Raw genomic sequence first — 230,686 nt, 5'->3', positions numbered from 1 at the left:
TGCGCTCCACGACGCCGAGAATCTCCGTGGCGCCTGTTCGCTCGTAGGTGCGCAGCAGACCTTCCAGCAGAGCCGACGGCGGAAATTTGGGGGCTGTGCCGAACCCGCCTCGATCGGTGTCCTCTTCTCGCAGCACTGATTCGGTCGCTGCGTCCAACAAAGCGGGGTCAACTCGGACATCGCCCTGCGGGATACCGCCTGCACCGCGCTGCAACTCCGCGACCACCGAGTCCGCCGCTGCGTCGACGTCGCCTCGACGGTCCCGCCACGTATCGGCGATGGCCGCGAGAACTTGGGTGAACGACGGCATCCCACCGCGCGGCTGCGCCGGGTAGTACGTGCCGCAATAGAACGGTGCGCCGTCGGGTGTGAGAAAGCACGTCATCGGCCAACCGCCTTGGCCGGTCATCGCGACCGTGGCGTTCATGTAGACCGCGTCGAGGTCGGGGCGCTCCTCACGATCGACCTTGACGCACACGAAGTACTCGTTCATCAACGACGCGACTGCCTCGTCCTCGAAGGACTCGTGCGCCATTACGTGACACCAATGACATGCCGAGTACCCGATCGACAGCAGAATCGGAACGTCACGCTCACGTGCCCATTCGGTCGCCTCCGGCCCCCACCTCTGCCAGTGGACGGGGTTGTCGGCGTGCTGGCGCAGGTAAGGGCTCGTGGACCCGCCGAGAGTGTTGCGTGCACGGGGGTCCATGTCCAAAGTCCTGTTCGGCTACTGCTGCGAATTGGGCGGGGCGTCTGTGGTCTTGCGCGGCTCGGTCCTGCCCGCACCTCTACCGTGAATCGCCCCACGATCAGTGCCCGCATCGGCGTCTTGGTCGGGTTCGGGATGGTCGGGTTCGAACGTCGGGGGCAGCTTCTTCAGCTGCTTGTTCATCGAACGCACCAGTAGCACCACACCCGCGAGCAGCGCCAGAATGATCACGAGACCGACCGGTGACGACTTACCGAACTCGGGGCCTGCCGGGCTGCTGGGCGTCTGCGCCAACAGATCTGTGGTTCCGGTGACGAACAACACCGTCAAAGGGCTCATTTCGGACCGTCCTCGCGGATTCCTGCGAACAGGTCACTCTCCGGGATGGAGGTGGTGACCCTCGTCTTGGCGAGCTCGAACTCTTCGGTCGGCCAAATCTTCTGTTGGATATCGAGCGGAACCGCGAAGAACGAGCCGTTGGGATCGATCTGCGTGGCGTGTGCCCGAAGAGCATCGTCCCTTTGCGGGAAGTAGTCGCCACACGTGATCTGTGTGGTGACGCGAGCCATCATGTCGCCCTGCTCGGTCTTCCACTTCGTGATCCACTCCGCCAGGGGGAACTCTTCGCCGCGACGCTCGTACTCCTCTTGGAATTGCAGGAGACGCTTGCGAATGAATCCGTGCGAGTAGTAGAGCTTGAGCACCTCCCAGGGTTCGCCGGCGTCGGGGAACTGGTCGAGGTCTGCGGCAGCCTCGTAAGCGGCTACCGACACTTCGTGGCAGCGGATGTGATCCGGATGAGGGTAACCACCGTTCTCGTCGTACGTGGTCATCACGTGCGGACGGAACTCTCGGATCGCCCGGACCAAGGCCTCGGTCGACACCTCGAGCGGAACAAGCGCAAAGCAGCCCTCCGGCAGCGGCGGCTTGGGATCGCCCTCGGGTAGCCCGGAGTCGACGAAGCCCAGCCACTGCTGCTTGACGCCGAGGATCCGGGCCGCCTCCGCCATCTCGTCGATGCGCACCTCGTGGATGCGGTCACGCACCCCGGGCACGTCCATAGCGGGGTTGAGGATGTCGCCGCGTTCACCACCGGTCAACGTCACAACCAGCACGTCATTGCCTTCTGCGGCGTAACGCGCCATCGTTGCGGCGCCCTTGCTCGACTCGTCGTCAGGATGGGCATGGACGGCCATGAGACGCAATCCGCTCACGTATTCGTTCACCTCAGCTTTGCCTTTAGCCGTTGCCGGCTGGTCCGTGTCGCGCGCTCGCGTCCCTCATCATCGCTGACGTCGCGCGGTCGCACATCCTCTATAGTTCCATCCGATAGTTCCGCTTGCAGCCGTGCCCCCACCCCGATGCTCCAAAGCCGTGGGGAACCGAAGCGGGACAAAACGCGCAGCGGTACAAAGGTTGAGTGATGACGAGAACGCTTCCCCCGGGACGCTACGGGGCGGCCAAGAAGCCCACGCGTCCGAAGCGGTGGCAGATCTGGGCGCTCTCGGCGATTGTCGCGGCCGTCGGACTGACCGTGGCGGTGTTCGCGTTCAACAGGTTCAATGCTTCCGAGATCGACAGTCAGGCAACTTCCTTCGACCTGGTGAGCGATTCACAGATCGACATCACCTTCACCGTCACCCGGGAGGAGCCGTACCGCGACGCGGTGTGCATCATCCGTTCACGCTCCCGCGACGGTTCGGAGACCGGGAGGCGCGAGGTGTACATCGCGGGTGGCAACGACAAGACCGTGAAAATCACCGCGCCGGTCTACACGTCGCGACCGCCCGCAATGGGCGACATTTACGGTTGCAGCCTGGACGTCCCCGCCTACCTCACCAAGGGCTGACACCGGAACAGTTCCGACCGAACGTTCTGCTTATCCGGGGTTCGCACTCCCTGATCGTGCTAAAATTGCCTGGTACACGGTTCCCGTTCGGAGCCGTGTATTGCTGCATTTGACGGCAAGGTGGGTACACGCACGGCCACGACCGTGAAATCTGTCGAACCGTTGATCGCTGCTGTTGCAGTGATCTATCGAGGGAGCCCGGTGGCTCCAACTACAAGGGAGTGATCGAGATGACCGAGACCCAGGTGACCTGGTTGACCCAGGAGTCCCACGACAGGCTCAAGAGCGAACTCGACCAACTCATCGCGAATCGGCCCGTCATTGCCGCTGAGATCAACGAACGTCGCGAGGAAGGCGACCTGAAGGAGAACGGCGGCTACCACGCGGCGCGCGAAGAACAGGGCCAGCAGGAGGCGCGCATCCGCCAGCTTCAGGAGCTCTTGAACAGCGCGAAGGTCGGCGAGGCGCCCACACAGTCCGGTATTGCTCTACCTGGTTCCGTGGTGAAGGTGTACTACGACGGCGACGAGAAGGACACCGAGACGTTCCTGATCGCCACCCGCGAAGAGGGCGTTCGCGACAGCAAACTCGAGGTCTACTCGCCCAATTCTCCGTTGGGTGGAGCGCTACTCGAAGCGAAGGTCGGAGAGACCCGCGAGTACACGCTGCCCAACGGCAGCAGCATGAAGGTCTCGCTCGTCAGCGCGGAGCCCTACCACAGCTGACTCAGGAAACTCCCTTACGAGAACTCCGGTTCGGGCATTTCTACCCGAACCGGAGTTCTTTGTATCAACCAACTTTGCGCCAGCCAACGAGGCGTTCTCTAGAAGAGTCTGCGAACCTTCATGTCGGAGTACACAGAGCTGATGCGCACCACGTCCCCCCTGTCCGGAGCGTGCAACATCTGGCCGTTGCCGACGTAGATCGCCACATGTCCCGGGCCGGCCTCCTGCCAGTTGCCGAAGAGTAGATCCCCGGGTCGGGCCTGCGACAGCGGTACCTCGACGCCGATGCCCCATTGCGTTTCCGACGTACGAGGGAGTGTTAAGCCGGTTGCGGCGTAGACCGCGAACGATGTCAGGCCCGAGCAGTCGAAACCTCCATCGGACGGTCCGTTGATGTTGCCACCGCCCCATACGTATGGCAGCCCAACGAACTGCATGGCGGCCTCCACGACCCGGCTGGTGTCACCGACTGCTCCTCCGTAGAAGAACGGCGACAGCATCCGCGCGAATGCGTCCTCGAGTGAGCGGATTCGCGCGACGTACGGCCCTGTCTCGTGCTCACCATCAAACATCCCGTCGGGCATACCCCTGGATGTCCGGACCGCAGCCGCACCCGCCTTGTAGGCGGCGATGGTCAGATCGAGGGTGTCGCCCTCGACCACACCTTCCCTCTTCCAGCCGTCGACCTGGTCGTAAAGATCACACAACATCTGGCCCGACGTCATCATCGGGTCGGCGACACCGTTGATGTCGGCCTTCCCGTCGTCGTCCGCGTCTTTGCCGTACTTGGCCCAGGTATCAGGCATGAACTGTCCGGGACCACGCGCACCTGCCGGGGACACCGGGGAGGTGGGACCGTAGCGGAAATCGTTCTCCACCGAGTAGAGGGCCGCCAGCGTCTGTGGACCGATGCCCTCACACAGCGACCCAGCCTTGCGGATCCATGGGGCGAAGACGGCGACCGCACCGATCGGTGCCAATGAGACTCCGGGAAATCCTGCCGGGACGGGCGGGATCAGTCCCCCGAGCCCGCTCACGCCCCCCGCCAGACCAGGCAGAACCGCGAGTCCGCCGATTGCCGGTTCCGCACCCGTCGTTCTCGGGACGGGGGGAGGATCGAGTGCTATATCGGGCGGTTCCGGCGTCTCTACCGGGGGCGCGGCTTCGATGGATGGCGGGTCCGGAATATACGGGTCGGTGATCTGCTTGACGATCTCCGATGCCTGGGACACCATCTGCTCGGCCTGTTCTCGGGCCGGTTCCGGGAGGGCCGCCAGTGCGTCGTCGACCTGCGTTTGAATGTCTGGTGATGCCTGCTCGACCCCCTGAATTGCTTCGGCTACTTGGTCCTTCAGTAGTTGTGGTAGATCAGCTCCCTGAACGAGAGCCCCTGCCGCGGTGGTGATCGCGACGACGATCGCCGCTGCATCAACCGACATATGTGTACCCCTCCTCCTCGGTGCGCCGAACCGAGTGAGTTCACGTTACGACGGGGCGCAGTTGGTGCGGGGCGATTCTGCCGGATTGCTCCGATCCCCACGGTGACCTGCGCGATGACCCGCTAAGGGGTGCACACCATGCGCGCGGACCGCTCGATTCGGATGCACCACAGAGACTTAGCGGAGACTTAGCTGTGACCACTCTCCAAGGCGACTCCCAGGCTGCTCTCAGATTGATCGGGGAAACTGGTACGCATGAACAAGGAACCGCACCGATCCCACCTACTTCCCGTTCGACGTGCTTTCGCAGCAGCCGGACTGGTCGCCTGTGCGGGTATCGCGGTGGCCGCCGTCGTCGATACCGCCGAATCAGCGCCGGTAGCGTCCCTCGTCTCCGCAGGATCCGGCACGCCGGACGCGTTATCGAGCGGGTTCTAGATTCTCGAAGACCCCAAGACGCCGCATGACAAGCACCCGCAGCGCGACCGAGTGGTCCACCTGGGGTGTGCATGCCCGAGTCGTCGTCACCGACCCGGCCTCTCTCGATTCGGCATCCAACCTCATCCACGGCTACCTCGCCGCAGCCGACGCAGCGGTCAATCCGGACCGAGCAGATGCCGAGATCCGTTCACTACATGAGGGTCGGAACCCGGTCACCCCCATGTTTGCCCGGTTCATCGCCGACGCCCTCACCGCGGCCGAGGCCACGGACGGCGCGCTCGACCCCACCGCGTCGGCACCCGGCCCACACTCGTGGCGGGCGATCGCCGTCGACGGCACCGCGGTAACACTGCCGCCCGGAGTGGAGCTCGATCTGACTGCCACTGCGCGGGCAAGTTCAGCCGATCACTGCGCGTCGGCGACCGCCGAACTACTCGGGTGTGGTGTCCTGGTGGCCCTCGGCGGAGATATCGCCACCGCCGGAACTGCGCCACATGGAGGGTGGCAAGTGCAGGTGCAGGATCTTCCCGGCGACCCCACCTGTCAGGTGTCGATCCCGTCCGGAGTCGCGGTGGCCACAGCAAGCACCGTCAAACCGCTTCACCCCGACTCAGTTTCGTTGTGGCGCACTGTGTCCGTGGTGGCGCGGTCATGCACCCTGGCGAGCGCCTACAGCACTGCCGCGGTCGCGATGGGCGGGGAAGCGGTCGGCTGGCTCGCCGACCTCGAATTGCCGGCGAGACTGGTCGATCAGGAGTTGCAGGTGATCACCGTCGGGGGGTGGCCGAGCTGAACACAACCACCTGGGCGAGATCGTGCTCGACCTGCCATGATCAGTGCTTGCCGTGATGCCCCAGCAGGCCCAGGTTCAAGGAATCGTTGACTCCGGGGTTGTACCAGGGGTCACCCCATCCCAGGCCGAACTTCTCCCACGGGCTCGTACTGCGGTGCGTAGTCTGCTCCGCTGGACTGGAGGGAGGTGGCGGTGACGACACCGGTTCCGCACTGGCCAGACCTGCACCGACTCCCAGGGAACCAAGGCCGATCCCACCGCCCAAGGCAACTATCGTGACTATCTTTCTCAAGCTCATTGCAACAGAGTGCCATCTGGACCTGAAAACTTACTGAGAACAGCTAACTACTTTTGTCGCGCGAAAACCCTGCAACAGATGGTCGACGATGGAGGGGATGTCGCGCGATCAAGTTATTCGCTTGTGCCGACCCCGTAGATTCCCGTACTCATACAGGTGATCTGTACATCTGCTCAATGATCGCGAAGGGGGAACCGTTGGAGATCGGCCAGTACGACAGATCCATGCGTGACTCGATTCTCGACTTGTCGATTCGGGCCTGGCGGCCCGTCTTCGCCGAACTCTCGCGGTCCGTTCCACCCTTCGTCTTTGCTGCCTTCTATCCGCAAGGCTGGGAAGTGCGGCAGATCGAAGACTTGACGAGAGTCCTCGACCGCGACGCCGACACGGTGCACGTCGCAATGGAGAACGGCGTGCCCCTCGGTTGGGTCAGTGTGCGCCTGCATCCCGAGGACTGCATGGGTGAGATATATGTCCTCGCGGTCGACCCGGAGCAACAACGTCGTGGTATCGGAACCGCGCTGATGGAGCACGCTTTCGATCTCGTAAGAAGGGCTGGGATGGCGATGATCATGGTCGAGACGGGAGACGATCCCGGTCACGCGCCTTCACGAGCCACGTACGAGTCGGCTGGATTCGAGCGTTGGCCGGTCGCCCGATACTTCAAAGATCTGACTCCGAACTGAAACCCAACTGCACCAACGTAATTGGCGTGTCGCGGACCTGACAACGTCCGAGACTGCCGCGAGTGAAAGGGTCCTAATCGCTCGAGCCCTGCTGCGGCGTCGAGGCTGGGCTCGTTCCCCTATTCGATATCGTCGCCGCTACCAATTGTTGCAGTCACTGGATGATGGTCAGAGAATCCGGCGTGATCGCCGACTGACGCGTCCAGTACATTCATGGAGTCTGGCGTAAGGATGTAGTCAATGCTCACATCTCTGTCGGAAGTCGGCGGTTTTGCTACACGAGGGTAGACCGCCTCCCATGTATCGTCCAGATCCAATGGACTTACCTCTCCGAATAACGGAGAACCGTCCAACAAGTATCGAGCATTAGGACTTCTCCTGTGCGAATTCAAATCGCCAACGGCGATAGCTTTTGCCGGTGCGCTAGTTCTTCTTTGATGACTATCCATCAGTTCGACCAAAGCAACAGAATGAAGTTCTCTTTCACCCACATCGGTACACATATGGTTGTTGTAGAAGTAGATGTCTTCCCTGTTCCTGTTGTCGTACAGTCGAACCCAGTTGACCGTTCTCATGAAACCGCAAAATGCGCCATCAACATACCCACTATCGGTGACATCGAACCGATCAGTCCTGAATATGATCGGATTGTCGTGCATTCCAGCATCAAAGGAGACCATCGTGTAGTCGTCCTGAAGATCGTACTCAATATCAGACCTGATGGACTCGAAAGCCTCTTGTAGACCCGCGATATCGGGATCGGTTTCTTTGATTTTATCGACGATCCCCGCCCGCCTGTCGTCCCATGTCGCTCTGGTCGCCAATACGTTAAAAGTCAAAATCTCGAGGGGGGTATGACTCGTCTTTACCATTCCCTCCGGATGCCGCTTTATCGTATGGACATCGGCATGCGCCGTCGACAGGGGCACAAGAACGGTTAATGACGACACTACAGCGATGATTCGTATACGCATGTTGCCCCCATTTTCAGAACTCTGTTCTTCGAAGTAGGACGAGCGGTCGAGAAGTACTCCGGACGTCTCCATACAGACTTCTGGTGAGCCCACGGATAGCATCGGCAGTTGCGCACGGTGTGCAGTGCGAACACGCACCGCGCGTTTCCGCACCGAGTCTATCTATCTCCAATACTGATTTTCTGTATCCAGGCCAGTCCGGTGTGTCAACGGACGCCTAGTGGGAGCGTCGGGGCCCGCCGGCGGTGTATCTGAGCGGGTCACGGCATCGCGATACACCTCGTGACTGTGTTAGTTCTGCAGTCGAACCGAGTATCCGGAGGCATCGAAAGCGTCGAGGAGATCCTGTCGGTGCGCCGGACCGCGGGTCTCGACGGTCAGAAACACCTCCACCTCGTCGAGTGCGAGTGTGCCTCGCGTACGTGAGTGGACAACATCCACCACACTCGCGCCGTTGTCGCTGACCACCCCGAGGAGCCCGACCAGCCCTCCCGGCCGATCCGGAATGGTCACGTGCACACCGAGATAGCGTCCCGCCGCCCTGAGCCCGTGATTGACCACATGGGTGAGAAGGAGAGGATCGATGTTGCCGCCGGAGAGCACGGCGCACACCTTGCCGGTCAGTCCGAGATCCTCGGCTGAACAACTGGTCAGCGCGGCCACCGCCGCCGCACCTGCCGGTTCGACGATGAGCTTCGCACGCTCGAGGCACAGCAGCAGCGCGCTGGACAGGGCGTCCTCGCTCACGGTGACGATTGCATCGACTTGTGTTTCGACGTGGGCGAACGGCACGTCGCCCGGTCTGCCCACCGCGATGCCGTCGGCCATGGTCGACATGCTCTCCAGCGGAACCGGTCGGCCCGCGGCCAGCGAACGCGGCCACGCGGCGGCCTGCTCCGCTTGGACACCGACGATGCGGACGTCGGGTCGGGTGGCTTTCACCGCTGCCGCGATACCCGCGACCAGCCCACCTCCTCCGGTCGGAACCACGATGGTGCCCACATCCGGTTGCTGATCGAGGATCTCGAGTCCGACGGTGCCCTGGCCCGCGACGATGTCGGCATGGTCGAAGGGATGGATCAGGACGGCGCCCGTCTTCTCCGCGAACGCGCGCGCGGCAACGAGTGCATCGTCGATCGTATTCCCGGCGAGTTCGACCCTCGCGCCGTATGCCCTGGTGGCGGCCAACTTGGGCAGTGGCGCGCCGTTGGGCATGAACACTGTGGACTCGATGCCCAGCTCCGTGGCCGCCCACGCCACACCCTGAGCGTGGTTTCCCGCACTTGCCGCGACGACCCCGCCGGATCGCTCGGCCGTCGACAGGTTCGCTATCCGGTTGTACGCGCCTCGCGGCTTGAAAGATCCTGTGCGCTGGAGATTTTCACACTTCAGCGTCACCTCGGTGCCACATTGCTCCGAAAGCGCCCCTGACGCGATCACCGGTGTTCGGCGGATGACGGGGCCCAGCAGCTGCCGAGCCGCCTTGATCTGATCCAGTGTGACGGGTTCCACGCTGGCCAGCATAGGGAACCCGCCGCCTGGTTGGGATTCCGCCTACTTCAGCGCCTGCTCGATGTCGTCGACGAGGTCGGACGCGTCCTCGATCCCGACGGACAAGCGCACCAAGTCGTCCGGAACCTCGAGTAGGGAACCCGCAGTCGAGGCGTGGGTCATGGCACCCGGATGCTCGATCAGCGACTCCACACCGCCGAGCGATTCTGCCAGCGTGAAAATCTCGGTGCGCGAGCAGAAGTCGAGGGCCGCCTGCTTGCCGCCGACGAGGCGAACAGAGATCATGCCGCCGAATCGGCGCATCTGCTTGTCCGCCACCTTGTGGCCGGGGTGCGATTCGAGTCCGGGGTAGATCACTTGGGACACCGCAGGATGTCCACTGAGAAGCTCCACGACCTTCTCGGCGTTGTCACTGTGCCGCTCCATTCGCAACGAGAGTGTCTTGATCCCGCGGAGCGTGAGAAACGCGTCGAAGGGTCCGGGGACGGCGCCCGCACCGTTCTGCAGGAACGCGAAGGCCGTATCCAGTTCTTCGTCATCCGTGACGAGCGCGCCGCCGACGACGTCGGAGTGTCCGCCGATGTACTTGGTGGTCGAGTGCAGCGCGACGTCCGCACCGAGCTGCAGGGGCTGCTGCAGATAGGGGGAGGCGAACGTGTTGTCGACGACGAGCTTCGCGTCGGCAGCGTGCGCGACATCGGCGAGCGCCTCGATGTCACCGATGTTGAGGAGCGGGTTGGTGGGTGTCTCGATCCACACGAGCTTGGTGTTGGGGCGCATGGCCCCGCGGACGGCATCCACGTCGGAGACTGCGGCGGGCGTGTACTCGATCCCCCACTGCGTGAAGACCTTGTCGATCAGCCGGAACGTTCCGCCGTACGCATCGTTCGGGATGACGAGGTGATCGCCCGGTCGGAGCACGGCACGCAGCAAGCAGTCGGTGGCAGCCATACCCGAGCCGAAGGCGCGACCGTACGAGCCGGACTCGAGAGCTGCCAGGTTCGCTTCGAGGGGGCGGCGTGTGGGGTTACCGGTGCGGGCATATTCGTACCCGTTCCTCATGCCTCCAACACCATCTTGCGCGAACGTCGAACTCGCGTAGATCGGGACGTTGACGGCACCGGTCTGCGGGTCGGGCTCGAATCCCGCGTGCACCGCTTTGGTGGAGAACCCCTGCCAGGTGATGTTGTCCGCTTTGCTGCGCTGCTCACTCATGGCCTCCACCCTAGTGGTGAACATCGTGCCCAGATATTCGGCGATCGCGAGCAGCAGATCGCGGGCAGCAGGGGATTCCGGCAAACGACGGACGGGACTGATGCCGCGGCCAGGCGTCACCTCGCTCACACACCGTCCGTCCGGGGGTCTGAAGCGGTACGAGCAACTGTATTCTCACGGCGTGGATTCACGGGGCGAGGTGCTTGCGCGGGTGCGTGGCGCCGCCGTGGGGTCATTTTCCGGGGCGGTCAGTATCGCCGCCCACGGCATCGCCGGAGGCGGGATGCCGCCGAGCGAATCCGCTGTAGTCCTTCTGCTCGCCGTGTGCGCCGCCATGGGTGCGGCCGTGTCCTCCGTCGCGGTGCGCGACCGGGATTGGCTGTTCCTGGTCGCCTCGCTCGCCGCGGGTCAGCTGATGGGACACGCCACACTCGGGTTGACGGGCGACCACGCGCATGGCTTCGGACTGTCGTTCCCGATGATGGCCGCCCACGCAACTGCGATCGCCATCTCTGCGGCTCTAGTCCGCGGTGCCGAGCGCGCCTGTCTACGGGCTCTAGCGGCGATGAGCCGGATCCTTCTCACAGTGCCTACCCCGCTACGGGTCGATACAGGCACGTGGTCCGCGACCCCGGTCTACCGGGCGAAGCTGTCGCTGTGGCTGCTGGTCAGCGCAGCCGCCGGCACCCGCGGCCCGCCGGCATTCGTGTAGTTCGAAACCTCGACGCCACCCCTTCCCGGGTTTCACGGCGTGATCGCGTGCCATCTGCATCGAAGGCAGGTCAGCACCGATGAACTCACGTGCCTCGCGCACACTTAGACAACTTTGGAGAACACATGTCCATGTTCACTATTCGACGCCTCGCCGCTGCCGGCGGCGTGTGCATCGGCCTCCTGCTGGCCGGATGCTCATCGGGCGCTGACGATTCGTCCTCCGGCACAGCCGCTGATGCGGTGACCGTATCCGAACAGTGGGTCAAGGCCGCTGAATCCGGGACGAGCTCCGCGTTCGCGCAACTGACCAACGCCGCGGACCGGGACGTGCGGATCGTATCCGTGTCCAGTCCCTCCTCCGCTCGAGCCGAACTGCACGAAGTCACGACCGGTGCCGACGGTGCCACGACGATGCGGCACAAACACGACGGCATCGTCATCGCGGCGAACAGCACTCACGCCCTCGTCCCGGGCGGCGACCACCTGATGCTGTTCGACCTGAAAGCTCCGCTGACCCCGGGCACGACCACCACCTTCACCCTTACCTTCGAGGACGGATCGGCCACCAGCTTCGACGCACAGGTCCGGGATTTCTCCGGAAACCAGGAGAGCTACGACCCCAGCGGCGGCCACGGGGCCGCCCCCGCTTCGATGCCAGGTCACGGTGCCTGAGCGCACCACCCCGCCCTCCGGCGTGCTGAGCCGGCGGAACCTGTTTGCAGGTGCCGCCGTGCTCGGGGCCGCGGGAGCCGGCTGGGGGGCACACGAAGCCGTCGATCGCCTCAGCGCACAGCCTGCTGAGCACGGTGGGCTGACGGAGCCGTTCCACGGACCCCACCAGGGTGGGATCGCGACCGCAGCGCAGGCGAACGCCCAGTTCGTTGGAATGGATCTGCGTGACGGCGCGGATCGATCCGCCGTGTCCGGGCTGCTGAAGGTATGGACCCAGGATGCAGCCCGCCTGACCCGCGGTGAACCTGCGTTGGCGGACACCGAACCGGAGCTCGCCGCCATCCCGGCCCGACTGACCGTTACGGTCGGCCTCGGCCCCGGGGTGTTCGCCGCCACGAACACGATCGACCAACAGCCGGCGTGGCTGCGGCCGCTACCGGCCTTCTCGATCGATCGCCTCGACGAGGGCGCATGGGGCCAAACCGATCTGCTCCTCCAGGTCTGCGCCGACGACCCGGTCGCGGTCGCGCACGCGGTCCGGGTACTGGTCAAGAACGTCCGCTCTCTTGTCACGGTGCGCTGGTCGCAACGGGGCTTCCAGCACGCCCGTCGCAGCCGCCCGGACGGCACGACGATGCGCAACCTCATGGGGCAGGTGGACGGCACCACCAACCCGGGCACCGACGAGTTCGACCGTCTCGTCTGGGACGACGGCAGCAGGTACCCGTGGCTTGCCGGCGGCACTTCCCTGGTGCTGCGCCGAATCCGCATGGAACTCGATACCTGGGAGGAAATCGACCGCCACGGAAGGGAATTGACCGTGGGCCGCACCCTCGACACCGGGGCCCCACTGACCGGCGCCGAGGAACACGACGAGCCCGATTTCGCCGCCACCGACCGGTACGGCATCCCGGTGATCCCGCCGAACTCGCATATCGCTCGCGCTCGCCACACTCACGAAGGGGAAAGGTTCCACCGCCGCGCATACAACTACGACGACCCACCGGAGCCCGGACAGGTATCGAACTCCGGGTTGATCTTCGCGTCCTATCAGCGAGACATCGACACCCAATTCCTGCCGGTCCAAGAACGGCTCGCCGAGGTCGACGCCCTCAACGAGTGGACCACGCCGATCGGCTCCGCCGTCTACGCCATCCCGCCCGGTACCGGGCCGGGCCAATATCTCGGACAGACGTTGCTCGGCGGCCGCGCCTGACCGATCACCCGGAACGGCCTGTCGTCGTCTTCACTCCCGACACGGGCCGTGTCAGGAAATCCCCGCAAGGGTCGTGTCAGGAACCCGCGCTGAGGAAGCCGAGCAGGTCGTGCCGGGTGATGACACCGACGGGCTTACCGTCGTCGACGACCATCAGCGCGTCGGTGTCTCCGAGCGCCTTGGTGGCTGACGAAACCGGCTCCCCCGCACCAATGAGCGGGAACGGCTTACTCATGTGCTTCTCCACCGAATCGGCGAGTTGCGCACGCCCTTCGAATACCGCGCTGAGCAGGTCACGCTCGGTGACACTGCCCGCGACCTCGCCAGCCATGACCGGTGGCTCGGCCCCGACGACCGGCATCTGTGACACTCCGTACTCGCGGAGGATCTCGATCGCGTCGCGCAAGGTCTCTGACGGATGCGTGTGGACGAGATCAGGCAGCTCCCCCGACTTGCCGCGCAGCACGTCGCCGACGGTCTTCTCGTCGGCCCTGCCGTCGAGTGGGGTGCGGAGAAAGCCGTAGGACGCCATCCACTCGTCGTTGAAGATCTTCGACAGGTAGCCACGTCCGCCGTCGGGAAGAAGGACCACGATCACCGCGTCGGGACCCTCACGCCGGGCCACCTCGAGTGCGGCAACTACGGCCATACCGCAGGAACCCCCGACCAGTAGGCCTTCCTCACGCGCGAGCCGGCGGGTCATCTCGAACGAGTCGGCGTCGGAGACGGCGATGATCTCGTCGGGGACGGACGGGTCGTAGGCGCTGGGCCAGAAGTCCTCGCCGACACCTTCCACGAGGTATGGGCGGCCGGTTCCGCCGGAGTAGACCGATCCCTCGGGATCGGCTCCGATGACCTTCACCTTGCCGCCAGACACCTCTTTGAGGTAGCGCCCGGTACCGGTGATGGTTCCGCCCGTGCCCACACCGGCCACGAAGTGGGTGATCTTCCCGTCGGTATCGGCCCAGATCTCGGGGCCGGTGGTCTCGTAATGGCTCTCGGGACCGCCGGGGTTGGAATATTGGTTCGGCTTCCAGCCGCCCGGTAGCTCACGGGCGAGCCTGTCCGAAACGCTGTAGTAGCTGTCGGGGTGATCGGGAGCAACGGCGGTCGGGCACACCACGACCTCTGCGCCATAGGCCCTGAGAACGTTCCGCTTGTCTTCGCTGACCTTGTCGGGGCAGACGAACACGCACTTGTACCCGCGCTTCTGCGCGACCAGCGCCAGGCCGATTCCCGTGTTGCCTGACGTGGGCTCGACGATGGTCCCACCCGGCTTCAGCTCACCCGACGCCTCCGCGGCGTCGATCATCTTGACCGCGATGCGGTCCTTCGAGCTGCCACCCGGGTTGAGGTACTCGATCTTGGCCGCAACGGTCCCGTAGTTCTCACCGGTGACGGAAGTGAGCTTGACGAGAGGGGTGTTACCGATCAGATCGACGACGTGTTCCGCGATGCGCATGGCTCCATGTTTCCAGACGCGATGATCGCATGCTCACAGACGTCCGGCGCGGGCGCTGCGATCCGACTAAATTGGTACAGACATAGGTCCGCTGCAACCCGTGAGGTGAGCACAATAGCGGAGGGGTGAGACCATTGCCGAAGAGCATCTGGCAGACCGGCGCCCAGGCCGGTGCCACGGCAGTCGTCGCAGGTGTGGGTGCAGGCACATTCACGTGGGCGGCCCACTCGTACCTGATGTCGCAGGCCACCACGGCCAGAAACGTCATAGGGCGCAACGTTGCGAAACCCCCGGAAGCCGACGGCGTCTACGTTCCGGGCGGAGGGCTGCCTCAGCGGTGGCGGCGGAACCAGCCATACGACGTTCACCTGATGATTTTCGGAGACTCTTCGGCGGCGGGCGTCGGTTGCCTGTCGGCGCAGGAGGTGCCGGGCGTGCAGATCGCTCGACGGCTGGCCGACGAGACAGGAAGGCGGGTCCGTCTCAGCACCAAGGCGATCGGAGGAGCCACCTCCCGCGGCCTGAGCGGGCAGGTAGATGCGATGTTTGTGGCCGGGCCACCTCCAGACGCTGCGGTGATCCTCATCGGCGTCAACGACGTGACGTCGAAGAACTCGATCAGGGCATCGGCGCGCAGGCTCGGTGCGGCGGTCGAGCGGCTTCGCGACCGCGGCTGCGCCGTCGTCGTGGGCACGTGCCCCGACCTGGGAGTGGTCACCGCAATTCCGCAACCCCTGCGCACCGTCGCGTCGACCTGGTCGTTGCGACTGGCCCGCGCGCAGGCGTCCGCGACCCATGCCGCAGGCGGACATCCGGTAGCGCTGGCCGATCTGCTCGGTCCCGAGTTCCGCGCCGAACCCGACCGCATGTTCTCCCCTGACCGCTTTCATCCCTCGGCGGCGGGGTACGAGCTCGTGGCGATCCAGATTGTGCCGGTTCTCGAGGAGGCCCTCGATCTCCGCGACTTCGAACCTCGTTCCGATCCAACCGAGATGCCGGAGGCCGACGAAGCCTCATGAGCTGTCGCTGGGTGACTGTCGCGGAATAAATACAGCCGCTCAACGCTTTTCATGCATATCGGATCGAGCTGGGTCGTTAAGTGAGACGGCGATGTCACCGACGCCACCCGGCAACGTATGTTGTCGGGGAGGCCATGAGAACTGGAGGTCGCAGCACAGTGCAGACCCCAGACGACAAAGGAGTTTTCCATGCCCGAGGCAGTAATCGTCTCAGCAGTACGTTCACCGATCGGCCGCGCCATGAAGGGGTCGCTCAAGACCATCCGGCCCGACGATCTGACCGCACAGATGGTGTCCGCCGCGCTGGCCAAGGTCCCCGAACTGGACCCGACCGAGATCGACGACCTCCTCCTGGGCTGCGGCCAGCCCGCTGGACAGTCGGGCTTCAACATCGCTCGTGTCGTCGCGGTCCAGTTGGGCTACGACTTCCTGCCCGGGGTCACCGTCAACCGCTACTGTTCCTCCTCGCTGCAGACCACCCGTATGGCACTGCACGCCATCAAGGCCGGCGAGGGCGACGTCTTCATCTCGGGTGGCGTCGAGTCGGTATCGAGTTTCGTCACCGGTAACGCCGACGGCCTGCCGAACACCCAGAATCCCCTCTTCGCGGATGCGGTGGCTCGGACCGAGAAACTCGCCGAGGGTGGTGTCCCCTGGAAGGACCCGCGGGAAGACGGCCAACTCCCCGACGTATACATCGCCATGGGCCAGACCGCCGAGAACGTGGCGTCGGCCACCGGTATCACCCGGGAGGATCAGGATCGCTGGGGCGTTCGCTCACAGAATCGCGCGGAGGATGCCATCAAGAACGGCTTCTTCGAGCGCGAGATCACACCGGTCACCCTCCCCGACGGCACCGTCGTTTCCACCGACGACGGCCCGCGCCCGGGCACCACGTATGAGGCCGTCAGCCAGCTGAAGCCGGTGTTCCGGCCCGACGGCACCGTCACCGCCGGTAACGCCTGCCCCCTCAACGACGGTGCAGCCGCCCTGGTCATCATGTCCGACACGAAGGCGAAGGAACTCGGTCTCACGCCCCTCGCTCGCATCGTGTCCACCGGCGTGTCCGGCCTTTCCCCGGAGATCATGGGTCTCGGCCCGATCGAGGCGGTCAAGAAGGCTCTCGCCATTGCCGGCAAGAGCATCTCGGACATCGACCTTTTCGAGATCAACGAGGCATTCGCGGTCCAGGTTCTCGGTTCTGCACGAGAGCTGAAGATCGACGAGGAGAAGCTGAACGTCTCGGGCGGCGCAATCGCCCTCGGGCACCCGTTCGGCATGACCGGTGCCCGCATCACCAACACCCTGATCAACAACCTGCAAGAGCACGACAAGACATTCGGCGTCGAGACCATGTGTGTCGGCGGTGGACAGGGTATGGCGATGGTCCTCGAGCGCCTGAGCTAGGCCTTCGACCCTCAAATGAGAAGACCCCCGAGAGCTGCTCTCGGGGGTCTTCTCATTGACGTTGCTAGTCGCTGTTGAAGTAGCTCAGCAGGCGGAGGATTTCGATGTACAGCCACACCAGAGTGATGGTGAGGCCGAAGGACACTCCCCAGGCTGCCTTCTCCGGCGCCTGAGCGCGGATCAACTGATCGGCGGCGTCGAAGTCCAGAAGGAAGCTGAACGCGGCGATACCGATGCAGACGAGGCTGAAGATGATGGCGATCGGTCCGCCGTCGCGGAGGCCGAACCCACCGTCGGTGAAGAAGCTGGCGACCAGGTTGCCCAAAGCCAGGACGACGACACCGATGAGGGCACCGATGATCATTCGGGTAAGCCGCGGAGTAACGCGGATTGCCCCGGTCTTGTAGACGACGAGCATTCCGAAGAAGACGCCGAAGGTGCCGAGCACGGCCTGTCCGATGAGGGCATTTCCGCCGGCACCACCGAACTCGACATTGGTGAACATGAACGACAGCGCGCCGAGGAACACGCCCTCAGCTGCCGCATAGGCGAGAACGATCGCCGGGTTGTCCATCTTGCGCCCGAACGTCGCCACGAGAACCAGCACCAGCCCGATCAGACCGCCACCGATGACGAAGGGGGCCGCGAGGCTGATGTCGTTGCTCACCAGGAAGAACGAGATGATCGCCGCGACCGAGAGCACACCGAGTGTGATTCCCGTCTTGGTGACGACGTCGTCGATGGTCATCGACCGATAGTCGGGACCTGTGCGATAGGGCTCGGCCTGGGTGTACTGTGGCTGGCCGAACTGCTGAGTGACCTGCGCGGAACCGGCCGTCGCAGATCCGAACGAGGCGTATCCGCCACTGCCCTGTTGTTTGGGCAGATTACGGAACACCGGGTTACTGGTGGTGCGCACCGTGTACATCCCTTCTCATGGCTCGCCGGGTGGATCCGATCTCTAATAGGTCTTAACGTCCGGCACCCCGCCGCGAGTTCCCAACCGTCGCTACGGGTGAGACAAACCGGACTCTACCGGGGCCTGGGTCCCCCACGCCAAGCGACACCGCGGCAATCCGGGCGGTCAGACCACAGATTTGGTCACGGTGAACTTCGGGATCCTGCCGACGACGTCGGTAGGACCGACGAGTCGGCGCAACATTCCTCTATACCCGAGATGCGAGTTGTAGACGGTCCACATCTCACCTCCGGGGCGGAGAACCCGCCCCGCCTCGGCGAACATCTTCGATGCGGCTCCGGTGTGGACGGCCGCACCGACGTGGAACGGCGGATTACACAGGATGAGGTCCTGACTGTCGGTCTCGAGTGAGGACATGGCGTCGTCACGCAGGGTGCTCACCCGATCGCCGAACCCATTGGCACGCGCGGTGGCGTCCGCCGACGCAACCGCTGCTGCCGATTGATCGGTAGCGATCACCGAAATCTCGGGAAGGCATCGAGCAAGGGTCACGGCGAGGATGCCGGTGCCGCAGCCGAGGTCGACGGCCGTGCGCGCCCTCGGATTCACGCGCGGCAAGAATTCGAGGAGGTATCGGGTACCGATGTCCAGCTTCGACCCGGCGAATGCGGCACCATACGAGATCACATCGAGCCCGATTTCGGCGATGTGCTCGGTGACCGGGTAGGTCGGAGCCGTGACTTCCAGGGGGCCAGTTGCGATCAGCACCCTGGACTTCTGCCTGCCGAGGGTTGCCCGAACCTCGGCAAAGGAGCGCCCGAGCGCGTCGTTCATGGTGCGCGAAATGTGCTTGTCTCGTCCGCCCGCGTACACCACGACGGACGGATCTGCATAGCGGGCGATGGCCTCGGCGATTTCGGTGAGCTCGCTCAGGCTTCGTGGCAACTGCATCAGCACCACGGTCGCGCCGGTCAGTAGCTCCTCACCGAGCGTGCAGGACCGGTAGCGGTCGGCCAATCCGACCGTCTGGGCGTTGCCGGCAAGCGCCAACTCCCCGGTCAGCGGATCCTGGTGCACCCGAATGCCGGTGGAACCGTGTGTCGCCGCAGCCCCGATGGTGAGGGCGCCGTAGCGGTCGCCGATAACCACAATCGTGCCGGGCCGCGCCTGCGACAGCTCTCGGGCCGATTCGTCCAGGATCAGTCGGTCGGTGGCGTCGACCGCCACCAGGTTGGGAGCCTCGATATCGGGGCTGCGGCGCAGTCGGGAGAACAGGGCATCGCGGTCGAGCATGCCGGCATCGGTCACCGTCCAACTCTCCTCGGGCTTGTGGCTGTGGGCCACCGGTCTCGGTAGGGCACGACCGCAGCCCGTCGACGTCATCGATTCCGAGAAGGTGACTTCGTCGAGTGTGCCACTAGAGCGCGTGAGCGCGGCTCTTGGTTCCCCGTCGAGATCACCGCTGTCGAGCGCGGAGACAACACGGCGCCCTGCCGCAACCACGATCAGTCACGACAGGGCGCTCGAGCAGAACGTCAACTCTCACTGTGTTGCGGGAACCGTATCCGCCTAGTCACTCACGACGCTGATCGTCGCGAGCGGCCCCGCACCAGCGTTGAGCGGCGCATCCTGGTCATCCCTGGGTGTGCAACGCGAGGGTGCCCACTGCACGCCGAAGAACTGGGCCTTCGGCAGGAAGGTGTAGTAGTTCTCGTCCGCGTTGTAATTCGCTGCGTTACCCGAGGTCCGAACCTGCGGCGTGATGACGCCGTCATCGCCTGCCGTCACGGTGACGTCAACGGCGGGAAGCTGATACCAGCTGTCGCCGTTGTCGTTCACGGTGCCGTCAAGGTTCTGCTGCAACTTGGGAGCTCGGATGCCTCCCTCGCTGTCTATGCTCGAGGACGGGCCGTTGGCGATCGTCTCGTTACCACCCGACAGGCGCAGAATGTTGCCTGCAGCATCAGGGTTGCCATCCTCGCCTACGCGCAGCACGCTCGGCTCGACACCGTCGAGGTTGATACCTGATCCCGGCACCACTTCCGCACTCACGAAGGTGGTGTTGGCAGGAATCTCATAGTCCACCTTCAACCGCGAGATATTTGTGGTGGACGCGCCCGAGTCTCGATCCGGGAAGAATGTACCGCCCGGCTGAATGCGGTAGGTGAAGGTCTCACCCGCCACCACCGATTCCGGTGCATCGACATTCATCGAGGTATCCGCAACCTTGTGCACCGTTAACAACGAATCTGCCTGGCACGCATTCTTGAACGAGGTGGTGTTCGGCGCCGCATTGGCGGGACTGCCGATCAACATCAGGCCCGTGGCCATAGCGACAGATGTGACGGGCACGGCGCAACGCCGCAGGTACTGCACTGACATAGCACTCCTTAGACCCGACTTACAGACAGACGTCGAGTGTTGGTTGGACAAAACGATTCACACTCTGCCACCGCAATCAAGAACGTGTTGCAGTATTGGCAATATTCGACGAAATTTGCTGATCTTCAATCACTTTCTCCTACGGCATTCGCCGGGGCCGAAGATGTTCTCACGATGGGTGGCAGTACATCCACGAATTGTCTTTGCGCCCAGCCGATCACCGCTCACTCGAGATTGGACATTCGACCGTCACTACGCCGGGGCCTACGGCATTACCGCTCGGCCTCGCCGAGTCGTTGCCGCAGATACTCACGCTCGGGCTCGGTTCCGACCAGCTCGAGCGCGCGCCGGTAGGCATCGGCGGCTTCCCCATTGCGCCCGAGGCGGCGTAGTAGTTCCGCCCGTGCCGCTGGATAGGGATGGTGCGAGTGCAGCAGCGGGTTGTCGCCGAGGTCGTCGAGGAGTTCGAGACCGGCCTCGGGGCCGTCACGCATCGCGATCGCGACCGCTCGATTGAGCATCACGATCGGCGACGGCGCTATTTTCAGCAGGACGTCGTACAGGGCCACAATCTGCGGCCAGTCGGTGCTCGCGACGTCGGTCGCCTCATCGTGCAGCGCCGCGATCGCAGCCTGCACTCCGTAGGCCCCGGGTGGGCCGCCGGTGAGGGCGACCAGCACCAGCGCGCTCCCCTCCTCGATCATCGGATGGTCCCACTCGGTGCGATCTTGATCATTCAGCAGCACCAATCCGCCGCCAGGGGCGGTGCGGGCGCCGCGGCGGGCATGGACGAGCAGCATGAGCGCCAGGAGGCCGGCGACCTCGCGTTCGTCGGGCAGGAGCCGATACAGGACCCGCGTCAGACGGATCGCTTCCTCGGCGACGTCGAGGCGTTGAAGCCGTGGCCCACCGCTGGCGGCGTACCCCTCGGTGAAGATCGAGTACAGGACTTGCAGGACACCGGACAGGCGCTGTGGGAGTTCGTCCGCGCCCGGCACCCGGAACGGAATGCGGTTCGTCCGAATCCTCTTCTTGGCCCGCACTATTCGTTTCGCCATGGTGGCCGGTGACACGAGGAACGCACGCGCCACCTCGGGTGTCGTGAGGTCGGCGAGGCAGCGCAGGGTGAGGGCGGTACGGTCCTCCGCCGACAGCGCCGGGTGCGCGCACGTGAAGAACAGCTGTAGACGTTCGTCGGGGAGGTCGCCACCAATATCCGCAGGCGGTGCGGGGTCGGCGCGATCCGCCTCCACCTGCAAGGCCGCTATCCGCGCCGCGAGCACCTGGTCCCGGCGCAGTCGATCGACGGCCCGGCGACGCGCGGTGGTCAGAAGCCAGGCGCCGGGCTTGGACGGCACTCCGTCCACCGGCCAGTGCCGTAGAGCCGCCTCGATCGCCTCCGACGTCACCTCCTCAGCCAGGTCGAGGTCGCCGAACCGGCTGACCAGGGCGGCGAGCAGTCGGCCGCGTTCCTCTCGGAAGACCGCCTCGACGGATGCCTCCGCGTCGGGTCCGCGGCCGCTGCCCACCGCAGCCATCCGATGTCAGTTCTCGAACTCTTCGACTGGGCGGATCACGATCCGGCCGCCGTCGCGCGCTCCGGGGCACCGCGCCGCCCAGTCGAGTGCGACGTCGAGGTTGGGCACGTCGATGACGTAGAAGCCGCCCAGCACCTCGCGGGTCTCGGCGAACGGCCCGTCGGTGGTGACGGTGCGTTCGCCGTCCGGCCCCACCTGAATGCTGGTGGCCGTGGTCAGATCGGCCAGCCCCTCCCCCGAGACGAAGATCCCGGCGTCCATGACCTCCTTGTCATAGACCCTCCACTCCTCCATCGTGGGGCCATCACACGTGTTGGCGGTGGACTCGGCGTTGATCAGCAGCATGTACTTCATGGTCGTCTCCTCCTCAGGAGTTTCTCGTGCCAGTTGCGGTACACCATGACGACGAACTAGAAGGCCGCGAATGGACAGGGTCGGCGAAAATTCTCGCCCGGGAAAACTCTCGGCCGCGATGACGAGACCGCGAGCGGTACGGGCCTTGGCCTTTCCGTGGTACACGAGGGGATCGCACTCGGAATTCCGCCTCTGGCTGCTCCACGGATGCGAGTCTAGGAGGATCTTTCCGGTCGCGTGGGCGCTTGTGGAGCAAGATGCGGGCGACACGACCACTGCTCCCGGAGGAGCGCTATCCACGATTTATCCCGGCCGTTTCCCGTCGCCCATGGCATCGCTCAAGATCGGGCAGGCGACGGCCAATGCGCCGGGGGCAGTCATCCGCCAGTGCGTCGTCGGCACCGGGTGGTTGTGTACCTGTCCGGTCACGGCCCCGTCCCATTCCCGTACGGCCCGGGACCCGGTGTCATCGTCAGCCATTGCGGTGAAGAACACGATGTCGCCCTCGAAGCGTTCCGGGCAATATTCCAACATCAACCGGGAGTTGCGTTCCGCCGTCGAGAGGAGCCGCCCCACAACCTGTTCGGCTCGTTCGACGGATTGCCCAGTCAACCCAGCCATTTCGGTGGTGACGGCTTCGACACTCAGGTCCGAGAGGGTAGAGCCGGCTGCGCCCTGGTCTCCACCGAATCCGCCAAGCAATTCGCTCACGGTGATGCTCTCCAGAGATCCGTCCTTCTCCTCGGTCGAGCCGACGAAGCTGTCCATCATGGCCAGCAGCTCCACTCGCTCGCCCATTGCCTGAAGTTGGATCGCCATCGCATGCGCAATGACGCCGCCCAACGACCAGCCGAGCAACCGATACGGACCGGCCGGCTGAACCGCACGGATCTCGTTGGTGTACCGCTCCGCGAGTTCCTCGAGCGAATCGGGCGCGAAGCTATCGTCGACGATCGCAGGACTCTGGACTCCGTAGATCGGCATGTCTCCGTCGAGGTGCTGGGCTAGACCCGAGTAGCACCAAGACAATCCGACAATCGGGTGTATACAGAACAGCGGTGTCGCCGCACCTGCCTCCCGGATGGGAAGCACCGGACCGAAGCCCTCCTGTGCCGTGCCCTCGACACCGGCCAGGATGCGAGTGGCCAGTGCTTCCACAGTCGGATCCGAGAACAACCATTGCACCGGTACGGTCGTGTTCAGTTCACTTCCCAACCGAGCCGTCACCCGCGTCGCGATCAATGAATTGCCACCGAGGGCGAAGAAGTCATCATCGAGCCCGACCCGCTCCACACCGAGCACCTCGGCATAAGTCTCCGCAACGATCTCTTGAACCGGAGTCGTCGGCGCACGGAACTCCCGAGGCGCCCACACCGGCACCGGCAACGCATTTCGATCCACCTTTCCGCTCGGGCGCAATGGGAACTCGTCGACAAGCATCAGGAGCGCGGGAACCATGTACGCGGGCAGGGACCGCCCGATCGCCTCGCGCAGCGCCTCGGTGTCCACCGAGCGGCCGCTCTCCGGCATCACATACCCGACCAGGTGCTCGCCGAGGTTGCTCTCGTGCACGATCACCACCGCTTGCGTGACCGTTTCCTGTGTCACCAGTGCCGACTCGATCTCCCCCAACTCGATCCGCAGACCCCGCACCTTCATCTGAAAATCTGTGCGCCCCAAGAACTCGAGATTCCCCTCCCGATTCCACCGCACCAGATCCCCGGTGCGATACAACCGTGCGCCCGGCGCACCGAACGGATCTGCCACGAACCGCTCCGCCGTCAGATCCGCCCTGCCCTGATACCCGCGGGCCAACTGGACCCCACCCAGATACAACTCCCCCGCCACCCCGACAGCCACCGGGTGCAAACGAGCATCGAGCACATACGTATGGGTGTTCCACACCGGGCCACCGATCGGCACGGTGACCACGTCCCGGTCGTCACACAGGTAGGACGTCACGGTGACTGCGGCCTCGGTCGGCCCGTACATGTTGTCCAGACGTGCATCCGACTTCGCCGCCAGCCGCCCGAACAACTCCGCCGGCAATTCCTCCCCGCCGACATACACCAACCGCAACGAATCGGGAAACTGCACCTCGGGATCAGTCAGCAGCATCGCCAGCATCGACGGCACGAACACCGCCGCGGTTACACCCCTGTCCGCGATCAGCGACAGCAGGTATTCCGAATCACGATGCCCATCCGGCCGGGCGATCACCAGCCGGGCGCCGACAGCCAAAGGCAAGCACAACTCCAAGAGAGAAGCATCGAAGGTCGCCGGAATCTTCGATACCACCACATCGGAGTCGCCCACACCGTATTCGGAGACGATCCACGACAACTGATTGGCGATCGCGCGGTGACTGACCGCCACCCCCTTCGGACGCCCGGTCGACCCCGACGTAAAAATCACATATGCCGTGTTCTCCGGCCGCACCGGCCCGAGCAGCTCGGACCCCGCCACCACCGCAGGGGAATACCCCGATACATCCACCTCGTCGATGTTGACCACACCGTCCGCGGACTCGGCGAATCCGTCCTGGGACGTCGACAACACGCACACCGGTGCCGCGGTATCGAGCACATAGTCGTTGCGTTCGCGGGGCTGGTCGGGGTCGATCGGCACATACGCCCCGCCCGCCCGCAGCACCGCATAAATTCCAACCATCAATTCCAGCGAAGGGCGCATCCCGACCGCCACCAATGACTCCGGACCCACCCCGACACCGATCAAGTACCGCGCCAACCGATTCACCCGAGCATCGAACTGCGCATACGTCAGCGACTGCCCTTCGAACACCACCGCCGCCGCATCCGGAGACCGCACCACCTGCTCGGCGAACCTGTCCAGTAGTAACCTCTCCGGCACTGGGTGGTCGGTGTCGTTCCAGGTATCGAGAACCAACGCCCGCTCGGAGGCGTCGAGGACTGACACATCCCCCACCAGAACCGATGGATCGTCGAGAACCGCCTCGAGCACCCGCACAAACCGCTCCCCGATCCCCGCCACCGTGCCGGCATCGAAGATGTCCGTCGCATACACCAACGACCCCTCGTACCCGCCGTCGGCCGCCTCACCGAAAGTCATCGACAAATCGAACGGCGCCGCCGTCCACTCCACCTGAACCGGCGACACCGTCAACCCCGTCAACTCCACCTGCGACGGGGTGTAATTCCGGAACGCCAACATCACCTGAAACAACGGCGAGAACGACTGCGACCGCGTCGGATTCAACTTCTCCACCAGAGCCTCGAACGGCACATCCGCATGCGCGAACGCCTCGAGGTCCCGCTCCCGCACGGAATCAACCAACTCGGTGAACGACAGATCCGGATCACACTCGACCCGTAACACCAACGTGTTCACGAACATCCCGACCAGGTCATCGAGCGCCGCCTCACCCCGACCCGCGACGGCCGACCCCACCGCGATATCGGTGCTGCCACTGAGCTTCGCCAACACCACCGACAGCACGGCATGGAGCATTATGAACGGGGTTACCCCTCGCTCCTGCGCCCACGCCTGCACCCGCGCCACCGTGGCCGCCGACACCTCGAACTCGACACAACCACCACCGCCCGACCGCACTGCAGGGCGCGGCCGATCCGTCGGCAAAGCCAACACATCCGGCAACCCCGCCAACGCACCCGTCCAGTAGTCGATCTGCTGGCCGGCCAGCGATTCCGGATCATCCTCCGACCCGAGAAGCTCCCGCTGCCAGAGTGTGTAGTCGGCGTACTGCACCGGCAACGGAGCCCACCCCGGCTCGTGTCCGGCATGACGGGCCGCATACGCCACCATCACATCCCGGGCCATCGGCGCGGTCGACACCCCGTCGGTGCAAATATGGTGCGCCACCATGGCCAGCACGTGCTCGGACTCCGAGACCCGCAACAAAGCCCCCCGCACCGGTACCTCAGCGGTCACATCGAACCCGAAACCCACCAACTCTGCGATCCGCTCATCGGCCTCCTCCGTAGTCACCAGGACCGGCGTCAGATCCACCGGCACCTGCGAGACCGGTACCACCACCTGCAGCGGCCCCTGTTCCGAATCCGGGAACACCGTCCGCAACGCCTCGTGCCGAACGAGTACATCGGCCACCGCGGCATCCAAGGCCGCCACATCCAACTCACCCGACAATCGGATCACTACCGGAATGTTGTACACCGCCGACTCCGGGTCGAACTGGTTCAAAAACCACATCCGCTGCTGCGCCAACGACAACGGCACTCGATCTGGCCGTGGACTCGCCTCGAGTACCGGACGCCCACCCTCACCGGCATGCCGCTCGACCCGTAGCGCCAACGCCTCCACCGTCGACGCCTCGAAAATCACCCGCATCGGCACCCGGGCATCGAGCGCCGCACCCAACCGGGCGATCACCCGGGTCGCGATCAACGAATTGCCACCGAGGGCGAAGAAGTCGTCATCGAGCCCGACCCGCTCGACACCGAGGACCTCGGCAAAAATCTCCGCAACGGTCTCTTGAACCAGGCTCGTCGGCGCCCGGAACTCGCGGGACTTCCACTGCGGCTCAGGTAACGCTTTCCGATCCACCTTCTCGCTGGCGGTCAACGGAAACTCGTCGACGACCATCAGGACCGCGGGAACCATGTACGCGGGCAGCGATCGCCCGACGGCTTCCCGCACCGCCTCCTTGTCCACCGAGCGGCCGCTTTCAGGCACCACATACCCCACGAGCTGCTGGCCGAGGTCATTTTCGTGTACCGCCGCTGCGGCCTGCGAGACCGCATCCTCGGCCACCAGTGCCGACTCGATCTCCCCCAACTCGATCCGCAGACCCCGCACCTTCACCTGAAAATCTGTGCGCCCCAAGAACTCGAGATTCCCCTCCCGATTCCACCGCACCAGGTCCCCGGTGCGATACAACCGTGTGCCCCGATCACCGAACGGATTCGCCACGAATCGCTCCGCCGTCAAATCCGCCCTGCCCTGATACCCGCGGGCCAACTGGACCCCACCCAGATACAACTCCCCCACCACCCCGACAGCCACCGGGTGCAAACGGGCATCGAGCACATACGTATGGGTGTTCCACACCGGGGCACCGACCGGCACGGTGACCACGTCCTGGTCGTCACACCGGTAGGACGTCACGGTGACCGCGGCCTCGGTCGGCCCGTACATGTTGTCCAGCCGTGCCTCCGACTTCGCCGCCAGCCGCCCGAACAGATCCACCGGCAATTCCTCGCCGCCGACATACACCAGTCGCAACGAGGCAGGTATCCGTACGGTGGGATCCGCCAGCAACGTCGCCAGCATCGACGGCACGAACGCCGCCACCGTGGCACCGGCATCCGCGATCAGCGCCAGCAGGTATTCCGGATCACGATGCCCGTCCGGCCGGGCGATGACCAACCGGGCGCCGACAGTCAACGGCAGGAACAACTCCAACAAAGAAGCATCGAAGGTCACCGGAATCTTCGACACCACCACATCCGAGTCGGTGAAGGCGTATTCGGAAACCATCCACGACAACTGATTGACGATCGCGCGGTGACTGACCGCCACCCCCTTCGGACGCCCGGTCGACCCCGACGTGAAGATCATGTACGCCATATTCTCCGGACGCAACGGAGCACGCCGATCCGTATCCGTCACCGGCGCAGACGAATACCCCGACACATCCAGGTTGTCAACCTCGACAATCTCCAACCCCACCGGAAGAACACCACGATCGGCCGCAGTGGTCAGCACCAATACCGGATCCGCCGTCTCGAGTACGTCGTCATTGCGTTCGCGAGGTTGGTCGGGGTCGATCGGCACATACCCGCCACCGGCCTCGACTACCGCGTACAGAGCGATCACCATCTCCAGTGACCGGCGCATCCCGACCGCCACCAACGACTCCGGACCCACCCCGACACCGATCAAATACCGCGCCCACCGATTCACCCGAGCATCGAACTGCGCATACGTCAGCGACTCACCTTCGAACACCACCGCCGCCCCATCCGGAGACCGCACCACCTGCTCGGCGAACCTGTCCAGTAGTAACCCCTCCGGCACTGGGTGGTCGGTGTCGTTCCAGGTATCGAGAACCAACGCCCGCTCGGAGGCGTCGAGGACCGAAACATCCCCCACCAGAATCGATGGATCGTCGAGAACCGCCTCGAGCACCCGTACGAACCGCTCCGCGATCTGCTCCGCCGTCGCCGCATCGAAAATGTCGGTCGCGTACTCGAGCGTCCCCTCATACCCGCCGTCGGCCGTCTCACCAACCGACATCGACAGATCGAACGGCGCCGCCACCCGATCCACTCCGACCGGCGCGATCGTCGAACCTGGCAACTCCACCTGCGACGGGGTGTAATTCCGGAACGCCAACATCACTTGAAACAACGGCGAGAACGACTGCGACCGTGTCGGGTTCAACTTCTCCACCAGAGCCTCGAACGGCACATCCGCATGCGCGAACGCCTCGAGGTCCCGCTCCCGCACGGAATCAACCAACTCGGTGAACGACAGATCCGGATCACACTCGACCCGCAGCACCAACGTGTTCACGAACATCCCCACCAGATGATCGAGCGCCGCCTCACCCCGACCCGCGACCGCCGATCCCACCGCGATATCGGTGCTGCCACTGAGCTTCGCCAACACCACCGACAACGCCGCATGCACCACCATGAACGGGGTTGCCCCCCGCTCCCGCGTCCACGACCGCACCCGCCCCGCCGTGGCCGCCGACACCACGAACTCCACACTGCCCCCAGCACCCGACCGCACCGCAGGCCGCGGCCGATCCGCCGGCAACCCCAACACATCCGGCAACCCCGCCAACACATCCGCCCAATAGTCGGATCGGCCGATGAGCTCGAGAGAATATCCCTCGGGGCCGGGCGAACGGACCCAACGCACCTCGTCACCAGTACGATAAAAACGCTGCCCCGGTTCCCCGAATGGGTTGGCCACGAACCGCTCCGCCGTCAACCCCCGATGGTCGTGATACCCGCGCGCCAGGCCCAGCCCGGCCAGGTAGAGTTCTCCGACGACCCCCGCCGGGACCGGCTGCAGCCTGCGGTCCAAGACAACGGCTCTCATGCCCTGGAGGGGCCCGCCGACGGCAATCGGGCTACCCCGCGACAGCTCGCCGACGGTCGCGACGATCGTCGTTTCGGTGGGCCCGTAGCTGTTGATGAACCTGCACGCCGTGCCGAACCGGTCAACGAGGTCTGATGTGCACACACCCCCGCACACCACCACCGTCTCGAGATGTTCGAGTGTCCGCGGGTCGATGGTGTCGAGCGCCGCAGGAGCCGAAATGATGTGTGTCACCATCTCCTTTCGCAAGACGTCATTCAGTTCGTTCCCGCCGCGCACTTCCGGTGGGGCAACGACCATGGTGGCACCGGCACTGAACGCCGGGATCATCTCGAACACGGAGGCATCGAAGCTCGCCGACGAGAAGCACAACACCCGCGATTGAGCGGTGACACCGAGTTCCGAGCGGGCGGCGGCCCCGAAATCCGCCAGCCCGGCATGTGTGACCGGGACGCCTTTCGGGACACCGGTCGGACCCGACGAGTAGATCATGTACGCCGTGTTGTCCGGTCGCAGAACCGAAGTGCGCTCCGCATCCGTGATCTGCGCGTCCGTCAGACCCGCACACTGCCGGATAGTCGCTTCGGCGTCGAGCGTGATCCAGTGTGTGGTGTCGGGAAGATCCACGACCAGCTCATCCAGGGTGATACCCACGAGCGCACCCGAATCGGTGAGCATGTGCGCGACCAGATCGGTCGGCAGACTCGGGTCGATCGGCACGAAGGCGGCGCCCGCCTTGGCGACAGCCCAGAACGCGACCAACGACTCCGCCGATCGTGGCAGGCACAACGCTACATAGGTCTCCGGGCCGACACCATGCGCGATGAACAACCGTGCCAAGCGGTTGGAACGGGCCACGAGATCCTGGTAGGTGATCTCCGTACCCGATGCACGGATCGCGATACCGTCCGGGGCAGCAGCCACACCTTCGGCCAGCAGATCGGGCAGCAGACGCACCGGTTCACGCTCCGGGCCGCACGCAGGGACCAGGTGCGCGACCTCATCCTCATTCAGGATCGCGAGGTCGCCGATCCGGCGATGGGCCGGCGCGTCAGCGAAGACGGCCAGGAATTGGAGGAATCGCGTGTGGTGTCCACCCAACTGCTCCTCGGTGTACAGATTCGGATTGGCCTCGAAGTCGATCTGCGCCACCTGACCCGTGATGCTGGGGTACAGATTCACGGTCAGATCCTCGACGGGACCGGTACCTAGCACGTTGAAGCGGCCGACCGAGTCACCGACTCGAAACTCGTTCTCGAACAGCATGATGTTGATCGACGGACCGAAGAGGCCCCGATGGCCACCGACGATCCCGGCGTCTCGCCGAATGTCCTCGTGCCGGTACCGCTGGTGGCGCAGCGCGCCCGTCAACTCGAGTTGCGCAGACCGCATCAGGTCGGCAACCGTTGTTTCGCCCCGTACCGGTAGACGGATCGGCACCACGTTGGCGACCATGCCGCCGGAGTTGCGCAGTCTCGCGGTCGTGCGGGCCGAGACCGGCAGACTCAGCACGACATCGTCCTCGCCGGTAAGTCGGGACAAGAACGCCGCCACCGCGGCCACCGCCACGGTAGCGAACATCGAACCCGGTCGCCGGGACAGTAGCCGCTGCACAGAAACTTCCGTAGCGCGCGGAAATGGTGCGCTGACAACCCGGGCAGGCAGTCTGGGGGATGCCGACCATCCTGCAAGACTGATCGGATCCGGGAAGTTGTGGCTACGCTCGGACCAATACTGGCGATCCTTCTCGAATCTGTTGGATGTGCGGTATCGATGCTCGTCCTCGACGATTTCACGGAGTGAATTAGCCCGGAACCTCGCCGGATCGCGTCCTTCTACCCTTGCCGCATACAACTCCGCCGTCCGGTTCATGAACGTCATTGCGCCGAAGCCGTCGAGCGCGATGTGGTGGATTCGCGAGTACAAGTAGTAGTGGTTGTCGGCAAGGCGGAGCGTTGCGGAGCAGATCAGCCGATCGCTCAGCAGGTCGATCGGTGTGCTGTATTCGGCCCGCATCCACGCGTGGGCGGCCGCGCATGGATCTCCTTCGGACCGAAAGTCGCGATGAACCCACTCGGGGCTGAGCGACTCGTCGATCAACTGGAACGGTTCACCATCTCTCTCGACGATCCTCAGCATGCCGGTTCCGAGTTCGCGTGTCGCGATGAGCGCGCTCTCTACCAATAGGTCGACGTCGAGATCTAGATCGGTGAACTCCACGTACTGTGAAATCGCGATCGGAACATCATCGAGGAGATGCTGGGCGAACCAGATACCGCGTTGAGCAGCAGAAAGAGGGAACAGACCCGACTGCGTCGGAATGTCAACGTTCGACAGTCCACACTGGGCGTAGCTGAAATCGAGATCGTCCGACGATGACACTGATTTGTTCCCCACCGCTATGTGTCCGCAAGCCTGGGAACCTGGGCAGTACCCCGGCGGACCCAGTACCGCCTGATTTACTCGTGCGAGGATCTACACCTGCATACCCCGTAGCCAAGCTGGATAGTTTCCAGGCCGGGTGTAATAGAGCCTACCAACTAGCCTCATTGACATGCGACGCCATTGTGAATGCGCGTGATCTTGGTTCCTGCTCAGTCGATCACGCCCGCTCGGGGCGCTCGTGCGTGATCGCAACGGGATCGGATTCTAGTGGCTGACGATGCTGCGCGATAGTGCGAGCTGCTCCAGAGACAGTGGCCTGCTGCTGCGATGCACAGCGTTCCCGAAAGCACAGAATCGGGCCCGTACGTGCGAAAGTCGATTCCTGGATCCTCAAAGAAATTGGTGCACAGGCACATCGAGAGCTGGACTCAGTGCGTACCCACCCCCTCGGGTGCAGCGAAGGCAATGGCCGTTCTAGACCCACTCGAGCAAATTCGTCCGGGATCGAGATGGTCAGCTCAACCTGACTAGGAGAGCTTCTCTCCCCCGATGAGCTGCCGCGGCCTATCGTGGATCGAAGGAACTCATCTGATTCGAGACCCACTTCATGGGAGAAGCCGATGACTACTTCATCGCCGGAAAACGCACACCACTTCAGCGGTCTGCGCGCCCTGTTCATCAACTGCACCTTGAAGCGATCTCCGGAGGTGAGCAACACCCAGGGGCTGATCGACCGCAGCGTCGGTGTGATGGAGAAGGAAGGCGTCACCGTCGATCAGATCCGGGCCGTCGATCACGACATCGCGACCGGCGTATACCCGGACATGACCGAACACGGCTGGCCGAGTGATGAATGGCCCCAGTTGTATCGACGCGTCCTGGACGCCGACATCCTGGTGCTGGCCGGACCGATCTGGCTGGGCGACAATGCCTCCGTCACCAAACTGGTGATCGAACGGCTCTACGCTTGTTCTTCACTTCTCAACGACCGGGGCCAGTACGCCTACTACGGCCGAGCAGGTGGATGCCTCATCACCGGCAACGAGGACGGCGTCAAGCACTGTGCGATGAACATTCTCTACAGCCTCCAACATCTCGGATATGTGATCCCCCCGCAGGCAGATGCCGGGTGGATCGGCGAGGCGGGCCCGGGACCGTCCTATCTCGATGAAGGATCCGGCGGCCCGGAGAACGACTTCACCAATCGCAACACCACGTTCATGACGTACAACCTGATGCATACCGCGGCGATGCTCAAGAGTGCGGGCGGCTTTCCCGCGTATGGAAATCAGCGTTCGGAATGGGAAGCCGGGTGCCGCCCAGACTTCGCCAATCCTGACTACCGCTGAGCCGTCCCGGAACCACTGGCCAGTCGACGGGAGAACCTGTGTGCCGCTTGTTCGGGCTGTCCGCCTCCCCACACCGCGTCCGCGCGTCCTTCTGGTTGCTCGACGCACCGGACAGCCTCCTGCAGCAAAGTCGGCGCGACCCGGACGGAACGGGGCTCGGGACATACGCTGCGGACGGAACCCCGGTAGTCGAGAAGCAACCGCTCGCCGCATACGGGGACAGGGAGTTTGCGGAGGAGGCGAAGCACCGGTACTCGGCGACGTTCATCGCTCACATCCGGTTTGCGACGACGGGTGACCTGCTTCCGCAGAACACGCATCCCTTCACTCAGCGTGGTCGTCTCTTCGCTCACAACGGCGTGGTCGAGGACCTACCCCGACTCGAGTCCGAACTGGGGCCGGACCTCGGCCTCGTCCACGGCGACACCGACTCCGAGCGCGTTTTCGCACTCATCACCCGCCACATCGACATATGCCGGGGCGACGTGACGGCAGGTATCACCGCGGGGGTCCGGTGGCTGGCCGACAACCAGCCGATCTACGCCCTCAACTTCGTCCTGACCACCCCTGACAGCCTGTGGGCGCTGCGCTACCCGGACACTCACGACCTTCTGGTCCTCGAACGTCGGGCCGGCGGTCCAAGCGGCGGCCGGCACCTTCAACACGCGAGCGCAACCGGCAGAATTCGTGCGCGGGCCGAACATCTCGCCGAATACCCATCGGTGGTGGTCGCAAGTGAGCAGATGGACGAAGACCCTGGGTGGACGCCCCTGCGGTCGGGTGAACTCCTACACGTCGATCGTGAACTCGGTACGAGCCGGGAGGTGATTGTCGACCGCCCGCCGCGCCATCAGATCTGCCTCGACGATCTGGGTGCACGGGCGGCAGCGGCTCAGGCGCAGCAGTAGAGTTCCCTTGGCTTTCACCGCCCAATGTCACACCGGTGCAACCTGACTGACCAACTGGGACCTTCGGCGAAGGGAATCTCGGGCCCTTCGCGATGAGCGTCAATATGCCACGGGAACGCGTCGCGGCGTGCCATCGTGTACCGATCACAAGTGCGCGAGGACGAAAGGTCGGCCGATGACTGTCCCAACAGATCCGCAGCAATACCTCAATCAAGTGATTTCCCGCCTCACCGGTCCCGGCGGACGGTTCGAGATCGTCGAAGAGTCTGTACTCGGTGCCCAGATGCCGGTGATGAAGAACCGAGGACGGTCGGTAGGTGAACTCCTCACTGCTTCGCTCCAGTGGGGCGAGCGGGACTACCTCGTGACGACGGACCGTCGACTCTCCTACACCGAACACGCGGCGGCCGTCGCTGCATTGGCGACGTCGTTACGCGACGACTACGGAGTCCGAAAGGGCGATCGAGTCGCAATTCTCGCCGCGAACGCGCCCGAGTGGGTGATCACATTCTGGGCCACTCAAATGCTAGGTGCCATCAGCGTCGGGCTGAACGCCTGGTGGGTGCCGCGGGAAGTCGAGTACGCGCTGGGGCACAGCAGCCCCACGGTGGTGATCGCAGACGCAGACGGTGCCAAGTCTCTCGCCTCCGTCGGCACCGATATCCCGGTCCTCAATATGGAAGGAGATCTTCCTCAGATCTTCTCCCGTTACGCGGGAGCCACAATGCCGCAGACGGAAGTCGACGAGGACGATCCCGCCGTAATCCTCTACACGAGCGGCACGAGCGGTAGGCCCAAGGGTGCCCTGCACTCGCAACGAAACATCCTGGCCGTCGTCGACTACCACCGCTTCAGCGATGCCCTGGCCGGCGAATTCACTGGAAGACCCGTCGACCCGTCCGTACCGAGTGAACTGCGCTATCTACTGACATCCCCGCTCTTCCACATTGCGAGCCTGCACAATCTGGTGATTCCGCGACTGGCGACCGGTGGCGCAGTCGTCATGCACCAGGGCGGATTCGACGTGGACGCGGTGCTCGGACTCGTCGAGAGGGAGCGTGTCACCAACTGGGGTGCGGTCCCCACTATGGCCTCACGTCTCATCGAGCACTCGGACCTCGACAAGTACGACCTGTCTTCGCTCACGTCGTTCGCGCTGGCCTCGGCGCCCTCGTCGCCGGCGTTCAAGGAACGGCTACGTGAGAAGGCACCCTTCGCCCGAACCTCGCTGGCGGACAGTTACGGGCTGACTGAGAGTTGTACCGCGATCGCCGTCGCGACCCCGCAAGAACTCGAACAAATCCCCGACACACTCGGGCGCCCGATCATCACCGTCAGTATGGAGATCCGGGATCCGCACGGTGAGCGAGTACCCGATGGCACCGAAGGTGAGATCTGTGTGCGCAGCCCATACGTCATGCTCGGCTATTGGGGAGACGAGGCGGCGACCGACGCGGCGATCGCTCCCGGACGGTGGTTGCGAACCGGCGACTGCGGCGTCGTCGAGCACGGCCGGCTGCGCCTGGTCGGACGTAGGTCGGATCTCATCCTGCGCGGCGGTGAGAATGTGTATCCCGTCGAGGTGGAGCAGTGCCTCGACGAGCACCCCAGTGTGCTCGAGTGCGCCGTGATCGGGACGCCTCACAAGGATTTGGGGCAGGAAGTGTCCGCGCTAGTGGTGCTGCGAGCGGATGCCACGACGACGGAAGACGAACTGCGCGACTACGTCGCCGAGCGTCTGTCGTACTTCAAGGTGCCGTCGCGGTGGCGGATCACCACCGACCCGCTGCCCCGCAACGCCACCGGAAAGATGATCCGCCGCGACATCATGGTCTGACCTCGCATTGAACCTGCACACGATTGGGTCGATCTAGAGCGCGGGCGCCCTCACACATCCTGTGTGAAGGCGCCCGCGACAGATTTCGACGTGGTGCTCGAAATCAGCTCTGGCTGTCGATAATCTTGACAACGACTTCGCTGACGAACTCAGCCGGGTCGTCGAGAACGACCGATCCGGTGTCGCCGTCAAAGCCGAGAGTCGCCGAACCGGTCTGCATCACGTCTGCGGCACTCCGTCGACCGACCTCCACCCAGACGCCTGAGACGGTCTCGTTGACCTCGTCGACATTCTCCTCGTCCGGGTCGATGTCGAGTGTGACGGTGGCCTTGCTCTCGAACAGATCCCCCCCGGAAGCGTCATCCGGGACCAGGTACGTGGCCTCGTAGGTCACGCCCTCACCGTTGCTCGTCAGCGGCCACCCATCAGTCGGCACTTCCAGGGCGTTGGCGTCGGCATCCGTGAACGGCATGATGTCGTCGTCCCATTCCTGGCTGCCGCCTTCGAGGGGCGCCGACCGCACCCGTGCGGTGCCGTCCACGTACTGGAAGCCCTCGGGGAACATTTCGGTGATCTGCAGGACGGTGGCCGGCTCGCCCGTCGTCCTGATCTGGGTACGGAAGGTGACTTCTTCACCTGCCTTTATCGCATCGGAGCCCACAACACTCCTGGTGATCTTGATGTCACCAGCCGTGACGGTGTTCGCGGAGGGGTAGTCGGGATCCTCTTCGGCCGCACCTCCTGCGGACCCGGTTCCTCCTGCCGCAGCAGTGTCTGCCGCAGTATCTGCCGTGCTCTCATCAGCCGCTGCGACTCCGGCCCCCCAGAGTCCGCCGGCGAGCACCATCGCACTCATCGCGACGCCCGCCACGGAACTCTGCCATAACTTTCGAGACATGCATGCTCCCATTCGATGATGAAATCGACCGGCTTTGCCGACGATCAAGGCAAGAGCGTAGCCTGTCTCATCCTCATTTGGAACATCGTCGACTCCCGTTGTCCAATCCACTCCTACCCGACAGTAGGGCGCGACCAGTGACGGGAACGAAGATTCACTTCGTCGCAGACCCTGTATCGACGTCGATGACGCACCGGAACACTCGGTTCACCAGCCCCGCGTCTTGCCTCCCGATGAATCCAGGCGCTAGGTGGAATACTCGCCACGAACGGTCTTGCCTCATGACAACCGGGAACCCAGACGTCCGGAGGAATGCGCCAATGAAGACCTCGCTCGCTCGATCTGCAGGAGTTGCCGCAGCCGCCACAGGCCTGACACTCCTTTCTGCACCCGCTGTATCCGCGGCTCCCGACGACCTCACTGTCGACATCTCAGGGACAGCGGGAGAGGTGGTCATGGCGGCTCTGTATGACGCCCTCGGTGCGGTGATCTGCACCATGTGGGTCACACCCGTCGACAAGCTCGTTCCCGTCGCCTTCGTCGGCCCGGACGTCGTGCTGGAGGGACAAGAGGTCGAGCTGCGCGCCACAGTTGACCCCGGTCGGTACACAGTGGAGTGGGGCTGCAAGGGTGGTCCGTTGGGGGTCCTTTCGGACGAACAGTGGGGAACCACCCCACCCCTGGAACTTGGTAGAGAAACCACTCAGCAAACCACCGTCACCGTTACTGAGGGGTCGGGAACCGGATCGTGGGGCTCCTCCGGGAGCTTCTACGGAATCTGACGCAGACACCCCCAGCCGCTTCCAGGCTGGCTCCAGCTCGAATTCCCCGGCCCGATCCTCGACGAATAGTCGGTCGGTCCGGCTGAGAACTCACTGATAATTCGCTGGGCAGGCGCGCTGTGCGCAGCCCGTGTAGATCTGCGCCACCCCAGCACAGATGTGCCAGGTCACGGCCCGTACCTGACCTCTGAGGCGTCGCCACCACCCTGCGATGCGGCCCTATCGCTGCGCCCGGAATCGGACGAACTCCGATCCACGGGCAGATTGCTACAAATGCTATGACACCAATCACACTTAGACTCGGCAGTGATTCGCGTCCCTCGCATGTTCGGAGACCCGCCAATGAAAAAGCGACCAGGACTTACGCCCGCAAATCCGATGGTGGGACGGCGGACATTCTTGAAGGGAACAGTCGCGACCGGGGCCCTCGCCATTGCGGGATGCAGTACATCGACCAACCAGACAGAAGAGGGTCATACCGCAACGCACATAACGCTATTGGATCCGGCGACACAGGAAAAGTTCAGTAATCTGCTTCCGATGCCGGCAAGAATTTATGCTGAAGCGGGGGCGGCCCTCACGGTACCGATCAGGGAGACCCGACAGTGGCTTGGGCTTCGCGCATCCGACGGCAGTGAAATGACAACGACCGTTTACGGATTCGAACACCAAGGCCAGGTGACATCACCCGGACCCACAATCATTGTCCGGTCGAACGAAGATGTTCAGGTCGAATGGCAGAATCAGTTGCCCAATGACAAGCCCTATATTCTGCCGATAGATTTGACACTGCATACGCCCCATCTCCCCAATGCAACGGCAGAATTCATCGAGCAAAAGCCGGTTGTCATCCACTTACACGGGGGCCACACGGAGGCAGAAAGTGACGGCAATCCGGACGCGTGGTACACGCAAGATTATCAATCGACCGGTCCAGACTGGGATAAGCCCGCGTATCTATACGACAATACGCAGGAAGCTGCCGGATTGTGGTATCACGATCATACGGTAGGAATGACTCGCCTCAATGTTTACGCCGGACTAGCTGGAATGTATCTCATCAAGGATGAGAATGAAGACCGTCTCATCGAAGGCTCGATCATCCCTGATGATGATCACATGATCGAAATAGTTATTCATGATGCACTATTCGATGACGAGGGAAACCTTTACTACCCTGGACGCCACGGGGAGCCGATAAACCCGATCACCGAGAAAGAGATCGCCGACGACTGGCCGGACCCGACAGTGCTCGATGAATTCTTTGGAACCCACATCCTGGTCAACGGGATGGCGTGGCCGAAAGTCGAACTGGAACCGAACAAGTACCGTCTGCGGCTGCTCAACGGCTCCAGCTCCCGTAGCTACGTCCTCGAGTTCGACAACGGAATGGACATGTTCCAAATCGGCTCCGACGGCGGATTTTTGAATTCCCCCGTTCGACTCACCCAACTGGTAGTAGCTCCGGCAGAGCGGATGGATATAGTCGTCGACTTCACCGATTGCGCCGGGCAGCAGATCATCCTCAAGAATCTTGGCCCTGAATTGCCGTTCCGCGGGTACGTTGATCCTGCTGACCCCGAAAATTCCATGAAACTTGTCTACAACGAAGGCGGCAACCGGGTAATAACAGATGGCATGGGCGGTCTTGCCACTATCGCAGATCCCGAATCAACCGGTCTGGTCATGCGATTTGACATCGATGAGGTGGGTCCGCAATCAGGCATCCAGGCCGTCAATTTCGCACCGGCGGTATCGCTACGCGAGCCGCTCCAACTGCTCCCCCGAGACAATCCGGAGACGGTCAGGCAACTCGTGCTGTTCAATCTGCACGACGACGTGGACAGGACTCTGGTTCTGATGGGCACTATGGAAGCGGGATCACTGTTCTATATGGACGAAATTACCGAAGTCGTCCCTGAGAATTCCACCGAGATTTGGGAAATCTACAACACCACCGGGTCGGCACACCCGATGCATATTCATCAGGTGCAGTTCGAAGTGGTCGATCGCCAGGAGTTCGATGGTGATCTCGTCAATAGGACCCAGCAATTGATGGACGACCCCAACCGCACATTCCAGGGCGCTACCCTCGATTTTCACGGTCTGAAGGGCGATCCCGTCCCGCCTCAGCCCAACGAGCAAGGCCGAAAAGACACTGCTCTAGCGCTGGCCGGACAGGTCACCCGTCTCGTCGCCCATTTCGATCGTCCTGGGATCTTTGTATGGCACTGTCACATCATCACCCATGAGGACTACGACATGATGCGCAAATTCCAGGTAACCCCGAATTCGTGATGAACATGGAAAAGGGACTATCGCTGACATTCTCCGATCGCCGAGCCGAACCTGAAACGCTCTCGGACATCAACTCGGAACTACGGAAGATCGGCGTCGGTGTGTGGCCACTCGATCTGCGGAATCGAGACGCGGCTACACGCGCTCTCCTCGCCAAACCCCTGCTCGACGAGGCAGGAGTCGAGCGCGTCAAAGAGCACTTCTTGCTTCCGATGGACCGGTTACTAGAGATCGTCGCCCAAGCCGGGCGTACGCCTGAGGTCCCTGGGGGAGGTTCGATCACCACATTCGTCACCAATGAGGGCTACGGCTACCCCCAGTTACATCAGGTGCAGGAAGGCGTCGACTACAGCAGGTTCGACAGATTCCACGTGAACGTCGCACCCACCGGCAAGGGTGTCGACGAGGTGTTTCAAATGCTCTCCGGCGGCGAATTCGTCAGTCGCCACAGGCTCGACGACGGAGAGGTCTTGACGCTGCGGATGCGTTGCCCCGATGAGGGGCAAGGATGGCTGGGAACCTATAGCGGAGTCCGTCCGCATATCGGAAACATCGGTTCGGCAACAGTGGGTTCGAAACTGCTCGTCCAGGCGTTTGGAACGCCACGATGGGAGCTGATCTACCTCGGGGGCGATTGAGGCGGCTATCCGGCACCTCCTCGAGATCGACACCAGATACGGATCCAAGGAGAAAGCTCATCGAACGATCCAGCACCACGGACCATTCCGGCCCCGACGAGACCGTATCGTGACGGCCATGGCGACCGCTGACCGCGTCATCGCCGCCCTGGACGACCTCGCCGACGCGGACGACGCGCGAGTGCTGCAGCGTTTCTTCAAGACAGGTGTCGGCGAGTACGGCGAGGGAGACGTGTTCGTCGGGGTGCGGGTGCCGGCACTCCGGAAGGTGGCGAAGCGCTTCGCCTCGCTCTCACTCGACGAGGTCGACGCTCTTCTCGACAGCCCGGTACACGAGCATCGACTGGTCGGACTCCTGATCCTCGTCGACGCCTTCAAGAGGGCGAGCCGAGTCCGCAGCCGAGATGAGGACCTTCGCGAGCGTATCGCCGAACGCTACCTAGCCGCCGTCATGCGGGGGCGGGTGAACAATTGGGATTTGGTGGACTTGTCGGCTCTCTACATTCTCGGGGACTGGCTCTACGATCGGTCCCGCTCGCCGGTTTTCGCGCTCGGCACCGACGAAGACCTGTGGCGTCGGCGCGTGGCACTCCTTACGACGTTCGGCTTCATCCGGCGCGGGGATGCGTCCACGACACTCGAGTTGGCGGCCCAAGTACTCCCCGACCGGCGCGACCTGACGCAGAAGGCGACCGGCTGGATGCTCCGGGAGGTCGGCAAGCGAGTGGACCGCGGTCTGCTGCTCGGATTCCTGGACCAGCACGCATCGGAGATGGGCGCTACGGCGCTGAGCTACGCCACCGAGCACCTTGACCCGGACACTCGTACGCACTATCGGCTACTCCGCAAGAGCTGATCCTCGCCGGTCCTCGCCCGATTTCGGAGTACGGGTACGTTACGATCGCCAACATGAGCGGTTACCTGCTCGTCCGCATCGCTCATCTCATCATCTGACACACCAAATGCGTTGACAAACTGGCTAATTCACATTCATGAGGGCGCCGAAAGGGAGACGCCCGAGTGGCCCCCGCAACCTGAGTCGGTGAAGAAGCAGCGGAAGAAGTGGCCGGGGTTGCGCTATGAATGCGCCTTGCACAAGTCGATCGTCTCTTCGGGTACTCGCCGACGCCACAACATATGTGGCAATCTGTCAGAAGGTGGATTGACAGCAGCGAATGAGGGGACCGCAATGAAGTGGACTGCAGCCGATGTGCCCGATCAATCCGGCAGGGTCGCCATCATCACAGGCTCCAACACCGGCCTTGGTTATGAGACCGCCGCCGTTCTCGCCGCCAAGGGCGCCCATGTCGTTTTGGCGGTGCGTAACCTCGAGAAGGGTAAGCAAGCCGCCGATCGCATCAAGACGGCCAGTCCTGACGCAAGCGTCGCGCTGCAGCAACTCGACCTCACCTCACTGGAGAACATCCACGAGGCGGCCGAGGAGCTGCGCACCAACCATCCACGAATCGATCTCCTGATCAACAACGCCGGCGTCATGTGGACTCCGAAGGGCACCACGAGAGACGGCTTCGAGTTGCAGTTCGGCACCAACCACCTCGGCCACTTCGCATTCACCGGCCAGCTACTCGAGAACATGCTGACGATCGAGGGGTCGCGGGTGGTGACGATCAGCAGCCTGGGTCATCGGATTCGCGCCAAGATTCACTTCGACGACCTACAGCTGGAGCGGAACTACAACCGCGTTGACGCCTACGGGCAGGCCAAACTGGCCAATCTGATGTTCACCTACGAACTGGCGCGTCGGCTCGGGGAGAAGAACGCCCAGACGATCGCGGTGGCCGCGCACCCCGGCGGCTCCAACACCGAGCTCACCCGCAACATTCCGGGCATAGTCAGGCCACCTCTTGAATTCCTGTCAGGACTGGTGGCGCAAAGCGCAGCCATGGGTGCACTGCCGACGTTGCGCGCGGCAACCGATCCCAGTGTGCGCAGCGGCCAGTACTACGGCCCGGATGGCTTTCGCGAGATGCGCGGCCACCCGAAACTCGTTGAATCCAGCGCACAATCACACGACGCCGACATCCAACGTCGGCTATGGAGCGTCTCCGAAGAGCTGACCGGCATCACGTACCCGGTGTAGTAGTGCGCGATTCCGAAGAGCCCACCCACGTCGTCGCCGCATTCGCCAGGTCCCGATGTCGTGTCGTCGGGATCCGTCGTGGAGAAAGTCGACTGGAGACGCCGAAGCGAGAGCGCGCGCGCAATCCGGAACGGGTCACGTGCAAGCAGCAGGGCGTCGTCGTATTTGGTTCCTCTCGAAGTTCGCTCTTCTCTCCTCACCCAAGTCCCGACTCCCCGAGCGCCTTCTTCAGCTCGGGCGGTGTTTCGCCACGTGGGTCACTGCGGTTACTACATCGGCTGAGCGCTAGAAGTCTCTGCGGCGCAGGTTGCCGACCAGGGCTTCGCCCATGAGCCGGGTGAGGTTGATCCAGCTGGGGTTTAGTGCGTAGCGGGCGTAATCTTCGCTGAATGCGTCGAAGCCTGCCTTGTTGGTGTTCATCATGTGCCCGGCCGAGGTGAAGTGGTCGGTCATGATCGACTTCTCGACGTCTTGGAAGCACAGCAGATTGCCGAAGTTGCCTTGGCCCGAGACGAACTCGCGGCCTCCCTCATTACCACCCCAAGTCAGGTAGGGGCTCAGAAAAATGAACGGGGGCATGGTGTTAACCGCGATTCCGCCGTAGCGCAGATCACTCACTGCGCGGTCCAAGACCGCCTGGTGGGCTTTCTTGGTGTCTTCGTCGATGAGAACGGAGCACCCTAGCGTGCCGAGCAGCTTGGTGTTGGCAAAGTCGACCGCGTGCGGGAGGAACTCTGCAGCGTTGGCGGCAACATCAAGGGGGACCTCATCGATGATCTGGGTGAACGCCTCGTGGCGGGTGGCGTAACCATCTTCCTCAGCACCAGTGATCAGTAAGAATACGCCCGACCGGTAGGAACCATCCTCGGGCTCGAGGACCTCGGCATCTGGATAGGCGTTCTTGAAGTCCTCGGCGACTTGGTCGGAACTCGGATAGTAGGTGCCCGCGGCAGGAGTATCCGCGACGATCGCCTTCCGTAGCGCGGCCAGGAACTGATCGCGCTGCGGCCAGTGTTTGCTGGTGACGATGGTCTGGACGCGGCCACACACAGCTCCCCCGTTCATCTTGGCGGTGGTGGCGATCTGGATTGCCTGGTGCTGCATCTCCTTGTCGGTCCAGGCACGATCGCCGGGCACGACGATGCACGGGTTGTTTCCGCCGCACTCTGACACCAGCGGCGTATCGGTCGACTCCATAATCCGCAATGCGGTGCTGGTGCCGCCGGTGAAGTAGATCCTCGACAGCCTGGCATCGGTGTTCAGGCTGCGGTCCGGATCCGATTCCAAGAAGCTCAGTGCCTGGTGTTCGACCAGTGGTGCGAAGATCTTGGCCCACACCTTGTCGGTGTGCCGATTGAGCTTGTGGGGCTTGTGCACCACGGCGCAATTCGCCAGAAACAGGGCTTTGACCATCTCCAGCGACGAGCTGTAGTTACCCGCCCCGAGAACCGCGATGATGCCCGCCGGTTTGTCCATCGGGCTGATCTGGGTTGGCTCACCTCGGACGCGCAGGACCTGCCGTTGATGGGGGTTCATCAGCCGTTCCCGGTGGCCGCGGGGCGCCACCTGCACGTCGAAGAGACCATCGGCCACTTGGGTAATCGACGCCGGCTCCATCATCTCGTCCTGCGCCAGATGCTCATAGAGCTCGATGCACGCACTGAGCGTGTTGGCAATCGGCACCACCGTGGCAACCTTCGATGTCGAAATGCTGTAGAGCTCTTCACCCATCAGCTCGTTCTTCATCGTTGCGTCGGCGCGCGCCAGTTCCTCAGCGTAGGCCCTGCAGTTCTCCCGTACCGTCTCGAGCAGACGCAAACGTTGCAGCGGCGAGGTCTTTGCCCAACGGAGCGGGTCGAGACGATCGATCGCTGTGGCGGCGGAGCTAGGTGTGTTGGTTGTCATGTCTGTCCCTCCTCATCTGCGTTTGGACCGCTAACGGCAGGGTTCGCAGTTGATCCCGTTGCGGCAATGCCCAGACGGCTGCTTCTCGTTGGGTTCCGATGGTTTGGCCTGTCCATGTGCGGAAGGCGCGATGCAATGAGGTGAGTTCATCATATCCGAGCAGCAACGCGATCTCGGTGTCATTGAGGGCGGTGTGAGAGAGATAGTGCCGCGCTAGGCGCTCACGGGTGTGGCCAAGGACGCCGCGAAACGACGTCCCCTCGGCGGTGAGGTATCGCTGAAGGGTGCGGGCACTGATGTTCAGGTCGCTCGCGACGTCAGCAAGTGCCCGGCGTCCGGCCGGAAGCGCTTCCAGGAGAACGCTTTGGACCCGGTCGGTCCATGTCGCGTTTGTCTCGAGATCCTGAAGCCGACGTCGCAGTTGGGGCTCGAAGACGTTCCACATCGGCTCGTTCGACGTCACGAAAGGACGTCGAGCGTCCAACTCTGAGAACTGGATCTGCGCCCGACGCCCTCGTGTCAATCGGCACCCGTCGAGGAATGCCGTGCACTCGATTTGATCATCGGGGACAACAGGGACCATCACGCGCACGGGTTTGATGCGCTCGCGGGTCGCGAGTCGGGCGAATGCAACCCAGAAGAGCAACTCGAACCGGGCAAGAACCGGCGGTGGTTCGAACGCCCCGCGGGACTGCAATTGCAGTGTCAGCCCCGAGGAGTCATCGATCTCGAACGTCACCGGATAGAGCAGCCGCTTGTAGTCGGCGATGCGGTGCGCGGCCGCGGTGAGATTTGGGCTGCACAACCCGGCGAACAGCACGGGGTCAAAAGCTTCGGCGCTCAGCGCGCGGGCGGCACCGACGGCGACATCGCCGTGTTCGTATTCGGTTTCCATCGCCAGCCACAGCGCGAAGTAATCCTCGGCGCCGACACGGAAACCTGGGCGGCTCATCGCGTCCAGGGGCAGGCCCGCCCGTCGAGTGATGGCTGCCGCATCAATTCCGAGGTCATGCAGCAAGACACCAACACCGGAGGGCAAAGCGTAGGTTTGCATTGATGACCTCCAGTGAGCCAGCCGAGTTGACGTGTAGGTCCGTCAGCGGATGGATTGGCGTGGCACGATCCGGTCGATCAGCACGTCGCCAATCGTGCGCTCGAGCAATATGGCGCTGCGGGCGTCGAGGTTGGGGTGATAGCGACGGCGCGGACGGCGGGCGCCGAACGCGCGAGTAACGACCTGGGCGATGGTCTCCGGGGAGGCACCGTTGTTGACGCTCCGGGCAAACTTCGTGCGCAGCGTGGCCATCTGCTTCCGATATTCGTCGGCCCCCGGACGGGCCTCGGCGAGGTCGAGTGTGGGCAGGCTGGCGGTCGCGATTTCGGTTGCGATGTAGCCGGGTTCGATGAGCACGACCTGGATGCCGAACTCTTTGACCTCCATGCGTAGCGCGTCGCCATAGGCTTGCTGGGCATGCTTGGTCGCGCAGTACCACCCCATATTCGGTACGGAGGCATGCCCGGCCGCCGATGAGGTGATCACCACTCGTCCGGATCGCTGTCGGCGCAGATGTGGTAGTACCGCGGAGATTACTCGCGCCATGCCCACGACGTTGGTATCGAACTGGCGCGTGACCTCCTCGGGGGAACACAGCTCGGCAGGCCCGAGCAGACAATAGCCCGCATTGGCCAACACCCCATCGATGCGCCCCTGCTCGGCAACAACGCGATCAACCGCGGCTTGGACCGAATCATCCTCGGTGACATCGAGACTGATGGCGTGACCGCCCGCGGCCACGATCGGGTTCATCAAGGCGACCCGGCGCGCCCCGCCGTAGACCACGTGGCCGGCCCGCATCAACGCCAACGCCGACGCCAGGCCAATTCCGCTACTGGCGCCCGTGACCAAGATCACCTTCTGGTCTGCCATGGTTCTCACACCCTCCGTTGTGGGAGCTCCCGGACGCAATCCACGTTAGACACTGATGCCGCCGACACGTTGTCCTTTCACGTCAGTGATTTGTCAGAACACGCCAGCGCGAGTTGAAGCCATTACCGCGATACTTCCGCAACGGCCGCTCACTGCGGACGCGACCACCCCGGCCTAGACTGCGTGTCGCGTGTCGGATTTGCTCCCGGGCGTCGGCGGTACGGCGGGAAGCCCCTCCCGGCCTTCAGCGCGGTCCGTTCGGCCTGGCCAGGCCGACGATGCCGTAGCTCATGTCCACTAGCTTGCGGGCGGTCTCGATGTTCTTCGCGTTCGGGTTCGGGGTGTCCATCGGCCAACCGCCGCCTCGGCACTTCCTATCTCGGTAGAGCACGCTGCTCTGGCTGAAATAGGCTCCGGGGTGGTTCGGTGCGTCGTCGGAGAGCAGACAGTGCAGCGTGGTCTGGGCCGACTGCTCGTTGCTGTCCGAGACGAATCTGCTGAACGGCCTCATTACGGCCATGGCAATGCGCATCGGAAGGCTGCCTCCTGAACCGAAATTGGAACGGGCCCAGCCCGGGTGCACCGAAAAGGCCGAGACGTCGGTGCCCTCGAGTCGCTCAGCCAGCTCTCGGGCGTAGAGGACATTGGCCACTTTGGCCTCGGAATAGGCGGCGAAGTTGTTGAAGTCGCGGTGTTCGTAGTTGAGGTCGTCCAGATTGACATCCGGCCGGTTGTTGGGACTGCCGGCATGGGTCACGGACGAGACGATGGCCATGCGGGAGGGTGCGCTTGCCCTCAAAGCGTCGAGCAACAGCTCGGTCAGCAGAAAGTGACCGAAGTAGCTCACGGCGATCGTCATCTCCAGGCCGTCCCTGGTGAACTCGGGCCGGCTGGCCATCGTGACTAGGCCGGCATTGCAGGCCAGGCCGTCGAGTCGGTCATGATTGGCTTTGAATCTGGATACGAAGTCCCGCACCGAGTCGAGGTCGGCGAGATCTAGCCGCTCGACCTCATAGGTTCCCTCTAGTCCACGGAAGCTACGTGCGGCTTCCTCCCCGGCGTCGGTCCGTCGACATGCCATGACAACGTGGCCACCCTGCTTGACCAGCTGGCGGGTGGTCTCGAGTCCGACGCCGGAGTTGGCACCGGTCACGATGTACGTCTTGCCCGTCAGGTCCTTCGAACGGGTTGCGTTATCGAGCGAGAGTCGTCTTCGTAGCATCAGATGCACACCTCCTGTTCGATGCTCCCTGGGTCACCGGTCAGGCCTGTGTGAGCGCGGCCGGGTCGAGGAACTGCGCGTCGCCTTGCTGGCCTCACATGTGTTGGATTGGATCAGGTCAATCTGACGCTACACAGTGACAACGCCGACTCGTTGTCCTTTCGCGTCAGTGTTTTGTCAAAACACGCCAGCGGGAGTCGTTCTCACTGGCCAGTCTGAGCAGCGGTACCAGTCGAAGACCGCACTCGGGGAATGGTCGGCCGTCGCGAGTTTCGTCGTAAGACTGTTGCGATGGCGGGTAGCCCCCTACGCCAAAATGTCACCAAAGTGGTCACCTGATCTACTTGACAACCTCAGCAAAGACTGCCTCTTCAGTCACTATTGAACGAACGGCGGATTCGCGTAGATTCCGCGACTCAGCAGTCCTTCTACACAGCCGCACGGAGTATTACATCCTGATGACCTCGCAAGTGGACAATCAGGTTATGCCGCAATAGTTTTCAGCCACACCCGAATTAGCGGATCGACCAGCTCGGGATGCGTCCAGCTCACCGCGTGGGAAGCCAGCGGGGCGTCGATCGTCTCCAGCTGCGGTTCACCGCCGAGCTGGCTGCACAGGGCCCGCATGGCACCATCGGAGAATGCTTGGTCGAAGCTGCCTCGAATGATCAAGGCAGGGCAGGTGATCGCACCAAGTCGTGCCTCGATCGAGTCCCTATCGATCAGGCACTCCACCGCCTCCGCCAGTCGGGAACGGTCGCTCTCACGCCACCGGTCGATCCACACCTGCTGCTGGTCGCGAGTACCGCCGATCATCGACGAGGCGAGGGTGAGCATCAAATCGTCGACTGACGAGTCTTGGGCCCACCGGTCGAACACGAACCGGTAGCCGGCCTTCTGCCTGGGCGTGTATTCGGCCCCATCCGTGGCTATCAGGATCAGCCCAGACACCCTGTCGGGAGCAGTGATTGCCGCCCGCAACACCGTGAAACCGCCCTGCGACATGCCGCCAAGGATCGCCGTCTCTATCCCGAGTGTGTCCATCACCGCGAGCACATCATCGGCCTGATCCCAAAATGTAAATGGGGCACCCGAATCCTCGGTGAGCCCGTGGCCACGAGCGTCGAGGCAGATCACTCGGTACTCCGAAGACAATGCCTCCACCTGATGCTCGAAGAATCGGGTGTCGAGGAGGAATCCGTGCATGAAAATGATCACCGGAAGATGCCCGCCGGTATCGGTGTAGTGAATTCGGGCGCCAGCGGTCTCGATATGTGGCATCCGCGCACGCTACCGGTCGCTACCCTGACCTGACAAGACGCCCGCATATGTTGCGGGACGTCAAGGAGTCTGGCGGATTCAGGAGGAAGTCGCCCGTGGCGCGCACGTGCAAACCGCTACAACGACTGTCGCCCAGGTGATCGACGCACCTTCGTGGCGTCCCAATTGCAGTCATTGTTGCCTGGCTCGGACATGCCTCGGCAGCGTTCACCCTGTTAACGTACGCCCACTCTCGGGATTCCTCAGTGCTCGCTGCGGCGAGTTCCGCGCCAGTTGTGACAAATTGTGACAACTTTGGGCCGTAGACGGCGGCCATCCTCCTAAGAATCGCCTCTGACCTGTGCCCCCAGTCGGACTCGAACCGACACTGTGCGGATTTTAAGTCCGCTGCCTCTGCCAATTGGGCTATGGGGGCGGGCGGTCGCGGCCTTTCGGACCGGCAACTGTGCGCAGATCACAATAGCTCAGCCGATCGACAATGCTATTCCGTCGAGTATGTCGTGCTCGCTCACGACGAGGTGATCAATGCCGGCCTTCTTTTCGAACGCCTCGGCTAGAGCGAGAGTCACGATGGCACCGCCGCCGATCACGTCGGCCCTCCCCGGGTGCATCGGTCCGAGCGCCGACCTTTCGGCAACGGACATCGCAACCAGAGATTCACAAACCTCGCGCAGCCGTGGGAACGCGACGCTGGAGAGATGCACCTGATCCGCGTCGTACTCGGGCATGCCCAAGCCGAGAGCTGCAATCGTGGTCATCGTCCCCGCAACACCAACCCATGTGTGGGCCTGCTCGACCGGAACCCGGGCGAAGGCCTCGTCCAGACGCTCCTGAGTGAACGCGCGGGCCTGTTCGATCTGAGCATGTGTGGGCGGGTCGTCGTGGAGGCAACGTTCGGTGATCCGTACGCATCCGATATCGGCGGAGAACGCGGCATGGACGCCCGATGCGTCGCCCAGAACAACTTCGGTCGAACCCCCACCGAGATCGACGACGACGAACGGCCCCTGCGCCGAATCCAGTTCCCCGACAGCGCCGGTGAACGACAACCGGGCTTCCTCGTCGCCGGTGATCACCTCGGCTCCCGCTCCTGGGATCACCGCGCCGAGCACATCCCGGGTCATCGAGAAGAAGTCCTCCCGGTTGGATGCGTCGCGGGTAGCCGAGGTGGCGACCATGCGGGCGGCGGTGGCGCCGGCGTCGGCGATCATCCCGGCATACTCGACCAACGCGACCCGTGTGCGCTCGATCGCCTCCGGAGCCAAACGTCCTGTCGCGTCCACACCCTGCCCGAGCCGAACCACACGCATCTCACGACGAACGTCACGCAATGAGCCGTGATCGTCCACGTCGGCGATGAGAAGCCGAAGAGAGTTGGTGCCACAATCGACGGCAGCTACCCGTGTCATTGTTCTGCGCCCTCGGTGTTGTCGATACCGGGCCAATCGGCGCGAATCGCCGTGCCCCTCAACTTCCCCCCGGACGCCGACGCGGCCATAGCGACCGACTCGTCGCCCAGAGGATTGACACCCGGTCCCTTCGCGAGTGAATGCGCCATCAACACATGCAGGCACTTGACACGCTCGGGCATGCCCCCGCCGGTGAAATCCGTACCGAGAGGCTCGATCGCATCCCGCTCAGCGAGATACGACTCGTGGGCTCGCCGATACGCGGCCGCGAGTTCCGGATCCTGCGTGAGACGTTCGGTCATCTCCTTCATCACGCCGGCGGACTCCTGCCTGCTGGCTTCTGCGGTCAGTCGCGGGTCTGTCAGGTAGTACAACGTCGGAAACGGCGTGCCGTCGGGAAGCTTGGGCGCGGTCTTCACCACGCCCGGCCTGCCGTCTGGGCTGCGATACGCGATCTCGAGGACTCCACGTGGTTCGCGACCCAACTGGGCGGCAACAGCGTCGAGGTCTTCCTGCGACACGGGACTGGGCTGGTCGGACGAAGTGGTCACCCGGTGGGTTCTCCTGGTTCTGGCGGTACGGGCGGAGGCGCCTCTGGGGGCGCCGGAGCAGGCTGCACCTCAGGTGCCTCCGGTGGTTCCGAGATGGTGTTCCACAGATCGGAGTACCAGGGTCCCGACATTTCGGGATCCTCTTCCTCCGGCTTCTGTGGCTCCTGGTAGTCGCCGGGGAGCTGCACCTGGAACGGTGTGGCTCCAGGGTAGACCCACCGGAGCCGGCCCCGAGCCTCCGCAGCGATGTAGGCCGGATCGGAGTAGCGCTCCTCGAGAATCCGCAGGTTCTTCAGATCCTCTTCGAGTTGAACTCGTTCCGCCGCAAGACGATCCGCTTCACCGCGCTGGGTGAGGTAGGTCCGCAACGGAACAGCAAGGGTGAGCGCGAGAAGCAATATCACTACCACGAGGATCAGGGCCTGGCTGGTCGACAACCCGAGGATCGTGTGCGGCGGGCGAGAACTTCGAGTCGCCCCGGTCGCGCCCACCCGACTCTGGCGGGCGCGACCGGACAGTACCTTGCCGGTGTCAGCGCCTCCGACAACGTCCTGCTTGTCTTCGGCCTGCCCGGACGTAGTCGACTTCGTGGTGCGGGATCGGCGGCTACCGGGAGCCTTGTCGGCACGACGTCCACGAGCCCGCTCGCCACGCCCGGACCCACGGCCACCCGGGCTGGCCCCTGACGGCCGCGGCCTACCGCGCTGTGCCACCTACCCCCACACCCCTTACGTCGACCGTCAGCCTTCGAACGCGAACCGCGGGAAGGCGACTTCACCTGCATAGCGGGCGGCGTCGCCCAGGTTCTCCTCGATACGCAGAAGCTGGTTGTACTTCGCGACACGCTCGCTGCGCGCCGGCGCACCCGTCTTGATCTGCCCACTACCCACCGCCACCGCGAGGTCGGCGATGGTGGTGTCTTCGGTCTCGCCCGAGCGGTGGCTCATCATGGTCTTGTAGCCATTGCGGTGTGCGAGATCGACGGCGTCGAGAGTCTCGGTGAGAGTGCCGATCTGGTTGACCTTCACCAACAGCGCGTTGGCGGCACCCTTGACGATGCCCTCCTCCAGACGCTCGGGGTTGGTGACGAAAAGGTCGTCACCGACGAGTTGGATCTTGCTACCGATCTGATCGGTCAGGGTGACCCAGCCCTCCCAGTCATCCTCGTCGAGCGGGTCCTCGATGGACACGAGCGGGTACGCATCGATCAGTTCAGAATAGAAATCCGCCATCTGCGCGGCGGTTCGATTCGTACCTTCGAACTTGTAGCCGGCGCCCTTGGTATGGAACTCGGTAGCTGCGACGTCCAGTGCCAGCGCCACATCTGTTCCCAGGGTCAGGCCGGTCTTGCCGATGGCGACACTGATCAGGTCGAGTGCTTCCCTCGTACCTGCGACATCCGGAGCGAAGCCGCCTTCGTCGCCGAGCCCGGTGGCCAGGCCCTTCTCTTTCAGCACCGACTTGAGGGCGTGGTAGACCTCCGCACCCCAGCGCAGCGACTCCTTGAACGTGATGGCACCGATCGGGGCGACCATGAACTCTTGGACGTCGACGCCTGTGTCGGCATGCGCGCCACCATTGAGGATGTTCATCATCGGGACGGGCAGCACGTGCGCGTTGGGACCGCCGATGTAGCGGAAGAGGTCGAGTTCGGACGACGCCGCGGCTGCGCGTGCGACGGCCAGCGACACCCCGAGCAGCGCGTTGGCGCCGAGACGCGATTTGTCCGGAGTACCGTCGGCGTCGAGCAGCGCTTGGTCTACGGTGCGCTGTTCCGTGGCGTCGATACCGATGATCGCCGGAGCTATCTCATCCAAGACGGCGTTGACTGCCTTCTCGACACCCTTGCCGTTGTAGCGGTCACCACCGTCACGCAGTTCGACGGCCTCGTGCTCACCTGTCGATGCACCCGACGGAACCGCAGCACGAGAGAAACTGTTGTCGTCCAGCGCAACCTCGACCTCGACGGTTGGGTTACCACGGGAGTCCAGGATCTCGCGCGCTCCGACCTGCTCAATGATGGACACTGGCTGATTCTCCTTTTATGGGCTTCGCACTGACCGGTCCGATAGTGCCAGGACACCAGATCGTGCCTTCAAACAGCGTAGCCGCACGAGTAAAACCGCCGCGGTATGGCACGCCCCGCCCAGGGCGTGTGGCGTGGTGAACTACGGACGAACACCCACGGAATACGCCGAGGCCCGATCGCGGACCAGCGAGAGATACTCGACCGACTGGTTGTAGGCCAGCAGGGCCGTCTGCCACCCTTCCGGCGTCGTCAAGTCGCCACCGCGGGCACACAGATACAGGGCTGCGGTCAGCGAAGCGTCGTCGATGTTGTCCGGGTCGGCCACACCGTCACCATTTGCATCGACACCCCACCGCTGCCAAGTCTCCGGAATGAACTGGAGCGGACCCATCGCGCGGTCGTACTCCGCGTCGCCGTCCATCGCCGCACCGTCGGTGTCGGGAATCTCCGCTACACCCGGTCTTCCGTCGAGAGGTATGCCCCGAATCTCCGGTGTCACCTGCCCGTCAGCCGCGACTCGCGATCCGCCGTAGGTGCCGTGGTTGCTTTCGACACTGCCGATTCCGGCGATCGTAGTCCACCCGATCCCGCATTCCGGCCTCACTTCCGCCATCACCGCCGCGGCGTAGCCGTATGCCTCGAGAGCAGTAGTTCCGATGCCGATCGAATCCGCAAAGCCAGCCGCCCAATCCCGCAATTGCTCAGCTGATCGCCCCGGCGCGTTGATGTCGATCGGCGGGATTGCGACACCCCTCCCGGGTGGGATCCCGTCGGGCACCACGATCCGCGGCTGCCGCTCCAGCGAGCACGCACCGAAGGCGAGAACCATGACTACGGCTCCAGAGAGGTAAGCCGACAGCGACCCCAGTCGTCGGGAACGTCGGATCGGACGGGAGGGGCATCGAGGCACCGCTCCATCATCCACACGAAAGGTCCGGACGCTAATCCGCACCGCGTATGTGCTCGTCGCACCCATTGGACCCGGTGCGACGAGCACACAGGGTCCGCAGATCGCGCGGATTATCCACAGACTGCACTATCGAGCCCCCGAAGAAGGCGCCGCCCGTGCACGCTGACTTCATGGATTCGGAACCTGCAGGGCTCATATGGCGCCGCACTATGCTGGCACACGGCTATACGGACGGCGAACTGCACCGCTCTCGGACGTGCGGTGCCCTGGTACCCGTCCGACGGGGCGCGTACCTGCGCAAAGACGACTTCACCCAACTCGACACATTAGGGCAACACCGTGTTCTGGCGCAGGCCACGGCCTTGGCCTCACTTTCTGACACAGCGGTCAGTCACGCCTCCGCGCTGGCCCTGCACGGAATCGAACTCTGGAACGTTCCCCTCGCGCTGGTCCATCTCACGGTCAACCGCAACCGTGGTGGCAAGAAGAGTCGGCGTCGCCACCTACACGCGGCCCCGTTCGATCCGGATGAGGTGACCGTAATCGACGGAATCACCGTCACGACAGTGGCTCGGTCCATTGTCGACTTCGCACGTACCGTTCCGTTCGAGCAGGCCGTGGTTTCCGGAGATCATGCGCTCCGTCTCGGGTTCACCGACCGCCGAGAGTTGGCGGAAGCAGTCGCCAGGGCGCACCACCGTACCGGTGCGCGCCGAGCCGAGCGGGCCGTCTCGTTCATGGACGGGCTCAGCGAAAGCGTCGGCGAATCGCGCAGTCGGGTTCTCCTCCATCGCTCGGGCATGCCAAGACCCGAACTCCAGCGGATCGTGCACAGCCTCGACGGGCGGCCGATCGGCAGGGTGGACTTTCTGTGGCGCGAGCGTGGAGTCGTCGGGGAGTTCGATGGCATGGGCAAATACGCGATGAACTCCACTCTCACCGAGTCGGAGGCCGTACGGAACGAGAAGCGACGTGAGGACGAGTTGCGCGCGACCGGCGCTGCCGTCGCCCGATGGACGTGGAAGCACCTGGACGACCCGACCAGTGTTGTCGCACGGATTCGGCGCGCGTTCGAGATCGCCGGCCGATCCGCACCCACTCTGTCCGTTTCGCACCCGCCCGAACCATTGCGACGCGCACAGTAGGTCCGCGGATCCTTTTGGATCCTGCCCTCTGCTCAATCTCGCAAGCCTCACGAAGGCCAATGGTCGGTCCAGTCTTCCTCTCGGAGAACGGATTTACCTTGCGCGCGAGCCGAGTTCTCGGCTCTCCTTATGCGCTCGATGAACATCTGGGTGGTGGCGCGCAGGGCGGTCTCGGCCTCCGCCTCGGCGACCATTCCTGCCTCGAGTTCGGCCGGCACCAGTTCCGGCGGGAGCCCGGCCTTGCTCGCGCGAGCGACCACCTTGGCCGCGAGAGACGCGGCAGGCTGACTCGATGCGATACCGTCCAGACACGAACTCCGCGCCTTCTCTGAGACCTTCCGGATCTCCCACGCCCGCTCCTGCTCGGCGATGTCGATCGGCCCGACGACATCTCTACCGAGGTGGGGACTGCGGTGCGCAAGCTTCGCTACAAGGGCCCCAGCCACATCGTCGACGTCGAAGGCGTCTGCCGCCGCCGCGATACGCGAATGGAACAGTACCTGCAGCAGCAGGTCACCCAGCTCTTCCCGGAGGCCATCGGAATCGTCGGATTCGATGGCGTCGAGCACTTCATACGTTTCCTCTACGAGGTAGTGCGACAGGGTGCGGTGTGTCTGCGTGGCCTCCCACGCCCCGTAGCCCCACAATCGGTCCATCACCTCGGCGGCCTCGACGAGGTTGTCACCCGGAACCTTCGGTGGTTCCACAACCCGGTCCCCCGCCGCCACCCGTGCACGGACGGCGGGGTGGTTGGAATCCGTCGTGACCAGAACGTCCGCTCCGGGTGCAAGCGTCAATAGCTGTCGAACTTGCTCGGGTACTTCTGCGGTGAACTCCACACCGTCGCCGACCAACCCGACGGCCTCCATCGGGAGCATCGTCGGGCGCATGGGATCGAGCAGAACTACCGTCATAAGTCAGGCCTCCATCACCACGGAACCAGCGGCTTTGCCGTCCAGTGCAAGCAAGAGGTCCGCGATGTACTGCACCAATTCCAGATCGCGCACCCGATCTGCACCCACTCCGCCCGAACCTGCCCTGGGCAGCGGCAACTGCACCATGCCTGTGGTGGCACGGTACCGGGCGCTCGGATAGATCCGCTTGAGACGCAACTGCTTCGAATCCGGCAACGCCATCGGGGAGATCTTCAACTGTGTGCCCACGACCGCGACTTCCTCGATGCCGTACTCGCGACACAGCAGCCTCAGCTTCGCTATGGACACCAGTCGTCGCAACTCTTCGGGCAGCGGGCCGTACCGATCGACCAGTTCCTCTACCACCGCAGCGATTTCGTCGAGCACCCCTGCCGCCGCGAGCTTGCGGTAGCCTTCGAGTCTCAATCGGTCGCTGGTGACGTAGTTGGGAGGAATGTGCGCATCGACGGGCAAGTCGATGCGGACTTCCCGAGGAGTCTCGGTGGCATCGATAGGTTTGCCGTCTGCTGCCGCACGAAACGCCTCGACTGCCTCCCCGACCAACCTGACGTACAGGTCGAACCCGACACCGGCCACGTGGCCGGACTGCTCGGCCCCTAATACGTTTCCGGCTCCACGGATCTCGAGATCCTTCATCGCGACGGCCATACCAGCACCGAGGTCGGAGTTCTGCGAGATGGTTGCGAGGCGATCGTAGGCAGTTTCGGTGAGCGGAATCTCCGGCGGGTAGAGGAAGTACGCGTACCCGCGCTCGCGGCTACGCCCGACTCGACCACGCAGCTGGTGCAACTGCGAGAGCCCAAGAGAGTCCGCACGCTCAACGATGAGGGTGTTGGCGTTCGAGATGTCCAGACCCGTTTCGACGATGGTGGTACACACCAGCACGTCGTAGTCGCGTTCCCAGAATCCCTGCACGGTCCGCTCGAGGGTGTCCTCGTTCATCTGGCCGTGCGCCACCACCACCCGCGCTTCGGGTACGAGATCACGAATGCGTTGGGCCGCCTTGTCGATCGAGCTGACTCGGTTGTGGACGTAGAAGACCTGCCCGTCACGCAGCAGCTCGCGCCGAATGGCCGCGGCCACCTGCTTGTCGGCGTACGCACCGACGTAGGTGAGGATCGGGTGCCGCTCCTCCGGCGGCGTCAGAATCGTCGACATTTCTCGGATTCCCGCCATGCTCATCTCGAGGGTTCGCGGAATCGGAGTTGCTGACATGGTCAGAACGTCCACATGGGTGCGGAGCGCCTTGATGTGCTCCTTGTGCTCGACGCCGAAGCGCTGCTCTTCGTCGACGATCACGAGTCCGAGATCTTTCCAGCGAACCGCGGTCTGCAGTAGGCGGTGCGTGCCGATCACCACGTCGACTTCGCCGTCGGCCATCCCGTCGATTATCTCCTTGGCCTCGGCCGTATGCGTGAAACGGGACAGCCCGCGAACCGTGATCGGGAACGCTGCCATGCGTTCGGTGAACGTTTGCAGGTGCTGTTGCGCGAGGAGCGTTGTCGGTACCAGAACCGCCACCTGCTTGCCGTCCTGCACAGCCTTGAACGCTGCCCGCACCGCGATCTCGGTCTTGCCGTAGCCGACGTCGCCGATGACGACGCGGTCCATCGGCACAGCCTTCTCCATGTCAGCCTTGACCTCACTGATCACGGTCAGCTGATCGTGTGTCTCCGTGAACGCGAAGGCATCCTCCATCTCCTTCTGCCATGGCGTGTCGGGGCCGAAGGCGTGACCGGGTGCCGCCTGCCGCGCCGCGTACAACTGCACGAGTTCACCGGCGATCTCGCGAACCGCCTTGCGCGCCTTGCGTTTGGTATTCGCCCAGTCAGACCCACCGAGCTTGCTGAGGGCGGGAAGTTCGCCGCCGACATACCGCGAGAGTTGATCGAGAGACTCCATCGGAACAAACAGGCGGTCACCCGGATGTCCCCGCTTGCTGGCGGCATACTCGATCACGAGATATTCGCGGCGCGCGCCACCGATGGTCCGCTCGACCATTTCGACGAATCGTCCGATTCCGTGCTGGTCGTGCACCACCATGTCGCCAGCCGTCAGCGCAAGGGGGTCCACCTGGTTGCGGCGCTTCGCCGGCAGCCTCTTGCCGTCGCCGACCGCGGCCACCCGATTGCCGGTGAGATCCGTCTCCGTGACGATGACCAGACCCGGGGTCGCGTCATCGCCGGGCAACACGAGTCCGTCGTGAAGCGAACCCCTCAACACGCCGACCTGGCCGCGCACAGGTTCCGACCCGGGTGCGAGTTCCGTCGCAGGCACTTCCGCCTCGTGAAGCCGCTCGAGCACGCGATGCGCGGTGCCGGAACCTGCGACCACGACGACGGCACGCCCGCCGGTGGTCACATGGGCCCGCAAGTTCACGAATAGTTCCGCCAGAAGGTCATCGGAGCCTCGCACCTGCGGCGCCGGGGTGACCGCCAGCTCCAGTTCCTCGCCGCTGCCCGAGGCGAGCGGACTGAGATTCCACCATGCAAGTCCGGCGGCCTCCGCAGATTCTCGGACCTGGCGAAGCGAGCGGTAAGCGGAGGCGCCGAGATCGATACCGCCTCCCGCCAGTACCGAGGTGTCGAGCGGGGCGGCACCACCGATCGAGGCCGCCGTCCATGACGCTTCGAGGAATTCTTGGCCCGTTCGGACGAGGTCGGTGGCCCGAGTCCGGATCTTCTCCGGATCGCACAGGAGGATGTGTGCGCCATCGGGCAGCACATCGGTGAGCAGTTGCAGTTGGCCGGGCCGCAGCACCGGTAGCAACGCCTCCATCCCCTCTACCGGGATGCCGCCTGACACCTTGTCGAGCATCTCGACGAGCGCGGCGTCAGCCTGGTTGTCAACGGCGAGTTGAGCAGCGCGGGCCCGGACGTCCTCGGTGAGGAGGAGTTCGCGGCAAGGCGGCGCGACTACGGACCCGATTTCGAGTTCGGGCAGCGATCGCTGGTCGGCCACCGAGAAAGCGCGTAGTTCGGTGACTTCGTCGCCCCAGAATTCGACGCGGACCGGGTGGTCGGCGGTGGGTGAGAAGAAGTCCAGAATGCCTCCGCGGACCGCGAACTCGCCGCGCTTGCCCACCATGTCGACGCGGGTGTACGCCATGTCGACGAGCCGCTGGATCAACCCGTCGAAGTCGTGTTCAGTACCTTCGCGCAGGGTGATGGGTTCGATCTCACCGAGGCCAGGCGCCATGGGCTGCACGAGCGACCGGACCGTGGTGACGATGACACGCAGCGGCGCCCCGTAGGCCGGGTCGTCGGGCCGCGCGAGCCTGCGGAGTACCTCCATACGACGGCCGACCGTGTCGGCACTCGGGGACAACCGCTCGTGCGGGAGCGTCTCCCAGGAGGGGAACTGCGCCACGCCGTCACCGATCATTTCCTGCAGCTCGGCGGTGAGGTCGTCGGCCTCTCGGCCGGTCGCGGTGACCATCAGCAGATGTGTGCGCTCGGCGAGTGCTGCAGCCACGAACGGGCGGGCGGACGGGGGCGCGACGACATCGAGGTGATCTCGCCCGAGCGCCTCGACAACCTGCGTGATGACACCGTCGCCCAGCGCAATCTTCGCCAAACCTGCTAGCGGCGTGTCGGCGGAGGGCTCGGTAGCGATGAGCGGGGAAGACAACGACACACTCCTGAGCAGTGATGACGAACTGCCGGCGAACAGCGTGGGCCGGGACGAACGGCTAGTTGCGGACTGAGCCAGCCTAGTCGATATCCCATGGGGGTGGATCGGGGTTGCCGCCCCGCCGCGCGCCGCTGCCCGTGAACGATCAATTACAGCCCCACCTCGATGGATCCGGCGGCCAGTAACTCGCCGATCTTTTCTGCTGAGACCGGCCGACTGAACAGAAACCCCTGTGCACGATGGCACCCCATTTCGAGCAGTTGCCGCGCAGACTCGACGTTCTCGACGCCTTCTGCGACCAGTTCGAGGCCGAACGACTCGGCAAGCCCGACGATGGACTTGACGATCGCCCGGTCCTCGGGGTTGGTGTCCAGGTCCATCACGAAGCCTTTGTCTATCTTCAGGGTGCTTACCGGCAACGCCTTGAGGTGGCTGAGCGAGCTGTAACCCGTTCCGAAGTCGTCGATCGCAACCTCGACGTCCATCTCGTGTAGTCCTTCGAGTGCCTGACGGGTCCACGTCAGATCACTGAGGACCGCATTCTCGGTGATCTCGAGGCACAGCGCACCTTTGCGAAGATCGAACTCTTTCACTGACTTCCCGACGACGTCGAGGAAGTCCAGTCCAGCCAGTTGTCCCGGAGACACGTTGACTCGAAGGCCGAGATCGAGACCGGGCATCTGCGTCCGCCACAGCGCCCACTGCCGGCATGCTGTCCGGATCACCCAGCGGCCGAGCTCGCCCGCCACGTTGGTCGCCTCGGCGACGTCGATGAACGATGCCGGTTGCAGCAATCCGAGCAACGGGTGACGCCAGCGCACCAGGGCCTCTACCCCGACTATCCGCCCGGTCCGAAGATCGATCTCCGGCTGGTATTCGAGAAACAGCGATTCGTCTGCGATGGCAGCGCGCAGGCTGAGTTCGATCAGGTTGCGCTTTTCGCTCTCTTCCTGCATCGCGTCGGTGAAGACGGTGATCGCGTTCCCGCCCTTGGTCTTGGCCACCATGACGGCTTGGTCTGCCTGACTCAGGAGTGAACTGGTGGTGGCCTCGCCGGGGCGCCCAGCGGCCACACCGATGCTGACGCTGCGACTGACCACCTCGCGGCCCAGGTGAACGCGCTCGGTTACCACGTCCCGAATGTGGCGTGCCCGCGCTTCGGCATCTTCGAGGCTGACGGAGCCGCCCAGTACGAGCACGAATTCGTCGCCACCGAGTCTTGCAACGAGATCGTCGGCCTCACTCGCCGCCCGCAGGCGCTCCGCGATCGTCGAGATGAAACCGTCACCCGCCCCGTGGCCGAAGAAGTCGTTGAGGGGTTTGAGCCGATCCAGATCCAGGAAGAGAACCGCGACGGGACCGGGCTCGGCGGAGTTCAACCGGGTATCGAGATGGTGATAGAGCGCTCGCCTGTTGCAAAGACCGGTGAGCGGATCGTGGTCGGCTGAGTGCCGCAGTTGCTCTTCGACCACGATGCGTGCCTGTACCTGTGCCAGCAGGGCTGCGATCGCTTTGAGGACGTCGAGTTCCGCCGGTGTCCAGTCGCGGTCTCCGAACTTGATGAATCCGAGCGTGCCCGTCGTGATCTCCCCTGACAGCAGCGGGACGGCGGCCAGTGATACCTCCGGCACGCCCGACGCCTCACGCACCCGTTCGTTGTAGTCGGGGCCCGATGCCTCTGGGCGGAAGTGGGCCACCTCCTTCTGGTGTTCGATCTGAGCGAACGTCGAGTCGGCGTCCTTGAAGTACACGACTCCGAGAGGGTCCGGATCGGGAACGAATGGCCTCGGTGGATACTCCGCGATCAGCACCGTTGCCCCGATATCGTGATCGGTGAACCGGAGAAAACAGGTGTCGACCTCGAAATGTTCGACGAGATCTTGCAGTACCCGCGTGGCCACAGGGACAAACGAGACCGCATCGACGGGTGTAAGCCGGGACGCGACGGTCGTGACCAGGGTGTCGAGTTTCTCTTGTCGCTTCGCGCTGTGCACAGGCCCTCCCGTCACCATGCCGATGTCCGCTTCCGGACTCGATCGGTGCGTCGCTCGCTCCGCACCGACGGATCCGCAGCATGACTGAGGCGTAGCACCAGGGCGAGAGACTCGTTTTCCTTCGCCCGGACGATATCGCGGAGTTCCCTCTGCAGTCTCAGCAATGACGACCCGTATCGGGGTGAGAGTTGGTCGAGTTCCATTTCTCCCATTGCGTACAGAAACACCGGGGAAATCGGATGAACAGCCAGGCCGAGCGACTGTGCCTCGATCCACACACTCTCAGTTGCTGCCCCGCCGCGCACATAGTCGCGAGCGCTGCTGCCCGGAACCGCGATCACAGCGATGGCCGAACTCGACACCACACGGTCCTCCGTGAACCTTCCGAGCGCGTAGCCCCCGTCCTGCAGGGCCACGCGTTCCATGACTTCCGGGCGACGCAGCAACATCAAGGTCGACAGTTCCGCCGGATCAAGCTCGAGCGCGCGAATGTCGATGCCCGTATCGACAGAGTCGGTAGGGGGCCACCGTAACTCACCGACCATCTCCCGGTGCAAGGTCGGCGTGAGGAATCGGATTCGGTCCGATTCCGCCAAGACGGCGCCGATCGCCGCGATGTCCTCGCGATCGGTCGTCAGGCAGAGGCGGGCACCTTCACGAGATGTGGCCAGCTCGAGGGCGGCCACCTGGGTGTCGGTCAGTCGGCGTGGCTCACCCAGTCGTCGATTGGTGGTCCGGTCGAGCATCTGCTCGTACCTGCTCGTCAACTCCCGGTCGTTTCCGCTGCCGAACTTCAAGGTGGCGATCGGCTGCCCCGGCCGCGCATCGTGGACCGTCACGGCACCGAGCAGTCCGGCGGCGGACGCGGCTATCCGTGCGTTGTGGAGAGCGGCGCCGACTGCGACACAACTCCCGCGGTAGCCCACGTCCATGGTCGTTGTGCACTCCGGAGCAACCGACAGACTCATTCCCTCCGCCGTCGAAATGATCGTCCACGGCTGGGCATTGCCACCGGAGGGCGCCCGCATCGCAGCACGCAGGATCGAATCGACATCGCGCGGCGATGCTTGTCTTCCCAGTCCCTCGGGTGCCTGTGAAGGAGCGGGAAGTACGACCGGCGGCGGCGGATCGGCCAAGTAGTCGAGGTTCTGGTCCAGATCCATCCGGCACCGGCCCGACGCGAGCGGTAGTCCGAGCCCGATACGACGAACCGCCGCCGCAACTTCCGCCCCGCCGAGCAGGACGTCTCCACCGAGTTGGGGCCAGGTGGATATCGTCTCGTTCACCTCGACCAGGGAGGCCGCCATCGTCGCGGACAAGTGACCGGCATCGAGAATCTGAAGGATCAGCGGAATCTTGTCGCGAGAGTCGAGTCCGGCGAGCGATTCCATGTCGAGATCGCCGACTAGGCCGTGGAAGATCGCACGCTCCGGCTCATCGTCGAATCGTTCCACGTCAAGCAGGCCTCTGTCGCTGGTCGCCATGAGGACCGGTATGCCCATGCGCCGGGCCTCGCGTCGCAGGGACACCTTGACGTCCAAGGAATCGCACTCGTCGATTACGACGTCGGCACCCTTCAGGAATTCGGCCACCGAGCCGATGCCCAGCCCTTCCTCCCACAACGTGACAGCGACGTACGGATCGATTTCGGCGATACGACGGGCCGCCACGACCGCCTTGTTCACACCGAGGTCGAATACCGTGCCCGGAACTCGGTTCAGATTGGACAGCTCGAGAACGTCGAAGTCCGCAAGTCGCAGTGCCCCACACGCCCCTTCCAACGTCAGAGCCAACGCGACCGCGTGACCCACACTCAATCCGACGATCGCGACGGTCACATCCCTCAGTCGCTCTTGTTCGCTCGCGGTGATCTTGTTCCGGTTGCGATCGAGTCGCAACAGCCGGAACGAGTTCGGACCCAGCAAGCGCACAGCTGTCTTTCGCCAGGGGTAGTACGCCCACACCGGCGCCTCGTCCAGCACGTCCGAATCCGGGGTGGGTAGGAGCGAACGCAGAGCAACCCTTTGCTCATCGAGTTTATCGACGAAGGTCACCTCGGGGTCGCGGCGAAGACTGTCGAGTACCTCGGCGGCGAGGTGATCCTCGTCGAGCAGCAATGCGGTGTGGTCACCGCAACTTTCCTTCACGAAACGCTCCGATTCTGTCTGCCGACGCTCCGGGCCCCCGAATCCGCGGTCGACGACGGATTCGATCGTGACGTCGTGAGCAACAGTTGAGCCAGCTGCATGAATTCGGAGCGGCCCCGACGCCTATTGCGATCCCACCACATCAGCCGCGTCTGGTAGCGATCATCCGGATATGGCACGGGTGCAATGTGTTGTGCCACCACGCCGCCGGAGGATCCCCAGGTGGTCAAGACATGGGTGGCGGCCGTCGCGAGCATGAATTGAACGTCGAGGAGATCCATCGAAAAGGTGCCGATACGGGCGAGCGCTGCCACCAGTTCACCCCGTCTCGGTGCGCTGTCCGATACCCAGGCACCCTTCGCCTCGATGACACCGAATGGGAGACGATCCTCGATCATCCGGCGCACTGCGGGAGCACCCGGATCCGTTCCCCATTCCGTGACCGCATGGGCCTGATCTGCAGATCGGTAGGGGCCGTGGATCCGCAATCCGCCGGCGACCGATTCACCCGCATCGATGGCGACGAGGAACAAGGCCGTGGAGCTTCCGTCGCGTATCCGGCTCAGTTCGAGTGCCTTTTCGGCACCGTATTTTCGATAGCCGACTATCGCCCCTTCCAGATACGCATCCCACAGAGTCGGTTCCGCGGGGGCCCGCGCTACGACGAAACGACATTCCGAACGTGAATCCCATACGCTCAGGGTTCGATCCGGTCGGGTGTTGAGCGAGGATGAGTGGATCTGCGGGTTCGACAACTGCTGAACAGGCATTGAATTTCCCATCAGGTGTTGCGCACTAATTCGCCGGACTCACGGGATCGAAATCCCTCGAGATCTGGAAACAACGACACCCGGTTAAAGCCCCGCAGCCATCCATTTTCCGCATATGTCCCGAGTTTGCCACCCCTGGATGACACGAATTGATATAAAAATGGACTTCAGGTCGAAAAATTCCGGCAAATCACTCAGAGAAATACGGGTTCGACGTTACTCGGAGCGTGGAAGGCTTCGATCTTCTCTGTATTGACGCGTGCATAGGAGGGCTTGATGCGGCTCCTCGGCCGGCTCGGCTGGGATCCACTCGTCTTCGACCGAGTCAGACGCGAGCATCCGCCGGCGCGAACGCGGCAACACACCCTGCAGGTACCCGGACGAGAACGCCCCCGAAGAAGTGCGGACCAGTCCCCTAGGGGGATTCGTCGCCCGCCTTTTCCAATGCGCGTCTGGGGCCATCGCAGGCGAGCCCGCCACCCAACCTCTCGTCGCGTTCGACAATGCAAGGCGGCATCGGGCATCCTCCGACGTCATCGACAAATCGGCCACGCAATGGCATTTGGCATCCGCCCCAAACAATTCGGGGACGGAATTTCACTCAAGCATCGCCCGCATCGTCGACTGTTTACAGTTTGCGACATTGATTTCGCAATGTCCGACTCCATGGTTGGCCCCAGCCGAGACCCTGCACTCCGATTCACGGAAAAAATCAAAGAGATGCGTCACTGCGTGAAATACATACCAGAAGTTTGTTAATACGCCGGATCGTGTCTATTAGTATCGAAACTTATTCGCTAGCGCAACAAACGGCGAGAGGCGAACTGCCTGAAGTACGCCAATTTCGATCCGTCCACCAGGCCAGGAAGTATGAGGTACCAAACCCGCTCGATTCGGCGAGGCAGATCGTCGAATGCGTCGGTCGCGCTCGCGACGACATAGGCGCCCATCCACGAGCTCAGCAGAAATGTGGGCAGCGCCGCCGCGGCGGCGTCGTCCTCCACAAGGATGTCGCCCTCCTCGACAGCTCGAGCAACAAGCCGTTCGAAGCCTTCCAGCCATGCGAGGACCAGGTTGCCCTGCGTGCCCTGGTAGTCGCCGATCTCATGCTGCAAGCGCAGCATCGCCGCGACGATCGGATCGGAACTGGCCTTTTCGATGGCAACGTAGGACAGTGCGACCAGTGCTTCCAGCGCCGGGGCAGACCCGTCCCTCGCGGAGGTCACTTCGGCACCGAGCCGGACTTGGCCCTCATCGACCACTCCACGGGCAAGATCTTCTTTGGAACTGAAGTGGAAGTACAGCGCTCCCTTGGTGACACCGGACTGCTCGATGATCTCGTTGAGCCCCGCGTTGGCATAGCCGAGGCGCAGAAATACGTCGGCTGCAGCAGTAAGCACCGAAGCCCGAGTAACCTCTGCCCGAACCTGTCTCGCCATCGACCGCCTTCCGAACAACCCCCCGGCGGGGCGAATAATCCCCGCAAACCCTAGCACCCCATAGGCTTGGCGCCGCCGATATTAGACCGCAAGTCGGAGGATGAGAACCTGTTCCTTATTCCGACGCCGGTGGTTGGTCAGTACCCAACTGCGGATCCGCCTCGAGATTGGTCAGCCCGTTCCAGCACAGGTTCACCAAGTGCGCGGCCACGACCTCCTTCGGCGGCGTCCGTTCGTCGAGCCACCATGTCGCGGTTGTCGACACCATGCCCACGAGAGCCTGCGCATAGAGCAGGGCGAGATCGGGATTGAATCCCCGGCGCTCGAAATCGCCGGCGAGGATGTGTCCCACCTGGCCGATGGCCTCGTTCAGAAGACTCGAGTAGGTGCCGTCCGGTGCCGCCACCGGAGAGTCGCGAACGAGGATCCGGAACCCGTCCGTGTGCTCCTCGACGTACGTCAGCAACGCCAGGGCAACCCGTTCGACCCGGATCCGGGACCGATTCTGCGTCAGCGAGGACGTGATCATTTCGAGCAACCGCGACATATCGCGGTCCACGACCACGGCATAGAGCCCCTCCTTGCCTCCGAAGTGCTCGTACACGACCGGCTTGGAGACTTGCGCCCGTTGAGCAATCTCCTCGATCGACGCCGCCTCGTAGCCTCTCTCCGCGAACAGGGCCCGGCCGATCTCGATGAGTTGCTCCCGGCGTTGCGTACCGGTCATCCGGGTTCGCGCAACCCGCTCGGGGGGCGAACCGCTATCGGTGGCTCGGGGCACCGAAACACCATCCTTTCCTGACCGTCACAGCGGGAGGTGCCGCGAAAGTGGCACAGAAACACTGCAGGCAGCGCCTACTCTATCGGTGTGCGTGTCACAAATTTCCGAAGCGGTTCGACGTGTGGCGGGTCGGCATGCGAGGATTCTTTCGCGTAATCGGGCACAACGACCCGTGAGCGCGGCAATCCGCCGTGGTGTAATGGCAGCACCTCTGATTTTGGTTCAGATAGTTCAGGTTCGAGTCCTGGCGGCGGAGCGCGAGCCTGCGGAGCGCTTTCACGGGCGTGCGCGCGGAGCCTCCGGGGTTCTTTCGGGGCCTGAGCGCGGAGCCTGCTTTATGCAGGTCAGAGCAACAAAAGTGGAACGACCAGAGGAGCTTCATGCCAGTGCAGACTGCGGTGGTCGTCCTCGCTGCCGGCGCAGGAACTCGGATGCGGTCCAAGACCCCCAAGGTGCTTCACAAACTGGGCGGACGGACGATGCTGGCCCACTCCCTCCGCGCCGCCTCACAGATCGACCCGGTCCACCTCGTCACCGTCGTCGGACATGAGAAAGAACGCGTCAGCGCAGCGGTCAGCAACCTCGAAACCGAACTCGGCCGTCCTATCGCCATCGCTATTCAGGAAGAACAGAAGGGCACCGGGCATGCAGTCGAGTGCGCCCTGTCCGCCCTCCCCGTCGACTTTCGCGGCATCGTTCTCGTCACTGCCGCCGACGTTCCTCTGCTCGACTGCCACACACTTCGTGCCCTGATCGACGAGCACCACAGCGAGTCGGCCGAGGCGGCCGTCACCGTGCTTACTTTCACCGCGCCCGACCCCACGGGCTACGGTCGCATCGTCCGCCAGCCGAGCGACGGCGGAATCGCCGAGATCGTGGAGGAGGCGGACGCCACCGGGGAACAGGCCGCCATCACCGAGGTCAATTCCGGCGTGTACGCCTTCGATGCCCAGTTCCTGCGCTCTGCGCTCGGTCGACTGAGCACCGACAACGCGCAAGGCGAGTTGTACCTCACGGATGCGGTGAAGATCGCCCGCTCGGCGGGCAAACCCGTCCTCGGCGCCCATCTGGCAGACGCCGTGAAGGTCGCGGGAGCCAACGATCGTGTTCAGTTGTCGGCGTTGGCTGCCGAACTCAACCGCCGCACCGTCGAGAACTGGATGCGGGAGGGCGTCAACGTGGTCGATCCATCGACCACGTGGATCGACGTCGACGTCACACTCGGTCGTGACGTCACCGTCCATCCTGGAGTCCAATTGCTCGGTTCCACCGCCGTCGCCGACGACGCGATCATCGGTCCCGACACCACCCTCACCGACGTATCGGTGGGTGAAGGCGCCAGCGTGGTGCGCACTCACGGCTGTGAATCGACGATCGGCGCAGGGGCCGAGGTCGGTCCGTTCTCCTATCTGCGCCCCGGCACGGTGCTCGGTGCCGCCGGCAAACTCGGCGCATTCGTCGAGACGAAGAACGCCGACATCGGTTCGCACTCAAAGGTTCCGCACCTCACCTATGTTGGTGACGCCACGATCGGCGAGCACACCAACATCGGTGCGTCGAGCGTGTTTGTCAACTACGACGGCGTCGACAAGAGTCGGACGGTTGTAGGATCACACGTCCGAACCGGGTCGGACACCATGTTCGTCGCTCCGGTACAGGTCGGTGACGGCGCATACACCGGCGCCGGGACGGTCTTGCGTTTCGACGTACCACCAGGGGCACTCGCGGTCTCCGGTGGAAAGCAACGCAATATTGACGGATGGGTGCAGCGCAATCGGCCCGGGACCGCCGCTGCCGAGGCAGCAGAGGCTGCGGGATCGCACCGCACTCCAGATTTGCACGAAAATGATCAGCAAGAACCTAAGGATGGCTCAGAGCAGTGACCGCGAATTGGATCGACAACCAGAAGAACCTCATGCTTTTTTCTGGTCGCGCGCATCCGGAGTTGGCCGAACAGGTCGCGAAGGAACTCGATGTGCGGGTCACCCCGCAGACCGCACGTGACTTCGCAAACGGCGAGATCTTCGTGCGTTTCCACGAGTCGGTCCGAGGATCGGACGCCTTCGTGCTGCAGAGCCACCCGGCCCCACTCAATACGTGGTTGATGGAACAGTTGATCATGATCGACGCGCTCAAGCGCGGATCGGCCAAGCGCATTACCGCCGTCCTGCCGTTCTATCCCTACGCCCGCCAGGACAAGAAGCACCGGGGACGTGAGCCTATCTCCGCTCGTCTCGTTGCAGACCTACTCAAGACGGCGGGAGCCGATCGCATCATCACGGTCGACCTGCACACCGATCAAATCCAGGGCTTCTTCGACGGCCCGGTCGACCACATGCACGCCCAGGGGCAGTTGGCCGAGTACATCCGCTCCAACTACGGCACCGAGAACATCGCAGTCGTCTCACCCGACTCCGGTCGCGTCCGCGTCGCCGAGAAGTGGGCCGACACCCTCGGTGGCGCCCCACTGGCGTTCATCCACAAGACCCGCGACCCACTGGTGCCCAACCAGGTCAAGTCCAACCGTGTCGTCGGTGAGGTCGAGGGCCGCACCTGCATCCTGATCGACGACATGATCGACACCGGCGGAACGATCGCCGGCGCAGTGAAGATCCTCCAGGAGGCGGGCGCGGGCGACGTGATCATCGCCGCCACCCACGGCGTGCTCTCCGATCCCGCTGCCGAGCGCCTGGCAGCCTGCGGCGCCAAGGAAGTCATCGTCACCAACACCCTCCCGATCGACGAGTCGAAGAAGTTTCCGGCGCTGACGGTGCTGTCCATCGCACCGCTCCTGGCTCGCACGATCAAGGAAGTCTTCGAGAACGGCTCGGTTACATCGCTGTTCAACGGCAACGCGTAGGTCGCTGACCCTACTGTTGTGGTATGACCGAGTTCACCGGGATACCCATCGCTGCCCTCGACTTCTACGAAGACCTCGAGGCAGACAACAGTAAGAGCTTCTGGACTGCGCACAAGGGCGTCTACGACGATTCCGTGCGCGCACCCATGGTCGCCTTGCTCGCCGAACTCGAGTCGGAGTTCGGCGCAGGCAAGGTGTTTCGCCCCTACCGTGATGTGCGGTTCTCGAAGGACAAGACGCCCTACAAGACCCATCAGGGCGGGTTCGTGCAGACGCGAAACGGCGTCGGTTTCTACGTGCAGATCGACGCTTCAGGCCTTTTCGTCGCCGGCGGTTTCTACGCGGATACCCCGGCCCAGCTCACACGCTTCCGAGACGCCGTCGACGACGACCGTAGCGGCCGCCAGCTCGAGCGGATTGTGAAGAAGGTGGAGGCTGCGGGGTACGAAATCGGTGGCAACAAACTCAAAACACGCCCCCGCGGTGTCGCAGAGGATCACCCTCGACTGGAGTTGATGCGCCACAAATCCCTCACCGCCAGCAAGGTTTACCTCTCGCCTGACTGGATCGAGACCGCCCGGGTAGCCGAAGAAGTACGAGCGGCCTGGCGTGACATGCGGCCACTCGTCGACTGGCTGACCGCCACGGTCGGCGAACCCGAATAAGACCTACCGGTCTGGGAAAAGCAGTGTGCCACACTGCTTTTCCCAGACCTCAAACGTGTCGAGACATGATCTTCATCACGCTCGCTCGCAGAATCGCAGGTCGCAATCACAGCGATGCAATTCGCAGGCTCGAGTTGACCTACTGTGGACCGTCGTGATTGACGCGCAGACTCTCTCCAGCCCTACCGATATCGCTGAAATTCGAAACGTCAGGCGTTGGTCGCCGGGGTCGTGTGTGTGGTGCGGAGACGACAACGCCGTCGAATTGTTTCGCAACGAGCCACGCTGCGGCACTTGCCGCGAGAAGGAGTCGGTGATCGACGAAGCCCGCCACTTCGTCGGAATGTACGGCCTGCGCCCGCTCGGCGGCACCCTACAGTCGGACGACGAAGAAGAGCGCGAGCACCGCGTCAACGCCCGCAACGCGCGCCGCGAACTCAACGAGGTGAGACTGCCGGAACTCCCCGACCCGGCGGACGTTCGCAAAGCGCTCCGACCCCGTGCGGCAACGGTGGTATCGGACCCGGGCACCTCAGGTTCGGGTACGTCTTCCCCGTCTACCTCTGGTGGCACCAGCGCAACCCACGCGGCCGGCGCCAGCGCGACCCGCACGGCAGGCACCAAAGCCACCCGCGCGGCAGGCACTAACGCGACCCGCGCGCAAGCCACCCGTCCAGCCGCAGCACCCACTGAGACCGTCGATGTGGCAGCGCTCGAGTCTCGGGTGACGGGCCTGCTCGATCAACTCTCGGCCATCGACGCGCAGATGAACCTCATCGGCGAACCCGTCGGCCTTGCCGCCCGCGCGCGCGTCAGCGATCTCGAGAAGCAGCGTGCCACCGTGCTGCGCACCCTCGCAGCGCTCGAGAAGGCGCGAATCGCGGCAACCGGGTAGGCGCCGCGCTCGACAAGTTGCCATTGACACATCGCCTCATGTGTCTCAGTATCGATACATGACTGCACATGTGTCGAGCGTCTCATTCGTGCCCAGGTCCGGAGAATCGTGGCGTGCCCCATGGCAGATGTACGCCGACCTCCGCGATCACGATCCGGTCCACCACGTGATTCCCGCGCGTGAACCGCAAAACGACTACTGGGTGCTGTCCCGATACGACGACGTCTACACGGCGGCCCGTGATGCCGAGACGTTCTCCTCCGCCGATGGCCTCACCACGACATACGGTGAGTTGGAGAAGATCGGCCTGCAGGACAACCCACCGCTGGTCATGCTCGATCCACCGGCCCACACCGCGTTCCGGCGTCTGGTGTCGAAAGGATTCACGCCGCGGCAGGTCACAGCGGTGGAACCGGACGTTCGGGCCTTCGTTGTGGAGCGAATCGAACAACTCCGCGAGGCCGGCGAGGGTGACATCGTGAAGGCACTGTTCAAACCGCTCCCGAGCATGGTTGTCGCACACTATCTCGGCGTTCCCGAAGAAGATCGGGCCCGATTCGACGTGTGGACGGAGGCGATCGTCGCGGCCAACGCGACGGGAAACACTCTCGAGGCCAGCGGAGCGGTCACCGAAATGATGGGGTACTTCACTACCCTGATCGAGCGGCGCCGTACCGAACCGGGGGACGACACGATCTCGCACTTGATCGCGGGGGGAATGGGTGCCGACGGTGACGTCAGCGGTCTGCTTTCCATCCTCGGTTTCGCATTCACGATGGTGACGGGCGGCAACGACACGACAACCGGAATGCTGGGCGGCTCGGTACAGTTGCTCACCGCGCATCGCGACCAACGGCAGACGCTGATCGACCACCCCGAGCTGATAGGCGATGCCGTCGAGGAACTACTTCGCCTGACTTCTCCGGTGCAGGGCCTGGCCCGCACCACGACGCGTGACGTCGAGATCGAGGGCGTCACCATTCCTCGAGGCCGAAAGACCTTGCTGCTGTACGGCTCGGCGAACCGCGACCCCCGCAGGTACGGGGCCGACGCAGACGAGTTGGATGTCAGACGCCAGCCCACGCAGATCCTCACATTCAGTCACGGAGTTCACCACTGCCTCGGAGCGGCCGCAGCGCGAATGCAGGCACGGGTGGCCTTGGAGGAACTGCTCGCCCGCTGTCCCGACTTCACGGTCGACATCGACGCCGTCATCTATGCGGAGGGCAACTACGTGCGTCGACCGACGAGCGTCCCGTTCCAGGCGGTCGGGTAAGTGAGCTCCGACTGGATGCGCGACGAACGACCGCTGCATGCCAGCGAGCGCATTCTCGACACCGCCGCGCAGCTATACGTCGAGAAGGGCATCGCAGCGGTCGGCATGGCGGACATCGCCCGGGCGGCAGGATGTTCGCGGGCCACCCTCTACCGGTACTTCGACAGCCGTCAGGCACTGCAACTCGCGTTCGTTCACCGCGAGGCTCGGCGAATAGGTTCCCTGATCGCGGCCAAAGTGCCGCGGTCGGGCGATGCCGGCGAAGTGATCGTGAGCGCGATGTTGGCCGCGATCGAACTCGTCCGGGCGGATCCGGCCCTGGCAGCATGGTTCCAGCTCGGAGACTCCGGACTCGCCGCCCAGATCGCGGACTCGTCCGATGTCATCGAATCTCTCGGCAAGGCGTTCCTCGGCCATGCCGACGTCGAGGACGAGCAGACCTCCCGCAAGGCCCGCTGGCTCGTGCGAGTCATAGTGTCACTGCTCACCGTCCCTGGAACCGACGCCGACGACGAGCGCGAAATGCTCGAACAGTTCGTCGCGCCAGTTCTCATCGCACCCACCACTTGAGTGGCACTGGCGAGACACCACCCGCGGCGCTCACTCCCGTGCAGCGGCCAGTAGCGCGAAGCGGTCGTCGGGGTCCGTCCAGGTTCGTTCGACGGCGAATCCCGCATCCGCCAACTCCTTCACGATTCCGTCGAGCGTGAACTTGGCCGAGATCTCTGTCCGCAGTTGCTCTCCCGCACTGAACTCGATGTCGAGATCCAACTCCTTGATCCGGACCGACATCGCGCGCGCGGCTTCGAGACGCATCTCGATCCACGCGTTCTCACGATCCCACAGTGCGACGTGCCGGAAGTCCTCCACAGGGAAATCGGCGTTCAGTTGCGTGTTGAGTACCTGCAACACGTTGAGGTTGAACTGCGCCGTCACCCCGGCGGCGTCGTCGTACGCCGCGACCAAGACCGAAGGATCGGTGACGAGTATTGCGCCCATCAACAGGTACTCACCGGGCTCGAGGACGTCCGCGATGCCGGAAAGGAACTCGGCTCGCTCGCCGGGCACCATGTTTCCGATGGTGCCGCCGAGAAATGCGATCGTGCGGCGCCCTCCTCGTGGAAGGTGGTGCAGCGACTTCGAAAAGTCACTGACCACACCGTGAACGGCCAGACTCGGGAACTCCGCAGCGATCTGCTCTGCGGCAGCCGCGAGCGCCGACGCGGAGACGTCCTGCGGTACATACGTATGGAGAGATCCGTGCGCAACCCCGGCATCGAGTAGGAGCCGGGTCTTCTCCGATGACCCGGACCCCAGTTCCACCAGGATCTCCGGTGACGCCGCGGCCGCGATGTCCCGGGCGAAACGCCTGAGCAGCTCCCGTTCGGTACGCGTCGGATAATATTCGGGCAGTACCGTGATCTGCTCGTACAACTCGCTCCCGCGAGCATCGTAGAAATATTTGGGCGGCAACCACTTCGGACTCGACGTCAACCCTGCCTCAGCGTCCTTCCGCAATGCGGCCTTGAGCTGATCGGGCTGTAGATGCACATCGAGCGACGGTGTTCTGGTCATGAGGCTCCAATCTCGAGCGGCGTTACTATCAGGTGCCCCGGGCGCGCAACCACGAGGTGCCGGTCCGGGATTGCTTGCCAATTCGGATCGTCGTCATAGGGTTCGGAACTGACGATGGCCCGCTCGTCGTCCACGAACGCGGACAGCGAGTGATACCAGGTGGTGGCCCATAGTTCCTGGCCGTTTCCCAATAGCAGGTTCAATCGTGACTGCGGCGCGGCGGCAATCACGGCGGTGACGAGGGTGGCCAGGGCCTTTTCGGGGTCGTACTCGCCTAGCAGGCGTCGTAGCAGTAGCCACAACGCCGCCGAATCGGTCGGTGCCTCGAGCTGGAGCAGATCGGTAGACGGCAGGTCGGCGGCCAGTTCTCCGAGAGATTCCGGCCATCTGGTTACGACCCCGTTGTGACTGAACGCCCACTCGTCGTCCGAGAACGGTGCACATGCAGTGCGCTGCACCGGCATTCCGACCGTCGCCGAACGCGCTGCAGCGACGACGGCACCGGAATGAATGCTCGGCAAGGTCTCCTGCAGAGCGGGATCGGACCAGAGCGGCTGATCGCTGCGGTAGCGCGAGAACCCGTCCGCCCCCCACCACCCCACACCGAACCCATCTGCGTTGATCGTTCCGCCGCCACGCATGTCACGCGGCGCAAACGATTGGTTCAACAGCGAGTTCTCTCCTTGAACGAGGAGATCGCCTACCGATTGGTCCGGCCCCAGATAGCCCAGGTGTCGGCACATCTCAGCGGTCGCCCTCCGGCAGATCCCGTGCACAACGGAATCCGGAGAAGATCTGCCTGCGGACAGGGTGGTCCCAGTTGCGGAAGGTCCCACGGCATGCCACCGGATCGGTACCGAATGAACCGCCCCGTAACACCCGGTAGTCGCCGCCGAAGAAAACCTCGGAATACTCCCTGTACGGGAACGCCGTGAACCCCGGATAGGGCTCGAAGGACGACGATGTCCATTCCCAGACATCGCCTATCAGCTGATGGACGCCAAGAGGGGACGCACCCGACGGGTATGCCCCGACCGCCGCCGGACCGAGATGCCGCTGACCGAGATTCGCCAGAGACTTGTCGGGTTCGTCATCACCCCACGGGTATCGGCGTGACCTGCCGGTAAACGGATCCCAACGCGCCGCCTTCTCCCACTCCGCTTCCGTCGGCAGGCGCTTACCGTCCCACCGCGCGAACGCCTCTGCCTCGAAGAAGCAGACGTGTAGTACCGGCTCCTGGAAGTGCAGGGGTTCGATGACACCGAACTTGCGTCGCCACCAGGTTCCACATCCGTCGTCCACCCAGAACTGCGGGGCCTCGAGTCCCGCCTCGAGGCGGTGCGCCCACCCCCGTTCGCTCCACAGTTCTCGGCGCTGGTAACCGCCGTCGTCGATGAACTCGAGGTACCGGCCGTTTGTGACCGGGGCGGCGTCGATCACGAACGCCGGAAGGTGCACACGATGCGCTGGGCGCTCGTTGTCGAGAGCCCACGGATCGTCAGAGGTTCCCATGGTGAACTCTCCGGCGGGAATCAACACTTCGTCCTCGGCTATCGCCGATCCGACAGCCGGTGCGTTCTCGGCGGTCAGTACCGCTGGGCCGGAACGTAGTTGATGCGTGGCGAGCATCGTTTCGGCGTGCTGCTGCTCGTGCTGGGCGATCATGCCGAAGGCGAATCCGTTCTCCTCGAGCGGCCGACCACGGAAGGTACTGCTGTCGAGAACGTTCCACGTCTTGTCACGAACCGTGCGAACGTACGCTCTGGATTCGTCCGGGTCGAGCAGCGGCAACGAGGGCCGCGTGTTTCTCGCATGCTTGAATGCGTCGTACAACTCGTCGATATCGCGGCGAACCGGCTCCAGGCCGCCGACGTCGCGGACGAGCCACAGTTCTTCCTGGTTGCCGACATGCGCCAGATCCCACACGAGCGGACTCATCAGTGGCGAATGCTGCGCCACGAGATCGGCTTCGTCCACACAATCTGTCAGTCCGGCGGTGCGCGCACGTGCTCGGGTCAGCACGGTCTCGATCTTCTCGCGGGTACCCATCAGTATTCCTCCCCCGGGGCGCGGCCCCGGCAACATCGTTCGGCGGCGGCATCGAGCAGCCTGACGAACTCGGGGTCAGGCGAATACGATGCTGCTAGAGAAAGCAAAGCTGTTGCCGCAGCTCTCAGTTCGACGTCACGGAGGCCGAATTCGGCCGCGTCCCGCCAGCGATCTGCCGTGGGGAGGGCCGCATCGAGCGCCTCGGTCATCACCCCCGGACCCGAAAGCAACGCATCGATAGCCGCGATCGGCACTCGCCACAAATCGCCCGGCTGCGCGTCGAGGTAGCGCACCTCGAGGTGGCCCGCAGCCCGCACGGGCGGGAACAACGTGGTGAGGTGGTAGTCGAGGTCGGCAGACGTCGGCCGACCGATCTCGTCGTCCAAGGCTCCGTCCACCCAGTCCCCGAACGTCACAGGGGAAGGGGGCGTCCAATCTCCGCCCTCGTTGCGCAGGCACAATAGCGGCGCATCCAATACCCACGCCGCATAGTCGGCACTGCTCGGAGGGCCGACGGTGCGGGATGCGTCGAGTTCGAGCCAGGTACGCATTCGTTGCGAGGCCCACTCTCCGTCGGGAATCCCGAACAGTCGGGTCGAACACGCGAAGGCCGCAACCAGCGCGGGCCCGATCGCATGCAGCAAACGCCACCGTTGTTCCACTGCTGCCGCATCCGCGCCCGCGTCGACGCTGATTTGCGTTGCCGCGGTGTTGCACATCATCAGCTTCCCGAACGGTCCTATCCCGGCGAAGCGTTCCTCCATGGCGCAGTATCGCGGCGACTGCAGGAGCCGATGGGCGGGCCGACGGCTATCGGCGGCCTCGGATGCCATGAAGATGGATTCGGAAGACAGGAGGTCTGCGAGGACTGCTCGGTCAGCGGCGAGGTAGTCGCACAACTCTCGTGCGGAGCGCCAGGGAGCGCTGGACAATTCGATCTGCCCGCCGGGTTCGACCGTGACGGCACTACCACCCGGGAGGGGCTGAGCTGGGGAAGCGGGATTGATTGTTCGGGGTGTGTGTGGCCCGAGTGCTGCGGCCAGCGAGGCGAGGTCGGGACGCGCATGGCCTGGGGGTTGCGCGGTGAGCCACTCCAATTCCGCGCCGATCAACTGCGGTGGACCCAGCTTGAAGCACACACCACCGACGTACGCCTCTGCCGCCGGTCTCGAAGTGAGGCAGGTTCGTCCGACCGAACGTACTGCGCTACGCATTACACCCCCACTCGGGCGACGCCTGAATGTCCTAATCGACATTAGAGGCACGCGCCGCTCGATGCACGCATCATCGGAATTCTTTTCGAACCCGCGGGTACCGTCGAGTCGATCCACTGCACCGTCGAATCGCTGCACGGTTGAACCACCGAACAGGGCTGTTCAACCCGCGATTCGCTGTGCAGGGGCTATCCAACGCACAGAGGGAGGTTTTCAGACATGCTCGACCTTGAGCAGGCGCGACGGGACACCCCCGGCTGCCTCGACAAGGTCTTCCTGGAAAGCGCGGGGTCCTCTCTCCCGCCGACGCAGGTTCTGGATTCGATGGTCGCGCACCTTCGCCGCGAGGCCGAGGTCGGCGGCTATGTTGCGGCCATCGAACGGTCCGACGACCTCGCTGGAGTAAGAAACTCTCTGGGCCGGCTGATAGGGGCGGATCCCGACAGCATTGCGCTGACGGACGGTGCAACCACCGCCTGGAACAGGTTTTTCCACGCCGTCCCACTCGAGGCAGGCGACCGTGTGCTGATCTCGGAAGTCGAGTACGCCAGCAACGCGATCTCGATCCTGCGACGGGCCAACGCGGCAGGGGCGACGATCGATGTGATCCCGAGCGACCCCACCGGGCAGATCGACGTGGCGGCCCTCGAAGAGCTTCTCGACGACCGCGTCCGCCTGGTCTCGCTCGTGCATGTGCCCACCAACGGCGGACTCGTCAATCCCGTTCGTGAGGTGTCGGATCTCGCTCACGCACACGGGGCGCTGGTCCTGCTCGACGCATGCCAGTCCGTGGGTCAGATAGCGCTGGACGTGAACGAACTCGGCGTCGATGCCCTCTCCTCCACCGGCCGCAAATGGCTGCGCGGACCGCGGGGCACCGGATTCCTGTACGTCCGCCCGGAACTGATTGCGACACTCGAACCAGCCTCATTCGACCTACACAGCGCAGAGTGGACGGCTGCCGATGCGTACCGGCCATCCACCGATGCAAGCAAGTTCGAGACCTGGGAGTGCAGTGTCGCGGCACGCCTCGGACTCGGTGTAGCCGTCGACTATCTCCTCGACCTCGGTCCACAGGAGGTGGAGGCCGCTGTGCTGGCCGGCGCCGAGCACCTACGTTCCGGACTCGCATCGATCAGCGGTGTCACCGTGCGTGATCTCGGCGCGAGGCGCTGCGGAATAGTGTCGTTCACCGTCGACGGTCTCGACCCGGCAGACGTCACCAGCCGGTTGGCGGCACGCCGGGTCACAGTCACGTCCAGTCTGCGGGGATCGACCTTGCTGGACATGAACACCCGCAGCCTGGATTCCGTGGTGCGGGCGTCGCCGCACTACTTCTGCTCCCCTGACGACCTCGACCGATTCCTCTCGGAGGTACGAACACTCGCGAAATAGGCAGATTCTCGAGACATTCGGGCACCGATATTGCGGGCTCACCGCCGCATCACGGGTTACGGTCTGGGGGCTAACGCCACCGCATCGCGCCTGACCGCCCGAGAGGACTTCAGCCATGGCAGATTCCGCCACGATCCGACCCCGGCCTGCAGCAGAGGTCTCCCATTGGGATTACGAGTCCGACGTGGTGGTGGTCGGCTACGGCATCGCCGGTGTCTGCGCGTCCATCGAGGCTGCGCGTGCGGGCGCCGAGGTCCTTGTGCTCGAACGCACCAGCGGATGGGGTGGCGCCGCCGCTCTTGCGGGCGGATTGATCTATCTCGGTGGCGGGACGCCACTCCAGAAGGCATGTGGCTTCGACGACTCCCCCGAGAACATGAAGAAGTTCATGATGTCGGCGCTCGGCCCTGGTGCCGACGAGGAGAAGATCACCGACTACTGCGACGGCAGCGTCGACCACTACAACTGGCTGGTCGACTGTGGCGTCCCGTTCAAGCAGACCTTCTGGGGCGAACCCGGTTGGGAGCCACCGTTCGACGACGGTCTCATGTACTCCGGCGGAGAGAATGCGGCGCCGTTCAACGAAATCGCGACACCCGCGCCGCGCGGTCACGTCCCGCAGATGTCCGACAAGCGCACCGGCGAGAAGGGGGGAGGCTACATGCTGATGAAGCCTCTCGTCGAGACCGCCGAAAAGCTCGGCGTCCGTGCCGAATACGACATGCGTGTGCAGACACTGATCATCGACGACACCACCCGCGTGGTCGGGGTTATCGCCAGGCAGTACGGCAAGGAGGTGGCTGTCCGGGCACGACGCGGTGTCATCCTCGCTTCCGGTGGATTCGCGTACAACGAAAGGATGGTCGCCGCCCACGCGCCCCTGCTCATCGGACGTCCTGGCGCAGCCGTGGAGGAGCACGACGGCCGTTCGATCCTGATGGCACAGGCACTGGGCGCCGATCTCGCCCACATGGACGCGACCGAGGTTGCCTTCGTGTGCGATCCGCAGTTGGCGGCTCGTGGCATTCTCGTGAACGGGCGTGGTCAGCGCTATGTTCCGGAGGACACGTATTCGGGGCGGATCGGCCAGATGACCCTGTTCCACCAGGAGAACCAGGCGTTCCTCATCATCGACGAGGCCTCCTACGACGAGGGCGTCGCCGCTACCACCGCCACTCCCTTCCTGCGTGTGAAACCCACCTGGGTGGCCGAGACCGTCGCGGAACTCGAATCCGATGTGGGACTGCCTGCGGGCGCGCTCCAATCCACCATCGAGGTGTACAACGAGCATGCCCGAAACGGCGAGGACCCATTGCTGCACAAGAAGGCCGAGTGGGTGAAACCGATTGGCTCACCGGTCGCGGCACTGGACCTGCGCGGGTTCACGCTCGGCTTCCCCCTGGGCGGACTGCGGACGACGATCCGCTCCGAGGTGCTGCACGTGTCGGGCGAGCCCATTGCCGGCCTCTTCGCCGCGGGGCGCTGCACGTCGGGTGTGTGCGCCGGTGGGTATGCCAGTGGCACCTCGCTCGGAGACGGCAGCTTCTACGGACGTCGCGCCGGGATCACCGCGGCTGGCCAATCCCACTCGCGATAGCCGGTCGACTTCATCGGCGTGCACCCGATTAGCAGGTCAGCGCGCCGTCCGGTAGAGTTTGTCCAGTTGTCTCGGCGAGGGTGAACTGGAAGATTCCAATCGGCTGGCTCACCGTGATCGACGTGGCCACGGTCTTGCTCGAGCGTTTCGCTCCTGGCCGTCGCGCGTTCGTCCTCGTCGACTCGAACCGACCGCCATTGATCCGCTTTGAGTTGTAGGAGCCGTTTCACCATGTCCGACGAAAATCGCCTCGCAGCCGCTGTCCGTACCGAGTTCGGCAAGGGTGCCGCCCGCCGTGCCCGCCGCGACGGCCAGGTCCCCGCAGTCCTGTACGGCCATGGCGAGAATCCCCGGCACCTGAACGTGCCCTCCCGCGACTTCGCCGCCATCCTGCGCGCGCACGGCACCAATGCCGTCCTGACCCTCGACATCGAGGGCAAGGAGCAGGTCGCGCTCACCAAGTCCGTCGTTGTCCACCCGATCCGCAAGTACATCGAGCACGCAGACCTGCTCGTGATCAAGAAGGGCGAGAAGGTCACCGTCGACGTTCCCGTCGTCGTCACCGGCGAGGCCGCTGCCGGCTCCATGACCACGCAGGACGCAACCACCGTCTCTCTCGAGGTTGACGCGCTGAAGATTCCCGAGCAGATCGAGGTCTCCGTCGACGGCCTCGAGATCGGAACCCAGATCCTGGCCGGTCAGATCGAGCTGCCCAAGGGCGCAACCTTGCAGGCCGACGAGGATCTGCTCCTCGTCAACATCGTCGCGGCGCCGACCGCTGCCGATCTCGAGGAGCAGCCGGCCGAGGCAGCCGAGGCGGAGGCCGAAGCCGAAGAGGCACCGGCCGAATAGGGCGCCGGGAGCTGATCCTCTCGCCATCGCACTGATGGCGGCGGCGCGTCATCCCGGACGGTGGTCCGGGATGACGCGCCGCCGCCGTTTCACGAGACCTGTCAATTGGGAAGGCCCTCGCACAAGGAAGGACGCCGTCGGTGAGTGAAGACGCCACTTTGGTGGTGGGCCTCGGCAATCCCGGCTCGCAATACGAAAAGACCAGGCACAATATCGGATTCATGGTGGCCGAGGTGCTGTCCGGGCGCATGGGTGGCAAGTTCGGCGTGCACAAGAAGAGCGGCGCCGAAATTCTCCAGGGACGTCTGGAGGGCCGGCCGACCATCCTCGCCAAACCACGGTCGTTCATGAATCTGTCCGGAAATGCCGTATCCGGACTGGCCCGATTCTTTTCGATCGCCCCGGACAGGATCGTGGTGATCCACGACGAGCTCGACCTCGACTTCGGGACCATTCGCCTCAAACAGGGTGGCGGTGAGGGCGGACACAACGGCCTGCGCTCCATCTCGAGTTCACTGGGCACCAAGGACTACCTTCGGACCCGAATCGGCATCGGACGCCCGCCCGGGCGTATGGACCCGGCATCGTATGTGCTCAAACCGTTCTCGACGATCGAACGCAAAGAGCTCGACGTTGTCTGCGAACAGGCGGCCGATGCGGTCGAACTGCTGCTGCGGACCGGGCTCGAGGCGGCACAGAACCGGCTGCACTAGTCGCTGCACCGCCCCGCCGGGTGGTTGCTAGCCGACCAGGGACGCGGACGTGGTGCGGCGCAATTTGCCCGAGGACGTCTTGGGAATGCTGCCCGGACCGAGTACGGCCACCGTGCGGGGCCGCACCCCCACCTCGGAGAAAACCTCGTGCACGACTTCGTGTTCGATCCGTTTGACCTCCTCGGGATCCTGATAAGCATTGGTCTCGACCGCAACGGCGAAGCTCTCCCTCTTCTGGCCGGCGTCCAGGCGAACCGCCACCGCGTTCCCCGGGCGCACTCCGGCGACCTTGCCGGCGGCACGCTCGATGTCGGTCGGATAAATGTTGCGGCCGCCCATGATGATGACGTCCTTGACTCGTCCACACACCACGACGAGACCTTCTTCGGTGAAGTAACCGACATCGCCGGTGTTGAGCCAGCCGTCGGCGTCCTGCGCGGGTTTGTGCCCGTCGACAGTGATGTAGCCAGGTGTGACTGCCTTGCCTCGCACCTCGATGATCCCTACTCCGCGGGTGGGGAGCACCTCGCCTTCGGTGTCGACGATCCGGGCTTCGAGATTCGGCACCATCTTTCCGAGCGTGGCAAGAGGGCGTGCGTTCGGTTTGTTCGACGGCACCGCCCGCTGCATCGCCTCGAGCAGGTCGGGGTCGATGTAGTCGAGAACCTGGCCCTCCCCGGGGTCGGGGATGGACACTGCGAGCGTGGTCTCCGCCATGCCGTAGGCGGGGGCGATCGCGGACGGGCTCAAGCCGAACCGCTCACCGGCGCTGGCGAGCGCCTCCATGGTGTCGGGGTCGACGGGTTCGGCGCCGTTCCACAGGTACCGAACCGTGCTGAGGTCGACGGCACCGTCCTCTGCCTGCGCCAAGCGGCGGGCCAACAGCGAGTACGCGAAGTTCGGGGCTGCTGTGACGGTCCCCTTGTACTTGCCCATCAGTTCCGCCCACAGCAGAGGTGAGCGAAGAAAGTCCAACGGGGTGATGCTCACGACTTCGGCGCCAACCTGCATCGGGACGCTGAGGAATCCGACCATCCCCATGTCGTGGAACAACGGCAGCCAACTGACCATCACATCGTCCTCGATGGAGAACTTGATGCGATCGATCATCGCGTAGGCATTGGTGTAGAAGTTTTCGTGCGTGATCTGCACCGCTTTGGGCGATCCGGTGGAACCGGACGTGAGCTGTTGCAGTGCGATGTCGCTCTCGTGCGTATGAACGGGTTCGATCTCGGTGCCGCTATTCAACTCCTCCACCGCAACCACCAGGATCCCGCGCTCCTCGAGCAGTGGCTTGGCTGCGTCGAAAGGCGCGCCGAGGATGACCGCCTTCGCGTCGATCATGGAGATCACCTTTTCGGTGTCCGCGGCCCACACTGTGAGGTCGGTTCGGGGTGTGGGCTGATGCAGCATCGTGACCGACGCGCCGCGCATCCACGTGGCCTGGCATGAGGGCGCAATGTCGACGGGCTGACCAGCCAGAATGCCGATCGCGTCGCCGTGTCCGATTCCCACCCCGGCAAGCGCACCCGCCATGCGGCGCGCCGCACGGTGGATCTCTCCCCATGACTGTCGCAGGGGAGCGTCCGGCTCACCCGTTGTCAGACCACGGGCGCTGCTCTTCGCGGTCGCGTACATCTCGTCGGTGAATTTGCTCAAGGTCTCTCCTCCTGCACTGCGGGTGCCAGAACACAGAAATCCTTCATTCCGGAGCGCTCCGATGATTTCCCCGTAAATAGCGGAACAGGGTCCGAGCGTTACTCTCCGCTGGCAGTGCGCTGAGAGGTCGCCTTCGGCAACCGAGTAACCTGGTGTCCGACCGTACGGTCCCCTGCACCCATTCAAGCCCCCGCGAGGTTCTTCGTTGACTACCCCGTCCGACTCGGCCGACACCACACAAGCCGAGTCGGCATCAACTGACGGCGGTGCCGTCCCGTCCAACTCGACTCGGGGAAGATCCGACACGGGTGTCTCGGCCGAAGCGCGCCGACGCAGGACGTTCGCCGTGATCTCGCATCCCGACGCAGGTAAGTCTACGCTGACCGAGGCTCTCGCCCTGCACGCGAAGGTCATCTCCGAGGCCGGCGCCGTCCACGGAAAGGCGGGGCGAAAATCGACCGTCTCCGACTGGATGGAGATGGAGAAGGCACGAGGAATCTCGGTCAGTTCCACGGCGCTGCAGTTCAACTACCGATCCACCGAAGTGGCGGACGAAACCGCCGACAGCGTGATCAATCTGGTGGACACCCCGGGTCACTCCGACTTCTCGGAGGACACCTACCGCGTCCTGACCGCGGTCGACGCCGCCGTCATGCTCATCGACGCGGCGAAGGGCCTCGAGCCGCAGACTCTGAAGCTGTTCCAAGTGTGTCGTCACCGCGGAATCCCGGTCGTCACGGTCATCAACAAGTGGGACCGTCCGGGCCGAACACCACTCGAGCTGCTCGACGAGATCCAGGAGCGGATCGGCCTCACCCCCACACCCCTGTACTGGCCCGTGGGCATCGCCGGGGACTTTCGTGGACTGCTGCGTCGCGGCGAGGAAGGTGCCCCGCGCGAGTACATCCGATTCACACGCACGGCCGGTGGCGCCAAGATCGCACCGGAAGAGGTCATGGACGCCGATGCAGCCCTCGCCAAGGAGGGCTCCGAGTGGGAAACCGCCGTGGAGGAGAGTGAACTGCTCTCAGCCACCGGGCAAGACCATGATCAGGAGTTGTTCCTCGCCGGCCAGACGTCGCCGGTGATCTTCGCGTCCGCGATGCTCAACTTCGGTGTCCGTCAGATCCTCGACACCCTTGTGGGGTTGGCTCCCGCGCCGAGCGTCCGGGAGGACATTGCCGGCACCCCACGCGAAGTCACCGACCCGTTCAGTGCCGTCGTCTTCAAGGTCCAGGCAGGCATGGATGCGGCGCACCGCGATCGGCTGGCGTTCATGCGCATCGTGTCGGGCGTATTCGAGCGCGGCATGGTCGTCACCCACGCCCAGACGGGGAAGCCCTTCACGACCAAGTACGCCCAAACCGTATTCGGCCGTGAACGTTCGACGGTCGAATCCGCGTACCCAGGCGACGTGGTGGGCCTCGTGAACGCCACGGCGCTCGCGCCGGGGCACACTCTGTTTCTCGACAAGAAGGTGGAATTCCCACCTATCCCGTCGTTCGCCCCGGAACACTTCTCGATCCTCAGGGCCGAAAGCGCAGGCAAGTACAAGCAGTTCCGTCGCGCTGTGGATCAGCTCGACTCCGAGGGTGTGGTGCAGATCCTGCGCAACGACATCCGCGGCGACGCCTCACCCGTCATGGCGGCAGTCGGGCCGATGCAGTTCGAGGTGGTCGCGGCGCGGATGAAGGCTGAGTTCAACGTCGAGGCCCGCATGGAACCGCTCGGCTACGCCCTGGCGCGGCGCACCGACGCGGCGTCCGCCGACGAACTGAACCGTCAACGCGGCGTCGAGGTCTTCACCCGATCGGACGGGGTTCTGCTCGCACTCGTCAGCGACAAGTGGCGGCTGCAGTACATCCAGAAAGAGCTACCCGACCTCACACTCGAGCCTCTCGTCGCCACAGCCGACTGACACCCGTAAGCGTCCGCCACCTCGACTCGCGCCCACCGCTACAGGTCAGGGCCACAGCTCCGCTACGGTCCACCCTCCCGTTTCGGCACCCCGCCGATAGAGCCGCCGCTGGTGCCGGCGTCCGGGGTCTGCCTGCCAGAACTCGACGCTATCGGGGACCAGGCACCATGCCCGCCAGCTGTCCGAGACGAAGTCGGGATCGGCTTCGATCCGAGCGACCGCGGCCGCGACGACGCGGTCGTATTCGGCGGGATCGCCCAACACCTCACTCTGTCGACTGGCGGCAGCCACAGCCCGCGCGGTGACGGAACGTTCCCGGAAGTCTCGAGCCGACACTGCCGCCTCGCCCTCCTTCACAGATCCCCGCACCCGCACCTGCCTGCCCAATTCGCGCCAGTAGAAGGTGAGTGCCGCAGAGGAATTCGATGCCAGATCGCGCCCTTTCGGCGAGTGCGCGTCACCGGAGAACCAGAATCCCGTCTCGCTCACGTCCTTGAGCAGTAGGAACCTGGAGTCGGCGCGCCCGTCAGCATCCACTGTCGACAGTGCCGCGGCCTGTGGTTCGGGAACATCGGCGGCGACAGCCTCCCTGATCCACTGCAGAAACAACTCACAGGGCGTGTCCGGCAATACCTTCGCGAACGGGAGTGTGACGCCGCTGAGCGCAGGAAGAGCGCGAATCCAAGCGCGGGTGTCCGGATACGACGCGGGGTCGGGTTCAGTCGACATGTGCCGACATTATCGCGGCCCCGACCCTCAGCCAGGCGTGGCGGCATCCATCGGTCCGACGAGCAGCCACCGATGACCGAATGGGTCGATGAGAGTGGCATTGCGGTGGCCGTGTCCTTCCGAAATCCACCGCTCCACGGTTCCCCCTGCATCGTGGGCTTTCGCCAGGACGTCATCGGGGTCCTCGACCGGCAACATCAGGCTCACCGATGTCGAACCGGATTCCGGCGCGGTCAGGCCCATTTCGGGGAACTCTTCGGCCAGATAGATCATTCCCGTGGGCAACCGTAGTTCGGCGTGACCTACCCGGCCGTCTTCCATGATGATGGGTTCGCCGACGACGTCTGCGCCGAAGACCTTTGAATACCAGTCGATGGCCTCGGCTCCGCGCCGCACCGTGAGGTACGGCAGCGCACCGGGAACCGGGCTCTTCGAAGACATCTGCTCTTACCTCACATGGACGGCGGAGGCTGCGCCATCGCCCACTTGTTGGAGGTGAGCCGGAAACTCGGCAGATCCGAGAGTTCCGCCACCGATTCCCAGGTGCGTTCATATCCGGTGTATGTGATCCGCCATTTTCCGTCCGAACACCTCATATAGCGATCGTGATAGTAGGCGGATCCGCGCAGCAGCATTCCGTCCTCGGGAATCATCGTCGTGTCTGCGAGAAACCACACCCCTACTGCCGTATCGCCAGTAACCGTGATTTCTGGCTGGCCGCATTGGTGTTCGGTGATCACGCGGGTGCCGAGTGTGTTCGCGAGAAAGGACACGAAAGTGTCACGAGAATCGAAGGTGAGGTATTCGCTGTACGTCGCGGTGACATCCGGAACCATCGTATCCGCGAATTCGACCCAGGACTTGGTGTCGAGCGCACGGGAGTAGCGATACTTGAGCTGCTCTATATTCTTGATCGCTTCGAGATCTTCGAAATCCATGACCCCGCCTCCTGTGCAGCGCACATGTAAGCCTTGGACTGCAGATCGGTCCGAGGATCTATAGGTGCATCTGTAATTCCCTGGTTTGATGCGGATCATGCAGGCTACTACTGAGATCCAGGACACGAAAAGGTAACAAAGTAGTCCAGCGCGCTCGACTCGAGAGACGTCGGTACCGTCGAAGGGCAGATATCGGAAATCGACATCGGGAGACGATTATGGTGACACATCTTGAAGGTGACACCCGATGGACGCGCTGGCTGAAGGCGGATGGTCCGGGGGCGCTGATCTTCCTCCGGATCCTCGTCGGTGCGGTGTTCTTGTCCGAGGGCATTCAGAAGTTCCTGTACCCCGACGAGCTCGGCGGCGGGCGTTTCGAGGACGTTCCGGTGCCCGCCCCCTACTTCTTCGGCTATCTCGACGGGCTCGCCGAGACGGTACTCGGCCTGATGATTCTCGTGGGACTGCTCACCCGCGTGGCAGCTATACCCTTGCTGGTGGACATCTCGCTGGCCATCGTTCTCACCAAGATCCCGATCATGTGGGGGGCCAGCGGTCTGAGCCCACAACTGCGGGGCTTCTGGGACATGGCCCACGAGGCCCGCGCCGATTGGTCGATGCTGCTTGGTCTGATCGCACTTATTCTTCTCGGCCCGGGCCGGATCTCTCTCGACGCCTGGCTCGCCAGGCAGGCACGTCGGCGTAGAGTGCGAGAAGTCCCAGCCCCGGAGGCGTCATGAGGCAGATCAATCCGCCCGGGCGAGTCCCTCCTCCTGCGGAGCCTGGGCGTGGCTCCGCCTCCACAGAACGAAAGCGCGGATGGCAAACCCGACAGCGAACATGACGACTCCGGCCAATACCGACGTCGGAGGCAGCGTGACGACCAGGATCAGACACCCGAGCACACCGAGGACGTTCAGCCAGCGGGGCCACCGACGCTGCTCGGCAGGTTGGGTGTATGCCGACGCGTTGGCGATCGCGTAGTAGACCAGCACCCCGAACGAGGAGAAGCCGATCACGCCACGCAGGTCTACCGTCAGTACGAGCGCGCTGACCACAATCGCAAGTGCGATCTCGGCGTGATGGGGAACCCCGTAGCGTGGGTGCACCGCGTCGAGCCACTTCGGCAGATCACGATTGCGGGCCATAGCCAGGCCGGTCCGGCCTATACCTGTGATCAGGGCGAGCAGGGCACCGAGGCTGGCCAATGCGCCGCCCAGTGCCACCACCGGCACCAGCGTCCCGACCCCGGCCACACGGACCGCCTCGGCCAGTGGCGCCGTCGTAGCAGCAAGCCGGTCCGCTCCGGCGCCGAGCAGCACCGAGACCCCGACGATCAGGTAAATGACGACCGCCATCGAAAGGGCGACCGTGATCGCCTTCGGTATGACGCGGGCCGGGTCCTTGACCTCCTCCCCCATCGTCGCGATCCGCGCGTACCCCGCGAACGCGAAGAACAGCAGTCCCGCCGACTGCAGGATCCCGTAGAAGCCGCCCGACCACCACCCACCCGCGCTACCGAGGTGAGAAGGGTCGGCCCCGCCGCTGAACGCGATTCCGAGAACGACCACCATGAGCGCAACCAACGTGCAGAAGACCAGAATTCGCGTCAACAGGGCCGTCCGGGTCACTCCGCGGTAGTTCAGACCGGCTAGGGCGAGCACCGCCACCACGGCGACCAGGCGCTGTACCCACCACGGCCCCGGCACCGCGTAGGACGCGAATGTCAGCGCCATTGCCGCGCAGGAGGCGATCTTGCCGATCACGAATCCCCATCCGGCCGCGAATCCGTACCACGGTCCAAGTCGCTCACGTCCATAGACGTAGGTTCCCCCGGACGTCGGATAAGTCGCCGCGAGTTGAGCGGATGCGGTTGCGTTGCAGAAGGCGATGACTGCGGCGATCGCCAAGCCGATCAGCAGGCCCGCACCAGCGGCCCTCGCTGCGGGACCGAATGCGGCGAACACGCCGGCCCCGATCATCGACCCAAGTCCGATGACCACAGCATCCTTGGTGTCGAGTCGGCGGGCAAGCGTGGGATGTGTGGTACTCATGAGGGTTCTTCCAAGTGGGTGGGACCGAGGATTTCGCGGGCTAGTTCTGCCAGGGCGTGCCGTTCCTCGGCCAGCGCGGCCCGACCGCTGTCGGTGATCGCGTACACCCGGCGGGTCCGCCCGTCGACAACCTCGTGGGTAGAGGTCAACAACCCGTCGGACTGCATCCGATGCAAGGTCGGATACAGGGTGCCCGGCGAAATGTGATAGCCGTGATGGGCGAGTTCCTCGGCCATCCACGCCCCGTGGATCGGCTTCTCAGACGCGTGGTGGAGAACGTGGAGCCGTACTGCACCGCGAAGAAACTGACTCATCGGACGCTCCGATCGCACCCGTGAAACGGGCACCGAAAGTCAGGAACAGGTCTCTGTTGCAGAGAATCGAAGTGAGCCATCACCTGCACCAACCCTCAATTATCGGATTTCGATATCGGCTACCGTAATGGTAGGCCGAATCACCGACGAGGGCTATGCGGCAACGAGAGCGGTACCGCGTCCGTACTACTCCAGTTCGGCCGCCAGTTCCATCCACTGCTCCTCGGTGGCTTCCTTTTCGGCGACCACAGCCTTGAGTTCGGCGTCGAACTTCTGAAGTTCGTCGGGGTCGGTTGCTACCTCGGCCAACTTCACGTGAAGCTTCCGCTCTCGATCTTCCAATTTCGTCACCGCACGCTCGAGCCTGGCCAGTTCCTTGCGGGCGGCGCGATCGGCCGCACCGTCGCGTGTTTGCGTTTGGCGCGGCGCCGAGGCTCCGCCGGCCGCCGAGGCAACCGACGGGGCACCGCTGCCGCCCATCGACGACCTGCGACGCAGATACTCCTCGATGCCGCCAGGCAGGTTGGTCAGCTTTCCGTCGCCGAACAGCGCCCAATTCGTGTCGCAGATCCTCTCGATGAGGTATCGGTCGTGGCTGATGACCACCATCGTGCCGGCCCAGCCGTCGAGGAGATCCTCGAGTTGTTGCAACGTGTCGATGTCGAGGTCGTTGGTCGGCTCGTCGAGCAACAGGACGTTCGGCTCGGCCATCAATACCCTGGTCAGCTGAAGGCGACGACGCTCGCCACCCGACAAGTCGCCGACCGGGGTCCGCTGCCTGGCCGGGGTGAAGCCGAGTCGTTCAGCCAACTGCCCAGCTGATATTTCCTTGTCACCCAACGTGATTCGCTCGGCAACGTCCTTGACTGCCTCGAGAACCCGCATGTCGGTCGGCAGGTCGTCGAGCTCCTGGCGGAGCCATCCGATACTGACGGTCTTCCCTTGGATGCGGTTGCCTGCTGCTGGTTCGATCTCACCTGCGAGAGTGCGCAGCAGGGTCGTCTTACCGGAGCCGTTGACCCCGACCAAGCCGACCCGTTCTCCGGGAGCCAGTCGCCACGTGAGGTTGTTCACCAGCACCCGGCCATCGGGTGTATCGAGGCGCGCGTCCTCGAGTTCGATGACGACCTTGCCGAGCCTGCGCTGCGCGAACGACGCCAATGCCACCGTGTTGCGGGGCGCAGGCACGTCCGCGATCAACGCCTCGGCCGCCTCGATCCGGTAGCGCGGTTTGGATGTTCGAGCCGGAGGGCCACGCCGCAGCCACGCCAATTCCTTGCGGGCGAGGTTGCGACGACGGTCCTCCGCAGCGTCGGCCTGACGCGCCCGCTCGGCGCGGGCGAAGACCCAGTCTGCGTAGCCACCCTCGTAACTCTCGACCTTGCCGCCAACCACCTCCCAGGTGCGGTTGGCGACGGTATCGAGGAACCACCGGTCGTGGGTCACGACGACCAGCGCGCTGCGACGGCCCACGAGATGCCCGGCCAGCCACTGCACACCCTCGACGTCCAGGTGGTTGGTGGGCTCGTCGAGCACCAGAAGGTCGAGGTCCTGGACGAGTGCGGCGGCCAGTGCCACCCGGCGACGTTCACCTCCGGACAAATCGTCGACCCTCACGTCCAGGCCCAGATTGTCGATGCCGATTCCCGCCAGGATCGACCTGATCCGGGCGTCGCCGGCCCATTCGTGATCGGCCACGCCCAGCGGCCCCAGAACCACCTCGCCGACGCTCGCACCGGTCGGCAGGGCGCCACGCTGGGTCACTACCGCCATCCGTAGACCGCCGACTCGGCTGACTCGTCCGGAATCGGGCGCCTCCACCCCGGCAAGCACCTCGAGCATGGTCGTCTTGCCGCCACCGTTGAGCCCGACGACGCCGATGCGCTCACCTTCGTGAACGCCGAGTGACACCGATTCGAGTAGCGGCTTGATCCCGAACGACTTCGACACTTGCTCGAGGTTGATCAGATTCGCCATCAGCGCGATTCCTCCGCATCATCGACTATTCGCGCGCCCGGTACCGGACCGCTCGCGACTCGCACGGTACGACACACCCCCGCACCGGCGAGTTCTGCGCCCACCCGGACCGCCGCATCCGCGTCGGCGCACAGAAAAGCACAGGTCGGGCCGGACCCCGAGACCATGCCTGCCAGCGCGCCTGCCGCGACCCCGGCCCGCAGCGTCCGCCGCAGCCCTGGTCTCAGCGACAGAGCGGCCGCCTGTAAGTCGTTGCCCAGCAACGGGGCCAGGGTCGCGGCGTCGCCTGTGGTGAGGGCGTGCATGAGATCGTCCGCGCTGCCAAGGCGCGGCGGAGTCCCGTCCGCGCGCAGCTGGTCCAGCTCCCGGAATACGTCCGGAGTGCTCAACCCGCCCTTGGCGAGCGCAAGCACCCAGTGGAAGGTGCTGCGGGAAAGTACCGGCAATAGCCGTTCGCCGCGCCCCGTACCGAATGCGGTGCCGCCGTGTAGCGAGAACGGCACGTCGCTACCGAGTCTCGCCGCGAAACCGTCGAGTTCCTCACGTGAGAGGTCCAGTTGCCACAGCGCATTCAGCGCTACCAGCGTCGCTGCCGCGTCAGCGCTTCCGCCGGCCATCCCTCCGGCAACCGGAATGCCCTTTTCGATGGAGATCTCGACGTCCGGACGCCGCCCCCACTCGGCGCCGAGCATCTCGGCTGCCTTCCACACCAGATTGTCACTGTCGGTGGGTACCGCGGCGGCGTCCTCGCCTCGAACCACCACCGACAACGTGTCTGCGGGGGTCACCGACACCGTGTCGCTCAGTGATAGTGCCTGAAATACCGTGTTCAACTCGTGGTAGCCGTCATCGCGCAGATCCCCGACAGCCAGATGCAGATTGACCTTGGCCGGGGCTCGGACGACGACGGGGTGAGAAACGACGGAAAGCACAAGTGTAGAGCTTAGGCGCTCGCCGGGCATGGCCGGAAACGCAGCTGATGGCGCACTTTGCCACCGGTCGAGCAAACGCCTCCTCGGCCGATAGCCCGCCGCATCAGTACCTGCCGGGGATGCCGAACACCTTGATCGCGTCGCGGTACATGCCGAGCTGTTCCCTCTTGGTCAGCGGCATCAGTTCGGCGATCAACTCCCCCGCACTGGTGATGGCGCTCATCGCACCCACAACCGGCAACCCTGCAACGTTGAAATCGACCGTAGCCCTGCGAATGTGATTGGCGGAGGTCACGATGATGGCGCTGTTCGCGCCAAGGGAGCGAGCTAGCGGAACGGAGTTGAGTGCATTTCCTACCGTGGACGCAGCTCGATGCTCCGCGTGGATGCGGTTCGCCGGAACGCCGTGGTTCTGCAACCACCACTGCATTGCCGCGGCCTCAGTGATGCCGTTCTTTGGAGCTCCACCGGTGACGATGATCGGTGAGGACGGCATAACCCACGACTGGACCAACGCCGCCTGCAAGCGGTTGACCAACTCGGGGCGCATCGTTCCGTCGGGCAGCAGTCCGTAACCGAGAACGATGATCGCGGTGGAAGGGCCCGCAATGGCCGGAAGCGGGTTGGGAGGGGTGAAGGACGCGATCCGGATCGCGTGCAGCAAGTTGTCGACGCCGGCGCGCTTGGCACCGTCCAACGCACCCAGTCGGAAGAGTGCGGCCTCACGGGTGATCAGGTCGCCTGCCGCGTCGGCGTAGATGGCCTGCAACGCCAACGCATTGGTATCTCCCGGTTCGCTCGCGACTGCCCCACCGATGTCGGCGAGGGCACCTCGCGTGTCGCCGACGGCGAATCTGCCCTGTGCGCTGTTGAAGAGATCGGCGGCCGAAGCCGACGCTGTCGTTGTAGTCGATACCGCCAGTGCCAGGCAGAAGGCGCTGGTCAGGATCGTGACGACCGCCGCCTTGATGGCGGCGGCGAACGGGCTCATACGGAGGCGTGTCACTCTTCCAGACCCTTCCGTCGGATGTCACCGAAGTACTCGAGCGAAAGTCCATGGAGCGTCTTGGGTCAGTCTAGTGATGCCTGTGTGGTTATTGGGTCTGTTGTGAATATTGATATTTCTATTGGTTGTGTACGATTTGCGAAGAATTTCGGGTGGGTGGGCGTTGCCGCGCCTTCGCGGACCGATACGGTAGCGCCTGACCAAGACGGAAGTTCAGCAGCCACGACGGACCTCGCATCCGGAGGACCGAACTCTCCGCGCAGCGTCGAATCACGTGACGAACGAGGAAGGGTCCAGGTTGTCGGGGATGCAGCAATCGGCTGTAGAGGGGGTGCGCCCAAGTGCGCCCGCAGAGCGCGGATCAAGCAGGAAGGCACTCGTCCGGGGGCATCTGACACTCGGCAGCGCAACGGTGGTCATCATGGCGTTCTCGCTGGCCTTCGTCTGCACCCTCGACAACGGTGATGCCCCCTGGACCTGGCCGGCGCTGTACTCGACGGATTGGTTCGTGGTCGCCGCAATCGTGGCGGCCACTGCATGGGCGCTCATGATTACCTGCGTGTTGATCTTCTCGCCGAAGCCTCGTCAAATCCTCGGGGCTGCAACATTCTTGGTGGCAGCCGCCCTTGGAGGCTCTGCGGTGATCGCCATGTTCGGAACATCGGAGAATTCTGCGCTCATGCTGTGGCTGGTCTCCGCCATGAACCTCGGATACCAGGCGGCCCACGTTCGCTCCGATCGAAGTTACGAACCTGCGCTTGGCCGGCAGTGAAGGTATAGGTAAACGGAGCAAGGCCCCACTCCATGAAGAGTGAGGCCTTGCTCGAACGTCACGTCCCGGCGAACCGGGAAGTCATAGGCGTTCTCAGATCGGGGTTACGCCGGTGGCCTGCGGGCCCTTGTTGCCCTGGCCGATCTCGAACGAAACACGCTGGTTCTCCTCGAGCGTGCGGAAGCCGCTGCTCTGGATCTCCGAGTAGTGGACGAACACGTCAGCGCTGCCGTCCTCGGGGGCGATGAAGCCGAACCCCTTCTCGGAGTTGAACCACTTCACGATGCCCTCTGCCATGTAAATCTCCTCTAACACAGTAACTTTCAGGTAACCATCTTCGGTACCCGGGTCCTTGACACGACCGTCTATGACAATTCCTGTGGAGGACGTCCAAACGCTCGCAACCATTGATTTGCGAGCGTGGGAAACACAAACACAAAACTTACGACCTCCAACAGTGAACCATATCCGCGCCAGGTTGTCGCGCTCGGGGCCGACAGCGCACGCCGGGAATGGCCGTGAGAACGTTCGATGCGCCCTTAGCGAATCGGTCGACCAGTCGCGGCTAGGTGGTCAACTCACGGCGCGGTGTCGGCGAGACGAACGAAGGCCGCGACATCAAGTCTCTCGCCGCGCATGGATGGCTCGATCCCTGCCTCGAGCAGTCGTCGTTCCGCTTCCGCGGGCGAACCCGCCCAACCGCCGAGGGCGGCACGAAGTGTCTTGCGCCGCTGAGCGAAAGCTGCATCAATCACTGCGAATACGCGACGACGGTGTTCTTCGTCTACCGGCCACGGAGGCTCGGCGTAGCGGTCGATGCGCACCAGGCCCGACTCGACCTTCGGAACGGGCCAGAACACGGTGCGTCCCACTGCACCTGCGCGGCGGACATCGCCGAAGAAGCTGGCCTTCACGCTGGGCACGCCATAGATCTTGCTGCCAGGTACCGCCGCCAATCGGTCGGCCACCTCTGCCTGCACCATCACCAGTGCAGTTCGCAGACTCGGGAGCTCTGAGAACAGGTGCAGCAACACCGGCACCGCCACGTTGTAGGGCAGGTTCGCGACGAGCGCTGTCGGTTCGCCGGGAATCTCCGACGGCGTGATCCGCATCGCGTCCGCACCCACCACCGTCAATCGGTCCGCGAGCTGCGGAGCCCGTTCCGCCACCGTCACCGGAAGTTGCGCCGCGAGGTTCGGGTCGATCTCGACTGCGATCACCTTGTCGACGACATCGAGCAAAGCCAAGGTCAGAGATCCGAGGCCGGGACCCACCTCGAGGACCGTATCCGCATCATCCACCCCTGCGGTGGCGACGATGCGACGCACCGTGTTGGCGTCGTGCACGAAATTCTGGCCGAGCTGCTTGGTGGGGCGCACGCCGAAGGCCTCGGCCAACGACCGCACCTCCGTGGGGCCGAGTAGCGCGGCCTTCCCTCGGGAGATCGGGGGTACTTCGGCGTCGGACACCAAGGGAACTTAACTCATACCGAGCTGTGCTTGCTAACGCACACCGAGCTTGCTCGCGCACGATGGCCATGCACCCCAGCCCTGCGTCTTCTGGGTTTGTGCCGCAATGGCGATCTGCTCTTCACGGGTGGCGAGGTCTGCACGCGGTGCGTACTTGAGGCCGCCCTGCCGCTCCCATGTGTTCTGGTCGAACTGGACTCCACCGTAGTAGCCGTTGCCGGTGTTTATCGACCAATTGCCAGTGGCCTCGCACTGGGCTAGCGCATCCCAGAGGGAACCGTTCTCCACCGGCGGCACTTCGGTTCCGGGCTTCGCGCCGACGCGGATCACACTGGGCTCCGACGGCGTCGTGATCGTCGCGGCCACCTGTCGGCGGCCGACTTCGTTTCCGTTGACCGTATCGACGGCGAATGTGACGTCCTGGACCCCTGGCACGCCGGGGTCTTCCATGACGGTGCGACTCATGTTCATCGTCGGATCTTCGATGCGCTGCTCCTCCGGCTCGAGGGGCAACGTCTCGACCTTGGTCTCGGTGCGAACACGGGTGACCGTCACGTTCATGCCCTCGGTCAGCGGTGTGTCCGCTGGGGGAACCACAGTGTCGGCCTGCTCTAGCGGCGCGCCGTGCGCCTCGAGAAATTCCCCGACCGTCGGCGCGGCGATGCGCACAGCGGCAACCTCGAGAGCGCCGTCGGTCAGCATCACATTGAGCGGGTTGTGCACGTCGAGTGCGGCACCGTCGAGCGGCAGCCGGTATGACCGGGAGGCGGATACGTAGACGTCGTCGGCGAGTCGGAATTGCTTCAGCGCTTCCTCGACGGTGAGCGCGGTCGTCCACACGTTCCTGGGTTGACCGTCCACGGTCAGCGACACCTCGCGTGCGCGGCGCAACACCACGGTGTCGCCGTCGGACAGCAGTGCGTCAGGCGCAGGGGCCACGACATCCCGCTCACTGATCCCATACCCGGCGGCGGCTAGCGCGTCGGCAGTACTTGCCGCCATCGTGCTCAGTTCGATCGTCTCGCCGTCCACGTCGATAGTGACGGTCTTGTGCCGGACCACGGCTGTCACCGCGCCAGCGGTAAGGGTGAGAAGAAGCAGCGCCACCACGGCATACAGCAGCGGCGACCGAGCCGAGTTGATCCTGGCGAATGCAGACATCAGCGCAGTACCGATTCGACATTGACGATCCAGGCGGCTGTAGACACATCGATTCCCGAGGCTGGCGACTATTTGATCACGGTACGGTAACGAACCGAAGATCATTTAGCAACTTTGCGCCGGATTCGGCGATTTGCATTGCGAAAGGGGTCTATAAATGGCCGCTTTCTGGTCACGGGGACAAGTGACACCTGATCAGGAGTCCGCCGAGAATCCGGCGAACTGCGAAGCGTTCTCGCCGGGTTTCTCTACTTGCTATCGGGCCGGGAGACCGTAGACGCGCTCTGCGGTGGCTGTGGATGCTCGGGCCAGCTCCTCCGGGTCCTCGCCGCGGATATCGGCCAGTGCGCGGACCGTGTACGGCAGGCAATAGGGCTCGTTGGGTGCGCCCCGGAAGGGGTGCGGTGTGAGGAAGGGCGCGTCCGTTTCGACGATCAGCTGACCAGTGGGCACCAATGAAGCCGCTTCCCGCAGTGCCTTGGCGTTCTTGAAACTCACGGTCCCCGAGAAGCTGAGGACGTACCCGGCATCGATGCACGCGCGTGCCATCTCGACACCCGACGAGAAGCAATGGAAGACCACCATCTCGGGCGCTCCCTCTTCGCGTAGCACCTGCAGCAGAGCCTGATCGGCCTCGCGGTTGTGGATCATCAGCGTCTTACCGAGGCGCTTCGCCAAATCGATGTGCCAGCGAAAACCCGCCGTCTGCTCCGCGACCGTAGCGCAGCCGTCGAGCTTGCCCGGCCAGTAGAAATCCAGTCCGGTCTCCCCGACCGCTACCACCCGCCGATCGCCGGCAAGTCGCTCGATCTCCGTTTTCGTGGCGTCGTCGAGCACGTTCGCCCTCGTCGGGTGGATGGCAACCGCGGCGTACACCCTCGGATCCCAGTTCGCGGCGTCGACGGCGAAGCGCGCGGCCTCGAGGTCATCGGCGACCGTGACCACCCTCTCGACCCCGACGGCCGATGCCCGGTCGACCATGGCCTTGACGCTCATCGCATCGGATGCCCCGCACGCATCGAGATGGGTGTGCGCGTCGACGAGGGGCGAGAGCGGCTGCGGTGGCTGCGGGGCGGGGCGGTCTTTGCTCATTGCGACATTCTGTTCGCCGGAACGTCCCAAACGCCAACCGCATGTGCGAGAGTCGATCTTTCGAGCAGGGACAAGCAGAGACAAGCAGGGAAAGGAACGTTGGGTGACGGGTGAACTGGACGGACGCGTGGTCGCGGTAACCGGGGGTGGGCGTGGAATCGGTCGTGAGATCGCCAGACAACTCCTCGCGGCAGGCGCCCGGGTCGCGATCGGCGACATCGACGGTGACGTGGCCCGCGGCACAGCCGACGAGTTCGGCGAGCGAGCGTCCGGATTCGACCTCGACGTCACCAGCACACCGTCCTTCGAGGCCTTCCTTTCTGCGGTAGAGGCGCAATGGGGGCCCCTCGACGTGCTGGTGAACAACGCAGGTGTGATGTGGGTCGGGCCGTTCGACGAGGAACCGGAGTCCGCGATCACCCGACAGCTCGCGGTCAACCTGCACGGCGTGATCCGCGGTGTGCGGCTGGTGGCGCCGGGGATGCGTAGCCGCCGACGCGGTCACATCGTCACGATTGCGTCGGCGGCCTCCAGGTTGTCCCCGCCCGGCGAGTCGACCTACGCCGCCACCAAGCACGCGGTACTCGGCTACCTCACCGGCGTTCGCGCCGAGTTACGCGGCAGCGGCGTGCACCTTTCGGTGATCATGCCTGCGGTGGTCGACACCGAGCTCGCGGCGGGAACGGCGACCGGTGCCGCGAAGCTCCTCGAGCCCGGGGATGTCGCGAGGGCTGTGGTCGCCGTCCTGCACAAGCCCCGGTTCGAGGTCACCATCCCGTCCTACATCGGTCCACTCACCCGGCTGGTGACCGCCTTTCCGCAGTTCGTACGCGATGCGGTGATGCGCAAGATGGTGCCGGACCAGGTGTCGGCCACAGACAAGTCGGCCCGCGCGGCGTACGAGTCGCGTTCGGTGGCGGACGAGAACGACACCGGACCCGCGTAGTCACGTAATCTGCTCGTCGTGGGGCCAGGGTGCGCAGATAGAGTGATCGAATCATGACTTCTGCTGATTCCACCGCTTCGCGGCCACCCTTCTATCTGACGACGGCGATCGCGTACCCCAACGGCGTCCCGCACATCGGCCACGCCTACGAGTACATCTCGGCCGACGCCCTCGCACGGTTCAAGCGTCTGGACGGTTTCGACGTGTTCTTCCTGACCGGGACCGACGAGCACGGCCTGAAGATGCAACAGACCGCGGCCAAGGAAGGCCTCGACGTCCGGGAACTCGCCACGCGGAACTCCGACATGTTCGAGGCGATGGACAAGGCCTTGAACATCTCCTTCGACCGGTTCATCCGTACCACGGATGCCGATCACGAAGAAGCGAGCAAGGCGATCTGGCAGAAGATGCTCGACAACGGCGACATCTACCTAGACACCTACTCGGGCTGGTACTCGGTCCGCGACGAGGCCTTCTACACCGAGGCCGAGACCACGCTGCAGGAAGACGGCTCACGCCTGTCCACCGAGACGGGCACGCTGGTCGAGTGGACCGAGGAATCCACCTACTTCTTCAGGCTGTCCGAATACCAGGACAAGCTGCTGAGCTTGTACGAGGAGAACCCGGATTTCATCGCGCCCACCACTCGGCGCAACGAGATCGTCAGCTTCGTCAAGGGCGGCCTCAAAGACTTGTCGATCTCGCGCACAACCTTCGATTGGGGCGTCCCGGTCCCCGGACACCCCGAACACGTCATGTACGTGTGGGTCGATGCGCTCACCAACTACCTCACCGGTGCCGGCTACCCGAACACCGATTCCGAACAGTTCGGCAAGTTCTGGCCCGCGAACCTACACATCATCGGCAAGGACATCACCCGGTTCCACACCGTGTACTGGCCCGCGTTCCTGATGTCGGCGGGAATCGAGCTGCCCGAACGGGTCTTCGTGCACGGATTCCTCTACAACAGGGGCGAGAAGATGTCGAAGTCGGTCGGCAACGTCATCGACCCCGTCGCGATGGTGGAACAGTACGGACTCGATGCCGTCCGCTTCTTCCTGCTCCGCGAGATCTCCTACGGCCAGGACGGCAGCTACAGCCACGAGGCCATCGTCACGCGCATCAACGCCGACCTCGCCAACGAACTCGGCAACCTCGCGCAGCGCTCGCTGTCGATGGTGGCGAAGAACTGCGACGCCCGCGTTCCGAGCCCCGCAGAACTCACCGAGGACGACACCGCGCTGCTGGCACAGGCCGATGCGTTGCTGGCCCGGGTTCGCGCCGAGTTCGACGTCCAAGCGCTGCATCTCGGGCTGGAAGCGATCTGGTCGGTCCTCGGCGAGACGAACCGGTACTTCTCCAAGCAGGAACCCTGGGTACTGCGGAAGACCGACCCCGAGCGGATGGCGACGGTACTGTACGTGACGCTCGAAGTGGTGCGAATCGTCGGCATCCTGGTGCAGCCGGTGATGCCGGACGCAGCCGCGAAGATCCTCGATCTCCTGGGCCAGGATGCCGAGGCGCGCCAGTTCAGCGACCTGCGCACTCGCATCGTCGCGGGAACCCCGCTACCTGCACCGTCGGGCGTGTTCCCTCGCTACGTGGACGAGTGATTTCTCGGGCGGGTTCGACTTGTCGGACCCGTCATGCACACTCTCCCCATGACGCCGAATAGAACATACATTCGATCCGCCGGGGGCGGGTTCGGGACCGAAACCGGGATGTTCGACGACGAAGTAAGTCCTCAGGCCATCGACGCGACGCGTGCTCTCGTCAATGCGCTAGCGGGTTCATATGAACGCGGATGGCAACCGGCCGATGTGCTGCACCTCGCACGGCGCTCGAACGAGCCGTCGGACGCGGATCTCGCAGCCTCTGTCGTGCTGAGGGAAGCAAGGCTCACGCGTGCAGAGGATCGGGCGCCGTATGACTGGGTCGAGCAGCTCCGCATCATCGGTGAGCACCACCGCGCCGCCGCAAGCCTCGCGGACCGGGCCTCCGCAGACGGCGCAGATCTGCGCGCCCTGACTGCGGGGCTGCTGTTCGAGGACCCCTACCACTCCGTATACCAGATCACCGACCTGGCGCTCGCCTGGAGTCGGCTTCCGGACTGGACTCTCCTGGCGCCACCGCCTTCTGCGTGGCCAGCGCGCCGGCTGCCGGATGGGTCGGCGACGCAACCGGATGGCGGGGAGGCTGACGCCAAGGTACTCAACAAGATTCGCGGCCTTCTCGCCAAGGCCGAGGCCACCGACTTCACCGAGGAAGCCGAGATCTTCACCGCGAAGGCGCAGGAACTGATGACGCGCTACGCGATCAGCGCGGCGCTGCTCCACTCTCGTGAGGGGGCCGGATATACGTCCGTGCACGGTAGACGTATCCATCTCGACAATCCCTACGTCAAGGAGAAGGTGCACCTACTCACGGCGATCGGTGAAGCCAATCGGGTGCGCACCGTATGGTTCAGCTCCCTCGCAATCGCCACCACGGTCGGGACGCCCCTCGACCTCCAGCAGGTCGACATGCTCTTCACATCCCTGCTCGTACAGGCCACTCGCGCAATGCAGTTCGCGGATGCCAACAGTCGGAACGGATCCCACACCACCTCGTTCCGGAAGGGCTTCCTCGCGGGTTTCGCCAACCGGATCGGCCAACGCCTGCGAGACGCCGACTCCAAGGCCACGGTTGCGGCGGCCGACGAGGCGTCCATGCCGGTCGACGACCTGCTGCCGATCCTGGCGGGCACGTCCGAGGCGGTCGATTCGGAGTTCGAGCGCCTGTTCCCGCGTACCCGCAAGGCACGCGGGAGGGCCGTCGATGCCAACGGCTGGTACGCCGGCCAGTCGGCCGCCGACGACGCCACGCTCACCGCCGGGGGGCAATCCCTGCAGCGCTAGCGTGTAGTCCTTTCAAGACCGACCTTTTCGGGACGCCAGCACGGTTTCGTAGAGTTCTCGCTTCGACACGCCGGTGGTGGCGACGAGCGCGCAGGCGTCCTTGAGCCGCGTTCCCTCGTCGACGAGGCGTTCCACCTCGTCGACGAGGTCCGCCGGATCCGACACCACCGGGGTGGCACCCTCGAGTACCACCGTGATCTCGCCACGGACACCTTCCTCGGCCCAGGCGGCGACCTCGGCTAAGGTGCCGCGGCGGACTTCTTCGTAGGTCTTGGTCAGCTCACGGCAGACTGCGGCGCGTCGGGTGCCGCCGAGTACCTCCACGGCGTCGTTCAGGCACTCGGAGAGTCGATGCGGGGCCTCGAAGAACACGCAGGCCCGCGGTTCGGTCTTCAGCGCCTGCAACCACGCCCTGCGCTGCCCCTGCTTCCGGGGCGGGAAGCCATCGAAACAGAACCGCTCGACCGGCAGCCCGGACAAGGCGAGCGCCGTCGTCACCGCCGAAGGACCGGGGAGACACGTCACCGCCAGATTGTCGGCGGCACAAGCGGACACGAGGCGATAACCGGGGTCGCTGACCGAGGGCATACCGGCGTCGGTGACGAGGAGCACCGTCTTGCCCGATGCCACATCGGCGACGAGCGCAGGCAGCCTGGCGAGCTCGACCTGATCGTAGAAACTGACCACCTTCCCGGAGATGGTGACCTCGAGTGCATGGGCCAGAGCCTTGGTACGGCGGGTGTCTTCGGCGGCGACGACATCGGCTGTTTCCAGCGCCGCGCGCAGCCTCGGGGAGGCGTCACCCACGTCCCCCATCGGTGTTGCAGCGAGCACGAGGCGACCAGTCATAACCCACAGCCTACGATCGTCGTGTGACGATGTGGACGGACGAGCGACCAGCGCCCTCCGGACGACAGCGGCAGGTGATCAGCCCCGCTCCGTTGGTACCGCCCCCCGACTTCGGTCCCGTCGACCGCGCCCGAGGATGGGTGGTGACGCTGTTCGTCACCGCGATCGCGGCGATCACCCGGTTCACGATGCTCGGCTACCCCACCGACGCGGGTACCCCCGTGTTCGACGAGAAGCACTACGCGCCACAGGCTTGGCAGGTACTGACCGGGGGCGGTTGGATCGAGGACAACCCCGGCTACGGCCTGGTGGTGCACCCACCGATCGGCAAGCAACTGATCGCGATCGGTGAGGCGATCTTCGGCTACAACGGCTGGGGTTGGCGGTTCGCGTCCGCCGTTGCGGGAACGATCATGATCCTGCTGGTGATCCGCATAGTCCGGCGCCTCACCCGGTCCACCCTGATCGGCGCACTCGCGGGAATCCTGCTGATCGCGGATGGTGTGACCTTCGTCTCCTCGCGGTTGGGCATGCTCGACATCTTCCTGGCGGTGTTCGTAGTTGCCGCTCTGGGCTGCCTCGTCGTCGACCGCGACCAGGTGCGAGAACGCACGGCCCGCGTATACGCCGAAGGACGAATCGGCGACACGGATTGGGGACCACGGCTGGGTGTGCGATGGTGGCGTTTCGGCGCCGGCATCATGCTCGGCCTGGCGTGTGGCACCAAATGGTCCGGCGTGTATTTCATCGTGTTCTTCGGGCTGCTCAGCGTGGCGTTCGATGTGTCCGCCCGCCGTGCGTACGGGGTGCGGCGTCCGTGGTTCGGTGCCGCGCTCCGCGATATCGGGCCGGCGTTGTACGCGTTGGTCGTCGTTCCCCTGTTCATCTATCTCGCAAGCTACTGGCCGTGGTTCGCCAGCGAGACCGGCGTCGACCGGTACGCGGTGGGCAATCAGATCGGGACAGGCGGCGCCTGGTCGTTCGTGCCCGGAGCGCTGCGATCGCTGTGGTACTACAGCGGTAATGTCCTCTCGTTTCACGAGGGGCTCACCAACTCCGCCGGCAACCATCACCCGTGGGAGTCCAAGCCCTGGACGTGGCCGATGGGCCTGCGCCCGATGCTGTACTACTTCGCCGAGGGTGAGCAGGTCACCGGATGTAGTGCGCCCAGCTGCGTCAAGGCGATCATGCTCGTGGGGACGCCCGCCATGTGGTGGCTGGCGCTGCCGATGCTCGCATGGGCGCTGTGGAAGGCGTTGGTGCGCAAGGATTGGCGCTACGCCACCGTCCTCACCGGATACGGCGCCGGGTTCCTCCCTTGGCTGATCACCCTGGACCGTCAGATGTACTACTTCTATGCGGTACCGATGGCGCCGTTCATGGTGATGGGCTTCGCCTTGGTCCTCGGCGACATGCTGGGCAGCGCGAAGGCGTCCTACGAGCGGCGCGGTACCGGACTGCTGGCGGTCTGTCTCTACGTGGGGCTCGTGGTGGCCAACTTCGTCTGGCTGTGGCCGATCCTCACGGCCCTTCCCATCACCCCGGAGACCTGGCAGCACCAACTGTGGCTGCCCAGTTGGCGCTGAGCGGCAAGAAGCACCGAGCCGCCCGGACCCGTAGGACACCGGGCGGCTCGCGGACCGCTTCCCTTACTGTATCTAGTTGGATGAACTTCGCTGGCTACGCTGTACCGCAGCTTTGCGCAGCTCTCTGTGCTCGACGATCAACGGGTCGCCGGAAAGGTCCTTGTAGAGCGAGAAGCACAGACCGATCATGACGAGGACGAACGGCGCCGCGGCGATGATCGTCATCGTTTGGAGCCCGGAGAGCGCGGCGTCGCCGCCGGTCCACAGGATCAGCGCGGCCACCCCGCCGGTGAGAACACCCCAGAAGATGACCACCGAGCGATGTGGATTCAGAGCACCGCGTTGCGACAGGGTGCCCATCACCATAGAGGCGGCGTCGGCACCCGAGATGAAGAAGATCGCGACGAGCACCATCACCAGAACCGAAGAGACGCCGACGAGCGGCAAGTGTTCGAGCATGCCGAACAACTGCCCCTCGGTCGTGTCCTGTCCGGCGATGTCCAATCCGTTCTGCTGATCATTGATACCGGCACCGCCGAAGATCGCGAACCAGACGAGGCTGACCACACTCGGCACCACGATCACGCCGACCACGAACTGACGGATGGTCCGGCCTCGGCTGATGCGCGCCAGAAACATACCGACGAAGGGGGTCCAGGAGATCCACCACGCCCAGTAGAAGATGGTCCAGGAAGAGAGCCAGTCACCGGTCTCGGCGCCGCCTGCGGCTCCGCTGCGCGCCGCCATCTGCGCGAGGTCCGCAGCATAGGCGCCGATCGTCGTCGGCAGCAGGTTGAGAATCAGCACCGTTGGTCCGAGGACGAAGACGAAGAGCGCGAGGATGGCGGCGAGCACCATGTTGATGTTGGAGAGCCACTGGATGCCCCTCGCGACACCTGATACCGCGGACGCAACGAAAACCAGGGTGAGAAGAGCGACGATGACGACCAGCAGGAAGGTTCCGGTCTGCGCCATCCAACCGACGACCTCGAATCCTGACCCGATCTGCAGTGCTCCGAGCCCGAGGGAGGCTGCGGTGCCGAACAGAGTCGCGAAGATCGCGAGCACGTCGATGAATTTGCCGAGCGGACCCTCCGCGCGGCGGCCGAGCAGCGGGATGAACGCGGAACTGAATAATTGCCTGCGGCCCTTGCGATACGTGCCGTAAGCGATCGCCAGCCCCACCACTGCATACATGGCCCACGGGTGCAGGCTCCAGTGGAACATGGTTGTGGCCATCGCAGTTCCGATACCACCGTCGGTGTCGGGAGGAGGCGAAACGTAGTGCGCGACCGGTTCGGCGACACCGAAGAACATCAGCCCGATACCCATTCCTGCGGCGAACATCATGGCGATCCAGCTGGCGGTCCGGAACTCGGGTCGTTCGCCATCCTTGCCGAGCGGAATATGCCCGAACTTACTGAACGCCAACCACAGGGAGAACAAAACGAACGCACTCGCCGACAGTACGAACAGCCAACCCATATCGGTGACCAGCCAGTCGAGGGCTTCGCTCGAGGCAGTTGTGAGAGTATCGGGCGCCACCAGGCCCCAGACAACAAAGGCCGAGACCAGCACAGCAGCAGCAGAGAAGACGGCATGGTCTGTGCTGCGACTGGCCCGTTTTGCCCACCCGTCGAGCGGTTCGTCGGCAGACTCATACTCTCTGCCCAGCCGATCAGTATTCATTGCCATGAGCGACTACGTTGGTCAATCCCGATGGTAAAAGCAAACCGAAGCGACGCCACAAACCGGCTAAAGAGCTCCCTTGCGACAGCGTTACGCTGCGGTTTTGATCCACCCGGCGCCCTTCCCGAGAAGGCCGTCGATACTGATCCGCCCGGCACCGATGGCGGCGATGAGTAACGATCCGACGCCGAGCGCGACGACGAGTTCGTATCCGCCGTCCGTGACGAAAACACCGTTTTCCACGTGGACCAGCATCATCGCGCCGAGCATTACGAGAAACAGCAGAATCCCTGCGATCGGCGTGAGTACACCCACCAGAAGCGCAGCTCCACCCACGAGTTCGATTGCGGCCGCAGCGACGGCCGAGACCTCAGGTAGTGGCACACCCATCGCAGCGAACCCGTCCTGTGTGGCTTGCACTCCGTTGTCGAAGAATTTCTGCCAGCCGTGCGCGATGAAGACCACTCCGAGTCCGATGCGCGCAATCAGAAGAGCAAGATCGCGAAAGAGTGGGGAACCCATGCTGAGTTGCCTGCCTTTCTGGAGCATCCGCGAGATTTCCTTTTCCCTACGGTTCCACGCCATTCGGCACCCGGGGAGGTCACTCGGCACCTCGGAGAGCGGACCGAACGAAATCGAGGATTTCCTCGTCGGGAACCCCCAGGTGTCGTAGCTCCCGCACATACTGGGTTGCGGCCTTCTCGGCCCCGGAGCGAACGGGGTCGCCGCCGGAGGCGATGAACGTACCGTGCTTGCCGCGGGTTTCGATCACCCCCTGCTCACCGAGTTCCCGGTACGCCTTGGCTACCGTGTTCGGCGCAAGTCCCACCTCCACGGCGAGCGCACGTACGGTAGGGATCTTGGTTCCCGCGATCAACTCCCCGCTACGAACCTGTTCGATGATCTGCAACCGCAACTGGTCGAACGGGGCAGTCGACGAGTGGTGGTCGATATCGATGCGCACGCCGGCGCCACCTCCCCCTGTTCCAGGCTTTGTATCAAAGTTAGTTTGCCCGATACCGCGCCGCAATGACCACCTGCTGCACCAAAGACGTGTCCATCTTCGCCCGCACCGGTGGCTACACAGCTGCTACCGCTTCCGCGATCGGGGTCGGACCGGACGTGAGCATCAGAATCTTCGCCACGGTATTCGGAGCGTCCAGTACAGCTGCGATCACGGCGGCCACATCGGAGCGCGCCACGGTACCGCGCTCGAGCGGTGGCTCGGTGAGCGCGACGTGGCCCGACGGTTCATCGTTGAGCAGCCCGCCCGGGCGCAGGATCGTCCAGTCGAGCTGCGTGCGAACCCGCAGATCCTCCTCCGCCGCCGTCTTCGCGACAAGGTATGCGGCGAACACGTCGTCGGTTCCCTCGGCGATCGGTTCCCCCGCACCGAAAGAACTGACCTGGACGAAGCGACGCACACCTGTGGCCTCGGCGGCGTCGGCGAGCAGTACCGCGGCTGCCCGGTCGACAGTGTCCTTCCGTCCGACACCACTGCCGGGTCCGGCGCCTGCGGCAAACACCACAGCATCCGCACCGACGAGCGCCTGTGCCACGTCGTCGACAGTTGCCGCCTCGAGGTCCAACAGGAACGGTTCCGCGCCCAGTACGGCGACATCCTCTTCGTGATCCGGATTGCGGATCAACGCCACAGCTCGGTCACCGGAGGCGCCCAGTAGTTTGATCAGTTCGCGGGCGATCTTCCCGTGTCCTCCCGCGATGACGATGCGGCGCCCCGTGGCACTCGCTTGTTCGGCCATGCTCGATCTCCTACACGCTCGCTACTTTTGCTACTACCCGATTCTGCAGCACTGGAGCCCCCGGGGTTGTTCCCACGGTGCCAGAATGTCGGGCATGGCCAACACCGCAACCATCTACCACAACCAGCGCTGCAACACCTCCCGAACCGTCCTGGGTCTGATTCGGGACGCCGGGATCGAGCCGACCATCGTGAAGTACCTCGAGACTCCTCCGTCCCGGGACGGTTTGCGGAAGCTTCTCGACGACGCCGGGTTGAAACCCAGCGAGGCGATCCGCAAGAGGGAAGCCGCCTACAAGGAACTCGGGCTCGCGCAGGCGTCCGAGGACGAGTTGCTGAAGGCCATGGTGGACAACCCCATCCTCATCGAGCGACCGATCGTGGTGACGGACAAGGGCACAGTCCTTGCACGCCCAGCCGCGAAGGTCGACGAAGTCCTCTGATCGAGCGCACCTGACCAGGAGCCCTACATCGGGTCGCGGGCTACGGGGCAAGACATGCAGCGGGGTCCGCCTCGACCGGAACCGAGTTCCGATCCCGCGATCCTGAGCACCTCGATGCCTGATGCCTCGAGCCGGGCATTGGTCTCGACATTGCGCTCATACGCGACGACGACACCGGGTGCGAGCGCGAGCGTGTTGTTCCCGTCGTCCCACTGCTCGCGTTCGGCAGTGACATTGTCGAGTCCGGTGTCGATGACGCGCAGTTTGCCGATGCCCATGGCTTCGGCGGCAGCGCTCAGGAACGGCTCGGCGCCACTAATCGATACGCCCTTGTCTTCGCGATGAATGGTGAACGCCGACAGCGTGTCCTGAACCGCGGGATACATCACGACCGCATCCTCGTCGACCATCGTGCATACCGTGTCGAGGTGCATCGAGGCTCGGGATTGCTCGATGGGCACCACCAATACTGTGTGCGCCAACTCGTCCTCGAAGACGCTACGTGCCAACGCCTCGGCGCCTGCCGGGGTTGTACGCTCGCCCACACCGACGGCGAGGACGCCGGGAGCGAGGAGCAGGACGTCCCCGCCTTCGACGGGGGCAGTGTGGGATTCGTATGCTCGCCGGGCCCCGCGGAAGCGCGGGTGATGGGCGTAAATGATGTCGGTAAGCGATGTTTCGCGGACCCGAGCGGGCAACGCCAACGATGTGATTGCGACGCGCGGTCCAATCCAGAACGACGAGTCTCGGGTAAACAGCAGATTGGGCAGTGGGTCGATGACGAAGTCGCCACCGTGGTGCATACGCCGGACCAGTGAAGCCGTGCTCGCCGCGGACGGGAGTTCATCGAAGGTCATACCTGCCGTGAGGATCGTCGACAGTTCCTCGGCAGGAAGGCCCCGCAGGTAGGAGGCGAGTTCCGACGCAAGTGCGTGTCCGAGTTTGCGGGGGTCGACAGCCGCGCCGATGCCCTGCATTCGGGCGGCACCACTGGTGCCGAGAGTCTCGGTAACCAAACTCGACAAGAGCAACACCTCGACGCCGCGAGCCCTCAGCAAATCGGCGAACGCGTCGTGCTCTTCCTGTGCACGGTCGACCCACGGCAGTCCGTCGAAAAGCAGTTGATCGTTGTTGCGAGGCGTCAATCGTTTCAGTTCGTCGCCGGGCCGGTGCAGCAGGACGGCGCGTAGCCGGCCGACTTCTGAATCGACCCCCAGTGGTGAGGAAGCAGACGCGTTCATGCCTTGACGGTAATGCTGACTGGCTCATCAGGCACGTACGAGTGCGCCCGGATCGAACGTGTCCCGGGGCCCCGCCGGCGGGTAGCGTGAGTTCGCGGAGGTAACTCATGGACCAGAACTCGAGTCACTTGCCGGCGCAGTCGACCGCGCCAACCAGTTCTTCTACTCCACCAAGCCTCGCAAAGCCGCAACCCACGGCACCGGCCGCCCTGTCGCCATTCGTCGGTCGCTGGTACGGCCGAGGTGAAGGCGCCTATCCGACCATCGACGACTTCGCGTACACCGAAGAGATCGAGTTCGCGCCCCGCGGCAAACCGTTCCTGGAGTACCGGTCTCGCACGTGGGAGGTGGGCAGCGGCCGGCCCTTGCATACGGAGTCGGGCTATCTCCGACTAGTCGCCGAAAACGAGGTCGAACTTCTGATCGCACAGCCCACCGGCTTCACCGAGATCCACAGGGGGCAGATCCGAGACCGAACCATCGACCTGTCGCTGCTGGCACTGAGCGCCTCGCCGGATGCCAAGCCCGTGCAGAGCATTCGACGGCAACTGTCGGTGCGCGGCGGCGACCTCACCTACGACCTCTGGATGGCTCACGATCTGACACCGCTCACCCACCACCTCCACGGACATCTCCGGCTGCAGTAACGATCAGCTGTGCCACAGCGGCGGCAGGGATCAGCTGTCGCCGAGCCACTTCTCGATCGCGGTGCGATCCTGCCCAAACATGTCGCCGACCATCTTCTTGATCACGGTCTCGATCTGTCCGCCGACCACCGGGACCTTTACCTCGACTGATCCCGCGACCTCGAGGACGGTGCCCCCATCACCCAGGGGGCGCAGCACCGAGGTCGACTGGATCAGCACCGGAATTCCCGTCGAGCTTCCGCCGATCCGGCCGTCCGCGCGGCCTCCATCGAGTGCGCCCCACTCGTCGATGCGTTCAACCTTCAATTCACCGGTCACCACTTTGCTCACGATCGCGGGGAGCGAGGATGCCCCGATCGAATCGCGCATGATCACCGTCAGCGTTCCGGGTCCACGACTTGCGTCGAGAGTAAGTTTCTCGGGTGATTTTTCGAACCGATGCTGCCAGAACGCCGGATCCGTAACCGTCGCGTGCACCCGCTCGAGGGCGTATGTAATCTCTTCCGAATACTCGAAGCTCTTCGCCATGAAAGCAGCCTACGGAAACACCCTGCGCGCCGCCCGATCCCAGATCAGGCACCGCCACTCGGCAGTCAACGCCTCATCAACAGGTGGTCGATCCCCGCCTCGAGGTAGTTCTCACTCATCCGGCGAAACCCGAAACGGCCATACCACTTCTCCAGATAGGCCTGAGCAGAGATCTCGATCGGCCCCGGAAACTGCTCGAAGACGGCCTCGAGTAAGAGTCCGGCAAGTCCCCGGCGGCGGGCGTCGGCGGCGGTCGCGACTCGCCCGAGGTGAACCGTCGGTTCGTCCGCGAGTACGCGCAGAGTTGCCAAGACCTCTCCGTCCTCCTCCGCCCAGAAATGAGTGGTGGTGGGTTCCAGATCCCGCCCGTCGAGTTCGGGTTCCGACACGATGCCCTGCTCGAAGACGAACACATTGGTCCTCAGCACCATGATCCGATAGAGGGTGGCGGGGTCGATCTCGTCGAGCGTCGCGCGGTGAACAGTCGGCACGAAACCACCTTAGATCGAAACTCTGCCGCGCAATCCTCCGGAAGCGGCGACGGGAGCCTCGGGGCGGGTACACACTGTAAACGCAGTAGCTGAGGGCACCGCGAACAGTCGAATGAGGGTGGGCATGTCCGAGCGCGAACCCCTGATACCGCCGAGCGCCGTCGACGTGGATTTCTCCGACGTCGGGTGGGGGGCGGCCCGCACCATGTCCGACCTCGAGACCGGAATGTGGCGGATGGAGCAGGTGCAGCCCAGACTGCGCTCGCCGATCGTCGCGGTCGACGTGCTCGACGAACCACCCGACTGGGACCGATTGGTGCGCGCGCACGAGTGGGCGTCGCGCATCGTGCCCCGGATCCGGATGCGCGTGGTGGAGCCGATCTTGCGCCTGGGCAACCCGGTGTGGGCAGTGGACCCCGAATTCGATCTCGACTACCACCTGTCCCGTGTTCGGCTACCGGAACCCGCGACCTTCGACCACGCCCTACAGATGTGCAGGCACTTCGCGACCGAACCCTTCGATCGCGCCCGTCCGCCTTGGAGCGCGATGCTCATCGAGGGTCTCGAGGACGGCCGTGCTGTCTACGTGGTGAAGACCCATCACAGCATCACCGACGGCCTCGGTGGCATCCAGCTGATGACTCTGCTGCACAGTAGGCGCCCCGAACCGTCACCCGACAAACCCGACCGTCCCGCGCCGCAGCCTGAACAGATGTCGAGTGGTGGGGCGATGATCGAGCAAGCACTCGACAGCATACGGAGCGCCCCGGGTCTGATCGGGGATCTGATCAGCAGCACGGCGCGGTCGGCGATGGCGGTGGCGACCGACCCGGTGGGGGCCGTCTCGGAAATGGTCGGGTACGCCAATTCGATCCGCCGGGTGATCGCCCCTCCCCCTTCCACCGGCTCGCCGTTGCTGCGTGACCGCGGGCTGGGCCGATGGTTCGGCGTTCTCGAGGTGGGAGTCGACGAGTTGCGCGCCGGCGCCCACAGCGCCGGCGGATCGCTGAACGACGCGTATGTCGCCGCCCTGCTCGGCGGCTTCCGCCTCTACCACGAGTCTTTGGGCCACCAACTCGACACGATCCCGGTCGGGATGCCCGTGAGTTTGCGCTCGGCCTCGGATCAGACCGGCGGCAACCGATTCGCCGCAGCGCGTTTCGCAGGGCCCGCCGGTGAGCGCGACCCGATCGAACGGATCAAGCAGGTGCGCGCGATCATCCTCGAACTTCGTCAGGAACCGGCGCTCGGACTGCTCGACACCGCCGCACCCATCCTCGCGCGCCTGCCGACTGCGGTGCTGGCGAACTGGTACCTCTCGCAGTCAACCGCCCTCGACCTCCAGGCGAGCAATATCGCCGGGATGCCAGTGCCGGTGTACCTGGCCGGTGCCCGCATCGAACGCATGTTTCCGTTCGGCCCAGCCCCAGGATGCGCGGTCATGGCCACCCTTGTCTCGCACGTCGGCACCTGTTGCATCGGCGTCAATCTCGACACCGCCGCCGTCACCGAACCGGCGCGATTCATGTTGTGCATACAGGAGAGTCTCGACGAGATCGTCGAATTGGGTCACGGGTGAGGGGGAAGCTGACGAATGAATGAACAAGGGACACAGCCTCGGGTCTATCTCGTCGAGACCATGACGGAGTTGGAGGACGACGTCCTCCGCACCTGGCTGGAACGCCAGGCGAACGACACCGGGCAGCCCCCGCCCACGGTCGAGATCACCGACGAAGCACTCGCTGATCTGGCGCTGAGGAAAGATGATCCGTTACTGACCCCGCTGCGCGTGGTCTGGTTGCCGGGTCAATCGCATCCCGAGGGAGTTCAGCAATTGCGGGAGACACTCTCACTACGGGATCCGCTGCATCCGAGCCAGACCACCCAGCGCAAGGTCATGCGCGACGACCCGTCACGGTGTCACGTGCTCGAGGGCGACCCTGCCCCGCTCAGTGACCTCGAACGCCGGCTCGCAGAGACCGGAGGCGGGTCTCTGCCCGACTTCATACGCCGGCAGGCCGCGCTTACGCTCGAGCGCGCCGAACGAACCCTTCTGGGGACTCAGTACAAGGTCTCGAGGTTTGTCGTCGACGAGATCACGGACTCGAGCCGATACCAATCGGGAACCCACGAGTTGTCCACACAATTGAACCTCCCCATAGCGGAAGTGAATCGCCGGGCGCGCGGCGCGCTGGACGAAATGGTCGCCGCCCAGAGCCGGCGAGCGATCGCAGTGTGGGACCAATTGGGCCGCTACTTCTCCCGCGCCTACCGCCTCGATGTGGACACAACCCGCCTCGACGAACTGCGGGAGTTGAACAAGAACCATTCCCTCGTGTTCCTGCCGAGCCATCGCTCATACCTCGATCCGCTGGTCCTACGGCCGGCGCTGCTTGCCAACAAACTCCCGCTCAATCACGTGATGGGCGGTCTGAACATCAACTTCTGGCCGATCGGCCCGATCGGCAAACGCAGTGGCACCGTGTTCATTCGACGCAAGTTCGGCGACGACGAGGTCTACAAGTGGACGCTCCGTGAATACATGCGGTACCTGCTGACCAAGCGATTCAACCTCGAGTGGTACATCGAAGGTGGGCGCAGCCGAACAGGGAAACTGCGGCCGCCGCGGTTCGGCCTCCTCAACTATCTCGCCCAGGCCTTCCAGACCAGCGGGATGTCAGACGTCTACCTCGTACCCGTGTCGTTGACGTACGACCAACTCTATGAGGTCGGTGCGATGGCCGCCGAGGCACACGGGGAGGCGAAGAGCAAGGAAAGTCTGCGCTGGCTCCTCGGATACGTTCGCGCTCAGGGCCGACGGCACGGTGTCGCGCACGTGAATATCGGCAGGCCGTTGTCACTGGCCGATTACCTCGGACAGGAGGACGACCCGCGACTTGCCGTGCAGAAGACGGCATTCGAGGTGTGCCACCGCATCAACGAAGTCACTCCCGTCACCGCCTCATCTCTCGTCATGCTCGCCTTCCTCGGGATCGAAGACCGGGCTCTCACCGTCGCCGAAGTCAGCGGCATCCTCGGGCCGCTCGTCGACTACATCAAGGCGCGATCATTGCCTACCGCCGGCGATGTCGACCTGACCGACCCGCACGTAATCCGCACCGCGGTGCGCACACATCTCGAGTCCGGGGTGTTGCGCAGTTTCGACCGGAGCAGCGAGCGGGTGTTCTACCTCGGTCCGGATCAACACCTCGTCGCAGCGTTCTATCGCAACAACACGATCCATTTCCTCGTGATGCGGGCGATCGCGGAGATGGTGGTGCTGGCCGCCTGCGACAAGCGCTTCACCGATCCACCCACCGACGGATTGGATGTGGCGCTGCGGCTTCGCGACACCCTCAAGTTCGAGTTCTTCTTCAGCGAGAAAGACAGCTTCCGCGACGAGTTGCGAATCGAACTGGACCTGATCGACCCGAGATGGGAGGCGAACCTGGGCGATCCGGAACATGCCGAACGCCTACTCTCCGGGATGGACATCCACCTGGCTCATCGCGTGTTGCAACCATTCCTGGAGGCGTACGCGGTGGTCGCGAGTCAATTGCTGCGCACGCCGGTCCACCGGAAATTCGACGAGAAGACCTTCATGGCATCGTGCCTCGCCCTCGCCGAGCAGCGGCGGCTACGCCAGCAAATCGGTAGCAGTGAGTCGATTTCGGCCGAACTCTTCTCGACCGCATTGAAACTGGCGCGGAACCGCGGGGTGGTGGAACCGAATGCCGAGAATCTGGAAGCCAGAAGGGCCGAGTTCGCCGAGGAGATCTCCACCCTGGTCGATCAGGTGCTCCGTATCCGGACCCTCGCTCACGCGCATCTCGACCGCATAGGGGGTAGGTAACCATATGAGCGACCTCAGCAGTCTCCACGACGACATCGCAGCCGCCACCCCAGGCCCGAGCACCCTCGCGGCGTTCGATCTGGACGGCACCCTTATCAGTGGATACTCCGCCAGCGTCGTGTATCGAGACCGTCTACGCCGCTTCGACATCAGCGTTGCCGAACTTCTCCGTACCACGGGTGCGGCGATGGACACCCGATTCCGTGGCGCGGATATCGGCAATCTCATGCGCATCGGAGTAGGCAGTCTGGCCGGGCGCATGGAAGACGAGATGCAGGAATGGGGGCAGAGGCTGTTCCGGCAGGAGATCGCGCGGTTGATCTTCTCGGACGTTCGCGGCCTCCTCGCCGCTCACCGGCACGCCGGGCACCGAGTGGTCATGGCGACGTCCGCTACCCCCTATCAGGCAATGTCGGTGGCCGCGGATCTCGACATCGATGACGTGCTGTGTACCCGCCCGGAGGTAGTCGACGGCATGCTTACCGGCCAGCTTGCCTCCCCGCCTTTGTGGGGGCCCGCGAAGGCCGAGGCATTGGCCGACTACGCCGCCGAACAGGGCGCGAATCTCGACGACAGTTTCGCGTACTCCAATGGTGCCGAGGACGTTCCGATGTTGATGTCGGTGGGACATCCGGTCGCTCTCAACCCCGACCGCAAACTGGCATCCACCGCAAGAGAAAACGGATGGCCGTCGGTGACGCTACGACCGCCGAAGAACGGTGTCGACCTGGTGTCCATCGCGCGCACCACGACAGCGATCGGTGCACTGATGGGTGCGGCCGCGTTCGGCGCCTCCGCCGGAGTCCTCACGCAGAACCGTCAGACCGCTGCCAACCTGGTCGGCAGCTTCGGTCCGGATCTCGCTCTCGCCATCTGTGGGATCAACCTTCGCGTCGAAGGCCGAGAGAACGCATGGTCGGCGCGGCCTGCCGTGTTCATGTTCAATCATCAGAGTTCGCTCGACACACTGATCATCGGGAGTGTCATCCGGCGCGATGTCACCGGGGTGGCGAAGAAAGAGGCCGCGCGCGACCCTCGATTCATCCCCGTCGGCGCGCTCCTGGACGTGGCGTACGTGGACAGAGCGAACAGCACGCAGGCGAGGGCTGCCCTGAGTCCAGCGGTCGAGAAGCTGAACTCCGGCATCTCCATCGCCATCGCCCCCGAAGGCACCCGGTCACCGACTCCCCGCCTCGGCAAGTTCAAGAAGGGCGGGTTCCACCTCGCGATGCAGGCGGGGGTGCCGATCGTCCCGATCGTCATCCACAACGCGGGAGAGCGAATGTGGCGCAACTCTCTTGTGGCGCATCCCGGCACGATCGACGTCGACGTGCTCGAACCGTTGTCCACCGACGGGTGGAGGGTCGCCGATCTCGACAAACACGTCGACGAAGTCCGTTCGCTGTTCGAAGACTGCCTCCACGCCGGCCACCGGTGAAGCGAGCTTCGCCGACCAGACCCGTCTCTCCAGAGTGTCCTGGTCGGTGGGCACAATAAGGAATGCCCGCGACCAGTCCCACGCCCCCACCGAAGGCATCGGCCGACCGGTCTTCCCTGCTTCCTCGTATCTGGGCGCTCCTGCGCCCGTACCGTGGATGGCTGTTGCTCGTCGGGGCCGCGATCGTCACATCATCGCTACTCGGCATCGTCAACCCGTTCCTGACGCGGACGGTGTTCGACCACGCACTGTTTCCCATCGACGGCAGTGGCGTCGATCTGACGCTGCTGCTGTGGTTGGTGGCGACGATGATCGCGGTGACTTTGGCCGGTTCGGTGATCAGCGTCGGTCAGAGTTACCTCACGACCAAGGTCGGCAACTTGTCGATGGCGGATCTTCGGGAGCGTCTGTTCGCTCACCTGGAGAAGATGGAGCTGGCCTTCTTCACCTCCACCAAGACGGGCTCGATCCAGTCCCGTCTGGCCAACGACGTGGGCGGCGTGCGTTCGGTCCTGACGACCACCGCGTCGAGCATCTTGTCGAATGTCGTCACCGTGGCCGCATCGCTCATCGCCATGCTGTTGCTGTCGTGGCAGTTGACACTTCTCGCGGTCGCGCTGCTGCCCGGGTTCGTGTACCTGCAGCGACGGGTCGCTGCCCGGCGTCGGGTGCTTGCGCGCAAGACACAGGAATCGCTGTCGGACATGACGGCCATTACCGAGGAGGCCCTCAGCGTCTCGGGTGTGCTGCTCACCAAAGTGTTCAACCAGGCAGACACCGAGCTCGACCGATACCGAGCCGAGAATGCGAGGCAGACCGAACTTCAGGTGCGGCAGGCCATGACCGGACAGGGATTCTTCGCCGTGGTGAGTGCCTTCATGGCCATCACTCCCGCACTCGTGTACCTGTTGGCGGGCTACCTCATCGGCGGCGGATCGGGCCCTGAGATCTCGGCGGGAACCCTGGTCGCATTCTCAACGCTGCAGGCCAGGTTGCTTCAGCCGCTGGTATCGCTGATGCGTGTCACTCTCGATGTTCAGACGTCGATGGCACTGTTCCGCCGCATCTTCGAGTATCTCGACCTGCAACCGGCGATCGTCGACAGCCCGAACGCCGTAGACCTACCCCCGCACTCACCCGGGCGGGTCGAGTTGGACGACGTGTACTTCAGCTACCCGCCGCCGGTGCGGCTGACCACAGCCGATCCCGATCCCGTGGCACTGCAGAGCCTCGCGCGTCGAGGTCACGGACACGGTGGCGGCGCCCTTCGCGGCTCCACGAACATCTCGAGGAACATCTCGAGCTCACGCCTACCGACCCAGCCGGACCCCGTCGTGGAATCTAGCGAACAGCGCAGCCGCCCATGGGCTGTCGCGGGCACGTCTCTGACGATCGAGCCGGGTCAGCTTGCGGCGTTCGTCGGGCCCTCGGGCGCCGGTAAGACGACGCTGTGCTATCTCGTGCCTCGGCTGTACGAGGTGGATCGGGGTGCTGTTCGAGTCGACGGATACGACGTGCGCGACCTGACCATGAGTTCACTTGCCGAAGCGGTCGGGATGGTGACCCAGGATCCTTACCTGCTGCACGCATCGATCGCGGACAACCTGCGGTACGCGAAGCCGGACGCCACGGATGCCGAACTTCACGAGGCAGCGGCGGCCGCCAACATTCACGACCGAATCCTCGGGTTCGAAGACGGCTACGACACGCTGGTCGGCGAGCGCGGATTCCGGTTGTCCGGAGGCGAGAAGCAACGGCTGGCCATTGCCCGGGTGCTGTTGAAGGACCCTCGCGTGCTCATCCTCGATGAGGCGACCTCTGCCCTCGATACCGTCTCCGAGCGCCTCGTTCAGCAGGCTCTCGCCGAGGTCATGCGCGGGCGTACCACATTGGCCATCGCGCACCGGCTCTCCACCATCGCGCACGCGGATGTGATCTTCGTAATCGACGAAGGCAGACTGGTCGAGAGTGGCACCCACGCCGAACTCGTCGCACGCCCGGGACTGTACGCGCGGCTCAATGCCGAGCAATTCGGTGGCGGGCAGGTGGAATGCCGCTGCAACGACGGCGTCCGATTCACCGACGGAACCGGGGCTCTTCGCAGTTGGTAGAGGTATGACGTCGCCCGACCCTGTGCCGTGGCGGTGATCGAAAAGGACCCGCGGCGGTGATCGAAAAGGGCTCGCGCCCTTGTGATCTGGATGTTCGTGGGGTATCCAGGACAGGTCTTCTCGTTCGAATGGGCGGGTCACCGACGGGCGCACAACACCTCACCGCAGATCGATCACCCACGTTCCATGTGCCGATCCCCGCCGCCATCTCGCACCGGCGCAAGATGGAGGTGACGAGTCACAATTGGTAGCAGGAACACAGCACGACCGACCAGCCGCGCTGGTAGAACGGACCGGCACCCGATGAACGACCGAGAACGGCTTTCGACCCTTCTGCGTCAGCTCGAGGCCCTCGACGGCCTCAATGAGGACCGCTTCGGGCGGCTCGTCGCCGAACTCGAGCGCCCAGCGACGCGCAAAGGCCACGACGAGCACGGACGGCTGCGGGTCTCCATCTTCGACGCCAAGTCCTATGACGTCGCGTCCTTCGATCAATGCGACCGCGGGCGCCATGCCCTGCACTACATAGAGGCATCCCTCGGCCCCGGCACCGCAGCGGCCGCCGAGGGCTCTAAAGTCGTCTGCATCTTTGTCAACGACCAGTGCGACGCCACGGTCGCCGGACAGTTGGCCTCCCACGGGGTCGAGCTGATCGCCCTTCGCTGCGCTGGCTACAACAACGTCGACCTGGACGGCTGCCAAAAGGCAGGGCTGAGCGTGGTCCGGGTGCCCGCTTACTCGCCATACGCGGTAGCCGAGCACGCGGTAGCTCTGATGCTGATGCTCAACCGGCGGCTACACCTCGCGTATCTGCGGAACCGCACAGGCTCGTTCGTGCTCGACGGCCTGACGGGGTTCGACATGCGCGACAAGACGGTCGGAGTGGTCGGGACCGGAAAGATCGGGCGGTGCGTGATCGACATCCTGCTGGGCTTCGGCTGCCGAGTGCTGGCGTTCGACCGTTTCCCGAACCCGGCGCTGGCGAAACGTGCGGGGGTCGACTACGTGGACGCCAAGCGCCTGTTTCACGAGTCCCACATCGTGACGTTGCACGCGCCGCTGCTGCCTGAGACTCATCATCTGGTGGACGCGGAAGCGATCGCGACCGCCAAGGACGGGATCATGCTGATAAATACAAGCCGTGGCGGGCTGGTCGACACCCGGGCGCTCATAGAAGGACTCAAGTCGGGCAAGGTCGGCGCGGCAGGTCTGGACGTCTACGAGGAAGAGTCCGGGGTCTTCTTCCACGACGTTTCCGACCAAGTGCTCTCCGACGACGTGCTGGCCCGGCTGTTAACGTTCAACAACGTGGTCGTCACCTCGCACCAGGGGTTTCTCACCCGTGAGGCCCTCGCGAACATCGCCGAGACGACGATTGCGAACATCGAGGAGTACGAACAGGGCAGGCGCGGGGCCGACCTAACGAACGCCGTCCGTTCGGAACCCGCCGCCGAAGGTGCTTAGACCTCCCAACGGGTCCGAAACCTAGAGGAACTTGCTGAACTGGTCGTTGGCCTTCTGCATCACGAAGTTGTACGGGGGTGCGAACTTGCGGGCCCACCAGAAGCCGAATCGAATGTCTGGCGACGTATAGACCATGTAACGGTTCTTCTTGACGCCGGCGATGATGCAGGACGCGACCTTCTCAGGCGTAACCGCCCGTCTCTCGAAGAGGTGGACCGCCTTCTTGATGCGCGGGTCTTCCCGGTCGACTCCTGCGATCTCGACCGTTTCCACTAGCGGAGTCTTCACCGCGCCGGGAACAACGAGACTCACGCCGATGCCGTGTCGCTTGAGATCGAACCGAAGAACCTCGGAGACCCCGCGAAGCCCGAATTTGCTTGCACTGTATGCAGCGTGCCAAGGAAGTGCCAGCAATCCCGCCGCCGAGGACACATTGACCAGATGACCTCCGTGCCCTGCGCGCACCATCGGAGGCACGAAGTTCTCGATGATGTGGATCGGGCCCATCAGGTTGACGTCCACCATCGATTTCCAATGCCGGTGTTCGAGGTTCTCGACCGTACCCCACGCGGAGATTCCGGCGACGTTCATCACGACGTCGACACTGCCGAAGCGCTCGTGGACCTCTGCGGCAAACGCGCTCACCGCGTCGTAGTCGGACACGTCGAGCGCGCGAGAGAAGCCCACGGTGCCGCCACGGCCGCGCACCTCCTCCACGGTCAGCGCTAGACCCACCTCGTTGATATCGGTGAGGATCAGTTCGGCGCCCTCCGCCGCGGCCGCCAGGGCCGTCGCATGTCCGATGCCGCTAGCAGCACCGGTGATCAGGCATTTCGAGCCGTTCAGCGTCTTGATCGCCATAGCCGTGCGAGCCCCCATCCTCACCGATCCGTGTCGGCTGGAAGTCTACGCACGCAAAGTGATTACGCACACCGGCGGCAGGCGAATTTTGCGTCCGCCAAATCGACAAGCGGTACGCACCGTGACGGTTCACAACCGTTGGGTCATTTCTTCCTGATAGTTGCGAATCGTCTTCTCGATTTCGTTGGCGTCGCTGTCTTGTCCTCGTTTTCGGGCATCGTCGGCCCGCTCGCGCAGAACTCGAATCGCCTTCCGAAGCTCGGCGTCACTCATTCTGTGTATCACTTCCCAATCATCTCCGACTACGCCGGAATTATCCAGATCCGGACGCGGCAGCATCTGATCTGTCCCGTGCGAATCTCCCTTCTTCGCAGTACTGTTCACGACAGTCCCACGAGTAGCGGGCGACCACGCCAGGTGCCATGTACAACGCAACACAAGGCTCCTGGACTGCACTATCAGGTCGCTCGCTAGATTTCCGTGCCCGAACGATGGTTCCAGCAAACAATTGGCAAACATCATTTGAGTTGCGTCGGCGGCGTCACGCCAGTGATGCGACACGACGGGCAAGCTCGTCGACCAATCCCGCCCAGCAGGTGTCTCGTGGAACCCCGTGTGACACTGGCGCAAAACTCGTTGATTGCACCGAGAAAGTATCGACGGGCCGAGGTAGATCGGTCGCCTCACATGAAGACAAGATGAGGGATTCCTGAGAACTTGTCATACTTTTGCCCGCGAGTTATCAATCGGTTATCAGCATGGTATGGTGTCGATCACAGAAACAGTCGCCCACGAGAGAGGACCCAGCGGCTCACAATGGCAGATTTTGCTGCGCGGTTGAACAGACTCTTCGAAACGGTCCACCCTCCTGGACGCAAACCGCATACCAACGCCGAGGTCGCGGCGGCACTGATCGCAGACGGGTACCAGATATCGAAGCCCTACATTTCCCAACTTCGTTCGGGTCAGCGCACCAACCCGTCGGACGAGGCGGTCGCGGCCTTCGCCCGCTTCTTCAAAGTAAAGCCTGACTACTTCTTCAATGACATCTATGCGGCCAAGATCGACCACGATCTCGACCTGGTCTCCCAAATCCAAGGTTACGAACTGCGCAAGCTCTCGAGTCGCGCATTCGACCTGTCCGAGGAGTCTCAGAGTCTCCTCACGAGAATGGCCGAGAAACTCCGCGCGAGCGAAGGCCTACCGGAAGTGCCCCCCGACTCTCGCTGACCTTGCTCCGCATGTAGTGACCCGTCGCTAGGACAACGCAGCAAAGGCCTCCTCTCCCATGGGAGAGGAGGCCTTTGCGACCGATCTGTGGAGCTGAGGGGAATCGAACCCCTGACCTCTTCGATGCGAACGAAGCGCGCTACCAACTGCGCCACAGCCCCGCTTCTGGATCCTGCGATCCGCCCGGCAAACTCTAGCAGGCCGTCTGCGGAGGGGCTAATCGCCGGCATCGAAGCGGCATTCGAACCCGAACGCCCGCTACTCGCCGACGGCGCGGCGGAGCGGGGTCTGATCCATCGACTCCTCATCGAAGTGCTCGAGATGATCGAATTCCGGATCGCCGTCGTCTACCTCGAGGAGCACGGCGCCCGGACGACGCAGGCGAGCAGGGATCATGCGCATTTCCTCGTCGCTGCGAGACTCGACCCCCAAACGCGAACGGCCCAGTCGTTCCGTCCTTCGACGCCGGACTTCCTGCTCGATCTGCACCTGTCGGCGGAGATAGGCCATGTAGCCGACAAGCCCGACCATGCAGGTCGCGAACGCCCACCACATCAGCGGAGAGATGATCAGGCTCAGTGCCGCGGTCACGATCGTTGCGAAGAACAGGCCGAGAACCATCCGCTGACGAAACGCGTACCTGGCCTCACGTGCGATCGCATCAGCCTCGGGATCGAATCCACCGCGGCCCCGGCGCACTGGCACGAAGTCGTCGACCAGCTCATGTTCACCGACGAAATCGTCTTCCTCTGCGTGAGTATCCACGAGGTCCTCCGCGTCGTAGCCGAAGTGGTCCGGTTCTGCTTGCCAGTACGGATCGCTGCGGTGGCCTGCTGCGGGCCCGCGTCGCACGGGGAGCTGATCACCGCGGTACAGCACGCGAGTCGCGAGTGCCGCATCGCTGGTTTGCCGAATCCGGGGACGATTGTTCACCAGCATAGGGACCAGAACGAAGAGCCATACGACGACAAGACCGATCCAGAGAAACGAGTTCGGCATACGGCTACCTCCTCCCAATCGCCTACCTGCACCGATACTGATGTTTGCCACCTCAGGCTAACCGCGTGAACCCGTACATCTCCGCAGACTCGCCGATCCCACAATACTCATATGTAACTTGCGTAACACACGATCGTGACGCTCGGCGGGCCGAGGCGCGGGAAGAATCGACTCGGCAGTAGTTCACCGAAAGAAGAGCCCCCCCAGGATCAGTTCAATAATGCCAGACGGATTCAGCTAGCTGAACATTTGTCCATGTTTATCGCAGGCGGTCACGCCCACTCGGCCTTGCCGCTCCGCACGAGCGAATCGGAAACCGAACCGGGTACCTCTTCCACCGTCATCGCGACCAGGATGTGATCACGCCACCGACCGTCGACGTCGAGATAGCGCGCGAGCAGGCCCTCCTCGCGGAAGCCGACTTTGCGCAGAACCGCGCGGCTCGCCTGGTTTTCCGGACGAACGGTTGCCTCGACGCGGTGCAACCCCACAGGACCGAATGCATGATCGACTCCCAGCGCAAGGGCGCCCGTGGCTACACCTAGTCCGTTGACCTCACTGGACACCCAGTAGCCGATCCAGGCGGATCTCAGCGCACCACGCACCACGTTGCCGATGGTGATCTGGCCGCAGTAATCTCCGTCCAGTTCGATCGCCATGGGCAACATGCGCCCCTTCCGTGCCTCCGATCGCAAACTGCCACACAGCCCCGGCCACCCGGTGATGTTGTGGCGCGCTTCCCACGGCGCCTCCCCGGTCGGTTCCCAGGGCTCGAGGTGCGCCCGGTCTCGGGTGCGCAGGCGACTCCAGGCGGCGGCATCGCGCAACCTGATGGCGCGCACGGTCACGACGCCACCCTTCACGCGCAGGGGACCGAGGTGTGGCGGCCAACCCGGATGCGTCACCTCATCGCCTCACACTGTCCCATTCTCGTCCCGCCTCACCCTGGTCCGTCAGCTCCGCTGCGCCAGGAAGGCAACGTCCACCAGGTCGCCCGTGCGGACCTCGGTGACCTCGGGATCGATCAGCACCAGGCAATTGGCTTCGGCGAGGGTGGCGAGTAAGTGCGAGGATGCCCCCGGCGCTCCACCGAGGGCCTGAACCAAGTACTCCCCCGTGGCCTCGTCGCGCATGAGTTGACCGCGAAGGAATCCCTTACGGCCCCCGATCGATGTGATGGGTGCGACGGTTCGTGCCGCGACGACGCGCCGCATCGGCTGACGTCGTCCCAGGGCAATGCGGATCAGCGGGCGCACCATCACTTCGAATACCACCAGCGCACTCACCGGATTCGACGGAAGCAGGAATGTCGGGACCTCATCCCGGCCGAGCTGTCCGAACCCCTGTACCGATCCGGGATGCATGGCGACCCGATTGACCTCGAGGTCCCCGAGGTCAGCGAGCGCGTCATGGACGTCCTCGGAGGCTCCGCCGCCGACCGCACCTGCGATCACAACGATCTCGGAGCGGATCAATTGACCCTCCACGACGTCGCGCAAACTGCTGGCGTCCGCATCGGCGATACCGACGCGGTTGACGTCAGCGCCGGCGTCACGGGCAGCGGCGGCGAGCGCGTACGAGTTGACGTCGTACACCTGGCCGGGGCCGGGACTCCGGTCGACATCGACGAGTTCACCGCCGACCGAGATGACCGACAGCCGTGGCCGGGGATGTACGAGTACCTTGTCGCGGCCTACGGCAGCGAGCAATCCGACCTGCGCGGCGCCGATGATCGTGCCTGCCCGGACGGCGACGTCTCCGGGTTGCACGTCATCGCCTTCCCGGCGCACGTAGTCGCCTGACCGAACAGGCTTGTATACCTTGACGCGAGCCCGGCCGCCGTCCGTCTGATCGAGCGGCAATACGGCATCGGCAAGGGTCGGCAAGGGAGCGCCCGTGTCGACCTTGACTGCCTGACGGGGTTGGAGTCGGATCGGCTGTCGCGAACCGGCCGCGACCTCGCCGACCACCGGGAGCGATAGTTCCGTGGCCTCGCCATCCTCATCGCGGACGTCCGAGTCGGCGGATTGGACGTCGACGCTACGAACGGCATATCCGTCGATTGCGGCCTGGTCGAAGCCTGGAAGCGGCACCTCGGTAACCACTTCCTCGGCGCACAACAGCCCCTGGGCTTCGGAGATCGCCACTCGCACCGGCCGCGGCGCAACCGCGGCAGCGGTCACAATCGTCTGCTGCTCCTCGACCGACCGCAATTTGTTGCCTCCCGAACTTCTAGGAATCCGTTCGCTTCAATCGGTCGGCCAGCCATTCACGCAACGACGGGCCGAACTCGTCGCTGTCCAAAGCAAAGTCAACCGCAGCGCGAAGGTAGCCGCCGGGATTTCCGAGGTCGTGTCTCGTGCCGCGGTGTACGACGACATGAACAGGATGCCCTTCTTTGATGAGGAGCGCGATGGCGTCGGTGATCTGGAGTTCGCCGCCTGCACCGGGTTCGATCCGTCGCAGAGCATCGAAGATCGCGCGGTCGAGGAGGTAGCGGCCCGCGGCCGCGAAAGTCGACGGGGCGTCCTCGATGGCTGGTTTCTCGACCATGCCGGTGACTTTGAGAACGTCCGGGTTTACTGCGTCGGGAACCGTTTCGACTTCGAAGACGCCGTACGCGCTCACCTGGTCCTTGGGAACATCGATCGCGCAGAGCACGGTTCCGCCGCGCTTGGTCCGCACACGAGCCATCGTCTCGAGCACGCCGCGCGGCATCACCAGGTCGTCCGGCAAAAGTACCGCGATCGCGTCCTCGTCGTCATCGAGTGCCGACTCGGCGCAGCCGATCGCGTGTCCCAGCCCGAGCGGCTGATCCTGGACGACGGATTCCACCTCGAGCAAGCCGGGGGCTTTGCGCACCTTCTCGAGCAAATGATGCTTGCCGCTGGCCTCGAGCTTGCTCTCGAGCACGAGATCCTCGACGAAATGGGCGACCACCCCGTCCTTACCCGGCGAGGTCACGATAACCAGCCGACTGGCCCCCGAATCCGCGGCCTCTCCGGCCACGAGCTCGATGCCAGGGGTGTCCACTACCGGGAGTAACTCTTTCGGCACGGTCTTGGTCGCGGGGAGGAACCGCGTACCCATTCCCGCTGCCGGCACCACAGCCGTACGGAAGATGTCGGCGGTGTGCGGGGATGCGTCTGTCATCCCCACACAATAACCGGGGAATCTACTCGCCAGTCAGCAAGATCCGGTCAGCTACTCTCGGGGGCCTTTCGCGGAGCTCACTTCGGCCGACTCTACGGTTGTGACATGCGGGCACAGACGAAGACCGAGTGGCGACAACTGGTCCTTTCCAGCAGGCGCGAGGCCTCCCGCGAGACTCGCACGTCCGAGGATCAATCGCTTGTCGAACTCGTCACAGGCGGCCTCACCCCCGGTCAGACGGTCTGCGCGTACATCCCCACCGCACTCGAACCGGGCAACCTCGGCCTGGTCGACGCTCTCCGGCAAGTCGCGGGGCGAGTGCTCGTCCCCGTCACGCGCGAACCAGGCCCGCTGTACTGGGCCGAGTACCGCGGTGCAGACCACCTCACGGACGCCGACTTCGGCCTGCGCGAACCGACGGGGCCGGTGTTCGAACCGCACGAGATCCGCACGGCCAGGACTGTTTTCGTTCCCGCCCTGGCAGTCGATCGGAGGGGTGTGCGACTCGGTCGTGGAGCCGGCTTCTACGACCGGACCCTCGGCCTCGCCGCCCCCGACACTCGCCTGATCACCGTGGTCCGTGATGAAGAACTCGTTCCCGAACTGCCCGAGGACCCACATGACGTGCGGATGGGATGGGCACTCACCCCAGGTTCCGGACTTGTCCAACTCGGCGAGAAGGCCGCCGACCGAGCGTAGCCAGGAGCCGAGACGGAACCCGGAATAGAATCTTGATTAGCATTGTTGGCACTGTCGCCTGTAGAGTGCTAAAACCTGCGGTTTGATTAGACAGTGCGGAGGAACCCCGGTGCCCACTTATTCGTATGCATGTTCGGAGTGCGACAACCGTTTCGACATCGTTCAGTCGTTCAGTGATGATTCCCTGACCGTCTGCCCCGAGTGCTCAGGCAAGCTTCGCAAGCTGTTCAACTCCGTCGGGATCGTATTCAAGGGCAGCGGCTTCTACCGCACAGACAGCCGTGGTTCGTCGGGTGCCGCGAGCGAGCCTGCCAAGACCGAATCCGCCAAGTCCGAGTCCGCGTCCACCTCGAAGTCGGAAGGTTCGTCGACAGCTTCGCCTGGTTCGTCGAGCACCTCATCCTCTGCTCCGTCCAAAGCGGCTGCCAGCTAGTTCTCTCTTCTCGCACAGTTTTCACAACTTGCGTTCTGTCCACAGGAGGGTTCCTCGGGAATCCTCGAGCGCCTCGCGGTCTTTTAGCGTCGGCCCATGCCGTACGAGCCCGCTCCACCCGGCCCGCGCAGGCCGAACGTTACGCACCGAAATCTGAGCCCGTCTTGGGCCGACCGCCTGTCGGAGTTCGCCCATCCGGGCTGGGGCCGCACCGTAATCGTCAGGCGGATACTGGCCGCGGGGCTGACGGCTCTTGCCGTACTGCTGCTGGTGCGCGGAAATCCGGACTTCGACCGATCACCAGTCGTGGTGGCCGTGCGCGATCTCGAACCCGGACGCGCACTGACGGATGAAGATGTCGATCTGGCGGAGTGGGAATCAGGCACACTGCCCGAAGGTGTCGTCACCGCAGTCGCAGATGTCGCTGGTCGGACGCTAGCCGGACCGGTCCGCGCTGGAGAGCCGCTCACCGACGTTCGAGTGCTGGGGCCGCGCTTGGCCGCCGTCGCCGCGGACGTCGAGGATGCCCGGATCGTGCCCATCCGGCTGGCTGATCCGGCAGTCACCGAACTCCTCCGAGAGGGCGACCGTGTCGATGTACTCACCGTCGATTCCCAGACGCCTGTGAATCCGGATCGGCAGCCCGGTGCCACCGTGTTGGCAACGCGCGCTGCCGTCGTGCTGGTAACTCCCTCAGCAAACGGACGAGACCAGCGTGAACGCGTCGTGATGCTGGCTTTGCCCGCGCCCGAAGCAATCACGGTCGCGGCGGCCTCTCTCACCAACGCGATCACCGTGACCTTTCATTGACTGCCCTGGTCACTAGCGAACTGTCTTCGCCGCCAACGACTCCGGGCCCGCACACAATGTGTGCGGGCCCGGAGTCAGTTCTCGTGTGGGATCTCAGCCCATGCTGAAGGGCTGTCCCCAGAGCGTGACCGTGCCGTCGACCCGATCGGTCGAGACATTCACGGTGGTGTAGGAACGGGCCTGCGCCATTCCGGCACACCCGGAGACGCCGAAGGTCTCGTCGGAGTAGGTGAAGCCACCCCTGTTGCCTTCGAAATCGAAGTCGCTCTTGTACGCCTCGGCGCCGTAGTCGTCCGCGTACTCGATGTCGAGGATCGACACCTTGGTGGCCTGGCCAGGTCCGATGGAGATTCCGCCGCCGAACAGATCGCCGCCCTCGAACGGCAAGGCGATCTGGCCGTCGCCGTTAGTCATGTCGTCCCAGGTGGTACTGGTTCCGCCACCACCCGCCGCTTCACCGCCGAAGTTGACCTGGCAGGCAACGATGTAACCGGTGTCGATGGAGCCGCCCTCGGCGTTGCCGCCCTCGAGTGTCACGTCGACGGTGCCCGACGTCCACACGTTGCGGTGCAACGGGGTTGCGCCCATCGACGGGCTGATGGTCGCGCTGTTGCCGGTCTGACGCACAGTCACGACCGTGCCGTCCATCAGCGTATGGGTGATTTCGCCGTCCTCCAACGGAACGAAGGTGTCGGCATTGGCCGCGCCGGTGGAGAAGAGGCCGATCGCAACGGTGGCCGCGCCGACCACGCTGGCAGCCTTGGCGCCGTGGCGCATAGTCTTGCTGTTCATGGTTCCCCTCTAGGGTGAAAGTCGCTTGATGCGAGAAGGAATGAAGTGGGTGCCTGACGAGCAATCAGCCCAGGCTGAACGGCTGCCCGTAGAGGGTGCTCTTGACGTAGTGATTTCCCGGGACCTCGACGACGGAATATGCCCGCGCCTGCGCGTGGCCGCCGCAACCCTCGACCTCGAGCTGCTGGTCGCGATACTGAACCGCAGACACACCCGGCTTCAGATCCGACTTGGAACCGAGCTTCACGAACTTCACCTCACCGGGAGCCACCGGGAGGCTCATCACAGTCTCCAAGTTCGGGCCGGTCAGGGAGATACCTCCGGCGATTCCGCCCGAGAGACCGGTGATGTCGATCTGGCACCCCACGATGTAACCGGTGGTCAGCGTCGCGCCTTCGTCAGGAACGTCACCACCGAGGTCGACGAAAACATCGCCGTTCAGCCACGCGACGCGGCTGGCACCGTTGGCGGCCAGCGAGGGAGAAAGCAGCGCGCTCTCGGCGTTGCGGGCAATCTTTACGTTGACGCCTCCGGCGTCGACAACCTTCTCACCACCGGGAAGCGGGACGAATGTGTCGGCATTCGCAGCGCCGGTGGACATCAGACCCAGTGCAACGGCCGCTGCGGCACCCAGGCCGGCAATGCGGGCTGCGCTACGCAGGCCGGGCTTACGGTTCTGGCTCATTCGTTCCCCTCATAAGGATTCTTGCTGGTTCCCAGTCACGGGTTTCGAGACTGAGGAGCGGTCCGTATCGGTTCAGCACGGCAATCCGGAGGCTGGATGATCACGAAATGGTATACGGATCATAACAACTTGGTTACCGAGCTGAAAGACGGAATCCCCGATTGATGCCACCGGGATCCGACTGGGCGACGGCAAAACCGCCCCGCCCTCCATCTGCAGTACTGACTCGACGAGGACATTAACTGGCAAATGGTTACCTAAGCAATTCAATCCACCTGAAAAGTAATGGTGATGTTTACCACACCCAATAAACAGCCCAGATTGTCGTGATCTTGCGAACATGCCTACTGGCTATCGCGTCCCTGAACAGTGATTTCGCCGAGATTTCCCGTGATGCCCAGTAACCTTTACATGCGGTTCACAGACTGGAAACTTCCCGTTTCTACGCACCCAACCCGGCCACGACCAGCTTCTCCCGAAGGCCAGGGCTGTGACAATTCGCGAAGTTGTGGTATGCGCACATGCGAACACACCTATGAGATCGCGGACACCGAAGGCCGCACCGAAGCAGGGTCCGCATGGAAGGTCACGATTCGCTCGAGGACGGGCCTTCGGTGGTAACTATCCGTGGTGTGGTGGGCGCTGATTCCGCAGCCATTCCTCGCTGGCGATGGTCGAGTCACCATACTCGCGTTCGTCCGCGGTGGTATCGGGGAATACGTCCCCAAAGATGCGCTCGAGCCGGGCCCTGTCCATCGGGGCCCGGCTCGGTGCCTGTTGCTTGTTCGACTCGTCGAACGATTCCGGCTCGTCGGAACGAGAAACGATCGTCTCAGCCTTCCAGACCGGACAGTTCGGAGATCACATGTGACGCGAAGGGGGTCAACGTGGCCAGGCCATCGCGCACAGCGGAGCGAGAAGACGCCAGATTGACCACCAGGGTGCTGCCCGATACACCGGCAAGACCCCGCGAAAGACCCGCATCCAGCGCACCGGCCGCGAGACCGGAGGCTCGAATCGCCTCCGAGATGCCTGGAATTTCACGGTCGAGAACCTCTGCGGTGACATCCGGAGTGACGTCCCGCGGCGACACGCCGGTTCCACCCACCGACACGACGAGGTCGACGCCGCCGATGACCGCGGTGTTGAGGGCGTTGCGGATCTCGACTTCGTCGGCGGCCACCGCGACGACTGCGTCGACGATGAACCCTGCCTCGTCCAGAAGTTCGGTGACCAGGGGGCCGACGGAGTCTTTGCCGTCACCATGAGCTGTGCGGTCGTCGACGACTACCACGAGCGCGTGGCCGGCCAACGAGGCTTCGATGTCCATGGTGCCTACCGTAGTGGCCCCACCCAGAACCAACTCGACCTGCCCGAGAATCCCTGTGCTCATCAGTTGCCTCCCTGTTCGGCGGTACCGAGTGTGACGTCAACGGTTCGGGGGTTGGCCCCGTTCGCGTCTGTGTAGGTAATGGACACGGTATCTCCTGGCGAATGTGAACGGATGGCAGCGATGAGCGCGTCACCGCTATTGACGATTCGGTCGTCGACCTTGGTGATGATCGATCCCCTCGGGATTCCCGCCCTCTCCGCAGGACCGCCCGGTGTGACCTCGACGACCGTGGCGCCGTTGACATCGTCGCGCGACGGGACCTGAATCCCGATGATGGCCTGGGTTGCCGTGCCAGTCTTGACCAGTTCGTCGGCGATGCGACGTGCCTGGTCGACCGGGATGGCAAATCCGAGTCCGATGGACCCACCCTGCTCGTCACCGGCGCCACCGATGGTTGCGATGGCTGTGTTGACGCCGATCAGCTGACCGTCCATGTTGACGAGGGGTCCCCCGGAATTGCCGGGGTTGATTGCGGCATCCGTTTGAATGGCGTCGATCACCGTGTTCTGGTTTCCCGCCTCACCGCTGGTGGATACCGGGCGGTCGACCGCTGAGACAATGCCCTTGGTGACCGTGCCCGCCAGGCCGAGAGGCGACCCGACCGCGACGACATCTTGCCCCACCTGGACATTCGCGGACGAGCCCAACTCGATCGGCGTGAGATCGGTCTTGCCGTCCACCTTGATGACCGCGAGATCGGAGACCGGATCGGCCCCGACAAGATTGGCCGGGGCAGTGCTGCCGTCCGGGAACGCGACCATCAGTCTGCCTCCCTGAGCGGCCGCACCCGCGACGTGGTTGTTGGTGAGAATGAGGCCGTCCGAGGACAGCACGATGCCTGACCCTTCGCCACCGGAACCGCGTGCCGTCGCCACCTCGATCTGGACCACACTCGGGACCACCTTGTCCGCGACGGCCTGCACCGAACCGGCTGGAGCGTTCGCCGCAGGGGTCGCGGTGTTGTCCCTGGGAGCGTCGAGGGAGTTGATCACCGCGGCACCGTTGCCTGCCCGGTCGCTGTACGTGGCACCCACGTAGCCGCCGATGCCGCCGCTCACCAGGGCGAGTGCCACCGCGCCCACGACGATGGCGGTGCCGACTGGCCGCTTGCTCGAGGTCGATCCGGCAGTGGGCTGCGCGGGTTCGTGGTACCCGACGTACGGCCCCGGCGTCGACTCGTGCCGCCCCGCCGCATGCTGGGTCCGGTAATCCTGAGGACCTCCGGGGCCAGCCTGTGCGAACTGCCCAGTGTGTTGCGGACTGTACGGATTGTTCTGAACGTAACCGGGCGACCCCTGACCCGGCTGACCGGTCGGGACGCCTGCCGGGTTGTGCGGAACGGCCGGGAACTGCTCGGTCGGCTGATGACCCGGAACCTGCTGAGGGTGGACCGGTTGGCCCGAGCCCGAGTCTTGCCCGCCGCTGGTCTCGTTGTGACTGGCACCGTTCGGATTGCCACTGTCGTGGCTGCGTCGATCGTCAGTCATGCCTCACCTCCAAATGCCTGCGACTGCCCACGGGGGCAGTCGCACCGTCTCTGCGTATGAGCATGCACGATAGGACTGAGAGCCACCTGAGACCGGCCTATACATTTGCCCAGATCCCCGCCCAGACCTCGCAGCCAGAAACCGGGCATCGGCCGAATTCCTCCTGCGCGCCGGGACTGATACCCACGCTATTGCACGTCGGGTTCGCCCGGAAGGACGATTCGAATCAGAGCACCTCCGCGCTCCGAGACGTCCACGGAGATCGTGCCGCCGTGCTTGATCACCACCTGACGAACGATCGCCAGACCTAGACCTGAACCGGGCATGGAGCGCGAAGCGGTGGAACGATAGAACCGGTCGAAGATCAGTTCTCGGTCTTCCTCCGGAATGCCCGGGCCTGCGTCATCCACCGTTAGCGCGAGCAATCCGTTCCCCGCCGGACCCATCTTCACCCGCACATCCGATCCGGCCGGAGCCCATTTCGCTGCATTGTCGAACACGTTGAGGACAGCTCGCGACAACCCCGCATAGTCACCGTAGACGAACCAGGGAATGGTGACTGCGGTGAAATCGATCTCGTTTCGCCGGCGCCGCACCCGTTCGAGGCAACGGTCTACCACCTCGCTGAGATCGACTCTCTCGAACACAGTTTCCGGCGCGTCCTCTCGAGCAAGGTCCACGAGGTTGCCTACCAACTGGGAGAGTTCCTCGATCTGCGCAATCACGTCGGCGTGCAGTTCCGCCATGTCTTCGTCTGGAATATGTCGTGCCCCAGGACGACTCGACGCAATCAACAACTCCATGTTGGTGCGCAACGACGTCAGTGGTGTCCGTAGTTCATGCCCCGCATCGGCAACCAGCCTGCTCTGACGCTCCCGAGATTCGGCCAGTGCCCTCAGCATCGTGTTGAAACTCTCTGTGAGCCGGGCGAGTTCGTCGTTACCCGTTACCGGTATCGGCGTCAGGTCATCGGTTCGGGCAACCCGTTCCGTGGCTTCGGTGAGCCGACCGATCGGACGCAGACCGGTTCGGCCCACTGTCGTTCCGGCGACACCGGCGAGGACCACGCCGCATCCACCGACGATGACCAGCACCCAAGCCAGTTGCTCGAGTACAGCGTCGGTAGGTGCCAATCGCTGCGCAATGACGAGCGTGCTCCCGTCCAGGGTGCGCTCGGCAAGCACCCGCTGCCTCTCGGCCGTCCGCAACGACATCTGCTGCTCGCCGCGCGCCACGGTCAATTCGGGTTCGCCGATCGGAACGCTGGTCCCCGGCGGAGTGTAGGTATCGAGATCCGGAAAGATCAGCGCCACACTGATGTCGGTGGTGTACAGCGTCGCGCCGGCAATGTAGCGGGGATCGAAAGTTACTAGGTTGCTGTCGATCAGCGCTGCCGCGCGGGTGCGTAGTTGGCTGTCGACCTCCGCATACAGCGCCCGCGAGACAATGGCGTACGCGGCAATCGCCATCACGGCCACAGCGATGGCTACCACGGTGGCGGCAAGGAGGGTGACCCGCCAGCGCAACGACACCGACCGAGTGAGGGGCATGGGGGGCCGCATCGGCGGGGTCACTGGAATCGGCCCTGTCGTGTGCCGGGAAGAGTCTGGTTTCCCCGACTCCGACTCGTCGGCGGTCCGATGAAACGGACCAGCCATCACGGAGGAGTCTCCCGCAGCACGTACCCGACTCCTCGGACGGTATGCAACAGCCGTGACTCGCCGTCCGCCTCCGTCTTGCGGCGGAGGTATCCGATGTAGACCTCCAACGCGTTGCCGGATGTCGGGAAGTCGTACCCCCATACCTCTTCGAGGATGCGGCCACGGGTGAGCACGCGGCGCGGGTTGGCCATCAGCATCTCGAGGAGCGAGAACTCCGTGCGGGTCAGGCTGATCGATCGGTCGCCGCGCATCACCTCCCGGGTGACCGGATCGAGGGCAAGGTCCTCGAATGTCATCTTCTCGGTGTCGATACCGGGCTCGGGTGCGGCTCGGCGCAACAACGCTCGCAGTCTCGCCAGCAATTCTTCGAGAGCAAAGGGCTTTGGAAGGTAGTCGTCAGCACCGGCGTCCAAGCCCGATACCCGCTCCGACACTGAGTCACGGGCGGTGAGAACGAGAATCGGCAGGTCATCGCCTACGCTCCGCAGTCGACGGCACACCTCGAGGCCGTCCAGGCGCGGCATCATCACGTCGAGTACCAGCGCGTCGGGACGCGTGGCGGCCAACTTCTCCAGAGCGTCGATGCCGTCGACGGCCAGCTCCACGGTGTACCCGTTGAAGCTGAGCGAACGCCGCAAGGACTCCCTTACGGCGCGATCGTCGTCGACTACCAGTATGCGCATACTCGATAGTTTGGCCTGATCGACTGAGATATGTCTAAGAAGAGGTAGCTTCCGGCGTGGCGAGCGGCCCACCGCAGCCTCTGGCTCCATGGCCCGAGTCCGGTACGATTACGCAATCGAGACGCTGCGGATGGACGTCCGCGCGGCCAGCCGAGGAACTTCGGGCCTCTCGCGCGCGATGGCGAGGTGGCGTACCGCGGTTGCTGCGAGGCGTCCAGGAGTCGAGCTGGTAAAGGAAGAAGATGGCAGTCAAGAGAGCACCGTCGAAGAAGCCGCGTCCTGTCGAAGGCCGCAAGCCCAAGAAGAACCCGTTGTTCGCCGCCAAGATCGAGTACGTCGATTACAAGGACATCAACCTCCTTCGCACGTTCATCTCCGATCGCGGCAAGATTCGCAGCCGTCGGGTGACGGGCCTGACCCCGCAGCAGCAGCGCCAGGTTGCCGTCGCCGTCAAGAACGCTCGCGAGATGGCTCTGCTGCCGTTCACCAGTCGGTAGCTCTGTAGGCCCGGCAGCCCCGATAAGACCCAGTCGAAGGGCCGCGTAGTCCATGGACTACGCGGCCCTTTGACGACTGCCAGCCGACTGCCGGCCGACAATCAGCCGAGCATCGCCTGCATGTCGGCGATCTCTCTCTGTTGTTCGGCCACTATGTTGGTGGCGAGTCGCATGACCTCCGGATTCTCGCCTTCGGCGAGTTCGGTGTTCGCCATGTCGATCGCGCCTCGATGATGTTCGATCATCATGGTGAGCCACATCCGGTCGAACTCCGTGCCGGACATCCCCTCGAGGCCATCCATCTGATCCCGCGACATCATCCCGCTGATGTTGCCGTGGGGTATGTGTTCCTGCATGCTGGACGCCGGATGCGGCTCCCCCGACTGTTGGAGCCACATGGCCATCTGTTCCATTTCGGGTTGCTGCGCCGCTGCAATCGCGGCCGCGAGCGCGACTATGTCGGCGTTTTCGGTGCGCCCCGGAACCATGTCGGCCATGTCGATCGCCTGGGCGTGATGGGGGTACATCTCTCGCAAGAAGGTCACATCGGCGTTGTTGAACGCGCCCTGCGATTCGACCGTCGGCGACGCCGCTACGGACGTCGACTGTGTAGCGGTCGAGTCGGACTGATCCGTGCTGCAGCCGGCCAACAACAGGGCAACACCTGCGGTCGCGGCTATCGCAGCAGTGATGGTGGTACGCATGAAGAACTCCTAATGTGCGCCTCCCCTTGCCATGCCCGCCAGTGTAGACACGTCATACCCCACCGAGGTATGACGAAGCTGATGTCCGGCCGACGGGCAGATGGCGCTACCGTTGCGTATGCGCGCAATCGCTCTCACGTTGCTGACCTGCCTGGCCGTCGCCGCGTGTGGTTCCGGTTCGAATACCGACGAACCTACGACTCCCGGGGTCACCTCCGCGGTCGATCCGAGCCAAACCGCTCCGACATCGAGAATGCCCCGTCCCACAGAGGTACCGGATCAGGAGTACGGCACCCTATTCTTGCCACGCCCCGACATAGTGCGAGCGAATCCGACGCCCTTCGAGTCGTGGTCGCGCACCGACGACGGCAACATTGCAATCCACTTCGTCACCGGAACCCCGGAGTGCTACGGCGCCGATGCGACGGCGGTCGAGACCGACTCCACCGTCACGATCTCGCTGCGCACCGGCACTCTCCCGGAAGCGGCCGACAAGATGTGCGCTCAAGTGGCGATCTTCGCCACGATGGAGATCCCGTTGCAGGGGCCTCTCGGCGACCGCCAAGTCATCGACGGAGGGCACTAGTCGCCAAATCGCCGCCGTCAGCGCCGTCAGCGACGCCTGCGCATGTAGTCGCTGACGACGGCGGCACCGAGACCGTCGAGTTCCGGCGCCACGACTCGTCCGGCCACTCGCTCGGCCATCCGGTCCACCACACGCGCGAGACCGGGGTCCTCTCCGAGCCGGAAGAACGTGACGTGGGCACCGAGGCGTACGAGAGCGTCGAGTCCACGAACGGTCAGCCCGAGCGTCCGGGCGGTCGGCGGGTAGTCGAAGTACGCGAACCCGTCCGGCTCGAGATGTGCTGTCGGCTCGCCATCGGTGACGATCAGGACGACGGGCTGCGCGTTGGGGTGACGACGCAGATGTCGCGCCGCCAGCAGCAAGGCGTGGTGAAGGTTGGTGCCCTGCTCGCGGCCGTGATCCAATCCGGCCAGCTCCGACGGACTACGCACCTGTGCGTGGCGGCCGAACGAAATGAGTTGCAATTCGTCGCTGCGAAAACGGGTGCTCACCAAATGGTTCAGCGCCAGGGCGGTGCGCTTCATCGGCACCCACCGGCCCTCCATCACCATCGAGAACGAGGTGTCGACGAGCAATGCGACCGCGGCCTGCGACCGCTGCTCGGTCTCCATTACCTCGACGTCCGAGACGGACAATCTGACCGGTACGGCTCCACTGCCACCCCCTTCGGACGCCGTCCGAAGGACCGCGTTGGTGATCGTGCGGGTCACGTCCCATGGTTCGGTGTCACCGAACGCCCACTCGCGAGAGGCACCCGTCGGCTCTCCCATTGCTCCTGCCCGGCGCGTCTCCCGTTGCCCACCACGCGAAGACAGTTGTGTCGCTACGTCGCGGAGCGCAGTTTGACCGAGTTGACGCATCGCCTTGGGAGTCAGGCGCCATTGGCCGTCCGCTCCGCGGTCGAAGAAGCCTTGATCTCGCAGCGCTTTCTCGAGTTCCGCGAGAGTCCGCGCGTCCGCAGCGGCCTCGTCCCCCAACTGCCTCGCCAATGCGTCCGCGTCGATGTCGTCGAGTTGGGCGCCGGCGTACTGCTGTGACAGCTGCTGGGCGAGGGATTCGAGTTCCGCGATGTCTTGCAACGCCTCGGCCCCCTCCCCCAGCCCCATTCCGCGCTCTCCCCGAAATCGCCTAGCTCCCTGCCAGTCCTCGCCGGGTCGGGCCGCTTGCAGATGCTGATCGAGTCGGTCCAGCTGGCCGATCAGGGAGGGATCACCGAAGGCCTGCTGCGCCAGCGCATCCAGTTCCTCGCGTTGCTCGGGAGTGAGCGAGTTCCGCAGGCGCTGGGCCGCCGCCGCCCGCCGGGCGAGGGAATCCAGTAACTCCTCGACGTCACGCGGATTCTCCGGGAAGTACTGCCCATGCTTGGCCATGAACTCGTCGAACTGTTCCTGTGTGTCCTCACCACGAGAGTGCTTGTCCAGCAAGTCGTTGAGATCGGTGAGCATCTCGCGGATTCTCTCGCGGTCTTGTTCGGTTGCGCCTTCGAGCGCCTGTTTCATGCCGGCGAACCGCTGATCGAGCAGTTCGCGCCCCAGCAGATCCTGAATCTTCTCGTAGTCTTCGCGGGCATCGGGACTGCGCCAGTCGTAATCGGCGAGTTCCTGCACGGCCTGGGCCGTGGACGACGACAGTTCCTGAAGTCGCATCTCCGAGAACCGAGCATCGTCGTCGAGAGCACGGGCCAACGTCTTACGTTCCTCGAGCACCGCTCGGTCCAATAGTTGACGGACCTCTTCGAAGGTACCGCCCAGGTTGCTGCGCTCCAGCAACTCGCGCCGACGTCGATTCGCCTCGGCCGCAAGGGAGTCCAGTCCCCGAACCTCACGGTTGCCGCGCCGGAGCATCTCCCGCAGCGCCCGACGAGGTGAGCTGCCCGCCATCACATCGTCACCGATCGCGGCCAGGGCCTCACGCAGATCCACCGGCGGCGCCAGCGGATCACCACCCTCGTAGGGCCCGTAGCGCGCACCCCGGGACATTACGAGTAGACCGTCTGTCCGTAGGCGTCGGGATTCTTCGAGATCCGGCGCGCCAGGTACAGGCCTTCGAGCGCGAATTCCGCGGCCGCGGCCCTCTCACCGTCGGACTCGGCACCCAAACGCTCGGCCAGTTCGCCCAAGACATCGAGTTCGGGAAGTTCGTTCAACAGGGCCTTCGCGGTAATTCGCTCACCGGTCACCACGGGTTCACCCTCTTCGACAGCGGCCACGAGTTCGGCCAGATCGATGCCGCCGAGCCTGGTCCGAACAGCGTCGGCGGTGGCCCGGCGCAGCAGATGCTCGAGAACCTCGGTCTCACGCCCCTCTTCGCCCGACTCGAACTCGATCTTGCCCCGCAGGACGTCGATGACGGTCTCGAGGTCCACCGGTCGCGCCACCGGGTCTACCTCGCCGAACACCGCACCACGATGCACTGCCGCAGCACTGACGGTCTCTGCGCCGGCCACCGCGAAACGGGCGGACACCCCCGACCGCTGATCGACCGACGTCGACTCCCGAAGCAGGCGGGTGAATCGGGCCAGGATCTCGAGAAGGTACTCGGGCACCTCGGCGGTGAGGTTGGCCTCCTGGACGATCACTGCGACCTCGTCCTCGAGGCGAGTTGGGTAGTGGGTACGGATCTCGGCACCGAACCGGTCCTTGAGCGGGGTGATGATGCGACCGCGGTTCGTATAGTCCTCGGGGTTGGCGCTGGCGACCATCAAGACGTCCAACGGGAGGCGGAGGCTGTACCCGCGCACCTGGATGTCACGTTCCTCCATCACGTTCAGCAGCGACACCTGGATGCGTTCGGCGAGATCTGGCAGCTCGTTGATGGCGACGATTCCTCGATGGGCGCGGGGAACGAGACCGAAGTGGATGGTCTCGGGGTCGCCCAGGCTCCGCCCCTCGGCGACCTTGACCGGATCGACGTCACCGACGAGGTCTGCCACCGACGTATCGGGTGTCGCGAGTTTCTCCGAGTACCGTTCGCTGCGGTGCCTCCAGGCAATCGGCAGGTCGTCCCCGAGTTCGCGCGCCCGCCGGATGGAGGCCGGGGTGATCGGCTCATAGGGATGCTCCCCGAGTTCGGAACCGGCAATCACCGGAGTCCATTCGTCGAGGAGTTGAGCGAGTGTACGGAGAAGCCGGGTCTTGCCCTGCCCCCGCTCTCCGAGGAGTACAACGTCATGACCGGCAATGAGGGCCCGCTCGAGCTGTGGTGACACGGTCTCTTCGAAGCCGACGATGCCGGGCCACGGATCACGGCCGTCACGCAGGACCTCGAGCAGATTCGCCCGAATCTCTTCCTTGACGGGTCGTTGGACATGGCCGGACTTGCGGAGTTCACCGACAGTAGAGGGCCTGGATTCCGATGACGTCACCACACCAAGCTACCGGGGTGCGAGCAAATAGGTACGCCCGCTCAGCCGTGTCGGCCACCCGAGTCGTCCACGTGGCTCGGCGAAGAGCGATCTCGGTTCTCACCGGGTCATTCATGCTGCCGACACGTCATACGACGAGAAGCCGTCCAACTCGCACCACATGGCGTGGCAATACTGCTTCGTAACCTGATCGGCCTCCACCAGAAGGGAATCGAACAGCAGTCGCGGATTGGCTCGCCACGAGCGCACCATGTCCGCGACCTCGCGGTTGGAGAACATCCCCGAACCTGCAAGTACGGTCACCCACTCGTCGTGCTCTCCGCGATGAATCCGTGCAATCGCCTCTCGATCGAATCCAGCATCGACGAAGTCGGGAGAGAACACGGCGGCGGCGAAATCACCGGAGGTGAGTTGGACGACGTTCATGGTGCGGTCCTTCCTGGAGTCGCGGCTCATCCCGGACGTAATCTGTTGGGACAACTGACAATGAAAGACGCTAGTCACCGGATTTGTGAGAGTTCTGTGATGCTTCTGTCAACTACTCAGCCCTGAAGGACTGAGCTTGCAGCTGTAACACCCGACTGGCTGTCGGGGGTCACGCCGCGCCAGGGACCGTTGACTGGGCCCGGTAGTCTTCGGCGGCTCGGTGTGCGATGTTGTGCGAGCCGACAATGTCTGCGTAGGACAGGCACCGGTCATCAAAGGGTTGCGCCGCATCCGGGCGGAACCGGATCGGCAGGTTTTCCACCCGCGCCCGACGCCGCGACCCTTTCGGCCCGTACCTGCCGTTCCGCAGGTTGGCGCGCAGGCTGGTGTACGAGTCGGCGACCTTCCGGATCACCGACTGCGCCACCTGAGCACCCAACCCACCATGCTCGCGGGCGGTGGCGTAGGTGATCGCCCGCAGATCACGCCGCCGGAACACCCGCCTCTCATGGGCGATGCGAGCCACCAGGGTGGCGGTGTCATTGCACACGGCCAGGGTGCGCACCACAGCGTCGAGTTGCTGGGCATCGGCCAGCACCTTCACGCGCACCACCTGCTTCACACCCCGGACCGTAACAGTGACCTCCGACAAATTGCGGGGGACCGGAACCGCAACGTGCGCAGTGGCCGTTCAGCTACTCGTGCACTACCGACCAGAGGACGCGATTCCTCCCGGCCCTGAAGGACCGGGGTTCCTCGCTACTCAGCGCTGAGATCTCGTTCCGAGTAGATTTTGCGAACTGGTAGACAGTCCCCATGCCTGACATCGAGATCACCTTCGACAGCGATGCCGTTACCTACTACGGCAGCCTGCGCACACCCGATCACGCAAACGCAGCCGCCCCCGCCGCATTGCTGCTCGCGGGCAGTGGACCGACCGATCGCAACGGCGACAGCGCGCTGCTCCCCGGTGACATCGGAACCCTCCGCTTCCTCGCCGACCTGCTCGAACAGCACGGCGTCGCGAGCCTGCGCTACGACAAGATCGGCAGCGGCGAGACCGCTCTCGGCCCGTACGAGGTCGACGAGGTCGGCAGTCTCGGCTTCAGCACGTTCATAAACGCAGCGTCGGCGGGCCTCGACTTCCTGGCCGCCCAACCCGGCATCGACCCCTCCAGGCTCATCGTGATAGGACACAGCGACGGCGCCCTCGTCGCGCTGGCCCTCGCCACCGACGAACCGGCCTCACGCGTACATGCCGTGGGCCTCCTCGAGCCTCTGAGCGTCCGACTTCTCGACCTGCTCACCACCCAGATCCACGACCAACTCGACGCCGTCGTCGGCGCCGGGCAACTGCCGGTGGAACTGGCCGACCAACTTCGACTAGCGCTCGATGACACCGTCGAATCGCTCCGCACCTCCGGAACGATCCCGGACGACTTGCCTGAACCGCTACAGAACGCCGGCCTGGTCCACGCGAATGCGAAGGCCCTCGCCGAGGAAGACGCACTCGATCCGCGAGCCCTGGCCGGTCAGCTTCCCGCCGGTTTCCCCGTCCTCACAAGTTGCTCCGCCAAGGACATCCAGGTGAAGCTCACGGACGTCGCCGGCCTGAACGAGGCACTCGCGCACACCGCTCTGACATCCGTTCTGATGACCAACGCCAATCACGTCCTCAAGGACGTCGGAGAACGCCCGTCCACCGGACCGGACTACGTCGAGCCTCTGCCCTATTCCGCAGAGTTCACCGAACCGTTCAGTAGGTGGATCGCGGCACTGTAGCGCTCGGCTCCCGCCCCGCCCGAGCGAATGCGCAGTTCTGCAGCCAAACGTCGGATGGTCTCCTGCACTTCTGCGCACTCACACGGGAGCGCCCGCCTGCTGTATGCCGTCAATTCGACGAGCACCCTCCACCGCTCCCAGCCCATGTCCGCACGCGCAAAGATCCGACCAGACAGGTCGGCGATCGGTATCTGAGTGGAGGGCGCCGGCAGACCTGCACGGATCAACAGGAAGCGAGTCCTCGTCTCGGGAGGCGACTCGGCGCCCGGATCGACGAGGCCGAGAACGTTTCGTAGTCGCACTAGACCGCGTTCGCCCGCACACCTCCTCCGGCAACTGCGTGTCGGAGCGCACCGTGACGCCGTCCACGGATCGCCTACTACCTTTTCGGATCAGGGTGGCCCACTCTCCCGAACCGATCCAACGGGTTCCGTGCACGGCAGCCGCCGAGTACCCAGCAAGAACAGCACCTCCCCCTGCCCACAACCACGCAGCGCGTGCACGCGAGATCGCAGTGACCTCGACGCTCCGACACACGTATACGTCTCGATGCAGGCGCCGGAAAGTAACGGCACCCACCATCCACAGCGCCACGAATGCGCACATCTGCACAGGAATCTCGAGCGTAATCCTGCATTTGTGCGCAGTCGGAAATTAATTACGGGTGCGAACCACTAGCCAGTCGGGTACCGTCGGCTACCACATGAGCACGACGGAAGAAGAAGGGTATACCGATGACGCAGCTTCACGCGCGCTTCGCGTTCGTACCCGTATGGCGTCGCTGCTTTGCCGGCAAGACCGGAACAGCGTCAAGCGCACCCCGAGAATGTTGAGACTTCCATCAATTCACTCTCGGGCACCCAAGGCAAAGCCTCCGGGTGCCTTTCTTTTACCTATTCGCTATGAGGAGCACCGAATGAAACTACGAATCAACCAACTGTCGACTGCACCCCCGCAGATAGACCTGCCCGACGATCTCACCGGCCACGCCGTGACCCTCGACCTCTCGCATTCGGGAGACAGGGACAAGGCAGCGCTCAGTGAGTTGATCAGCGAGATACGCAGTCGAGGCGCCGCTCGGATCGTCATCGCCGACTCACCGCACGAACGCGAGGGCCGAACGGCGGCCTGATCGCTAGTGGGCGAAGTGTCGCGCGCCCGTCAGGTACATGGTGATCCCAGCTTCCTTGGCCGCGTCGATTACTTCGTTGTCGCGGACGGACCCACCAGGCTGCACGACGGCTTTGACGCCGGCGTTCGCAAGTACCTGCAAGCCATCCGGGAACGGGAAGAACGCATCCGACGCGCCTACTGACCCGACCACTCGGTCTCCGGCACGCTGAACTGCGAGGTGCGCAGAGTCGACGCGATTGACCTGACCCATGCCAACGCCGACCGAAGCTTCCTCGGAGGCCAGCAAGATCGCGTTCGACTTCACCGCTCGGCATGCGCGCCACGCAAACTCGAGATCTCTCAGGGTCTGCTCGTCCGCGGCGTCGCCGGCCACGAGAGTCCACCCGGCGGGATTGTCGCCGTCGGCGTCGAGGACGTCGCGCTCCTGGAGCAGGACTCCACCAGACACCGCGCGCAACTCAACGCCAGACCGCGTCGGAGCCTCCGCCAGCAGAACACGGATGTTCTTCTTCCGCTGCAGCACACCGAGGGCCCCGTCGGCATACGCCGGTGCGATGATTACCTCGGTGAAGATCTCGGCGACCTGTTCGGCCATCTCGACGGTCACCTCGCGGTTGGACGCGATCACGCCGCCGTAGGCGCTGACCGGATCGCAGGCGTGCGCCTTACGATGCGCCTGCGCGATGTCCGCACCGACCGCGATGCCGCACGGGTTCGCGTGCTTGATGATCGCCACGGCGGGCTCGCTGAAGTCGTAGGCTGCTCGCCACGCCGCGTCCGAGTCGGTGTAGTTGTTGTACGACATCTCCTTGCCGTGCAACTGCTCAGCTTGCGCAAGTCCCGCCGGCTCGGCCGGATTCACATACAGAGCGGCAGCCTGGTGCGGGTTCTCGCCGTACCGCAGCACCGCCGAGCGGTCCCACGTAGCACCTGCCCATTCCGGAAACTGCGAATCGCCTTGCTCGACCAGTGTCGATGCCATCCAACTCGCGACCGCGACGTCGTAAGACGCGGTGTGCGCGAACGCCTCAGCAGCGAGGGCGGTGCGCTCGACCAGAGTGAATCCGCCGTTCGCGACGGCTGTGAGCGCGTCGTCGTAGCGTGCGGGATCGACCACAACCGCCACCGACGGGTGATTCTTCGCGGCGGCGCGGACCATGGAAGGCCCGCCGATGTCGATCTGCTCGACACACTCGTCCGGTGTCGCACCCGACGCGACCGTTTGCGTGAACGGGTAGAGGTTCACTACCACCAGTTGAAACGCCTCGATCCCGAGTTCCTCTAGTTGCGCAAGGTGATCGGGCTTGCGGGTGTCGGCGAGGACGCCGGCATGGACCCGAGGATGCAGGGTCTTGACCCGACCCTCGAGGCACTCGGGGAACCCGGTCAGCGATTCCACGGGGGTGACGGGGATGCCTGCGTCGGCGATCTTTGCTGCCGTCGACCCTGTCGACACCAGTTCGACGCCCGCCTCGTGCAGGCCCTTAGCCAGTTCGACCAGACCGGTCTTGTCGTAAACGCTGACCAGCGCTCGGCGTACCGCCTTGCGTTCACTCACTCGGGATCACGGCCTTTCGTCCATCGGATACAACTCCACGTGTCGCGACAGCGGCGACAACCTCCGCCAGCATTCGTCGCTCCACAGTCTTGATTCGCTCGTGCAGCGTCGGTTCGTCGTCGCCGTCGAGCACCTGCACAGCCTCCTGCGCGAGAATCGGGCCCGTGTCCACTCCGGCATCCACCAGGTGGACAGTCGATCCCGACACCTTCACGCCGTACGCCAGCGCATCGCGGACCGCGTGCGCGCCAGGAAATGCAGGCAGCAACGCGGGATGCGAATTGATGATTCGCCCACCGAAGCGGCCCAGGAACACGGGACCGAGGATCTTCATGAATCCGGCCGATACGACAAGCGATGGCTGATGCGCCGCCACGGCCTCGGTGAGTGCGGTATCCCAGGCGGCCCGGTCCGTATGCTCGGAGAGGCTGACGCGGAAGTGCTCGACCCCCGCGGCCTCCGCGTGCTCGATGGCGCCGCAGTCGCGGTCGACGCCAACGGCGACGATTTTCGCCGGGTACCCGTCGGCCCTCGACGCCTCGATCAGCGACTTCAACAGGGTTCCCGCACCAGATGCGAGTACGACGACCCGCGCGGGTGGGCGCGCCACCGACGAGTCCGAAGCCTCCGTCGTAGGCCTGAGGTGGTCACGCGAGGAAGTCAGCGCTCTACTCCTGAACAATCGTTAGGCCGGGTGAACCGAAGGACGAGTGGCAAGGTGGCGGTCGAAACGCCAACCGCCCAAGAGCCTAGTCGCTGGGAGGTGTGGACTCCTCTGGCAGGTCCACTTCGGGGTTCGCGACCTCGTCGACTTCGATTTCCGCGTCGACGACCCCGGCCCCAACCGCAACCACCGTCGGCGGTTCGGATGTCGTGGGTGCGCCCGAGTCATCAACCAGTTCGGCCTCTATGACACCGGTAGCGGGGTCACCGGGCAGAATCGATGACTCCTCGCCGACTGGAGCGGCGATGGCACGTACGTCCTGCGCGCCGGGTAGTCGAGGCTCCTCGTCCTTCTCATCCAACCCGGACTCGGCTTCCCCGGTTTCGCCGCGGCCGTGGTGCCAGACCACGATTACCGCCGTCGCCGCCCCCGCGAACGCCAGCCACGCGAACGTCAGCAACCCGAAGACCCACCAGCCGAACTGAACCATTCCGAACGCACCGAGCCTGCCTCCCGACACGAGTCCGAGTACCGACAAGATGATGCCCACACCGGCGGCCGCGATCAGCACGGCGAACAAGGCCTGCTGGCCGTCGATCCGGCGCCCACAATCCCGTCCGAGCACGACTCCGATCAGCAGTGGAATCACCAGCAAGGCCGGCCAGAAACCACCGGCGACTCCGTCGGGAACCGCACCGAGTAGCGGCAGCGGAGGTAGCGAACCGCCGACGTTACCGAAGACACTGACCGAGACATCACCGAATTGCGCAGTCGCTCCCGTGAGAGCAGCGGCGGCACCGACTACGACGTTCGGCAGATAGAGCACCGACAGGATCGTCAGCCCCAGCATTCCGACGGTGTCATCGCCGCGTTCGAGAAGCGAGCCGACTGTCGACCACCCCATCAGCAGCGAAATCGTGACCGCGCCCGCACCGGCGCCGAGTATGGCCATCATCGCGCGCAGTCCCGGCCGGACCGCGTCGCGGGCCCAAGACGGTACGTGCGCGCCGAGCGTCGGCCATGTCGCGGCAACGACTCCGATCGCCGCCGCGAGCAGGTGCACGAAGAACACCCACGCGAACGCCGTGAGCGCGTGCGGCGAGGACAGTGGAATTACGGCGGACGCGTCCGCGATCACGGCTAGCGCGATGGCCGTAACGACCAGTGGCCCGGCGACGGCTGCGCCGATGACTCGGAAGGCCTGCCGTGGCGAGGATTCCGGTGTCACGGCTGCCGCGCAGCCTCGAGCGACCGCCCACCCCAGGCCGAGGGTCGGGAACAGCGGGAGAACACCGAGCGTGGTGCCTTCAATCGTCAAAGGCACCTGATGGATCGCCAGCCACCCCGCGGCGATGGCCCCGAACGTTCCCGTCAAGTCGCTGCTGGCCACGACCAGCGTCACCACAATCAATGTCGAGAGCAGGACGACGGTGACAGCAGCCGGCCGGAACGCGAGAGTCAGCAGCATCCGCGTCTCGTCGACTTCAGTATCCGGAACCGGTCGCTGCCGACGGACTCGCCGCTCGGCGTCAGCGGATTTTCGCCCTCCGGTGCCCCGAGCAGTGCCCTGCGCACGATCAATCAATGGACTCATCCCCTCGAGAGTGACACTCCGACGATACGGCGACGGGCAGGCGCGCCGGACAGAAGTGGCCTCCGACCACACTCGGTCGGAGGCCACCTGCTCGCTGGATCCTACTTGTCTTGTTTGTCGTCCTCGTCGTCCCTGACGGCAAGCGAGTCGAACGCCTCGGTCGGCGGGATTCCGCTATCGTCTTCGGCCTTGTCGCCTGAACCGGGCTGCTGCTCGGCAGCCGGTTCCTCACCGTATTCCAGCGTTCGCTCCTCCGGCGAGGGCTCGGACTGAGTGTCTGAAGCCGGTGACTCTTGCCGAGCCGAATCGTCGCCGGCGTCGCCCGGTCCGGTCGGGGATGGCGAGGCGGGGGTCTGCGGAGTGGCGGGGCCTTGCGGTTGCTGGTACGCGGTCGTCGGGGCGTCGTACGGCGTGGACGCGGACCCTGCACCGGCTCCGTAACCCTGCTGCGGCTGTGGCGCTTGCCCATAGCGTTGGCCATATCCGCCGGCCTGGCTCGGCGACGGCTGACCCTGCTGGCCGTAGCCTGACTGGCCGTAGGTTGGCTGGCCGTAGGTTGGCTGGCCGTAACCCGATGGGCCGTAACCTGGCTGATTCTGCTGGCCGTAACCCTGCGGCGGCTGACCGTAGCCTTGCGGTTGCTGGCCATACGATTGCTGCGGCGGCTGACCGTAGCCTTGCGGTTGCTGGCCATACGATTGCTGCGGCGGCTGACCGTAGCCCTGCGGTTGCTGGCCATACGATTGCTGCGGCGGCTGACCGTAACCCTTCGACGCCTCGCCTGGCTGACCCGGCTGGCCGAAACCTGCTGCAGGGGAAGGCGAGGACGAGGACTGCTCGAGGACCCCCGCCTCGAACAGCAAAGCTGCGATGGCTACGGCCGACTGCACGAATCCGAGGATGAGGATCAGGATCGCACCCCAACCCGCATTGACCTCGACGTAGAGGAAAATCAACAGCGCGAGAACCCAACCCGCTATCGTCGATGCGGCTGCCGCGCCCACGTACGACTGCTTCGGAAGGAGAGATACCGCCGCGAGCAGGCCGCCGAGAAGCAGGAGTCCTAAGCCGGTTACGCCGAGAACCTCGAAGGAGTTGGCGGACCCTTCCCTGAACGTGTCTCTGATAGTGGCGTAAGGCGCGAACCCGAGTAGCAGGTTCACCGCACCGAGACCGGCGACGCCGACCAGGAGGAAGAAGCCCAGACCCCTGGATTCGCCCCCCTCCGCTGGTTTCGCGGGCGGACCATAGCTCGACCCTCCAGGGGTATACGTCATGACTTCTCCTAGTCGACAGGTACTCGTCTGCGTGCGCCCTTCCGACGTTAGCTTACGGGTAGCCATCGAGCAGCGGCTCGATCTGCGCACCTGCCAGGAGATGATGATCAGATGCCCTTCACCCTCGCACCGCGCGCCACGACTGTATCCGTGGAGACGGAGGTGAAACATTCGCGCTTCATCGCGGCAGTTCGGCGCGTTGAGGATTCCGGGGCCGCGCACGGGTTCGTACAGGAGCAGCGCCGCGCCTACTCCGATGCGCGACATCATTGTTCGGCATACATCGTCGGCGACGGACCGAGCGACCGAGTCGAGCGCGCAAACGATGACGGCGAACCGGGTGGCACCGCGGGTGTGCCGATGCTTCAGGTCCTTCGTGCACGCGAATTGGTCGATGTCGTGGTGGTGGTGACGAGGTACTTCGGGGGAATCAAGTTGGGGGCAGGCGGATTGGTGCGCGCCTACTCCGGCGCGGTGAGCGCTGCACTCGACATCGCTCCACTCGTGCGACGAGAACGCCGTCACCTGTACACGCTTGCGGTGGAGCACTCCGAGGCGGGACGAGTAGAGGCCGAGCTTCGAGCGCGGGGCGTGGGTGTAGTGCACACGACCTACGGGGAGCGTGCTGTCCTCACGCTAGTTGCGCACGACTCGACGGAACTGGCGGAGATGGTCGCGGCCGCCACATCCGGAGCGGGGACACTCGATCCGGCTGGCGAGATGTGGGTTGACGCCTGACGGGGGTTCGTGGCCGGTGATCCCCGGGACACACCGGCCACGAACCGACGCCGAGCGGTCAGGCCTGAACGGACAGGCTCTGCAGAATCTCGCGAGCGAGCTCAGCAGTCTCGGACGGAGTCTTGCCAACCTTGACTCCGGCAGCCTCGAGGGCGTCCTTCTTGGCCTGTGCTGTTCCCGAAGAACCGGAGACGATGGCGCCTGCGTGGCCCATTGTCTTGCCCTCCGGGGCGGTGAAGCCTGCCACGTAGCCGACGACCGGCTTGGTGACGTTGGCCTTGATGTAGTCGGCAGCACGCTCCTCGGCATCGCCACCGATCTCACCGATCATCACGATCACCTTGGTCTCGGGATCCTTCTCGAATGCCTCGATCGCGTCGATGTGAGTGGTACCGATGACCGGGTCACCGCCGATACCGATGGCGGTGGAGAAACCGAACTCACGCAGCTCGAACATCATCTGGTAGGTCAGGGTGCCCGACTTGGAGACCAAACCGACCGGACCCTTGCCCGTGATGTTGGCCGGGGTGATGCCGACGAGTGCCTCGCCCGGGGTGATGATTCCGGGGCAGTTGGGCCCGATGATGCGGGTCTTGTTGCCCTTGTCGACGTTGTAGGCCCACGCATACGCGGAGTCCTGCACCGGGATGCCTTCGGTGATGACCACGAGCAGCGGGATCTCCGCATCGATGGCCTCGACGATGGCGTCCTTCGAGAAGGCCGGGGGAACGAAGGCGATCGACACGTCCGCGCCGGTCTCCTTCATGGCCTCCTCGACTGTTGCGAAAACCGGCAGCTCGACCGGGTTTCCGTCCTTGTCGGTGTGCGCGACCTTGGTGCCGGCCTTGCGCGCGTTGACACCACCGACAACCTGGGTGCCGGACTTCAGCATCAAAGCGGTGTGCTTGGTGCCCTCGCCGCCGGTGATGCCCTGGACGATGACCTTGGAGTCCTTGGTCAAGAAAATTGCCATTGTTCTGTGATCCCTTACTTCGCTGCGAACGCGAGCTCGGCGGCTTTGTCGGCGGCCTCGTCCATGGTTGCGACAACCGTTACCAGCGGGTGGTTGGCCTCGGCGAGGATGCGACGACCCTCTTCGACGTTGTTGCCGTCCAGGCGCACGACCAGCGGCTTGTTTGTCTCGTCGCCCAGGGTCTTCAGCGCGCCTACGATGCCGTTGGCTACCGCGTCGCACGCGGTGATGCCACCGAAGACATTCACGAACACGCTCTTGACTTGAGCATCGTTCAGGATGACGTCGAGACCGTTCGCCATGACCTCCGCCGAAGCACCGCCACCGATATCGAGGAAGTTGGCAGGCTTTACGCCGCCATGCTTCTCACCGGCGTACGCGACGACGTCCAGTGTTGACATGACCAATCCGGCACCATTGCCGATGATGCCGACCTGGCCGTCCAGCTTGACGTAGTTGAGGTCGTTCTCCTTGGCCTTCAATTCGAGCGGGTCTGTGGCGTCCTTGTCCTCGAACGCCTCGTGACCGGGCTGACGGAACGCAGCGTTCTCATCCAGCGTGACCTTGCCGTCGAGGGCGAGGATCTGGTCGTCCGGTGTGCGGACGAGGGGGTTGACCTCCACGAGGAGAGCGTCTTCTTTGATGAAGACCTCCCAGAGCTTCTGAATGGTCACAGCCGCGGCGTCGAGCACCTCGGCGGGCAGCTTCCCGGCCTCGGCAATGCTGCGCGCGAACGCGAGGTCGACGCCCTTGACGGCATCGACGGGGATCTTGGCGAGAGCGTCGGGGTTTTCCTCTGCGGTGACCTCGATCTCGACGCCGCCCTCCACCGAGCACATGGCCAGGTAGGTGCGATTGGTGCGGTCGAGCAAGAAGGAGATGTAGTACTCCTCCGCAATGTCGCTCGCCTCGGCAACCAGCAACTTCTTGACGACATGGCCCTTGATGTCGAGACCCAAGATCGCCTCGGCGTTCGCCTGTGCGGCCTCGACGTCGGCGGAGTATTTGACGCCGCCCGCCTTGCCGCGGCCGCCGACCTTGACCTGCGCCTTGACCATCACGGGCTTGCCGATTTCTTCGGCAATCTCGCGCGCGCCGGCAACCGTGTCGGTAACACGTCCAGCCGAAGTCGGCACCTGATGCTTGGCGAAGAGTTCCTTCGCCTGGTATTCGAAGAGATCCATCTGCTCACCGTCTCGTCTGCGTTGACACCCGCTCGAGGGGTAGGAGCGGGTCTGTTTTGGACTTTAGCCAGTTGCCGGACCCAATCCGCGCCCACACGTATGCCATGTGTGCCACATCACGCAATATGGGGTACCGAGGCGAGCCTCGCTAAAAGCACCGAGGCGAGCCTCGCCAAGAGCACCGAGGCGAGCCTCACCGACTCCTGGTGCGATTTGTGAGGGCCGCGGCAGCTGCAATCAACACTATGCCCACCGCCGTAGGGACGACACCGGCCCCCATTTCGGGTTCGGCTACCCGTGCCTGTGTGAGGGGCCACGACAGTAGATACACCCCCACCGCAACGGCCGAGCCGAGCAGGAGTGCCACCGCTCGGGCGGCGCGTGCGCGTGAAGCGACGACCACCGCCAGGGCGACCGCAGCACCGAGCAGAAGGCGCCCCCAGACGTCCAGTCCCCATGGAACTTCCGCGAACGATGCCGGGGCGTACTCCTCGCCTAGCGCGTCGGCCCCGTGGAACAGCGGCAACCCCAGGCCGACGAACGCGGCCAGCGCACCCAGACCGCCCACCACCAGAACCGACGCGGAAGTCTGTGGTTCCTCTGATCTGTCGATTTCGTCGCGCTCTGCAGAACCGGCGAACCACGTCAATGCGCCCGTCACAGCGGCGACGGCGACGGCGCACCACAGCAGAACTGCGCCGACGCCCACACCCACCCCCGGTACGTCGGCGGCAAGGACCACAGTTTGCGATACGGCCGCCACCGAGAAGGGGATGGTCACCCACAGCACCCCGACGGCGGGTCGGACTGCAGCTGCGAATTCCGACAGCAGCAACCAGACACAACCGGCGGCAAGGACCACCGAGGCGACGAGCACCACTCTGACCGCGAAGAAGTCTGGGAGGGCAGTGCCCGCAGGGAACTCGAGAACCGGGAGCAGAGCACCCACGCCGGCAAGCACCGCGCTGGCGATCCCCGCGAGGCCTGCGGTCACGTGCCATCGTGCGATGCGCTCACGTGCCGCGGCAGCCTCGGCCCGAAGTGCCGCATTCACGACGCCCTTCGCGGAGGGCGTCACCGCACCTTGCCTCGCGGTAAGGCGCTGAGCCGGGGCAGTAAGGGCCTCCGCGATCTTCTCATCGCGCCTGCGATCGATCATCGGAAGGAAGATTCCGACGAGCACCAGGACACCCGCACCGATGGTTCCCCATACGGCCCCCGGCCCTGGGCCGATGCGGTCACCGGCGGCGAGCCCGGCGACCCAACGGGTGCCGACAACTCCCAGTGCCGCCAGGCCTGCGCCGACGAGCGCGCCTGATGCAACGGGCGGGGAAACGGAAGCCAGCGCCGACGCCACCACGATCAGGACGGCTACCGCCATGAGGCCGGCACCGGCGGACGAAGCGAGGTATGACTCGACCACCGGCGGCACGAGAATCACGGGATCGTCGGAGACGAACGACGGGGCGAACAACGCTCCCGCTAGCACCAAGGCGGCCAGCACCACCACCGTGGACGGCAAGAAGCCGACACGCGCACCCGTCGCACGACCGACCTGTTCGGCGCTGCGTGCGCCGCCGTAGCCGTCTGCGAGCGACGCACGCTGAACGGCGGCCATGCCGAGCGCTCCGGCGAGCGCCATCAACGTATGACCGACGAGAACGACGTACGCGCCTATTCCGGCACTGAGTTCCGCCGCGGTCTCGGGCACGAAGAGTTCGAGACGGTTGGCGTCGATCGCATCGGTCCACAACTGGGTGTCGAGGACGACCATGCCGACGGACACTGCGCCCGCACCCGCCAACAGCGCGCCCGCCACAGATGCGCGACGGGCCAGCAGGGCCCACACCGCCAGGACCGGCGCCGCGACCGCGAACACCGCCGCCCACAATGCAGCCGGGCCGACGCCGGACAGCGACTCGGCCCCCTCTACCGATCGAACGACACGGAGGAATGGCGCCGACGCCACACTCAGGCCACCGACGAGCGCGAGGGCAACTGCGACCGCGCAGAACCTCAGGGCGCGGACGGGATCAGGATCGTCGATGCTCGTCTGACCGGCACCGCCGGACGAACCAACACGTTCGGGTTCCGCCCTGCGTCCACCCCGAGATCGAGTTGATGACGACACATTCGAACACGTTATCGCTTCGACACTGCCCACCCTGGTGAATGACACGCACGTACAGGCGCGAACCACATATGGAGCCGGCAGATCTGCCATGCCAGTTTCCCCAGGTCAGCTTGTGATGCGTATCACATGTAGCCCTCCCTAAGGACCCCGAGGTTGCGCGAATCGCAACCGTTTCGTTACCGTCGCCCGGGTAATAAGTCACAGGCAGGTCACGAACAGGAGGACGGACGGCCGCATGCACCACCGCAGCGAGTTCACGGCCAGCCGTTTCGCAAGTCATCACGACGGGTTGTCCGGTCGACAGGATGACGTGACGCCTACGCCTAGCTACTTCTCCGATCCGATCGAATATCTCCCGAGTTCGGCGGATCGTTACACCGAGTCTGAAATCCCCGGTTTCACTCCCCTCAACGAATCGGATTCGCTTCCCTCCTCGACCGAGGGCGCATCCTCTCGCCCGCGTCGCGGAGCACACCGAGTCCCCGCTCCCCCGGCGGCCCTCAAGGGTCGCGCTGCCGTTCTCGCTGTCGCCGCAGGCGCCGTGGTCGCGGGCGGCCAGGCCGCTGCCACCGGCGGATCGTCGAACTCCGATTACTCGGAGGTCGCCCTCGCCAGTGACCAGTCGAGCGACATAGGAGCGACCGCGGAACCGCAGGCCGCTCAGTTCTCCACCGCTACCGGCACCGACACGTCGAAATCGAACGCGCCGCAGGTCCTCAACGTCGCGAACCCCACCGACATGTCGCAGTTCAGCAACCTACTCGCCAAGGGGCAGCGCTTCAGCGAAGAGCGAGCAGCACGTGAAGCCGCCGCCCGACGCCCTCTGTTCGTCCTCCCCGCCGTGGGTACGTATACCTCCCACTTCGGCGCGCGCTGGGGCGAAATGCATGCGGGCGTCGACATCGCGAACGCGATCGGCACACCCATCCTGGCGGTTGCCGACGGTGAGGTCATCGACGCGGGCCCGGCCTCCGGGTTCGGCATGTGGGTCCGCCTGCTGCACGCTGACGGCACGGTCACCGTCTACGGACATATCGACACCGCGACCGTTTCGGTCGGACAGCACGTCATGGCCGGCGATCAGATCGCCACCATGGGCAACCGTGGCTTCTCCACCGGACCGCACCTGCACTTCGAGGTTCATCTCCCGGGTGACTACAAGGTCGACCCACAGCCCTGGTTGGCCACCCGCGGCATCGCCCTCGGCGTCGAGAGGGACTGACCTTCCAGTTCACCTAAACCTGTGACTGCGGCGCATACATCTCCTGTATGCGCCGCAGTCGTCTCTCGTCTTGGTCCGTCTACAGTTTCACCATCGGCACGCCGCCGATCAGCATCAACCGCACCTTGCCGGCGCTGCCGAAGTCGACGGTGACCGTCGCCGTCGGCCCTGCGCCTTTGGTCTCGAGAACGGTGCCGAGGCCGTACTTGTCGTGACTGACCCGATCGCCGACCGCGAGCACCAGGTTGTTGTTGCGGGACCGGGCGGCCCCAAAACTCGAACTGGTGGCCGAACCCCCACTCGAGCCCTGAACGCCGGAACTCGATCCGCGCGTGCGCACACCACCAATCGCGCCACCCGCACCGGTTCCTGGGTCCTCCCTGCGCCAGTGCACGAGATCGGATGGGATCTCCTGCAAAAACCTTGACTCCGGGTTCTGGACAGGCTGTCCCCACGCCGAACGCATGACGGCCCGAGTCAAATACAACCGGTGGCGGGCACGAGTGATGCCTACATATGCGAGCCTGCGCTCCTCGGACAGTTCGGTGGGGTCACCGAGTGCCCGCATATGCGGAAATTGACCGTCCTCCCAGCCGGTGACGAAAACGACCGGGAACTCGAGGCCCTTCGCAGTATGCAACGTCATCAGCGTAACGACGCCTTCGTCGCTGTCCGGTAGCTGATCGGAATCCGCAACGAGAGAGACCCGCTCCAAAAAGGCCGCAAGCGAGCCGGGGGCGGGTTCGCCCTCCCGCGCTTCGATCTCGCCTTCCTCTAGCGGTTCGACGAGTCCTGCGGCATTCCTGGCATCGGAACTGAACTCCCGGGCAACGCTGGCAAGTTCGTTGAGGTTGTCGAGGCGGGCTCCGTCCTGAGGATCGCTACTCGCCGCGAGTTCGGCATGGTAGCCCGTGCGTTCGAGAACGGCCTCGACGACATCACCGATGTCTCCGAGCTGATCGGGAACAACTTCGTCCGCGGCGGTCTCCGGTGGAAGAAGCGCACGCAGCCCGTCCATGAGTTCGAGGAAGGATGCAATGGCCTTCTGAGAACGCGTATTCAGCAGCGGCACCCGGCCCTCCCCACCGTCCCGCAACGCCTCGGCAAAACTGATGCCCCGTTGCTCGGCGTGGACGGCTACGCAGGCCTCGGCACGATCACCGATGCCGCGCCGGGGTGTGTTGAGGATGCGGCGCAGGCTGACCGTATCGGTCTCGTTCGCGAGGACTCGGAGATATGCGATTACGTCGCGCACCTCCTTGCGTTCGTAGAACCGCACCCCGCCGACCACCTTGTACGGCACGCCGAGTCGGATGAAGATCTCTTCCATGGCGCGGGAAGAGTTGTTTGTGCGATAGAACACCGCAACGTCAGAGAACTTGAAAGCACCGGAATCGACCAGCTTGTCGATCTCCGAGGCTACGAACGACGCCTCGTCGTGTTCGTTGTCGGCCACGTAACCCGTTATGAGTTCACCCTCGCCTGAATCGGTCCATAACCGCTTTTCGCGACGACCTGTGTTCTTCGAGATCACGGAGTTCGCGGCCGACAGGATGTTCTGGCTCGAACGGTAGTTCTGCTCCAGCAAAATGGTGCGCGCATCCGGGTAGTCCCGTTCGAACTCCTCGATGTTGCGGATCGTGGCGCCACGGAAAGCGTAGATCGACTGATCTGCATCGCCCACCACGCACAACTCGGCGGGCGCAACCCCCTCTTCAGGGTCTTCTCCGCCCCCGACCAGCTCGCGCACGAGCACATACTGGGCGTGGTTCGTGTCCTGGTACTCATCGACCAGCACGTGACGGAACCGGCGCCGGTAGTACTCGGCAACCTGCGGAAACGCCTGCAACATCGCAACCGTCTCGCCGATCAGATCGTCGAAGTCCAGCGCGTTCGCCGAACGCAACCGCTGCTGATAGTGGCTGTAGACCTTGGCGATCAGCCGTGGCAAGTCGGCCGGGTCCTTGTCCGCTTCGGCCGCCGCTTGCTCAGGTCCGACGAGTTCATTCTTCAGATTCGAGATGTGGGTGGCGAGAAGCCGCGCGGAATACCGCTTGGTATCGATGTTCAGTTCCTTGGCGATCATCGTCAGCAACCGCCGCGAGTCGTCCGCGTCGTAAATCGAGAAATTCGAATTGAGGCCGGGCAGGAGCGTGGCCTGCGCCCGCAAGATGCGTACGCAGCTCGAATGGAAGGTCGACACCCACATGCTGTTGGCCCGGGGACCGACGAGCTGGGCGACTCGCTCCCGCATCTCCGCGGCCGCCTTGTTCGTGAAGGTGATAGCCAGGATCTGACCGGGCATGACCCCCCGCTCGGCCAGCAGATACGCAATGCGCCGGGTGAGCACAGCCGTCTTCCCCGAGCCCGCACCCGCAACGATCAGCAGCGGAGACCCTGAGTGCATGACCGCATCTCGCTGCGGTGGATTGAGGCCCTGAAGGAGCGCATCTGATCCCCCAGCTGCAGGCCCGGCGGCATGCGGAGACGACGCCGCGCCCGTGGAAGAAGCGGTTCCGGAGATAGTGTTCATCGTCTGTCCAACTTACCGGCGTGTACCGACAGAGCCACAGTCGCTTGGCGCGCACGGTATCGTCATGTCAAACTGGTACACATGTTCAGTCCGTCGTCGCGGCCCTTGTGGCGATTTTTCTCTCAGGCACCGGAAGCCGGTGCCTGAGGAGTGAACAGCTCAAAAGCCCCGAACGCCGTACTGGATCCGGGGCCTTTTCGTCAAAGTGTGCCTGAATCGGTAACAACTCGACCGGAGAGTCCGATTCAAGTTTTGACAAGAGGAGACGAACCAATGAGCGCTCAGACCGTGGCATCCGCAGACAACGAACCAGCTGTTCCCACCAGCGAAGCCGAAATCGAGGTACTTCGCCAAGAGATCGACAAGCTCGACGCCGAGATACTCGCCGCAATCAAGCGGCGCGCCGAGGTCTCGCAGCTCATCGGTCGTACCCGTATGGCGTCCGGCGGCCCCCGCCTGGTTCACAGCCGTGAGATGAAGGTGCTCGAGCGTTTCAACGAACTCGGCCAGGAGGGGCACACGCTGGCCATGCTGTTACTGCGCCTAGGGCGCGGGCGCCTCGGACACTGATTTCGCGGGCGCCTCGGTCACTGATTTCGGCGGCGGTCACCGACTTCGGCGCGGCGTACTGCTTGCCACGTGGTGAAGATGTAAGCACCATCCGGAACTCAGCGCCGTCGGCAACGCCGACCCCTCTCCTCCAGTCGAAGTGATCTCGAATGCGGCGCATCGGAATACGCTCGGAAGATTCGACGCGCGGGCACTAAGCTCATTTCTTGTGAGCCCAGACATCACCGAGACCGCTGCCTGGCAGGAATTGCGTGATCATCACGTTCAAATCCAGTCCGTCCATCTTCGAGAGCTTTTCGCGAAAGACCCGGCGCGGGGAAACGAGTTCAACGTCTCCGTCGGCGACCTGTATGTCGACTACAGCAAGCACCGTATCGACCGCAATACCCTCAGACTGCTAGTCGAACTCGCGCGCACCGCCGGAGTAGAGCAGCGTCGCGACGCGATGTTCTCTGGCGAGCGCATCAACACCTCCGAAGACCGGGCGGTACTCCACACTGCGCTGAGGCTGCCTGCCGACGCGTCTCTCGTCATCGATGGGCGCGACGTTGTTGCCGAGATCCACGATGTCCTTAATCGTATGGGCGCCTTCACCGACCGCCTTCGGTCGGGCGAATGGCGCGGTGCCACCGGTCAGAAGATCACCACAGTGGTCAACATCGGCATCGGCGGCTCCGACCTTGGCCCGGTCATGGTCTACCGGGCGCTGCGGCACTACGTCGATGCCGGGATCAGCGTCCGGTTCATCTCCAACATCGATCCCTCCGACCTGGTGCGCAGTCTGCACGGCCTCGACCCGGCGACCACGCTGTTCATCGTTGCATCGAAGACGTTCTCGACCCTCGAGACACTCACCAACGCCACCGCCGCACGCCGATGGCTCCTCGAAGGACTTGGTCTCGGAAGCGAAGCCGTCGCAAAGCATTTCGTCGCTGTCTCGACGAACGCGGACAGAGTCGCGGAATTCGGCATCGACCCGGCCAACATGTTCGGATTCTGGGACTGGGTGGGCGGCCGGTACTCGGTCGATTCGGCCATCGGACTGTCGGTGATGGCGGCGATCGGCAGGGTGCGCTTCACCGAGTTCCTCGCCGGATTCCACTTGGTGGACGAGCACTTTCGCTCGGCGCCCCTGGAGGAGAATGGCCCGGTACTACTCGGGCTCATCGGACTCTGGTATTCGAACTTCTTCGGTGCGGAATCTCGCGCCGTGCTGCCGTATTCCAACGATCTCGTCCGATTCGCGGCGTACCTCCAGCAGTTGACGATGGAATCCAACGGCAAGTCTGTGCGCTCGGACGGCTCACCCGTAACAACATCCACCGGTGAGATCTTTTGGGGTGAGCCGGGAACGAACGGTCAACACGCCTTCTACCAACTACTGCATCAGGGCACTCGTTTGGTGCCCGCCGACTTCATCGGTTTCAGCGAGCCGACCGATGATCTACCCACCGCGGACGGCACAGGCAGCATGCACGACCTGCTGATGAGCAACTTCTTCGCCCAGACGAAGGTCCTGGCGTTCGGCAAGACAGCCGAGGAGATTGCCGCAGAGGGAACTAGCGAAGATCTCGTGCCACACAAGGTGATGCCCGGCAACCGTCCATCCACCACGATTCTCGCGCCGGGGCTCACGCCCTCAGTCATCGGGCAACTGATCGCACTGTACGAGCACCAGGTGTTCGTCGAGGGGGCCATCTGGGGGATCGACTCGTTCGACCAGTGGGGCGTCGAACTCGGCAAGACCCAGGCCGTGGAACTGCAGCCGGTACTGACTTCCACGGATCCTCCGGCCGCACAATGCGATACGTCGACCGACAGCCTGGTGCGACGGTACCGTCATCAGCGCGGACGGGCCTGATTCACCAACTCTTCGTGGTGTGGACGCGACCCGAACGATCCACAAACCGCGCGCGGAGTTCATGCTGCTCGATCCATCGGATCGCACCGATCCCACGATCGAGAGCAGCAACACCAGCGCCATACGCCCAGAGTGCATCGTTGGCGATTACAGTCACCGCGTCCCATTCGGTGTCGGCGGCAGATTCGGCGGCGACGGACGGTTCAGTGGCCGTGGGCGCGAATGCCGTCGCCATCGCGGTCCCGTTCGGCAACTCGATCTCGCCGTCACCCGGTACGGGAATTTGCCAACCGCCGGCAGGACAATGCCCAGCCGTCGCGATCACGTCACCGATTCGCACCGCCGCCCCGCATTCGAGTTCTCGGGCGACCAAGTCGGCCGCTCGATCTACGGTGTCCGCCTTCGCCGTATCGGTGATGTCGAACGACGCCCCCCACGGAGCGAACACCACGTCGTCGTCGATCTGGACATCGAGGAAGCTCGGTGACGGATGCACTGGCGGGACGAGGTCGTCGTCAGCAAGTTCGGAGGTGAGCGGGTTCACGGCACCGTCCGTCATGCGGGCCACCCACAGCGCCGAGCGCAGGAGTGCGGACATCCGCCGGCTGACCTTTACCGGTGCACCCTGCGAGAGATTGACGGCGTGGATCTCGGCATCGCCGCGGTGGATGTCGCAAAGCGATTCGACCTCGTCGATGACACCTGCGATCAGTGCGGCAGCTTCGGGAAGGGCAGCGGTCTCGGTGACGTCGACTTCCACGACGGAACCCCACACCTTCCACTTATCGACGCCAACCATGGTGTACTCCGTGTGCGGTCCGAACCAACGCTGCAGTTCCAGTATGCGCCCGTTTCACCAGACCGACCGGTGCGATTTTTCCCGGTAAGTCGTACACTTCGCTGGTGAGCGCCCGTTTGAGCGTCGTCGACGAGATGTTCCTGCGCAGCCATCGGGGATGGGGTACCCCGATCGTGATGCAGGGTTTGTGGAGAACCGACGCACGGGTCGAGGAGTCAACCCTCGAAGCGCTGCTCACGGTCCTGGCACATGGACCGCTGGGCAGGCGGGTGGTCCGCCCATGGATCCCCGGTGCGCGGCCCCGCTTCGAACCGAGCACCGCTTCGTTCCCGGTGAATTACTCCGAGATCTATCCGGAAGCGGTCCTCGCCTGGGCAGATAAGCAGGGTTGCATGCCTGTGAACCCTGAGCACGGTCCCGGTTGGCGGCTCGCGTGTGCGCGCCTCGAGGGCGGGGGGACGGCCTTGTCGCTGGTCTGCTCCCACGTAATCGCGGATGCTCGAGGGCTGGCAGTGGCAATCGCAGCGGCGCTGCAGGGTGAGACAGCAGCGGCGCTGCAGGATAACGTCGAAGGAGACGGCAGATGCGTAGGCGGTGGTGCAGCCGCCGATATACGCGATGCCGCCCAGCTCACTCGCCGGGTGACGACAGGAACGGCGCGCGCGGTCGCAGGCCTGATGGTGAGCAGACGGCGCAGGGCCGAACTCCGCAGCTTCATGCACACCGGAGACAGCGCACTCTCCGGAGCCACAGCTCGTTCAGCCCCAGCGCACCGTTCGCCCGTGTCCGCGGTTCTGGAGGTGGACGCCGAGCAGTGGGATACTGCCGCCGAGCGGGCCGGTGGAACCGCGAACAGTCTGTTCCTGTCGATCGCGGCCGAAACGGCCAGGCAAGACGGAGAATCGGGGTCACTGAAGGTCAGCGTGCCCATGGACCTTCAACCTCGCCGCAGTCCGGACGCTACTGCGAACTCCGTCGCCATGGTCGAGGTTGACATCCGTCCACAGGACACCGTCGCGGATATTCGCGCCGCTAGTCGCACAGCCTTCTCCTCTCCGCCGATGACGAGCCCTGCCGGATTCCCGGAGGAGATGCTCCAACTGGTTCCGGATCGTGTGGCGCACGCCCTCACGGGGAATCCCGGCGAACGGGACGTGTTGTGTTCCAACATCGGACCGCTACCCGACGTTCTCGAATCAATCGAAGGTCACCGAACCACCGGGATCGCTACCCGTGCGGTACACCCGGGAGTGGCCCACAGCAGGACCCGGCTGTCGGCCTACCTCAGTAGGTTCGGAGGCCGTTACACACTGGCACTCGAGTCGCTCGACAGCCCGGGCAGCGCGGCATTGCGGGACCGGGCGGAAGGCGCACTCGCCCGACATGGGCTGAGCGCACGAAGCTGGTAGCGGTCTTCCATCGCCAGCGAAACGCGTGGCGCTGAAACGACTCTCAGGATTCGGACGACGGATCCGCGTAGGGCTGACGTGCCGACTCCGGATCGCCGTAGGTGATCGCACGCTCGCGGCGCGATCCGGTAGCCAGGGTGGTTGCCCAGTTGAGGAGGGTGCCGAACCGGTTGCGGTACCCAGCGAGGAACGCGATGTGAATGACTCCCCACGACACCCAGCCTGCGAATCCGGATATCCGAATCGGACCAGCCTGCAGTAGCGCGTGCCTGCGCGCGATGTAGGCCGCACTCCCGAAATCACGGTATTTGAATGGTTTCCGGTCGGGCTTGCCTCCGGCCACCGTCTTTGCGATACGGCCGCCGACATACTTGCCGCTCTGCATCGCCACTTCGGCCACACCGGGAAGTTCGTCCAGTGACATCAGGTCACCGACCACCCAGATATCGGGGTGGCCCGGCACGGTCAGATCTGGTTCGACCTCGATCCGCCCGCCATGAGTCTGCTTCGCACCCAAAGCATCTGCAAGATGGGCGGCGAAGGGCACTGCCTCCACCCCAGCCGTCCAGAGGACCGTGCGCGCCTCGTACCGCTTCTTGGTGTGCGCCTCGTCGGCGGATGTGGTCTCGATGCCGGTCTCGCACACATCGGTGACATGAACCCCGAGATGCGTTTCGACACCAACCTTGTCGAGCGTCTTCTGCGCAGCCGCAGAGAGTTTCCGATCGAAAGACTCGAGAACGCGGTCGCCGCCGTGAAAAAGCAGCACCCGTGCCTCGCTCGGATCTATCGATCGGAACTCGTGAGCAAGGGAGTGCGTCGCAAGTTCCCGGATCTGCCCCGCCATCTCGACTCCGGTCGGCCCGCCACCCGCGACGGCGAAAGTGAGCCACGGTCGACGCTCCCGCGCGGTCGGCAGCGATTCAGCCATTTCGAACGCGGAAATCAGCTTGCGTCGGATGGCCAGGGCGTCGTCGACCGTCTTCATGCCCGGCGCCCATTGGATGTACTCGTCGTGGCCGTGGTACGCCTGACGCATCCCGACGGCGACGATCAGGTAGTCGTAGTGCAAATCGAAGGCGGAACCGTCGAATCGACTCGCTGTCAGCACTTTGGCGTCGGGGTCGATCGAACGCGCCTCTCCGAGTGCGACGTGCACGTTGCGATGCCCCCGCAGCAAATGGCGCAATGGGCTGCTGATCTCCCCTTCGGACAGAAGCCCGGTCGCACACTGATAGAGCAGGGGCTGGAAGACGTGGCTGGTTCCACGATCGAGAAGGGTGATGTCCACGTCTGCGTTGCGCAACCGCCGGGCCGCGTAGATCCCCGCAAATCCACCCCCGAGGATGACCACGCGCGGCCACGGCCGCTTCACACGGACGGACGAGGACTCCTGCGCGGACGGCATGGGTCCAGTCCTACACCAACTGGGAGTTCCATGTGTGAGGAAGGAACCGCACACGTGACCATGCGAGACTGCCACCCGGAAACTCTGCGACACCGCCTCCGACCGGAATACCGTTGTGACTATGACCGAGACCGTGGGCGGCATGGACGAATTCGACGTCATCGTGATCGGCGGTGGATCCGCGGGTGAGAATGCCGCGAGTTACGCCATCGCAGGCAGCGACCGGACGGTTGCCATGATCGAGCACGAACTCGTCGGCGGAGAATGCTCCTACTGGGCGTGCATACCCAGCAAGGCGCTCTTGCGACCGGGCCAGGTTCTCGGTGCATCGAACAACATGCCGGGCGTGTCGTCGGGCGCTCTCGACGTGAACGCGATCCTCGCTCGCCGGGACTCGTTCACCAACAACCATGACGACTCGTCGCAGGTGATGTGGGCCGACTCGCAAGGAATCGACGTGATCCGCGGGGCTGCGCGGATCACGGGTGAACGGACCGTCATGGTCGGAGAGTCACGCTCCCTTCGGGCTCGGCACGCTGTCGTCGTCGCCACCGGGACGACGGCAACGATCCCCGATATTCCCGGCCTTCGGCGGGCGCTGCCGTGGGTGTCACGGGACGCCACCAACCTGAAGGAGATCCCGCGCCGGGTTGCGGTGATCGGCGGCGGTGTGGTGGCGTGCGAGAGCGCAACCTGGCTGCTCGATCTGGGTGTCGAGGAATTGACGATGGTGGTGCGCGGCGACGGATTACTCTCAAAAAACGAGCCCTTCGCCGGAGAACTCGTGACCCGCTCGCTCGAGCGGAAGGGGGCCCGGATCCTGTTCGATGCCGGCTTACGCGGCGTCGAACGAGCCAACCCCCGGGACACTGGTGTCGGCTCCATCCACGGGGGTACGGCGATCCTCGATGTGACCGGCCACGATCCGATCGTGGTAGACGAGATCGTGGTCGCGACGGGACGCACCCCCGCGACTTCCGAGCTCGGTCTCGACCCGAGTTTGCTCGACGCTCGCGGTTTCCTCGTCACCGACGACCATCTGACCACAGCGAACGGCTGGCTGTACGCCGTGGGAGATGTCAATGGCCGTGCCCTGCTCACCCACATGGGCAAGTATCAGGGGAGAATTTGCGGCGACGTTATCGCGGCGCGCGCAGAGTCCAGGCCCACTGAAGGATCCCGCTTCCGGGCGTCCGCCGATAGTGAGCAGGTACCCCAAGTGGTGTTCGCCGACCCCGAGATCGCGGCCGTCGGGATCACCGAGAAACAGGCACGGGACTCGGGGTGGGACGTAGACACGGTTGAGCTCGACATCGCTGTCGCGGGGTCATCGTTGTCGCGTGACGACTTCAGCGGACACGCCAAACTCGTGGTAGATGCAGCATCCGACACCCTGGTCGGGGCGACCTTCGCGGGCACGGAAGTGGCCGAACTCCTCCATGCCGCCACTATCGCCTTGGTCGGGAAAGTGCCGCTCGAGACGCTGTGGCACGCGGTTCCGTCGTTTCCGACCGTCAGCGAGGTGTGGCTGCGGTTATTGGAGGCGCGACGTTAGAAACGTCCGGGCATGAGGTCGAACATGGGGTTGAAGTAGCGCGAACCCCAGCCCGCCTTCGTATAGTCGCCCATATGACGCCCAGCACTTCGACGACCGGCATGCTCACAACCGACACACTTGTGAAGACAAACGAGGGACTGGTGCGCGGCAAGCGTGTCGGCGACTTGGTTACGTGGCGGGGAATTCCCTACGCGGCACCTCCTGTCGGCTCTCTCCGCCTACGGGCACCCCAGCCGGTCACGCCGTGGTCAGGGGAGCTCGACGCCCGCGAGTTCGGCGACGCCCCCGTCCAGAACAAGAAGTTCACCATGCTGCGACCGGGCAAGTACCAGCCGAGTAGCGAGAACTGCCTGACGCTCAACGTGCTGGCAAAGCCCGGCACGTCGGCGTCGCGACCGGTCATGGTGTTCATCTACGGAGGCGCGTACGCGATGGGGATGTCCGCCACCGCGTTGTACGGCGGCCAGTCGCTCGTTCGTCGCGGCGACATCGTCTACGTGTCCATCAACTACCGCCTCGGCGCACTCGGCTACCTCGACTTCACCCAATACTCCACCCCGGAAAGACCTTTCGACTCCAACCTCGGACTGCGCGACCAGGTGGCCGCCCTCGAATGGGTGAGGCGCAACATCGCCGAATTCGGAGGCGACCCCGACAACGTCACCGTCTTCGGCGAATCCGCAGGAGCCAACGCCGTCACCACACTGATGGCCACACCCGCCGCCAAGGGCCTGTTCGCCCGGGCGATCGCTCAGAGTTCGGCCCCCGGCCTCGTCACCACGGCCGATCGGGCCGCGGGGTGGGCATCGGACTACATGTCGCTGCTCGGCACCGACGACGCGCATGCCGCCGAAGCGCTGAGCACCTTTCCCCCCAGCGCACTGGGCAAGGTCGGCGATCGGCTCGCTACGAAGGTGGCTTCCGAGACACCGGGACTGCACCCGTTCGGCCCCGTGATCGACGGCGACTTCCTACCGAAGTCACCCTTCGATGCGTTCGCCGATGGATCCGCGCACCGGGTTCCGATGATCATCGGAACCAACGCCCGTGAGGGCACACTGTTCTCGAAGTTCCTGGACGCGCTTCCGACGGATGCCGACCGGATCGGCCGGATGTTCGCGCTGACCGACCCCGCGGCCGAGACCCGTGTCACCGCGGCATACCTGGGCTACCCGGAACCGGACGCGGCCGTGAACCTGGGGGGCGACCTGACCTTCTGGAAACCGTCGCTCGACCTGACGCAGGCACATTCCGCGTATGCCCCCACCTACAGCTACCGCTTCGACTTCGCTCCGCGTTCGATGAAGTGGCTCGGACTCGACGCCACTCACGGGTTCGAACTGTTCGCCGTGTTCGATATCGCCGACACCCTCTTCGGCAGAGGACTCACCTTTCCGGGCGGTCGAAGAGGGCTACGGACAGTCACGGACACCGTTCAACGCCACTGGTTGCACTTCGCTACCTCGGGCAAACCTTTGGCGTCGTGGCCCCGGTACGACACGAAGAGAAGAGCAACGTTCGTGTTCGACGCAGTGACCACAGTGCGAGATGACCCGCGACGAGAGAGGCGGCTGGCATGGGAGGGGTACTCGGGCTACAACGGGAAGACCCCGTGAGCACACCTCAGGTCGATATAGACACCGGCACCCTCCGCGGCCGCCGAGAGGGCGACCTGATCGCGTGGCGCGGCATTCCGTATGCCGCGCCACCGGTCGGGGCGTTGAGGTTGCGAGCCCCGCAACGGGCCAAGTCGTGGTCGGGGGTCCGGCAAGCCGTCGACTTCGGGTTCCGGGCACCTCAGCGCGGCATGTCATCGGCAAGCGAGGACTGCCTGACGCTGAATGTGCTTGCGCCCGCCCAACCGTCGGATACACCGCGGCCGGTGATGGTGTTCGTCCACGGCGGCGCCTACTCGGGTGGCTCCTCGGCGTCGTCCCTGTACGACGGCCGCTCGCTCGCTCGTCGCGGCGACATCGTCTACGTGTCCATCAACTACCGCCTCGGCGCACTCGGCTACCTCGACTTCACCCAATACTCCACCCCGGAAAGACCTTTCGACTCCAACCTCGGACTGCGCGACCAGGTGGCCGCCCTCGAATGGGTGAGGCGCAACATCGCCGAATTCGGAGGCGACCCCGACAACGTCACCGTCTTCGGCGAATCCGCAGGAGCCAACGCCGTCACCACACTGATGGCCACACCCGCCGCCAAGGGCCTGTTCGCCCGGGCGATCGCTCAGAGCCCTCCGGCCGCGTCCGCCTATTCCGTCGAGCGGGCTGCACGGTGGGCGCGTGAGCTACTCGAGATTGCCGGAGTTTCCCGATCCGGTGCCGGGACCTGGCTCGAGACAGCCGATCCCTCCGAATTCGTCGAAGTGGGCACCACGCTGGCGAATCGGGGTGCCGACGAGGAACCTGGAACCCGGGTATTCGCCCCCGTCGTCGACGGGGTCTTTCTCCCCTCACACCCACTCGATAGCTTTGCCTCCGGATCCGGACACCCGGTTGCGCTCATCATTGGCACGAACCGCGATGAAGGCACGATCTTCCCCCGATTGCACGACATCCTGCCGACCAATCCCACCCGGATCGAGAAGATGTTTTCGCACGTGGACCGCGCAGTGAAGGACCGAGTCCTCGCCGCCTACTCCGGTTACCCCGGCCGGCAAGCGGCAACCGCGCTCGGTGGTGACGTGTCCTTCTGGGAGCCGTCGATTCTGTGCGCCCAAGGCCATGCGGCCGTGGCGCCGACCTACAGCTACCGGTACGACTTCGCACCCCGTCTTCTTCGAGTCCTCGGCTTGGGGGCAACGCATGCTACGGAGCTGGTCGCGGTGTTCGGTCCCGCAGGTCTCTCGGCGCGCGCACTGACCCTGCTGGGAGGACGAGGTGGGCTGGCGTCCGTCACCGATACGGTCCAGTCGCATTGGTTGCACTTCGCCAGGTATGGGACTCCTGCTCCCGGGTGGCCCCGGTATTCGCCCGAGCGCCGAGAGACGCTCATCATCGACGAAGTATGCCGGATCGAGAGCGACCCACGGGGTGAGGTTCGACGAGCCTGGATAGGCTACGCGCACCAGCGGTAAGCGATCGCTTGAACCCGCGGTGCGGCGCATACTGGCCGCGTGACACAGTCACTGGGCCGATCGTTGGGCGCGCTGGACGGGCTCAACTTCTTCCTCGCCGACGTACAGTCCGGGCTCGGCCCATTCCTCGGCATCTACTTGCTGACCGTACCGGGCTGGAGCACCTCCGACATCGGGTTGGCCCTCACCGTCGGCGGTCTGGTCGGCCTGATTGTGCAGACACCGATCGGCGCCCTGGTCGACAAGACGCCACACAAACGCACCCTGATCATCCTGGCCGCGTTGGCGACCGGACTCGGCGCCTTCACGATCACCGTCAATCCGAGCTACTCGGTGATTGCGGCCGCACAACTGGCGACCGGAATCGCCGGCACGGTGTTCCCACCGGCTATCGCCGCGATCGCGCTCGGATTGGTTGGCTCGGCCGCCTACACCTACCGCACCGGACGGATGGCTGCCTTCAATCACGCTGGAAACGTGGTCGGTGCCGTTATCTTCGGCGCCGCCGGCTATCTGATCACGATCAGGGCCGGCTTCTGGTTCGCCGGCATCGCCACAATCCTGGTCGCCGCCATCACACTGATGATCAACCCACGGCTCATCAACAACGATGTTGCACGCGGACTCACCCCCAGCAGTCCCACCACCCACAGTGGTCAGAGGAAGCCCTCGGGGTTCGGCGTCCTGTTGCATTCGCGTCCGCTCCTGGCGTTGTGCGCGGCGACGATGCTGTGGCAACTCGCCAACGGCGCGATGCTGCCACTCACCGGTCAGGAACTAGCCCAGCAGGATGCGCGAACCGGCGCACTGTTCCAGGCCGCGCTGATCATCGTCGCGCAGTTGGTCATGATTCCGATGGCGGTGATGATCGCCAAACACGGTCAGGACTGGGGCCGCAAACCCATCTTCCTCGCCGCATTCCTCGTTCTGCCGGTACGTGGAGTGTTGTTCGCATTGGGCGACTTTCCGCTGTACGTCATATCCATCCAGATCCTCGACGGTGTCGGCGCGGGCATCTACGGTGCGATGTTCGTCCTCGTGGTCGCCGACCTCACCCGGGGCACCGGCCACTTCAACCTCGCACTCGGGGCTGCCACCACCATCCAGGGAATCGGGGCCGCACTCAGCCCCGCTTTGGCGGGATTCGTCGCCGACGCCGACGGATTTCACGTGGCACTGCTCGTGCTCTCCGGAATCGCGATCCTGGCTCTGATCGTCTTTGCCGTCGGGGTACCGGAAACCGCCGATATCGCTGACACCGTGCCGAGTTCATCGAACTCGAAGAAGCCGCAGCCTTCCTGACCGCAGCCTTCCTGATTCAGCCCGGTTCCTCGAACAACGCGAGCACGTTGCCATGCGGATCCCGAAACCACGCGACGCGAATACCGTCCGGCGCCCGCCAGGCAGCATGATCGTCCTGAACTACCCCCCGATACTCGGTGAACTCGATGCCCTTGCCGCGAAGCGACTCGACCGCAGCGTTCAAGTCCCCAACCTTCCACCCGAGCACCGTGTAGCCGGCATCTGCTTTCGACTGCACCAGCGTTACCCGCAGCAGAGACCCTTCACAATCGAGCGCAAGTGCGAATTCGTCGCGAGAAACGAGCCTGAGCCCCAGGGTCTCCACATAGAACATCTCGGCGACGTCGAGGTCGGTGCAGGCCACGAAACTGACGAGATCACCCTGAAGTCTCATGAATTAACTCTGCTCCGCACAAACCCGAACACGCAAGAACGTTCGGGTGGAGGAACGCCACTACGTGTTCCAGGCACAACTTCGGCCGTGCGCGTTAACGTCTGTTCGACAAGACTTTCTCGTACCGGAATGGGGATTGAAGCGTGTCTGATCCAGCTACAGAGAAGAAGGGCCCGCTCGCGGGCGTTCGCGTGGTCGAATTCGCCGGCCTCGGACCGGGTCCGCATGCCGCGACGCTCCTGGCCGACCTCGGTGCCGACGTGGTGTGTGTTCAGCGCCCGGGCAGCATTCCGCCGGACGGACCGTACGACCAGATTCAGCGTGGCCGCCGCGTCGTAGAGGCCAATCTGAAGGACCCCGAGCAGATCGAGAAGGTTCTCGGGCTGATCGAGCGTGCGGACGTCGTCATCGAAGGCTTCCGCCCCGGCGTCACCGAACGCATGGGTTTGGGCCCCGACGTCTGCCTCGCCCGCAACGAACGACTGGTGTACGCCCGTATGACCGGATGGGGGCAGGAAGGCCCGCTGTCCGGAGCCGCCGGCCACGACATCAACTACATTTCGCTGACCGGTGTCCTGAACGCCGTCGGCCGCAAGGGTGAACGTCCGATACCGCCGCTGAACATGGTCGGCGACTTCGGCGGCGGATCGATGTTCCTGATCTTCGGGATACTGTCAGCTTTGGTGGAACGCCAAACGTCGGGCAAGGGCCAGATCGTGGATGCGGCGATGGTCGATGGCGCCCTGGCGCTGTCGCACATGATGTGGGCGTTCCGCGGACGAGGTATCTGGTCGGACGAGCGCGGCGTCAATCTCCTCGACACCGGCGCCCCGTTCTACGACACGTACGAGACGTCCGATGGCAAGTACATGGCCGTCGGTTCGATCGAACCGCAGTTCTACGCTCTGCTGCTGCAGGGTCTCGAACTCGATCCGGCCGATCTGCCTCACCAGATGGACAAGTCGACGTGGCCGCAGGTCAAGAAGGTCTTTGCGGAGAAATTCTTGTCGAAGACGCGCGACGAGTGGACGGCGATCTTCCTCGGCACCGACGCATGCGTCTCCCCGGTCCTGACCTTCGCCGAGGCACCCTCCAACGAGCATCTCGGGGCCAGGGGCTCGCTGATCGAACTCGACGGGGTCACTCAGCACGCGCCGGCACCCCGGTTCTCGCGAACTCCGGCCGGGACGCCCACGCCGCCGCCCCGCGAGCCCGTCGACATCGACTCCGTCTGGGCGTGAAACTCCTGGTGAGCGGTAGGGATACACGCAAGGTGCCTGCCGCTCACCTCAGACGACCAGGGACGGCTCCGCGAGTTCACGGCCCACCGACAGCGTCTCGTACGCCGCCGCGACTCCCTCGACACCCTGGCGTAGCTCGTCCGACGTCCGCGCGTACGGCAGTCGGACGAACCGCTCGAACGCGCCGTCCACGCCGAATCGAGATCCCGCCGCAAGCAGTACTCCGAAACTCGGGGCGGCCGCGGCCAGCGCCGTCGATACCGGTACCGGCATCCGCAACCACAACGACAGGCCACCCGAACCACTGGTGGGAGCCCATTCCGGCAACCGGGCCGCGACAGCATCGAGCATCACAGCGCGTTGTTCCCGCAGCTGCACACGGCGGTCCTCGAGGACGGGCCCGCAATCTGTGAGTAGTTGTGCCGCAGCCAGTTGGTCCATCACCGGCGTGCCGAGGTCGACGGCCGCTCGCGCTCCGACGAGCCGGGTGATCAGCGACGGATCGGCCCGAATCCAGCCCACGCGCAGCCCGCCCCAGAACGACTTCGCCGTCGAACCGATAGTCACGACCTCGGACTTCGTTGCTCCCCTGCCGTGTGCCGCGACCGGCCCTGGTGACGGCTCGTCCAGCCACAGGTCGACCATCGTTTCGTCCACGACCAGCGTCATCCTGTTCTCGCGTGCGATCCGCACCAGTTCCGCTCTTCCCGGCGCGTCGAGGCACAGCCCGGTCGGGTTGTGGAAGTCGGGAATCAGGTACGCGATCCGGGCCGCTGTCTGCCGGGCCGCACTACCGATACCGGCGAGGTCCCATGCGCCCGATGACCCGGCCTCGGGACGAAGGGGAACCGGAACCGGCCGAGCACCGACCCGGCGGATTGCCTCCAGCGCATTGGGGTAGGTCGGGTGATCGACCAGCACCCGCTCCCCCGGCGCCGTGAGCACGTTCAGGAGCAGTCGCAGCGCGTGCTGGGCCCCAGAGGTGACCATGATGTGTTCCGGGGACGTGTCGAGACCACGCGCGCGATACCGCTCCGCGATGACCTCGCGCAAAACGTCTATGCCCACCGGTTCCATTCCATGAGTCGAAAGGAACTGCGGAAGCGATTGCAACGCAACCGTATACGCCTGCTCAACCGCCTCCGCGGGTGCGGCCATCGCGGCATAGCTCAGATCGATCACCGAACCTCCGGCATCAGGTTGGTGCGCTCGGAACATCAGACCGTTCTGCCGCGCACCGGGCGGCAGTGCCACCGTGCTGCGAGAACCCTGGCGGCTGATCAGATACCCGTCGTCACGGAGCACCGAATAGCAGGACGTGATGGTGGTCCGGCTCAGCTCCAGAACCGATGCCAGTTCACGCTCGCTCGGCAGAGCAACTCCGGGCGGTATCCGCCCGTCGTGCACGAGCAGGCGGATACCGGCGGCGAGGGCGCGGTAGGTCGGACGCACCGCGGAACGCCGGCCGCTTTCTTCCTGCCAATTACCGAGGTCTCGGGCCAGCGAGTGGGCACCCAGTACACGGGTCATCATGGGGTCCAGTATCGACCGCCTGGCTATTCAATTCAAAGCCAGTTTCGAGGGGTGCACGCCAGAAAGGGCCAAATACTTCCGATTGGACCCTTTCCGGGGCCAGGGTCTACAGGACTCGGTCAGGCCGAACCACGTCACGGCGGACGATGGTCTCGTCGCGGCCGGGGCCGACGCCGATGCAGGAGATGTACGCGCCCGACAGTTCCTCGAGGCGCAGCACGTAGTTCTGCGCATTCTTCGGCAACTCGTCGAAGGTGCGGGCGTGCGAGATGTCTTCCCACCAGCCGGGCATCTCCTCATAGATGGGCTTGGCGTGGTGAATGTCGCTCTGCGACATGGGCATCTCGTCGTGCCGAACACCATCGACGTCGTAGCCGACACAGATCGGGATGGTCTCGAGGCTGCTCAGCACGTCGAGCTTGGTGAGGAAGTAGTCGGTGATGCCGTTGACACGTGTTGCATAACGGGCGATCACGGCGTCGAACCATCCGGTGCGGCGGGCACGACCGGTGGTGACTCCCACCTCGCCGCCGGCCTTGGCGAGGTATTCCCCGCTGTCGTCGAACAGTTCGGTCGGGAACGGGCCCGAGCCGACGCGAGTTGTGTACGCCTTCAGGATGCCCAGCACCGTAGTGATCTTGTTGGGTCCGATACCCGAACCGACCGCAGCACCACCGGACGTCGGGTTGGACGATGTCACGTACGGGTACGTGCCGTGGTCGACATCGAGGAGCGTGCCCTGCGAGCCTTCGAGTAGTACCGTCTCCCCGCGTTCGAGCGCCCGGTTCAATTCCAGCCTCGTGTCGGCGATGCGGTGCTTGAAACCATCGGCTTGCTCGAGCACCTCGTCGACGACCTCCTGCGGGTCGAGTGCCTTGCGGTTGTAAATCTTGACGAGTACCTGATTCTTGAACTCGAGCGCCGCCTCCACCTTCTGGGTGAGGATCTTCTCGTCCAGCACGTCCTGTACACGAACCCCGACGCGGGCAAGTTTGTCCTGGTAGCAGGGACCGATTCCGCGGCCCGTCGTGCCGATTTTCTTTGCCCCGAGGAAGCGCTCGGTGACCTTGTCGATAGCTACGTGGTACGGCATGATCAGGTGCGCATCCGCCGAGAGCAGCAGTCGATCGGTGTCCACGGCCCTCTCTTCGAGTCCGGCGAGCTCGTTGAGCAGCACTCCCGGATCGACCACCACGCCGTTTCCGATCACGTTGGTCACACCTGGCGTGAGAATTCCGGACGGAATCAGATGCAGAGCAAACTTGTCGCCATTCGGAAGAACGACGGTATGTCCGGCGTTGTTTCCGCCCTGGTAACGCACCACCCACTGCAGGCGTCCGCCCAGTAGGTCGGTAGCTTTGCCCTTACCCTCGTCGCCCCATTGGGCGCCGATGAGGACGATTGCCGGCATGACGTTGTCTCCTACGGTCGACGTACAGCCGTATCCGACTGTGTGGTCCTGCAGTTCCTAGGCAGTGGCCGGAGGAACAGTCTAGCCGAGGCTGCGCGGGGCAGGCCTCGGCGTACTGCAGCAGCCCGATCGAAGGCTGGGCGGCGCATGTGTCACCACAGCCCCGATCATCCAGCGGAATCCACTCGTCGGAGTGGCAAACCCATTGCGCAGGTTCATCTTCAGACACACTGCGCAACACCACCCCGGCCAACCATGTGGCTTCGATTGCGGACCAACAAAATCGGACACGATCCACTTCGCTCCCAGCGGAGCTACCCAGCTGGTGTCGGCCCCGGATCACCCCTTAGCTGCACAAATGTAAGCCGAGGCTAAGATGGCCAAAAGAATAGAGAAGCTGCGGCAAATCGCGGCGGGAAATCCGGGCGAGGAGTGGTGTTGACCCCCGTAGTGCTCATATGCGGCGATGCGCCACTTCCCCTGCCGCTGGGGTCCATCTCCGCCTCCAAGGCACCCAGCGTCCCCGATAAGGAGGACTTCGACGAAGTCTTCTCAAAACTGCAGGTAGTCCCAGACCCACGACTGATCGTGGTAGGAACCGACGCAGCCCTGGCCGCCACCTTGACCCGTTTGATGCGCACCGAACGTCTGCACATCGAGCTCGCGTACGTCGCCGAGAAGCACTCGGATGCGACCGATGCCTACCATTTATCCGTCGGCGCGCGCGGGGCCCGCACCGCCCTCAAGGGAAACGCCCAACGAATGCCACTCATTCGCGACGACGCCGGTGTAGCCCTTGTCGGGTGTGCCACCCTCACCGGCCCTGGTGGGGGCCCACTGATCGGCGAAGCCTACGCCGACGACACCCTGCTGTTCTCAGGGACAACACCGAAGATCAATATCACACCGACCCCGCAGATGCCGGGTTTGCGGGCCTCGATCGAACCCCGCAGTCGATGGCTGCCACGTCGGTGGGTCCAGGGTCGTGCCGTGCAGCTCGGATCTCCGGCTGCGGTCCTGACAAGAGACGAAATTCCCCACCCGCGTGAACTCGTGCGGTCGACGTTCTATCGGCATGACCAAGAGTGGTTGCTGGTCCGTTGAACCAGCCCAAGGCGCGGACCACCGGCGTGCGCCCCAGCCCAGTCTTCCTACTCGTTGTCGCTGTTGCAGTGGCCGGCGGTGTACTTGCCTGGCGTGCGGAGATGCAGTCGGTAATCGGCCACGTCGGGGTCTTTCTTCTTGTCGTCGCGGGCTGGGTGGTGACGCTGTGCCTGCACGAGTTCGCGCACGCATACACCGCTTGGCGCAACGGCGACACCGACGTCGAGGTGCGCGGGTACCTGACACTCAACCCTCTGAAGTACAGCCACCCAATGCTGTCGATCGGCCTACCGATCCTGTTCATCGCCCTCGGCGGCATCGGGCTTCCCGGTGGGGCGGTCTACGTTCGATCGGGGCTGTTCTCGCCGAAGGTGCAGGCCAGGGTGTCCCTGGCCGGGCCCGCAGTCAACGCCGTGTCCGCCGTGATCCTCCTCGTCGTGATCCGCTTGTTCGGGCTCGGGGATGACCATCGTGTGTTCTGGGCCGGACTGAGTTTCCTCGCGTTCCTGCAAGTGATGGCGACGGTGCTCAACTTGCTCCCGGTACCCGGCCTCGATGGCTACGGCGCACTCGAGCCATTCCTCTCACCACAGACCCGGCGTGCACTCGTGCCGTTCAAGGCGTACGGGCTGCTGCTCCTCGTGGCGCTACTCTTCGTGCCGTCGATCAACGTGGTGTTCTTCGACGCCATCTACAGCCTGTTCGAACTGTCCGGGGTTCCCGAGATCTACGCACAGGTCGGCAACCTTCTGATGCGCTTCTGGCTCTGACCTCTGCCCGGGCCACCGCCCACGATTACTGCGGTGTGGACTTGCGCCGTATCAGTTCGACGAGGCCGGGCCGAACCGATGGCCACTCTTCGTCGATCACGGAGTAGACGATCGTCGTTCTCCAGGTTCCGTCGCGCCGGCGCGCATGCCGCCGCAATGCTCCGTCCTCTTTCGCCCCCAGCGCCGTGACGGCCCTGCGGGAGCGGACGTTCAGGTCGTCGACCGTGAACTCGGCACGGACGGCATCGAGGGTGCCGAAGACGTGGTCGAGCAGCAGTAGCTTCGCCTCCGGGTTTATCGGCGTTCCGCGCACACGAGACGAAACCCACGTGTAGCCGATGGTGACCCGGCGATGCAGTTCGCTCATGTTGTACAGGGAGGTCGTCCCGACGATCTCGCCCGTTCGAGCATCGATTTGCGTCAGTGTCTGACGCCCCGAACTCAACGCATGCCTGAGGGTTTCCCGACTCGCCGGCTGCGATTCGATCCCGAACGGGAAGTAGCGCAAGGTGTCGCCGTCGTGCGCTCTGGCGAGCCCTTCCGCATCTGACATCACCGTCGGACGCAACAACACGAACTCGCCGCTCAACGTGGGCGGCTCTCGCCAGTGATCAGTGTTCATCCAACCCCTTCTCGAAGGCAATGGTCTGTACCGCGATTCGATCCCACCGCAACGAATTTCGACACGATACCGCTATCACTATCGCGACGCCTCACCGCGCGCCCGTCGCAGCTCCTCCTCGGTGAAGTTGGCGGTCAACCGCAGATCCGACAGCGGGACCTCCCGCTCCGGGCTACGTACCTCCACACGTACGGGTTCACCCGACCTGTCGTCCGACATCGCGATGGGCCCGCCGCGCTCGCCCTGCAGGTACTTGTCGCCCCACTGCATCAGTGCCAGCACCGCGGGCAGCAGGTCGCGACCCTTCTCGGTGAGCACGTACTCGTACCGTGTCCGCTGCCCCGGCTCCTTGTACGGCTGCCGCTCGAACAGGCCCTCGGCGGTCAACTCCCGTAAGCGGGAGGCCGCGACGGCCTCGGTGATGCCTACTCGCTGCGCGAAGTCGTCGAACCGGGTGGTCCCGTAGTAGGCCTCCCGCAGGATCAGGATCGCGGATCGTGTTCCGACGACATCCATCGTCTTGGCGATCGAGCAGTGGGTGGGGCGCCAGGCATCCCGGTCAGCAAGGAGGCCGTCGAGTCGTGCCGCTTTCATGACGTCAGCCTACCTGACTTGCCATATCCATAGTCAGCTCTTAGATTGCTGGCTATGGCAATCAATAGTCAGGTGGGTCGGCCCCTACGGCTAGGCCCCCTTCTCGCTGTCCTCTGCGGGGCACCATTCGTGGCGAGCCTCGACCTGTTCATCGTCAACGTCGCGCTCGGCGACATCGCCGCGAGCTATCCGGGCAACTCCCTCGGCGACCTCAGCTGGGTCCTCAACGGCTACGCGATCGTCTATGCGGCACTGCTGGTTCCGCTCGGCCGGTGGGCCGACCGCATCGGGCGCCGACGCGGCTTCGCGCTGGGGCTGGCCCTGTTCACGGTCGCGAGCGCCGCCTGTGCGCTGAGTCCGTCTCTCTGGTTTCTCGTCGCCTTCCGTGTACTTCAGGCAGTCGGTGCGGCCGCCCTGACTCCGGCGAGCCTGGGACTGTTGATCGAGGTTCTCCCCGAGGACCGGCGCGCCGTCGCAGTCCGCATCTGGGCGGCGACGGGCGCTGCAGCGGCGGCACTCGGCCCCGTCGTCGGCGGAATCCTCGTCGAGGCCTCCTGGCAGTGGGCGTTCCTCATCAACATTCCGATCGGAATCACACTGCTGCTCGCCACGATCCGCGCCGTGCCCGGCGGCCGACCCACCGACGCCGACACCGAACTCGACCTCGCCGGTGCGGCTGTGCTGATCATCGGTATCGGAGCGCTGTCACTCGGGCTCGTCCAGGGGCCGGAGTGGGGTTGGGGCGATGCCCGGGTCACCCTCGCCTTCGGACTCGCCGCCGCATCCCTGGTCCTGTTCTGGTGGAGGAACAGCCGACACCGGTCACCTCTCATCGAACCTGCGCTGCTGAAGGTGCCCACGTTCGCGTGGTCGAACGTCACCGCGGTGGTATTCAGTGCGGCATTCGCCGCCGGACTACTGGCCAATATCCTCTGGCTTCAAGAGGTTTGGGGATACTCGGCACTGCGGACCGGACTCGCGATCGCTCCGGGGCCGATGCTCGTGCCGCTCTTCGCCATCGTCGGACAGCTCTTGGCTCGACGCTTCTCCGCCGGTGCCATCACCGCTGCGGGAAGCCTGTTGTGGTCGGTGGGCACGCTGCTCATTTTGGCCTCGGTGGGTGAGCAACCGTACTACGTCACCGAGTTCCTCCCCGGCTTGTTGATCGCCGGCGCCGGCGTCGGCTTCGCGCTGCCGACCATCCTCTCGACCGCCACGGCGGACATTCCGAAGGCGCGATCGGCAACCGGCAGCGCGATCGTCAACATGAACCGGCAGATCGGCACCGTCATCGGTGTCAGCGTGCTCGTCGCGGTGGTCGGCACCGCCGTGGGCTACGAGGACACACACTCCGCGTTCGTCCTCGCCTGGTGGCTGATCGTCGCCGCGGCAGTCGGTGCGGCCGTCACGTCCCTGGGAATGAGCTCCCGCAACCCTCACACCCTGGAGGTGTCTCGATGATCCCCTCGACCACAACCGCCTTCCCTTCCGAGTTCGATTCCAGCTGGCTGGGTTTCGGCGGCCTACACGGTGGGCTCGTCGTAGCCTCGATGCTGCACGCGACCTCGATCGAGACCACGGCGACACCGGTCGCACTGACGGCTCACCTCACCAGGCCCGTCGAGCCGGGTCCGGTGGAAGTTCGGGCCGACCTCGAGCACGGTGGGAGAACGCCGAGTGTCCGGGCGTCGATCGCCGACTCCGCCAGTGCACTTGTCCGCCTCACCCGCGATACCAGCGGCGACGCACGCTCCTGGTCCGCCAGCACGTCGGACATCGACGACGTGAACCCGGAACAGCTTTCCCCGCTGGAGATCCCGGTCGACTTCGTTCCGTTCTCCCAATATCTCGACATCCGCCCGATCAACGCCGCACGGCCGTTCGCAGGCGGCGCCGACCCGGAATTCGAGGTGTGGATACGCCTTCTCTCGTCGATCGAGTTCACTCCACAGGAACGCGCGGCCGTGTTGCTCGATGCCCTACCGCCGGGGTTGTTCGCCACACTCGACAGGGCGGTCGCCATCCCCACCGTCGAGTTCAGTGCGTACTTCCCACCCGTGAGCGCATCTCGGCCTCCCGCCGATGAGATCCAGACACCACTGGACGAGCAATGGCATCATCTCCGCCACCGCACGGTGTGGGCCACCGACGAGCTCTGCGTCGACGAATCCGAACTCCGGACCTCGACGGGTCGCCTCGCAGGACAAGCCCGCCAACTCCGCCGAATCCTCCCGTCCTAGATTCACTGCCACCTCGCCGGCAGTGTGCTCGTCAGCCGTTGCGGCGCATCATCGCAGCGCCGACGCCCCACAGGGCGCGCCGCAACGACTGCGGCTCGAGCACCTCTACATCGGATCCGAGCGAGGTGAGCTGATCGCGCGCGACATCTTCCGCCTCGAGCCGGAGGTGGACGGTGAACCATCCGTCGTCGTCGGGCGGTCCGGGTTCGACCCGGGCCGCCTCGACGCCGATGGCATGCGGGAGATGCCGCCACGCCGCCGGAGACAGGCGCACCCGGCAATCAAATCGCAGCAAAGCTCTGTCGAACTCGGCGACAGAATCCGACCACCACCTCGCCAGATCAAAGTTGGCGGGCCGCGTCGCGGGTTCGTCCAGGACGGTGACCTCCTCGATTCTCGATACCCGGTACGACAGCGTGTGGCGGCGGTGCTGGGCGACGAGATACCACACGCCTGCCTTCGCGACCAGGCCGAGCGGGTCGAGAGTTCGCGTCGCCGTCCGGTTTCCCGTGCGGTAGGACACGCGCAACCGCCTCCCCTCGAGCACCGCGGCGGCGACGTCGGGGAGGCGACTGACATCGCGAGGCCGGTTGAACCACCCCGGCGCATCCACGTACAGGCGGTCACGCCACACCTGCGCGTCTATCCGAAGTGGAAGAGGCAAGGCCCTCAACAACTTCGATTGCGCAGCGGTGGCGACTTCGCGTAACCCGAGATCCTCGGCGATCGAGGGCACCCCGAGCAACATCAGCGCCGACGTCTCGGCTCCGGTCATCGAGCCGAGCTTCGATTGCCAACCGTCGAGCAGGCGCACCCCGCCACCGGGTCCACTCTCGGTCCACATCGGAACGCCCGCCGCCGACAGCGCCGCGACATCGCGATACACGGTGCGCACCGAGACATCGAGTTCGTCCGCGAGACGCTGCGCGGTGACACCTCGGCTTCCCTCGAGGCGCAGCATGATCTCAACCAATCGGCTCGATCGCATATCCGGAGACTAGCCGGAAATTCCTGACACACCTTGTCAGGGATACTGGCGCACACTGATCTACATGACCAACTGGACGACATTCGAGACCGAGGCCCCGGACCTGGCTCGTGCCGTCGCGGCGCGCTTCGAAGCCCACAGGCATCACGTCCTGGCGACGCTTCGCAAGGACGGCTCGCCGCGAGTCAGCGGGACAGAGGTGGGGTTCTACGAAGATAGCCTGCTGATCGGATCGATGGCGGGGGCTCGGAAAGTGCTGGATCTACAACGGGATCCACGGTTCTCGCTCCACAGCAACCCTGGCCACCATTCCATGGACGGTGGCGACGCCAAGATCGCCGGGAAGGCACGGGAAGTCGTAGGAGAACGGAGGAAGCGCATCGTCGATCACTGGATCGCCGATCGCTCCCCGGACGGGCCGGACGGGTCGGACGGGTCGGACGGGTCGGACGAGGGCGAGGTACCTGCCGAAGCCGAAGCCGACGTCTTCGAACTCGACCTGGAGGAGGTTGTCTTGACCACCGTCGACGAGAACCACATGTACATCGAATTCTGGCGGCCCGGCAGAGGCGTCCGGCGATTCACCAAGTGACCTTGTCGGCACACTGCCGGCCGTTGGCGGTCGTCTCGACCTGCACTGTCGCGTGGGACAACTGGTGAGTCTCGAGGACGGTCCTCGCCGCCTCGAGTACCGCGGAGGAGTCGGAATCGGAGGTCAGGTGCACGGTCGCCACATCCATCCCGGTGGTCAGGGTCCACACGTGGAGGTCGTGGACTCCGGTAACCCCGGGCAACGCGGCGAGGTCGGCCGCCACCATCTCCACGTCCACATTGGCAGGTGAGGCCTGAGTCAGAATCCGCAGCGACGCCGCTGCAAGTTTGATTGCGCGCGGCACCACCCACAACGAGATGAGGACACCGACAACGATATCTGCGTAAGTCCAGTTGAACGCGAGGATCAGGCCACCGGCGATGAGAACGCCGACGCTGCCGACGGCATCTGCGAGTACCTCGAGATAGGCACCCCTGACGGCCAGGCTTTCCTTGGAATCGGCGCGCAACATCAGCATTACAACGATGTTCGCGGCGAGACCGGCTGCTGCCGTGAGGATCATCGCTACACCGGGAATTTCGGGTGCATCGCCGATCCGAGAGATCGCTTCGGAGAACACCCAGACTGCGACCGCAAGCAGCAAGGCGGCGTTTGCCATCGCGGTCAGCACTTCGGCGCGGTGCCACCCGAAGGTTCGTGCGGCAGTGGCACGTCCCCTTCGTGCCAGCAGGAGCGCGACCAGTCCCATCGACATTCCGACGACATCGGTGAGCATGTGCCCGGCGTCGGCGATCAAGGCGAGGGAGTTGATTATCAGGCCCACACTGGCCTCGAGGACCAGGAACATGAGGACGATGACCAGCGCCACGATCATGCGGCGGATTCGACCCCGGGACGGACCTACCTCGCCATCGCCCCTACCGCCGTGCGAATGACCGTGACCGACCGCCATGGGCAACACCTTCCTCCCGAACTCTGCCCGATCATATGCACAACTACGCATATGATTCAAGCGTGGTCCGAGGGCCAGGGTTCTGGAGGATAGGCGGGATTCTCGACCGTTGGCGGCAATGTTGCGATGGCCGAAATGCGTTTGAGGCCCGCGACCTGCAGAAGGTCGACTGTCACCGAGCGAACCTGCGCGAACACCACGGTCGCGGAGAGACCGGCGTTGTGCACGAGTTCCGGCTTGAGCCCTGAGGCCACCGATCTCAGCACCCGCGCCGCCTCGGCCTGATCTGGTTGCTGACCAGGATCGGCGACCGCCATCTGCTTCAAGGTTTCCAATGCGTGCGCGAGTTTGTCCACCTGGTCGACCAGTCGTGGATTGAGAATCTCGTCGTCTCGGACCAGCGTGAGCGAACGCCTGGCGAGAACACGTATGTTGCGCAACGCATTATCGAGTGGATCGGCGGCGGCGGCCAGACGATCGAGGCGTCCGCGGGTATTCCAGTACAAGGGCGAGATACGACTGATCTCCCGGCCACCCAGAATCTGTGTGCGCAGGGAGTCGATGGAATCTTGCGTGGCTCGGGCCTTCCGCAACGCTTCTTCCAGTGGCTTGTCGTCGTTGGACACCAACCCATCGGCCACCAGGCGCATCACCTCGGCGGCAGTCCCGAGAATGTTCGCGGCCTGCTTGCGCGCACGCCCGACTGGATGAGTAGGAATCAGCGCCACGACGGCGATACCGACGAGTCCGCCGGTCAACGCGTCGACCATGCGGTCGACTCCCGCGCTGTCCCCAGGCGGCAGAAGCGTCGCGACGAGCACGGCCGAACTTGCCGCCTGCATAGAGAAGATGGGGCCGCTGTTGAGCAATACCGCCGCAGACATTGCCAGCCCCACCACGAGGGCGATCTGCCAAGTCCCCGTACCAATGACAGCGATCAGTAGATCGCCGACGCCGATGCCGATCGTCACCCCGGCGACCAGTTCGACCGAACGACGCAGCCGCGCGCCGAGCGAAAGCCCCAACGACACGACCGCAGCGATCGGTGCAAAGAACGGGGTCGGGTGTCCGATGATCTCTGTGGCCACCCACCAAGCACCGGCGGCGGCCACCGCACACTGCAGAATGGGTAGCGCCGACACCCGGAGTCGTTGAAGCGAGCTCCGCAGTCCCTGCCGACCACGGACCTTCGCGGTGCTAAGAGCGTTAACTGACGCCAAGCGCTTCCGCAGCCCGGGGGTCGCAGTCCTCGAGCAAGTCGAGGCAACGCGCATACTCGTCCGACTCGCCGATCGCCTTCGCCGACTTCGCCAAGGCGGCGACGCAACGCAGGAACCCGCGGTTGGGCTCGTGGCTGTAGGGAACGGGACCGAAGCCCTTCCAGCCATTGCGCCGCAACTGGTCGAGGCCGCGGTGATACCCGGTACGCGCAAAGGCGTAGGCCGTGATGGTCTCGCCGGCCCCCAAAGACGCCTCCGCCAGGTAGGCCCACGCGATCGATGCGGTCGGATGCGCGGCCGCCACGGCCGCCGGGTCCTCGTTGTTCAGCAAAGCCGACTCAGCCTCGTCGTCTCCTGGGAGCAACGTGGGCTGTGGTCCGAGAAGGTCACCGAAAGACGTCATGCGCCTATTTTGCCCTCCAGAAGGTTCGACTACTGAATCGACTCGCTGCCGCCACGCGTCCCCGACCGCCTTCGATGACGCAACAATGTGGTTAGGCTGCCCCCAACACTACATTTCTCGGAACGAGGGGCGGCGCGTGAAGGATCCGAAGAGAGACGAATCGACACCCAGGCCCGAGGCCTCCGACCCCACACCGGCGCCGGAGGCCTCTGATTCCACACCGAGGCCCGAGGCGGAGGCCGCCACGGTCGCATTCCCGAAGCAGACCGTGCCGCCGTATGAAGCCGAGACCGTGGCGATCCCGGTTCAACAACCTCAGAACACGGAGCCCGCTCCCCCGAGGGCCACACCACAGCGGGTACCGCCGGCACCGCAGATCCCGCCGGTCGGGCCACCCACGAAAAGGCGGGGAAAGACACGGCCACTCTCCATCGCCGTCGGCGTCATCGTCCTCGCCGTCGTCGCGATTGCCGGCGCGGTGATCTACCAGAATCAGGTCGCCAACTCACCCCGGGCACAGGTGCAGGGAGCGATCGACACGTTCGTAGCGGCACTCACCCAGGGCGATCTCGAGGCGCTTCGAGCTAGCACCTGCGGCGAACTGGCCGAGTACTACCAGAGCATCCCCGATCAGGAATTCGCCGATATCCACCGGGCGGCAGTGAGCGAGCGGAACATCCCGGTAGTCGGCGACGTCGATGCCGTGCAGATCACCGGCGACACCGCGATCGCGCAATTGAAGGCACACACCACGGCAAACCCCGACGAGCAGTCGTGGCGCACATTCAACCTCCAAAAGGTCGACGGCTCCTGGAAGATCTGCGATCCCAGCTGAATACCCGTGCGCCTTTCCGACAGCGGTGACGATCGGAAAGGCGCACGAGGGGGACGAGCCTATTTGGAGACGGAACGTCCCGTCGACTTCAAGTCGTTGCAGGCCTCGATGACGCGAGCGGTCATGCCGGCCTCAGCCTTCTTCAGGTAGCTGCGGGGGTCGTACACCTTCTTGTTGCCGACCTCGCCGTCGATCTTGAGCACACCGTCGTAGTTGGTGAACATGTGTCCGGCGACCGGACGGGTGAACGCGTACTGGGTGTCGGTGTCGACGTTCATCTTGACGACACCGTAGCTCAGCGATTCCTCGATCTCGGATTTCAGCGAGCCCGATCCGCCGTGGAACACGAAGTCGAACGGCTTCGCGTCGGAAGCCAGACCCAGCTTCGAGGCAGCCGCCTCCTGCCCGTCGCGCAAGACCTCGGGCCTGAGCTTGACGTTGCCCGGCTTGTACACGCCGTGCACGTTGCCGAATGTCGCAGCCAGCAGGTACTTGCCTTGCTCGCCCGCCCCGAGCGCGTCGACCGTCTTCTCGAAGTCTTCACGCGAGGTGTACAACTTGTCGTTGATCTCGGCTTCGACGCCGTCTTCTTCACCGCCGACGACGCCGATCTCGACCTCGAGGATGATGTTGGCAGCCTTCGACAGAGCCAGGAGTTCCTTCGCGATCACCAGGTTCTCATCGATCGGCACTGCGGAGCCGTCCCACATATGGGACTGGAACAGCGGGTTGCGGCCCTCGCTGACCCGCTGCCGAGAGATCTCGAGCAGCGGACGGACGAACCCGTCCAGCTTGTCCTTCGGGCAGTGATCGGTGTGCAGCGCGATCGTGACGTCATACTTGGCGGCGATCACGTGGGCGAACTCGGCGAGCGCGACCGCGCCGGTCACCATGTCCTTTACCCCCAGGCCCGAACCGAACTCGGCGCCACCTGTCGAGAACTGAATTATGCCGTCGCTGCCGGCATCCGCGAAGCCCTTGATCGCGGCATTGATGGTTTCGGAAGAAGTGCAGTTGATAGCCGGAAAAGCAAAGGAGTGCTCCTTGGCTCGACCAAGCATCTCGGCATAGACCTCGGGAGTTGCGATTGGCACGGCGGCAGTCCTCCATAAACGAGTCGATTTCGGCGGGCGCGATCAGCGCAACGCGCGATGTGGTCTTAGCAGTATGGCAATACCAACGTCACACACCTCACACAGGCTCTATCGCACCTCGCATGTGCGGCTTGGTGAGAAGACGCGCCCTCGATGATCCGCCGTGCCTAGGCACATGTCGACTACCGGTACGCTAAGACCCGTGATTGTGCAGGCAGCATCGGATTCCGTGACCAACCTGGCGTTGTTGCCGGGGTTCCTCGACCCAGTGAACCTCCTCAACTCCTTCGGCACCTGGGTGCTCGTCGGACTCCTCATCGTTGTCTTCATCGAATCGGGATTGCTGTTTCCCCTGCTTCCCGGCGACTCCCTCCTCTTTACCGCAGGTCTCATCGCCGCATCCAAGTCGGCGGAGATCGAACCCTTCGCCCCGATCGGGGTGCTGCTCGTCCTGATCCCGATCGCCGCCGTCCTCGGCGACCAGGTGGGCTACTTCATTGGCGGTAAGGGAGGAACCGCCCTGTTCAAGACCAACGACGCACGCTTGTTCAAGAAGAAGTACATCGACGAATCGCACGCCTTCTTCGAAAAGTACGGACCGATCACGATCGTTCTGGCCAGGTTCGTCCCGATCGTGCGAACGTATGCTCCGGTCGTCGCGGGCGCGTCGCGGATGAAGTACTCGCTGTTCCTCACCTACAACGTCCTCGGCGGTGTCCTGTGGGGCTCCGGCGTCACGCTACTGGGCTACATGCTCGGCCAAATTGAGTTCATCCGTGACAACGTCGACGTGATCTTCCTGCTGATCGTCTTCGTGTCCGTGCTCCCGATCATCGTCGAGATAGTCAAGCGCTTCGTGCGGTCCCGTCGGAGTGCCGACGCCACGACCGAGTACACGCAACCGGTCACCACACCGACCGACCCCAATACCTCGTCCTGAACGCGGCCGGGGCAACTCCCTGAAGATGGTCATCTCGGCATCAAGTAGTTTCGGCGCGCTCGAATCGGCCGGACCCGCCCTGGTTTGGGCGATCGTCCTCACGTTCGTGTTCATCGAGTGCGCCGTGATCCTGGGCTTGTTCCTTCCTGGCGACTCGATGCTGATCACGGCCGGGATCGTTCTCGCCAACCATTCGTCGGGCGCCGCTCACGTATGGGCGCTGTCGGCCGGGGCTATGATCGCGGCCATCTTCGGCAACCAGGTCGGGTACGCCATAGGCCACCGAAGCGGCAACCATATCCTCGCCCGCAGGGGTGGCAAGTACCTCAACTACACGAATCTCCATCGCGTGAACATCCTGCTCGAACGCTACGGCTTCTGGGCAGTTCTCATTGCCCGCTGGATTCCGTGGGTGCGCACCCTGTGCCCACTCGTTGCCGGCGCGGCAAAGATGAATCACTCCAAGTACACCGTCGCGAGCAGCCTTGGCGCGATCCTGTGGGCGCCCGTGCTGTTGCTGATCGGCTTCTACGGTGGCTCATTGCTCAACCAGGTTTCCTGGCTCATGCCGGCCGTACTTACCGCCATGGTGGCCCTGCTGCTGATCGGCACTGCACTCGGGATCCGGCACTACCGTCAGGAGATGGCACGACCTCTCGAGGAAGTGACCGTCGAAGAGGTGCTGGACTAGCGCACTCTCCGATGCCGGAGCTGCGGCCCATGGCGAGAGCTTACAAACCGACCATGTTGGCCAAATCCGCTGACAGTCCGTCGATCCCCCCATCTGGTAGCGTTGGTGCGGGCTGAAGCGGTGTTTCACAAGGGAAAACTCCCCGATCGACCCGTCGACATTGCCCCGGAACTTTTCCCCGACTCACCAGTGTCCGACGTAGCCTGACGACCTGGATTAGCAGGATGTGACTATTCCTCGGTCGAACCGGGAGCAGTTCCCTACCGAGGGCCTCGCCCCCAGTAGTCGTACAACAGTAGTCGTACAACCAACCCTCGCAGCATTCGAAAGGCGTATCGAGAGGTCATCCGTGGGATCAACACGCTACGACCCTGGAATCCGCAGACAGATCTGGCTGGTCGGCATTCTTGCGCTGGTCGCCGTCGTACTCGGTGCTTTCCTCCTGATCGGCAGGAACACAGGAGGAACAACTGAGACGGCAGCACAGCAAGATGTAGCCGCGATGGGACCGGTCGGTGATCAATCACGCCGCATAGGCGGTGACCCCTTGGCCATGGGATCCACGGACGCCCCGGTGGTGTTGGTGGAGTTCGCGGACTACCGCTGCCAGTTCTGCGCCGTGTTCAGCCGCGACACCGAGCCGGCGTTGGTCGAGAAGTACGTGAACGACGGTGTGCTGCGAATAGAGTGGCGCGACCTGCCGATCTTCGGTGAACAATCGATCGCGGCAGCCCGCGCGGGCCGGGCCGCCGCCGCCCAGGGCAAGTTCTGGGAATTCAACAAAGCGGTGTATGCGCAGTCGCCGACCGGTGGTCGTGCCGACTTGACCGCGGAAGTACTACACGATTTCGCCGTAGAGGCTGGCGTGCCCGACCTCGAACGATTCGATCGAGATGCTGCCAGCACCCAATTCGACGATTCGATCTCGCAAGACGTTTTCACGGCCCAGACGATCGGCATCTCGAGCACTCCGGCATTCATCATCAACGGCAACCCAGTTCTCGGGGCCCAGCCGCTTGCGCACTTCGAACAGATCATTGATCGGTCCGCAGGACTTGCGGAGCAATGACGAACATCGGGTTGCTCGGCGCCTTCTTCGGCGGCCTACTTTCGCTCGTAAGCCCGTGCTCGGCGTTGTTGTTGCCGTCCTTCTTCGCGTATGCATTCGACGGAGTCGGCCGCCTCGCGATGCGGACCGCGGTCTTCTATGCCGGACTCGCCACCGTCCTGATGCCACTCGGGGCCGGGGTGGGATGGATGGGCTCAGTTCTCACTGAGCACCGCAGCACCATGACCCTGATCAGCGGCACTCTTCTGATCGTCCTCGGACTTGTTGCCATCTCGGGAAAGGGCTTCGCTTTCGCTCCAGCCCAACGAGCATCGAAATCGATAGGTATCTCCGGCTCGTTGTCGGTATACGCGCTCGGCGCCGTGTACGGGTTCGCGGGATTCTGCTCCGGTCCGCTGCTCGGCAGCGTCCTCACTGTCGCAATAGTCGGCGGGGCTGCCGGGTACGGCGCGATTCTGATGGGGGTCTACGCCCTGGGTATGGCGGTTCCTCTGTTCCTGCTTGCCGTGCTCTGGGACCGATTCGACCTCGGGAGACGGAGTTGGCTTCGGGGCCGTGCAATCAGCGTCGGCCCGCTGACAGTCCACTCGACGTCTCTGATCTCGGGCCTGTTGTTCATCGCGATCGGCATGCTGTTCCTGATCACTGAGGGAACAGCGAACCTCGGGGCGGTGATGAGCGTGGACGAGCAGTTCTCCCTGCAGGTTGCCGCGGCAGAAATCGCTCAGAAATTCTCCGATCTCAGCGTGCTGCTGGCTCTCGTGCTGCTGGCTCTCGCCGTGCTGGCGATTCGACTCTTCCGGCGCATACGTGCGGCGGAAGCGCCTTCCGAATCGGTCGACAGCGCGGACGAAGCAGCAGACAAAGCAAACGCCACCACGACTGCCGAATCGGACACGTAACTTCGGAGAGATCAACGTATCCGCTCGGCTACCTCCGCGGGTATCCCGCAGCCGCGACCGAGTAAGCCGCCTCCATCAGCATCCAACCACTGAGCTGGACCGACAGGTCTCGTTCCGCGATGGTGGACGAGCGCACGGATCCCCCGGTGAACGTGGCGATACCTGAACCCATTCCCGGTACCTGCGCCTGCTTGGCCCAGTCGTGTCCGAAGAGCGGCTGGCCCTCGATCTGCAACCTGTTGTCCCAGGCTGCAGTAGCCGATGTGAGGACGAGTCGGGCAGCCGTCTCACGTGCCCGCATGTCAGCGGGCGTCTCCCAGGGCAACATCACAGCGGTCAGCGCCAGATACCGCGCAAGAATCCCGCTGAACAGCCCGCCGTCGCCCCCGCCGCTGCCGACGATGATTCCGTTCGGAGCGAGGTGCTCGTCGATGGCGTCCACGAGACGGTGGACCCTGTTGCGGTGTCGAGGTGAGCCGAGGCGTATTGCGAGTTCGGTGTCGAGCCCGAGGGTGACGCCCTGGCAGTACGTGTATACCTTCCGCTCGAGCTTGCCGCCCGAATGGATGCCGTCGAGGATCAGGTTGGTGTTGACGTCACGGAGCGTGTCGTCGATCCAGTCCGCAGTGGCCTGGGCACGCCACAGTTTGCCGGTACGCGCCAGCATGATTCCGGCGGGTCCATTGGCGGGAGCGTTGTAGAAGTCCGAGCCCTTACGCCAGGGGATGCCGCCGCCATGCTCGGGTGCCCACGCATCGAACAGTTGGGATTCGAGAATCTGCACCGCACTTCTGTTGTCTATCAGGTGCATTCGCTGGGCCCGCTCGAGCCCGATCCCGAGCCAGGCCATGTCGTCGTAATAGTTGTTGGTCCAGCCCGACAGATTGCGCAGCCGGTGGCTTCGGGCCAGCTTCACGATGCGACGCCGCCGCCGAGCTGTAGGTTCCCGTTCGAGTGCGTCGACGGCGCAATCGAGCAGGTGAGCCTGCCACCAGTAGTGCCAGCTCGAGAAGAGTCGCTCACGCCTCGTCGCGGGCCATGCGACGACACCCAATGCGGTGCCCGGGAGCGCCCACACCCGCCGAAGATGCCTGCCGACCACTGCCGCTTCGGCGGCGTCCGCCCGTGCCGACCACAGATCCTGCATGGGAGTTGATCTTGCCTACTTCATCGATGTTGCGCCACACGACGCGGGGTGCGCGTGTTACCAGGCTCGGTCGAGATCGGCGTGCTGACGCACCCAGGCATGCATGGCGATTCCGGCAGCGACACCGGCGTTGATGCTGCGAGTGGATCCGAACTGGGCAATCGAAACCGTCATCACCGCAACCTCTTTCGCCAGTTCCGTGACCCCTGGTCCTTCCTGGCCGAACAGCAGCACGCAGTCGCGCGGCAGGCTCGCCGTCTCGAGCGGAACCGAACCTGGTGTGTTGTCCACGGCCACTATGGCGAGACCCCGCTCACGTGCGAACCCCACCAGCCCATCGATATCCGGGTGGTGAAGGACGTACTGGTACCGATCGGTGACCATCGCACCCCGCCTGTTCCACCGTCGACGCCCCACGATGTGGACCGCAGAGGCCGCGAACGCGTTGGCCGTACGCACAACCGTTCCGATATTGGCGTCATGGCCGAAGTTCTCGATGGCGACATGCATCGGGTGACGCCGACCGTCGATGTCCGCGACGATCGCTTCCCGCTTCCAGTAGCGGTATGCGTCGACAACGTTGCGGCGGTCACCACCTTCGAGCAGCTCGGGATCGTAGCGGGGATCCGACGGAACAGGCGTACTGTGTTCCTCGCTCCACGGTCCGACCCCGTTCGGATTCTCACCCCACTCGGTGGGGCCCGGTCCGGCATCCTGGGCGCGCACCGCCTTCATACGATCAACCCCTACAGTCACTTCGTCAGATGCAGCTACCTGACTCTAACGGGAGCGTGCGAGCGAGTACGTCGACGAGTAGCGGCGGCTAACCTGGAGGTGGAGGAAACGATGAATCATCAGCGCATCGTGAGGAACGTATGTTTCATCACGGCTGGCTACCTCGTCGTCCTCGCCCTCTGGCTGGGATGGCTGGTCCAGCACACTCCGCCTGCCACGATTCCCTACCAGATCATGGGATTGCTCGCTGCCTTCGGTTCAGCGCTCGGGTTCGGGATGATGGCTGCCGAACGCCCGAGCCGCGAGGATCGCAAGCTCGAACGGCACGGGCTCGAGGGCTGGGCTCGCATCCAGCACGCCACCCCGCTCCGTCGTACCCCCGACAACGGGGAACTGACCGAACTGGACCTCGAGCTGACGGTGCCGGGATCGGAAAGCTACAGCGGCCGCGTCGTCTACGAGGTGCGTCACGAGAACCTCGCCCGCTTCGTTCCCGGGAAAATTATCTCGATTCTGGTGGACCCGAAGGACCGCGATCACATCATGATCTGTCCGTGACCCGCCCTCCCACGGTGGTCAGAGATTCAGATCAGAAAGCCCTAGGAGAGAACGGTATTCGAGACCTTCGGCCGCGATCACCTCGTCTGCTCCGGTCGCCCGGTCAACGACGGTCGCGACACCGACGACGGTCGCCCCGACGTCACGGAGCGCCTTCACCGCGGTGAGCGGCGAATTGCCCGTCGTAGTCGTGTCCTCGACGACCAAGACGCGCTTGCCGACGACGTCGGGGCCCTCGATCTGGCGTTGCATGCCGTGCGCTTTCGCCGACTTACGCACCACGAATGAGTCGATCGGGCGGCCCGGTGCGTGCATCATTGCCATGGCCACCGGATCGGCACCCATCGTCAGCCCGCCGACCGCGTCGAACTCCCAATCGGACACGAGCTCACGCAACAGTTTGCCGATCAGCGGGGCTGCCTCATGATGCAATGTGGCACGACGCAGATCCACGTAGTAGTCGGCTTCCTTACCCGAAGACAGCGTCACCTTGCCGTGCACAACAGCCAACTCGCGCACCAACGCGGCGAGATCCTCGCGATCACTCATGCCCAGAACCTTACCTACCGCTATGTGCGTGCCCGCCCCCGACCGAACGCGTTGTTCACCCGCCTGACCAGACTCTTGGGAACGAGACGCCCGACAGTCGTGAGCACCTTGTACTGGATGCCCGGAATGCTGATGACCTTGCCGTTGTCGAGATCGGTGAGCGAGGCCGCGACAACCTCGTCGACGCTCAGCCACATCACCTTCGGGATCGAACTCATATCGATCCCCGCGCGCTGGTGAAGTTCGGTGCGGATGAATCCCGGACACAGCGCCTGGATTCGGACGCCGGTCCCGTCCAATCCGCCAGAAAGCCCCTCGGAGAAAGAGATCACGTATGCCTTGCTCGCCGAGTAGGTCGACCCCCGACCGGACAGCAGGCCCGCGACGCTGGCCACGTTGATGACCGTGCCGTGGGCAGACGCGATCATGGCGGGCAGCGCCGCCCGAGTCAGCTGCATGACTGCGGTGACGCACACGTCGAGCTGCGCCTGCAGGAGTTCCGGTTCCGCGGTCCAGAATTCGCCCGCGGTGGCGAACCCCGCGTTGTTGACCAGCACATCGACACCCTCGCCGAGGCGCAGCGCGACCTCCTCGCGACCGGACGCGGTCGCCAGGTCGCACTGCAGGATCTCGCACTCTGTGTCGAACAACGCCTTCATTTCTTCAGCGAGTTCGCGCATCCTCTCCGCGTCGCGGGCGACCAGCACAAGGTCGTAGCCGAGCGAGGCGTACTTCTTCGCGAAACCCGCACCGAGCCCCGACGTAGGACCTGTGACAAGAGCAATGGGTCGTGCAGACGGGTTCTCGGAGGACGGCGGCATAACTGTGACGCTAGCAAGACTGCGCTCTACTGGGGCCCAGACGCAGGCCTCGGTCCAGGCGCAGGCCTGGGACCGGGTGCAGGCCTCGGTCCAGGGCCAGGCGCAGGCCTCGGTCCAGGGCCAGGCGCAGGCCTCGGTCCAGGCGCAGGCCTCGGTTTAGGGCCAGGCGCGGGACCAGGACCAGGACCAGGACCAGGACCAGGACCAGGACCAGGACCAGGACCAGGACGACTATCGCCCTGCGGACGAGACGGGGAGGAAATCGGGCCGGGAGCCCGCTCGTGCGGGGGCTGTCGACTCGGATCGGAGGGGGCGCGATCGATGTCGCTCGAACCCGCGACGGGAGGCAGTACGTGGAGGATGCCGGACAGCCTCGATACCGCCTCGATAGCCGAATCCCACTCACGCCCGCTGCTGCCAATCTGCAGCGAGCCGAGAGTCCATTCTCCCTCGCTCCACAGCATGTTGACGTGCGGTGGGATCGACTCGGTGAATGCCACCATCCGACGATCGCAAACCCTGCGAGCGATCTCGAGGTCGGTCGCGAACACGACTCGCGGACCGATGGCACCGAGCAGTTCGAGGTCCGAATCCTTCGGGGGCGGAGCCGACTTGAGACGGAGATCGATGTCGACGTCCGAACCAACCCGGCGGCGGACGGCCACGATGGTCGCGGTCTCCTCCAAGTCGAACAAGATGAACTGCTCGCCCCGATGTTCGCCCCTCACCACGCCGATCGCGCTGAGATACCCCTGCTTGGCCAGCGCCGCGCGGTGGAACTGAGCGGGCAGCCGCTCTTCGACGTTCCTGTAGGTGTAGCCCTGAGCCTTGGCCCAGATCTCCCTCACACGACCGGTCTGATCACGACGCGACCGATCGAAATACAGGAGCGCACCCGCGCCCACGAGTGCGATGAACGCCAGCACGAACCACGTTATGGTCATCATTGGTGTTCAGCCTAGCGAGTGACTTCGACCCGGCCGAAGACATCCGCCGATTCCAATGCTCGGTCGTCGCCTTAGCCCTGCCGAATGGCGTCGTGCCTCAGTTGCCTCCGAACCTGGGCAGTTCGGTGCTGACGATCGTCAGCGCGGTCATCTTGCCGCCCTCGATCTCCGTTCCACGGACTATGACCGGGGTTCCGGGCTCGAGGGAGGCAACCGTGGAGCCGTCGAATGCGAACACTTTGGTCTCCGCGTTGGTCTCCACCGTCAACTGGCCTCCGCCGAGCGTATCGAGCGTCAGAGTGGACCCGTCGTTTGCACTGACCCTCCCGAACGCCGCGCTCCCGACCCCGAGCACCCCGCCGGTGCCTCCCTGGGATTGGTCGTCCGGCGGCTCCGTCGTCGGCCCGGGGACGGTCGTCTCAGGCAGAGTGGTGGTCGGCGGACTCGCAGGAGTCGGTCCCGCCACCGTGGTACCCGAGGAACCGTTCGGCGTAGTCGTGACGAGGGCGATACCGAACCCGATCACCGCGAGCAGCAACAGGGCCGCGGTGGTGGCCGCAATCCACGTTCCGATTTGCCTAGGCTTCTTCTGTTCGGGGCCCTCGTCCCGGGGCGCCTGATATTGCGGGTCGGGGTATTGCCCCGGCGGATACTGTCCACCCGGGTGGGCCGCATTCGGATAGGAGGCATTCGGATACTGCCCGGTGGGGTAGCCGCCCTGATACTGCTGACCCTCATACACCGGATACGCCGCAGTGGCGTTGGGCGGCGGCGCCTGCTGGCCGAATGATGGGTCGTAGGCCGGGTACGACTGAGTCGGGTTGGGCTGGTTCTGCCCGTACGCCACAGTCGGGTCGGGCGTGGAGAACTGCCCGGGAGAGTCGGGGGCGCCCATGTACTCGGTGCGCCCCTCGGGGGTGCCCAAGTACTCGGTGCGGTGCTCCGGCATATCGATGCGTTCGGTCTGCTGGTCCTGCTCCGACCAGGACGACGTCGCGTCGTCCCCGGTACCCGGATGCGGGGTGTCCCCGGTCGCCGACGGCTCGGTACCCTCGTGCGCTCGTTCCTGCGGAGTGCGCGGATCGTCGGGATTCGTCATGTTCTCAGCCCCTCCCTGAGGTGTCGGCTGCCCTCGTCGTGCGTGCTTGGACCGTCGAGCGTAGCGCCGCATATTAAGGCGCCTCTGTGGAAATCAGCGTGGGTGGCAAAGCTGTGGGCGGCAAGCTAGCTACGTCCCCGGTAGCTTGCCGCCCAGGTGAGGATCAGCCGAGGACGAGCGTCTCGCCGTTGTCGGACACTTTCACCGGAACGGTGTCGCCGTCCTTGACGTCGCCGGCGAGCAGCAGCTTTGCGAGTTGATCGCCGATGGCCTGTTGAATGAGCCGGCGCAGCGGCCGGGCACCGTACATGGGGTCGTAGCCCCGGACTGCCAGCCAGAAACGCGCCGAGTCTGAGACGTCGAGCGTCAGCCGCCGCGCTGCGAGACGGCGCGAGAGCTGATTGAGCTGGATGTCAACGATGGATTCCAACTGCTCTTCGGTGAGCGGGTCGAAGATCACGACGTCGTCGAGCCTGTTGATGAATTCGGGCTTGAACGCGTGTCGCACCGCATCCATTACTTGCTCCCGCGACCCGCCGGCACCGAGGTTCGACGTGAGAATCAGGACGGTGTTCCGGAAGTCGACGGTGCGGCCCTGGCCGTCCGTCAGCCGGCCTTCGTCCAGAACTGCCAGCAGAATGTCGAAGACGTCGGGGTGCGCCTTCTCCACCTCATCGAACAGGACCACGGTGTACGGGCGCCGCCGCACGGCTTCGGTGAGCTGCCCGCCCGCCTCGTAGCCGACGTATCCGGGAGGGGCGCCGACGAGCCGGGCCACCGAGTGCTTCTCGCTGTACTCCGACATGTCGATGCGCACCATCGCGCGTTCGTCGTCGAACAGGAAGTCGGCGAGAGACTTTGCAAGCTCCGTCTTGCCGACGCCGGTAGGCCCGAGGAACAGGAACGATCCTGTGGGACGGTTGGGATCGGCGACTCCGGCCCGGGCCCGACGCACCGCGTCGGACACCGCCCTGACAGCCTGTTCCTGGCCGACCACTCGTTTACCGAGCTCAGACTCCATGCGGAGCAGCTTGGCGGTCTCGCCCTCCATCATGCGGCCGGCGGGAATCCCGGTCCACGCCGCCACCACGTCCGCGACGTCGTCTGGTCCCACTTCTTCCTTGAGCATGACGTCGCCGTCGGCGGTAGTGCCGGATGCGGCCGCCGCCTCTTCGAGTTCCTTTTCGAGCTGCGGGATCCGGCCGTATCGCAGTTCCGCGGCCCGGCCTAGATCGCCGTCGCGCTCAGCGCGTTCCTCCTCGCCGCGCAGCGCTTCGAGTTGTTCCTTGACCTCACGGACGGAGTCGATCGCCTGCTTCTCGTTTTGCCAGCGGGTAGTGAGCTGGTTGAGCTTCTCCCGCTCGTCGGCCAACTCCCGCCGCAGCTTCTCGAGACGGTCCTTCGACGCGGCGTCGGATTCCTTCTGCAGCGCCATCTCCTCGATCTCGAGGCGGCGAACGATCCGTTCGACGGAGTCGATCTCCTCGGGTCGCGAGTCGATCTCCATCCGGAGCCGCGAAGCCGCCTCGTCCACGAGATCGATCGCCTTGTCCGGCAGGAACCGGGAGGTGATGTAGCGGTCGCTGAGCGTCGCCGCCGCGACCAGCGCGGAGTCTGTGATGCGGACACCGTGGTGCACCTCGTACCGCTCCTTGAGGCCACGCAAAATACCGACGGTGTCCTCCACTGACGGTTCCCCCACCAACACCTGCTGGAAGCGTCGCTCGAGGGCTGCGTCCTTCTCGATGTGCTGGCGGTACTCGTCGAGCGTGGTGGCACCGACGAGTCTCAACTCGCCGCGAGCGAGCATCGGCTTGATCATGTTGCCCGCATCCATCGCGGACTCCCCGGTCGCACCCGCACCGACGATGGTGTGCAGTTCGTCGATGAACGTAATCACCTGTCCGGCAGAGCTCTTGATGTCGTCCAGAACGGCCTTGAGCCGCTCCTCGAACTCACCGCGATACTTCGCCCCCGCCACCATCGAACCGAGGTCGAGGGAGATCACGGACTTCCCGCGCAGCGATTCGGGGACATCTCCGGCGACGATGCGCTGAGCGAGGCCTTCGACGATCGCGGTCTTCCCGACACCGGGCTCGCCGATGAGCACCGGGTTGTTCTTGGTACGCCGACTGAGCACCTGCACGACTCGCCGAATCTCGTTGTCGCGGCCTATCACTGGATCGAGCTTGCCATTGCGAGCTGCTGCGGTCAGATCTGTGGAGTACTTTTCGAGCGCCTGATACGTGCCTTCCGGGTCCGGGCTCGTCACGCGCGCGCTGCCGCGGACGGTGGTGAACGCATCGCGCAACGCCTCCGGTGTGGCGCCGTGCCGCCCGAGCAGGCTTGCCACGTCCGAGTCACCCGACGCCAGCCCCACCATCAGGTGCTCCGTCGACACGTATTCGTCGTCGAGTTCGGTGGCCAGGTGCTGTGCGGTGGTGAGCGCAGCGAGTGCCTCGCGCCCGAGTTGCGGTGTCGTCGTTGCCCCGGTCGTCTTGGGCAGTCGGTCGACGAGACCCTGTGCCTCACGGTGGACGGTCGTGGGGTCGACACCGACGGCCTCGAGCAGCGGTGTCGCGATACCGTCGGTCTGGTCGAGTAGAGCCGCGAGCAGGTGGGCCGGCCTGATGTCAGGATTCCCGGCAGACGACGCCGACTGGAGTGCAGCGGTCATCGCGGCCTGCGTCTTGGTGGTCGGATTGAACGAGTCCACTGAGTCACCTCTTCTGACGAAGTAGAGCGGTCTGTCGCCGGGGGCGGAGCGATCCCGAACGATGCTGTCATCTTCTCAACGCACGAAAGGTTGAGTCTGTTCCGCTCAACTTTGATTTTTTTCGGTGCGCCATTTCCTGCTACTTCATCTTTGCCCACCGCCGTTCGCGGTGGTTTCCGAACCGGCCCTTTTCGGCGAAAGGCAGCCCGTATCAAAGACAGTTAGACTGCTCATGTTCGAATCGACACGTTCTCAGTACAGGGGCCCGCTTGACACGAGACTGCCTCGATCCACCCGTGATCTCGCGTCTGCGCGCCAGTTTTTCGTCGATCGTCCACACCGAACGAGGTCCGACTCGCCTTACTGCCTTGTTCTTTTCCTCCCTTTTCGCCGAACACCCGGACTTCCGCGCACTCTTCCCGCCGGCTCTCGACAACTTGGGCCGCCGACTGTTCCAGGCACTCCAGTTCGTCATCGACAACCTCGACGACGAGGAGCGCGTCCTGGGGTTCCTGGCCCAACTCGGTCGCGACCACCGCAAGTTCGGAGTGGAGCAAAAGCACTATCTCGCCGCGGCCGATGCACTGATGGGGGCGGTGCAAGGCTCCTTCACCCAAGCCATCTGGACGCCGTCACTGACGACCGCATGGACCGAACTGATCGATCTCGTGCTCCACACGATGTCCGAGGCCGCCGCCGAGGACGACCTCCCGGCGACCTGGGGCGCTACCGTCGTCGATCACGAGCGGCGCCTCGACGATCTTGCGATCGTGCGACTCGAGACGGACTCCCCCATTCCCTATGCCGCAGGGCAATACCTGAGCGTTCAGATTCCGCAGCGCCCACGCATGTGGCGCTACCTGTCTGCCGCCATCCCCGCCAACCCCGCCGGGCAACTCGAGTTCCATGTTCGACGGGTATCGGGTGGATGGGTCAGCCCGGCAATCGTCAACGAGACTCGGGTGGGTGATCGCTGGCTACTCGGCTCGCCCCTCGGCGGACTCGAGGTCGACCGGGAAAGCGGCCTCGACGTTCTGATGATCGGCTCCGGTACCGGCATCGCGCCGTTGCGCGCACAGGTGATGGAAATGGCGATGCGGTCCCGCAACCCACGAGTCCACCTGTTCGTCGGAGGCAAGTACCCGTGCGACCTGTACGACATCGAGACCTTGTGGCATCTCTCACTCAGCAACCCGTGGCTCACCGTGGTTCCCGTCTCCGAGGAGGACGAAAATCCATGGTGGCACACAGCACCCACGCCTGAACCGCCACCGGGACTGCATCGACGGCTACTGGGGCAGCCCGGCCGCGTGGTCGCTGAGTTCGGTTCATGGGCGGATCGACAGATCCAGATCTCCGGTTCACCATCGATGATCAAGACCACGGTCTATGCGTTACAGCGCGCTGGTACGCCGGCTCACCTGATCAAGCACGACCCTCTGATCTAGTCGTTGCAACCAGTCCCTACCCATTCGCACTGCCCACTCGCAATCGAAGTACAACCGTCGGGAGTCCATCACCTCATGCAAGACACGCAGACCACCTGGACCAGTACAGTCGTCGAGCATCACCGACTGCGGCGCGACCTCGCGGTGATCCGTCTCATCGGCGACAACGTCCCGTTTGCGCCCGGCCAGTACGTGGACGTGAGCGTGCCGCAAAATCCGCGCCTGCTTCGCCGACTCTCCCCGGCGCTGCCGCCATCCCTGGACGGCAAACTCGAGTTCCATGTCCGGTCGGTGCCCGGCGGTTGGGTCAGCGGTGGAATCGTCTCCGACACCAAGCCCGGTGACGAGTGGCAGATCCTCGAACCTCGGGGAACCATGTCCGTCGACGAGAACGGGCCGGACGTGATCATGATCGCCGGTGGTACGGGGCTGGCGCCGTTTCGGTCGATCCTGCTCGACCTGGCTCGTCGGCCCAATCCACCGAAGGTGTTCCTGTTCGTCGGTGATCGCACCCCGCGGGATCTCTACGCTTCGGACATGCTCTACCTGCTGGTGCAAGATTTGCCGTGGCTCACGGTCATCCCTGTGGTGGAGAGCATCACGAACCCCGACTGGTCCGACGAATGGTACGAGCGCACCAAAGTAGACATAGGGTTCGCCGAAGACGACCTGATCGAGGGAACACTGCCCGAGATCGTCACGTCCTACGGCGCCTTCACCGAACAGCAGGTGCTCGTGTGTGGTTCCGCGGCTATGACACGTGCCACGCTCGACCGTTTACGAGACACCGGAACGCCCTCGGAGAATATTCAGTTCGACCCGTACTGAGTCGCGGGGATCAATACGGCGGGGTTCAGTAGGACGGGTCGTGCTTGATGTTCTCCGGCGGAGTTCCCGCCGCGTGAAGTCGGAACTTGGTGGTCTTGACCATGGATTCGGAGCCGATCAGCTGGATGTCGCGCTCGGCCCACGTCCCGAAGTCGGCCACAACCTCTCCCACCCTGCCGGTCAGCCGGCGGTGCATGCCGGGTACCGAGCTACTGCTCGGTCCTCGGTACCACCATGGGTCCTCATCCTGTTCGGTGACGGGAACCACGGTCAACCAAGGATTTTGCTCCGCGAGCGCCCAGAGGGTACCGAGATCGTAGAGGTCGCACGGATACCGGCCGGCAAAAAAGACGTGGACCCGACGGCTTTGGCCACGTTGCGACATCTGAAGAATCTGTGCCCGCAGCGGAGCGATTCCGGTGCCGGAACCGATCATGAGAATGTCGCGATTGCTGTCGTTGCGGCTCCCGAGATCACCGAGCGGCGAACCGATCGACCACCGCTCACCCACGAGTGTCTGAGTGACGATCGCGGGGCTGACCCACCCGCCCGACACCTTGCGGACATGGAACTCGATGATTCCCTGGTCGTTGGCCGGGTTCGCGGGCGACAGGTAGCGCCACATCCTGGGCCGAGACGGTACCTGCACACTCACATACTGGCCCGCCGTGTAGTTCATCGGCTCGTCGAGTTGCAGCCGGGTCACCGACACGTCCTCACGAACCTGGAGATGCTCGATCACTGTCGCACCCCACGCCGGCGGACCGCTCTCGGCATTGGCGGCATCCATCATGGTGGCCGAAAGGAGAGCGAGCACGTCGCGCCACGCCTGCTCGAGTTCGTCGGTCCACGGCTCGCTGGACGGGAATTTCTCGACCGCAGTGATCAGAGCCTCACTGACGCCGAGGTAATGCGCGTCCGTGACACCGTATTTTCTGTGGTCCCGCCCGAGCTGCTGCAGAAAGAGGATGATCTGCCCGGAATCCTCGAGACGATCAATGGCGTACTGGATGGCGGAGATCAGCCGATCGCGTTGCACGTCCATAGACGCCGGAAAGAAGTCCCGAACCTCTGGGTGCCGTGCGAACAACAAGGCGTAGAAGTTCCGAGACAGGGTCTGCGGTCCGTCCTGTACTGCGGCTATGGCCTTGAAGCTCGACTTGACCAGGGATATTGCTTGTGAATCCACCGAACATCCTCGTCACTGACCGAACGCGGCTCGGCCGCGATGTACTTGGGCACACTATAGTTACGGCCTCCCACACCGGGGAACCGGTCCCCAATCACCGCCACATTCGCGCTACCCGACAGCTCGATCCGCACTTTCCCAATAGCGTGAACGTAGGGCCTTCTTATCCAGTTTGCCGAGTGGGGTCAGCGGCAGAGCTTCCACGAAGTCGACCGACTTGGGTGCGTGGACAGACCCTTTCGCCGCGCGGACGCTCTCGACCAGCTCGGCGGCGTCCACCGATTGCCCATCGCGGAGCACGACGCACGCCTTGACGGCCTCGCCCCATTTCTCATCCGGAACGCCGACCACCGCGACGGAACCCACCGCGGGGTGCGCCGAGATGACGTCCTCGATCTCTCGGGGGAACACGTTGAACCCGCCGGTGACGATCATGTCCTTCTTGCGATCGACGATCGTGAGAAACCCGGCTTCGTCCTGTCGGGCGATGTCGCCGGTGTGCAACCACCCGCCCTTGAACGCCTCGGCAGTCTCGTCGGGCTTCTTCCAGTACCCCTTCATGACGAGTGGGCCTCGAACGCAGATTTCGCCGAGTTCGCCTTGCGGAACCTCGTTCAGATCGTCATCGAGGAGAGCTACCTTCAGCCAGGGCACCGGCCGGCCGCATGTCGCGAGGCGACTCGGATCGGTCGCGATGTGTTCTTCCCTGCGCAGAACGGCGATGGTCATGCCACATTCGGTCTGACCGTAGAACTGGAAGAAGATCGGACCGAACTTCTCGATGCCCTCCTTCAGCCTCGCGGGGGAGATGCTCGAAGCCCCGTAGAACAGCGTCTTCAGGCTCGATACGTCCCGCTTCGGCAACTCGGGATGATCCATGAGCATGTAGATCATGGTCGGGACCAGCATTGTGGCGGAGATCTTGTGCTTCTCGATCGCCTCGAGCACCGCCCCGGGCTCGAATGCGGGCAACACGATCAGGGCGCCGCCTCGCAGCAGCGTCGGGATGAAGAAGGCCGCGCCGGCGTGCGAGAGCGGCGTGCAAATCAGAAAGCGCGGCTCTTCGGGCCACTGCCATTCGGCCATCTGAATCTGGTTGAGCGCCGCACCCGAACCGTAGGTACCGATCACACCCTTGGGTTTGCCGGTGGTGCCGCCGGTGTAGACCATGCTGCTGCTGTCGTCTGCGTCGACATGGGCGGCGACCAGGCGCTGCGGGGTGAATGTGTCTGCCAGGGCGAGAATGTCGATGCCGACCTCCGAAGGCCCCAACGACAACACGTTCTTGATCGACGGCGACTTCGCTTTCAGCTCCGCCGCACGATCCTCGAAAGCATTAGGGTCGAAGATCAGCGTCTCGATCTCAGCATCGCCGACTATGTACAGATGATCGTCGAGTGAACCCATCGGATTGAGCGCGCTCGCGCGGCATCCGGACACCATGGTGGCACCCATGCTGATGAGGACTTCGGGCCTGTTCTTCGAGAGCATGGCAGTGCTGGTGCCTTTACCAATGCCGAGCGAGGCAAGCGCTTGGGCGAAACAACTTATCTGATCACGCATTTCGCCGCCGGTAAGCACGACGTCGCCGATGTAGAGGGCCGGCTTGTCTCTGTTTCGATCCAGCGCGGTAATCAGCAGGTCCGCTGCGAACGCGGGGCGATGCAGATCGGCGAATTCGTCGGTCATCCGTTGTCCTCACTTCTCCCGCGGCCTGTTGCCGCGACCTCTTGCCGCGGCCCGGGGCGCGCAGTTCGGTGGCGTGAACTCCTGTGTCCTCAGTCACGGACACGATAGCCGGAAACCGACAAAACTGAAACCTGTTCCACCTAGGTGGCAACGGCCTTCGGCATCGGTGGTCAATCGACCGACGCGCGCTGCCTGGTGTCGAAGAATTCGGGGACCGTCACTACCGCACGAGTGCCTGCTCCGGGAGACGACTTGAGGTCGAAAGTGCCACCCGCGTTCTCAACCCGCGCGATCTGGGACGCCAACCCGATATGCCCCTGTCCCACTCGTTTCGGGACCACCGAAGTATCGAACCCCCAACCGTCATCGACGATGATCAGCGTGACCTTCCCGTCCGAGCGGGTCAACCGTATTTTCACCTTCGCGGCGTGCGAGTGCCTGGTCACGTTCGCGAGCAACTCTCGCGCGACGCGGTACAGCAATTCCCTACAGTCGGGGTGGCCGACCTCATCGATTTCGACTGACATCTCCATCTCGGAGCGCTTGGCGTGAATATCGGCGAGCTCACGAAGTGCCGAACTGAGACCGAGTTGTGCGAGTACCTGCGGGTGCAACAGGGTTACGGTGGATCGCAATTGCGCCGCCGTCTCCCGTAACGCGGCCTCTGCAGCGGTGAGCATCTCGTCTGGGTGACGCTCGAGCGCTTCTTCTACGTCCATCCGCGCCGCCAAGACATTCTGGAGCGGACCGTCGTGAAGGTGCTCGGCCAGTTGTCGGCGCTCACGCTCTTCGGCGCCCATCGACTCTGCGATCAACTGCCTGCGCGTGTCCAGCAACGAGATCACGGTCGCCGAGCGACGAACCAGGACGTACGAGAGCGCCGTAGTCGCCGCCGCAAGCCACAGCAAGAACCCGAAATACAAATACACCTCGGGAGGGAAGCCCATCGATTCGTCGCGCTTCGAGTAGATGATCCACGCCACCTGATATCCGACGGCAGTACACACACCGACGATCGCGGTCAGCCGCGGTCGATACTGGAATGCAACGGATATCGGCAGGAGGTAGAACACGGGCAGGAGCACCGATGTCGCGCCACCCGAGGCGATGGACAACGACACCACTGCCAGTACATCCACCGCGGTGGACAACCACCCCGCCCAGGGCCCGACCTCCCACATGAGAACCAGAAACATCCAGCTCAGGGCAACCGCCGCGTACACGATCAGCAGACCTGCGTACACGTCGGATTGCCAGTGCTCCACGTGGATCACGGGACCGAGGAGCGACATCAGCCCGATCAGTGGCAGCCGGAGAACGGCGGTCACTCGGACCGCCTCCGTGGTGTAGCGATGGACTACCCGGCTACTCGAGGGATTGCGCAATCGGACTTCCTCCTGCGGCGGGCGCAAGTTTCACCGCGGCAGCGCCGTGTCTGCCGACCTCGCACCGACAGCGTTCGGTCACTCCAGCAACCCTCGTCTCATCGCCTCGGCGACGGCTGCGGCTCGGTCGCTCACTCCAAGCTTCTCGTAGAGGCGTTGCACGTGAGTCTTGACCGTCGACGGTGCCAGATACAGTTCTCCCGCGATCTCGGGAATGCTCTGGCCGCTCGCAATCAGTGCGAGGACCTCCGTCTCTCGCCCACTGAGGACCGGTCCCCCCAATCCACTGCGGCGGTGCACCTCGCCGGCCAGGCCCACTGCGAGCGATGCGGGGAGAACAACCTCCCCCTCGGCGCAGTCCCGAACCGCTTTCACGATCTCCGCGCGGGTCGACTCCTTCGGCAGGAATCCTGCGGCACCTACCTGCAGCGCGTGGTAGACGATCGCGGATTCGTCGTGCGCCGACAGGAGAAGCACTCGGGTGGCCAGGTCGTCGCGTCGCACCGCTTCAGCTACCTGAGACCCGTCCAGCTCCGGCATCCGATAGTCGAGCAGGGCTACGTCCGGGGCAAGGTCCCGGATCAACGCCAGCGCACCGGCACCGTCGTCCGCTTCGCCGACTACGTCGACATCACCGCTCGCGACCAGCGCTCGGACGACTCCATCACGGAAGATCGGATGGTCGTCGCCCACCACCACACGCACCTTGGTCACATCCGACTCCGATCCGGCCCAGCTCCGGCGAAATTCTTTGCCCATTTCTTCCCGAGCAGAGCCCCACGAACCAGTGTCCACCGATTTGGGGACAGACGATTTCAACCGAACCTCGAACCTATTGGCGGACAGCCTCGGTCGAACCAGCGCGGCATACTCGAAACACAGTGTTGGCACACGCATGGATCAGGAAGGATCGAAATTCGAAGCGGCGACCGTTCCGAAACCCTTCCCAGGCGTGCGAAGTGTCTGAGCCAGGAGGAAACGGTATGCCTATCACTCGCCATCACATGTCACCTTTGATCACAGTGCCCGTCGGGGCCCTTGCCGTCGTCGGCCTGACCCTAGGGACCGCGGGTGTGGCAGGCGCTGGCACCAACGTCCCGATACAAGCGGCGCAACCACCGATACAGGCAGCAGCACCACCGATTCAGGCGATGGAGCCTTCGTCCGCCATGCCGATCTCCGACGACATCGACATGGCCACGGTTATCGCCGGATTGTCCGATCCGACAGGGCAATGGACCACGGGGCCTTCAGAGTACATCTCGTCGACAGGCAACGAGATCGTGCCTGCGTACAGCGTCGACTCGAACGGCCTGGTCACCCCAGTCAACCCGTTCGTCGTCCCCGCGAAGCACGGCTATGGAGGCCATGGCTTTGGAGGCAACGGGCACTTCAAGAACCATGGGTACTTCAAGAACGACTACGGAAAGCACTTCAAGTTCAACAAGCACGGATTCGGCGGGTTCTTCCGCGGCTACTAGAACCACCCAGCGCCAGCTTCCCGAAAGCGTCTGATGGAGATGGTCGGGACCGCCGTACCGTGGGACAATCAGCGCTGGTGTCGGGGCTTCCACACCACGAGTGCGTTGCTGCGCGGAACAGGCACGAGATCGCGCCGGTAGCTCGCATGGACCTGCGCGATCTCCTCGGCCAATTCCCGTACGCGGTGCTGTAGAGCCTCTACCTGGTTGGTCAGTTCGATAATGCGCTTGATCCCGGCGAGGTTGACGCCCTCATCTTGGGAGAGGCGTTGCACCTCGCGGAGCAACGCGACGTCCCGCGGCGAATATCTCCTCCCACCGCCGGAGGTCCGGTGTGGCGTGACGAGACCGAGTCGGTCGTAGTTGCGCAACGTCTGAGCATGCATGCCCGCCAGTTCGGCAGCCACGGAGATCACGAAGATCTGAGCGTCCGGGTCAACGGAGGTTTCGCGTGAGCGCTCTGTCTTGTCCGTCATCAGGCACCCGCCCACCCGGACCTCGGGTCGAATCCGCTGGCCTTCTCGGCTTCGAGATACGCCTTCAGCGCCTCCGTGGCCGGATCGTCGAGCTTCTGCGGGACGGCGACCTTGACCGTGACCAGCAGGTCACCGGCACCACCGCCACGCTTCGGGACGCCTCGGCCGCGAACCCGCAGAATCCGTCCGTCGGCTGTGCCCGCCGGAATCTTCACTCCAACGCGCCCGTCCAAGGTGGGAACCGAGACCGTGGTTCCCAGCACGAGTTCGCCGTAGCTGACGGGAGCAACGACGGTGAGGTCGTCACCGGTCCGCCCGAACACCTTGTCGGGACGAACGCGGACCGTAACGAACAGATCCCCTGACGGTGCTCCGCGTAGACCGGCCTCTCCCTGGCCCGCCAGCCGGATCTTCTGTCCGTCACTGACACCCGCCGGAACGCGCACAGTGATGGTGCGGGTCCGGTTGGTGATGCCGTTGCCGTGGCACACCTTGCACGGCGAATCGATGATGGAGCCGGTGCCGCGGCAGTCGTCACATGGCTCGCTGAACCCGAAGGCACCCTGGTTGCGGCTGATGATTCCGGTCCCATTGCAGCGCGGACACACGCGCGGGCTGGTACCCGGTTCGGCACCGCTGCCGTGGCAGGTAGTACACGCCGACGGGCTGGTCAGCCGCAGCGGAACGGTGACCCCCAAGGTCGCCTCCCGGAATTCGAGCGTGGTCTCGGTCTCCACGTCGCTTCCGCGGCGGGGGCGGCTGGTCGTACGGGTGGCACCGCCCGTACCGCGGTTGAACAGCCCGCCGAAGAGGTCGCCGAGGCCTCCGTCACCGGCGGTCGCCCCACCACCAAATAGGTCTCCCACATCGAATCCACCCTGGCTGAAGCCACCGCCGCCACCTCCTCCAGGGCTGAATCCGCCACCGGGGGTGAATCCGCCACCTCGCCCGAAGCCCCCGCTGGCGAACAGCCGCCGGGCTTCGTCGTACTCCTTGCGCTTCGCGGGATCGGAGAGCACCGCGTACGCCTCACTGACGGACTTGAACCGCTCCTCGGTCTCGACGTCTGGGTTCGCGTCAGGGTGCAGGTCTCGCGCAAGCTTGCGGTACGCCCGCTTGATCTCGTCCGCGGATGCCTTGGACGAGACGCCCAGCTCCTTGTAGAAGTCCTTTTCGATCCACTCCCGCTGACTCACTGGGCGTCTCCTCCTCTCATTCTTATTCCTGTTCCGCCTCGACCGGCTTTGCGGCCTGCTCGGAAGTGTTCGCGTCGTCCTCGCCGGCGCGGTCGGTCACAGCCACCATCGCATGTCGCAGGATGCGATCACCGAATTTATAGCCTTTCCGCATCACCGTGCCGACGACCGGGTCGTGACCTTCGCCGTCATGCTGCACAGCCTCGTGCAGCGACGGATCGAATGTCTCGCCCTCGGCACCGAACTCGCTCAACCCCAGCGAGGTGAGGGCGCCGACGAGCTTGTCCGCCACCGCCTTCAGCGGGCCCGAGTCGAGATCGCCGTGGTTGCGTGCGCGGTCGAGGTCGTCGAGCACCCCGATGAGTTCGCCGACGACGGACGCCTTGGCGCCCGCGATGTCGGACTGCTTGTCCCGCTGGACGCGGCGACGGTAGTTGGCGTACTCCGCCTGCAGACGTTGCAGGTCCGCAGTACGCTCGGCCAACTCGTCCGCCGCCGACACCACGCCTCCGGACGGTGTCGCTTCGTTCACCGAGGATTCGTTCACCGGGGCCCCTTCATCCACCGAGCCGGGCTGCGGAGCGGTGGCGTCGCCCACAAGGGGCTCCACTACCGGTTCCGCGTCCCGCGTCTGACCGGTCTCAGGGTCGATCTTCCGCTTGTCCACGAAAGTGACCGGCTCCTGCTCGGTGTTGTCGGACGTCACTTCTTCTCCGCGTCAGACGGCTCGTCGACGACCTCGGCATCGACAACTTCGCCGTCGTCGCTCGGGCCGGACCCGTCGGTGCTGGCAGCTTGATCAGCGGCACCGGCCTCGTAGATCGCCTGGCCGAGAGCCTGCGACTCGGTGGCCAGCTTCTCCACCGCGGCCTTGACTGCGGCGATGTCGGTGCCGGCGAGGGCGTCGTTGGCTTCCTTGATGGCGGCCTCGACCTTCTCCTTGACGTCGGCGGGCACCTTGTCTTCGTTGTCCTTGATGAACTTCTCGGTCTGGTGCACCAGCGACTCGGCCTGATTGCGGACCTCGGCCTCCTCGCGGCGAGCCTTGTCCTCCTCGGCGTGCGCCTCGGCATCCTTGACCATGCGGTCGATCTCTTCCTTGGACAGACCGGAGCCGTCCTGGATCTTGATCGTGTTCTCCTTGCCCGTGCCCTTGTCCTTGGCGGTCACGTGCACGATGCCGTTGGCGTCGATGTCGAAGGTGACCTCGATCTGCGGCACGCCGCGCGGTGCGGGCGGCAAGTCGGCGAGCTCGAACGAGCCGAGCAGCTTGTTGTGCGAAGCGATTTCGCGCTCACCCTGGAACACCTGGATCTGCACCGAAGGCTGGTTGTCGTCAGCCGTGGTGAAGGTCTCGGATCGCTTGGTCGGGATGGTGGTGTTGCGCTCGATGAGCCTGGTCATCACGCCGCCCTTGGTCTCGATGCCGAGGGACAACGGGGTGACGTCGAGGAGGAGCACGTCCTTGACCTCGCCCTTGAGGACGCCTGCCTGCAGCGCGGCGCCGACCGCGACGACCTCGTCCGGGTTCACGCCCTTGTTGGGCTCACGGCCGCCGGTCAGCTCGCGAACCAGGTCGGAGACGGCGGGCATACGAGTGGAGCCACCGACGAGCACGACGTGGTCGATGTCCTTGACCGAAATACCGCTGTCCTTGATGACGGCCTGGAACGGTGCGCGGGTGCGGTCGAGGAGATCGGAGGTTATCTTCTGGAACTCGCTGCGCGAGAGCTGTTCGTCGAGGAACAGCGGGTTCTTGTCGGCGTCCACGGTGATGTAGGGCAGGTTGATCGACGTGCTCTGCGACGAGCTCAGTTCGATCTTGGCCTTTTCCGCAGCCTCACGAAGACGCTGCAGGGCCATCTTGTCCTTGGTCAGATCGATGCCGTTCTGAGCCTTGAACTTGTCGACGAGCCAGGTGACGATGCGCTCGTCCCAGTCGTCGCCACCGAGATGGTTGTCACCGGAGGTCGCGCGAACCTCGACGACACCGTCGCCGATTTCGAGCAGCGAGACGTCGAAGGTGCCGCCACCGAGGTCGAAGACCAGGATGGTCTGCTCTTTGTCGCCCTTGTCCAAGCCGTAGGCCAGTGCAGCCGCGGTGGGCTCGTTGACGATACGCAGAACGTTGAGGCCGGCAATCTGGCCGGCTTCTTTGGTGGCCTGGCGCTGAGCATCCTCGAAGTAGGCGGGAACGGTGATCACGGCGTCCGTGATGTCCTCACCCAGGTACGCCTCGGCGTCGCGCTTGAGCTTCATGAGCGTACGCGCGCTGATCTCCTGCGACGTGTACTTCTTGCCGTCGATCTCCACGTTCCAGTCGGTGCCGATGTGGCGCTTGACCGAGCGAACGGTGCGGTCGACGTTGGTGACGGCCTGGTTCTTGGCGGGCTGACCGACCAGCACCTCGCCGTTCTTGGCGAAGGCGACGATCGAGGGGGTGGTGCGCGAGCCTTCGGCGTTGGCGACCACTACGGGCTCGCCGCCCTCCAGCACGGACACGACCGAGTTCGTTGTACCGAGATCGATACCGACGGCACGAGCCATAGTGTTCCTCACTTTCGTTCTTTGCAGCCCGGTGGGCAGTCGATTCAGTACGGGGCTGCAATCTTGGCGCTTAGTGAGCGCCCTCCACTCAAGTTTGCACCCGACACGATCGGGAGTCAATTTCGCCTTGAGTCTAGGGCGCTCAAGTTTGTCACAAGGTTCAACGAAGGACCCTCGACGGTTGTTCCCGACGCGCACATCTCGCTGCTCTGCGGCGTCACCCTCGGACGACCGAACGCCTTCTCGCTCGTATTCGAACAAGTTCGATCACATTTCCTAAGAGGACGCTCGCCCCGAAAGTGACGCAGGTGACAATATTTTGCTTGGTTCTGTATTGTTAATCGCACTGAGCAGGCAACCTAACGAGTAGTGCGGAAATATTCGTTCTTGTTGACTCTGCAACATTCAAGTCCAGATTATGAGCATGGACAGTGGGTGGGGCTCGAGCGACGGAGCCTGTGGCGAGACCCACTGACATGCCCTCCGATGGCCACCGCAACGCGGAACACTGGCCGGAAGAAGTGAGGCATTCGCATGATGCTCGCTCGTCAACGCCAGCAGGTGATCCTCGACGAAGTCACCATGCACGGCGCCGTCAAGGTGGCCGAACTCGGCAGCACCCTCGGCGTCTCAGGTATGACGATTCGACGGGACATCAACGAGCTCGTGGCGCAAGGTCTCGTCGACCGAGTGCACGGTGGGGTCACCCTGCCCCGGTCGGCGAGTGTGCACGAGCCGGGATTCTCGGCCAAGTCGGGACTCAATCTCGGCGCCAAACGCGCCATCGCCCGAGCCGCAGCCCTGTTGGTCCGGCCCGGCACGTCGGTGGGGATCTCGGGCGGGACGACGACGCACGCCCTGGCACACGAGTTGCTCGACGTCCCGGACATCACAATCGTCACCAACTCGCTTCCCGTCGCCGACGCATTCCACGAGGGCGGCCGTGACGACCAGACCGTGCTGCTCACCGGCGGGCAACGAACCCCGTCGTTCGCGCTCGTCGGACCGCTGACGGTCGCCGCCCTCCGCGGAATCCACATGGACATGCTGTTCCTCGGGACTCACGGACTCGGGATCGAAACCGGCCTTACCTGCCCCAATCTGATGGAAGCACAGGCCAATCAGGCGCTCGTCACATCCTCGCGACGCGTCGTGGTCCTCGCCGACCACACGAAGTGGGGGGTTACCGCGCTGGCGAACACTGTCCCACTGTCCGACGTGGACATTCTCGTCACCGACGAGGGGCTCGACCGGGCGGCGCAGGAGGCGCTTGCCGACCATGTCGGCGATCTGGTGGTCGCCCACGAAGACCGAGAGAGAAGCCTCGATGACGATGGGTGACAAACCCGTTGCGCTTCGCGCTCCTGCGGGCAGCAGAGTACGTAAGACCACCACGACACTCGCCGACGGGCGCGAGCTGATCTACTTCGACGACTCGGAACCATACGTATCCGGTGCCGCCACCCGGGAACTGGTCGACTCCCGGCCGCTTCCTCCTTCGGCACCACAGTCGCAGATTCGTTTCGACATGCTGACCGGTGAGTGGGTGGTCATCGCTTCTCAACGGATGGACCGCACGTTCCTTCCGTCGGTGGACGAGTCGCCGCTTGCACCGAGTCGGCCGGGCAAGGCGCCCACCGAGATTCCCGCCGAGGACTACGACGTCGTGGTGTTCGAGAACCGATTCCCCTCATTCGCGTCGATCGCCGGCGACCAGCACCTACCCGACTACGTCGACAACGAACCACTGTGGCCGTTGGCCGCCGGAATCGGCCGTTGTGAGGTGGTGTGTTTCACCAGCGATCCGAATGGCACCTTCGCCACCCTCGGCGTGGACCGGGTCCGCACAGTTGTCGACGTGTGGGCCGACCGCACGGCCGAACTGTCCGCCATGCCCGGAACCCGCCAGGTCTTCTGCTTCGAGAACCGCGGCAAAGAGATCGGGGTGACCCTCACACACCCGCACGGGCAGATCTATGCGTACCCGTATCTGCCACCCCGCGCGGATGTCCTGATCCGGCGCTCGCGCGAGTACGCCGAGCAGACCGGCAGGCTGCTGCTGTCAGACATACTCGATGCCGAGCGCCGATCAGGGCGGCGAGTCGTGCTCTCCGCCGAGCATTGGACCGCCTACGTTCCCGCTGCCGCGCGGTGGCCACTGGAGATGCACCTCGCACCTCACCGCGACGTCGCCGACCTGTCCGAACTCGACGAAGCCGAACGCGACGAACTCGCCCACGTCTATCTCGAACTGCTGCAGCGCGTCGATCGGTTCTTCGAAGGGGTCGACGCCGTGCCGTACATCGCCGCGTGGCACCAGGCGCCGGTCGGAGAAGACCGCCGTTACGGGCGCCTACACCTCCAACTGTTTTCGATGATGCGCTCACCCGGGCGTATGAAGTACCTCGCAGGCTCGGAGTCCGGCATGGGCGCCTGGATCAACGACACCACGCCCGAACGCATCGCCGACCGCCTACGCGAGGTGTCCTCGTGACGGCACCGTCATGGGTGGATCCTGTCGATGTTCATGCCGTCGCAGAGGGTGCGGAAGCATTGTTCGGCAAGGTATTCGGCGGACAAGCCGATGGCGTGTGGGCGGCGCCGGGGCGGGTCAATCTCATCGGTGAGCACGTCGACTATGCGGGCGGCCTCGTGCTGCCGTTCGCGCTGCCCTACGTCACGACCGTGGCGGTGCGTGCGCGCCGCGACGGTCGACTGCACTGTGCCTCCACCCACACGGGTGAACCCTGGCAGGGCGACCTTTCCGAAGTGGCGCCGGGCCACAGAATCGGATGGGCGGCATACGTCGCAGGCGTGGTGTGGGCATTGCGCTACTCCGGCGCACTCTCCGCAGAAACAGGATTCGATGTGGCGGTGCACTCTTGTGTCCCGGTCGGATCCGGACTGTCGAGTTCGGCGGCCCTCGAGTGCGCCGTCGCGCTCGCTGTCGCCGATCTCCTCGGGCTCCCGACCGACGCGAACGGCCGCTCGGCCCTGATCACTGCTTGCGTCCGAGCGGAGAACGAGATCGCGGGCGCCGCCACCGGCGGAATGGATCAGACGGTGGCGATGCTGGCACATCCGGGTCACGCTCTCTTGCTGGACTGTAGAAGCAAGGCCACCCGATTCGTACCGATCGACTTCGAGTCCGCGAACGGGCGCCTGATCGTGATCGACACCAACGCACCGCACCGACTCGTCGACGGTCAGTACGGCAACCGACGCGCCGCCCTCGAGAAGGCCTGCGCAGAACTTGGCGTGAACACCCTCAGAGACATCGATGACGAGGACTCCGCGCTGAGAACGCTGACCTCTCCGGAATCGGTGAAGCGGGCCCGCCACGTGCTCAGTGAGATAAGTCGAGTGCGTGAGGTCGTCGAACTTCTGGAGCGGGGACGCATCGCAGACATAGGTAGCCTGCTGACGTCGTCCCACCTTTCACTGCGCGACGACTACGAGGTCAGCTCCGTCGAACTCGACAGCGCCGTCGACGCCGCCCTCGAGGCGGGCGCATGGGGAGCGCGCATGACTGGTGGCGGGTTCGGCGGTTCCGCCCTCGCGCTCGTCCCCGTCGACCGCGTCGAGGATGTGGTCGACAACATACTTCGCTGCGCCGCACGAGCGTCTCTACCCACTCCCCAGTTCCTGTCGGCCGAGCCGAGCCACCCGGCTCACCGCGTGTGATCCAAGGCTGTTGGCCAGGTATTTGCCGGAGACCAACCGAGTTCTCTATCACACCTAGGCGAGTTGTCAGGCGCCCCATAGCATATGGTGTTCATCTCAGGGTGGTCTTCGATGCCCACCCCGGAAGTCCCTCGTGAGGGGATCCGTGAAGAAGGGATTACATGCGCAACGTGTTGGCCCGCCGCGCCGCTCTTTTGGGTGCCTCGGCAATGCTCCTCCTAGTTCCATTTTCCGCTCCCGCCCAGGCCAACCCCGTTACGCAGACCCACACAACCCAGCTCAGCGCCGATGAACTTCCGGCCGACCTCGTCGACGCGATCATCCGTGACCTGAAGATCAGCCCCCAGGAATACCTCGACCGCGCAGCGCGGGCGCAGGAACTCGGCAGCTACGCGGAAGAATTCCGGGCGCAGCGTCCCGACGACTTCGCCGGCGCCTGGATCGGATTCGACGGCCAACCTGTCGTCGCGGTGACCACTACCGAGGCTGCCGACCAAGCCCGGAGGGACGGCTACTCCACCCGGATGGCCGCAGTCTCCGCAGACGGACTCGAGCAGGCACTCTCCGAGCTGAACCGCTGGATTGCGCTCCTTCCGCAGGAGCTGGCCTCGCAGGTCAACTCGGCGTCCATCGACGTTCTGGACAACCGCATCGTCATCGACATCGTCAACAGCCCGCTCGGGCGGGCCCTGAACCTGCCGACTCTCCTTGCCAACATCAAAGTCATGCTGAGCCCTGGCGGTGGCGGCCCGGTCGAGGGCAGTCCCCTCGGCGGTGACACCTACATCACCACCGCGGGCATCCTGCAGGAAACTCCGATTTCAGAGATCGGTGTCTGCTCGCTGGGCTTCAACGGCGTGGACGGCAACGGCCAGGCCGTCAACATCAGCGCCGGCCATTGCAACCCGGCGGAGGGCCAGCCGTCACCTGTGTTTCTCCCCAACCCGCGCAATGTCGATGACAGCGTGCAGATCGGGGCGTTCTCGCGATCCTCGGTGGGCAACCCGATCGACAAGCTTGATTACTCGGTCATCGCACTCAATGGAGCTGGGGTCCAGGCCGGACTCGATCGTCCCGCAATCCGCGGCGCCAACGGGACCACGTTGGAGATCACCGGCGTCGCCCGACCGGTTGTCGGCGCACCGATCTGCAAGTCGGGCCAGACGTCGTCGTTCACCTGTGGCGTTGTCGAGGCCGACCATGTGGAGACCCAACTGTTCGGCCTGGACGGGAGTAGTAGGACGATCAGGGGGTTTGCGGGTACCGCCTGCACCCTCGCCGGCGACAGCGGGGGTGCCATCGTCACCGGAACGCTCGCACTGGGGATTACCAGCGGTTCCAACGCCAGCGAAGCCCCCAACTGCACGGAGGCGAATCTGGTGCTGGCAACCGAGGGGGGTACGGCCAGCCTGGGAATCCCCGTCGCAGACATCCTCTCCACCGTCGGATCCGGCCTCAGCGTTCGCACCATCTCTGACTAGGACCTTCATCGCCCGAGGCCGTGTTGAACGCGCCGAATTGACAGCGCGGACCATATAGTTGCTCCAAACTGTCTACGGCCCCGGACACTGCGAATGCGAACAAACAAGCAAGAGAGAAAGGCCCCCATGCGAAGCTCGATCGCACGCCGTGCCGCCGTGTTCAGTTCTGCAGCAGTGCTGCTCCTCGGCCCGGTCCACGCCTCGGCTGCACCGGTCGAACCCGCCTCCGGCAAACTGCCGACCGAACTCGCTGATGCCGTTCGGCGCGATTTGAAGCTGACCCCGGACGAGTACTTGAAGCAGTCCGAGCTGAGCCAGGAGCTCGCCGAGTTCGCGAGAGTCGCACGAACCCAGTTCCCTGACGTCTTCGCGGGAGCCTGGCTCGGCGAATCCGGCACACCGATAGTCGCGCTGACCGACGGCGCCGGCAAGGAGGCCGCCCAGGTCGCCGTCGAAGAAGCGGGCTTCAAGGTCAGGGATGCGGACAGGAGCGAGAAGAGCCTGCATACTCAGATCGAAACTCTCAGCGGCTGGTTGGATACACAGCCTCCCGCCGTTGCGGATCTGGTTCGCGGTGTGGCCGTCGACATCGTGAACAACGGACTCGTTCTCCGTGCAGACGATGTGAACGGGTTGCAGCTTCCGGACTTCATGAGCGGAGTGCGGCTCGCGGCGCCACCTGTCCCCGAATTCCCACGGGCTCCTGCCGAACTGGAGCCCGTTGCACAGGCGCTGCCGGAAGACGCCCTACTGGGCGGTGATGGATACGGCTCGTTCAGCGGCGACGTCGGCCTGCGCTGCTCGCTCGGATTCAACGGCACAGACGCCTCAGGTCGAGCGGTGAACATTACCGCCGGACATTGCGATCCGAACCTCCAAACCGCCGGCACCATTGATGCTTCAGAGGCCTTCTCTCTGTTCCCGGGCGGCACCGGCCCACGCGTGGCGACCTTCGCGAAGACGAATCTGGACATGAGCGACTACGCGATCCTCCGCCCCGACGAGCACATGGCACACCGGTTCGAGAACAACGGAGTCCGCGTTCCCGGTGCAGCGCCACTCGAGATCACCGGAACAGCCGATCCCGTCGTGGGCGCTCCGGTGTGCAAGTCGGGCATGACTACTGGCTTCACGTGCGGTGTCGTGGTTTCGGTCGGCCAGACCGTCGATGTCGGTGGGCGCACACTTGCCGACAGTTTCTCGACGAGTATGTGCGCATTGGAAGGCGATAGCGGCGGCACCATCGTCACCGGAACTCAGGCACTGGGAATTTCTAGCGCATCGAACGTCGCTCAGTACAGGTTTTGCGAGGTCGCCAACGCCGTTTCCTTCGTCTTCGGCGACAGCCCCGAACTGTTCGCCACACCGATCAACACCGTGCTCGCCGAGAACCCCGGCCTGCGCGTACGCACGGAGTAGGTCGAGACCATAGGAGAACGATGGCCCGCTTCCTGGGAAGGAAGCGGGCCATCGTTTTTCCAGACGAGCCTGACGCAATGCGCAGACGATCAGATTGCCGGTTCGGGCTCGAGTATCGGCTCGGCGGCCGGCGGCTCGAAGGGGGTGTTGACGGTGATGAGGTACTGGGTTCCCAGGACCGCCAAGGCCACACCTCCCACTAGCATTGTTCCGATCAGGTCACCGGCCGTGAAACCCGCTATGGCACCGGGGAGACCGGCGGTGGTGAGACCGACGATGGCGACGATCGCGCCGACGAGATACCCGCCGATCATCACGGCCAAGTCGAGGTTGCTGCCGAAGCTTGCAAGCGCAGCGCGGTCGCGTTCCTCCTGCGTGTCGAATACGTCCTCTTCCTCGACCGGTTCCGGCGCGTCGAGCTGCGCCGGAGCATCGAGCCCCTCCTGCTCGACGAGTCCTTCTTCCACCGACGACTTCAACTCGGCTTGGACGTCGTCGGGGATCTGCGGGGTTAGCGTCAACGTCCGCGCCTCGAGGTCGACGTCGATCGGGTAGACGGCCTCGCCGATTCGAATGGTCAGGGGTAGTGCGGCGACAACATTGCCACCCTCGTCCACGACCTCGACGACGTCACCGGTGTCGGTGATCCGGAAGGCACCAGCGTCGATCGTGGTGACCACGGAGTCGCCGTCCAGGTGCGCCTCGTAGCCGAAGTCGGGTGAATCTGGTTGCGCCAGCGGAGCCGCGTGTCCGGTTCCTGCCGAGATCCCGAGGGCCGCGATGGCGAGCATCGCTACTCCAGTGAGTGCCCTGAAGTGTCGTGCTGGACGGCCCTTCATGCGACGGGTGCCGTCTCGCCGGGCGCGACGAAGGGGCTATTGATCGTGTCGAAGAAGTGCATCCCGTGCACAACGAGACCGCCACCCCCGGCGAGGATGGTTCCCGCGAGCGTGGCGACGGGTGCAACGAGCAAGGCGCCCGCGATGCATCCACCTATCGGCGCCGTGATTCCGAGGAAGGGCGCGCCCACCATTGCGGCAGTTCCGGGAATCAACCCGATCGCGCAACCGACCACTCCGCCGAGGATGGTGGCGACGACATCGGCGATCGCGGTCGTGATCCCGAACTGCTGCTGGAAGTCGTCGAGCGCGAGGGCGTCACGCTCATCCTGGTCCGCAGGCGCGGCGACATCTTGGAGCGTGAGTCGTTCCTCCGCCGGAACAGCCGTGGCCACCGCCGGATCCATGTTCGGGACGAGGCTCAGCACGCGTTCGGTTTCATCCACGGCAACCTCGAAGGGATGCTGCAGATCGTCCACCCGGAAGAAGCTCGGAATCGAAGTGACGACGTTGCCTGCGTCATCGACGACATCGATGGTGTCATTCCCCGCGTTGATGGAGAACAAGCCCGCGTCGATGGTGGTCACGGCGGCACCATCGACGAGAGTGGTCTCGAAGTTGATGTTCGGAATTGCCTGTTCAGCGCCGGACTGCTGCCCGGTGGACGGATCGGCGTAGGCAGTGGCCGATCCGACACCCATTGCAGCGACAACAAGGAGCGACGTTGCAGTAAACCTTCGGAGGTTCATCGAAATCCGTTCATCTGAGGGAGTGAAAAGACGAACGAAGGTTAACTAAGCGGTCGGATACTTGGGAATCCCGTAGTAAAGGTATGACAAAACTCACGCCAAAAATTGCCCCCGGGTTGCTGCAACGCGACAGCCGGGGAAACTGATCATTCTCAGAAGTTGGACGAGACTGCGACCAGAAAGAAGATGCCGGCGGCAATGCCGAGGAATCCGGTAAGGATGCCGACGAGCGCGTCGAACGATGGTGTTTCACTCGCCTCGAGGGAATCCCGGATCGCCAGGGCGCCGGCCGCCAGGGCGGCGATACCGAGAACGATGCCGAACCCGAACGTCCAGAACATAAGGATCGACAGCGCTCCGAACATGATCGAGATATCGCCCCATCCCTCTCCGGAGGGCCGGAACAGTCGGACGCTCGCCCATAGTTCATGCGCTCGACGGCGGTAGCGATCCGGTAGGTGCGGGGACGAAATTGTCAGGCGTGGCGCCGTGGTTGTCATCGCCGTTCGATCCTCGTGTGCTGAGTAAGAGTTCTCTCGGTGTCGGTTTCTCGAGTTCCCGGTATCGCACCTGCCGGCGGGAGGCGAACCGAGATGCCGTAGGCGCCCCGTCCGGAGCGAACAGTGCGGTCGACGCCTCTCGGCTCCCCAGAGTCTTCGACATTTCTCTCTGGCCCATATTACCCTCGGTGACACAATTCACCTTTGGGTGTTGCCATAGATGTTCGTCTGGAATACCCCAAGAGACAACAAGATTCGTTGTCAAGCTGCACCTCCCGGGCGTCAATACCGACCCCCTGGACTTCGATGTCGAACGCTATGTGCTTACCGTTCGCGCCGAACGACCTCCGATCCGACGGGTGCCCCGACTCTGGACATGCCACCCGTGGGGTTTGCCCCGATCAGATCGCGGGCCACGAATCGCACCCCACATTCCAGCCCCATGAACACGAGTTAGGGCGACCTTGGGCAGTCAGGGCCTTTTCGCACCAACTAGGTTGACTGCAGCGATCCCGGACCAGCCGTAAGTTACTCGCAAGTAGGTATCAAAAGTTACCCTCTAGTAACTTCGCTTGGTGGGCGCTAGGATTACCTGCAGTCCCGAGGTGGCCACCGTGCTGCCCTGAACCGAAAGGCCGCGACATGAATGCCCTGACGATCACGTTGGGCACCATCGGCGTGCTCTTGAGCATTCCCGCGTGGGGGTCATTCTTCCTTGGCGTGTGGAAGATCGTCAGCGCCATCCGGATCGGTCAGCCCGCCCCAGACCGTTGGCGGCCGTTCTTCCCACGATTCAAACAGATGGTTGCGGAGATCCTTGCGCACACGCGCATGAGCAAGTTCCGAACCGTGGGCTGGGCCCACTGGCTTGTCATGATCGGCTTCTTGCTGGGGTCGATCGTTGCGATGGAGGCCTACATCCAGACCTTCAACCCGGAAGGAAACTGGCCGCTCATCGGCGGAACTGCCGTCTACCACTTCATCGACGAATTGCTGGGAATCGGCACCGTCATCGGCATCATCGCACTCGTCATCATCCGCCAGCGGAATCACCCCCGCGGGCCGGCTCGACTCTCACGGTTCAGTGGTTCCAACTTCCGCGCGGCGTACTTTGTCGAGGCTGTCGTCCTCATCGAAGGCCTCGGCATGATCCTCGTCAAGGCCAGCAAGATCGCCACCTACGGACACGCCAATCCATGGACCGACTTCTTCACCATGCGCGTCGCGGAGTTCCTCCCGGGTAGCCCCGAACTCGTCTCTATTTTTGCGTTCATCAAGCTGATGTCCGCCATGGTGTGGCTGTACGTTGTCGGCCGCAACATCAACTGGGGTGTCGCCTGGCACCGCTTCTCCGCGTTCTTCAACATCTACTTCAAGCGTGAGGACGACGGCGACGTCGCCCTCGGTGCAGCCAAGCCGATGATGTCGGCCGGAAAGCCGATCAACATGGAGGAGGCCGATCCGGACACCGATACGTTCGGTGCCGGCAACATCGAGGACTTCTCCTGGAAGGGCTGGCTGGACTTCACCACCTGCACCGAATGTGGTCGCTGCCAGTCCCAGTGCCCCGCGTGGAACACCGGTAAGCCGCTGTCTCCGAAGCTGCTCATCACGTCCCTGCGTGATCACGGCTACGCCAAGGCGCCCTACCTGCTCGCCGGTGGCCGCAAGGACATGGGCGGCGACGAGGTCGGCCTCGTCGACGGGGACGGCAATGTCCTCGAAGGCAAGCTCGCCGCGATCCCCGAAGCCGCTCGCACGGAGGCGGAGCGCAAGCTGGTCGGTGAGACCACCGAAGGTGAGCTGGCGCCGGTCATCGATGCGGAGACCCTGTGGAGCTGCACCAACTGCGGTGCGTGTGTCGAGCAGTGCCCCGTCGACATCGAGCACGTCGACCACATCATCGACATGCGCCGCTACCAGGTGCTGATCGAGTCGGAGTTCCCGTCCGAACTCGCGGGGCTGTTCAAGAATCTGGAGAACAAGGGCAACCCCTGGGGCCAGAACGCCAAGGACCGTCTCAACTGGATCGAGGAGATGGACTTCGAGATCCCGGTCTTCGGCCAGGATGCCGATACCTTCGAGGACTACGAATATCTCTTTTGGGTCGGCTGCGCCGGCGCCTATGAGGACCGCGCCAAGAAGACCACCAAGGCTGTGGCCGAACTGCTCGCGACCGCGGGCGTGAAGTTCATGGTGCTCGGTGCCGACGAGACCTGCACAGGTGACTCCGCTCGCCGCGCGGGCAACGAGTTCCTGTTCCAGCAACTCGCGATGCAGAACATCGAGTTGCTGAACTCGGTGTTCGAGGGTGTCGAACAGCGCAAGCGCAAGATCGTCGTCACCTGCGCCCACTGCTTCAACGCCCTGGGCAACGAATACCCGGAGGTCGGCGGGGAGTACGAGGTGGTTCACCACACCCAGCTGCTCAACCGGCTGGTCCGCCAGAAGAAGCTGATCCCGGTCGCGTCCGTCGGCGAAGACGTCACCTACCACGACCCTTGCTTCCTCGGTCGTCACAACAAGGTGTACGACGCTCCGAGAGAGTTGATGGAAGCCTCCGGCGCGAAACTGACGGAGATGCCGCGCCATGGCGAGCGCTCCATGTGCTGCGGTGCCGGCGGTGCCCGCATGTGGATGGAAGAGAACATCGGGAAGCGCATCAACATCGACCGGGTCGACGAAGCGCTCGACACGGACCCGAAGAAGATCGCGACGGGCTGCCCGTTCTGCCGCGTCATGCTCACCGACGGTGTCACCGCACGCCAGGAATCCGGACAGGGCGAGGGCGTCGAGGTAGTGGACGTCGCGCAACTGATGCTCTCGTCCATCACGCGCCTCGAACCCGAGCAGCTGACCGACAACATCAAGGTGGTCCCGCGGGCCAAGCCGGCCGAGCCGGTCGCGGCAGAGGTCAAGGCCACGGCGGTGATCGAAAAGGAGCGGGTCGAAGAAGTCGAGGAGACCGCGCAGTCGCCGGCCGCAAAGGACGCTCCGGCAGGCAAGGGCCTGGCGATGAAGGGCCTTGCCAAGGCTCCGGGGGCGAAGGCTCCCGGCGCGAAAGCCCCCGGCAAGGGTCTCGGCATGGCAAGCGGAGCGAAGGCTCCCGGTGCCAAAGCCCCCGGCAAGGGACTCGGCATGGCAAACGGAGCGAAGGCTCCCGGTGCCAAGAAATCCGCGCCCGCTCAGGCCGGCGAAGCCGAGACCGGCGCATCAGCGCCTGCTGCCGAGGCGCCCAAACCCAAGGGACTCGGGCTGGCCAGTGGGGCGAAAGCGCCAGGTGGCAAAGGCCTGCAAATGAAGGGTGCTGCAAAGGCTCCTGGCGCGAAGGCCGCACCGACCAAGCCGGCCGCCTCTCAGCCTGCAGATGCCGGTCCGGAAGCTGCCGAAACGTCATCGGCTTCGGAAGCCCCCCAGGCTCCCCCCGCGGCGAAGCCAGGCGGACTCGGCTTCAAGAGCGGAGCCAAGGCGCCGGGCGCCCGGAAGGCCGCAGCCCCCAAGGCCGCAACACCGGTGGCCGACACCACCGCAGCCGCCAAGACCGAGGAATCGAACGGCGACGGGTCGGGCGACAAGGCCCCGGAGGCCACGCCCGCACCCCCGGCGGCCAAGCCCGGTGGGCTCGGATTCAAGGCCGGTGCCAAGGCTCCCGGACGGAAGAGCTAAGCGACTGCAGCTGCGACCGCTGGCCCCACGGATCTCCGTGGGGCCAGCGGTCGTTTGGCACTGTAGATATTGCGCCGTCGATCAGCACTCCATTCCGTCGGTCCGGTTTGATCCGAGCCTCCCCGGGGTAACCAAGACACGGGTCTACGCAGTGCTTTGGGATGGCATCGATCGCGAGGAGGAGTCGACGTGACCACGTGCGAAACCTGCGGCAATGACTACGACAAGGCCTTTACGGTGACAGCCGGTGGTAGAACGGCGACCTTCGACAGCTTCGAATGCGCGGCGCAGGCGATGGCGCCGCTGTGCTCCCACTGTGGCTGCCGCATCCTCGGCCACGGTGTAGAGGTAGACGACGAAATGTATTGCTGCGCTCATTGCGCCCGGAAATCGGGCCACCACGAGCTCGCGGATCGTGCCGTAAGCGGCCGTCCGGCATCCTGACTCGAAGGTGGTAGGCAGCAATCATCGCCTCCACAGACGAACACTTCATTCAGCCTCGCGGTGGCTGCCAGAGCTCGAGCTTCGGAACATCCGGTGTCTCGAATCCCATTACCTGCCCGTAGAAGGACAGTTCGGCGTTGCGTGAGCTGATCAGGGTATCCAGCTTGCGGAAGCCGTGCGATTCCCCCTCGTATTCGAGATATGCGTGCGGGATGCCCTTCTCCACCAGCGCATCCCTGAACCGCTCGGCCTGCGACGGCGGCACGATCGGATCGTCGAGTCCCTGGAGCAGCAGCACCGGACAATTGAGTCCGGCGACATTGTTCAGCGGTGCGCGCTGCGTATAGAGATCGGCTGCCTCGGGCAGCGGTCCGATGAGGCCATCGAGATACCTGGATTCGAAATCGTGTGTCTCCTTCGCGAACTCTTCCAACTCGGCTACACCGAAGTATGAAGCGCCACATGCGAAAACATCCGAGGTGGTCAAAGCCGCGAGTACGGTCCACCCACCGGCGGACCCACCTTCGATCGCGAGCCTGCGGGGGTCAGCCATACCCGAATCGGCCAGCCCGGTCACGGCCGCCACTACGTCCTCGACGTCGACGACACCCCACTGGCCCCGGAGCCGGTTGCGGTATTCGCGACCGTATCCGGTCGACCCGCCGTAGTTGACATCGACGACGCCGATGCCGCGGCTTGTGAAGAATGCGAACACAGGATTCAGAGATGGTGCGACCCGTGACGTAGGCCCGCCGTGCACGAACGCGACATACGGTGGCAACTCGCCCGCTTCACCCTCGTACCGCGGATGCCGCGGTGGATACGCGATGGCGTGCACTTCGCGGTCGGCGCCCCTGAACGTCAACTGCCGGGCCTCCGGCAAGTACGCCGACTCGGGAAGATCGGTGACAGAAAGCCGGATGGTGCGCAGCGCGCCGGTATCGAGGTCCAGTTCGCGCAGGCCTGACGGTGTCTGCGCGCCACCGGTCACCAGCAGGACCTGATTGCCGCGCCGCTCCCCCAAGCTCACGCTGGTGAGACCGTCGAGCGCGATGTCCGTGAGTGAACCGGTGCCGGGATCGAGCACCGCAAGAGTATCGGTGCCGAATGTCCTGACGGTCAGCAATGTTCCGTCGTCACGGCGTGCGTGCCACCGGGCGCCGAGCATCCACAGGGGCCCACCGAAGTCTGCGTCCATCGGGCACAACGCGGCGACATCGGAAGCATCGATGGCGACTCGATAGAGGTTCCACCAGCCGCTACGGTCGCTGATCGTGTACAACTCCGCGGGACCGACCCACTCGGGTTGCAGCACCGATTCCTCCGGGCCACCGAGGAGCGTCTTGATCTCGCCGGTCACGCGACCCCCGACAATCTCCGCTACCCGGAGCTCGGTTCCGTCCCACGGCATCTGAGGATGGTTCCAGGCAATCCACGCGAGGTGGCGGCGATCGGGAGAAAGCCGCGGATTGGCGAGAAAATCGGAACCAGCCACGACGGACCGCACATGGTGCGCGTCGTCCGCTGCCGAACCGTCAAGCGGGATCACGCAGATATCGCGGGCGACGCCACCATCCGCATCGTGCGTCTCGCGCACCGCCCACACCGCGCCGTCGTTCACGGACAGATCGCCGTACCGCAACGAACACTCCCGGGGAGGCTCCGGTGTCAGCGGCACCGGGGTCTCGCCCTCCAACAGATACAGCCGCTGATCGCTGAACTCCGCGAACACCAGCCGACCGGCGTCGGTGACGGTCCAGGCCCCGCCGCCGTACTCGTGCACACGTGTGCGCGCGTTCCACGGGACAGGAAGGACGTCCTCGGGCTCGCCATCCAGGCCGATGCGTCGTACCGCGATTCGGCCACCTTCGTTCGGGCGCAGCTCGGACCACCACACGTCTTCTCCCACGTACCTGCCACCCTCGACTGGATGGCCGCTGGAGGCAAGGTCAGCCGCCGTGATCGGAGAGGGCCAGGAACCATAGGGCGCAGAGGTCATTTGCCGAGGATATTCCGCCCCGGCGCACAGCGCAGGCCACCACACTCCGCGAACGCACCCCAACTGCCTCCAGGCACTGCCGAAACCGGCCAGTAGAAATCCGGTTGCAGGGCAGTGGGACAATGGCGATCGTGAGCAACGCAGACCACGGCAACCAGCGCACGCCGCACCGCAGGCTCGAGCAGTCCACCAAGCTGCAGAACGTCCTGTACGAGATCCGCGGACCGGTACACGCCCACGCCGCGCGACTGGAGGCAGAGGGTCACCGGATCCTCAAGCTCAACATCGGCAACCCGGCGCCGTTCGGTTTCGACGCGCCCGACGTGATCATGCGCGACATGATCGCCGCACTCCCTTATGCGCAGGGGTATTCGGAGTCGAAGGGCATCCTCTCGGCTCGCCGCGCGATCGTCACCCGCTACGAGCTCGTTCCAGGTTTCCCGGAACTCGACGTCGACGACATCTACCTGGGCAACGGTGTATCCGAACTCATCACGATGACGATGCAGGCGCTGCTCAACAATGGTGACGAGGTGCTCATCCCCGCACCCGACTACCCGCTGTGGACAGCGATGACGAGCCTTTCCGGAGGCACCCCGGTGCACTACCTCTGCGACGAGGGCAACGACTGGAACCCCGATATCGCCGACATCGAGTCGAAGATCACCGACAAGACCAAGGCGCTCGTGGTCATCAACCCCAACAATCCGACCGGCGCGGTCTACTCGATGGAGGTGCTGCAGCAACTCGTCGACCTGGCCCGCAAACATCAGCTGCTGCTCCTCGCAGACGAAATCTACGACAAGATCCTCTACGACGACGCCAAGCACATCTCGCTGGCAACGCTGGCGCCGGATCTGCTGTGCCTGACGTTCAACGGCCTGTCGAAGGCCTACCGTGTTGCGGGCTACCGCGCCGGATGGGTGGCAATCACCGGTCCGAAGGAACATGCCGGCGGCTTCCTCGAGGGCCTCGACCTGCTGGCCTCGACGCGACTCTGCCCGAACGTGCCCGGACAACATGCCATCCAGGTGGCACTTGGCGGGTACCAGAGCATCGAAGACCTGATCCTGCCCGGCGGACGACTGCTCGAACAGCGCGACGTGGCCTGGCAGCGCCTCAACATGATTCCTGGTGTCACCTGTGTGAAGCCGCGCGGCGCTCTATACGCGTTTCCTCGGCTCGACCCCAACGTGCACGAGATTTACGACGACGAGAAGCTGGTCCAGGATCTCTTGCTGCAGGAGAAGATCCTGATGGTGCAGGGCACGGGATTCAACTGGCCCGATCACGACCACCTCCGAATCGTGACCCTGCCGTGGGCGAGGGATCTCGCTGTCGCCATCGAGCGATTCGGAAACTTCCTGACCAGCTACAAGCAGTAGTATCGGCGATAGTGCGAGCGACATACGCGTCGCTTGCGTGTCTTCTGGGGGAGTCGTGGCAACCAGTACTCGCATACGTTTCGGGAAATTGGTCCACAAGAGGCGTCGCTTCCTGAACCTCACACAGGATCAGGTAACTGCAGCCGGCGGTCCGTCCGACGCAGCGCAAACACGGGCCGAGAACGGCACCGGCCCCGATCCGAGCATCGAGACGCTCCGCAAACTGGACACTGCTCTGCAGTGGGTGCCGGGCAGCGCGGCACGAGCACTCGAGGGTGGTGATCCGACGCCACTGGAGATGCTCGGACGCGAGGAAGGAAAGCCGCGGTCACGTCGGCTTACGCTCGGGCCCTCGGAGATTCCTCTGGATCTCGACACCATCGTCGAGATACTGGATCCTCATACCCGCATTGCGAAACTGAGCGCGGCACACCCAGAAGTGCCCGGACTTGCCGATGCCGCTGGCAGCCTCAGCCGAGCCGTCTCCAAAATCACCGGGGCGTACGTGACCCGTCTACTCGAGGTCAACGGAGGGCCGTCCGGACCGCGTCAACCATTGCTGGAGTTCGCATTCGGCCATCTATTCGAGGAACCGTCGAACGTCACCGACCCGAGTGAACGTGAAGAAGTGCACTATCGACGCTTCCTCTACGGCAAAGAGGAAGAGCTGGACACGGCCACACGGGAGCGCTTCCGGCGACGCTGGGAAGAGTCGGTGAAACTCATCGGGGCAGAGAACCCGAACCGTAGCGGCGGGTCCGAAGTGAACGCATGAGAACAGTGGCGACGAACGTGCGCCACTGTTCGTTGCCCGTCTTGCTGCCGGTCGCGATCTGCGACAAGTGACCGAACCGCCTGCACGACCTGCGAGCAGCGATGCCCTTAGGGCACCCTGCTGGCAGAGCACAACAATCCGTCATCCGCCGGTTTGGCAGAGTACGACATTGCGATGATTCCAACACGTGAGGCGATAAACCCGGACCGGTTGACGAATGCCCCCATCGTGTCTGTAGATTGTCTACCGGCACCTCGAGTGCCTATCGAGCACCTGGCGCCCCTCCCCCCCTGTGGGTGCCAGGTTGGTGGCGGGGAACACCCCCCCGTACCCCGCCACCCAGCTCGGCACATTCGCCCACTCGGCGGCTCGGCGGCGGAACACACCCCTCGTTCGGAGCTCCGGCCCACCCTTACATGGACCTGCGTTCGCTACATATTAGCTGCTCGCCATGCAGTGGTATCTAAACACACTAGCGACACATAAGCGACAAGAAAGCCATGCACACCCAACACTTTGGCAACATGGCTTTTCTCTGACCGCTTCCGTCACAGCCTCACCCTGTGATGTTCCGAACACTCTCCAAGGGAAACTCGTGGGCCGGAGACCGCTTATCGCTTTCCTAGCTGTAAAGGCCTGCTTCTCGAAGGACTATGAAGACGATCGTGATCGCCATCAGTGCATAGACCGTCATCATCGTCACCTTGACGGTCCACTCGCTGGTTTCCGGAAACATCTTCAGAATGGGCTTCGTATATGCGACGAGGTGGTGATCATCGTTCTGCGCGGCAACCGCGTGCGCCCTCGGAACACCAGGCGTGTTGTACGACTCCGTTGAATTCGCAATCACTGCGCACATCCTTTCTTGCGCCCCCGAACCACATCTATCGTATGCCTGTCAACTTGGATGCGGCCACAGGGAATTGATCACTCGAACCTGCGGACCCAGCGGCACGCCTAGAAGCCCGGAAGCTGGGGCAGCTCCGGCAGTGGAGGTAGCGGCGGAAGCTGCGGGAGCTCGAACTCCGGAAAGTTCGGGAAGATCGGCGGTGGCGGCGGCGGTGGCGGCGGCGGTTCCGCCGGCGGAGGAGTCCAGACCTGCGGCGCCCTCTGTACGGGTGCTTGGACAGTGGTTGTCGTCGATGTGGGCGTCGTTGTCGACGTCGGCGGTGGTGGTGGAGGTGGTGGCTGTGTGGCCATCTCCGTGACAACGGGCGGACGGGTAGTAAGAGGCGTAGCCACCGGTGACGGTGATGCGTCCTCGGTCTCGGTAGCGCCGTTGCCACCGAGGCCGACGCCGAGTCCGATGGCTCCGCCGAGCGCCAGCACGACGCCTGCGCCAGCCAGTACTGACTTTCGGATCGGCCGTTTCGCGACCTGCGAACTCGCCGGCCGCGGTGCGGGATTGAGCCAGGACGGTGCACTCGCGGGAACTGTGCCGCGTGACGCAGCATCGCTCCGCGCGTAGTGCGAGATTTCCGGTTCGAAGGGACCCGGCGCGGCCTCGTCCGGTGGGTACTGGGCTAAGGATTCTCGAGGCTCGTAGGAATCCTGAGACTCGTAGTGCTGGTAGGGCGCGTAAGGCCCGGCGGATTGGGTCGGAGTTGAGGCCACCGCGTGAGACGACTGCTGCATCTGATCCGCATGCAATGCGGCACCCCGTGCTACCACCAGCTCCGGATTGTCCGGAACGATGACAGGCAACCTGAGCCAGGACTCGAGCGCGGACCGCACGAGCGGTACCCGCGCACCGCCGCCCATCACCACCACGGCACCCGGGGCACGCCCAGACCTCGCGATCACCTCGGATACCAAGCGCGCCGATGACTCGAGAGGGAAGGCGATCAGCGAATCGAACACATCCCTCGAGAGCAACAGCAGGCCACTGTCGCCGGGCATCGCGGCGACGGTGTCTGTAGACAAGTGCTCCTTCGCCTGGCGGCAGAGGGTGTCGAGCGAGGAACTCTCGGTCGCGTCGTGCGGTGCCTCGATGCGAGCATTCTCCAATTGGTGGTCGCGGATCAGCCGGTCGAACACGTCACCACTGACGGTGTCGGTGCGCGCCGCTTCCACAACCTCGCCGGTCGCCCGGTCCACAACACTCACAGTGAGGCCGGAGCTGCCGAGGTCGTAGAACACGGCCGTCTCATGTTGCTCACCGAGCGCTCCCGACGCCTCAAGAAATGTGAGCGCAGCGAATGGCTCGGACACGAGCTCGCAATTGCCGATCTGCCAGCGGGCAATCTCGGCTTCGATGACATCTGCCTGCGCTTCGTCCCGGTAGGCGATTGCGGTTGCGCACCCCTGCTCAGCACTCGACGGGTCGGCAAGGATGGCGCTGATCGACTCGGCGGCGATCTCCTCGGGCCGTGCACCGCCGACTGGGATCGTCTTGGCTTCGAACGACGGAAGGTGATACGCGGCGCCTTCGGCAGTGGCAGCATCTGGTCGAGTCAGGCGAATTGCGCTCGCGCCGACCGACACACCTAGAACCGAACCCATGGGCCGCCCACCTTGACTCTGCGCGGGTCCGATCTGGAATCCCCCCACTCCACGACGCGCAGTCTAGCGAAAGCCACCGACGAGTCAGCGCCCGGCCGTGCGGTCGAAGTCACGTCATGAGTTGCTCGCGATGATCACTCCGGCAATACCCGTGCCCAGTGGTACGGGGGTGCAAGTCGGCGAAACTGCGTCTGCAGGATCCAGTGCGTTGAGTATCAGCTGCTGGGAGAACGGGTCGTAGGGAAGGTTGAAGTGCCCTGTCATGTCTTCGGGACACAGATCCTGGACGACAATGTTCGTTGCGCCGGGGCCCCGGAGTGCGACGTTGGTGTACGGCTGGATCACTTCGTCGTACTTGGTGCCGATCGTGATGTACTCGACACCCGGCACGGTGTCACCGCCCGCATTGAGGTCAGTGAGAAAAGGAGAACCCTGGACCTGCTCGGCCAGGGCCTCGGAACCGAAACGTTGAATCAATTCGGTGCCCCCGGGCACGGACTCGAGTGCGGTGGCCAACCCGTAGAACGTCCCACCGTAAGTGGGTGACGCCACACCGATCCACTTGTTCACGTATGCCGCTCCGCCGAGCCTGTTGATGTAGTACCGGGCGACCGTCGCACCCTGCGAGTGTGCGATCACATCGACCTTGTCCGCCCCGGTCACGGACAACACATCCGTGACGAAGTCGGCGAGTTCGGCGGACCCCTTGGTCATGGTCTCCACCCCGTACTCCTGGGTGCCCGGTTTCTGCCCGTAGTTGAGAGCAAACACGCAGTAACCGGAGTCCTTCAGTTTCGGGCTCAATCCCGCCCAGCTCTCATAGGTGCTTCCGTCGCTTCCGTGAACCAACACCACCGGGCGTGGATGCGCGGCGTCGGGGCGGCACGTGAAATCGTTGACACCGGGAGGCGCCGAGTGCGGGTGTAGTTCGGCGAACTTGATCGCGTCGCCCGCGGTCGATTGTTTCGGTGCCGGCTGGGTGGGGATCTCCATGGCATGGGCTGGGACCGAGGAGAAGAGTGCCACTCCAACCAGCAGGATCACCTGAGCCAGGTTACGAAAGCACGCCATAGTTATTCCTCCGCCTCGACAAGATATCGACGACGTTACCTGCTGCGCGTGACCACTGTTTGTCCTAACATACTTATCGGTATCGTTTCGGCAGATCGGCCTGACGCGTTCGATTCCGGCTCCCGCGCGCCCCGCGGGAGCTTCGCCACTCCAGGAAGTCGCCGCCGGCCCCACATTGGACGATGCCCCGTTGAGCCGTATCCCGTCGATCACTCCGCGGTAACCGGATCCAGGAACGGGGTGGCACGCACACCCCCACACCGGGTAGAGCGAACACGAATTCGCTCCGACCGATGCTCGAAAGCGACGGTGCCTGTGTAAACGCCGCGCAATGAGACCTTATGCTTCGCCCATGCATGTTCTCTTCGTCTGCACCGGAAATGTCTGTCGGTCTCCAACGGCCGAGCGCCTCGCAGTGGCATACGCCGAGGAACTCGGGATCACCAATCTGACAGCCGAGAGTGCGGGTACCGCCGCTGTGGCAGGGGAATCGATGGAAGCCACCGCTGCACAGGTCCTCGAGGGCTTGGGTGGCGACCCCAACGAGTTCTCAGCCCAGCCGCTCACCGCAGATCTCGCGGCGGAAGCCGATCTGGTGCTGACGATGACCGAAGATCACCGCGATCAAGTCTTGGCCCTGGCTCCGGATCAGGTGGAGAAGACGTTCACCCTCAAGGAGGCTGCCCGACTAGCCGAGGTGGCAGGCGCCAAGACGGTAGAGGATCTGGCATCGGCCCGGCCTCGTCATGAGTCGAACGGATCCCCGGAGGACATTCCGGACCCAATCGGGCAGGACGAAGAGACCTATCTGAACGTGGGATCGGAGAT

At 64.1% G+C, this 230,686-nt stretch carries 204 protein-coding genes, 3 tRNA genes and 1 pseudogene (2 of these 208 only partly in view); 88 read left to right on the top strand and 120 right to left on the bottom strand.

Annotated elements, in window-relative coordinates:
• The 3 genes in view from BFN03_RS02165 to mca are tightly spaced (at most 18 nt apart) and all read right to left on the bottom strand, a layout consistent with a single transcriptional unit that may run on beyond the window.
• On the bottom strand, positions 1–712 hold the 5' portion of the coding sequence (locus BFN03_RS02165) for a thioredoxin domain-containing protein (protein ID WP_070377623.1). 1,304 nt of this gene lie to the left of the window's left edge; only the first 712 of its 2,016 coding nucleotides appear in the window; it begins with the start codon at positions 710–712; its stop codon lies beyond the left edge, outside the window.
• Between the two features lie 18 nt (positions 713–730).
• Positions 731–1,051, bottom strand: a complete 321-nt coding sequence (locus BFN03_RS02160) for a hypothetical protein (protein ID WP_070377622.1) — start codon at positions 1,049–1,051, stop codon at positions 731–733.
• Positions 1,048–1,926 carry a mycothiol conjugate amidase Mca gene (mca, locus tag BFN03_RS02155; RefSeq protein ID WP_070380541.1) on the bottom strand — a complete coding sequence of 293 codons (879 nt, stop codon included), beginning with the start codon at positions 1,924–1,926 and terminating at the stop codon, positions 1,048–1,050. The genes BFN03_RS02160 and mca overlap by 4 nt, the downstream gene beginning before the upstream one ends.
• Positions 1,927–2,135: 209 nt before the next feature.
• Between mca and BFN03_RS02150 the strand changes: the two genes are divergently transcribed.
• Together BFN03_RS02150 and greA are read left to right on the top strand one after the other, a co-directional pair.
• Positions 2,136–2,561, top strand: a complete 426-nt coding sequence (locus BFN03_RS02150) for a DUF4307 domain-containing protein (RefSeq protein ID WP_070380540.1) — start codon at positions 2,136–2,138, stop codon at positions 2,559–2,561.
• A gap of 230 nt (positions 2,562–2,791) precedes the next feature.
• On the top strand, positions 2,792–3,286 hold the full coding sequence (greA, locus tag BFN03_RS02145) for a transcription elongation factor GreA (RefSeq protein ID WP_070380539.1): 495 nt from the start codon (positions 2,792–2,794) through the stop codon (positions 3,284–3,286).
• Positions 3,287–3,384: 98 nt separating this feature from the next.
• Here the strand turns inward: greA and BFN03_RS02140 are convergent, their stop codons facing one another.
• Positions 3,385–4,725 carry a bifunctional lysozyme/C40 family peptidase gene (locus BFN03_RS02140; protein WP_070377621.1) on the bottom strand — a complete coding sequence of 447 codons (1,341 nt, stop codon included), beginning with the start codon at positions 4,723–4,725 and terminating at the stop codon, positions 3,385–3,387.
• A gap of 255 nt (positions 4,726–4,980) precedes the next feature.
• Here BFN03_RS02140 and BFN03_RS02135 point away from each other — a divergent pair, with 255 nt between their 5' ends.
• Positions 4,981–5,163: a hypothetical protein gene (locus tag BFN03_RS02135; protein ID WP_070377620.1), complete on the top strand. Its 183-nt coding sequence runs from the start codon at positions 4,981–4,983 to the stop codon at positions 5,161–5,163.
• A gap of 25 nt (positions 5,164–5,188) precedes the next feature.
• The gene (locus tag BFN03_RS02130; protein WP_070377619.1) at positions 5,189–5,959 is read left to right on the top strand and encodes an FAD:protein FMN transferase; all 771 of its coding nucleotides are present in this window, start codon (positions 5,189–5,191) and stop codon (positions 5,957–5,959) included.
• 40 nt (positions 5,960–5,999) lie between these two features.
• Here the strand turns inward: BFN03_RS02130 and BFN03_RS20370 are convergent, their stop codons facing one another.
• Entirely contained in the window at positions 6,000–6,257 is a 258-nt protein-coding gene (locus BFN03_RS20370; RefSeq protein WP_157109549.1) for a hypothetical protein, read from the bottom strand.
• Positions 6,258–6,433: 176 nt separating this feature from the next.
• Here BFN03_RS20370 and BFN03_RS02125 point away from each other — a divergent pair, with 176 nt between their 5' ends.
• On the top strand, positions 6,434–6,943 hold the full coding sequence (locus BFN03_RS02125) for a GNAT family N-acetyltransferase (protein WP_198163360.1): 510 nt from the start codon (positions 6,434–6,436) through the stop codon (positions 6,941–6,943).
• 119 nt (positions 6,944–7,062) lie between these two features.
• On the opposite strand, the gene BFN03_RS02120 is transcribed toward BFN03_RS02125, so the two are convergent.
• From BFN03_RS02120 to BFN03_RS02110, 3 genes are all read right to left on the bottom strand, one after another.
• Positions 7,063–7,989 (bottom strand): endonuclease/exonuclease/phosphatase family protein, encoded by a 927-nt coding sequence (locus BFN03_RS02120; protein WP_198163358.1) that lies wholly within the window; start codon positions 7,987–7,989, stop codon positions 7,063–7,065.
• A gap of 219 nt (positions 7,990–8,208) precedes the next feature.
• Positions 8,209–9,441: a threonine ammonia-lyase gene (gene ilvA, locus BFN03_RS02115; protein WP_070377617.1), complete on the bottom strand. Its 1,233-nt coding sequence runs from the start codon at positions 9,439–9,441 to the stop codon at positions 8,209–8,211.
• Between the two features lie 30 nt (positions 9,442–9,471).
• Positions 9,472–10,644: a cystathionine gamma-synthase gene (locus tag BFN03_RS02110; protein WP_070380537.1), complete on the bottom strand. Its 1,173-nt coding sequence runs from the start codon at positions 10,642–10,644 to the stop codon at positions 9,472–9,474.
• Positions 10,645–10,825: 181 nt separating this feature from the next.
• On the opposite strand from BFN03_RS02110, the gene BFN03_RS02105 reads away from it, so the two are divergent.
• The 3 genes from BFN03_RS02105 to BFN03_RS02095 all read left to right on the top strand — a co-directional run bounded on the left by BFN03_RS02105 (position 10,826) and on the right by BFN03_RS02095 (position 13,246).
• Complete coding sequence (locus tag BFN03_RS02105) at positions 10,826–11,356, top strand: hypothetical protein (protein WP_198163356.1); 531 nt, start codon at positions 10,826–10,828, stop codon at positions 11,354–11,356.
• Positions 11,357–11,481: 125 nt separating this feature from the next.
• Positions 11,482–12,030 (top strand): copper chaperone PCu(A)C, encoded by a 549-nt coding sequence (locus tag BFN03_RS02100; protein ID WP_070377616.1) that lies wholly within the window; start codon positions 11,482–11,484, stop codon positions 12,028–12,030.
• Entirely contained in the window at positions 12,023–13,246 is a 1,224-nt protein-coding gene (locus tag BFN03_RS02095; RefSeq protein ID WP_070377615.1) for a Dyp-type peroxidase, read from the top strand. Before BFN03_RS02100 ends, BFN03_RS02095 begins: the two co-directional genes overlap by 8 nt.
• Before the next feature lie 76 nt (positions 13,247–13,322).
• On the opposite strand, the gene BFN03_RS02090 is transcribed toward BFN03_RS02095, so the two are convergent.
• A complete protein-coding gene (locus BFN03_RS02090) occupies positions 13,323–14,708 on the bottom strand; it encodes a cystathionine beta-synthase (RefSeq protein WP_070377614.1) in 1,386 nt (461 codons plus the stop codon).
• Positions 14,709–14,842: 134 nt separating this feature from the next.
• Between BFN03_RS02090 and BFN03_RS02085 the strand changes: the two genes are divergently transcribed.
• Both BFN03_RS02085 and BFN03_RS02080 read left to right on the top strand, forming a co-directional pair.
• Positions 14,843–15,727 (top strand): SGNH/GDSL hydrolase family protein, encoded by an 885-nt coding sequence (locus BFN03_RS02085; RefSeq protein ID WP_084385726.1) that lies wholly within the window; start codon positions 14,843–14,845, stop codon positions 15,725–15,727.
• A gap of 189 nt (positions 15,728–15,916) precedes the next feature.
• Positions 15,917–17,134 carry an acetyl-CoA C-acetyltransferase gene (locus tag BFN03_RS02080; RefSeq protein ID WP_070377613.1) on the top strand — a complete coding sequence of 406 codons (1,218 nt, stop codon included), beginning with the start codon at positions 15,917–15,919 and terminating at the stop codon, positions 17,132–17,134.
• 64 nt (positions 17,135–17,198) lie between these two features.
• On the opposite strand, the gene BFN03_RS02075 is transcribed toward BFN03_RS02080, so the two are convergent.
• The 6 genes from BFN03_RS02075 to BFN03_RS02050 form a co-directional block, all read right to left on the bottom strand.
• The gene (locus BFN03_RS02075; RefSeq protein ID WP_198163354.1) at positions 17,199–18,053 is read right to left on the bottom strand and encodes a Bax inhibitor-1/YccA family protein; all 855 of its coding nucleotides are present in this window, start codon (positions 18,051–18,053) and stop codon (positions 17,199–17,201) included.
• Positions 18,054–18,218: 165 nt separating this feature from the next.
• Positions 18,219–19,346 carry a class I SAM-dependent methyltransferase gene (locus BFN03_RS02070; protein WP_442971897.1) on the bottom strand — a complete coding sequence of 376 codons (1,128 nt, stop codon included), beginning with the start codon at positions 19,344–19,346 and terminating at the stop codon, positions 18,219–18,221.
• Between the two features lie 276 nt (positions 19,347–19,622).
• On the bottom strand, positions 19,623–20,435 hold the full coding sequence (locus tag BFN03_RS02065) for a hypothetical protein (protein WP_070377611.1): 813 nt from the start codon (positions 20,433–20,435) through the stop codon (positions 19,623–19,625).
• 272 nt (positions 20,436–20,707) lie between these two features.
• Entirely contained in the window at positions 20,708–21,973 is a 1,266-nt protein-coding gene (locus BFN03_RS02060; RefSeq protein WP_070377610.1) for an RNA polymerase sigma factor, read from the bottom strand.
• A 6-nt stretch (positions 21,974–21,979) separates the two neighbouring features.
• Entirely contained in the window at positions 21,980–22,327 is a 348-nt protein-coding gene (locus tag BFN03_RS02055; protein ID WP_070380534.1) for a YciI family protein, read from the bottom strand.
• A 303-nt stretch (positions 22,328–22,630) separates the two neighbouring features.
• Entirely contained in the window at positions 22,631–31,780 is a 9,150-nt protein-coding gene (locus tag BFN03_RS02050; protein ID WP_070377609.1) for a non-ribosomal peptide synthetase, read from the bottom strand.
• A gap of 623 nt (positions 31,781–32,403) precedes the next feature.
• Between BFN03_RS02050 and BFN03_RS02045 the strand changes: the two genes are divergently transcribed.
• The 3 genes from BFN03_RS02045 (at position 32,404) to BFN03_RS02035 (ending at position 35,877) form a co-directional block, all read left to right on the top strand.
• The gene (locus tag BFN03_RS02045) at positions 32,404–33,132 is read left to right on the top strand and encodes a flavodoxin family protein (protein WP_070377608.1); all 729 of its coding nucleotides are present in this window, start codon (positions 32,404–32,406) and stop codon (positions 33,130–33,132) included.
• Between the two features lie 38 nt (positions 33,133–33,170).
• A complete protein-coding gene (locus BFN03_RS02040; protein ID WP_070377607.1) occupies positions 33,171–34,040 on the top strand; it encodes a class II glutamine amidotransferase in 870 nt (289 codons plus the stop codon).
• 175 nt (positions 34,041–34,215) lie between these two features.
• A complete protein-coding gene (locus tag BFN03_RS02035; RefSeq protein ID WP_070377606.1) occupies positions 34,216–35,877 on the top strand; it encodes a class I adenylate-forming enzyme family protein in 1,662 nt (553 codons plus the stop codon).
• Between the two features lie 103 nt (positions 35,878–35,980).
• Here BFN03_RS02035 and BFN03_RS02030 read toward each other — a convergent pair whose 3' ends face one another.
• On the bottom strand, positions 35,981–36,775 hold the full coding sequence (locus BFN03_RS02030; protein ID WP_157109546.1) for a DUF11 domain-containing protein: 795 nt from the start codon (positions 36,773–36,775) through the stop codon (positions 35,981–35,983).
• Between the two features lie 320 nt (positions 36,776–37,095).
• Between BFN03_RS02030 and BFN03_RS02025 the strand changes: the two genes are divergently transcribed.
• From BFN03_RS02025 to BFN03_RS02005, 5 genes are all read left to right on the top strand, one after another.
• Positions 37,096–37,557 (top strand): hypothetical protein, encoded by a 462-nt coding sequence (locus BFN03_RS02025; RefSeq protein ID WP_070377604.1) that lies wholly within the window; start codon positions 37,096–37,098, stop codon positions 37,555–37,557.
• Between the two features lie 540 nt (positions 37,558–38,097).
• Positions 38,098–39,855: a multicopper oxidase family protein gene (locus BFN03_RS02020; RefSeq protein WP_198163352.1), complete on the top strand. Its 1,758-nt coding sequence runs from the start codon at positions 38,098–38,100 to the stop codon at positions 39,853–39,855.
• Positions 39,852–40,493 (top strand): hypothetical protein, encoded by a 642-nt coding sequence (locus tag BFN03_RS02015; protein ID WP_157109544.1) that lies wholly within the window; start codon positions 39,852–39,854, stop codon positions 40,491–40,493. The genes BFN03_RS02020 and BFN03_RS02015 overlap by 4 nt, the downstream gene beginning before the upstream one ends.
• A 118-nt stretch (positions 40,494–40,611) precedes the next feature.
• Entirely contained in the window at positions 40,612–41,349 is a 738-nt protein-coding gene (locus BFN03_RS02010; RefSeq protein WP_070377601.1) for a DNA alkylation repair protein, read from the top strand.
• Positions 41,350–41,682: 333 nt separating this feature from the next.
• A complete protein-coding gene (locus BFN03_RS02005) occupies positions 41,683–42,594 on the top strand; it encodes an SDR family NAD(P)-dependent oxidoreductase (RefSeq protein WP_070377600.1) in 912 nt (303 codons plus the stop codon).
• A 285-nt stretch (positions 42,595–42,879) separates the two neighbouring features.
• Here the strand turns inward: BFN03_RS02005 and BFN03_RS02000 are convergent, their stop codons facing one another.
• From BFN03_RS02000 to BFN03_RS01950, 11 genes are all read right to left on the bottom strand, one after another.
• Positions 42,880–44,499 (bottom strand): aldehyde dehydrogenase family protein, encoded by a 1,620-nt coding sequence (locus tag BFN03_RS02000; RefSeq protein WP_070377599.1) that lies wholly within the window; start codon positions 44,497–44,499, stop codon positions 42,880–42,882.
• Entirely contained in the window at positions 44,480–45,553 is a 1,074-nt protein-coding gene (locus BFN03_RS01995; protein ID WP_070377598.1) for an AraC family transcriptional regulator, read from the bottom strand. Before BFN03_RS01995 ends, BFN03_RS02000 begins: the two co-directional genes overlap by 20 nt.
• A gap of 42 nt (positions 45,554–45,595) precedes the next feature.
• Entirely contained in the window at positions 45,596–46,426 is an 831-nt protein-coding gene (locus BFN03_RS01990; RefSeq protein WP_070377597.1) for an SDR family NAD(P)-dependent oxidoreductase, read from the bottom strand.
• 244 nt (positions 46,427–46,670) lie between these two features.
• The gene (locus tag BFN03_RS01985) at positions 46,671–47,648 is read right to left on the bottom strand and encodes an SDR family NAD(P)-dependent oxidoreductase (protein ID WP_198163350.1); all 978 of its coding nucleotides are present in this window, start codon (positions 47,646–47,648) and stop codon (positions 46,671–46,673) included.
• Positions 47,649–48,131: 483 nt separating this feature from the next.
• Positions 48,132–48,929: an alpha/beta fold hydrolase gene (locus BFN03_RS01980; protein WP_070377596.1), complete on the bottom strand. Its 798-nt coding sequence runs from the start codon at positions 48,927–48,929 to the stop codon at positions 48,132–48,134.
• A 341-nt stretch (positions 48,930–49,270) separates the two neighbouring features.
• A tRNA-Leu gene (locus BFN03_RS01975) sits at positions 49,271–49,344 on the bottom strand.
• A gap of 49 nt (positions 49,345–49,393) precedes the next feature.
• Positions 49,394–50,338: a Ppx/GppA phosphatase family protein gene (locus BFN03_RS01970; protein ID WP_070377595.1), complete on the bottom strand. Its 945-nt coding sequence runs from the start codon at positions 50,336–50,338 to the stop codon at positions 49,394–49,396.
• Entirely contained in the window at positions 50,335–50,889 is a 555-nt protein-coding gene (locus BFN03_RS01965; RefSeq protein WP_070377594.1) for a DUF501 domain-containing protein, read from the bottom strand. The genes BFN03_RS01970 and BFN03_RS01965 overlap by 4 nt, the downstream gene beginning before the upstream one ends.
• Positions 50,886–51,602, bottom strand: a complete 717-nt coding sequence (locus BFN03_RS01960) for an FtsB family cell division protein (protein ID WP_070377593.1) — start codon at positions 51,600–51,602, stop codon at positions 50,886–50,888. Before BFN03_RS01960 ends, BFN03_RS01965 begins: the two co-directional genes overlap by 4 nt.
• Positions 51,603–51,629: 27 nt before the next feature.
• Positions 51,630–52,916, bottom strand: coding sequence for a phosphopyruvate hydratase (gene eno / locus BFN03_RS01955; RefSeq protein ID WP_070377592.1), 1,287 nt, complete (start codon positions 52,914–52,916; stop codon positions 51,630–51,632).
• 141 nt (positions 52,917–53,057) lie between these two features.
• Complete coding sequence (locus tag BFN03_RS01950; RefSeq protein WP_070380532.1) at positions 53,058–53,828, bottom strand: lytic transglycosylase domain-containing protein; 771 nt, start codon at positions 53,826–53,828, stop codon at positions 53,058–53,060.
• A gap of 170 nt (positions 53,829–53,998) precedes the next feature.
• On the opposite strand from BFN03_RS01950, the gene BFN03_RS01945 reads away from it, so the two are divergent.
• Positions 53,999–54,973: a hypothetical protein gene (locus BFN03_RS01945; protein ID WP_070380531.1), complete on the top strand. Its 975-nt coding sequence runs from the start codon at positions 53,999–54,001 to the stop codon at positions 54,971–54,973.
• 47 nt (positions 54,974–55,020) lie between these two features.
• Here BFN03_RS01945 and BFN03_RS01940 read toward each other — a convergent pair whose 3' ends face one another.
• The 7 genes from BFN03_RS01940 to BFN03_RS01910 all read right to left on the bottom strand — a co-directional run bounded on the left by BFN03_RS01940 (position 55,021) and on the right by BFN03_RS01910 (position 66,618).
• Positions 55,021–55,887, bottom strand: a complete 867-nt coding sequence (locus tag BFN03_RS01940; RefSeq protein WP_070377591.1) for a MazG family protein — start codon at positions 55,885–55,887, stop codon at positions 55,021–55,023.
• A 3-nt stretch (positions 55,888–55,890) separates the two neighbouring features.
• Positions 55,891–59,538, bottom strand: coding sequence for a transcription-repair coupling factor (mfd, locus tag BFN03_RS01935; protein ID WP_070380530.1), 3,648 nt, complete (start codon positions 59,536–59,538; stop codon positions 55,891–55,893).
• A 152-nt stretch (positions 59,539–59,690) separates the two neighbouring features.
• Positions 59,691–61,535: a putative bifunctional diguanylate cyclase/phosphodiesterase gene (locus tag BFN03_RS01930; RefSeq protein ID WP_070380529.1), complete on the bottom strand. Its 1,845-nt coding sequence runs from the start codon at positions 61,533–61,535 to the stop codon at positions 59,691–59,693.
• Between the two features lie 11 nt (positions 61,536–61,546).
• Positions 61,547–63,682, bottom strand: coding sequence for an Rv1355c family protein (locus tag BFN03_RS01925; RefSeq protein WP_070377590.1), 2,136 nt, complete (start codon positions 63,680–63,682; stop codon positions 61,547–61,549).
• On the bottom strand, positions 63,679–64,452 hold the full coding sequence (locus BFN03_RS01920) for a hypothetical protein (protein WP_070380528.1): 774 nt from the start codon (positions 64,450–64,452) through the stop codon (positions 63,679–63,681). Before BFN03_RS01920 ends, BFN03_RS01925 begins: the two co-directional genes overlap by 4 nt.
• Positions 64,453–65,249: 797 nt before the next feature.
• Positions 65,250–65,891, bottom strand: coding sequence for a ScbR family autoregulator-binding transcription factor (locus BFN03_RS01915; protein WP_070377589.1), 642 nt, complete (start codon positions 65,889–65,891; stop codon positions 65,250–65,252).
• Between the two features lie 115 nt (positions 65,892–66,006).
• Positions 66,007–66,618, bottom strand: coding sequence for a TetR/AcrR family transcriptional regulator (locus BFN03_RS01910; protein ID WP_232320573.1), 612 nt, complete (start codon positions 66,616–66,618; stop codon positions 66,007–66,009).
• A 239-nt stretch (positions 66,619–66,857) separates the two neighbouring features.
• Between BFN03_RS01910 and BFN03_RS01905 the strand changes: the two genes are divergently transcribed.
• The 7 genes from BFN03_RS01905 to BFN03_RS01875 all read left to right on the top strand — a co-directional run bounded on the left by BFN03_RS01905 (position 66,858) and on the right by BFN03_RS01875 (position 72,938).
• Positions 66,858–66,928, top strand: a tRNA-Gln gene (locus BFN03_RS01905).
• A gap of 124 nt (positions 66,929–67,052) precedes the next feature.
• Complete coding sequence (glmU, locus tag BFN03_RS01900; RefSeq protein WP_070377587.1) at positions 67,053–68,555, top strand: bifunctional UDP-N-acetylglucosamine diphosphorylase/glucosamine-1-phosphate N-acetyltransferase GlmU; 1,503 nt, start codon at positions 67,053–67,055, stop codon at positions 68,553–68,555.
• On the top strand, positions 68,552–69,532 hold the full coding sequence (locus tag BFN03_RS01895; RefSeq protein ID WP_070377586.1) for a ribose-phosphate diphosphokinase: 981 nt from the start codon (positions 68,552–68,554) through the stop codon (positions 69,530–69,532). The genes glmU and BFN03_RS01895 overlap by 4 nt, the downstream gene beginning before the upstream one ends.
• A gap of 23 nt (positions 69,533–69,555) precedes the next feature.
• Positions 69,556–70,197: a DUF2461 domain-containing protein gene (locus BFN03_RS01890; protein ID WP_070377585.1), complete on the top strand. Its 642-nt coding sequence runs from the start codon at positions 69,556–69,558 to the stop codon at positions 70,195–70,197.
• A gap of 154 nt (positions 70,198–70,351) precedes the next feature.
• Entirely contained in the window at positions 70,352–71,092 is a 741-nt protein-coding gene (locus tag BFN03_RS01885; RefSeq protein ID WP_198163346.1) for a hypothetical protein, read from the top strand.
• Between the two features lie 58 nt (positions 71,093–71,150).
• Positions 71,151–72,368, top strand: a complete 1,218-nt coding sequence (locus BFN03_RS01880) for a cytochrome P450 (protein WP_070377584.1) — start codon at positions 71,151–71,153, stop codon at positions 72,366–72,368.
• Positions 72,369–72,938, top strand: a complete 570-nt coding sequence (locus tag BFN03_RS01875; RefSeq protein ID WP_070377583.1) for a TetR/AcrR family transcriptional regulator — start codon at positions 72,369–72,371, stop codon at positions 72,936–72,938.
• Positions 72,939–72,968: 30 nt separating this feature from the next.
• On the opposite strand, the gene egtD is transcribed toward BFN03_RS01875, so the two are convergent.
• The 4 genes from egtD to egtA are packed head-to-tail and all read right to left on the bottom strand — an operon-like array spanning position 72,969 to position 77,206.
• Entirely contained in the window at positions 72,969–73,943 is a 975-nt protein-coding gene (egtD, locus tag BFN03_RS01870) for an L-histidine N(alpha)-methyltransferase (protein WP_070377582.1), read from the bottom strand.
• Positions 73,940–74,686, bottom strand: a complete 747-nt coding sequence (gene egtC, locus BFN03_RS01865; protein WP_070377581.1) for an ergothioneine biosynthesis protein EgtC — start codon at positions 74,684–74,686, stop codon at positions 73,940–73,942. Before egtC ends, egtD begins: the two co-directional genes overlap by 4 nt.
• Position 74,687: 1 nt before the next feature.
• The gene (egtB, locus tag BFN03_RS01860; protein ID WP_070377580.1) at positions 74,688–75,992 is read right to left on the bottom strand and encodes an ergothioneine biosynthesis protein EgtB; all 1,305 of its coding nucleotides are present in this window, start codon (positions 75,990–75,992) and stop codon (positions 74,688–74,690) included.
• Positions 75,992–77,206, bottom strand: coding sequence for an ergothioneine biosynthesis glutamate--cysteine ligase EgtA (egtA, locus tag BFN03_RS01855; RefSeq protein ID WP_070377579.1), 1,215 nt, complete (start codon positions 77,204–77,206; stop codon positions 75,992–75,994). Before egtA ends, egtB begins: the two co-directional genes overlap by 1 nt.
• 219 nt (positions 77,207–77,425) lie before the next feature.
• Here egtA and BFN03_RS01850 point away from each other — a divergent pair, with 219 nt between their 5' ends.
• From BFN03_RS01850 to pth, 5 genes are all read left to right on the top strand, one after another.
• Positions 77,426–78,601: an aminotransferase class V-fold PLP-dependent enzyme gene (locus tag BFN03_RS01850; protein ID WP_070377578.1), complete on the top strand. Its 1,176-nt coding sequence runs from the start codon at positions 77,426–77,428 to the stop codon at positions 78,599–78,601.
• Between the two features lie 115 nt (positions 78,602–78,716).
• The gene (locus tag BFN03_RS01845) at positions 78,717–80,198 is read left to right on the top strand and encodes an FAD-dependent oxidoreductase (RefSeq protein WP_070377577.1); all 1,482 of its coding nucleotides are present in this window, start codon (positions 78,717–78,719) and stop codon (positions 80,196–80,198) included.
• Positions 80,199–80,278: 80 nt separating this feature from the next.
• Positions 80,279–80,416: a hypothetical protein gene (locus BFN03_RS20560; protein WP_198163344.1), complete on the top strand. Its 138-nt coding sequence runs from the start codon at positions 80,279–80,281 to the stop codon at positions 80,414–80,416.
• Positions 80,417–80,429: 13 nt separating this feature from the next.
• Entirely contained in the window at positions 80,430–81,050 is a 621-nt protein-coding gene (locus BFN03_RS01840; RefSeq protein WP_070377576.1) for a 50S ribosomal protein L25/general stress protein Ctc, read from the top strand.
• A 140-nt stretch (positions 81,051–81,190) separates the two neighbouring features.
• Positions 81,191–81,763, top strand: a complete 573-nt coding sequence (gene pth, locus BFN03_RS01835; protein ID WP_070377575.1) for an aminoacyl-tRNA hydrolase — start codon at positions 81,191–81,193, stop codon at positions 81,761–81,763.
• Between the two features lie 27 nt (positions 81,764–81,790).
• Here the strand turns inward: pth and BFN03_RS01830 are convergent, their stop codons facing one another.
• Entirely contained in the window at positions 81,791–83,422 is a 1,632-nt protein-coding gene (locus tag BFN03_RS01830; protein ID WP_070377574.1) for a fatty acyl-AMP ligase, read from the bottom strand.
• Between the two features lie 205 nt (positions 83,423–83,627).
• Between BFN03_RS01830 and BFN03_RS01825 the strand changes: the two genes are divergently transcribed.
• Positions 83,628–85,340, top strand: coding sequence for a peptide chain release factor 3 (locus tag BFN03_RS01825; protein WP_070377573.1), 1,713 nt, complete (start codon positions 83,628–83,630; stop codon positions 85,338–85,340).
• 45 nt (positions 85,341–85,385) lie between these two features.
• On the opposite strand, the gene BFN03_RS01820 is transcribed toward BFN03_RS01825, so the two are convergent.
• From BFN03_RS01820 to BFN03_RS01810, 3 genes are read right to left on the bottom strand one after another with little or no spacing between them, the layout of a single operon-like run.
• Entirely contained in the window at positions 85,386–86,069 is a 684-nt protein-coding gene (locus BFN03_RS01820; RefSeq protein ID WP_070377572.1) for a pyridoxine/pyridoxamine 5'-phosphate oxidase, read from the bottom strand.
• Between the two features lie 27 nt (positions 86,070–86,096).
• Positions 86,097–86,510, bottom strand: coding sequence for a VOC family protein (locus BFN03_RS01815; RefSeq protein ID WP_070377571.1), 414 nt, complete (start codon positions 86,508–86,510; stop codon positions 86,097–86,099).
• Positions 86,511–86,521: 11 nt separating this feature from the next.
• Positions 86,522–87,007, bottom strand: coding sequence for a nuclear transport factor 2 family protein (locus BFN03_RS01810; RefSeq protein ID WP_070380526.1), 486 nt, complete (start codon positions 87,005–87,007; stop codon positions 86,522–86,524).
• A gap of 260 nt (positions 87,008–87,267) precedes the next feature.
• On the opposite strand from BFN03_RS01810, the gene BFN03_RS01805 reads away from it, so the two are divergent.
• The gene (locus BFN03_RS01805; protein ID WP_070380525.1) at positions 87,268–87,747 is read left to right on the top strand and encodes a DoxX family protein; all 480 of its coding nucleotides are present in this window, start codon (positions 87,268–87,270) and stop codon (positions 87,745–87,747) included.
• A 6-nt stretch (positions 87,748–87,753) separates the two neighbouring features.
• On the opposite strand, the gene BFN03_RS01800 is transcribed toward BFN03_RS01805, so the two are convergent.
• The 5 genes from BFN03_RS01800 to BFN03_RS01780 all read right to left on the bottom strand — a co-directional run bounded on the left by BFN03_RS01800 (position 87,754) and on the right by BFN03_RS01780 (position 93,230).
• Positions 87,754–89,061, bottom strand: coding sequence for an APC family permease (locus BFN03_RS01800; RefSeq protein WP_070377570.1), 1,308 nt, complete (start codon positions 89,059–89,061; stop codon positions 87,754–87,756).
• Positions 89,058–89,375 carry a PadR family transcriptional regulator gene (locus BFN03_RS01795; RefSeq protein ID WP_070377569.1) on the bottom strand — a complete coding sequence of 106 codons (318 nt, stop codon included), beginning with the start codon at positions 89,373–89,375 and terminating at the stop codon, positions 89,058–89,060. The genes BFN03_RS01800 and BFN03_RS01795 overlap by 4 nt, the downstream gene beginning before the upstream one ends.
• A 186-nt stretch (positions 89,376–89,561) precedes the next feature.
• Entirely contained in the window at positions 89,562–91,352 is a 1,791-nt protein-coding gene (locus BFN03_RS01790) for an ABC-F family ATP-binding cassette domain-containing protein (RefSeq protein WP_070377568.1), read from the bottom strand.
• Positions 91,352–92,284: a 4-(cytidine 5'-diphospho)-2-C-methyl-D-erythritol kinase gene (locus BFN03_RS01785; RefSeq protein ID WP_070377567.1), complete on the bottom strand. Its 933-nt coding sequence runs from the start codon at positions 92,282–92,284 to the stop codon at positions 91,352–91,354. Before BFN03_RS01785 ends, BFN03_RS01790 begins: the two co-directional genes overlap by 1 nt.
• Before the next feature lie 103 nt (positions 92,285–92,387).
• Positions 92,388–93,230, bottom strand: a complete 843-nt coding sequence (locus BFN03_RS01780; RefSeq protein ID WP_070380524.1) for a YdcF family protein — start codon at positions 93,228–93,230, stop codon at positions 92,388–92,390.
• A gap of 334 nt (positions 93,231–93,564) precedes the next feature.
• Here BFN03_RS01780 and BFN03_RS01775 point away from each other — a divergent pair, with 334 nt between their 5' ends.
• Positions 93,565–94,062, top strand: a complete 498-nt coding sequence (locus tag BFN03_RS01775) for a hypothetical protein (RefSeq protein ID WP_232320401.1) — start codon at positions 93,565–93,567, stop codon at positions 94,060–94,062.
• A gap of 93 nt (positions 94,063–94,155) precedes the next feature.
• On the opposite strand, the gene BFN03_RS01770 is transcribed toward BFN03_RS01775, so the two are convergent.
• From BFN03_RS01770 to BFN03_RS01755, 4 genes are all read right to left on the bottom strand, one after another.
• Complete coding sequence (locus BFN03_RS01770) at positions 94,156–94,359, bottom strand: cold-shock protein (protein WP_070380522.1); 204 nt, start codon at positions 94,357–94,359, stop codon at positions 94,156–94,158.
• Positions 94,360–94,640: 281 nt separating this feature from the next.
• Positions 94,641–95,531, bottom strand: a complete 891-nt coding sequence (gene rsmA / locus BFN03_RS01765; protein WP_070377566.1) for a 16S rRNA (adenine(1518)-N(6)/adenine(1519)-N(6))-dimethyltransferase RsmA — start codon at positions 95,529–95,531, stop codon at positions 94,641–94,643.
• Positions 95,532–95,564: 33 nt separating this feature from the next.
• A complete protein-coding gene (locus BFN03_RS01760; RefSeq protein WP_070377565.1) occupies positions 95,565–96,692 on the bottom strand; it encodes a resuscitation-promoting factor in 1,128 nt (375 codons plus the stop codon).
• A 255-nt stretch (positions 96,693–96,947) separates the two neighbouring features.
• Entirely contained in the window at positions 96,948–97,784 is an 837-nt protein-coding gene (locus BFN03_RS01755; protein ID WP_070380521.1) for a TatD family hydrolase, read from the bottom strand.
• A 103-nt stretch (positions 97,785–97,887) separates the two neighbouring features.
• On the opposite strand from BFN03_RS01755, the gene BFN03_RS01750 reads away from it, so the two are divergent.
• Genes BFN03_RS01750 through BFN03_RS01740 form a run of 3 tightly spaced genes read left to right on the top strand, consistent with a single transcriptional unit; the run spans position 97,888 to position 101,627 of the window.
• A complete protein-coding gene (locus BFN03_RS01750) occupies positions 97,888–98,730 on the top strand; it encodes an SDR family oxidoreductase (RefSeq protein ID WP_070380520.1) in 843 nt (280 codons plus the stop codon).
• A gap of 53 nt (positions 98,731–98,783) precedes the next feature.
• Positions 98,784–100,343: a methionine--tRNA ligase gene (gene metG / locus BFN03_RS01745; protein ID WP_070377564.1), complete on the top strand. Its 1,560-nt coding sequence runs from the start codon at positions 98,784–98,786 to the stop codon at positions 100,341–100,343.
• A gap of 48 nt (positions 100,344–100,391) precedes the next feature.
• Positions 100,392–101,627 carry a DUF2786 domain-containing protein gene (locus tag BFN03_RS01740; protein ID WP_070377563.1) on the top strand — a complete coding sequence of 412 codons (1,236 nt, stop codon included), beginning with the start codon at positions 100,392–100,394 and terminating at the stop codon, positions 101,625–101,627.
• Positions 101,628–101,639: 12 nt separating this feature from the next.
• Here the strand turns inward: BFN03_RS01740 and rsmI are convergent, their stop codons facing one another.
• Positions 101,640–102,476 carry a 16S rRNA (cytidine(1402)-2'-O)-methyltransferase gene (gene rsmI, locus BFN03_RS01735; protein ID WP_070377562.1) on the bottom strand — a complete coding sequence of 279 codons (837 nt, stop codon included), beginning with the start codon at positions 102,474–102,476 and terminating at the stop codon, positions 101,640–101,642.
• Positions 102,477–102,505: 29 nt separating this feature from the next.
• Here rsmI and BFN03_RS01730 point away from each other — a divergent pair, with 29 nt between their 5' ends.
• Positions 102,506–104,062, top strand: coding sequence for a dolichyl-phosphate-mannose--protein mannosyltransferase (locus BFN03_RS01730; protein ID WP_070380519.1), 1,557 nt, complete (start codon positions 102,506–102,508; stop codon positions 104,060–104,062).
• 72 nt (positions 104,063–104,134) lie between these two features.
• On the opposite strand, the gene BFN03_RS01725 is transcribed toward BFN03_RS01730, so the two are convergent.
• From BFN03_RS01725 to BFN03_RS01710, 4 genes are all read right to left on the bottom strand, one after another.
• Positions 104,135–105,757, bottom strand: a complete 1,623-nt coding sequence (locus BFN03_RS01725; protein WP_070377561.1) for a BCCT family transporter — start codon at positions 105,755–105,757, stop codon at positions 104,135–104,137.
• A gap of 84 nt (positions 105,758–105,841) precedes the next feature.
• Complete coding sequence (locus tag BFN03_RS01720; RefSeq protein WP_070380518.1) at positions 105,842–106,273, bottom strand: DoxX family protein; 432 nt, start codon at positions 106,271–106,273, stop codon at positions 105,842–105,844.
• Between the two features lie 79 nt (positions 106,274–106,352).
• Positions 106,353–106,715 (bottom strand): GntR family transcriptional regulator, encoded by a 363-nt coding sequence (locus tag BFN03_RS01715; RefSeq protein ID WP_070377560.1) that lies wholly within the window; start codon positions 106,713–106,715, stop codon positions 106,353–106,355.
• A gap of 115 nt (positions 106,716–106,830) precedes the next feature.
• Positions 106,831–107,514, bottom strand: coding sequence for an NAD(P)H-binding protein (locus tag BFN03_RS01710; RefSeq protein WP_070377559.1), 684 nt, complete (start codon positions 107,512–107,514; stop codon positions 106,831–106,833).
• An 85-nt stretch (positions 107,515–107,599) separates the two neighbouring features.
• Here BFN03_RS01710 and arsC point away from each other — a divergent pair, with 85 nt between their 5' ends.
• Positions 107,600–107,956, top strand: a complete 357-nt coding sequence (arsC, locus tag BFN03_RS01705; RefSeq protein WP_070380517.1) for an arsenate reductase (glutaredoxin) — start codon at positions 107,600–107,602, stop codon at positions 107,954–107,956.
• Between the two features lie 23 nt (positions 107,957–107,979).
• Here the strand turns inward: arsC and arcA are convergent, their stop codons facing one another.
• Positions 107,980–109,197 carry an arginine deiminase gene (arcA, locus tag BFN03_RS01700; protein WP_070377558.1) on the bottom strand — a complete coding sequence of 406 codons (1,218 nt, stop codon included), beginning with the start codon at positions 109,195–109,197 and terminating at the stop codon, positions 107,980–107,982.
• Positions 109,198–109,304: 107 nt separating this feature from the next.
• On the opposite strand from arcA, the gene BFN03_RS01695 reads away from it, so the two are divergent.
• Positions 109,305–109,844, top strand: coding sequence for an FABP family protein (locus BFN03_RS01695; protein ID WP_084385463.1), 540 nt, complete (start codon positions 109,305–109,307; stop codon positions 109,842–109,844).
• A 30-nt stretch (positions 109,845–109,874) separates the two neighbouring features.
• Here the strand turns inward: BFN03_RS01695 and BFN03_RS01690 are convergent, their stop codons facing one another.
• Both BFN03_RS01690 and BFN03_RS01685 read right to left on the bottom strand, forming a co-directional pair.
• Positions 109,875–110,372 (bottom strand): DUF2505 domain-containing protein, encoded by a 498-nt coding sequence (locus BFN03_RS01690; protein ID WP_070377557.1) that lies wholly within the window; start codon positions 110,370–110,372, stop codon positions 109,875–109,877.
• A 65-nt stretch (positions 110,373–110,437) separates the two neighbouring features.
• On the bottom strand, positions 110,438–110,863 hold the full coding sequence (locus tag BFN03_RS01685; RefSeq protein ID WP_070377556.1) for a GNAT family N-acetyltransferase: 426 nt from the start codon (positions 110,861–110,863) through the stop codon (positions 110,438–110,440).
• A 124-nt stretch (positions 110,864–110,987) separates the two neighbouring features.
• On the opposite strand from BFN03_RS01685, the gene BFN03_RS01680 reads away from it, so the two are divergent.
• The 5 genes from BFN03_RS01680 (at position 110,988) to BFN03_RS01660 (ending at position 119,729) form a co-directional block, all read left to right on the top strand.
• Positions 110,988–112,442, top strand: a complete 1,455-nt coding sequence (locus BFN03_RS01680) for a wax ester/triacylglycerol synthase domain-containing protein (RefSeq protein ID WP_070377555.1) — start codon at positions 110,988–110,990, stop codon at positions 112,440–112,442.
• 15 nt (positions 112,443–112,457) lie between these two features.
• Positions 112,458–114,716 carry a glycerol-3-phosphate 1-O-acyltransferase gene (locus tag BFN03_RS01675; RefSeq protein WP_070377554.1) on the top strand — a complete coding sequence of 753 codons (2,259 nt, stop codon included), beginning with the start codon at positions 112,458–112,460 and terminating at the stop codon, positions 114,714–114,716.
• A gap of 4 nt (positions 114,717–114,720) precedes the next feature.
• Positions 114,721–116,154 carry an HAD-IB family hydrolase gene (locus BFN03_RS01670; RefSeq protein ID WP_070377553.1) on the top strand — a complete coding sequence of 478 codons (1,434 nt, stop codon included), beginning with the start codon at positions 114,721–114,723 and terminating at the stop codon, positions 116,152–116,154.
• Positions 116,155–116,216: 62 nt separating this feature from the next.
• The gene (locus BFN03_RS01665) at positions 116,217–118,265 is read left to right on the top strand and encodes an ABC transporter ATP-binding protein (protein ID WP_070377552.1); all 2,049 of its coding nucleotides are present in this window, start codon (positions 116,217–116,219) and stop codon (positions 118,263–118,265) included.
• Between the two features lie 303 nt (positions 118,266–118,568).
• Positions 118,569–119,729, top strand: coding sequence for a 2-hydroxyacid dehydrogenase (locus BFN03_RS01660; protein WP_198163342.1), 1,161 nt, complete (start codon positions 118,569–118,571; stop codon positions 119,727–119,729).
• Between the two features lie 21 nt (positions 119,730–119,750).
• On the opposite strand, the gene BFN03_RS01655 is transcribed toward BFN03_RS01660, so the two are convergent.
• Complete coding sequence (locus tag BFN03_RS01655; protein WP_070377551.1) at positions 119,751–120,590, bottom strand: SDR family oxidoreductase; 840 nt, start codon at positions 120,588–120,590, stop codon at positions 119,751–119,753.
• Between the two features lie 129 nt (positions 120,591–120,719).
• Entirely contained in the window at positions 120,720–120,929 is a 210-nt protein-coding gene (locus BFN03_RS20555; RefSeq protein ID WP_198163511.1) for a hypothetical protein, read from the bottom strand.
• Between the two features lie 477 nt (positions 120,930–121,406).
• Between BFN03_RS20555 and BFN03_RS01645 the strand changes: the two genes are divergently transcribed.
• Complete coding sequence (locus BFN03_RS01645) at positions 121,407–121,820, top strand: helix-turn-helix domain-containing protein (protein WP_070377549.1); 414 nt, start codon at positions 121,407–121,409, stop codon at positions 121,818–121,820.
• Positions 121,821–121,908: 88 nt separating this feature from the next.
• Here the strand turns inward: BFN03_RS01645 and BFN03_RS01640 are convergent.
• From BFN03_RS01640 to BFN03_RS01620, 5 genes are all read right to left on the bottom strand, one after another.
• Positions 121,909–121,981: transfer RNA gene (locus BFN03_RS01640), tRNA-Ala, on the bottom strand.
• A 97-nt stretch (positions 121,982–122,078) separates the two neighbouring features.
• On the bottom strand, positions 122,079–122,819 hold the full coding sequence (gene sepX / locus BFN03_RS01635) for a divisome protein SepX/GlpR (RefSeq protein ID WP_070377548.1): 741 nt from the start codon (positions 122,817–122,819) through the stop codon (positions 122,079–122,081).
• 272 nt (positions 122,820–123,091) lie between these two features.
• Positions 123,092–123,724 carry a GNAT family N-acetyltransferase gene (locus tag BFN03_RS01630; RefSeq protein ID WP_070377547.1) on the bottom strand — a complete coding sequence of 211 codons (633 nt, stop codon included), beginning with the start codon at positions 123,722–123,724 and terminating at the stop codon, positions 123,092–123,094.
• A gap of 48 nt (positions 123,725–123,772) precedes the next feature.
• Complete coding sequence (glp, locus tag BFN03_RS01625; RefSeq protein ID WP_070377546.1) at positions 123,773–125,032, bottom strand: molybdotransferase-like divisome protein Glp; 1,260 nt, start codon at positions 125,030–125,032, stop codon at positions 123,773–123,775.
• 19 nt (positions 125,033–125,051) lie between these two features.
• Positions 125,052–125,972, bottom strand: coding sequence for a UTP--glucose-1-phosphate uridylyltransferase (locus BFN03_RS01620; RefSeq protein ID WP_070377545.1), 921 nt, complete (start codon positions 125,970–125,972; stop codon positions 125,052–125,054).
• A 105-nt stretch (positions 125,973–126,077) separates the two neighbouring features.
• Here BFN03_RS01620 and BFN03_RS01615 point away from each other — a divergent pair, with 105 nt between their 5' ends.
• From BFN03_RS01615 to BFN03_RS01605, 3 genes are all read left to right on the top strand, one after another.
• Positions 126,078–126,671 (top strand): 5-formyltetrahydrofolate cyclo-ligase, encoded by a 594-nt coding sequence (locus BFN03_RS01615; protein WP_070377544.1) that lies wholly within the window; start codon positions 126,078–126,080, stop codon positions 126,669–126,671.
• Positions 126,672–126,780: 109 nt separating this feature from the next.
• A complete protein-coding gene (locus BFN03_RS01610; protein ID WP_070377543.1) occupies positions 126,781–127,104 on the top strand; it encodes an FmdB family zinc ribbon protein in 324 nt (107 codons plus the stop codon).
• 96 nt (positions 127,105–127,200) lie between these two features.
• On the top strand, positions 127,201–127,914 hold the full coding sequence (locus BFN03_RS01605) for an SAF domain-containing protein (protein WP_070377542.1): 714 nt from the start codon (positions 127,201–127,203) through the stop codon (positions 127,912–127,914).
• Positions 127,915–128,007: 93 nt separating this feature from the next.
• Here BFN03_RS01605 and BFN03_RS01600 read toward each other — a convergent pair whose 3' ends face one another.
• The 6 genes from BFN03_RS01600 to BFN03_RS01570 all read right to left on the bottom strand — a co-directional run bounded on the left by BFN03_RS01600 (position 128,008) and on the right by BFN03_RS01570 (position 134,615).
• On the bottom strand, positions 128,008–128,706 hold the full coding sequence (locus BFN03_RS01600; RefSeq protein ID WP_070377541.1) for an MspA family porin: 699 nt from the start codon (positions 128,704–128,706) through the stop codon (positions 128,008–128,010).
• Positions 128,707–128,770: 64 nt separating this feature from the next.
• A complete protein-coding gene (locus BFN03_RS01595) occupies positions 128,771–129,391 on the bottom strand; it encodes an MspA family porin (RefSeq protein WP_070377540.1) in 621 nt (206 codons plus the stop codon).
• Between the two features lie 832 nt (positions 129,392–130,223).
• Positions 130,224–130,784, bottom strand: a complete 561-nt coding sequence (locus BFN03_RS01585; protein ID WP_070377538.1) for a MogA/MoaB family molybdenum cofactor biosynthesis protein — start codon at positions 130,782–130,784, stop codon at positions 130,224–130,226.
• Positions 130,784–132,271 (bottom strand): trypsin-like peptidase domain-containing protein, encoded by a 1,488-nt coding sequence (locus tag BFN03_RS01580; protein WP_084385462.1) that lies wholly within the window; start codon positions 132,269–132,271, stop codon positions 130,784–130,786. The genes BFN03_RS01585 and BFN03_RS01580 overlap by 1 nt, the downstream gene beginning before the upstream one ends.
• 188 nt (positions 132,272–132,459) lie before the next feature.
• Positions 132,460–133,929 (bottom strand): sensor histidine kinase, encoded by a 1,470-nt coding sequence (locus BFN03_RS01575; RefSeq protein WP_070377537.1) that lies wholly within the window; start codon positions 133,927–133,929, stop codon positions 132,460–132,462.
• Positions 133,929–134,615: a response regulator transcription factor gene (locus BFN03_RS01570; protein ID WP_070377536.1), complete on the bottom strand. Its 687-nt coding sequence runs from the start codon at positions 134,613–134,615 to the stop codon at positions 133,929–133,931. The genes BFN03_RS01575 and BFN03_RS01570 overlap by 1 nt, the downstream gene beginning before the upstream one ends.
• Before the next feature lie 96 nt (positions 134,616–134,711).
• Between BFN03_RS01570 and BFN03_RS20735 the strand changes: the two are divergent.
• A pseudogene (locus BFN03_RS20735) lies at positions 134,712–134,848 on the top strand (30S ribosomal protein S14); the annotation flags it as partial.
• Between the two features lie 9 nt (positions 134,849–134,857).
• Positions 134,858–135,112, top strand: coding sequence for a 30S ribosomal protein S18 (rpsR, locus tag BFN03_RS01565; protein ID WP_005238639.1), 255 nt, complete (start codon positions 134,858–134,860; stop codon positions 135,110–135,112).
• 101 nt (positions 135,113–135,213) lie between these two features.
• Here rpsR and BFN03_RS01560 read toward each other — a convergent pair whose 3' ends face one another.
• Positions 135,214–135,816, bottom strand: coding sequence for a DUF305 domain-containing protein (locus BFN03_RS01560; protein WP_070377535.1), 603 nt, complete (start codon positions 135,814–135,816; stop codon positions 135,214–135,216).
• Positions 135,817–135,934: 118 nt separating this feature from the next.
• Here BFN03_RS01560 and BFN03_RS01555 point away from each other — a divergent pair, with 118 nt between their 5' ends.
• Positions 135,935–136,402 (top strand): hypothetical protein, encoded by a 468-nt coding sequence (locus BFN03_RS01555; RefSeq protein WP_070380513.1) that lies wholly within the window; start codon positions 135,935–135,937, stop codon positions 136,400–136,402.
• Between the two features lie 26 nt (positions 136,403–136,428).
• Here the strand turns inward: BFN03_RS01555 and BFN03_RS01550 are convergent, their stop codons facing one another.
• From BFN03_RS01550 to BFN03_RS01535, 4 genes are all read right to left on the bottom strand, one after another.
• Positions 136,429–138,381 (bottom strand): vWA domain-containing protein, encoded by a 1,953-nt coding sequence (locus BFN03_RS01550; RefSeq protein WP_070377534.1) that lies wholly within the window; start codon positions 138,379–138,381, stop codon positions 136,429–136,431.
• Positions 138,381–139,766, bottom strand: coding sequence for an ATP-binding protein (locus BFN03_RS01545; RefSeq protein ID WP_070380512.1), 1,386 nt, complete (start codon positions 139,764–139,766; stop codon positions 138,381–138,383). The genes BFN03_RS01550 and BFN03_RS01545 overlap by 1 nt, the downstream gene beginning before the upstream one ends.
• A gap of 111 nt (positions 139,767–139,877) precedes the next feature.
• Positions 139,878–140,192, bottom strand: coding sequence for a hypothetical protein (locus BFN03_RS01540; protein WP_070380511.1), 315 nt, complete (start codon positions 140,190–140,192; stop codon positions 139,878–139,880).
• A gap of 169 nt (positions 140,193–140,361) precedes the next feature.
• On the bottom strand, positions 140,362–140,814 hold the full coding sequence (locus tag BFN03_RS01535) for a hypothetical protein (RefSeq protein WP_070377533.1): 453 nt from the start codon (positions 140,812–140,814) through the stop codon (positions 140,362–140,364).
• Positions 140,815–141,008: 194 nt separating this feature from the next.
• Here BFN03_RS01535 and BFN03_RS01530 point away from each other — a divergent pair, with 194 nt between their 5' ends.
• On the top strand, positions 141,009–141,974 hold the full coding sequence (locus tag BFN03_RS01530; RefSeq protein ID WP_070377532.1) for an alpha/beta hydrolase family protein: 966 nt from the start codon (positions 141,009–141,011) through the stop codon (positions 141,972–141,974).
• Here the strand turns inward: BFN03_RS01530 and BFN03_RS20550 are convergent.
• Positions 141,923–142,276, bottom strand: a complete 354-nt coding sequence (locus BFN03_RS20550; RefSeq protein WP_070377531.1) for a hypothetical protein — start codon at positions 142,274–142,276, stop codon at positions 141,923–141,925. The two genes, BFN03_RS01530 and BFN03_RS20550, sit on opposite strands and share 52 nt — an antisense overlap.
• 614 nt (positions 142,277–142,890) lie before the next feature.
• On the opposite strand from BFN03_RS20550, the gene BFN03_RS01520 reads away from it, so the two are divergent.
• The gene (locus tag BFN03_RS01520; protein WP_070377530.1) at positions 142,891–143,106 is read left to right on the top strand and encodes a hypothetical protein; all 216 of its coding nucleotides are present in this window, start codon (positions 142,891–142,893) and stop codon (positions 143,104–143,106) included.
• 3 nt (positions 143,107–143,109) lie between these two features.
• On the opposite strand, the gene purH is transcribed toward BFN03_RS01520, so the two are convergent.
• The 4 genes from purH to BFN03_RS01500 form a co-directional block, all read right to left on the bottom strand.
• Entirely contained in the window at positions 143,110–144,666 is a 1,557-nt protein-coding gene (purH, locus tag BFN03_RS01515; protein ID WP_070377529.1) for a bifunctional phosphoribosylaminoimidazolecarboxamide formyltransferase/IMP cyclohydrolase, read from the bottom strand.
• A complete protein-coding gene (gene purN, locus BFN03_RS01510; protein ID WP_070377528.1) occupies positions 144,659–145,348 on the bottom strand; it encodes a phosphoribosylglycinamide formyltransferase in 690 nt (229 codons plus the stop codon). Before purN ends, purH begins: the two co-directional genes overlap by 8 nt.
• 67 nt (positions 145,349–145,415) lie before the next feature.
• Positions 145,416–146,915 (bottom strand): cell division protein PerM, encoded by a 1,500-nt coding sequence (locus BFN03_RS01505; protein ID WP_442971896.1) that lies wholly within the window; start codon positions 146,913–146,915, stop codon positions 145,416–145,418.
• A gap of 110 nt (positions 146,916–147,025) precedes the next feature.
• Complete coding sequence (locus BFN03_RS01500) at positions 147,026–148,201, bottom strand: DUF5336 domain-containing protein (protein WP_070377527.1); 1,176 nt, start codon at positions 148,199–148,201, stop codon at positions 147,026–147,028.
• Between the two features lie 111 nt (positions 148,202–148,312).
• On the opposite strand from BFN03_RS01500, the gene BFN03_RS01495 reads away from it, so the two are divergent.
• Positions 148,313–148,939 (top strand): IMPACT family protein, encoded by a 627-nt coding sequence (locus BFN03_RS01495; protein WP_070377526.1) that lies wholly within the window; start codon positions 148,313–148,315, stop codon positions 148,937–148,939.
• Positions 148,940–148,997: 58 nt separating this feature from the next.
• Here the strand turns inward: BFN03_RS01495 and sucD are convergent, their stop codons facing one another.
• From sucD to BFN03_RS01480, 3 genes are all read right to left on the bottom strand, one after another.
• A complete protein-coding gene (gene sucD, locus BFN03_RS01490; protein WP_070377525.1) occupies positions 148,998–149,912 on the bottom strand; it encodes a succinate--CoA ligase subunit alpha in 915 nt (304 codons plus the stop codon).
• A 14-nt stretch (positions 149,913–149,926) separates the two neighbouring features.
• Positions 149,927–151,096, bottom strand: coding sequence for an ADP-forming succinate--CoA ligase subunit beta (sucC, locus tag BFN03_RS01485; RefSeq protein WP_070377524.1), 1,170 nt, complete (start codon positions 151,094–151,096; stop codon positions 149,927–149,929).
• Positions 151,097–151,289: 193 nt separating this feature from the next.
• Entirely contained in the window at positions 151,290–153,227 is a 1,938-nt protein-coding gene (locus BFN03_RS01480) for a hypothetical protein (RefSeq protein ID WP_084385460.1), read from the bottom strand.
• Between the two features lie 238 nt (positions 153,228–153,465).
• On the opposite strand from BFN03_RS01480, the gene BFN03_RS01475 reads away from it, so the two are divergent.
• The gene (locus tag BFN03_RS01475) at positions 153,466–154,452 is read left to right on the top strand and encodes a M23 family metallopeptidase (protein WP_070377523.1); all 987 of its coding nucleotides are present in this window, start codon (positions 153,466–153,468) and stop codon (positions 154,450–154,452) included.
• A gap of 79 nt (positions 154,453–154,531) precedes the next feature.
• Here the strand turns inward: BFN03_RS01475 and pcrA are convergent, their stop codons facing one another.
• The gene (gene pcrA, locus BFN03_RS01470) at positions 154,532–156,985 is read right to left on the bottom strand and encodes a DNA helicase PcrA (RefSeq protein WP_070377522.1); all 2,454 of its coding nucleotides are present in this window, start codon (positions 156,983–156,985) and stop codon (positions 154,532–154,534) included.
• Between the two features lie 273 nt (positions 156,986–157,258).
• Between pcrA and BFN03_RS01465 the strand changes: the two genes are divergently transcribed.
• Positions 157,259–157,555 (top strand): chorismate mutase, encoded by a 297-nt coding sequence (locus BFN03_RS01465; RefSeq protein WP_070377521.1) that lies wholly within the window; start codon positions 157,259–157,261, stop codon positions 157,553–157,555.
• A gap of 208 nt (positions 157,556–157,763) precedes the next feature.
• On the top strand, positions 157,764–159,416 hold the full coding sequence (gene pgi / locus BFN03_RS01460; protein ID WP_070377520.1) for a glucose-6-phosphate isomerase: 1,653 nt from the start codon (positions 157,764–157,766) through the stop codon (positions 159,414–159,416).
• A 1-nt stretch (position 159,417) separates the two neighbouring features.
• On the opposite strand, the gene BFN03_RS01455 is transcribed toward pgi, so the two are convergent.
• Entirely contained in the window at positions 159,418–160,215 is a 798-nt protein-coding gene (locus BFN03_RS01455) for an FAD:protein FMN transferase (RefSeq protein WP_070377519.1), read from the bottom strand.
• A gap of 104 nt (positions 160,216–160,319) precedes the next feature.
• Here BFN03_RS01455 and BFN03_RS01450 point away from each other — a divergent pair, with 104 nt between their 5' ends.
• Entirely contained in the window at positions 160,320–161,624 is a 1,305-nt protein-coding gene (locus BFN03_RS01450; protein ID WP_084385459.1) for a hypothetical protein, read from the top strand.
• A gap of 43 nt (positions 161,625–161,667) precedes the next feature.
• Here the strand turns inward: BFN03_RS01450 and BFN03_RS01445 are convergent, their stop codons facing one another.
• Entirely contained in the window at positions 161,668–163,032 is a 1,365-nt protein-coding gene (locus BFN03_RS01445; RefSeq protein ID WP_070377518.1) for an NAD(P)/FAD-dependent oxidoreductase, read from the bottom strand.
• A gap of 121 nt (positions 163,033–163,153) precedes the next feature.
• Between BFN03_RS01445 and BFN03_RS01440 the strand changes: the two genes are divergently transcribed.
• From BFN03_RS01440 to BFN03_RS01425, 4 genes are all read left to right on the top strand, one after another.
• A complete protein-coding gene (locus BFN03_RS01440) occupies positions 163,154–164,587 on the top strand; it encodes a dihydrolipoyl dehydrogenase family protein (protein ID WP_070377517.1) in 1,434 nt (477 codons plus the stop codon).
• Between the two features lie 74 nt (positions 164,588–164,661).
• The gene (locus tag BFN03_RS01435; protein WP_232320399.1) at positions 164,662–166,206 is read left to right on the top strand and encodes a carboxylesterase/lipase family protein; all 1,545 of its coding nucleotides are present in this window, start codon (positions 164,662–164,664) and stop codon (positions 166,204–166,206) included.
• Positions 166,167–167,675, top strand: a complete 1,509-nt coding sequence (locus BFN03_RS01430; RefSeq protein WP_442971857.1) for a carboxylesterase/lipase family protein — start codon at positions 166,167–166,169, stop codon at positions 167,673–167,675. Before BFN03_RS01435 ends, BFN03_RS01430 begins: the two co-directional genes overlap by 40 nt.
• Positions 167,676–167,714: 39 nt before the next feature.
• Positions 167,715–168,977, top strand: a complete 1,263-nt coding sequence (locus tag BFN03_RS01425; RefSeq protein ID WP_070377515.1) for an MFS transporter — start codon at positions 167,715–167,717, stop codon at positions 168,975–168,977.
• A gap of 16 nt (positions 168,978–168,993) precedes the next feature.
• On the opposite strand, the gene BFN03_RS01420 is transcribed toward BFN03_RS01425, so the two are convergent.
• On the bottom strand, positions 168,994–169,371 hold the full coding sequence (locus BFN03_RS01420; protein WP_070377514.1) for a VOC family protein: 378 nt from the start codon (positions 169,369–169,371) through the stop codon (positions 168,994–168,996).
• 143 nt (positions 169,372–169,514) lie between these two features.
• Between BFN03_RS01420 and BFN03_RS01415 the strand changes: the two genes are divergently transcribed.
• Entirely contained in the window at positions 169,515–170,612 is a 1,098-nt protein-coding gene (locus tag BFN03_RS01415) for a CaiB/BaiF CoA transferase family protein (protein ID WP_070377513.1), read from the top strand.
• Positions 170,613–170,660: 48 nt separating this feature from the next.
• Here the strand turns inward: BFN03_RS01415 and yczR are convergent, their stop codons facing one another.
• Together yczR and BFN03_RS01405 are read right to left on the bottom strand one after the other, a co-directional pair.
• Entirely contained in the window at positions 170,661–172,145 is a 1,485-nt protein-coding gene (yczR, locus tag BFN03_RS01410; RefSeq protein WP_070377512.1) for a MocR-like transcription factor YczR, read from the bottom strand.
• A gap of 106 nt (positions 172,146–172,251) precedes the next feature.
• Positions 172,252–173,556 (bottom strand): adenylosuccinate synthase, encoded by a 1,305-nt coding sequence (locus BFN03_RS01405; protein WP_070377511.1) that lies wholly within the window; start codon positions 173,554–173,556, stop codon positions 172,252–172,254.
• 450 nt (positions 173,557–174,006) lie between these two features.
• On the opposite strand from BFN03_RS01405, the gene BFN03_RS01400 reads away from it, so the two are divergent.
• Both BFN03_RS01400 and BFN03_RS01395 read left to right on the top strand, forming a co-directional pair.
• Positions 174,007–174,660: a hypothetical protein gene (locus BFN03_RS01400; protein ID WP_070380506.1), complete on the top strand. Its 654-nt coding sequence runs from the start codon at positions 174,007–174,009 to the stop codon at positions 174,658–174,660.
• The gene (locus tag BFN03_RS01395; RefSeq protein ID WP_070380505.1) at positions 174,657–175,430 is read left to right on the top strand and encodes a site-2 protease family protein; all 774 of its coding nucleotides are present in this window, start codon (positions 174,657–174,659) and stop codon (positions 175,428–175,430) included. The genes BFN03_RS01400 and BFN03_RS01395 overlap by 4 nt, the downstream gene beginning before the upstream one ends.
• Positions 175,431–175,455: 25 nt before the next feature.
• On the opposite strand, the gene BFN03_RS01390 is transcribed toward BFN03_RS01395, so the two are convergent.
• Positions 175,456–176,052 (bottom strand): GNAT family N-acetyltransferase, encoded by a 597-nt coding sequence (locus BFN03_RS01390; RefSeq protein ID WP_070377510.1) that lies wholly within the window; start codon positions 176,050–176,052, stop codon positions 175,456–175,458.
• Positions 176,053–176,130: 78 nt separating this feature from the next.
• Positions 176,131–176,646, bottom strand: coding sequence for a winged helix-turn-helix transcriptional regulator (locus tag BFN03_RS01385; RefSeq protein WP_070377509.1), 516 nt, complete (start codon positions 176,644–176,646; stop codon positions 176,131–176,133).
• 54 nt (positions 176,647–176,700) lie between these two features.
• On the opposite strand from BFN03_RS01385, the gene BFN03_RS01380 reads away from it, so the two are divergent.
• Entirely contained in the window at positions 176,701–178,107 is a 1,407-nt protein-coding gene (locus BFN03_RS01380) for an MFS transporter (RefSeq protein WP_070377508.1), read from the top strand.
• Positions 178,104–178,886, top strand: a complete 783-nt coding sequence (locus BFN03_RS01375) for an acyl-CoA thioesterase domain-containing protein (RefSeq protein WP_070377507.1) — start codon at positions 178,104–178,106, stop codon at positions 178,884–178,886. The genes BFN03_RS01380 and BFN03_RS01375 overlap by 4 nt, the downstream gene beginning before the upstream one ends.
• Before the next feature lie 31 nt (positions 178,887–178,917).
• Here BFN03_RS01375 and BFN03_RS01370 read toward each other — a convergent pair whose 3' ends face one another.
• Positions 178,918–179,874, bottom strand: coding sequence for a helix-turn-helix transcriptional regulator (locus BFN03_RS01370; RefSeq protein WP_070377506.1), 957 nt, complete (start codon positions 179,872–179,874; stop codon positions 178,918–178,920).
• Positions 179,875–179,938: 64 nt separating this feature from the next.
• Between BFN03_RS01370 and BFN03_RS01365 the strand changes: the two genes are divergently transcribed.
• The gene (locus BFN03_RS01365) at positions 179,939–180,466 is read left to right on the top strand and encodes a pyridoxamine 5'-phosphate oxidase family protein (protein ID WP_070377505.1); all 528 of its coding nucleotides are present in this window, start codon (positions 179,939–179,941) and stop codon (positions 180,464–180,466) included.
• On the opposite strand, the gene BFN03_RS01360 is transcribed toward BFN03_RS01365, so the two are convergent.
• The 3 genes from BFN03_RS01360 to BFN03_RS01350 form a co-directional block, all read right to left on the bottom strand.
• Entirely contained in the window at positions 180,456–181,379 is a 924-nt protein-coding gene (locus tag BFN03_RS01360) for a cation diffusion facilitator family transporter (protein ID WP_070377504.1), read from the bottom strand. The genes BFN03_RS01365 and BFN03_RS01360 overlap by 11 nt on opposite strands.
• A 56-nt stretch (positions 181,380–181,435) precedes the next feature.
• On the bottom strand, positions 181,436–182,521 hold the full coding sequence (locus tag BFN03_RS01355) for an FUSC family protein (RefSeq protein WP_084385458.1): 1,086 nt from the start codon (positions 182,519–182,521) through the stop codon (positions 181,436–181,438).
• Between the two features lie 64 nt (positions 182,522–182,585).
• On the bottom strand, positions 182,586–183,002 hold the full coding sequence (locus BFN03_RS01350; protein ID WP_070377502.1) for a DUF3151 domain-containing protein: 417 nt from the start codon (positions 183,000–183,002) through the stop codon (positions 182,586–182,588).
• A gap of 136 nt (positions 183,003–183,138) precedes the next feature.
• On the opposite strand from BFN03_RS01350, the gene BFN03_RS01345 reads away from it, so the two are divergent.
• A complete protein-coding gene (locus tag BFN03_RS01345; protein ID WP_070377501.1) occupies positions 183,139–183,837 on the top strand; it encodes an Rv0361 family membrane protein in 699 nt (232 codons plus the stop codon).
• A 59-nt stretch (positions 183,838–183,896) separates the two neighbouring features.
• Here the strand turns inward: BFN03_RS01345 and fbaA are convergent, their stop codons facing one another.
• Positions 183,897–184,931: a class II fructose-bisphosphate aldolase gene (fbaA, locus tag BFN03_RS01340; RefSeq protein ID WP_070377500.1), complete on the bottom strand. Its 1,035-nt coding sequence runs from the start codon at positions 184,929–184,931 to the stop codon at positions 183,897–183,899.
• Between the two features lie 175 nt (positions 184,932–185,106).
• Between fbaA and BFN03_RS01335 the strand changes: the two genes are divergently transcribed.
• The 4 genes from BFN03_RS01335 to BFN03_RS01320 all read left to right on the top strand — a co-directional run bounded on the left by BFN03_RS01335 (position 185,107) and on the right by BFN03_RS01320 (position 188,533).
• Positions 185,107–185,871, top strand: a complete 765-nt coding sequence (locus BFN03_RS01335; protein WP_070377499.1) for a VTT domain-containing protein — start codon at positions 185,107–185,109, stop codon at positions 185,869–185,871.
• A 25-nt stretch (positions 185,872–185,896) separates the two neighbouring features.
• Positions 185,897–186,562, top strand: a complete 666-nt coding sequence (locus BFN03_RS01330) for a DedA family protein (protein WP_070377498.1) — start codon at positions 185,897–185,899, stop codon at positions 186,560–186,562.
• A gap of 349 nt (positions 186,563–186,911) precedes the next feature.
• On the top strand, positions 186,912–187,631 hold the full coding sequence (locus BFN03_RS01325) for a DsbA family protein (protein WP_070377497.1): 720 nt from the start codon (positions 186,912–186,914) through the stop codon (positions 187,629–187,631).
• Positions 187,628–188,533, top strand: a complete 906-nt coding sequence (locus tag BFN03_RS01320; protein ID WP_070377496.1) for a cytochrome c biogenesis CcdA family protein — start codon at positions 187,628–187,630, stop codon at positions 188,531–188,533. Before BFN03_RS01325 ends, BFN03_RS01320 begins: the two co-directional genes overlap by 4 nt.
• 28 nt (positions 188,534–188,561) lie before the next feature.
• Here BFN03_RS01320 and BFN03_RS01315 read toward each other — a convergent pair whose 3' ends face one another.
• Both BFN03_RS01315 and BFN03_RS01310 read right to left on the bottom strand, forming a co-directional pair.
• Positions 188,562–189,680 (bottom strand): glycoside hydrolase family 76 protein, encoded by a 1,119-nt coding sequence (locus BFN03_RS01315; RefSeq protein ID WP_070377495.1) that lies wholly within the window; start codon positions 189,678–189,680, stop codon positions 188,562–188,564.
• 57 nt (positions 189,681–189,737) lie between these two features.
• A complete protein-coding gene (locus BFN03_RS01310; RefSeq protein ID WP_070377494.1) occupies positions 189,738–190,415 on the bottom strand; it encodes a TrmH family RNA methyltransferase in 678 nt (225 codons plus the stop codon).
• A gap of 111 nt (positions 190,416–190,526) precedes the next feature.
• On the opposite strand from BFN03_RS01310, the gene BFN03_RS01305 reads away from it, so the two are divergent.
• Positions 190,527–190,973 carry a hypothetical protein gene (locus tag BFN03_RS01305; RefSeq protein ID WP_070380504.1) on the top strand — a complete coding sequence of 149 codons (447 nt, stop codon included), beginning with the start codon at positions 190,527–190,529 and terminating at the stop codon, positions 190,971–190,973.
• 18 nt (positions 190,974–190,991) lie between these two features.
• On the opposite strand, the gene pyrE is transcribed toward BFN03_RS01305, so the two are convergent.
• From pyrE to clpB, 5 genes are all read right to left on the bottom strand, one after another.
• Complete coding sequence (gene pyrE / locus BFN03_RS01300) at positions 190,992–191,522, bottom strand: orotate phosphoribosyltransferase (RefSeq protein ID WP_070377493.1); 531 nt, start codon at positions 191,520–191,522, stop codon at positions 190,992–190,994.
• A gap of 20 nt (positions 191,523–191,542) precedes the next feature.
• Positions 191,543–192,343: an SDR family NAD(P)-dependent oxidoreductase gene (locus BFN03_RS01295; RefSeq protein ID WP_070377492.1), complete on the bottom strand. Its 801-nt coding sequence runs from the start codon at positions 192,341–192,343 to the stop codon at positions 191,543–191,545.
• 26 nt (positions 192,344–192,369) lie between these two features.
• The gene (locus BFN03_RS20000) at positions 192,370–193,287 is read right to left on the bottom strand and encodes a hypothetical protein (protein ID WP_084385724.1); all 918 of its coding nucleotides are present in this window, start codon (positions 193,285–193,287) and stop codon (positions 192,370–192,372) included.
• A gap of 100 nt (positions 193,288–193,387) precedes the next feature.
• Positions 193,388–194,389: a hypothetical protein gene (locus BFN03_RS01285; RefSeq protein ID WP_070377490.1), complete on the bottom strand. Its 1,002-nt coding sequence runs from the start codon at positions 194,387–194,389 to the stop codon at positions 193,388–193,390.
• A gap of 163 nt (positions 194,390–194,552) precedes the next feature.
• Complete coding sequence (gene clpB, locus BFN03_RS01280) at positions 194,553–197,105, bottom strand: ATP-dependent chaperone ClpB (protein WP_070377489.1); 2,553 nt, start codon at positions 197,103–197,105, stop codon at positions 194,553–194,555.
• Positions 197,106–197,401: 296 nt separating this feature from the next.
• Between clpB and BFN03_RS01275 the strand changes: the two genes are divergently transcribed.
• A complete protein-coding gene (locus BFN03_RS01275) occupies positions 197,402–198,553 on the top strand; it encodes a globin domain-containing protein (RefSeq protein ID WP_084385457.1) in 1,152 nt (383 codons plus the stop codon).
• Positions 198,554–198,628: 75 nt separating this feature from the next.
• The gene (locus BFN03_RS01270) at positions 198,629–199,381 is read left to right on the top strand and encodes an FAD-binding oxidoreductase (RefSeq protein ID WP_070377487.1); all 753 of its coding nucleotides are present in this window, start codon (positions 198,629–198,631) and stop codon (positions 199,379–199,381) included.
• A 25-nt stretch (positions 199,382–199,406) separates the two neighbouring features.
• Here BFN03_RS01270 and BFN03_RS01265 read toward each other — a convergent pair whose 3' ends face one another.
• The 4 genes from BFN03_RS01265 to BFN03_RS01250 form a co-directional block, all read right to left on the bottom strand.
• Positions 199,407–200,570 carry an FAD-binding oxidoreductase gene (locus BFN03_RS01265; protein ID WP_070377486.1) on the bottom strand — a complete coding sequence of 388 codons (1,164 nt, stop codon included), beginning with the start codon at positions 200,568–200,570 and terminating at the stop codon, positions 199,407–199,409.
• Between the two features lie 111 nt (positions 200,571–200,681).
• Positions 200,682–202,259, bottom strand: a complete 1,578-nt coding sequence (locus tag BFN03_RS01260) for an AMP-binding protein (protein ID WP_070377485.1) — start codon at positions 202,257–202,259, stop codon at positions 200,682–200,684.
• A 170-nt stretch (positions 202,260–202,429) separates the two neighbouring features.
• Entirely contained in the window at positions 202,430–203,644 is a 1,215-nt protein-coding gene (locus BFN03_RS01255) for a sensor histidine kinase (RefSeq protein ID WP_070380503.1), read from the bottom strand.
• A gap of 78 nt (positions 203,645–203,722) precedes the next feature.
• On the bottom strand, positions 203,723–204,403 hold the full coding sequence (locus BFN03_RS01250; RefSeq protein ID WP_070380502.1) for a response regulator transcription factor: 681 nt from the start codon (positions 204,401–204,403) through the stop codon (positions 203,723–203,725).
• A 224-nt stretch (positions 204,404–204,627) separates the two neighbouring features.
• Here BFN03_RS01250 and BFN03_RS01245 point away from each other — a divergent pair, with 224 nt between their 5' ends.
• The gene (locus BFN03_RS01245; protein WP_157109541.1) at positions 204,628–205,125 is read left to right on the top strand and encodes a hypothetical protein; all 498 of its coding nucleotides are present in this window, start codon (positions 204,628–204,630) and stop codon (positions 205,123–205,125) included.
• A gap of 68 nt (positions 205,126–205,193) precedes the next feature.
• Here the strand turns inward: BFN03_RS01245 and BFN03_RS01240 are convergent, their stop codons facing one another.
• Genes BFN03_RS01240 through dnaK form a run of 4 tightly spaced genes read right to left on the bottom strand, consistent with a single transcriptional unit; the run spans position 205,194 to position 209,344 of the window.
• Positions 205,194–205,601 (bottom strand): heat shock protein transcriptional repressor HspR, encoded by a 408-nt coding sequence (locus BFN03_RS01240; protein WP_070377483.1) that lies wholly within the window; start codon positions 205,599–205,601, stop codon positions 205,194–205,196.
• Positions 205,601–206,797, bottom strand: coding sequence for a molecular chaperone DnaJ (gene dnaJ / locus BFN03_RS01235; protein WP_070377482.1), 1,197 nt, complete (start codon positions 206,795–206,797; stop codon positions 205,601–205,603). Before dnaJ ends, BFN03_RS01240 begins: the two co-directional genes overlap by 1 nt.
• A 22-nt stretch (positions 206,798–206,819) precedes the next feature.
• A complete protein-coding gene (gene grpE, locus BFN03_RS01230) occupies positions 206,820–207,503 on the bottom strand; it encodes a nucleotide exchange factor GrpE (protein ID WP_070377481.1) in 684 nt (227 codons plus the stop codon).
• Positions 207,500–209,344: a molecular chaperone DnaK gene (dnaK, locus tag BFN03_RS01225; RefSeq protein ID WP_070377480.1), complete on the bottom strand. Its 1,845-nt coding sequence runs from the start codon at positions 209,342–209,344 to the stop codon at positions 207,500–207,502. The genes grpE and dnaK overlap by 4 nt, the downstream gene beginning before the upstream one ends.
• A gap of 534 nt (positions 209,345–209,878) precedes the next feature.
• Here dnaK and BFN03_RS01220 point away from each other — a divergent pair.
• From BFN03_RS01220 to BFN03_RS01200, 5 genes are all read left to right on the top strand, one after another.
• Entirely contained in the window at positions 209,879–210,685 is an 807-nt protein-coding gene (locus BFN03_RS01220; protein ID WP_070377479.1) for a DeoR/GlpR family DNA-binding transcription regulator, read from the top strand.
• Positions 210,672–211,838, top strand: a complete 1,167-nt coding sequence (gene galT / locus BFN03_RS01215) for a galactose-1-phosphate uridylyltransferase (RefSeq protein ID WP_070377478.1) — start codon at positions 210,672–210,674, stop codon at positions 211,836–211,838. Before BFN03_RS01220 ends, galT begins: the two co-directional genes overlap by 14 nt.
• Positions 211,835–213,028 carry a galactokinase gene (gene galK, locus BFN03_RS01210; protein WP_070377477.1) on the top strand — a complete coding sequence of 398 codons (1,194 nt, stop codon included), beginning with the start codon at positions 211,835–211,837 and terminating at the stop codon, positions 213,026–213,028. The genes galT and galK overlap by 4 nt, the downstream gene beginning before the upstream one ends.
• Positions 213,029–213,189: 161 nt before the next feature.
• Positions 213,190–214,509, top strand: a complete 1,320-nt coding sequence (locus BFN03_RS01205) for a S1 family peptidase (protein WP_157109540.1) — start codon at positions 213,190–213,192, stop codon at positions 214,507–214,509.
• 126 nt (positions 214,510–214,635) lie between these two features.
• Positions 214,636–215,928: a S1 family peptidase gene (locus BFN03_RS01200; RefSeq protein WP_070377476.1), complete on the top strand. Its 1,293-nt coding sequence runs from the start codon at positions 214,636–214,638 to the stop codon at positions 215,926–215,928.
• Positions 215,929–216,017: 89 nt separating this feature from the next.
• Here BFN03_RS01200 and BFN03_RS01195 read toward each other — a convergent pair whose 3' ends face one another.
• The 3 genes from BFN03_RS01195 to BFN03_RS20730 form a co-directional block, all read right to left on the bottom strand.
• Positions 216,018–216,719 carry a hypothetical protein gene (locus tag BFN03_RS01195; RefSeq protein WP_232320397.1) on the bottom strand — a complete coding sequence of 234 codons (702 nt, stop codon included), beginning with the start codon at positions 216,717–216,719 and terminating at the stop codon, positions 216,018–216,020.
• A gap of 44 nt (positions 216,720–216,763) precedes the next feature.
• Entirely contained in the window at positions 216,764–217,516 is a 753-nt protein-coding gene (locus BFN03_RS01190; RefSeq protein ID WP_070377474.1) for a hypothetical protein, read from the bottom strand.
• A gap of 152 nt (positions 217,517–217,668) precedes the next feature.
• Entirely contained in the window at positions 217,669–218,016 is a 348-nt protein-coding gene (locus BFN03_RS20730) for a hypothetical protein (RefSeq protein ID WP_232320395.1), read from the bottom strand.
• 642 nt (positions 218,017–218,658) lie between these two features.
• Between BFN03_RS20730 and BFN03_RS01180 the strand changes: the two genes are divergently transcribed.
• Positions 218,659–221,682 (top strand): heterodisulfide reductase-related iron-sulfur binding cluster, encoded by a 3,024-nt coding sequence (locus BFN03_RS01180; protein WP_070377472.1) that lies wholly within the window; start codon positions 218,659–218,661, stop codon positions 221,680–221,682.
• A 189-nt stretch (positions 221,683–221,871) separates the two neighbouring features.
• Positions 221,872–222,126, top strand: coding sequence for a hypothetical protein (locus tag BFN03_RS19995; RefSeq protein WP_084385456.1), 255 nt, complete (start codon positions 221,872–221,874; stop codon positions 222,124–222,126).
• Positions 222,127–222,175: 49 nt separating this feature from the next.
• On the opposite strand, the gene BFN03_RS01175 is transcribed toward BFN03_RS19995, so the two are convergent.
• Positions 222,176–224,125, bottom strand: a complete 1,950-nt coding sequence (locus BFN03_RS01175; protein ID WP_070377471.1) for a S9 family peptidase — start codon at positions 224,123–224,125, stop codon at positions 222,176–222,178.
• Positions 224,126–224,247: 122 nt separating this feature from the next.
• On the opposite strand from BFN03_RS01175, the gene BFN03_RS01170 reads away from it, so the two are divergent.
• On the top strand, positions 224,248–225,510 hold the full coding sequence (locus tag BFN03_RS01170) for a pyridoxal phosphate-dependent aminotransferase (protein ID WP_070377470.1): 1,263 nt from the start codon (positions 224,248–224,250) through the stop codon (positions 225,508–225,510).
• Between the two features lie 55 nt (positions 225,511–225,565).
• Entirely contained in the window at positions 225,566–226,285 is a 720-nt protein-coding gene (locus BFN03_RS01165) for a helix-turn-helix domain-containing protein (RefSeq protein WP_070377469.1), read from the top strand.
• A gap of 622 nt (positions 226,286–226,907) precedes the next feature.
• Here BFN03_RS01165 and BFN03_RS01160 read toward each other — a convergent pair.
• From BFN03_RS01160 to BFN03_RS01150, 3 genes are all read right to left on the bottom strand, one after another.
• The gene (locus BFN03_RS01160; protein WP_232320393.1) at positions 226,908–227,144 is read right to left on the bottom strand and encodes a hypothetical protein; all 237 of its coding nucleotides are present in this window, start codon (positions 227,142–227,144) and stop codon (positions 226,908–226,910) included.
• 98 nt (positions 227,145–227,242) lie between these two features.
• Complete coding sequence (locus tag BFN03_RS20895; RefSeq protein ID WP_070377467.1) at positions 227,243–228,787, bottom strand: Hsp70 family protein; 1,545 nt, start codon at positions 228,785–228,787, stop codon at positions 227,243–227,245.
• A gap of 114 nt (positions 228,788–228,901) precedes the next feature.
• The gene (locus BFN03_RS01150) at positions 228,902–229,780 is read right to left on the bottom strand and encodes an esterase/lipase family protein (protein ID WP_442971895.1); all 879 of its coding nucleotides are present in this window, start codon (positions 229,778–229,780) and stop codon (positions 228,902–228,904) included.
• Positions 229,781–230,210: 430 nt separating this feature from the next.
• On the opposite strand from BFN03_RS01150, the gene BFN03_RS01145 reads away from it, so the two are divergent.
• On the top strand, positions 230,211–230,686 hold the 5' portion of the coding sequence (locus BFN03_RS01145; RefSeq protein WP_070377465.1) for an arsenate reductase/protein-tyrosine-phosphatase family protein. 46 nt of this gene lie beyond the right edge of the window; 476 of the gene's 522 nt are visible here — the first part of the coding sequence; the start codon lies at positions 230,211–230,213; the stop codon falls past the right edge of the window.

The sequence above is a fragment of the Rhodococcus sp. WMMA185 genome, from assembly GCF_001767395.1.
Classification (GTDB): domain Bacteria; phylum Actinomycetota; class Actinomycetes; order Mycobacteriales; family Mycobacteriaceae; genus Rhodococcus_F.
This window is presented reverse-complemented; position numbering and strand designations above follow the sequence as displayed.

What these genes read in the sequence shown, in the direction of transcription:
- BFN03_RS01555 (WP_070380513.1), top strand. Translation starts at nt 135,935, where the DNA reads ATGCGCGCAATCGCTCTCACGTTGCTGACCTGCCTGGCCGTCGCCGCG.
- BFN03_RS01385 (WP_070377509.1), bottom strand. Translation starts at nt 176,646, where the DNA reads ATGAAAGCGGCACGACTCGACGGCCTCCTTGCTGACCGGGATGCCTGG.
- rpsR (WP_005238639.1), top strand. Translation starts at nt 134,858, where the DNA reads ATGGCAGTCAAGAGAGCACCGTCGAAGAAGCCGCGTCCTGTCGAAGGC.
- BFN03_RS02010 (WP_070377601.1), top strand. Translation starts at nt 40,612, where the DNA reads ATGGCGACCGCTGACCGCGTCATCGCCGCCCTGGACGACCTCGCCGAC.
- BFN03_RS01660 (WP_198163342.1), top strand. Translation starts at nt 118,569, where the DNA reads ATGAACGACCGAGAACGGCTTTCGACCCTTCTGCGTCAGCTCGAGGCC.
- BFN03_RS01755 (WP_070380521.1), bottom strand. Translation starts at nt 97,784, where the DNA reads ATGAGCAAAGACCGCCCCGCCCCGCAGCCACCGCAGCCGCTCTCGCCC.
- BFN03_RS01530 (WP_070377532.1), top strand. Translation starts at nt 141,009, where the DNA reads ATGCCTGACATCGAGATCACCTTCGACAGCGATGCCGTTACCTACTAC.
- sucD (WP_070377525.1), bottom strand. Translation starts at nt 149,912, where the DNA reads ATGGCAATTTTCTTGACCAAGGACTCCAAGGTCATCGTCCAGGGCATC.
- BFN03_RS01695 (WP_084385463.1), top strand. Translation starts at nt 109,305, where the DNA reads ATGGACCAGAACTCGAGTCACTTGCCGGCGCAGTCGACCGCGCCAACC.
- BFN03_RS01730 (WP_070380519.1), top strand. Translation starts at nt 102,506, where the DNA reads ATGTGGACGGACGAGCGACCAGCGCCCTCCGGACGACAGCGGCAGGTG.
- BFN03_RS02020 (WP_198163352.1), top strand. Translation starts at nt 38,098, where the DNA reads ATGCCGGCAAGAATTTATGCTGAAGCGGGGGCGGCCCTCACGGTACCG.
- BFN03_RS01840 (WP_070377576.1), top strand. Translation starts at nt 80,430, where the DNA reads ATGTCCGACGAAAATCGCCTCGCAGCCGCTGTCCGTACCGAGTTCGGC.
- BFN03_RS01440 (WP_070377517.1), top strand. Translation starts at nt 163,154, where the DNA reads ATGACCGAGACCGTGGGCGGCATGGACGAATTCGACGTCATCGTGATC.
- BFN03_RS01430 (WP_442971857.1), top strand. Translation starts at nt 166,167, where the DNA reads ATGGGAGGGGTACTCGGGCTACAACGGGAAGACCCCGTGAGCACACCT.
- BFN03_RS01920 (WP_070380528.1), bottom strand. Translation starts at nt 64,452, where the DNA reads ATGCCTGTTCAGCAGTTGTCGAACCCGCAGATCCACTCATCCTCGCTC.
- BFN03_RS02125 (WP_198163360.1), top strand. Translation starts at nt 6,434, where the DNA reads ATGATCGCGAAGGGGGAACCGTTGGAGATCGGCCAGTACGACAGATCC.
- BFN03_RS02060 (WP_070377610.1), bottom strand. Translation starts at nt 21,973, where the DNA reads ATGGCTGCGGTGGGCAGCGGCCGCGGACCCGACGCGGAGGCATCCGTC.
- sepX (WP_070377548.1), bottom strand. Translation starts at nt 122,819, where the DNA reads ATGCCGAACTCGTTTCTCTGGATCGGTCTTGTCGTCGTATGGCTCTTC.
- BFN03_RS01655 (WP_070377551.1), bottom strand. Translation starts at nt 120,590, where the DNA reads ATGGCGATCAAGACGCTGAACGGCTCGAAATGCCTGATCACCGGTGCT.
- dnaK (WP_070377480.1), bottom strand. Translation starts at nt 209,344, where the DNA reads ATGGCTCGTGCCGTCGGTATCGATCTCGGTACAACGAACTCGGTCGTG.
- BFN03_RS02110 (WP_070380537.1), bottom strand. Translation starts at nt 10,644, where the DNA reads ATGAGTGAGCAGCGCAGCAAAGCGGACAACATCACCTGGCAGGGGTTC.
- arcA (WP_070377558.1), bottom strand. Translation starts at nt 109,197, where the DNA reads ATGAACGCGTCTGCTTCCTCACCACTGGGGGTCGATTCAGAAGTCGGC.
- BFN03_RS01990 (WP_070377597.1), bottom strand. Translation starts at nt 46,426, where the DNA reads ATGGCAGACCAGAAGGTGATCTTGGTCACGGGCGCCAGTAGCGGAATT.
- BFN03_RS01760 (WP_070377565.1), bottom strand. Translation starts at nt 96,692, where the DNA reads ATGTCTGCATTCGCCAGGATCAACTCGGCTCGGTCGCCGCTGCTGTAT.
- BFN03_RS01190 (WP_070377474.1), bottom strand. Translation starts at nt 217,516, where the DNA reads ATGAACCTCCGAAGGTTTACTGCAACGTCGCTCCTTGTTGTCGCTGCA.
- BFN03_RS02000 (WP_070377599.1), bottom strand. Translation starts at nt 44,499, where the DNA reads ATGACAACCAACACACCTAGCTCCGCCGCCACAGCGATCGATCGTCTC.
- BFN03_RS02150 (WP_070380540.1), top strand. Translation starts at nt 2,136, where the DNA reads ATGACGAGAACGCTTCCCCCGGGACGCTACGGGGCGGCCAAGAAGCCC.
- BFN03_RS01420 (WP_070377514.1), bottom strand. Translation starts at nt 169,371, where the DNA reads ATGAGACTTCAGGGTGATCTCGTCAGTTTCGTGGCCTGCACCGACCTC.
- BFN03_RS01560 (WP_070377535.1), bottom strand. Translation starts at nt 135,816, where the DNA reads ATGCGTACCACCATCACTGCTGCGATAGCCGCGACCGCAGGTGTTGCC.
- BFN03_RS01710 (WP_070377559.1), bottom strand. Translation starts at nt 107,514, where the DNA reads ATGGCCGAACAAGCGAGTGCCACGGGGCGCCGCATCGTCATCGCGGGA.
- BFN03_RS02035 (WP_070377606.1), top strand. Translation starts at nt 34,216, where the DNA reads ATGACTGTCCCAACAGATCCGCAGCAATACCTCAATCAAGTGATTTCC.
- BFN03_RS01405 (WP_070377511.1), bottom strand. Translation starts at nt 173,556, where the DNA reads ATGCCGGCAATCGTCCTCATCGGCGCCCAATGGGGCGACGAGGGTAAG.
- BFN03_RS01175 (WP_070377471.1), bottom strand. Translation starts at nt 224,125, where the DNA reads ATGACCTCTGCGCCCTATGGTTCCTGGCCCTCTCCGATCACGGCGGCT.
- BFN03_RS01250 (WP_070380502.1), bottom strand. Translation starts at nt 204,403, where the DNA reads ATGGGCAAAGAATTTCGCCGGAGCTGGGCCGGATCGGAGTCGGATGTG.
- egtD (WP_070377582.1), bottom strand. Translation starts at nt 73,943, where the DNA reads ATGACCAGAACACCGTCGCTCGATGTGCATCTACAGCCCGATCAGCTC.
- BFN03_RS01665 (WP_070377552.1), top strand. Translation starts at nt 116,217, where the DNA reads ATGCCCGCGACCAGTCCCACGCCCCCACCGAAGGCATCGGCCGACCGG.
- BFN03_RS01200 (WP_070377476.1), top strand. Translation starts at nt 214,636, where the DNA reads ATGCGAAGCTCGATCGCACGCCGTGCCGCCGTGTTCAGTTCTGCAGCA.
- BFN03_RS01305 (WP_070380504.1), top strand. Translation starts at nt 190,527, where the DNA reads ATGAATCATCAGCGCATCGTGAGGAACGTATGTTTCATCACGGCTGGC.
- BFN03_RS01910 (WP_232320573.1), bottom strand. Translation starts at nt 66,618, where the DNA reads ATGACCGGTACGCAACGCCGGGAGCAACTCATCGAGATCGGCCGGGCC.
- BFN03_RS01205 (WP_157109540.1), top strand. Translation starts at nt 213,190, where the DNA reads ATGCGCAACGTGTTGGCCCGCCGCGCCGCTCTTTTGGGTGCCTCGGCA.
- BFN03_RS02070 (WP_442971897.1), bottom strand. Translation starts at nt 19,346, where the DNA reads ATGCTCGACCGCGATGCCCTGTTCTCCCGACTGCGCCGCAGCCCCGAT.
- egtA (WP_070377579.1), bottom strand. Translation starts at nt 77,206, where the DNA reads ATGCGTAGCGCAGTACGTTCGGTCGGACGAACCTGCCTCACTTCGAGA.
- BFN03_RS01850 (WP_070377578.1), top strand. Translation starts at nt 77,426, where the DNA reads ATGCTCGACCTTGAGCAGGCGCGACGGGACACCCCCGGCTGCCTCGAC.
- BFN03_RS01615 (WP_070377544.1), top strand. Translation starts at nt 126,078, where the DNA reads ATGCGGGCACAGACGAAGACCGAGTGGCGACAACTGGTCCTTTCCAGC.
- BFN03_RS01540 (WP_070380511.1), bottom strand. Translation starts at nt 140,192, where the DNA reads ATGAACGTCGTCCAACTCACCTCCGGTGATTTCGCCGCCGCCGTGTTC.
- BFN03_RS01980 (WP_070377596.1), bottom strand. Translation starts at nt 48,929, where the DNA reads ATGCCACATATCGAGACCGCTGGCGCCCGAATTCACTACACCGATACC.
- arsC (WP_070380517.1), top strand. Translation starts at nt 107,600, where the DNA reads ATGTCGGGCATGGCCAACACCGCAACCATCTACCACAACCAGCGCTGC.
- BFN03_RS02005 (WP_070377600.1), top strand. Translation starts at nt 41,683, where the DNA reads ATGAAGTGGACTGCAGCCGATGTGCCCGATCAATCCGGCAGGGTCGCC.
- BFN03_RS20000 (WP_084385724.1), bottom strand. Translation starts at nt 193,287, where the DNA reads ATGACCATAACGTGGTTCGTGCTGGCGTTCATCGCACTCGTGGGCGCG.
- BFN03_RS01360 (WP_070377504.1), bottom strand. Translation starts at nt 181,379, where the DNA reads ATGGCGGTCGGTCACGGTCATTCGCACGGCGGTAGGGGCGATGGCGAG.
- BFN03_RS01945 (WP_070380531.1), top strand. Translation starts at nt 53,999, where the DNA reads ATGGATTCGGAACCTGCAGGGCTCATATGGCGCCGCACTATGCTGGCA.
- egtC (WP_070377581.1), bottom strand. Translation starts at nt 74,686, where the DNA reads ATGTGCCGACACCTGGGCTATCTGGGGCCGGACCAATCGGTAGGCGAT.
- BFN03_RS01435 (WP_232320399.1), top strand. Translation starts at nt 164,662, where the DNA reads ATGACGCCCAGCACTTCGACGACCGGCATGCTCACAACCGACACACTT.
- BFN03_RS01845 (WP_070377577.1), top strand. Translation starts at nt 78,717, where the DNA reads ATGGCAGATTCCGCCACGATCCGACCCCGGCCTGCAGCAGAGGTCTCC.
- BFN03_RS02065 (WP_070377611.1), bottom strand. Translation starts at nt 20,435, where the DNA reads ATGTCAGTGCAGTACCTGCGGCGTTGCGCCGTGCCCGTCACATCTGTC.
- BFN03_RS01725 (WP_070377561.1), bottom strand. Translation starts at nt 105,757, where the DNA reads ATGGCAATGAATACTGATCGGCTGGGCAGAGAGTATGAGTCTGCCGAC.
- BFN03_RS01670 (WP_070377553.1), top strand. Translation starts at nt 114,721, where the DNA reads ATGAGCGACCTCAGCAGTCTCCACGACGACATCGCAGCCGCCACCCCA.
- BFN03_RS01380 (WP_070377508.1), top strand. Translation starts at nt 176,701, where the DNA reads ATGGCAATCAATAGTCAGGTGGGTCGGCCCCTACGGCTAGGCCCCCTT.
- BFN03_RS01985 (WP_198163350.1), bottom strand. Translation starts at nt 47,648, where the DNA reads ATGCTACGAAGACGACTCTCGCTCGATAACGCAACCCGTTCGAAGGAC.
- BFN03_RS01260 (WP_070377485.1), bottom strand. Translation starts at nt 202,259, where the DNA reads ATGACCGACGAATTCGCCGATCTGCATCGCCCCGCGTTCGCAGCGGAC.
- BFN03_RS02080 (WP_070377613.1), top strand. Translation starts at nt 15,917, where the DNA reads ATGCCCGAGGCAGTAATCGTCTCAGCAGTACGTTCACCGATCGGCCGC.
- BFN03_RS01995 (WP_070377598.1), bottom strand. Translation starts at nt 45,553, where the DNA reads ATGCAAACCTACGCTTTGCCCTCCGGTGTTGGTGTCTTGCTGCATGAC.
- BFN03_RS01220 (WP_070377479.1), top strand. Translation starts at nt 209,879, where the DNA reads ATGATGCTCGCTCGTCAACGCCAGCAGGTGATCCTCGACGAAGTCACC.
- ilvA (WP_070377617.1), bottom strand. Translation starts at nt 9,441, where the DNA reads ATGCTGGCCAGCGTGGAACCCGTCACACTGGATCAGATCAAGGCGGCT.
- BFN03_RS02045 (WP_070377608.1), top strand. Translation starts at nt 32,404, where the DNA reads ATGACTACTTCATCGCCGGAAAACGCACACCACTTCAGCGGTCTGCGC.
- BFN03_RS01365 (WP_070377505.1), top strand. Translation starts at nt 179,939, where the DNA reads ATGACCAACTGGACGACATTCGAGACCGAGGCCCCGGACCTGGCTCGT.
- greA (WP_070380539.1), top strand. Translation starts at nt 2,792, where the DNA reads ATGACCGAGACCCAGGTGACCTGGTTGACCCAGGAGTCCCACGACAGG.
- BFN03_RS01915 (WP_070377589.1), bottom strand. Translation starts at nt 65,891, where the DNA reads ATGGCGAGACAGGTTCGGGCAGAGGTTACTCGGGCTTCGGTGCTTACT.
- BFN03_RS01740 (WP_070377563.1), top strand. Translation starts at nt 100,392, where the DNA reads ATGACGCCGAATAGAACATACATTCGATCCGCCGGGGGCGGGTTCGGG.
- BFN03_RS01585 (WP_070377538.1), bottom strand. Translation starts at nt 130,784, where the DNA reads ATGAGCACAGGGATTCTCGGGCAGGTCGAGTTGGTTCTGGGTGGGGCC.
- BFN03_RS01475 (WP_070377523.1), top strand. Translation starts at nt 153,466, where the DNA reads ATGCACCACCGCAGCGAGTTCACGGCCAGCCGTTTCGCAAGTCATCAC.
- BFN03_RS01970 (WP_070377595.1), bottom strand. Translation starts at nt 50,338, where the DNA reads ATGACACGGGTAGCTGCCGTCGATTGTGGCACCAACTCTCTTCGGCTT.
- BFN03_RS01310 (WP_070377494.1), bottom strand. Translation starts at nt 190,415, where the DNA reads ATGAAGGCGGTGCGCGCCCAGGATGCCGGACCGGGCCCCACCGAGTGG.
- metG (WP_070377564.1), top strand. Translation starts at nt 98,784, where the DNA reads ATGACTTCTGCTGATTCCACCGCTTCGCGGCCACCCTTCTATCTGACG.
- BFN03_RS01375 (WP_070377507.1), top strand. Translation starts at nt 178,104, where the DNA reads ATGATCCCCTCGACCACAACCGCCTTCCCTTCCGAGTTCGATTCCAGC.
- BFN03_RS01645 (WP_070377549.1), top strand. Translation starts at nt 121,407, where the DNA reads ATGGCAGATTTTGCTGCGCGGTTGAACAGACTCTTCGAAACGGTCCAC.
- BFN03_RS02130 (WP_070377619.1), top strand. Translation starts at nt 5,189, where the DNA reads ATGACAAGCACCCGCAGCGCGACCGAGTGGTCCACCTGGGGTGTGCAT.
- BFN03_RS01890 (WP_070377585.1), top strand. Translation starts at nt 69,556, where the DNA reads ATGACCGAGTTCACCGGGATACCCATCGCTGCCCTCGACTTCTACGAA.
- BFN03_RS01465 (WP_070377521.1), top strand. Translation starts at nt 157,259, where the DNA reads ATGAGCGCTCAGACCGTGGCATCCGCAGACAACGAACCAGCTGTTCCC.
- BFN03_RS01880 (WP_070377584.1), top strand. Translation starts at nt 71,151, where the DNA reads ATGACTGCACATGTGTCGAGCGTCTCATTCGTGCCCAGGTCCGGAGAA.
- BFN03_RS01445 (WP_070377518.1), bottom strand. Translation starts at nt 163,032, where the DNA reads ATGCCGTCCGCGCAGGAGTCCTCGTCCGTCCGTGTGAAGCGGCCGTGG.
- BFN03_RS01315 (WP_070377495.1), bottom strand. Translation starts at nt 189,680, where the DNA reads ATGCAGGATCTGTGGTCGGCACGGGCGGACGCCGCCGAAGCGGCAGTG.
- BFN03_RS01550 (WP_070377534.1), bottom strand. Translation starts at nt 138,381, where the DNA reads ATGTCCCGGGGTGCGCGCTACGGGCCCTACGAGGGTGGTGATCCGCTG.
- BFN03_RS01605 (WP_070377542.1), top strand. Translation starts at nt 127,201, where the DNA reads ATGCCGTACGAGCCCGCTCCACCCGGCCCGCGCAGGCCGAACGTTACG.
- BFN03_RS02100 (WP_070377616.1), top strand. Translation starts at nt 11,482, where the DNA reads ATGTCCATGTTCACTATTCGACGCCTCGCCGCTGCCGGCGGCGTGTGC.
- BFN03_RS01285 (WP_070377490.1), bottom strand. Translation starts at nt 194,389, where the DNA reads ATGACGAATCCCGACGATCCGCGCACTCCGCAGGAACGAGCGCACGAG.
- BFN03_RS02090 (WP_070377614.1), bottom strand. Translation starts at nt 14,708, where the DNA reads ATGCGCATCGCGGAACACGTCGTCGATCTGATCGGTAACACCCCTCTC.
- BFN03_RS01940 (WP_070377591.1), bottom strand. Translation starts at nt 55,887, where the DNA reads ATGACGGTAGTTCTGCTCGATCCCATGCGCCCGACGATGCTCCCGATG.
- BFN03_RS01675 (WP_070377554.1), top strand. Translation starts at nt 112,458, where the DNA reads ATGAATGAACAAGGGACACAGCCTCGGGTCTATCTCGTCGAGACCATG.
- glmU (WP_070377587.1), top strand. Translation starts at nt 67,053, where the DNA reads ATGCCAGTGCAGACTGCGGTGGTCGTCCTCGCTGCCGGCGCAGGAACT.
- pyrE (WP_070377493.1), bottom strand. Translation starts at nt 191,522, where the DNA reads ATGAGTGATCGCGAGGATCTCGCCGCGTTGGTGCGCGAGTTGGCTGTT.
- BFN03_RS01295 (WP_070377492.1), bottom strand. Translation starts at nt 192,343, where the DNA reads ATGCCGCCGTCCTCCGAGAACCCGTCTGCACGACCCATTGCTCTTGTC.
- BFN03_RS01320 (WP_070377496.1), top strand. Translation starts at nt 187,628, where the DNA reads ATGACGAACATCGGGTTGCTCGGCGCCTTCTTCGGCGGCCTACTTTCG.
- pcrA (WP_070377522.1), bottom strand. Translation starts at nt 156,985, where the DNA reads ATGAACACTATCTCCGGAACCGCTTCTTCCACGGGCGCGGCGTCGTCT.
- BFN03_RS01595 (WP_070377540.1), bottom strand. Translation starts at nt 129,391, where the DNA reads ATGAGCCAGAACCGTAAGCCCGGCCTGCGTAGCGCAGCCCGCATTGCC.
- BFN03_RS01815 (WP_070377571.1), bottom strand. Translation starts at nt 86,510, where the DNA reads ATGTCTTCGAAGAGCCCGGTTCCCGGTGCGCTGCCGTACCTCACGGTG.
- BFN03_RS01500 (WP_070377527.1), bottom strand. Translation starts at nt 148,201, where the DNA reads ATGACGTATACCCCTGGAGGGTCGAGCTATGGTCCGCCCGCGAAACCA.
- BFN03_RS02025 (WP_070377604.1), top strand. Translation starts at nt 37,096, where the DNA reads ATGAAGACCTCGCTCGCTCGATCTGCAGGAGTTGCCGCAGCCGCCACA.
- BFN03_RS01150 (WP_442971895.1), bottom strand. Translation starts at nt 229,780, where the DNA reads ATGGAGATCCCCACCCAGCCGGCACCGAAACAATCGACCGCGGGCGAC.
- BFN03_RS01680 (WP_070377555.1), top strand. Translation starts at nt 110,988, where the DNA reads ATGTCCGAGCGCGAACCCCTGATACCGCCGAGCGCCGTCGACGTGGAT.
- BFN03_RS01170 (WP_070377470.1), top strand. Translation starts at nt 224,248, where the DNA reads ATGGCGATCGTGAGCAACGCAGACCACGGCAACCAGCGCACGCCGCAC.
- BFN03_RS01620 (WP_070377545.1), bottom strand. Translation starts at nt 125,972, where the DNA reads ATGACAGACGCATCCCCGCACACCGCCGACATCTTCCGTACGGCTGTG.
- BFN03_RS02120 (WP_198163358.1), bottom strand. Translation starts at nt 7,989, where the DNA reads ATGGAGACGTCCGGAGTACTTCTCGACCGCTCGTCCTACTTCGAAGAA.
- BFN03_RS01790 (WP_070377568.1), bottom strand. Translation starts at nt 91,352, where the DNA reads ATGGCGAATCTGATCAACCTCGAGCAAGTGTCGAAGTCGTTCGGGATC.
- yczR (WP_070377512.1), bottom strand. Translation starts at nt 172,145, where the DNA reads ATGATGACCCGTGTACTGGGTGCCCACTCGCTGGCCCGAGACCTCGGT.
- BFN03_RS01350 (WP_070377502.1), bottom strand. Translation starts at nt 183,002, where the DNA reads ATGACGTCTTTCGGTGACCTTCTCGGACCACAGCCCACGTTGCTCCCA.
- egtB (WP_070377580.1), bottom strand. Translation starts at nt 75,992, where the DNA reads ATGGGTACCCGCGAGAAGATCGAGACCGTGCTGACCCGAGCACGTGCG.
- BFN03_RS02160 (WP_070377622.1), bottom strand. Translation starts at nt 1,051, where the DNA reads ATGAGCCCTTTGACGGTGTTGTTCGTCACCGGAACCACAGATCTGTTG.
- BFN03_RS20555 (WP_198163511.1), bottom strand. Translation starts at nt 120,929, where the DNA reads ATGCTGCCGCGTCCGGATCTGGATAATTCCGGCGTAGTCGGAGATGAT.
- BFN03_RS01270 (WP_070377487.1), top strand. Translation starts at nt 198,629, where the DNA reads ATGCAAGACACGCAGACCACCTGGACCAGTACAGTCGTCGAGCATCAC.
- BFN03_RS01370 (WP_070377506.1), bottom strand. Translation starts at nt 179,874, where the DNA reads ATGCGATCGAGCCGATTGGTTGAGATCATGCTGCGCCTCGAGGGAAGC.
- BFN03_RS01240 (WP_070377483.1), bottom strand. Translation starts at nt 205,601, where the DNA reads ATGACGGACAAGACAGAGCGCTCACGCGAAACCTCCGTTGACCCGGAC.
- BFN03_RS02055 (WP_070380534.1), bottom strand. Translation starts at nt 22,327, where the DNA reads ATGAAGTACATGCTGCTGATCAACGCCGAGTCCACCGCCAACACGTGT.
- BFN03_RS01335 (WP_070377499.1), top strand. Translation starts at nt 185,107, where the DNA reads ATGTCGACTACCGGTACGCTAAGACCCGTGATTGTGCAGGCAGCATCG.
- BFN03_RS02135 (WP_070377620.1), top strand. Translation starts at nt 4,981, where the DNA reads ATGAACAAGGAACCGCACCGATCCCACCTACTTCCCGTTCGACGTGCT.
- BFN03_RS01330 (WP_070377498.1), top strand. Translation starts at nt 185,897, where the DNA reads ATGGTCATCTCGGCATCAAGTAGTTTCGGCGCGCTCGAATCGGCCGGA.
- BFN03_RS01390 (WP_070377510.1), bottom strand. Translation starts at nt 176,052, where the DNA reads ATGAACACTGATCACTGGCGAGAGCCGCCCACGTTGAGCGGCGAGTTC.
- BFN03_RS01820 (WP_070377572.1), bottom strand. Translation starts at nt 86,069, where the DNA reads ATGTCGACTGAACCCGACCCCGCGTCGTATCCGGACACCCGCGCTTGG.
- BFN03_RS01180 (WP_070377472.1), top strand. Translation starts at nt 218,659, where the DNA reads ATGAATGCCCTGACGATCACGTTGGGCACCATCGGCGTGCTCTTGAGC.
- BFN03_RS01455 (WP_070377519.1), bottom strand. Translation starts at nt 160,215, where the DNA reads ATGGTTGGCGTCGATAAGTGGAAGGTGTGGGGTTCCGTCGTGGAAGTC.
- BFN03_RS20730 (WP_232320395.1), bottom strand. Translation starts at nt 218,016, where the DNA reads ATGACAACCACGGCGCCACGCCTGACAATTTCGTCCCCGCACCTACCG.
- BFN03_RS01570 (WP_070377536.1), bottom strand. Translation starts at nt 134,615, where the DNA reads ATGCGCATACTGGTAGTCGACGACGATCGCGCCGTAAGGGAGTCCTTG.
- BFN03_RS01245 (WP_157109541.1), top strand. Translation starts at nt 204,628, where the DNA reads ATGCCTATCACTCGCCATCACATGTCACCTTTGATCACAGTGCCCGTC.
- sucC (WP_070377524.1), bottom strand. Translation starts at nt 151,096, where the DNA reads ATGGATCTCTTCGAATACCAGGCGAAGGAACTCTTCGCCAAGCATCAG.
- BFN03_RS01160 (WP_232320393.1), bottom strand. Translation starts at nt 227,144, where the DNA reads ATGTGCGCAGTGATTGCGAATTCAACGGAGTCGTACAACACGCCTGGT.
- BFN03_RS01795 (WP_070377569.1), bottom strand. Translation starts at nt 89,375, where the DNA reads ATGAGTCAGTTTCTTCGCGGTGCAGTACGGCTCCACGTTCTCCACCAC.
- BFN03_RS01600 (WP_070377541.1), bottom strand. Translation starts at nt 128,706, where the DNA reads ATGAACAGCAAGACTATGCGCCACGGCGCCAAGGCTGCCAGCGTGGTC.
- BFN03_RS02030 (WP_157109546.1), bottom strand. Translation starts at nt 36,775, where the DNA reads ATGTCTCGAAAGTTATGGCAGAGTTCCGTGGCGGGCGTCGCGATGAGT.
- BFN03_RS01575 (WP_070377537.1), bottom strand. Translation starts at nt 133,929, where the DNA reads ATGGCTGGTCCGTTTCATCGGACCGCCGACGAGTCGGAGTCGGGGAAA.
- BFN03_RS02140 (WP_070377621.1), bottom strand. Translation starts at nt 4,725, where the DNA reads ATGTCGGTTGATGCAGCGGCGATCGTCGTCGCGATCACCACCGCGGCA.
- BFN03_RS01810 (WP_070380526.1), bottom strand. Translation starts at nt 87,007, where the DNA reads ATGGATTTCGAAGATCTCGAAGCGATCAAGAATATAGAGCAGCTCAAG.
- BFN03_RS01195 (WP_232320397.1), bottom strand. Translation starts at nt 216,719, where the DNA reads ATGCTCGCCATCGCGGCCCTCGGGATCTCGGCAGGAACCGGACACGCG.
- BFN03_RS01770 (WP_070380522.1), bottom strand. Translation starts at nt 94,359, where the DNA reads ATGGCAGAGGGCATCGTGAAGTGGTTCAACTCCGAGAAGGGGTTCGGC.
- BFN03_RS20370 (WP_157109549.1), bottom strand. Translation starts at nt 6,257, where the DNA reads ATGAGCTTGAGAAAGATAGTCACGATAGTTGCCTTGGGCGGTGGGATC.
- rsmI (WP_070377562.1), bottom strand. Translation starts at nt 102,476, where the DNA reads ATGACTGGTCGCCTCGTGCTCGCTGCAACACCGATGGGGGACGTGGGT.
- galT (WP_070377478.1), top strand. Translation starts at nt 210,672, where the DNA reads ATGACGATGGGTGACAAACCCGTTGCGCTTCGCGCTCCTGCGGGCAGC.
- BFN03_RS01800 (WP_070377570.1), bottom strand. Translation starts at nt 89,061, where the DNA reads ATGAGTACCACACATCCCACGCTTGCCCGCCGACTCGACACCAAGGAT.
- BFN03_RS20895 (WP_070377467.1), bottom strand. Translation starts at nt 228,787, where the DNA reads ATGGGTTCGGTTCTAGGTGTGTCGGTCGGCGCGAGCGCAATTCGCCTG.
- BFN03_RS01495 (WP_070377526.1), top strand. Translation starts at nt 148,313, where the DNA reads ATGCCCTTCACCCTCGCACCGCGCGCCACGACTGTATCCGTGGAGACG.
- BFN03_RS01580 (WP_084385462.1), bottom strand. Translation starts at nt 132,271, where the DNA reads ATGACTGACGATCGACGCAGCCACGACAGTGGCAATCCGAACGGTGCC.
- BFN03_RS01690 (WP_070377557.1), bottom strand. Translation starts at nt 110,372, where the DNA reads ATGGCGAAGAGCTTCGAGTATTCGGAAGAGATTACATACGCCCTCGAG.
- BFN03_RS01520 (WP_070377530.1), top strand. Translation starts at nt 142,891, where the DNA reads ATGAAACTACGAATCAACCAACTGTCGACTGCACCCCCGCAGATAGAC.
- BFN03_RS01720 (WP_070380518.1), bottom strand. Translation starts at nt 106,273, where the DNA reads ATGGGTTCCCCACTCTTTCGCGATCTTGCTCTTCTGATTGCGCGCATC.